This is a genomic window from Halorarum salinum (assembly GCF_013402875.1).
In the GTDB taxonomy this organism is placed as follows: domain Archaea; phylum Halobacteriota; class Halobacteria; order Halobacteriales; family Haloferacaceae; genus Halorarum; species Halorarum salinum.
Map to the genome: position 1 here is coordinate 57,672 of NZ_CP058579.1, position 230,686 is coordinate 288,357.

Here is a 230,686-nt window from a genome sequence, read left to right on the forward strand (position 1 = left end):
ATTCGATGCAGTCGTCGACAACTACGACGTTGAAACCTGGGTGCCCGAGACTATAGAACTCGATTCGACAATTGATCCTGACCGTCGATACGGGGATGGCGATTCGATCGGACGTTTCGAAGCGGTACACGTGCCCGGCCACTCGCCCGGCAATTCTGCGCTGATCGACGAGCAAGCGGGTATCGGCATCATCGCTGATGTCATGTTCGGCTCCGATCTCAGAGGATTACCGCCAGGATACTTGATTCTTCCACCCGAGATTTATTCCAATGATCTCAATGAGGCTGAACGAAACTTGTCGAAACTCCTTAAGTACGAATTCGATGTCGCTCTCGTGTATCACGGGTCATCAGTGCTGGAAAATGCCAAGGATAAAATCGAAAAATACGTCGAATTTCCCGGGAAACCGGACAGCTAGACCGGATTTCCAGTCGAATAACTCAGTATGTTCTAGTCTGAATATTCATCCCGATTGTACTGGCGGTTTTCATGACCAGTTTCGGTGTTTCTTCATAGAAATCGTCTCCAGTCATGTATTCCCGGGGTGCTGAAACGCTCACTGCTCCGACTACATCTCTATCATCGTTTTCTACGGGAACCCCTACTCCCCTGATTGCCTTTATCAGTTCACCGTCTGCCAACGAGTATCCTCTCTCCCGGGTTTCGTCTAATTCGTCAAGTAACGTTTCGCGATCGGTGATCGTTTCCGATGTCATCGAGTCCAGTCCGTGTTGTTTGATAATCTCTTCGATACGTTCCTCCGGTAATTTCGAGAGGATGGCTTTCCCAGACGACGTGCAGTGAAGGTGGCGATGGGGAATTTCCCGTTTCTTCTGATAGTACTGAGGAGCAAATGGTTTATCGCCGAACGATTCGTATACATTAAATAGGAGACCTTTATGTTCGATGACAAGAAATGCAGTTTTGCCACTTTTATCAGCTAATTCGTCTATTTCGTCCTTGCCACCCGCATATACAGGAGTATTATTACGGACATGTTCGCCCAAGGTAATAAGTTCCGGCCCCAAACAATACTTGTGTCCTTTCTGAACGATATATCCGTGATCCTTTAGCGTAGCGAGTTGAGTGTGGATCGACCCCATTGAAAGACTCACTTCTTCGTCGATCTCGGAGATTGTTGTACCACCTGTCTGTCGGAGGACCTCGATTATCTCACAGGCATTACTTACGGACTGGATCCGCCTGGAATTCCCGTGTTGTACCATCGTGGAAGAGATATGACCTTCATAGATAAGAAAGTTTGGTATAGACAAAACCTTAGGAGCCACAACGGAGGTTCAGAATCCGATAAAAACAAAAGGGTGGTCTTGAAGCTCGGGACACTACTGTACCAAACTTGTCGCCTAGTTCACATCCCATATTTTAAATCGTGGCTGAGAATCGTATCAGATAGTAACATCCGGATAACACTCGATCTACGACAGTCCATTTTTGAAATAATCTGATCGCTCCGCCATCGGTTGCTAGTATTCCACAAGCATCGACGGGACGAAGTCATGGCCGACCGCCACAAGGTCGACGACAAGACGGCAAATAAACAATACCTTCGCATTTCTTCGGTGCGAACCTTCTTGCGACATTGATGAATTTGAACTTGGTCGTCGGTCCATCTCTCGAATTGGAAACCCTCTTTTGCCATCATCAAATACTGACCCTGTTGAAATACTATTAGATTAGCTCATATATTATAACAACTTATATTGGTCTTGGTTAAAAAGATACCTTCAATTATTATTAATATAGATTATTAAATGATCGCTTGATGAAGGTCGCCATTACAGTCGTACGAATGTAAACATATACACTCATAGCAAATTCCCAAGGATTCCCGGACCAATATTTTTGTTATTATCAAATTCGCATATGGAGGCTCTCCGAGGGATAGGAATCACATTTGTATTGAAATGTCGTTCCTTCAGCATCGTCAGCCCAGACTATTGTCGGATCCGAGTGTGGGAAGCGATCGTTGTTATCATATGCGGAGAGAGCGTCCACCGCATCGAATAATTCAATAATCGTCCATCAAACCCGTTTGTTTAAAGGAAGTGATCTGGAATATCTCCAGCATCGGTTTGATTTTCCCTGCCGAATCTGGCTAGAGGAGTTGATTTTCCTAGTTATTCCGCAACGGCAACTATTTTATAGAAGACCATCGATTTACACTTGAACCGATGACACTAGATGTAGCGGAGTTCGCTAAGGTTCTGAAACAGCCATTCGAAAGAAATGCGGAGCCCGGTGACGACGTACTAATCATCACCGACACGGAAGTCGCCGATTCGGTAAGAACCGCGTTATTTACCGCGGCTACGCAGTTAGACCTGGATCCGACCCTCACTGTGATGACTCCTCGGAAGCGAGACAACAATGATCCGACGAGGCTTATTGGAGAAGCCATGAAAGAGTCGGACGTGTACGTGACTGCAGTTTCAAAGGCTCTGGCTCACTCAAGGCCCTCGGCGGCCGCTCAAGAGGCAGGTAAGAAGTTGATTATCATGTCCGAAATCTCCCCCGATATTCTGCGAAGTGGGGCCGCGAAAGCGAATTACGACAAAATGCAGCGAATCGCCGATGCGCTGGGTGATATTTACGCAGAAGGGAAGGAAATACGCGTCACCGATGACAACGGGACGGACGTGGTGGCCGACATTGAAGACCGGACGTATTGGCCGTCGGCAGGTACCGCGTCGAAACGACCAGAACCTCCCTATGCCTGTGCGTTTCCGGACGGAGAAGTTGGCGTCTGCCCGGCCGAAGGGTCGACTCAGGGAACTGTAGTTTGGGATACGAGCCTCCACGACATCGGGTGGCTGGATGAACCGATCGAGTTGGAAGTTGAGGACGGATGGGTGACGAATATCAGTGGTGGAAAAGAAGCAGAGCAGTACCGACAGATCCTCGAAGAAGACGGGGACGAAAATGCACGATATTGCGCGGCCGAAATTGCGCTCGGAATTAACGACGGCGCGGAGTTTTCCGGGAGAATGCGAACCGACAAAAAAGTGTACGGTTCGGTTCACATCGCGACCGGAGACAACATCGATATCGGCGGTGATATCGAAAGCGACCTGCATATCGACGGGGTGATCGGCTCACCGACCGTGTGGGTTGACGATAGAAAACTTGCGGAGGACGGCGAAATTCTGATCGAGCCGAAAGAAGAGTAAGAGAGACGGCAAGGCAAGAATGACTATCGAAGATATAAAACGGCTAAAGTTCAAGTATTGCTTCCATCTCGACAGTACTAACACCAGTGAATTCGTCGATTTGTTCACCGAAGATGCAAAATTCGACGTTCCGAATTACGGGTCGGGAGAGGGGAAAGGAGCTATTCGGGAGTTCATCACCGAAATAAAATCGCGTGATCTCGAGTTAATGGCCCACATGGCATCCAACCCACTTATCGAAATAGATGACAACGAAGCCACCGGGAAATGGTACTATATCGTCATCATCGAAGACGACGAGGGGAACGTGTCGTGGGGACAGGGACGGTGGGAAGACACCTATCGAAGGGTCGACGACGATTGGAAGATATCCTCCCTCATCGCGATTCGGCAGTTCACGAGGGAAATACCGAAGCGATAATCCGAGATGTAGTTGATACTAAGAACCGCCGAGTCTCTTCGGCTGTCCCACGTTCGCTCTTCGTCGTAGGTGCGGATCGAAGGACAGGCAATTATACCAATCGATTGGTAATCAGCTCCTGAGCCGGCCTAATCGGACGGGGTTCGAGACTTGAGGCGCGGAATGCCATGTATGGAAAGAAGTCCGCAGTCAGGCTCTGGAAAGAAGCATTTTCGAAGACGAGAAATGGAGATCGAAAACCCAGAAACGTTGACTGATTGCACAAAGACAATAATTGTATACGTTCAGTGTTAAATACCCCCAATGCACGATTACTTTCATAGAATGAAGTATGAGGTGAAAACAACGCTCGGAGCGATGTTGTCCGACGGAATGGGCTGGATTCTTCTCGGAGTCACTGCAGGTTGGGCCCTTTCCCTTGGAATGCGGTTCGTATTCCCGGCGCTATTACCCTTCCTACAATCCGAGTTCCGGATAGATCTCGCGACGTCGGGACTATTACTGACCGTCTTGTGGAGCGCGTACGCGATCGGTCACATACCCGGCGGTGTACTGGGTGACAGGATCGGGGAAGGAAACACCCTAGTCCTGAGTACGATCATCTCGACTGGGACTGTGTTAGTAATCATGTCGGCGATCAACGTCTCGATGTTGTTCGTGGGCACCTTTATCTTCGGTATCGCGACTGCGCTGTACGGGCCGACCAGATTTACCATTCTCACCGACCTCTACTCGAAGAAAGCGGGGACGGCGATCGGTTTGACGATGGCCGGTGGCAGTCTCGGAAGTGCCACCTTTCCGGTGATAACAACGATGATTGCTGTCTACCTGAGTTGGAGACATGGGTTCGGATTATTTTTGGTGCTTTTCGCGATAGTAGCAGTCGGTCTTCGATTAACCGTACCACAGCGGACATCACCTAAATCAAACGTAGTAAACCAATTCTCCAGAGAAACACTTGATCAATTGGTGAAGGGCATTTCCAGGGAATCGATCCTGACTGTCGTGATGATCCAAGTATGCATCTCCTTCATAATGCAGGGGTTTTCGTCGTTTTATCCTTCATTTCTCGTTGATATGCGAGGGATCTCTCCGGGAGTGGCTTCATCCCTCTTTGGTGGATTTTTCATCATAGGCGCCATCGTGCAACCACTCGCTGGTAATATCACGGATCGATTTGGTGCGAAATGGACGCTGACAGGATTATTGGGCGTGTCTGCGTCCGGTTTGTGGTTGCTCTTGTTCGTGGAGGAATTCGTTGCACTAGTGTTAGTAACAATTCTCATCAGCACTTTGAACGGCTGTTACGTAGTTACTCAGACCAAAATCGCCGACACGTTACCGACTGATCTGCAGGGAACCGGTCTAGGATCACTGAAAGCCGGCTGGATGCTACTCGGAGCGACGTCACCGTTGATTATCGGTGTGCTCGCGAGCGGTGGTCACTTCCGGATAGGATACGTGCTGTTGGCAGTAATCGGGACGGGCGGAATGCTCATCTCTCTGTTGCGACTGTGAATTCGTTGTACCGGTTAAGGCGACCAAGCGGCAGGCGACTCTCGAAAACAGAACCACGCGATACGGGTGGAGCAGATTGATCGCAATGGACAAATTATTGTAATTTCCTAACGTACTTAACCCACTGGAACTACCGGAAACGTATGGGCGATTTAGACACCATAGACTATACCGTCAAGGAAGGACGCGCCGAAATCATCTTCGACCGACCGGACAAGCTGAACGCGATAACTGAGACGTTGATGGAGGAACTGAACGTCGCGATAGAAGAAGCTCTCAACGACGATTCAGTGTACGTCATTATCCTGTCCGGCCGTGGCCGCGCGTTCTGTGCCGGAGCAGATCTTGATGAGATGAGCGAAGGTGGCGTCGGTTCCGACAACAAACTCGCCTCCGGAGAATATCTGTGGAAAGACCTGAACGCCTGCCGCCTACTGTGGGAGGGGGACAAGCCCACGCTCGCCGCGATTAATGGGCCGGCTGTAGGAGGAGGATTCGACTTCCTTCTCTCGTGCGATCTCAGGGTCATGAGCGAAGATACGTTCATTCGGGACGGACACACGAAGGTGGGAATGCTACCCACGTTCGCTTCGTATCTCCTCCCCCGCCTCATCGGTCTGAGTAAGGCGAACGAGATCCTACTGACTGGCAACAATATTACCGCACAAGAGGCGGAGGAGCTAGGGCTGGTATCCGAATTAGCGCCGGAAGACGAAATCATGGAAGTAGCTCGGGAGTGGGCGAACGAATTGCGGGATCTACCAAGGCTCTCGATAAAACATTCCAAAGCTATGGTCGGTTCCCAGGATTCGTTGGACGAGGCCCTCAACGATGGATTTGAAAGACGTTGGGAGTGCGTTCAAGATTCCGAACGCAACGAAGCCATTGATGCGTTCCTAGATGGCCGGTCACCGGAGTTTGATCGAGAGTATTGATCGATTCTGTAAACGTCGATTTGGCGCGACGCATCGATCGATTTGATCCGGAAACCAATCGGCATTCCCATAGCAACGATTCGTTCCATGTCGTGTAAACCGTATTGATCGGAAAATTGGCCGACGAGTGAAGATCAGTAACTGAAACTGTTACTGGGTGGGACAGAGGTAATATTGTATGCGAGTTTTGTGAAACATGCAATTAACCATCATCGACTGTGATTATCCGTTAAGGTTAATACCCATTGTTATGTGGTATAGAAACGCATGGTGTTAGATGACAGCAGTAAACTGGTAAACCGGCGACGATTCGTCAAATATACAGGAGGAAGCTCGATAGCGGCTCTAGCGGGATGTCTCGGCGGCGGTGGCGACGATAACGGCGACGGAAACGGCGACGGAAACGGCGGCGGAAACGGCGGCGGCGACGATTTCCCGTCCGATACCTTCAACACAATCGTACCGTACGCCGAAGGTGGTGGGTCGGATGCGTACGCGCGACACTTCACAGCCGAGCTCGCGGACATAACTGGCACCGATTATCAAGTAGAGAACCTCCCTGGAGCGGGTGCCACGCGAGGGATGACGGTCCTCCACGACAGACCCGCTAACGGATATCACATGGGCCTCGCGTCGCCACCGGCATCGGGACTGATGACGTACCTTCTGGAACCCGACCGGCTGGATTGGGATTACAGTGACTTCTCCGGACTCGCCGTCGTGGGACGAAGTACCACGATCGTCACGGCGAATCCAGATCTCGGTATCGAAGATTACGAGGACCTCGCCGAAAGGGTTCGGTCCGGGGAATTTACGACGACCGGCGGTCCAGGTCTCGGAGGAATCGAACACGTGGCCTACGTGTTCATGAAAGAGAACCACGACATGCCGATCGAAGATTTCGTCGCATACGACGGCTGTGGGCCGACCCAGCAGGCCGTAGCATCCGGTGAAATTCCCTTCGGCATCTGTTCGGAGCCCTCGGCGCAACCGTTTATCGAGAGCGGAGACGTAGAGCCCATCGCGGATATCACAACGAGTGGCGGCCTCATCAGCGATATCCCGTCGGTCGCAGATTTCGGATACGCTGATATGGACTCCTTCGGATATCCGACGCGGTGTCTCTTGGGTCCGCCGGGCGTCCCCGAAGAGCGGCGCGAGGCTCTCTCCCAAGCTTTCAAGGAGGCCACTGAGACGGAAAGCACCCAGCAGTGGGAGGAAGAAACCGGCAACGCCGTGCTGTGGGGAGACCACGAAGAAGCCGAACAGGCTTGGAAAGGAGCCATTGAGTCGATCCCCGAAGAAGTCAATCTGGATGCCGTGCGAGAAGACATGCAAGAGTAATAGATTTATAGTCAGAAGCAGATATCAGATTAATGTTCGAAAGAGAAAAGATCGATTCTGAAACTTTTTTATTGTTGATGCTCCTCGTCATAGCCATTTACATGCATATTAACGCGTACCAGTACCCACAGGTTGCGCAACGGTTCCCACAATTCATGTCCACCGTCGTCATCGTGGGAGCCACAATACTACTCGGGAAGAATTTATTCCCTGACAAAATGGACATCCTGAGTGTGGAAGAGGAAGACATGGCTTTCAACTTCGGCGAGGCCGAAGGTGAAGAGTTACAAGATTCGTCGGACGAGATGGAGATGAACTCCAAATATGTTCAAGTAACGCTATTGTTGACTACCGTGTATATCGTTTCCGGCTTATTCGTCGGATTCTATTGGTTGTCGCCATTATTTGTGGCTGTGTACGCCAAGTACTTCGGTTTGAGTAACACACGGGTAGTGTTACTCACGGTCTTAGCTTTCTTGATATCCCACGTGTTCCTGGTATTCATGGATGCACCGATCAACCAAGGGTTACTCGAAGGGTGGTAATATGTTAGAAAACATTATTCAAGGAATAGAAATAGTTATCAGTTATCCGACGTACTTATTCGTGATAGTCGGTCTCGTACTTGGCATAATTATCGGTGCAATTCCGGGCATTGGACCGATTATTGGAATGGCCATCTTGCTGCCGCTCACGGCACCCCTAGAAGGCGTCAATGTGATCATCATGTTCATCATGATCTATCTCGGCGGCATGTATGGGGGAAGCATCGCTGCCATCCTGATCAACACTCCAGGGACGGCAGGAGCGGCAGCTACGACGTTCGACGGGTATCCGATGTCGAAGAAAGGGAGGGCGAAAGACGCGTTAGCGATTTCTGCCGTAGCATCTTCGGCAGGAGGGATCATTTCCCTCGTTATCTTGTTCTTGGTGCTGCCAATCGTGACGACGATCGTGTTGGCGTTTGGCTCCCCGGAGTACTTCTTGATCGCCCTTCTTGGTATCGTGATGATCACTATCGTCGCCGAAGGTGCTCTGTTGAAGGGGTTGACAGTCGGAAGTTTTGGATTACTGATAACCACCGTCGGAGTAGCCCCGATGACTCTCGATTTCCGATATCCAATTCACGGTGCATTGTACGACGGCATCAGTTTCGTCGCGGTACTGATCGGACTGTTCGCTATATCCGAGATGCTTCAATTAGCTGGGAAGCAGGGGACGATCGCCAGCGAGAACGAAGGCGGTGGGGTGAGCGGATCGATTTGGGACGGGGCGTTGGAGGTCGTGAGACGTCCGTTCACCGTACTCAAATCAGGATTGATAGGGATGTCCATCGGGGCGATCCCCGGAGCAGGAGGGTCTGTTTCTAACTTTATAGCATACGCAGAGACCTTACGGAGTGATAAAAATCCGGATTCGTTCGGGGATGGAAATCCGAGAGGAGTGATGTCCTCCGAAGCGTCCAACAGCGCTACGGTTGCGGGGTCGCTCATTCCAACGTTATCGTTCGGAATCCCCGGCAGTGGTACGACTGCCGTCCTGCTAGGGGCGCTTATTCTTCACGGGATACAGCCGGGTCCCAGTTTGTTCGCAGAAAACATACAAATTACGTATAGCTTCTTGTTCGCTCTAGTCCTCGGGAACCTTCTCATATTGACACTGGGTCTGACAATCATCACAAAAGCGGGAATCATAACACGGATTGATGTTAATCAGATCATCCCGCTCGTGATAATTCTCGCGGTGTACGGAGCGATCAACCTTCGAATTAACTTCATCGACATAGTGACACTGCTCCTGTTCGGCGTGATCGGATTTTACATGGTCAAACACGATTACTCTATCATTGCTCTCGTGTTGGGAGTAGTGTTGGGACGAATAGCTGAAGCGAACCTCTACAGGTCATTACAACTCTCCGGTGGAGAGCTCTCGATTTTTGTTAGCCCCTCTCAGCCGTTATCGCTGTTGTTAACAATATCGATTGTGTTGTTGTTATTCCTCCCGATTACGCTCCCATATATAAGGAAAATTAGCACAAATTACATATAAGAATCAGCAGTTTTCCTTTCACTATATTGAACGAAGCCGCGCTATCAGCCGCGATTCTACAGACAGCGTAGCGTCAGCAAGTCAACTAGTGATAGAACCCTCATTCGTGAAAGAGCGTAGAATACGTTGACTTGGTCGAATCTAGTCGATAGAATGATCAAGAGAGGAGCGACTCCGGACTCTCGATGCTCGATTGAAGCTCTTGCAAAAAGCTCACGGCAGTCGCACCTTCGACGACACGATGGTCGTAGGTGAGCGTAAGATGCATGAACTTTCGAGGTTCGATCTCGCCCTCTACAATGCCAGCGTCTTCAAAAATCGTACACATTCCAAGGACGGCAGTTTGTGGCGGCCGGATCTGTGGGGTATTGAGGTAGGCCCCGAGTTGGCCAGCGTTCGAAACGGAAAACGTTCCGTTCTGTAATTCGACCGGATCGAGACGTCCCTCTCGAGCGGCTGTGGCGAGTTCATCGATCTCTTCGCTCAAATCCCTAATGGTTATCTCGTCGGCATGGTAAATAGTCGGGACGAGAAGTCCTCGATCGGTATTCACGGCGATGCCGACGTTGATATCACTGTAGGTGTCGATAGTTTGATCCGAGATTGAAGCGTTGAGAAGTCGGTACTCCTCGGACGAGAGAGCGTCGGCTACTGCCCGGACGACGAATGCAGTGTACGATAGATCCACTGTCCATGCCTCGGAAAGTCGAACACGTAACTCGACGAGATCGGTGACGTCGACGCGGATCATCGTCGTAGTGTTCGCGTATTCTCCTGCTGCACGACCCATTTGTTCGAACATGACCTCTCTTGGCCCTTCGATCGGTACGGTTTCAGCGATGCTGGGAGCACTGCGCTGGCTGTCACGCTGGGATTGGATGCTGGTATGGTCCTCAAACGCAGCGTACTGTCGAACGTACGCCTTCACGTCGGATTCTCGGAGTTCATCCTCGTCGAGTCGTTCCGCTACGACCGATAAATCGACGCCATATTCCTCCGCAACGACTCTCGCTCGTGGCGAAGCGAGTACGGCGTTCTTCCGCTCGCCCGTGTTCTTTCCTCTAGATCGGTTATCGCGTTCCGGCGTGTTACCCTGGTGGGACATTCGCTTCTCTCCTTCCTGCACTTCGTCAGGTGGGTCTCGTTCTTTCGCCCGGTTTGGAGAGACAGATGTCGATTTCATGTCTTCGCCCCGTGATACGTTAGTAGGGCGTTTGTCGAGCAAGGCCAAAACGTCGTCACGATCCAATCGGCGTTTCCCTACCGTAGCAGCCACGGTTTCGAGTTCGAGGCCGTGCTCACGTGCTAACTTACGAGCACTGGGCGTCGCCCTGACGATCGACCGGTCGTCATCTTCATCCTCTGTCGTACCCCCGGATGGCGGTCCTCCGATCGGGTTTGCGGAACTCCCGACTTCCGGTCCGACCTGATCAAGGGTATCGTCTATCTCATTGGGGGTCCCGATACGGCCCAGGAGGGTTCCGACCGGAACCGTCTCGGTTTCTGTAACCGCTTTGTCGAGCAACTGTCCGCTCTCTTCAGCACACAATTTGAACGACGTCTTGTCAGATTCGACGACGACCACGGGATCCCCAGAATCAACGGCATTACCGGTTTCGACGAGCCACTTGATGACGGTCCCTTTCTCCATCGCTTGACCACTCTTGGGAAGACGAATTTCTTGCATGGTTACTCAAGGATATCGCGAAGGGACGACTCAATGTCGGTGGCGTCGGGGAGATAATAGTCTTCGAGGTTCTCCGCGAACGGAACCGGCGTGAACGGCGCACCGATCCTGGTTATCGGGGCATCCAGGTAGAAAAGTGCGTTCTCCGCAATTTGAGCCGCGATCTCCCCTCCGATTCCACCGAATATAGGCGCCTCGTGGACGGTCGCGAGAGCGTTGGTCTTTTGGACCGAGCCGACGATCGGGGCGATATCCAGCGGAACCAACGTACGGGGATTTATGACCTCCACGTAGATTCCGTTCTTCTCCAAGTTTTCAGCAGCCGCAAGAGCTTCGCGCACCATACCGCCGATTGCGACGACCGTCGCATCCTCGCCGTATCGGACGATTTCCGATCTACAGAGCGGGAACGTCTCCGGCTCTTCGGGGACATCGCCTTTGATGTCGTACTGACGTTTATTTTCCAGGAAGACAACTGGATCGTTATCGCGAATAGCAGCCTTTAGCAATGCCCGATACTCTCGCGGCGTCGCGGGTGCTACGAGTTTCAATCCCGGAACGTTCTGAAACCAGCTCACCGGACTCTGACTGTGGTGAAGACCGAACTGATCGCCAGCGCCGTAGGTGGTTCGAACGACCAAGGGGACACTCGTGTCGTCGGCGTAGTTGAAGTGCATCTTCGCAGCATAGTTGATTAGGTGGTCGGCGATGATCGACGTGAAATCGCCGAACATGATTTCGACGACCGGACGAGCTCCTGACAACGCGGCTCCAACCGCAGTCCCACCGAGAGCGGTTTCTGACAGCGGAGTGTCAAATACGCGATCTTCTCCGAACTTATCCTGAAGACCCGCAGTGACCTGAAAGAGCCCTCCATACTCTCCAACGTCTTCTCCATAAACGAAGACGCGTTCGTCTCGCTCGAGTTCTTCCCGGAGTGCTATGTTCAGCGCCTCGATGGCCGAGAGTTCAGTCATCGGTTACAGTTCCCTCCGGACCGACGTCTGCATCACTGTAAACGTGGTACATGGCCTCTTCCTCGGGAAGCGAGTCTTCCTGAGCTGCTTCGAAAGCCTCGTCCACCTGCTGTCGGATTTGTTCGTCCGTATCCCGGATCCACGTCTCGTCGACGATATCAGCTTCGAGTAATCGGGATCGATAGATATCGACGGGGTCCCGTTCTTTCCACCGTTCTAGTTGATCGCTATCTCGCTGATCCTGCATTATCTCGGCGTGCGGACGGTAGCGGAACGTTTTGGCCTCAATCAAGGTGGGTCCCTCGCCGTTCCTCGCCCGGTTGGCTGCCTCCTCCGTTGCCTCGGCCACTTCGTCTGCGTCCTGGCCGTCGACGATTCGTTTCGGGAGATACGATCCGATGAAATCGACGAGATCGTCCACTGGCGTAATCTTTTCGACAGGTGTCGCTTCCGTCCATTGGTTGTTCTCGATCACGAAAACGACGGGGAGTTGGAAGACCGACGCAAAGTTCAACGCCGTGTGGAACTCACCGCGAGTGGTCGTGCCGTCTCCGAAGAATACCAACGAAACGAACTTACGGTCAAGCAATTTACTTGTCAACCCCACACCGACAGCCGTGTTGAGATGGCTTCCGACCAAACCAGTCGTACCGAGAATCCGGTGTTCCGTAGACCCGACGTGGTGCTGAGTCGTTCGTCCGGAAGAAGGTCCCGCTTCAGTTCCGAACATGCCGGCGACGACCGTATCGAGCGGCATACGCATCAGAATAGCGGCGCGGGTACGGAGGGACGGTGCTACGAAATCCGTCTTGGCGACTGCCGCAGTAGCACCGACGCCGACGGCCTCCTGTCCGATACTGAGATGGGGGAGTTCCGGTACCCCCTCCAGTTCGTGTATCTTAAGAGCCTTCTCTTCGCACCGGCGCGTCAAGAGAAGAGACTCCATGATAGTTCGTCTCTGTTCTTCTGATAAGGGCATATAGATAGAACAGGGAGACAATCAACATGAGCATTGTGACAGACTATCTGTCATTAGCTCGTAGACCGTACGTACAGACAGCGAAACGAGCGGCGATATCGATGGAAATTGGCCAGTTAGCGCCACTCGTACGATTGGACTTTGACTATCCACGGCTTTAGTCGTGGGTTTTCTCCTCGCCCCTTCAATAATTGTTCGACGACGTTTTCAAGGACACTGATATTCTCGGTTCCGATGCGGACGACGTCCTCTGGTTCGAGCGTCAGGTCGTCCAGTGGATTGATCGACGTTCCCGTGAGTAAGACAGTAGACTCGGGTACCTCGTTGTATCGCTGGTAGTATTCGACGAGTTCTTCGAAGTGCGAACCATCTCGTTCGGCGACGTCTCGTCCTGAAAAATCACGTCGCCGTCGCGTAAAACCGACATTGTAATGTCGACGTCAAGCGGATCACCAATCGTCTCTTCCGTAGCGATACACAGTCCGATCGAGCAACTCTTCGAATATATTTTGCTCTGGAGTAAATACAGGAAGTTTTCTCGTTCAATCGATCAACTGCAGATGTCGTTACCGATTGTGTAACACGATGGAAAGTTCCGGTTCGGGAACGTCCCAGTCCGAATCACTGCGGATCCTGATCGCATCATCCGGTCCGACAGTACGGCTCGGCGTCGCTTTGAAATAAATCTCTGGTCTCTCACTCTCGTACGCGTTCATGTTTTGGAACGGTCCAACCGTTTTGTTAAAATATGTCGGCGTCTACTTGTTGTTTCCAGCACCTACGAAAGTTGGCTCGAGAAGGGATTCCTCGCGATTGAAGGACCCGAGTCAGAGACGCCCCGGGTCACGAAAGGGGGCAAGGTTTTTACTAATAGTTATACTTGTCTTCGTTATGTGGATCGACCTATCGCAACCCTTCTCGGAGGACATGCCTCACCCGGCCAGCATGCCTTCGCCCGAATTCTCACCGGTGAGAGATGTAGATGACGACGGGATTAACGTACAGAAGTATCAATTGATAACTCACGTCGGAACGCATGTCGATGCGCCATACCACTTCATCCCCGACGGGAAGAAAATAGACGAGATTAGCCTCGAAAAGATGAACGGGCAAGCGATAGTAATCGATATCCCGAAGCGATCCCCCGAGGAGATTACAGTCGACGATGTGAAATCAAAAGACGCAGAGATTCGAGAAAACGATATAGTGATCCTCAATACGGGATGGCACTCGAAATATGGCGACGAGGACTACGAGCCCCACCCGTGGTTGAATACCGAAGTAGCAGAGTGGTTCGTCGAGAAGAAAATAAACATGCTTTGCATGGATGTTCTGACCCCGGACCTGCCTTGGTCGCTGAGAGAGGAAGGCTGGAACGAGTTTCCCGTACACCAGACTTTACTAGAAAATGAAGTTCTGATCGCAGAGAACCTAGGAAACTTAGACGAAGTGGGGGATGAGCGGATCGAACTGTTTGGAAGTCCGATTGAGATACAAGGCGGCGACGGATCCCCGGCCAGGTTCGTGGCTCGCAGGGGGTAGCATAGGACACTAGTTCGAATAATTCAGCGCGTGGGAGAAAACGGGGTGAATTATCCCTTTGTAGCAAACCTTCCAGAGTAGTTATGGCGCGAAGGGACGTACAGCATCATACGAGCCCCATAAAACCCAGTTGTCGTAGGTCACGAGAACCCAACGAGTAATAAATGCAGGATGACGTATGTCAGCCTATAGACCCAACACAAAATCGTTGAACCAAAGGATCGCAATGTTATTGTGGCCTGGTATCATTGCTCTATATATGGGAGAACCATTCGTAATCGAACCTGAGGAACGAAAACCACTCGATACGCCCTATCACGACAATATGACCGCCAGGGAACTCGTTAATCCTGAGTTCGGATCAGATAATATTGTATTCAGAATAACCGAGATCGAACCTGGAAAGCGCGCCGTGGACGATTGGCACGCCCACGATACGTCCGAGCAATTGTTCTACATCCTGAGCGGTGAAGGCACACTGCGTATGAGCGAGACGGGCAGAGAAGAAGACGAGGAAATCTACGACCTCGTCCCGGACGTCTTTGCGTTTATTCCTCCGGGAACGTATCATAACGCTTGGAGCACTGGAGATACTCCCCTAAGAATGATCGTTATCTGGACCCCGCCATACGAATCATTCGAGGATTGGAACGTCGACAGCGACAACGAGTCAGATGAATCCGAAAGTCAGTAAGAATGGAAACTGAACAACGAGAGAAGCTTGCACAAGCATACTTTGATGCGCTTGATGAGTCCGACTATGAGTCTCTTCGCTCGGTGTTTTCCGACGACGTTGTGTACCACTATCCCAAGGTAAGCGTAGTGGAAGGTATCGACAACGTCGTCGAATTCATGACGGAGCGGAAACCCACCTCAAACACAAATCACGAAATCACTAGATACCTTCACACGGGCGAAGCGTCCGTTTGCGAGGGTTATTCGACGGGTGAACTCGATGGAGACTCCTTCGAAGGACATTTCTGTGACGTAGTCGAGTTCGACAGCGCCGAAAACAGGATCACCACGCTTGCCGTGTATTCGAGGATTTGACCTTCAGGGAAGACTACACTCCTCGAGACCCAGAGTCGATACACGGCAGATTGGTAGTCTCTGCACCCATCAATCCGTGGAATTCCGATTCACGCATTGTTCAGATAAGGTCTGAAGGGCGAGGCGGCCAAATTCGCCGCCTCATCAATCCTAGCGACTGTCAGATTAGATTTTGTGAAACGAGAAGCGACACCGGAGCCGCTGATGCGACTCAGTATCCATCTTCAGGTGGTCGTATTATCTGTTTTAGATAATGTCTGTCTTCTCTATAGTTTCGATGTTCCACACGTATGATCTACCATTCACAATGGGTACAGAAAGCCAATCTACAACCGACTTGCGGCAAGTTGCCGAATCACGTCGCGGTCGACGAGACCGTGATTCACCTCAACAACCAGCGGTTTTGGCTGTACGCCGCTGTCGATTCTGCAACGAATAAATTTCTGCACATCCGACTGTTTCTGACGCGAACCATTGTTCTGACAAAACAGTCTCTGAAGAACCACAAGCGAAATATGACGCCGCTGACGCAGTAATTCTTATCGATGGTGCACCATGGTTACAAGCGGCACTCTTCGAAGAAACCCTACGATTTCAGCACGTTATCCATGGAAATCGGAACGCTGTCGAACGTGTTTTCAAAGAGGTAAAACGACGAACTGAGCAGTCTTCGAATCATTTACCTCCTGCCACAGCCGAATCCGCCGAAACATGGCTTCAAACCTTCGCATTCGACTGGAACCAGCTAATCTGAACAATGCCGGGTTCGAGTGCTTGGAGGCACTCTCTCAATCCCGTTATTATCTGTTATTCGTACTCCTCGACAGCTAGGATAAATATCTCGGCTGTCCGACTGATCCGATCGAGTCGGTCGAGGATCTCCTCCGGGTTCTCACCGTGCCAGGCAGCCAGATAGTACTCGGAGCCGCTCGTATCGAGGTCGAAGTAGCGACCGACGATCGCGGCGACCGCTTCGGCTTCGAGTTCACGTTTCGCTCGTTCGGGGTCGTCGACACCGCCGTGAAGTTTGGCGTGAGCATATTCGTGGATGAGCGTCACGGCGAGGTCAGCTCGGTTCATTCGATTACGGACCTCCACAGCCGCCTGTCCACTTTGATCACCTGAATACGTACAGTTGCCTTTCGCATCACCGTATGTCCACGCAGCAGGCTCGACGACTTCCACATCGATGGAGAACTTAAGGGCAGTTTCGAGCAGCGTTGGAACCAGCTCTGCTGCGTCTCCCGTCGCCCCTGTCTCAAGGTTGGGAAGTGGTTCGCCCTCCGTCTGGGAGATGTCGAACACGGGAACCGGGCGAAAGCCGACCAGGCCCTTGTCCCACTCCTCGGGGTCGGTCTCGTCATACTCGCAGTCACTCGAGTCGTGATACGACGAGGAGTTCTCACACTCGGGACATCGAGTCGTGATGATCGGTGCCCAGATCCAGATCGCGGATTCGCCCTCCTGGACCTGTCTGTCGAACTCCTCCTGCCACGTGCGATAGCCGGCGACGCGGGTCGCTTCTGGACACTGGAGGGTGATGAGGAGCGTGTTCCGATGTGAGTAGTCGTGGAACCGGCTCTGGACGTCAAGCCATGCATCGAACGCCTCGCTCGCTCTCGCGTCGGTAACGCCGTCCACGAGTTTACGCACCCACTGTTCGATCATGCTGTGCATCTCGTCATCCCGGTCGTCCGGGTCGTTGAACGAGACCTCTTCTTCGCTGGTCGCGACAGGCCCGTCAGTGGTTGTATCAGGCATTTCAAATCGCTCCGCACACTTCAGGGAGCAGAAAAACTCGCCATCTGGACCCGGTGGTGGTGAGGCGATCGATGAGAGCCGTCCGTCTGAATTGGTCTGTCCCCAGCCAACACGAGATTAGTTAACTTCAACTACGAGTGACTGAATCCACCGCTAAGTTGATCTGCTTACTCAGCGGTCAGTTGGTCCCGTTTCGTGTAGAGAATAAACGCCATTATACTACCAAATACCGCGTGCACGGCTCGTAGCGTATCCGTTCCAATCACTTCGGAATACTGCGTGAGGACCAGGACGAAGGCTGTACCGTACAGGAGACAGGGGATCGTGTTTAGTTAAGGATGAAGCGGCCGAATTTCGATTTGCCTATGGCTGAAATCGCCCGCCTCAGCGGTAGTAGCGACTGGATTGATTTGGGTTTTGTGGAGCGCGAGCGGACACCGAGCTGATGGAACTCGGTATTCGCCTCCATCTCACGGCACTATCACTTTCGAATACAAAATAGGAACTTGGGAAGTTCGGTGTCGAACGCTCGTAGAAAGCCGTTCATGATTGGGTGCAGAAGACCGATCTACAACCGACCAGTAACGCGAGTCCAGATCACATCGCGCTCGACGAAACCGTGATCCGCATCAATGGCCAGCAGTACTGGCTGTACGCCGCCGATCCAGAGACGAACGAATTCCTCCACGTACGGCTGTTTACGACGACAACGGCGGTATTAACTGAGCGATTCTTGCAGGAACTCCGGGAGAAACGCGATGTCAAGGACGCCGTGTTTCTCGTCGATTACGCCCAGCATCTCAGAACGGCACTACAACGAGTTGGGCTCCGATTCCAGCCCGTTCGCCACGGAAATCGGAACGCTGTCAAACGTGTTTTTAGAGAGGTAAAACGACGAACCCCTCGTTTAGCAATAGTTTCAGTCACATCGATCCAGCGACCGCCGAAACGTGACTGCAAGCGTTCGCCGTCTGGTGAAATTCACTTAACTAAACACAATGGACTCACAAGCCCAAGCCACTCTCAGTGGTCCTCAGTAAAGACTCTCACCTCGCCCTCCTTGGTAATCCCAACATCAATGCTTGATTTCAGTTCGTTCTGTTTCGTATACTTTTCAAGGACGCCATAGAGGTGTGTATAGAGCTCCGGACGACAGTACGAGACTTTGATGCCGGCCTCATCCCCATGTGAGTAGACACTGGCGACCAATTCATCGAAACTCGTCCCCGGAGAAACAGAAAATTGAACCGGCGAACGGATCGTCCGGATGAGTTCTAATGTCCGACGAGCCTTGTCTACGTTCTGTTCTGCTGCCCGTTCGACAGCGCTGATGTTCGAGTTAGTCGTCCCCAGTCGGTCCGCCACTTCCTGTTGGGTTTGCCCATGCTCTCGGAGTTCGAGTACCTCCACCTGCCGTTCGGTCAATGTTGTCGAGTCAGCAGAAACCATACTGGTTCAAACAGATGTGTTTGAGATAAGCTTTTTCCTCATATGATTCTCTACCTCGTATGATGAGTGATAGGTTTCCTAATACGCGTCGGCGGTTTCTCCTGACTGCTGGGACGGCGGCCATCGCTGGCAATGCAGGCTGTACAGGTGGAAGCAGTCAAGATGGTGGTCAATCGACGACGATCGCCATCCTCGCAGCTGGCAGCCTCCAGAATGCATTAGCTAACGGGCTCGAGCCTGCTGTAGACGTTCCAGTTCAGATCGAGGCACACGGCTCGGCAACGGTCGCTCGTATGATCGACGAGGACCAACGTGACCCCGATATCGTCTCAGTCGCCGATGTAGCGCTCTTTGATGAACCGCTCTCACTGCCGTGGTATTCCGTGTTCACCAGCAACTCAGTCGTCATCGCGTACAATCCGGACACAGTTGGAGGACAACGATTGGCCGACGCCGGAACGGAGAGCTGGTACGAACCAATGATTAACGGGGACGTGAACATCGGTCGAACCGACCCTGACCAAGACCCACTTGGATATCGTGCTCTCTTCATGCTCGAACTCGCCTCACGGTATTACGACGACGCATCGAATCTCAGAGAACAGATCCTCCGGGAAAACCAGATCTATCCCGAAACATCGTTGGTCAGTCAGTTCGAAACTGGCTCCATCGACGCCGCAATCGCCTACCGCAATATGGCTGTCGAACGCGATTACGAGTACTTTGAGTTACCGGACCAGATCAATCTGAGTGATCCACAGTACGCCGAGGATTGGTACTCAACAACTTCGTATACAGTGTCGAGCGGCCAGGAAATCCAGGGTGGACTCATCAGCTACGGCTCGACCATTCGGCACATGAGCGACGCCGCAGTCTCTGTGTTCGACACACATACGACCGGAAGCTATCTCGAAGAACACGGATTCCTCGTGCGTGAGCATTTCCCTGCCTATACGGGCGAAGTTCCCCAGCGCGTCAGACAGGCGACCGATCAATCCAACGTAAATCAATCTCGGCTCGACGGTCCCAACAAAGAGCTATCGTCGGCAGTTTCGGATATCACTGTCCTGATCTGAATGGCAACACGTTCAAACTCGAACCGATCGGGAACAGTGACCTTCGGTCTCGACTGGCTCAGCGTTGCGCTCATCCTTGGGGGCGTGCTACTCCTGTACTACATCGTGCCGATGATGTCGCTGTTTCTCTCGGTGCCACCAGGCGACATCCTTGCTCGGATGAACAATCCAACCGTCGTGGATTCGGCGACCACATCGCTGCTGTCGGCATCGATCAGCACAGTCGTCGCAACGCTGTTTGGCTTGCCGCTCGCGTACTGGCTCGCACGCACCGATGGAGCTGTGACGAAGATGGTCCTCGCAGTCGTGGTCCTCCCGTTGGTGCTTCCCCCGACGGTCGGTGGAATCGTGTTGCTCACCGTCTTCGGCCCGGGGTCACCGTTGGGTGGAGCCGCAGTCGCTGCTGGCTTCCCGCTCACACGGTCGCTCGCCGGGGTGGTGCTCGCCCAGACGTTCGTCGCGTCACCGTTCGTGGTCGTTACGGCAAAAGCGGCGTTTGAGAGCGTTGACCAGACGCTCGAATACGCCTCTCGCTCGCTCGGGAAAAGCCGATTGACGACCGCTCGCCATGTGACGCTGCCCCTAGCTGGCTCCGGCATTCTCGCCGGAGTGACCCTCACCTTCGCGCGAGCGATCGGTGAGTTCGGCGCGACGATGATGATGGCGTACTATCCCCGGACAATGCCGGTCCAAATCTGGGTGGCGTTTATTGAACTCGGCCTGGACAACGCCTATCCGGTGGCGATACTGTTGGTTGTGATCGCCGCCGTAGCTCTGTTGATTCTCAACACCGTCGCCTCGAACCCATGGGAATGATACTTGAACTCTCTCAATTGAGCAAAGCCTACAGCCAGTTCGACTTCGGCCCCGTGGACCTGACGGTCGATGAAGAAGTGCTTGCCGTCTTGGGGCCGTCCGGCAGCGGGAAGACCACGCTACTCTCGTTGATCGCCGGCATCACCGGCCTCGATTCGGGATCAATTCTGCTCGACGGGCGAGAACTGGTCGGTCAGCCGCTCGAAGATCGGCATGTAGGGATGGTCTTCCAAGAAGGAGCGCTCTTTCCACACATGACCGCCCGGGAAAACATCGAGTACGCGGCTACAGCCAGCGATCACGTCGACGAACTTGCGACGCTCCTCGAACTAGAGGAGGTCCTCAACAGGAAGCCCCCGACGCTCTCCGGTGGGGAACGCCAACGAGTCGCCCTCGCGCGATCGCTGGCGACCGACCCGGACGTGTTACTCCTTGACGAGCCGTTGTCGAGCCTCGACGCGCCGATCCGGAAACGGCTCCGGGACGAACTGCACAACCTGTTTGAATCGCTTGAAATCCCGATTCTCTACGTCACGCACGATCAGCGGACGGCGACGGCACTCGGTGACCGAATCGCCATCGTTCGAGACGGTGGCCTCGAACAGGTCGGTTCGCCGTCGACAGTGCTCACCCGGCCAACCAATCGGTTCGTCGCGCGCTTTACTGGGAACGAGAACCTATTTGAGGGGTCAGTGACCGATCGAGCCGCAGACGGAGCAAGGGTTCGGTTCGGCGATCTCCAGCTCCAGACGACCGCGTCGGATATCTCTACGTCGGCCGTGACGGTCTGTATCCACCCCTCGCGAGTGGAGGTCGAAACCCCCATTGTCGCTGACGGCAACCGGTCGGTGAACACGGTCACAGGGACGGTTGCTCGTTGGTTGAATGAGGGGAGCGTGTATCGGGTCGATATTCAAATCGAAGCGGGCTCACTTACTCTTACGGCGAACGTTCGTCCGCCGACGTTCGAACGACTAACGATTGACAACGGCTCAGAAATTCAAGTGCTGATTCCGCAAGAGTCGATTCATTTGATTCCAGAACTTGAGTAATTTCGATTCGAGACTTCCCTGACCCGCGTCTGGACAGAATACTCAGTGGATGGAAGCATATGCATTGAGAACACGGGCCTCAACTACTGGCCAAAACATTATATATAGCGGTATCCGGTATATTGATGGTGCGGTTAGCTCAATACGGAGAATATCGGCAGGTATGAGCAGTGATGGATGACACCGATAGCAGTCCGTTCCCACTTTGCCTTACCTGATAAGGTGAAGTGGATTTAAGGGAGGGGGCTGCGCCGTCGGGTGAGCCGACCCGATGGATCTGCCGCCTGACGCCCCTTCCCCGGGGATTGACCGCCGAAACACCCCTCGCCACCGCCGCAGCCTCCTTCGTCGACGCAAAGCAGAAGCCGGGCGGTGGCGGCCGCTACGCGAGCGACAGTCGCGTCGTCCTCGAGGGCTGAGTGGAGTGGGCCGCCTATCGCGACGCACTGTGCCTCGAGGACGTCGACGCCGACCTCATGCATAGCTACGTGGACTACCTCCGGGCCCGCGTCGACGCCAGGGTTTCGAACGACACGCCCCCGACGCTGGCGTCGCGGGCTCGACGGCGCGGCAGTACTACGCCCGGGTGCGGGCGTTACTCACGTGGTGCGTCGGCCACGAGCTCATCGCGACGAACCCAGCGAAGAAGGAGTCCGTCCTCGGCGATCTCCCCGACGAAGACGACGGTCGCGATGGCGACGGCCAGCAGTTCTGGACGCCCACGTTCCGCGACCAGTTCCTCCGCTGGACGGACTGGCGGTTCGAGACGGCCGCCGACCAGGGCCGGATGGACCCAGCCGTCGCTGCCCATGACCGCGCACTCGTCGCCGTGCTCGCCTTCTCGGGAGCACAGGACGCGGAGGTCCTGCGTGAACCGCGTGACGCTCGCCGAAACGGCCTCACCTAGGGCGACGTCGCCCAGCTGACCGTCCGGGGGAAGAACCAGACCTGCGAACAGGTCGGCCTCCTCGAACAGGGCGCAGACCGACTCCGGGCGCACTGGCGGCGCTCGCAGCGGCCGCCAGACTAGTGGCCCGTCTTTCCGACCGGCCACCTGCCCTCACTCTACGAGTCGGTACGAGACGCGGCTGACGGCGACGTTGAGGCCGACCTCGGGCCGGACACGGTGCTGGACGTCCTTCGACACGCCGGTGGCACGCCGCCATCCCTGACGGTCGCCGGCGGCGCGTCGATCCTCGAACGGCTTGCCATGGAGTCTGGGCTCCGCGTCGATGGCGACATCCCGAAGCCGCACGGGGCGCGGCGCGGGCTTGGCGACGAACTCTACCTCGTGAACCCCGCGACCGCGCAGGACCAGCTCCGACACCAGTCCATCGAGACGACGAACAAAGCCTATCGTGACCGCCAGACTGACCGGACAACACGAGACGCGCAGAATATCATCGACAGTTCCTAACTACGCGTCGGTCGCCATCACAGGATCGACATGGATGCGTACGCTCGTCATCTATCCGCTAAATCGTAACCCCATTCGCGAAGCATCTCGGCGATGAGCTCCGGCCTGCGTTGGACGACGACCATGGCAGCCTCCCGATAATCGGACTTGTAGACGTCCTCGCCGAGGCGCTCTTCGAGCGTATCCTGGAGTTCGTCTTCGGCGTTGATGATTTCCTCCCTGAGGAAGTACGGCATCTGTTCACGGCCTTCGTTTACTTTCTCTCGGCGCAGTTTTAGGGAATCGAGTTCATAGCCGGCCGCTGCTCCGAACTCCCTGCCTCACTGGTGTCGCCACCTGTGTCTTCGGAGGCTCTCGTTTCCCGGTCACTCATCGAGGGGTCCTCCTCGGCGACCGGTTCTGCCGGAGACTCCGGCACCTGCTCGTCGTCGAGATCTCGGCGTTCCTGCTCCGGTGGTTGGGTATCGGTGTCGTCAGATTCGTCGAGGCCTGCGTCGCGAGAACCGGATTTGAGTCCCATCAGACGGACACCTCGGGCACTGTGAGTCCCGCTTCTCGTTCGAGATGGCGGGCTAGCGTGTCGAACTGATCGAGCGTTTCGAGTTCGTACTCGCGCTTGCGGTCGCGATGTTTCTCGATGTAGCGAAAGGGAATCGACGATAAGAACGTCATAGGTGTCCCGAAGGTTCGCTTCGCGCAAGACGCGGTGGAGTTCGTGGTATATGCTGTACGATTCTCCTAGTTTCTCAGCCTGGTTTTTCTCGTTGAGGAGGAACTCGTGGACGTCCTCAAGCATGTTATGCGACGGAATGAGGTCGATGCCGTCCTCTACCTTGTGCGTGAGGTCGTCAAAGTCACCTTTCGGTCGGCCAACTAGGTGGCGAACGAGGTTATCTGCCTCTGGATCTCCTCGATCGTAGTCAGGACCGAAGAAGTACGTGAGGCTCCAGTTTTGCGTGTCCATATCGATAACAAGCACATCTTGGCCCGCGCGTGCATGGCTGGCGGCCAGCGTTGCTGCCGTCGTCGTCTAATACAAAGCCGAAAAATACGGTAGCTCGGTCGAACAAGTTGACCCAGAGAATACTAGTAGACGGTGTTCACACTGTGGCTTCACCCACCCGGAGAACCGCGAGGACGAGGCGTTTGAGTGCCTGAAATGTGGGTGCGAGAACCACGCGGACTACAACGCGGCGAAAAACATCGGGTTACGGAATCTCCGTCGCACCCAAACAGGGGGCAACGGAGGCGCACACTTGGGCGTGCGCTTGAACAGCGGGATGCTAAACGTAAACGGAGGCTATTCTCCTGCCGAGAGTATCGGCCAGAACGGGAGTCCACGCTGAATCCCACCCCTAAAGGGGTGGGTAGCTCAACCGTGAAAGCTAGGTCACTCTGAAAGCAATACTACGATAGAGCGGTCTAGCTAGTAAATTGACCCACTGCAGTGCAAAACCGAACACATCGATAGAAGGTGTCTCCAAGGTACGGGAGATGATTCCGGCCGTTCATCGAACTGGAACCTTAGGAACATCTCCGAACTCGGTCCCTGGCCCGGGGTTCGAAATTGATCGGCGAGTACGTCGTGTAATCCGTCATTTTGTTTACCGTAGATTTCCTTCTGGTACTGGTCGACGTCGACCGGCTAGATGGGGAACTGACACACCCGAGACCAGTAGTGTTCCAGGCTGGACTGCCGTCGGTTTCCGCCGCCACTTTCGTGGGTGCGAGTAGGCAGAGTTCCTTCTGTGTGCTGAAGCCACGCACGACCATGAGTAGTCGGTTTTCTTTACCTTCTCTTGGGTGTCACGAACGGATTCCTCATGAATTCGGGGATCACCTTCTCGTGTGACGAGTTCGCTGGCAACGTGTACGAGGTCGACCGCTTTCCGAGCACCGCCGTGCGTCTGGACGGCGAACGAAATTAACAGTAAAATTATATCATCATTCCGAACACCCCATCTGGAATACGCCGTACCGTCGACAGCGGATCATCTGCAGGTTCGTTGTATTGAATCGATGGGGTAGACGTCTTCGGAGATGAAATACCGCCCAATCAAAGCTCGCGTTGACGATCCGATCGAGCTCGTCCCAGTTTCCCATTCTCGCTACGCAACGTTTGAGAAAGTGACGTCGACATGGCTACCATCATTGGTTCACTGATTCTGGACCCTTTTTCTCTTGTCATATTCTAATGCATCAAGGGTCAGAAGGCAGTGTCCATACGTGGAGGAGGGAGGTTCGAACGTGCGGGATTTTAACTATCATTGAGGCGGACTACTGACGTCACTATATCTTCAATAACAATATTAAGTCTGTTATTATCTATTCCGCCGCCCTACCATACAATGAACTCTCGGTCCTGATTCGAGGATGCGGAATGATGTACTCCATAGGCCGCGAATAATAGTGATATAGATATAAAGTTCGACCAAGAGGAATGGTTGAGGAATTCATGTTCGACGATATTCCTGACCATGATCTGCAATGGTCCCATATGTGGGCTCCGGAGAGGAGAATCACCTCATCTGGATATTACTGCAAGTAGGCGTACTTGAAGAGGTTCTGTCACTAGGAGAGCGAACCGTCGCTCCGCGAATACCATACTCTTCAGAACCCAGATCTGGGCTTTTAATCCCGACTGTGTCGATACTTGATTTACGCAGATTTCCCAACGGTCCTATCGCGCCCTTCGATTCGCAACTACAACCTCAATCAATAGTTATATTGTTCAGGAAGGAAATGAGTGTTATTGGCATGCAGAGAAGAAAGTACCTCAAGGCCATAGCTGGCTCGGCAGCAACAATCAGTATTGCCGGCTGCAGCTCCGGTGGGGAGGATGAGTATCCTTCGGACACGATTACCATAGTTGTTCCATTCGGTTCCGGCGGGGGAACTGATTCCGCATTCAGAACCGTCCAGGATCCCATTGCTCAACAATTACCGGAGGAAAGCGAGTTTGTAGTCGACAATCGACCGGGGGCTACTGGACGTCTCGGAACGCAGGACGTCTATGATGCTGATTCCGATGGGTACACCGTCCTTGCGACGCCGACAGAACCCGTCATTGGCCAGTTCTTCTTCGACGTGAACTATGACGTATACGAGATGACTCCCATTTCGTACATGCTTGACAACATCTACTCACTCGTTGCGTCACCTGATCGATTCGGCAACGATTTCGAGAGCTTCGTCGAGGATGCCCGTGCTGAGGATAAAGTCACCCTCGGCTCCGTCGGCATTGGTGGTAGCAATAATTTTGCCGGCGTGGCCGCTCTTGATGCGCTGGACATCGACTTCAGTCACGTTCCATATGATTCAGGGAGCCAGGTTGCGAGCGCAGCAGCGAGCGGTGACGTCGACATCGGCGTCGCGGCACATACTGGCGTGACTGGACTGATGGAAGAGGATAGACTCCAGATGCACCTATTGTTGCATGACGAACAGCTTTACGAGGGCATTCCCGTTCCAAGCACCGTCGAGTATGATATCCCAATCGTGACGTTCGCGATGGGGATGTACGCCCCACCTGATATGGACGAAGAGCGTGCAAGTGCTCTTGAAGACCTTATCGTGTCTGGCTTGGAGTCGGATGCTTCCACAGAGGCGGCCAGCAACGCCGGATTAGTCCTCCAAGCAGGCGGCGCGGACGCACTCGAAGATCTGATTACACAGATTGAATCTGACATTGAGAGTTACCAGCTGATCCTCGATGACCAGGGTATCGATTACTGAACACCTCTCAGTCCCGCGGTCCTGTATGTAGTCTTAGAACCGTCCAGAGCAGAATGGCGGTTTATCTACCTGTAGGCGGGTCTTGCCCTATTGATATGGGTATAAAGAAAGTGTGTGACATGCCGCATCTCGTCGGAACAATCGTTATCTAAATTTCAAAAACACTTATAGCGTCTGTAGCCTACCTGTCCATCGAAGAGCCTACTATGAAGAGACGAAGCTACTTGGCAAAGGCAGGTTCCATAGGTACCGTAACGCTGGTCGCGGGTTGTTCCAGTAATAGCAGTGATGGGGACGAGGGTAATCCTGACAACAGTGGCGGTAATGGTGGTGGCGAGTCGTCGAGCGAAGCACAACAGAATTTCCCCTCAAATCCAATCACGGTCATCGTACCATTTGGGGCTGGCGGGGGAACGGACTCCCAATATCGACCGTTCGACGAATATTGGACGAACGAACTCAGCGTCTCGACCAACATTGAGAACCGAGGGGGTGCAGGAGGACGACTTGGCTGGAACCATCTGTCTGGCCAAGAAGGCGATGGGTATACAGTCGGTGTCATCTCCGTGGCGACTGCGGTCCTCAACGAGGCGCTCCACGATGTAGAGTATACGATGGACGAGATGACCCCCATCGGAAGTGCCTCGGTCGCCTACTACGGAATGGTAACTGCACCCGACCGATTCAACGGATTCGACAACTTCGTCGAGTGGGCCCAAAATAACGAACTTACTGTCGCATCGGTCGGATCGGGAACGACCAACCACTTCTCTATGACTAGCATTCTTCAGGAGAACGGCATTGAGAACTACAACGAAGTTCCCTATGATAGTGGCAGCGAAGCGGCCGCGGCGGCCGCCTCAGGGGACGTCGATATCGCGGCCGCAAGTGTGGCCGGGATTGGTGGCCTATTGGAAGACGACCGTGTAGAGCTTATATTCATCAACAGACCTGACCAAAGCGGCGAATATCCAGATGTTGCCACCCATGCAAACTACGACTTCAGCGCTCCCGCAGTTGGGCTTGAACTAGGGATGTTCGGGCCACCGGATGTGCCGCAGGAACGCGTTAGCGCGCTCGAAGATGCCCTTATCTCTGCGACGGAGAACGAAGAGTATCAGAACTGGGCGGCGAACAACGGATATGAGGTTGCCGGCAAGAACTCAAATGAGCTCGAAGAACTTGTTGGCCAGATGAAGCAGTTGGGCGGTGACTACGTCGACTTGGTCCAATAGTAACTGGGGACGCAGCTATATCACTAAGGTTTTAATCTATGATCGCACTCAATAGGGTGTAACACTGATGGTTGTTAACGTGCCAGAAGAACACAAAAAAGAGGTGGTCGAGCTCCTCGTGGCAATAGCCGTTCTTATCGTTTTTCTCGCTCCTGCGATGGACCTTGAGGGGCCATTAGGGCAATTTCCACGTATTTTCCTGTTCGCCGGAGTCGTATTTCTATCCACAGAGGTCGTGATTCGGTTCTTACCCGAGCCGTATCGACAGATCGCGCTCAATTTTTCGTCCGGTTTGACAAATGAAATGACCGAAGGAGTCCAAGAGGAGGTCGATGAGAAGACCAATCCGTCTGCGGCGGCTGATAACGATGCCGAGACCGTCGGACCTGTGGGTGCCGTAGAAAGTGATGTAGGAAAACTGTTCCTGTTCCTTGGCGTCCTCGGCGCCTTCTATGCCATCTCCTATCTAGTGGGCTTTCTCCCGGCAATTCCGCTGCTTACGTTCGCCATCATCTATCTGTTCGGGAAGTGGAATTGGAAAATCTGGCTAGTTACGACTGCACTCCTTGTAGCGCTCATATACGGCCTCTTCGGTGAAGTCATGAATATTCCTATTACCGAGGGGGAGTTGTTATGATGCTGTTACAGCAATACTTCTTCGAGGCAGTAAGTGTAGTCCTCACGCCGGAGTTTCTGCTCTTGATTGCCGCAGCATCTATCATCGGTATCTTCCTCGGCTCCATGCCCGGTGTCGGCCCAGCGTTGACGCTTGCGCTCGCGTTCCCGTTCACTTTCGCAATGGAGCCTGAGATGGGGCTCATGTTGATGGCAGTTCTCTACGGATCAACGACGTATGGTGGATCAGTCTCGGCGATCCTCATTAACGTCCCAGGAACTCCTGGATCAGCAGCTACGCTCCTCGACGGCTATCCGTTAACGCGCCAAGGAAAGGCTGCACTTGCAATTGGTATTGCGACCATCTCCTCATTCATTGGCGCCGTAATCGGTCTCGGCTTTCTCGCCCTGTTCGCCCCGATACTCGCCGAACTCGCACTCATCCTCGGTCCACCGGAAATGTTCTTACTTGCCGTCCTTGGTCTCGCGACCGTTTCAGCGGTGAGTCGAGGGTCCATCTTCAAGGGATTCGCTGCGGCTGGCTTCGGAGTCGTCGTTGCAAGTATCGGATCCGACCCAATTACAGGCCAAGTTCGGTTTACCGCTGGAACGTACTATCTGCAAGGTGGTATTGATCTCGTTGTTATGTTGATCGGCCTATTCGCCGTCTCACAGACGATAGATATGGCAGTCTCTGAAAAAGGGCTTGCCGAGAAGAGCCTCTTTGAGGGGACCGTCTGGGACGGTGTCAGAGAGTCGTTAGGACACAAGTCAGCGATCATCCGTAGTAGTATCATCGGGTCGGTCGTCGGCGCTATTCCGGGGGCCGGTATTACGACAGCCAACTTCCTATCGTACATCTTCGCTGTAAACCTCTCCGATGACCCAGAATCGTTTGGAACGGGGAACCCCGAAGGCGTCATTGCAGCAGAAGCCGCCAACAACGGTTCGACAATGGGTGCACTCATTCCCGCTATGGCTCTCGCGATTCCTGGTGGTGCATCGGCTGCGGTCTTCATCGGTGCCATGATGAGCTATGGGATCACCCCTGGACCGAACGCGTTCGAAGGGATCCTCCCGTATGTTATCTACGTGAGTATCCTCCTCGGAAATGTCGTCTTTCTTGCAGTAGGGCTCACGAGCGCCAAGTACGTGGCTAGGGTCACGACGATTAGACATGACGTCGTCATGGCAAGCATCCTATCTATTGCCCTGATCGGCGCATTCGCCGTTCGGAGCAACATTCTCGACGTAGGTGTGGCGATCAGTATTGGTGTCTTGGGGTATTTGATGGGAGAATATGGGTACTCCATAGTTGGGTTCGTCTTGGGATTCATTCTCGGTCCGATCGCCGAGCGTGGCTTCCAGCGCTCCATGCTCCTTGCGGACGGGGACTACATGGTGTTCACGGAGAGCTGGATCAGTATCGTGCTTCTGATCACAACACTCATCCTCTTCTTCTCGCCAATCGCCATCAGGATTCGGCAGATGATCTCACGGGAGAGCTACGATATAGCGTGAGCTAGCTGTTTTCCGGCACATACTCCAAACGAATATCGGATTGGGCGGTTCCCAATACGGGGGGTCACGAATCCGTCCCTGAACTTTCTAAAAGGCTTCCGTAATGGCTCGCCGTTGATCAGATAGGGGTGCCACGAGGGAAGTGGATTCGTGCCGATCGGCAGGTCAAAGGATCGTTTCGAAAGAGAGGTGAGAACGAATGACGTCATCGACCAGTTCAGTGCGATGGGAGCTTGCGTGAGCGCTGGTGGGTTGGAGGCCGAGCACGGACGTCACGGACACGCACGACGGACGCATCAAGTTGGGTCTATGGGACCGTTCTCAACGGGGGAGACGAAGACGGGTGGGGACAATTGAATCCGAGTCACGGGATACGCAACGGCGTGATCGCCACCCCTCCAGTCGAGACACCATGAACACCTCTTCGGCGAACTAGTGGGACAGACGACAACACCGCATTGGGATGCTCGCTAACTCTGTAGAATGGCAGAGTAGCGTTCTGACGGACTTACCCCGACGGAAAAGGCAAGAGACAGGTCCAACCGAAATTGATAGAGAGGGATAGTATACGTCAGTGCTATAAATGCTCTCATCGGACCACTATCCCATGGGGAGGTTTCGGGGCCGACAGAGGTAGTATAGTCGGACACACTCGGAGCCAATGGCTCGTGGCGGACCATGGCATGACGAGTAGGTGGATTCGCCTGCTTACCGATTTCGTACCCCTGTCAAGAACAGACAACTCGAGAGAATATCCGTGGTAACGTCTCTGCGAACGCACTCAACGTACTGACCGGTTGAGCCACGGGTCTAGCCGAGAGTATCTGATCTGTATACGATCTCAGCCGTCCCCATGGTCGTGACTAATCTCGTAGAGTCGATCGATACTTGACCGTCAGGTCACTTCGCGACACGTGAATGGTGCCATCCAAAGGGGGAGCGGCGCTATGAGTTGTCGGGCCCTGGTAGGTCAGTTGGGTCGTCCACGTCACGACGGACTCCCGGGTCATTGGTCTCAACGAGGGCAGCATCATCGGCCGTAAGCAGGATTTCGCGCCCCCCAACGTCACCGCCTACCTTGGTCAGCGCGTCGAAGTGCTGGGCGTCAAAAATGACGGGGTTTCCCCGTTCACCGTCGTAGGCAGCTGCGAGAGCGGAGCTCTCCCAGGTCTCGTATGCTGTAAGTAACGACGTTATCGATGACGATGAGACGAATGGCATGTCGCCGAGGGCGACGAGAACAGCATCAGATTCCCGTCTGGCAGCATAGCGCACGCCAGCTCGGACCGAGGAGCTTTGTCCTGACGTAAAGGCTTCGTTCTCCAGTATTTGGACGTCTAACTCACTGAGGGCGTCCCGGACAGCATTCGCTTCGTGCCCGAGGACCACGCCAACTCCAGTGAGGTCGGTCTGCAGAAGTGTACCAACGACCCGATGAATGATCGGCTCTCCGTCGATCTGCTGGAGGAGTTTGTTTTCGTCGCCGAAGCGCACGCTCGTTCCTGCAGCGAGGACGATTCCGGAAACGCTGGCAGTGAATGTGCCGTCGGCGGTGACCGGTGGTGATCGAATTGGGAGTGCGCTTTCCGTCATTCGACGACTGAATATGGTATGACGGCAACGGAGTCTCCCTCCGATATCTGTTCCCGTGTAAGGACGAATCCGTCAGCACGTGATGCACGGGTACTAGACGAGACAACGCTTGGATCAAACATCTCAGTGTACACTGGAAGAGGGGAGTCATTGTGGCCCAGCGGCGCTGCCATTCCGTCAGTCAGTATCACTGGAATCGCGTACTCAAATCCCTCAGATCCGAGAGAGACATCTGTTGTCAGCGTCGCATCAATCGTCGGAAGCGTCGCATCACCGGAAAAGAACGGGCGCATAATGAGCGATGCTATCGTATGGGCGCCAAGTGGTTTTCCGGGGATGGCGAACGCAACCGCATCGGGGAGCTGAGCTACTGCTATAGGTTTGCCGGGGCGGATACGAACCCGATGGAACTGTACTTCGCCAATCTCCTCTAACGCGCGGATCACATAGTCCTTATGTCCAACGCTCGTTCCGCCTGTCGTAACTACGACGTCGTAGTCTGAAGCCAGTTCTTCGATCCGATTTCGGACCTGCCCGTATTCATCTGGAACCGTCCCCGCGAACGTCGCTTCGTGTCCCCAAGACCGGATGAGTCCGGCAAGCATAGCCGAGTCAAGATCATTCGTCCTGTTCTCGTGAATCTCCGTCCCCGTTGCGAGAATCCCTGCTGAAAACCGTTCTACGACTTGAATGTGATCCATACCGAGATCGCCAAGGAGGATAGAGTCTTTTGGCGAGAGACGCTCGCTGGCGTCAAATAATTGCTCTCCTGCAGCGACATTGCTTCCTTGTTCGTAGACGTACGTTCCACGCTCGATATTAGTGCCGGTGAGTTGGCCGTCGGTGACGACTGCCTCCTCACGTTTTAGGACTGCATCCGCTCGTTCAGGAAGCGGTGCACCGGTCGCGATCCGCACTGCTTCACCGGCCGCGATTCTCGGCGGCGAGCTCTCCGGGAACACCTCTTCTCCAACAACTCGAAGCGGATACTCATCGGCGGCATCGAACGCGTATCCATCCATCGTTGCACGATCATGGGAAGGATAGTCCTGCATAGCGATAATAGAGCCGACGAGTGTCCGATCAGAGACTGAACTCACGGGAACTTCCTCAGTTGGCCGATTAGCAATCGCGTTCCGGCGGATCCTGAGGACTTCGTCGATGGCCTCCTCTCTGCCAGTTAGGGTTCCATGGCCGTGGGTCACATCCGTGGTTTCCCTCTGTATGCTCAAAAACATTCCCACAGGAATGACGGTTCGTCCACGACGTCACGTGGTAAATATCACACGAACAGCTCGTTGCAGAATTCATGTATGTACCTGATCTATATCAGTTTATATGTGGGCGAGAGGTTTGCAGAACACCACCTCATCGCCGGAGAATTACGACGTTTTCAGTCAATACTGTCGCACCTATTCGAAAGTACCGACGTCACGAACGCGAGATGTGAGTTCGTTCAAGTAGGAACCTCCGTGTAGATTGTTCGACCCTGGCTGTTCGCTCGGATCGTGTCTTTGTTGATCCGATGGATTACATGGCCATAGAGGCAGTCTCGTCGCCGGCTGCACTGGTTCAACTGTCTTCCGCAACCGTTTGAGAACATCGCCACTTTGTGCTGACGAATCAATACTAGCACGCGGTGGCAGAAGGTCAGCGGTAGCAGCTCAGTCTATGTCGAGATTTTCCGCGGCAGTGTCGATCGCATCGAAGATGGACTCGTATCCCGTACATCGACACAGATTTTCGGACATGTAGTGTTGGAGTGTCTCATCGTCCGGATCACCGACTTCGTCGAGCATCGCTTTAGACATCATGATCATTCCCGGCGTGCAGTACCCACATTGGAATCCTTCCTCCTCCTCGAATGCCTCTTGAACCGGATCGAGTTCGTTCTTATCACCAAGTCCCTCAATAGTCTCGATGGCTAAACCGTCAGCGTTGACAGCTAGTTCCAAACAGGAGTTAACGGGTTTCCCATCTAGATAAACAGTACAGCACCCACAGACACCGACCCCACATCCCTCGGTCGTTCCGGTTAGGTTAAATTCCTCCCGTAGTAACTCGACGAGCGTCGTACTTGGATCGATCGTCCGCGTGAGTTCCTTGTCATTCACCGTCACCTGTACCTCCACGCGGTCTCTAACTGCAGTTTGGCTCATTCTAGGTCACCTCCTTCGATTTCCCGAAGTACACGCTCGGGCGTGAACGGAATTCGCTCTAACCGGGCATCTGTCGCATTGACGATGGCATTAGAGATTGCAGGTGTCACTGCAAACGAACCGGTCTCCCCAACGCCTTTTGCGCCGAACGGCCCCTCGGCATGTTCTACTTCGACGATAATATTGTTCACTTTGTCAGGCATATCACGGAACGACGGAACCTTGTAGTCGAGTAACTGTCGATTGGTTTGCTGCCCGAACTCGAACACCATTTCTTCGTGAAGTGTCTGTCCAAGAGCGTGTGCCGCACCGCCCTGAATCTGGCCTTTCACACGTTCAGGATCGATGGCTTGCCCGACGTCGGCCGCATTATGAAGTTCCTTGACGTTAACCTTCCCCGTTTCGACGTCGACATCCACGACCGCACCGGTTGCTCCGAAGAACCAGAATACGGTTGGCTTGTCGCTTTGCCCCGTTTCAGGATCGTGGTGGCCCCCTTCGGTGGTGTAGTATCCACGGCCAACGAGAGTACCGCCAGCATCGCCGAACTCGGCCCTGACGGTTTCACTCAGCGAGAGGCGCTTGCCCGTACTGGGATTAATTACCTCACCATCTTCAATGAGGACATCGGACGGCGAGACGTTCCATTCGCGAGCGGCAATATCCCGCAACTGGCCCCGGATGTCCTCGATAGAGTTGATGAGGGCGTTGCCCATGTGAAACGTGCTTCGACTCCCAGCCGTGATCGTGTCGAACGGGGATGTCGCTGTATCAGGATCTTCAACTGATACTCGATCGATGCTGATCCCAAGTTCCTCAGCGACGATTTGAGCGAGTGTCGTCCGGACGCCCTGGCCGATCTCAACGCTACTCGAGTGGACTGTAACTGACCCATCACCACTCATCACGGTGAGTGCCCCCGACGAGGACGGCGTGATGCAAGCCTTGTAACCGATCGCGATTCCCTTCCCGCGTACGAGGTGGGGTTCGCCAGGTTGTTCCAGCGGTTCATCCCAATCTATCGCCTCGACGACTTCATCGAGGCACTGAAGGAGCCCAACAGACTCGACCGTCGATCCTGTCGGATGGGTCGATCCTTCGGTGTAGCCGTGGCGGCGGCGGTATTCAACTGGGTCGACGCCGAGTGCATTTGCGATGTCGTCCATCTGCGCCTCGTAGGCCGAGACGAGCTGTGGCACACCAAACCCTCTGAACGCGCCAGCAGGCGGCTTGTTCGTGTACACGCAATGGGAATCGATACTCACATTCGGGATTTCGTACGGCCCCGCCGCAGTATATCCTGACTTCTTGGTAATACGTGGGCCGATCTCCGCGTACGCCCCTGTGTCGTAGTAGACGTCACATTCACGCCCGATGATGGTGCCGTTCTCATCGACTCCCGTTTTGAGCGTCACCTTCGTCTCGTGACGGATATTCGTGTCGAACGACTCTTCGATATCTTGCCGGAGTTTGATTGTGTGGCCGGTCAGATAGGCACACAGCGCGACGAGAGGCTCTGTTTTCGTGTACAGTTTCGCTCCGTAAGACCCCCCCACTTGTGGCACTTCCACGCGAATCTTCGACTCGGGGACGTCAAACATTTTTGCCAGTTCATTGCGGACAAAGTGGGGACTTTGGTTCGGCGTCCACAACTTCAACTTGCCACTAGGGTCGGCCCGTCCGATCGTCACGAACGGTTCGAAGGGCATGTGCTGGACGGGGGGCGTGCGGTAGGTGTTCTCGAATACTCGGTCCGCCTCCTCTAGAGCAGTGTTGGTATCGCCGTGCCGGAGATTGAACTCGAAGGCTTCGTTCGTGTTCCGTCCACCTTCAACCTGATCAAGGTCGGGGAACGTATCTGCAGACTCGAACTCTTCATGAAGGATCGGTGCATCATCGTCGAGTGCTTCATCAACTGTCGAGCAAAAGTCAATCTCATTGTACTCGACGGTGATAAGGTCGACCGCCTCTTCAGCGGTCTTGGCATCGCGTGCAATGACCGCTGCTACTGGATCACCAATGAAGTGGACTTTCTCCAGTGCTAGTACCGGTTGATCTTTGATTGCAGGCCCGAAGTACGGGGTGAAGTTCTCTCGTTCCTGTAATTGAAATATATCTTCCCGGGTGACAACGCGTTCGACCCCGTCAAGCGCCTCTGCATCACTCTTATCAATGTCAGTGATATACCCATGCGGGACGGTTGCCCGGTGGATTTGCATATGCCAGACGTCCTCGAAATCGAGATCATCGGCGTATTCCACAGTTCCGCGGATTTTCTCGACGGCGTCCAGCCGCGACACGTGCTTCGAAACTGTCTCGAGTTCGGCTCGTTTCTCTTGTTGTAGCGACATTAGTGCGCCTCTTGGAGCTGTTGGAGAGCGCGCTCGGTGAACACTCCCGCCATTCGTTCCTTGTACTCCGCTGATCCACGCAGATCATCCGAGGGGGAGACCTGCCTGCGGGCATCCTCCGCGACCTGACCTATCCGGTCATCAGACAGAGACCCGTTTAGCGTCTTATTGACGTTATCCAACCGGAAAATCGGCTTGTGGCTCACAGAATTCAATAAGACACGAACATTGGTCACGTCGTCTCCATTGGCCACCGCGAATGCAGCGACTCCGACGCATGGCCAGTCAACCTCAGAGAAGTACCGATGCTTGACGTACGTTCCTCGGGTGTTGGAATCTGGCTTTGAAATGACGATCTCCTTGATCAGTTCCGCGTCAGCCAAATCCGTCTCGTAATATCCCTGCATGAACTCCTCAATGGGAACCTGACGTTCTTCCTCTCCGTCGGTAATGATGACGTCTGCGTCGTACCCGGCGAGCACCGGCGGCAAATCCAGGTGCACGTCAGCGTGAGCGAGATGGCCACCGAGAGTAGCCGAGTTCCGAACTCGGACGCCTGCGATTTCTTGTAGACATTCCACGACGACTGGCAGGTGTTCCGAGACGATACGCGACTGCTCAACGTCGCGAAGTGGCGTCAGTGCCCCAATACGAATCGACTTGTCATTCTCAGTGACGTAGGAGTGGTTTTCGGCGAGTCCTCGTATATTGATGAGGAGATCTGGAGCGAACACTCCCTCTTTCATCACTACCGTTATGGCGGTTCCGCCGGCAATGACTTGGCTCCCAGGATTTTCCGCCAGCATCCGGCATGCTTCCCCGACCGTGTCCGGGAAGGCCATATCAAAGGACTTCATTCTGTAGTTACTTTCGCCCCCTCTAGCTCCTCCTTCACGTTAGCAAGGAACTCATCGGTCAGTTTATCACATTGATGCTTGAACGCACTCTCACCTAAGGACCCGAGACGACCGCGAATGGCAAACTCGATCGTGATTTCACCTTCCGTCGTATGATCTTCTCCCTCCGCCATCTCTAGATCACCATCGACAGTTGCGGACCCAGGCATCCGTCCGGCCGGGCTAGCCTCCGCTTCGACGGCGGCGAAATTTGACGGGTCTTTGTCTGTGATCTCAATATGCGCATCGAACGTGAGGCTCGTGTACGCGACTTCAACACCGATTTTGGCGTCGAAGATATCTTCCTCGAGTTCTTCGACTGATTCACACCCCGGGACGCAGGGCGCCATCTTGTCCGGTGTCATGAAAAAATCCCATGTCTCTGCTACTGGAACTCCGATATTAAATTCTCTGGTTACTTCTGGCATGCTACCGTTGTACTGGACCATTACGTCGGGGGGTTTATAGTTTTTGCAAGCCAATCGTCATTTGAGGCGAGTCGGAAGCTACCATAAAGCAATCTTCCTCCAAATAGTGAGGGAGAGAACGTGGTTCTCGTACCAGTACCGCCATTCTGCCGACAGCGGTGAAGATCAGCGTTGATCAGAGGATTTGATTCAATTGTACGACAACCAAGGGATCGGCATAGGTGATACCGTCGTTCTATTAGGCGGAATATTATATACTCCGGTACCGAATGCGTCTGAATACTCTGGCAGCAAATTAAAGTATAAACACGCCAGACGGGCAGCCGGCCGGTTAACTCAGCTCACAACAGCATAGAGAGCAGATTTCGAACCATGATTATCGCAAAGTCGGTTTGTTCAGCTCTCTACTCTTAGAAGGGATCACGATTGCTCTTGATCGCTCGCAATCGGACTAAGGGGGAAGCTCAGGGATTGGATTGGACCGTCATAGGAATCTCTGCGTCACTGTCCTTGCTTCCCCTGGGGAGGCAAGCATAACAATATTAGTGCTGTTATCTACTGCGAGTATAGGACGTGTTACCCTTGCTGAAGTTCTACTTTGCGGAATATTATATATCCCACGTTGGATATTTCTCCCTCTGCTGGTATACCTTCCATGATCGCATCCATATCACCCGGACAGACCATTGCCAGTAATACTTCCAGCTACAGCGCATTTCATGCTGATCATTGCTATTTCAATCAAAACGTTGTTTAGTTGTCAATTGGGGAGGAAGAGATGTTTTTGGGGTGAGGCTATGAATATTCAAGATTGAGTTCGAGCTCGTTAGCAGCACCCAGTAGAAGATCAGGAAGGGTTTCTTCATACTTATCGCCCTTCATTCGATGAGTTGGACCCGAGATACTCAATGCGCCAAGAATCTGACCACTAGGACTCAGAACCGGCGTTCCCACCGAACGAAGCCCTTTAATATTGCCTTCCCGGTTGTAGGCGACGCCGTCCTCGCGTATCTGATGAAGTTCTTTCTTCAGCCCCTCGCGTGACGTTATCGTGTTTTCAGTTCGTTTGGGGAGCCCCCATTTGTCTACGATTTCGCTGATCCGTTGATTAGGAAGATGAGCAAGTATAGATTTCCCAACAGAGGTGGAATGTAAGTACAGTCGTTTCCCGATCCGCGAATTCGTTTCGACTGCATGACTTCCAGTTTCCACATGGACGTACACGCCTCGTCCGTGTTCTTCAACTACGAATTGGCAGCGTTCGTCAGTCGCCTCGGCGAGTTCCTGAACTTTCGGTTTCGCGAGTTGGTAGGCTTTCTTCCGATTTCGCGCGTACTCGCCAATATCTAGGAACCCAAGACCAATATGGTAGATGTCGCCCTCTTTCATGACATACCCCATATCATTGAGAGTGTTCAAATGACGGTAGACAGTGCTATTCGCTAAGTCGGTGTAGTCGCCCAGTTCAGAAATACGCGCTCCATTGAGCTCCTGCAGAGCATCGGTAATGATGAACATTCGTTCAATCGTCTTGACCCTGTCTTCCGCCGCCTCCTTGCTCATACTCCCTCATTACCGTTCATTGTATATAAAATTCTGCACCCTGAAACTCCACTCCTCGCTGTCAGGTCTGGGAAAGTCAGGAGGGGTACAGATGCCGGTCGACCTCTCGTCCTGTCTGATTCCGGAGGTCGGAACCGCGTCGGGAAACGAGCAAAGAATCGGTCAGCATACGTGATGACGATGGGCCACGGCGGAGTGGAGCCGGTGACTGGACGGTCTGATTTGCTCGCCGGAGGCGAACTCTCCAGTCGACAGAGCTTCGGTGAGTATAAACTGACATGCGTGCCAAACACGATTTGAAATACGCTTGTGCGAAAATGCTGGACGGCGTCGTCGAAGGGCAGTATATGGACGGCATGGTGATCACCAGAGACACCCGATACGAAGTAGGAGAAGGCGCGACCCTGTTGGCCTCGTGCGAACCGTCCACGCTGTACTGTCTGGGGAAGAACTACACGAAGACCCTCGATCAGATGGACTACGAGCGGCCGTCAGTTTCTGATTTCTTCATTAAACCGCTCGTTCCGGTTCACCCACCGAGGCGTTCCGTCCCCGTACCCCATTTCTCAAACAAAGGGACATATGCTGATGAGCTCGCGGCCGTGATTGACCGCGAGGCCAGCCGTCTCGATCTCGCTGATATTCCCGAGATCATAAGGGAATACACCATTATGAACGATCTCAATGTGCTCGATCAGGAGAGCCGGACGGCCCGGAAGGCTTTCGACGAATCGGCACCGCTCGGCCCGCGGATAGAAACCGATCTCGATCCGACTGTCCTTGCCAGGTATGTGGACATCAGTGGCGAGCGGCGCCAGGAGGCTAAACCAAGTTGATGTTCTTCGACCCGGCGATGGTGTCGTTTTCGGGAGCCCTGGCGATCCTAGATACAGTGAACCCGGTGACGAGGTGGCTATCGAGTACGAAGGCATCGGGACACTCCGTAACACCATCATCGCGTCGAATTGGGCGAGGATCAGACGGGGACACCATCGGACCTGGGATCGTCGGGAACGTGTACCGCGTTATACGTTCAGGCCGTCAACGAGCGTCTTGACCTCGGGCTTCGAATGTTCAGGCACGTTCAGTCCGTGAGTGAGGAATGCGGCGTCAAAGTCATAGTCGAGAAGAATGTCCATGTTCGCTTTCGTCTCCTCATCGTCCGCGTTGAGGGATGCCTTAACCGGCGCAAACGTCCCAGGCCACTCGCCCGACGCGGCCGCGAAGCTATTCTTGTGGACGAACGTGTCGCCGACGATCAGTGTGTCCGTCGCCTCATGGAGGAACGACATGTTCCCGGGCGTGTGACCGGGGACGTGAATTGTTCGGATCCCCCACCGTACTTCGTCGTGAGTGAGCGGAATATCTACATCGACGCCGACGGCGTCCTGCATCTCCTCAACGTCGAGTTCGGGTATCGCTACCTTGGCTTCAGGATACTCCTCGACGAGCGCTGGTAACGCGTCGTAGTGGTCCGGGTCGGCGTGTTCAACCACAAGGACGTCCGGGCCGCCGAATTTGTCGAGTTCCGATGTGAGGTGATCGAAGCCAGACTTGAAGCCGGTGCCAAAGAGGACCGTCTGTTCGTCGTCGACGACGTGGACCGAGACTGGTTCGTTCGTCTGAGGGAGCGATTCATTGTACTTCGGTCGCAGTAGGTCGTACGAGTATACGTTGTCTGGCAGCATGGTGGTCGAAGTATGGAAGGGTCCCTAGATAAAGATTGTTGTAGCCGGTCGGCGAGCTTGCGGTCGAGGGAGCGATGGTACATACCAGCGTTCTTTAGACGAAAGAATCTGCCGATCGAATTCGGACTACTGGTTCATGACCGTCATGACCGGTACTTCGGCGTTTAGCAACACTGACTGGGTATTGCTGCCGAATACGGCCTTCCCAACGGGAGTACGTTTCCGACCACCGACGACGAGGTACCTTGCGTCTTGGCGGTTGACTTCGGCGAGCAGTTCTTCGACCGGGCTGCCGACACGGCCTCTAGCTGTGATGTTTGTCGCGGTTCCTTCACCCAGTGTCGACGAGATCAGCCGCTGTGCCACTGATTTAGCGTCCTTGGCAGCGCTATCCCGGTAGTAATTGGGGCTCGACTCCGTGCGGTCCTCGTATGTGTCGTCGGTCATTACGTGTATGACGACCAGATCGTCACCGAAGGCCGTCGCCAGATCATGTCCGACCGAAACGACTTTGGAGTCGTCCGCTTCGTCGTCGACTGCGCTAATCACAGTCATACCAATCATGTGGGAGCCGGTGGTTAAATATTCCGCCCTCACGGCGTCTTTCTACGGCCACGGCGTGGATTCGACCGTGTACCGACGGTGCTCACAGGGACAGGTGAAGTATCACCCAAGTCAGGCGAGAGGGGCGCCGCGGCACGAACGAGAACAGAACCGACCGCTGCGGCCCCGCAAGTTAATACCATCTGGACATAACCCTGTGGACAGTGACAGAGCGTATTATCGTCGCCTTGACCGGTGCAACGGGCCAGCTGTACGGAGTGCGAGCGCTCGAGCTCCTCGTAGAGACGGACCAAGAGACACACCTCATTTATTCGAACGCGGCGGGGCTGACGCTCCGCCAGGAGACCGAGTACGAGCTATCTGACCTCGAAGACCTCGCCAATGAGACCCATAGCGTCAAGAACATTGGTGCGCGGACTGCCAGCGGGTCCTTCCGCACTGCGGGAATGCTCGTCGTACCCTGCTCGATGAAGACACTCTCCAACATTGCCCACGGAAACTCGGGGAACCTCATCACCCGGTCCGCTGACGTCGTCCTCAAGGAGCGGCGACCGCTGGTATTGATGCCCCGTGAGAAGCCATTCAACCGCATCCATCTCGAGAACATGCTTACGGTGACAGACGCCGGCGGCATCATCTGTCCTCCGTTCCCGTCGTTCTATCAGGGGATCACGGATATGGACGAGATGATCACCCGGACGGTCGCACGCGCCCTCTCGCTGATGGACGTCGAGATCTCGTTCGATGAGTGGGAAGGGCTCGAAGACTGGTAAGCCGTGGTGAGTCCGCAGTGACGGTAGTGAGGCTTTCACGGGAGTAGCAGGGTAACGGGTAGAAAGATTAACCGTACTGTCTCGGCATCTTCTGGCATGGAGTATACGACTCTTGGTCCGACTGGATCGGAAGTCTCCAAACTATGTCTTGGGACGTGGCGGTTCGGCCACGAAACAGACGGCGTCGTCGAAACGACGGAATCGGAGGCGCATGACCTACTGGACGCAGCCGTTGAGGCAGGGATCAACTTCATCGATACGGCCAACCGGTACGGCGATCCGCCTGGGACCAGTGAACAGTACCTCGGAAACTGGCTCGAGGGCCGCGATCGAGAGGACTTCGTCATCGCATCCAAGGTCGGGATGCCGGTCGACGACGGTCGCGGCTGGAACCGCGATGGCCTCTCTCGAAAGCACGTCCGGTGGCAGATCGACGCGACGCTAGAGCGATTAGGAACCGATTATCTCGACCTCTACTACATTCACCGGCTCGACGACCGGACGCCGGTCCAGGAGACCCTGACGACGCTGCACCAACTCGTGGAGGAGGGGAAAGTCCGCCACCTCGGCGCCAGCACGATGGCGGCCTGGGAACTAACTGAACTGCTGTGGAAGGCCGACGCGAACGGTCTCGAGTCCGTCGCGGTTACGCAGCCACCCGTCGACGCGACGCTGCAGAACTGGCAGCGGTACGAGCGGTTCGACCTCCACCGCTACCTGGAGGTCTGCGAAAAGCACGATATCGGCGTACTGCCGTACTCACCGCTCGCCGGCGGGTTCCTAACGGGGAAGTACGAGCGCGACGGCGACGCACCGGAGGGGTCCCGGGCCGACCTAGATCCGGATACTTTCGAGCGGAAATACGTCTCTGAGCGCGCATGGGACGTCCTCGACGCGGTCCGCGTGGTTACTGACGAGGCGGACGCGACCGCCGCACAGGTCGCGCTCCGGTGGGTCATGGAGCAGGACCAGCTCCCAGGTGGGATGATCCCGCTGACCGGGGCTCGGACCGTCGACCAGTTGCGGGAGAACATCGGCGCCGTCGACCTCGATCTGAGCCGCGACCAGCTGGATCGAATCGACGAGGCCCGCGGACAGCCGCTGTTCGCCGCGAAATTATAGCGACGCGGTTCGACCGATGGTGTAGCTGCAAGCTCGTTCACCGGGTCAGGCCGAGAGGACTTTGACTAAGACGATCCCGTACCCGACGACGACGACCGCGGCGGACAGGAATACGACTTCGTAGCCGCTAAGCGAGAGGGCGAGACCGAACGCGGCGGGCGATGCAGCATTGGCCATGATCTTGAACGTGTTCATGAAGCTGATTATCCCTGCCCGCTGGTCGGTGCTGACGATGGTCGTGATAACGTTGTTCAAGAGCGGGACACCGATGGCGTCGCCGAGTCCGAACACGGCGACGGCTCCGACGAGCCACCACATGCCCGGCGCGACCGCCAGCATCGCCAGCCCGCTAGCTAGGAGTGCAAAGACCCCATACACGGAGTAGTTCCGATCGAGCCGCGCTGAGAGAGCGCCCGTCAGCGGTGAGCAAAGAATGCGTATCGCTCCGCGGAGCGAGAGCAATAGTCCGGCTACGAACGGGGTGACAGCGTACTCACGGACGGCGAACAGCGGCAGGAACGTTAGCACCGCCGTCTTGGTGAAGTACAGCACCGCGACGCCCAAAACGAGGACGCTCAGAATGGGGTCCCCGAACTCGCCATTGATTCCGCGCAGGTAACCGCCGAGTGACTGCATCGAGAGGCTTGTTTCGATAGCCCCCTCATCGGGAGCCGTCTCCGGCAGATATCGGTAGATCAATGCCATCGCCGGGAACGCCAAGAGAAAAATGAGGAATGGATAGCTCCACAGGAGACCCGAGAGGAATCCGCCCAGCGCGGGTGCGAGGACGTTGCTGATCCCGTGGCTACTCGTTCGAAGGCCCTGCGCGGTTGAGCCCGCTGGACCGGTGTACATGTCACCGACGACCGCGATCGTGATTGGTGTGACACCAGCAAACCCGATTCCCTGCAGCGCGCGCATCGCGAGGAGGGCCTCGAAATTCGGTACAAAGACCGTCCCGACGCCGGCCAGGCCGTACAGCGCAAGCGACGACAGCAGGACGATCCGCCGGCCATAAACGTCTGCGAGAGTACCTGCGACCGGGATTGCTACAGCCGAAGCAAGGTAAAATGAAGAGATAATCAATCCAACTCGCGCGTCCGATACGGTGAACGTGGTACTAATGCTGGGAAGCGCGGGCGGGACGACCTGGTTAGCGAGAATGCCAAATGAACTCCCGAACAGCAGCGCCAGTAACGGCGGATCGGATGCAGGCGAATCGGTCAGATCGAATCGCCCGGACTCGTCTGCGATTCCGGAGTTTCTCACGAGCGCTGAGAGGTAGCCGTCATCGACACAATAGCGTACCTTTCTCGGTCAGGATATCCGGTTCATCGACGCTCGCTTCGGCCGTGACGGCGCCCATTTCATTGCTCAATCGAACTGTGCCGGGTGGAGGAAGCTCGATCCGGCCGCGGCCGCCGCTTCGGCGTCAGTCCGCTCGTCGCCCACGAAGACACTGTTGCCAGGGTCCGCATCGAGGCGGTCGAGGCAGTGCTCCAGTGGTTCGGGATGCGGTTTCTCTTCCGAAACGGTACCCCGGCCGACGATGGCGTCCATATCGCCACGGGTGCCGTGGGATTCCAAGGCCTGTTCGGCCACGGACGGCGCGTTCGCGGTACAGATACCGACCGAGCAGCCGATCGTCGACAGCACCGTGACGAGTGGGAGACGCGATCCTGTCCGGGCCCCCTCTGACTCGTATTCCGTGAGCAGCCGATCAAGTTCATCGTAGTGTCCGTTCTTTCGCGCGATCCGCAGGACGTCCGCTCGTGAGTACTCCGTCAGCGAGCGTTCAAGGATGTCGTCTAACAACTCCTTGATGTCATCGCGCGCAGCCCCCCAGTCGACGTCGAGGTCAACGAGCGTGCCGTCGAGGTCGAAAACCACCGCGTCGAAACCGTCTAGCTCGGACGCATCGGTGGGACCCGCGTCGGGGTGCCAGATGTCGTCTGGCGGGGAAACGGGGACCTCGTCGCCGTTATCGAATCCGAACAGTGCCCGCAGTCGGACAGGCGCAACGAGTTCGACTTTGCCGTCGGGATAATTGTCCATCAGCGGTCGGATCACAGCGCTCCGAACGCCGGAGACCGAACACGCCCGCAGCACGACCCCGTCGCAGTGCTCCGTTACAAGCGCACCCGACATCGCGGTCTTCGACGGGAGTTCGTCAAGAAGCGGCAGGCTATCTACGTTGAGCGTTCCCGAATACGGCCGGAATCCGAGTTCAGCGGCCAATTCATCGGCTGTTTCCCTGACGAAGTACGCCCCTTCGCCGGCGCCAGTCATGACAGATGGACACATGCACCCTTCTAGTGAGGAGAAGGACTTGAAAGGTGGTTTTCTGCGGCGTTTCGCCGACCCAGACCGCCGTAATACTTTTCGGTCAAAGTAGCAACTTGTATGATATCGACAGGTTCCGAGCCATCAATCAGAGTAACAGTCCAGCGTCGTCTGGCACTGACCGCACGAGATGATCGCCGGCACACCGCACTAGCAGAGTACGTCAGCGATACAGGTAGACGCTATTGGGGGCATGCATAGACAGCAGCCAAATTCGCGGATACATAGACGCTCTACTGGGACCCGGCGCGACGAGGATACTTGTGTCGCGCATAGCAATCGCCGTTTTCCTCGCCAGTGACTTGATGATGTTGCACACGCGGCTGCTCTCCCTGCTACTGCCCGCGATCGCATATAGGTACACGGGTCCGACTCCTCGGTGGGACTCGTCATGACGGCGCTCACTCTGTCGTCGATCGTCTTCATCTCGGTGATGGGAGTGCTGGTCAACCGTTTTTCTCGGCGGCACGCCCTAGCCGGGTCGCTCGTAATCGCCGCGCTCTCAGGCGTCGTGACCTCACTGGCGCTGACCTTCGAGGAACTACTATCGCCCCGCGTCGTTCAGGGACTCGGGTACAACGGCGTCATGCCGATGACGGTCACGCTCCTTGGTGATCTATTATGGAACCCGTGAGACAACGGCGCAGGGCATTCGCGCCCCCGCGAACAACGCCGGGCCACGGCGTTCCCTGTCATCGGTGGCGCACCTTCTTGTCTCGTGGAGCGCGCCCTTCCTGCTATACGTCCTCTGTTTCTCCACGGCGGCGGTCGCATACGTCACTGTGCCGACCGCGAAGTCCAGCAAGGAGCGACTGCTAGTGGAAGAGTACCTCGCTCACGTGCTGAGCGTCGCGGCCCGGCCGCGGATGCTCACCCTCGCCTTGGTCGGGTTCACGACGGTTTTCGTCCAGTACACCTTCCTCACGCACGCGTCGCTGATTCTGACGCCCAGTTCACCTTCACACCTGCGACGGTGGGCATCTACATCGGACTGGCAACGGCGGCGAGTACGCTCGGGGTGAGCTAAGTAGGTCGCATCACCAATGCCGTTACCCGGATGGGACGTTTCTGGTCTCCCTGCTCGTCGCGGGCGCCGCGATGGTACTTATCCCCGTGATCGGATCGGCAGTCCTCGTCGTTGTCACCCTCTTCGGGTTCTTCCGCGGGATCCTCGGGCCGACCCAGCACAACGTCCTCAACCAGACCATCGACACGTCCGTCCGCGCTTGGATCAACTCGGTCAGCTATACAGTGATGACAGCAGCGAAGACTACAGCGCCGATCGCAGTCAGCGTGATTGCCGCAGCTAACTCCTACGCGGTCGGGATCCTGCTGCTGGGCGTATCTCCGTGTTCTCTACGGTGACCTTGCTGTGGGTACGCCGGAACGCTCCGTAACGGGCGGTTACCCCAGGCTGTGCCAGTCATGGGTGCCGCCCTCGAAGTTGACGTTGACGTTCTTTAGGCGCGTGTGGCCAATCAATCCTTCGAGACTGTCTTTCTTCCCGATGCCGCTTTCCTTGTAGCCGCCAAACGGCGCACCGGTGAAGTGCCCGCCGTGCTGGTTCACCCAGACGTAGCCCGCCTCGAGGTCTTCGATAGCGCGGTGGGCGTCCTGCAGTGAGTCGGTCCAGACGCTCGCCGTGAGGCCGTAGTCGACGCCGTTGGCGATCTCGATCATCTCCTCGTAGTCGCTCCAAGTGATGACCGAGAGCACGGGCCCGAATACCTCTTCGTTGGCGATGGTCAACTCCGGCGCGACCTCGAATACCGTCGGCTCGATGAAGTAACCTGTCTCGAAGGGCTGGATCGCCTCCCCGCCCGTGAGCAGTTCCGCGCTCTCCTCTTTCGTTTGCTCGATATAGCGGAGCACCTTCTCGTACTGCTGTCGGGAGACGATCGACCCCATGTCGGCGGACTCCTTGAATGGGTCGTCCGGCCTGACGGCCTCGAACCTATCGACAACGCGGGATACGACATCGTCGCGAATCGACTCGTGAACCAAGAGGCGCGATCCGCTGCTGCAGGACTGGCCCTGCCACGGGAGGCTCATCCCCTTGGCGGCGCCGGTCGCGGCCTTCTCGACGTTGGCGTCCGGGAAGACGATCGTCGGATTCTTACCGCCCAGCTCCAAGATCACGTCTGTGACGTTCGTCGCGGCGCTCTCCATGACCCTCTTGCCGACCTCGACACTGCCATTCATGTTGATGAGATCCACGTTAGGGTGCTCAACGAGCATCTGACCGACGCCGCCGGCGCCAGTGATGAAGTTGACGAGCCCGTCTGGGAAGATGGCCGTTTCCTCAACGAGGTGGCCGACATAGAGCGCTGACAGCGGCGTGACCTCTGAAGGTTTCATCACGATGCCGTTACCGGCCGCGAGGGCGGGAGCGAGCTTCTTCCCGACGAACATCGCTGGGTGGTTGAACGGTGAAATGGCTGCCACGACGCCGTAGGGTTCCCGGCGAGTGAAGTCGAACGTCTGGCCCTCCGTGGGGAGTGTGTCGCCTTTGAGCTCCGTGATGAGACCGGCGAAGTATCGGATGAGTTCGGCGCCTTTCTCGGGATCATACTGCATCCGCTTGATTGTACTCCCAGTATCGGCTACGTCGAGGTTCGCAAGGTCATCGCTGGCTTCAGATAGAGCGTCCGCAAACGTCTCCAGTCGCTTCCCCTTCTCGACGGGCGAGTACGAATTCCACTCTTGACTCGCACGGGCGGCCGCCGCCACAGCCTGGTTAATCTGGTCCTCGGTTGCGACCGGCACGTCAGCGAGGTGTGTTCCGGTCGCCGGGTCTGTTGTTGCGACGGTCTCGTCGTTCGTGACGAACTCTCCGTCGACATACATCCGATTCTCAATCAGCAGTTCGACCTCGATTCCCGTCAGCGATAAGAATCGCTCGAACTTCATTATCCATATAATACCGACCCGCGTATATAAAGTACGGGGTCGATTGCCGAACCGGAGAATCCACCCGCTCACCGGCGGTCACAGGGATATGTCGTCGTCGGTCAGGTCTATGAGGAGACCCTTCGCTTGGTTGAACTCCCGCATCGTCTCGGCGAAGTCATTCTTCCGGCCGAAGCCGGTCCGTTTCTGCCCGCCGTGGGGCACGCCCAGCCGACCGCCTGACGGACTGTTGATCGACACCTTACCGACCTCAACGCGATCGGCCAGTCTGTGGGCTCGCTGGAGGGTCGAAGTCCAGATGTATGCTGCGAGTCCGTACTCTGTGTCATTGATCAGGTCGATCACTTCGGCCTCATCCGCAAACGGCATCACGGCCAGCACCGGCCCGAACACCTCCTTGTACATAATGTCGTCGTCGCGCTCAACGTCGCCCAGCAGCGTCGGGGGAACCAGAATCCATCCTGCAGGCCCGGCTCGTAGGGGAGGTCCGCCTGCACGAGGACCGACGCTCCCTGATCGAGAGCCCGTTCGACCTTCTCCGCGACGTGGTCGCGGTGAGCCTGACTGATGAGCGGGCCAATCTGACAGCCCTCGTCAGTACCCTCTCCGACCGTGACTGACTCGACTCTCTTCCGTATGATCGTGACGAACTCGTCGTAGATGTCCTCGTGGACGAGAAGCCGTTCGCTCCCGGAACAGTCCTCTCCGTTGTTCTTGAACGAACTGTATATCACGCCGTCTGCCGCCCGGCTCACGTCGACATTTGGGAACACAACTGCAGCATTCTTTCCGCCGAGCTCCATCATAGCGGGCGTGACGGTGTCAGCGAGCGACCGGAGGATCCGTTCACCCGTCTCATCGTTGCCCACGAATGCGACCTTGTCGACATCAGGGTGTTCAACGAGGGCCTTCCCGGTCTCGTCGCGGCCGGTCACGACGTTGAGCGCGCCGTCAGGGAGGCGGTTCCCCAGTAGTTCGGCTGCCCGGAGCGCAGAAAGGGGTGTCTCTGGCGCCGGCTTCACGACGGCGGCGTTCCCCGCGGCGATCGCGATTGCCGCGAAGTCGACGCTGTTGACCAGTGACCAGTTCCAGGGGATGACGATCCCGACGACGCCCAGTGGTTCGAAGATTTTCTTCTGGACCTCCTCCGTGGAATCGAGGACCGCGTCGCCGAGGAACTTGTCAGTGCCGCCGACGTAATATCGGACCCGCTCAACAGCGCTCTCGACATCGCTGCGCGCTTGACGTATCGGTTTGCCATTCTCGGCGACCACCAGGTGCGCAAGTTCCTCCGCATGTGATTTGATCACATTGGCGAGGTCGTGTAGTAGATCGCCGCGACCTCGGGGCGTCATCGCCGCGAGGTCCTCAGCGGCCTCGTCCGCAGCAGCGACAGCACGGTCGATGTCCGTAGCTGTGCTGTCTGGAGTCTCCGTAAACGCCGCTCCGGTCGCTGGGTTGTGAACAGGAAGCACCGCAGATCCCGTCGATTCAACGAAAGAACCATTGACGAATAGACGCCACTCCCTATCGAACCGGTTCATGAGGCCGCCTGATCCCATACTCATCCTACCGAATTATATAATAAATCCACTGACTGTTACGCTCCCACAGCGCATCAGGGTCAAAGCCGGTGAACGCCGGCTAGTTGCAGGAATCGGCCGTGTTCGGAAGCGCGAGTCAACTAGGGCGGTTCGCTCATGGAAAAATTTATAAATAGAGCGGGTGACTTTCTCTCACATGGCTTCGCTGCAAGCGAATAATGTGAGCAAGATCTACAACTCCGGAAAAGACGCTGTCAAGGCACTCGACGACGTTTCGCTAACAATTGGGGACCAGGAATTCGTCAGCATCGTCGGACCGTCGGGCTGTGGAAAAACCACGTTACTACGGATTCTGGACGGGCTCGTCGAACCGACGAGCGGCGAGATCCTCATCGACGGAAGTCCAGTAGTCGGGTCCGGCCAAGATCGCGGCATGGTCTTTCAGTCGTTCAACCTCTTTCCGTGGCGGACCGTCCAAGAGAACATCGAATTCGGGCTCGAGGCTCGAGGAGACGATAAATCGGAGCGTGCCGAGATAGCGAAGCAACACATCGAAATGGTCGGTCTCGAAGGGTTCGGCGACGCATATCCCCACGAGCTCTCGGGCGGGATGCAGCAGCGGGTCGGCCTAGCACGCGCGCTTGCTATCGACCCAGAGATCCTGCTAATGGACGAGCCTTTCGGCGCTCTGGACGCACAGACACGCGAGATCATGCAGACCGAACTTCTGAAGATTTGGGGCGAAAACCAAAAGACCGCTGTCTTCGTCACCCACGATATTGACGAAGCCATCTACCTCTCAGACCGGATCATCGTCCTTACTGACCGACCGGGGCAGATCAATCGGATCGAAGACGTCCCCATCGAGCGTCCCCGGTATAATAAGGACGTGCACGCTATGGATGCGTTCAACGAACTCCATGACATCATCTGGGATACTCTCATGGTCGATACTGAGCAGATGGAAGTCACCGTCTGATTGACGCCCTCCAAGGGTTGATCCGATATTCTGCGACGTTCTCGAATTGACGAACTGCCTCGCTTATCTCCTCGTCGCGTCGGCCCGATAATGGAATGACCGATACGATTACTGTCGCTGGTCCGATTCATACAGCCACTGTGGCCGAGTGGTATCGACTCCAAGCGGGGGTTCTATAGCTGGAATCTCTCTATCACCCGACCAGAGAATCGATAACAGAGATTCCATCTATCGGAACTTTATATAGATTGTTGAAGATCTCTTTTGGGGGAGGGAACTGCACCCTGATTCCCCTGATTCGGCCGAGAAACCCGTCCGCTGCCCGGGATCCGGTCGCCAACCTCCGGAAGTAGCCACTTAAATCGGCTTCAAGAGTCAGATAAGTGAGTGGCACCTATCCGAGGTGGCGAAAGCCGGCTCAGGAAATAACAAATTTAACTTTGTTATATCATCGGGCTGATCTGATGCGTGCAGATCAGACCTAGTAGAAAGCAGTCGTTGTATGCAACGCCGATCATAGGGAGATGTTCCTTAGACGGTGCAAAGTCGCCGATCGGCCGCAGCGGGCCCGATAGAGTCAACCGACCAGTCAAGGCGGAGAGTGCAACCGAGCTTACGACGAAAACGGAGGGTTCGGACGTCCTGACCCCATCAACGTTGAATGGCGGTCCATCCGGAAAATATACACGAGCGACCCATATAGTTCCGCTTTGCAGAACCCGTAATTATTTCTCCCAACTTAGAAATTCATTTATATTTCTGTGAGTCACAAATATCTATGGGAATATTTAATGTTCTATCCTTCAGAATGGGTGCGGGGCAGTAAAACTCCCGAGCTCTGGCGGCTTAGGCAAGAGATACAAGGAACATGGATCCAGATTTCAGTCTGACATTTGCCAGTCGAAAGCGACAATCTGCGAGGGCCGGCATTCAGTCGCCAACGTATTGCCGGGAACGCAATGGACGAGGATAAGTCAGGGAGCGGAAGTTGGAATGGGAGCAAACCGGTGACGAATGCCGCTTAACGTTCAGAGTGTCTTAGATGGAACAGAAAACGAAGCCGGAGCGACTTACGTCGTTACTTGAAGTCCTCTTCAGAGAAGACAGGCGTATTGGGTTCGATCTCGTCGGTCAATACCTGGCGGTTCTTGAGTTCCTCTCCGGTCTCGAAGTAGCGGCCCTCGACTGCGCGCTCAGCTTCCTCAACGAGTTGGTCGTTCCATTCACCAAGCGAGTACCCGTACCAAGGCATCTCAGGGTCGAGTTCTGGAAGTCCCAGCTCTTCCCAGATCTCGCGGGCATTCTCCATGTACTCCTTCTTCGGGAGTGAGATCGGGGGCATCTTCCGCTTGAGGGTGGCGTCCCAGAGGATAGCCGAGTCGCCGCTTTCGTCCTCGCCTTCGTGACGGGGAGCGTGACCGACCGACCGTCCTTCGATGATCTCGGTGTCTTCGTGAGGCTTCGAACGGTAGCCCATGGCCCAGAACACGGCGTCGAGATTGTCCGGATCGATGTCCTCGTCGACCGCGACGACGAACTTCCCGTGGGACGCACGGAAGGAGGCGACGGCTGTGAGTGTCCGCCAGACGGCAGAGCGCTTGGTTCCCTGCTCAACTTGGACGATGATGAGCTTCCGGAGGTTCGTCAGCGGTTCGTGTAGTGTCACAGATGTAACGCAGTTGAGTTTGCAATCCTCCGTCAGGTGCTTGTAAAACAACGGTTCGAGGGCGACTTTCTTGATCACGCTGCTCTCGCTGGGCGTGACCTGACTGATGATCGACGTCATGACGGGGTTGCTGCGCTTCGTGATCCCCGTCACGTCGAACACCATGTTGTACTCCTTGTTATTAATGAACCCGTGTGACTCACCGAACGGGGCCTCGGGTTCGAGGACATCCGTCCTTATCTCGCCCTCGATGACGATATCGGCGTCCGCTGGCACCATGACGGGAACGGTCTGACCCTCTACCTCTTGTATCGGGTCGCCGACGAGACCACCCGAGACTGCGAGTTCGTCGACACCAAATGCTAGCGACTGGGCGGATGTGTAGGCGACAGCAGGCGGCGCGCTGACAACAAGCGCCGCCGGCAACGGTTCACCTCGGTCCTTAGCGACTTTCCAGTGTTCGTAGATGCCCTTCCCCCACTCGATGGAGGGGTTCATCCCCGTCCGCTTGCGACCCTTCACCTGGGCGCGATAGATCCCGACGTTCCGGTTCCCCGTTTCAGGATGGTGGGTGACGAACGCGGACATTGTGGTGTAGGGGGCGTTATCGAACCCAGGCGTCGAAATCGGAATGGGGATTCCCTCGAGCGCGTTTCCGTCCTCGTCCAGATCAGAACCGGTGTGAACGACATCGTGTACCGGTGCCTCTGAACTACTGACTTCTGTCGGCTCAATCGGGTTGTCAAGGGCGTTGTCCCACTTCTGGTTTACTTCCGACGGGTCGACACCGAGACCCGTCCCGTAGATCTCAGGATTCCCGGCTAATGCTCCGACTGTCACCGGCGTGTCGAATGCACGCCCATTCGAATCGGTGACGTTCGTGAAGAGGAACGCCTTCCGGTCTACTTCGGGGAGGCCGCCGCGGAACTGCCACCGAACGAGCGGGTGAAGCTCCGTGTCCTTGTTTATCTCACGGTCAACCGTTACGAGGAGGTCCCTTTCGCGCAATTCCTCAAGGTGGTCCCTCATGTCGGGATAGTTCGGATAAGCCATGCCAGAGTCTCGTAAACCAGGGTTTAAATAATTTGGGGCTCCCTTCCGCCCGAAAGTGGGGTTATCACGGTACCCACTGCAGCTTTGGTCAGGCAGATGCCCAGAACGGCCAGATCAATTTTCAGTTGACCCTGCTTTCCTGTTGAACCTCCAGCACGAGCCGGAATCGTTCGTGATTGTCCATTAGTTTTATATCGTTCTATAGTGGAGATGCACCCATGCCATTTGATGGCAATCACGAGCGGCGTAGAGTATTGAAAACGATCGGTGGTCTCACTGCGACTGCAGCTATTGCTGGGTGTAGCGGAGACGGCGGTGACGGTGGTAACGGTGGCGATACCGGTACGGACACTGGGGGTACCAGCACGCCGGCCTCTGAATCGGTGACGTACGATGCCACAATGGGAATCGTCGCCACGGAACTCAACCAGATCCCAAGCCTGACGGCGTTTCGGAATCTCCTGTCGCAGGCTACCGACGAGCAACTCACCGGGAGTTACCGGACGTTCCGGAACTCACAGCTGCCGATGCAGGCGATGGTCGGCGGCGAGATCGACTACTACGCTCTCAGCTTTGGCAACACCGTCTCGGCGTCCCTATCGGGTAGCGACATGCGGGTACTAGGCCCTAAGACAACTGGGACTGACTACCAGATGGTCGTTCGAACCGACATCAACGCAAGCAACCTCCAAGAACTCGTCAACGGCGATTACACCATCGGTGTGGCCGGCCTCGGGGGCCTCTCACACGTTCAGATGGCCGGGGTCCTCGCCCAAGAAGGATTAACGACGGACGTTGAGGAGGCCGGTATTCAGAACATCGGCGGTTCAAGTACGCGGACGTCTGCGGTCGCATCGGGCGAGATCGACGCGACGCCGATCCACATCGACCAGGTCGGGCGTATCCAGTCAGAGGATGCACCCGTGGAAGTGCTGTTCGACTTCCGCGAGTACTTCCCGTCGTTCATCAACCAAGCGATTACGGTTACCCAAGACTTCCTCGATTCGGAAGAGGGCCAGGCACATGTTGAGAACTATATGCAGGTGATGCTCGAAGCCAACGAGGCCGCAACGAACAACTTCGACTGGCTGTACGAGAACGCGCAGCAGCTTATGGCTGAACCGCTCGACGAAGAAGAGGCCCGCACCTCCTGGGAATTCAACGCCGAAACCATCGAGACTTGGAAGTACGAAGCGGATGGATTCAACGATGAGAGCTTCCAGAACTACGTCGAAGCGATGGAGGCCGCCAACGTCATCGACTCAAACCAGGTCGAAGAGATCGAAATGGACGAGATTCTTGTCCACGACTACTGGGACGCGGCCGCCGAGAACCGGCAAACTGATCGATGGCTGTAGCGACGTGTGGCTGTCTCGCATTAGAAATAGCGCATCAAGCCATAAAATACACAAATGACATATAATGATGGAGGACATCTGCTGAGTAGGTTCAATAGTGTCCTAGAGGAGACGGATTACGTGAGCCGAGGTCGTCTCATTAACGCCCTCTCGCTCATCGCCGGCTTTATCCTCTGGGAGATGGCGTCGAACGCGCTCGGGACCGTCATCTTGGCGCCTCCGACGGACGTACTCACGCGCTTGTTCGAACTTATTGTCTCCCTCGAACTTATCGACGCGATGATCGGTTCGCTGACGGCGCTCTCGGTCGGGTATGTCATCGCCGTCACACTCGGAACGCCGCTGGGATTCGCCCTCGCGCAGTCGAAGTACGTGCGCTGGGCGGTGAACCCATACATCGACGCCATTTATACCACGCCGGTCATTGCATACTTGCCTCTCGTAGTTGTCTGGTTTGGTCTTGACTTTCGGGCACGCGTGTTCTTCGTGTTCATCTTCTGTTTCTTCGAGATCCTGATCAGTGTATTCGACGGCGTCAAGACGGTTCAGAACGACTATATGAGCGTCGCGAAATCCTTCGACGCACCCTGGCTGTTCGCGCAGCGGAAAGTCATCCTTCCGGCCGCGCTGCCGTTCATCTTCTCTGGCTACCGCCTGGGGATCGGCCGCGCGGTCCGCGGGATCATTGTTGCGGAACTGTTCCTGCGGATTGTGAATATCGGAAACCTCCTGCAAGCCGCAGGAGCGACGTTCGATACCTCCCAGCAGATCGCGGTCGTCATCGCTGTAGCATTGATGGGTATCGGACTCCAGCGGATCGTTCTGGGCGGATCGCAGATAATCGCCCCGTGGTATTACGAACAAAGCGGGAGGGAGGCCTGATCCATGTCGACGAAAACGAGAGCGCCGGACGTATTCCATCAACTCTCCGAGCGCAATCAGCAGTGGGTCGTCCGTCTCATTACGCTGGTCATCACCGTTCTCCTATGGGAACTCGTCGGACAGGTCCTCGGTAACCTGTTCTTCGCTCCGATCACTGACGTCATCCCGTCGTACGTGGAAATGGCGACCGAGGGTGAGATGTTCTCCGCACTCGCAGTGACGCTCTGGGAGATGTTCATCGGCTTTGGCCTGGCAGTCATCGTCGCCATTCCGATCGGGCTTGTGATGGGCCGAAATCGCGTGGTTGAGCAGGCACTCTCTCCCTGGGTGAGCGCGATGTTCGTTACCGCAACGGCTGCGCTGCTACCGCTGTTCGTCATCCTATTTGGGATCAGCTTCGACTTCCGGATCGCCATCGTCTGGATCTCCTGTGTCTGGTTCATACTGCTCAATACCCACTACGGCGCGAAGGGAGTGGACCAGGAGTTCACTGACGTCGGCACGTCCTTCAACGCCGGGCGGATCCAGATGTTCCAGGGCATTGTCCTCCCGGCGACGCTCCCCTTCATCTTTGCCGGCCTTCGAATGGGCCTCATCCATGCACTCAGGGGTGTCATCTTGGCGCAGACGTTCATTGAGTTCGGTTACGGCGGCCTAATCGCCCAGATGGGAAAGCAGTCGGTCGACACAGCGCCGATCCTGGCTCTCATTCTCACGCTGATGTTCCTCGGGTACGGGCTCCGCATATTGCTTGAGAAGACGGAGGCGTGGCTCTTCCCGTGGAGCGAGGAGACCGAAGCGATGGGGGCACTATAATTCCGTTCGCTTTTTCTTCGGTGTCGTGAAGAAGTCAGCACCGACAGCGGTCTCGGCCCCTATTCGTAGGCCTGCCGCCCAACATCGGGGTCAACGTGGACATCGAGGAGCGCCGGACCGTCCTCGGCCAGAAGGTCCGCAACGGCGTCGTCGATGGCTTCGTCGTCGCTGACCGAAATGCCGCGGAGGCCAAAGTCCTCGGCGATCTGATCAAACGCGGGGTTCCCGTACTTCGTCCCCACGTGTCGGCCGTACCGCTGGGACTGGCGGATCGCATGCGACATGAACGCATCGTTGTTCAATAGGATGATCTTCACGGGAATGTCTTCCCGAACCATTGTCTCCAAATCCTGGAGGACCATCGCGAACCCCCCGTCGCCCTCGAAGGTCATGACCTGTCGGTCGGGCATCGCTAGCTTCGCCCCCATCGCCAGCGGAAACCCCTGGCTCATACCCGTAAAGTTCGCGGTTACGAACCGCCCGTTCAGGTCCGATACCGGAAGCAGGCGGGGATAAGTGTTATGAGATCCGCCACCCGTGGTGTACGCGAAGTCATCGTCAGCGTGCTCTTTGACGGCTCTGACGACCAGCCGCGGGTCGATGCCGTCACCGCCGTGTTCGCCGGGGGAGAGCTTCTCTCGGCGGACCGCCTCGTACTCATCGCGGGTCGTGTCTGCGACGTCGGCATACCCAATAGTACTATCTTTCCGCGCGCGTGAAGTGATCGCAGAAATCGTCGACGCCGGGTCAGCGAGCATCGTCACGTTGGCGGAATAGAAGCGGTCGAGTTCGTCAGCGCGGACTGAAGCCTGTATGAGTGTGGCGGAGTCGTCGATGAGCGCCCAGTCGTTCGTGGTCTGGTCCGAAAGTCGCGTGCCGACGGCGAGGACGTAGTCCGCCTGCTCTAGGGCGGCGTTCGACGGTGCGAGCCCTGAGTTCGCCACGTAGCCCAGCGACCGAGAGTGGGTTTCGGGGAGTGCACCCCGGGAGCTCTGCGTCGTAACCACGGGGATATCAAACGTCTCGGCGAACGTTTGAAGCGGTTCGCTGGCGTCAAACCACCGGAACTCGTTGCCCGCGACAACGATCGGCCGCTCGGCGTCCGCGAGGAGTTCAACGGCTCGCTCGACGGCCCGCTCGGTCGGACAAGCCGGCGTCCGTGAGGCCCGTCCCCCACTGGCCGCGTTCTCGAGACGGTCGTACTGGTCGTCGGGCGGCGGGGAATAGGGTGACTCGGCCACGTCGCGTGGCACATCGACATGAACTGGACCGGGCATCCCCGTAATCGACTGAAGGACTGCATGCCGGACTTGGTTGTAGACGGCGTGGTCATGCACCTGAACGCTGTGCTTCGTGAATTGGCGGAATACGTCGGTCACGGGCCACTCGTGATTGACGTCGTTACTGATCCGGGTACTGGCCTCATTGCCCGTAATCGAGATGACTGGGATGTTGTCTCGGTTCGCAGCGGCCACGCCGAACACCTGGTTGGCAGCTCCCGGGCCGACGTGAGAGATCGAGGCCGTCGGTCTGCGCGTCGCGAGCGCGTACCCGGTCGCCATCCCGACGGCGACCTGCTCGTGACGGGCCGAGATGTAGTCGATCCGATCGTCCTGCGAGACCTCGTCCACAATTTCCAGAACTGTCGATCCGACGAGACCAAACATCCTGTCGACGCCAGACCGAACGAGCGTCTCAACGATCACACCCGCGCCTGTGGGAGACATGCTCTACACCACCCGACAAGATTACAAAAGGATTCGGTCTACCGGTCGTGAGAGTGCAGTCCGCGCATCAGAAGGTATCAAAGAACTTCTGGATTCGCTCCGGGTCGTTGGTCCGGACAAGGGCCAGCGTCAGGAGAGTCCGCGCCTTCGACGGGACGAGCGTGTCGCCCCAGACAAATCGATCATCGTCGTGGTACGTGCTCGCGGGCCACCCCTGCGTGCCGCGGTGGCTGACGACGACGGACACGTCGGCGTCTCTAGCCCGCTCCAGAGCCTCGCGCTGGTCGGGGCGGCCGTCGCGTTTGCTCGCCGAGCCCGTCGGATAAGCGGCGAGGACGAGCCCGTCCGCGCCAGCGTCGACCGCGGCTTCTACCGACGAACCGTCGTCGTCGACGGCCGAGTAGATTACCTTGACGGTTGGGAACGCCTTGGCGTCGTCCGGAGGCACGAACGGCGGCTCCTTGGTGTGGACCCGGTCGAGACGCCGGTAGAACTCGACGCGACCGTACTTATCGACCAGGCCAACCGGGCCGAAGTCGCCCGACTCCCACGCGTCGGGTCGCCCACTTACGACTTTCGCCACGTCGCGGGCCGCATGGATCTGGTCGTTCACGACGACGAGGACGCCGCGGCCGGCTGCTGCGGGCGAACTCACTGTCCTGACGGCGTCGATCAGATTGCGGTTACCGTCATTACCGGACATCCCAAAGTTGCGCTGTGCCGCAGTGAGCGCGATCGGCACGACCGTTCCGGTAGTGAGCTCCAGGAAATATGCCGTCTCGCTGGCGGTGTTCGATCCCAGCGTGACGACGATTCCGTCCGGTGAATGGTCCTTAAGGATGCGTCGGATCTCGTCGCGCAGAGCGAGCCAGTCCCCGTAATCGAGAGCGCTGGAAGCTTTACTTCTGACATTCGTCACCGTCACGTCGGCGATATCGTCAAGTTCAGAGACCGATCCGACTAGTTCCTCCCCCGAGATATACCCGGGCTTCTCCGGGGGATTAGCGATCGTCCCACCCATCGCGAGTAGGTGGACTGACGAATGCGACATGGTGGACATCTCCCTACCACCGAAGAAAATCTTGCGGCGCTCGCGACCATACACTGACTGGTTTCGCAAAGAGAACGGATATCGTAAGTTCGGCTGCCGGTCACTGCGGTCGCGAGGCCTCGATGACGTAGCCGTCCGGATCTCGGAGCATGCAGAGGTAGCGGTCCCAGTCTGTCATCCGAGGTTCCGTGAGGGCCTCGCCCGCATCATGGTCGCTCGCGCGCTCGTGGACCGCGTCGATGTCGTCAACGGCCACGACTACGATGATGCCACGACCCCGGTCGTCGCCCGGCGACTCCATGCCGAACGCCTCGAGCGCCGCCTCGTCGTGATCGCGCTCGATCTTGAGCGTGCATTCGCCGGTGTCGAAGGCGATGCTGTTTTCACTCTCATCTGCGGCCTCAAGACCCAGAACCTTTGTGTAAAACTCCCGGGACCGCTTGAGGTCAGTCGTCATCAAGTACGTCTGGTGGAGGCGCGGTGCCATAGCAGCGTTGGGGACCGCGAGTCCCCTAAAGTTCACGCTCAGATCTCGTCGAGGTTCCACTCCTCAAGTACGCGTTCACGTAGTTCATCGTCAGCGCGGTTGACTGTCGGGAACAAGTCCCGTTCCTCGTAGGGGCGGCAGGCATTCATCACCATGCGAGAGCTCTTGGCTTCGCCCTCGTCGGACACCGGGTCTAACGGGCTAGTGTACAGGTCCCGGATCACGTCGATCTCCTCGACATTACACCGGGTACACAACGCCCAGAGGACATCTTCGGTGTCCGTGACATTGACATCATCGTCAACTACGATCGTGTACCGGCCGCCGTAGACGCCGTTGGGAACCGTAGCGGCCGCCGTTGCGACCTGTTTGGCATGACCGGGATACTGCTGTTCGATCGAGATCGTAAGGAACTGCGGGCGCTCGAACACATGAGACCAGACACCGGTGATCCCGCTGATACCGGCGTTCTCGAGTTGATTCCAGACACCGCCAGCGGTCCGGATTGGGACTTCGTAGTAGCCCCCTGGGGGCTTGAGCGGCGGGATGCCTAGCAGGATTGGGTCATCCCGATGGGTAATCGTCTCGATCTCGAGGACTGGCTGATTTTCGGACGCAGGCGTCGCATAGCCAGGCCACTCGCCGAAGGGGCCGTCAGAGCAGTTGCGCTCCGAGAGCGGCGGGACTGTCCCCTCCAAAACAATCTCGGCGGTCGCCGGGACTGGGAGGCCTGTGTACTCGCTCTCAACGACCGGGACCGGTTCACCCCGCATCCACCCCGCGAGTTCGTACTCGCTTTCTTGGCGCCCAGCGGTCATCGAGGAGGCGAACCAGGTATGGGGATCTTCGCCCAGTACTATCGCTACCGGACACGGCTTACCCCGCTCGTGGTACTTCTCCATGGTGATCCGGCCGTCCTTGCCGGGGAGGAACAGAACGGAGACGCTCTCATCATCGAGGATGACGCTACGATATACGCCGAGGTTGACCCAGCCAGTGTCGGGGTCCTCCGTGATCACGGTGCAGCCGGTCCCGATGTACCGGCCGCCGTCATGTGCATGCCACCTCGGCGCTGGAATAGCCGTCACGTCGACGTCTGCACCCATGTGAACGTTCTCCCGAATCGGCGCTCCGTCTGCGCCGACTTCGGTCGGCGAGACGCCCTCGTAGTCGTTGCTCTCGGTGCGCCACGTATCGATCACTTCCAGCGGCCCTAGCGAGGGTTCCATGTTCAGCCCTAGCTTCGTCCGCGCGATTGTTCCGAACGGATTGGTTAGCACGCGAAAGCCCGACGAATAGTCGACGATATCGTCGAACAGCAGCGCCGGACCGTCCTCGCGCTCGGCCACGACTTCGGTGACTGCGCCAAGTTCAAGGTTCCAGTCAACCCCGTCCAGTCGGGCGAGTTCACCCTCGTCATCGACCATCTCGACAAACTCACGGAGATCGGAAAGCATTACATTGGCATCCTTCGTAGAGCATCTTAGTGATTTCGGGGACGACATCCTTCCCGCCGTTTACGCAGGAACTCCCCGAACCAAGGTCGGGCATTGAGAGTACTAGTACCTGCATCCGCAAGTCTGCTATGAACGAATACGGTTTCCACCGATGATGGGCATTGGGCTCCCACCCAATCGGCCCCTAAGAGAAACCAATTAACTAATCCGAGCACATAGACCCCAGTATGGACACTCCCGACGAATCTGACCCATGGAGTATCTCCAAGCCGGCCCTCTATAGAGAACTACAACGCTCTCAACAGAACGATGAAACAATTGTGCTCGCAACAATCGTTAATGTCGAGGGGTCCGCTTATCGTCGGCCGGGAGCAAAGATGCTTATTTCCGCTGATAACGAAAGTCTGGGTGCAGTCACAGCGGGTTGCCTCGAGGAGCCAGTAGTGGACTTGGCATCAACAGTCCGAGAGGAAGAGCGTCCTCAGGTAGAGACGTTTGACCTTATGGACGACGAATGGGGACTGGGCCTCGGGTGTAACGGTATCATTGACATTCTGTTGGAACCGGTCGATGCTTCGATCGAACCAGTTCTTGCAGCACTACATGACCGCAGACCAGTCACGGTGGTTACTGCGGTCCGTTCAGACAACCCCGCGGTTTCGATCGGAGCCCGGACAGTTATCTCCACAAACGGTGATGTTTCGAACTCACATGACCGCAGTCAGCTCCCGAAGAGCGTGGTTGACGCGGTGAAGACAACCGCCGAAACGATTCAGAACAGCGGCAAGGCTACTATATGTGACATCTCGACCTCGGGTGGGGACGTTCAAGTGTTCATTGATAGTATCGAGCCATCCCCTCGACTACTTCTGTTTGGGAACCAAAATGACGTTCATCCTGTGTCACGATTCGGGCGACAGGTTGGTTTCGAGGTTATTGTCGCCTCTGCTCGCGGGTCCCGTTCGTCGAGTAGCGACTTTCCGTGTGCTCACGAAGTATATGCGACTCATCCGACGGACATTCACGAGTTAACCGATGAACGGACCTACGTCGTGTTGATGTCGCATAACCTCCTCGATGATCAGCTTGCCCTCGAATCCCTTCAGTTTGCACCCGACGTCCCCTACATTGGGCTTATGGGACCGCAAGAACGGTTCGAGCAGATATGCGATAAATTGGCTAAGGATGGAACAGCATTTACAGCGGATCAATTAGAGCGAGTGTCGACACCGGTAGGACTTGATCTTGGAGGTGGTGAACCTATGCAGATCGCCCTAAGTATCGTAAGTGAAGTGCTTGCGATTCACAATGAACGAACTGGAGGCCGTTTAAAAGATAAGAAAGGCCCAATACACGATAGAGTTTCCATTGGTACAGACGGATCATGATCTGAGTTGTGTTCCAAGAGGAATATTACGCGAGGCAATGGATCCGAAGTAGGATGAACTGTCTTCTATGTTATTGGACTATATATAAATATTAATATATCAAACACACACAATAGCACCGACTCTAACAGTTACCTCCGAGTTTGTACTGCCTCTAATTATTCGATAATAAGGAGAATTATTACTCTAAGTAGCTCTTTGTCATCGCTGAATCATAGACTTAAGGTTGGCCAGTCCGTTACTCTCGAGTAATCATATGCCATCGGATGATGATGGGGCGTCCAACGAAACGTCCATAACGAAGGTTGGTCGTCTCCTCTCCGAATACGGCCTCGGGAATGAGTATGGCGCACAACTTGAGGCCGCATGGACGACCGAAGGGGAGAAACGAAAGAGTCTCCGAGACTTAGCGGAGGAGTTCAATAGGCAGCTCGTCACGGTGGCGATGAGAGATGCAGGAATATCGACACTAGATGGGGAAGTCGAGAATATGTTTCGGCTATTGACCGATGACAACGTGTCAGCCGGTACACGTATAAAGGTTCGTAATCGGCTTGAGCGCAGTGGTGTCAATGTAGATAAGCTCGAACGAGATTTCGTCACTTACCAAGCGATCCGATCGTATCTCCAAAACGAACGTGACGCCAAGTACGAGGGTGTGAGCGACGAAGACCGTCTCGAACGGACCATTGAGAGCATCGAACGGCTGCAGACACGGCTCAGCTCCGTCAGCGAAAGCAATCTGAATCAACTACGCAAGACAGATCGAATCACCCTGAATGAATACCATCTGTTTGTGAGTGTCGACGTGCTGTGTGAGCACTGTAACTCACAATACACCATAGTCGAACTCCTTAATCGCGGCGGCTGTGACTGCAACGGAACGTAGAACTCGCGTGAGCGTCATCTTCTTCGAGCGACGGTGACCATACCTCTTAGAAATCTCCACTACTCCCCTCTGACGCGTTGAAAACGTGTATTTCGAGCAGGCCATTATCTTGCGTATCTCACGCTAGACGAGGATCATTCAAGGGAGTGCCTTGTATGCTAGGTCCAACAACGACATAAGATGGTTGGAGGTGCCGTTGTTCTGGGTATGGCCAGATTAGCTGATTCCATGCGAAGGCGACTGCTTGCAGCCAATTTCCGGCGGTGGTCGGTTCGATGTGGCTAAAACAATTTGAGAGCTGATGATTTTGTCGTTTTACTTTTCGGAAGACACGTTCGACACTGATCCGATTCCCATGGGTTTCGTGTCGGAATCGGAGCCTATACCGGTGACAGGTCGTCTGCATCCACGGCGCTCCGTCGACGAGAAAGGTCACGTCGTCGACGTGATGTTTTTCACGGAGTTCAGCAAGGAACATCTCGGTAAGCGCCTGTGTTCTCGTCGAATAGAGCCGCTCATGCAGCAAGCGGTTTGTTGCGGGATCGACGGCGGCGTACAGCCAGTATCGCTCGTCGTTGAGCTGGATCACGGTCTCGTCGACCGCAACGTGATCCGGATTTGTACCCTCGACTGGCTGTAGGTCAGCCTTCTGCACCCAGTTGTGAACGGTCGAACGACAGCGATCGACACCAAACGTATCGAGATTGGAGATTGTATCCGAAAGTGATAGTACAGCCAAATGGAGTTGGATACCGAGCTTCATCGCAGGCTCGGGTGTCGCCGCTCGCTCCAGAAAATCTAACTCGAAGCAGTCGCTACCACCGTCGAGGCGGGCTGTTTCGAGCATTGACCACTCACAAATCGTCCCGCCTCGCTCTTCATCCTTATCTGAACACCGCCCACTGGGAGATTAGTCGTTGATCTAAGTTGTACGAACGTCTCGTAGAAATCCCACCTTTCCGACTGTGAATCAGGCCGGATCAGCCAACCCATCGAGTTCACGAACCCGTTTCCGAATCGTGAGCGTAGTAACGCCTGCTTCATCCGCGAGTTCCTGTTGTGTGATCGAGCACCCTGCTGCCTGCCCGGCAGAATACACGCACGCTGCAGCGACACCGTTCGGATTCCGACCGTTCGCGATGCCTTCATCCACCGTGATACGTGCGAACCCCTGCGCGCGATGCTCGACTGCACTGGACGCGCCAACCACAGATGCGAGTCGCGGCACGAGTTCAGGCGGGTGGCGTGGCGCCGCTTCGAGCCCGAGTTCCTCGTTGAGGACGCGGTAGCCCAGTTTCACCTTCGATTCGCCACACCGAGCGACGTCAGCGATCTCGGCCAGCGTTCGGGTGACGCCGTCACAGCGGCAGGCCGCATACAGACAGCCCGCTGCAATCGTCTCGATCGATCGGCCGCGAATCAGATCCGCCTGCATCGCCTCGCGGTAGATCGCTGCCGCCCGCTCGGCCACCGTCTTCGGTAGGTCGAGCGCGCCGGTCATCCGATTGAGTTCACCGCAAGCGTGGGCAAGATTTCGCTCGGCCTTCGATCCGAACCGCGCGCGGTTGTGTTCGCGACGCATACGTCCGACCTGCGCCTTCTTTCGATTCGAGAGGTCCCTGTCCGGATCGTTCATGCCGAAGCCAATCTCGGTCGAGAGCCCGCGGTCGTGTCTCGCTTCCGTTAACGGTGCACCCGTTCGCTTGGGAGCGGTGTCGTCATTGTCGAACGAGCGCCACTCCGGTCCGTGGTCGATCCGCTGCTCGGTGATGACGAGTCCGCAGTCGGTACAGCGACGCTCGCCGGCGTCTGCGATCACCGAGCCGTCGCACTCAGGACAGGTCGCGAAGAGGTGATTATCGGTCTGTTCGTCGAAGCCGGTGTCGTAGACGTCTCTCAGTGACATCGTCGATCATGCGAGGCACCTCTCGACTGCCCCGCACCCGTCGGGGGCCAACAAAACTCGCTGTGGTCGGTCCGCACCAAGACGTGAACGCGTCTACTCGGCATGCTGTTCCACGACAGCCGATTCGCTCACCTGTGACCGATTTGCGAGCATACATATAGGACGTCGAACGAGTCTCGGCTGAAATGGATCTACATCGTGACTGCCATCGGTTCGGTGGGGGGCTTGTCCTTCTGCTGGTTCTCGTCGTACTCACTGGCTGTCTTGGGACTGCTGGACCTGGCTCGAGCGTACCGGATTCGACCGCGACATCGGAGGTCGAATCTCCCACGTCGACACCGACAGCGACACAGACGGCTGCAGATCCTACTCAACCGGTGACCGTCGAACGTCCGTTCGCACCAGAAACGGTACCCGAACGGCTGAACGCCACAACGGACTGGGACCACCATAAGGAAACCCACCGGACGCTCGTTCGGAACGGGAGCGGTGCCTCGTTCGTCTACTCGGAGGCGACCCGTGACGGGCCGATCACCGCACCAACGTCGTACGACCTATCCCTGAAATTCGCCCAGACGACGGACGTAGCGTCCGGGACGATGTTGCGGAAGAACTCGTACGGGTCCGACAGCCCCATCGAGACCATCGAGTACTACAACGAACCCAGCACCCTCCATGCGCATGCCATCCACCACGCTGGCGGGAAGACGTACGAGGACATCGAACACGTCCCGGTGGAGGAGGAGTCCTCGGCCGAACTCGCGACCGCAACCGATCGGTGGGCGTGGGACGGTCGTACCGTGTTCGATGCTATCGACGACGTGACCTGGGAGTACGTCACCCACGAGACGCGGAGTGACGGACAGCAGGTTTCGATCTACGAGGCGACGAGCATACGCGATGACCGCGACGTCGTCGAGGGTCAACTGCAGATTACCGATACTGGTGTCGTTGTGGCCGCCAGCATCGTGACGTCGGATCCACAAGCGGAACGGCTCTCTCGAACGGAGTTCTCGCTCACGCTCGGTCCCCAAGACATCCCCGAACCGGAGTGGACGGAGCGAGCAGAAGGTCGTCACGTGATCGATTTGGACGACAGGTAAAGCTGGTATAGAGAGGCCAAGAGCTGGCAGATAGGAAACAAGGGACGGTCACACGAGGAGCGACGGGGGAGTTACAGAGTGTGCGATCACCGACACGCCCCATCCGTGACCGCTACGGGTCGGGCACGGAGCGGCGACCTGCGAGAACGCAGTTCCAGCAGGGAAAGTCATTGGTCAGGCTATCGCATTCGCAGGGGTGCTCCTCCTCGTCGGTGTCTTCGCTGGATTCGCCGTCTGTGTCGACGAGTTCGTCAGTGACGTCGACACGCTCCGGGGACTCCTTCTCCGCAAGGTACTGCTCCTTCGAGAGCGACCGGTCGGTCGTCCCGGAGCCGTCCGCGGCGAGTTGGGCATGCACTGCTGCCTCGAGGACCGGGTTTCTGATCGCGACTGCGACGCAGTGCTTACACGCCCCGTCGTATTTCTCGTCGGCCGGGCACTCACAGTGCATGGGAAGGCCGTCGGTTACGGTGACTTGGTACTCGTGGTTCTCGGGATCAGGGTGGCTGCCGTTGCGGACGAGCAATCCTTGGTCGAGAAGTTTGAATTCGAACGCCTCGTACTGGGCGCGTTTGAGGACGCGTGTCGATACATCTAGTTGGGCAAGTGGATGTGCTGGCATGTCGGGACTGCGAGGGCGATCGTGTCGCCCCGCACCCTTCGGGGGCGGAGAAACGCTATGCTCTACACTCGAATCATCAGGGTTCCCTCGTATTCTACTTCAAAAGCTGGTAGAACACACATCACGACGTCAACGGTGCCGAGACAAAGCGATTCTCGGAAGTGACTCCAGTACGGCTGACTGGTGTATGCAAAGTACAGGTGAGGAACTCAACGGCTAGAGAGTGAGTAGAATTATAGCCGCGTGCGTGTCTTCCTGAGACGATGCAACCGCTCATCATCGTCATGGGCGTGTTCCTGATAGTGGTTGGGGCAGTCTCTATCCGGTTTCCTCACCGTATGAGGAACTACGTGAGCTCACGTGAATGGCAAGAACACCCCGAGAGAGCCGAGCGAAAACAGGAACTCTACGCACGTGCCGTCGGCGTGTTTCTCATGTGTGGACTCGGCTTCATGCTCATTTTCATGGGACTAGTTTTGTAGCGCGGTGCCTTCCCAGACTTGCTTAGCGGCTGTTCCATGCCAAACCACGACGAATGGATCGAGATCTTGTTACGATGACTCGGTTGCACTAATCGCTCGGAGCCGCCCATCGGACGCCCCGATGAAGACGTATCCCCCGATGACTGCCGGTGATGATTTCACGTACGGACCATCTTCCCGATCGCTCTCGAACGCCACCCGCCAGGCGTTTTCACCGGCAGTGGTGACCGCTGAGACGCCATCTCGGCAGCCCACGTAGATTACCCCATCCGCAACAGCGGGCGACGAGCGAGTGTCGGTCTTGATCTCGGCCGTCCATCGTCGCTCACCTGTCGCCGCATCAAGCGCGTATAGCTGTCCTCGGGTCACGCCGGAACACTCCGGTTCACCGTCACCGCCTCCGCCGTAACAGACTCGCATGGACGACGCTGCCACGTAGACTGTGCCGTCAGCGACTGCAGGCGACGTTCGAAGACTGACGTCATCGATTCCCGCAGTCCATAGCGTCTCTCCACTCGACGCATCGAGTGCCCAGACCTGTGCGGGAATTTCGGACTCCCCATCGGTGGGCGCGCCATAGTAGACGACACCGTCGACGACGGCCGGCGACGAACCAGAATGGGTCGAAATGGATCGCGTCCAGACTTCGTCCCCGGTTTCCGCATCCACTGCGTACACAGCAGTCTCACCCAAGAAGTAGACCCGACCATCGGCGATGGCCGGTGACGAGTCGACGTTCTCCTTCTCGCCGAACTCGCGGTACTCCCACTGAGTCTCTCCTGTGTCCGCGTCCAGTGCGAGAAACTTGCAGGCCTCGAACTCCTCCTCGTCGTCGGGCCCACTCACGATCAGCGGGCCATCGCCGTTCGTCCCGACGTACACCGTGCCGTCAGCGATGACTGGCGACGATGAGCCGAACCGATGGCCGATCTCTCGGCTCCAGGCTTCCTCACCCGAGTCCGCATCGATCGCATAAAACCGCTTGCCCCACGTACCGACATAGAGCGTGCCGTCCACGAGCGCGGGCGACGACGACGCGTATCCCTCGGGTTCGAACTGCCATACTTGATCCCCAGTTTCGATATCGATCGCGTGGATCAGCCCCGGATCGCCGCTTCCCGGAACGTAGACGATTCCATCTCCGACGACGGGAGACGCGTTCATCGTCGGCGTTCCAGCATCGTATCGCCAAGCTAGCTCTGGGTCACCCGTGCCGGGACCAGCGACGGTCGAGACGTAGCCGGTGTTTCGGGGATTTGCACCGAACTGCGGCCAGGATCCATCGGGTGAGAGAGCAGTTTCAGAACTGTTCGCTTCGGACTGTGGTGTATCAGTGGGAGATTGAGTGGTATCTTCTGACGACGGTTCGCCAAGACATCCTGCAAACGCAGCCGCCGAGAGTCCGGCGGTTGTTTTGAGGAACCCGCGTCGTGGGGAGGGAGTTCGTGAGGGGGACATCGCGTGAGAGCTAGCACGGAATTCAGGAACTAATACATTTTCGAGGGACAAATACCTGCTTGAGCCACTGGAGAACGATCGAAAGTGAACACGGCGCTCTTGAGTGCGTCTGAGTTTGCAGACGCTTCTGAGTAGTGGATTCAGTCACTCGAAGTTGAAGCTAACTCGTATCGTATTTGGCGGTGGAGAGGCCAATTCAGATGGACGACTACTGCGACTGGCCCGATCTCGGAAGTGGGGAACCCGCTCCGTGAGAGATTCGGTGGATGAAGCCGGTTCGGGATACCCCTGTCATCCCCGGGGCATGCCCACCTCGTTGGTGAGTCGGTCGATATATAATGAAAACTGTTGGTCAAATAGCCACTTCACTCTGATCTCGTTAGTACGCCTGGATCGATGGCGTCTCACTCTCAGTAAGATATGACTTGATATCCGACTCACGGAACCCACTCGCTGAAAGGACACTCACCGCAGCACGGATACACTGCTCGCGGTACCACTCGGCATCGTAGTGGTCGACCTGCTCGTGAGCGAGTCGAACGCGCTCTGTCCCACGTCCGTCAGCATCGACGACGACGTACTCGACCTGTTGGCCAGGCGCGAGTGGCGTTCCCTGCCGTTTTATCCGCCGGAGCGCACAGACTGTGAGCGTCTCTTGGGAGTACTGTTCGACGTCCTTCGAGACCCGCTGTTGTACCTCGAGTTGCTCTACAGGGACGTCCTCTTCGGCAAGTTTGGTGAGCCATCTCTCTAAGACGCCAAGGACAGCGTCCACGTCGCGCGACCGGTCGAACGCCGCGATGAGATCACGCTGCACCTGCGCGACGAACGGCGGCGTGTCGTGCTGGCGGCACTCGATTCCCCGGAGCTTCACCGCTTCGCCCAGATCCACGGCCGGGGTGGCTGGAAGATCCTCGTCACGGCGCCGGCCAAAGTACTTCGTGAGCGCCCCGGCGTTCGATTCTCTCAGGGGGCAGAACGCCACCCAGTCGAATGCCGCCTCGTACTCCAGTTCGATCTGGGCCTCTCGTGAGACCTCGTCCGTGATCGCCTTGAGCGGGCGGCGGTCTTCATTGTCGACGTCAGCCGCCGGCGTCACCCAGATCGAGTCCACGATGCCGTGGAGCACGCGCCAGCCGCCCTCCTCCAGCGCTGCTTTCGCGTCGAGGAGGATCTCCCGAGCGTAGGCGTTGATCGTCTCGTGGCACTCGATCCGGCCGTATTTCGCGTTCGCGTGTCCCTGGTAGCCGAAACAGGAGACGAGAATCCACTTGATGGCCGAGGAGCGTTGCTCCAGCCGGGCCTGCTCTTCCGGATTATCGGTCGTCTTCATGGCCACCTTCATTGCATCGCGATCATCGATGAGCGGCCCGAGGATGTCGCCGAGGTAGCCCTTCTCTTTGCAGATAGTGTATCCGAGTCTGGGGACGACATCTCGTGCGTCGTCCTCGTCACAGCAGCCGCAGCGGACAGTTTCTGGAGACACGTTGTACCTCCGGATGATGTTGGGGTACATCGAGGCGAAGTCCAGCTCGTGGACGCCGACCTCGGGTGCGAGCGTCGCTCCCCCACGGTCGGCGTCGTCGAGCGTCGCCATCGACTTCGTGAACTCTGGGCGCCACGGGCGCCACGGGACAAGCACGCCACGCGAGCGGGCCTCGCGGATCTGCATCGCCGTGAGACAGCGCCCGATCGACGCCCACGAGAGTTCTTGCAGGGGGAGGCCGGCCCGTTTGACGAGATCGAGACACCCCGGCATCCCCCCTTGTGAGTAGAAGAACGTGTTCGACCGGTCGATGATCACCCGTCCTGGGAGGTGATACCGGGCGGGTGAGTGGCTGATCCGGCCATACGTCTGGTAGGTCGACGACCCGGCGAGGATGTCCCAGCCCGGACGTCGCCCCAGGTCGAACTCGTCTAGGCCGTAGGTCTCGGCGGCCTCGTAGAGCAGCGGTACGACCTCGGCGGTGTCCATGACGAACACGTCCGGGTCCGCCTCGTCGACGATCGCCTGGACGTGCTCGACGACTGCCCGTGGCCCACGCCCGACGCGCTCCCCGTCGACGCGGAGCTGTGGGAGCGCGTCGATCCCGCGCGCCGCCTCGTACACGGGGAAGCCCAATTCGAGCGTTCGAAGCTCACGAAAACTGGTGTCCGGAGCGGCCTCCGTCCCCGTTTCGAGGGCGTACCGGAACTGCCGGGAGAGGTCGACGTTGTAGCAGGTGACGCCGTCGGGGTGACCGTACTGCTGGGCGCGCTGTGCGACTGACTGGACGGCGTCGATCAAGTGGACGTCCACGCGGAGGAGCGGGCACTCCGGGGTTCGCCACGACTGGCGCCAGTGCTCGATGTCGACGGAGGCGACCGCCTCCTGCGGTGCGAGCCACTCACCGAGTTCGACGAGGTCCTCGCGCGGCGTCTCCTGGCCAGTGGTAACGGAGGGGTTCGGGCCACCCGAGCGCCCGTAGAGGTCCGAGACGGGATTGCCGAGATACAGCGTCGGTCGGTACTCCGGGTTCGCCACCGTCCGCACGCTGTCCTCGGTTAGCCGCCACTCGCGTACGCCGCCCTCCTCCAGATAGTCAACTGTCAGCATCCTCGGCGGATTCCTCGAGTGTCTCGACCCGGTCCTCTAATTCGTCGAGCCGGCGCTCCTGTTCGAGGTCGATCGAGACGATCATCGGGGCGAGACGGTCCTCGTGGTTGAGGATGCCCGCAGCGTCGGCGTGCTCGCGAACGTATTCGAACAGCCGGTCGAAGCGGGGCTGGTCCCGTCGCCGAAGCGTCCGTCGGAAGGACTGCCAGCGATCTTCGACCGATCGGATGAGATCTCTGTAGGTCGGGTTAGTCCTGCCCATTTACGACCTCCCTGGCCCTGAGGTCGCCGTTACGTGCCCCGTGGGTGTGACGGGCTCGACTGGCTCGCCGACCCGCTTCGCCCGATGCTCGAGGATCTTGCACCAGAACGTAATCGTCGTCTGGACCCAGCCGTCGCCCTCGGGATAGACGAGCGTCTCGTGGCCATCACCCTCGAACCGGGGACCGAATCGCGTGTCCGTACACTCGAGCGAGTGGTGTGCGGCGGTCGCGATGGGCTCGGAGAACTCGTCGACGGCCGTCCGAGTGAGCAGTACAGGGACGTCATGGGTCCGGGACACGCCTGCGAGCGTGGCGAGCCGGCGAACGAGGAGCCCCTCCGCCTGCCACTGAGGGATGTCGTCCGTCCGGTAGAACCCGTCGACGGCAGGGGCGACCACCAGCCTGGTTGAGTCGTCGACGAGCGTTGGGAGGCGGTCGAGCAGCGCTGCATGCTGCCACGGCGTGTGACCGCGAGCGACGTGAATTCGGTCCAAATAGCCCTGATGCGGGACGAGTTCCCAGAGGGTCGAACTCTGTGCGTGTCCGCGAGCGTCGATCCAGACTGCACTCCCATCGGTGCCCAGGAGTTCGTCGACGACGAGCGTGTGGAGCGGATCGAGGCCGAGTTCGGGGTCGACCTGGAGCAGCGTCACGCCTGTATCGAGCGTCGGGAGGTCGATTGATGGATGCCGTCTGGTGTGCATACGAGACAGTCCAGTCGGTGAACGCTTGTACGTCAGCCATGGACGGTCGGTGAAAGTGAACGTATCCAGACACCCCGGAGCCAATCTGAAGTTCCTGGTGAGGAACACGGCTCACGTCTTGTGAATTTCCATCCGAACTAGAGGGGGATGACGTGGCAGATGGTGAGAGTGAAAGTGGACGAGGTCTCGCACTGGCAGTGTCGTCATGAGTGGAGTCACGAGGTTCTTTGATTGCGTTAGATGGATGGTCAGCGAGGGAGAGTGAATCGCCCCGCACTCCTCAGAGGCTGATAAACCATACTTGAGATGAACCGGCCGGTCCAGGGTTCTTGGCACAATTGGATGCGGCGATCAGTGATGCGGTTTCCGAGCTGCAGCAGGTTTTGTTTGAGCCGTTGGAGAATGCGTGGGTGGCGGCGAAGAAGTAAGCTGACGTGGTTTTCTGTAATTCCCAGCTGGCACTCGCCAGCAGTACATTCAAGCCTAGCAATGAAATTTGAATAGCTCTCGGAAGCTGGGAGACTGTGAGAGCCGATCTATGCATAAATATGTTCTTTTATCTATGATTCATCCATTGGTGATCGTACTCCATACTCCATCGCCGTAAGGTCCCTCGTGCTATCGAGAAGTCGGTGGACCTCGCCGTCGCTCTCCCAGACCGTTCCTCTGGCCTCACTCAGAACATACCAGGTATCGACGTCCCACTCGATATCGAGCTCATGTTTCTGCCAGACTTTGAGCTCGAACTCCTTGTCGTTGAGATCAGCGACCAGATACCGGCCCTCCACACGATTCGACCGCGTCCTTTTCTTCTCCTTCACCTGAACCGCGATCGGAGACGGAAGCCGACTGTTCCCCGGGATATCCTCCCAGGTGAGGATGGAGTCTTTGTCAACGTTCAAAACGGGCGATGAATTCGATTCATCTCCGGTTCTAGGAGACGGATCAGAGGTAGTTGTCTCGCATGTCGGCTCTTCTCTTGCATCAATCAGGGAGGTTGCTTTCGTCCACGATCCAAAGAAATTGGCGTACATTGAGGCAGAGACTCGCCCGTGATGATCCATGTCTGTCGTTTTCGGCATCCGTTTGAGCTCGTCTCGAACGCGTCGGAGTTCCTCAAGGAGTCGAGCACGCTTGTCGATCCCTGCAGCTTCAAGCGCTTCATCCCATGAGCCGAATTCCTGGAGACAGTCATACGCTTTGTACGCGCCGTCCGAATCCATCTCCGACGCGTACGGCACGAGGTTATCACCGTCATCAAGACGCTGAATCTCGTCGATGAGTGCCTCTCGGGATGGTCCAGAATCTGGGGAGGACTCCGTGGCGCTGTCGTCGGGCTGACTGTGTGATTCGTCGGTCGAAACGTGTGCTTGGGATCCCTGTTCGCGATCTTTGACGCTGGAGAAATCTGCGGCATCGCGTGCTGCAGTTATCGTCCCAAACTTATTGGCATACATCCCGGAGCTGTATCGACCGTGTTCATCGACTGAGTGGTTGACGGTATCTCTCCGATGTCAGCAGCAACACGCTCTAGTTCAGTGAGGAGCGACTCCCTTCGGTCGATACCGGCAGCGTCCAGTGCATCGTTCCACGATCCGAACTTCCGATAATACTCGTGAGTCGAATACGATCCTTGATCGTCCATCTCGGGAGCCTTTGGCGCGCCGCCGAGTTCCTCTGTCAAGGTCTGGAGTTCGTTGATGAGATCGTCCCGCGTGGGTCGTTGACCATTGCTCCTCGAGGACTGCTCAGTGGTCGCTGTCTCGGTCTCAGTGCTCGATTTCTTCTCCGTACCACTGCTGTCGGCTCCCGACGAAAGAGCCTCCTCAAGTCTTGTATAGAGCTGTTTGGATTCCACCACCGAGGAACTCGGCTTCTCATCTGAGGCGGCCAGCACCCCCTCAAGCTTCGACTTCGCCTCACAGTACTGCTGGCTTGCCCGACCTTCCTCGCCGTTTATCGAGGCTGTCCGTGCATCACTGACGAGCCGCTGAGCCTCTGTGAGCAACTCCTCGAATCGAACCTGCCGGTCAGCTCTTTCGAGACAGGTATTGGTGAACTCCACACCGGCTTCCGCCCTGGCTGTGTCAAGATCGTACTTCTCGCCCAATTCCGCAGCGGATTCGAACCGCGACTTGGCTGCGTCCAACACGGCTTCAACTGTAGTGAACCCGTTACTGGTCGCGACGACGTCGCAGCATTCGAGGAGCCGCTCGCCTGCGCCACACCGTTCCTCATACGCAGCGGTACGAATGTATCTCGCAGCAGCTTCGAGATCAGTCCCGGCACCGTCGGGGATTTTGAGCGTCTGATTATTCGTCTGGATTCGGATTGTACGATGCTTCCAGAAGAGTTGGCCCGCCTGCTGAACGTCGACACTCGTGACATCCTCGTGGCGAATCTGGATGGTTTGATTCGCTGGATCATTCCCGACGACGCAGACCGACAGGTCCGCGCGCGCCGCTCGCGCCTTCGCGAGCGCCCCTGGGCGCGAGCGGCGCGCGCCTCACGTCGGGCCACCCAGCCAGCACCGCGCGGCGACCCGCCCTGCGCGAGCGGCCAGCACACAAGCCGGTTTCGCGTCCGTCGACCGAGCGACCCCGGAGCGAGGGCGACGCAACCGAAAGCGCGCTTGGTGCTGGCGCCGAGGGCACATGCACTTTAGCCCGGAACGGGCGCGGGCGGTGCGGAGAGCGCCCGCACGCCCGGACTGGTCGGTCGCGAGCGACGCGGCGGGCGGCAGCGGCGAGCGGGGCGGGCCGTTCGTACACACCTATCTACCGATGGAAATCGATGACGCCATACTGACTCCAAACGGCTCATCGTGTGATGGGACAGATGCCGTATCAATCCCCGCTGGTTCGTCCATCGCGCCGTTCACATCGCGTATTGCGACGACTGCCGCTCCCCCATTCGTCGAGACTTCGAGCTGCATTCGCCCCACCGCGACGAGACGGTTTGTGAAATGGGGGGGCGAGAGGGCACACTACGGGGTTCCGGCGTTACAGTGTGTTCGTGTTCCGGAATGAGATGTTCTCATTGGCGTCAACACGCGGCCACAAGTAATCCAATGAAAACATCGACAGGAAAGCCAGGTGTTCGTTTCTCCATTGTTGGGTTGGTGCTCGAAACAGGCAGCACAATTCGCTTGAGAGGCATTCTCTACTTACTCCGTATCTATCTCGAAGGGAAATTCACCCAAACTCTCCTCGTTCGATGCTGGAAGGAGATACTGTTTCCATTCTCGCGTGTTGGGGTCGCTATAATCTCCAATATCGGGATGAGGAGCAGTATCGTCATAGTCCTCTAACCGATCTCTGATGACCGAACGCGCTTGCTGGCCTTCCATTGTATCTCCAGTAATGTCGTCGAGTGTTCTCCGTGGCTGGATCGTTATTTCGAGTCCGTATGGCGTATACCTGCTCTGCCGATCCGTATAGAACGGAGCACGTCCGACGATGAACATCGGTTCTCCGGAGAAGCAGAATTCCCACTCGGGATCATTTGGGTCTTCGGGAACGTCGCTAGGCCATGGCTCCGGATCTCGTCTGTTGAGGAATTCGAGAACTCTCCAGAACTGAGTCCGGTACTCCTGTTCACTTTGCTCTTCAGTAGGAGGCTCGAAAAAGATCACCAACGTCGTTCGTTCGGCTATCGACTGATACCGTTCGAGATACTGTCGCAATCCTTCTCTCACTTTGAGAAGCGCATCACGATCACCAGCAGCCCCGGCGAAGAGGTACCGAGCGGAATCGGTACGTTCAGCTCGAACTGCAAAATGACACGGATACCGAGTCTTCCGCATCGACTTTTTGAACGCAAGATATCTCTGTTTCTTCCATGCGAGTAGCTCTCCCGTTTCTATCGCGTCTTGCAATTCGGACTGATCGAACAGTAGCCCTGCTCTATTCATGGTGAAGATGTCGGTGGCGAATACGTTAGTCCTCCAAGTGCTGTCCCGTGAGGAGCTCGTTCTTCTCGTACTCCTCGCGCGTCTCGGTTCCGCTGATCTCTGCGACCTCCTCGGGAACCGAGACGACCGAGTATCCGACGTCTCGTCCGATAGCCACGGTATCGACATCCGGAATAATCATCGTCTCGACGTTCGGATGGTCCTCGTAGACGTCCTCAATTAGCTCCTGGCGCTCCTGTGCGGTGAGGGGATTCTTCTCGCTGAGCTCGGTGTCGCGGATGGCGATAATGACGTTCTTGCCGTTGTCTGCGGCTGAATCGATGATCGTCCGGTGGCCATCGTGGAGTGGCTGCCAGCGACCGATGAAGATGTGGCTTGGATTGAACTTGAGGTCTAGCTCTGTATTGATCTTCTCGAGACTCTCCTCCTTCGAGTGCGTCGCCGTCTGGACTTCGAGTCCGGTCTCCTCTCCCTCTGGCTCCTCGAACGGCGCGTCGATACCGGTGAAGCCCTCGATCTCACCGTTACGAGCCTGCTCGTACATTCCCTTGACATCGCGTTCCTCGCACACTTCGACAGGTGCATTGACATAGACGAACGAGACGTTCTCGATCGTCTCGGCGATCAGGTCTCGCTGGGACCGATACGGCGTGATGAACGACGCGACGACGTCGAACCCCTGTTCGTTCAACGCTTGTGCGACTCCAGCAGCCCGTCTGAGGTTCTCGGTTCGATCCTCCTTCGAGAACCCGAGATCGGAATTGAGGGTGTTTCGAAGATAATCCCCATCCAAGTGGACCGTACTCGGACCGAGTAACCCCTCGGCGAGCGTTGTCTTCCCGGAACATGGCAATCCGAAGAGCCAAATGGTCTCTTCAGACATTAATCGACCCCTCCCCTGAGACGAGCGAGTCCATCTGCTTCGTTCCGAATCTCATCGACGATCGTGAGTTCGGTAGTATACGCCTCAGCCGGTGTCGACTCTGCATTCGGTGTATCGTTGGACATGTGTATCGCCTCGTCTGCCGTACTTGTGAAGCGAATCATCGTCGATTCCGACGGTCATCGCCTCGACAGTGATCGGCACGAATCACCTCACCGCTGTTCTCATGCTTTGGCGATTCGCTCAGATCCATTCAGACTCCTCCGTGTATCCCAGTTCCTCGACCACCTCGGTATACGGCTCGTCGGCTCGATCAAGCGCGTTCTTGACGAGGTCTTCCCTGTCTCGCCAGCGAGCGTGTCGCGGTTCCTTCGTCGTCATCACCTTATTGGGGTTTTCGACGTTCTCGGAGAGCAGTGTCGACTCGCCGAGATCGGCGAACTCGACGATCTCCTTAATAGTGGAGCGGCTGTCGGTGAGGAGATCCTCGAACCGGACTCGAAGGATGTCCTCGAACGCATCGCGGCCATCGAGGATATGGCGGTGGGCTTGAGCCCACTGCATCAGGCAGACATCGATGAGGTTCCCCTCCTTAACCCAGCCCACCGGGAGATCATAGCACCACAGCGAGCCGTCGTAGCCTTTGAGATCGAGATCGCCAACGTCGTACGTCTGGAACCCTCTGTTCAGCCGCCACCCGTCGTAGAGTCCGTTAATCGACGCTGCTGGGTTCCGCGTGAGGTGAACGACTTTGACATCGGTCTCGGGAAACAGCTGCTCGCGGATCCACAGAAGCCGGTATGCGTCGCCACTCGCTTTGAGGACGAGCGTCCGCTCGAAATCGTCCGCTGTGAGACCACGCTTGTGACGGTGCGAGGAGACGAACGGTCGGTCCTCGATCGTTTCGGCTTCGAACGGGCTGTTTGCGTCTCGTTCTGCGTATTTATCGTACTGCAGTGGCAGGATTCCGAGCTCCTCGAGTATCTCATCGAGCGACACTCCAGCAAGTAGTTGGTCGCGTATCTGCTCGTACGGGAGCTCTCGATCAGGAAACTGCAATGGGAGCCGGACGAGCGTGTTATCCACACGATGCGTTCGGTCGCCGGATCGGTCGGTTGCACCGACCTCAGCGAGGAGATCAGTCAGAAGTTTCTCTCTATCGAACGACTCGAAGTCGGCCGGAACGACGTCGGACTCGAGGGCAGGGTAACAGATCCCGTTCAGAGTGAACCAGCGATCGTGCTCGCCATCGAGACTACACGTCCCTTCATGGTGTCGAAGGATATCGAAAAGGAGACTACTTCCCCCTCTCGGAGCCGTCACGATGAGCAGCACACTGTCAAAGTCGTCAGCTTGATAGTCTGATAGAATTGACTGCTTCTCCTCCGTGATGATCTCGTTTTTTACACGCTCGTAGTTCCGTTTGGCCTGATCTCGGAGATTGCCCGTCGTTTCTTCGAGACTCACTGGCCGCCACCTCCCAACGTCTCTACCGACTCAATCCAGCGTCGGAACTGACGGGTCGGGTTCCTCGATTGTCGCCGAGCCGTCATACGTTGGTCAGTCGTCGGCTTTGCCCTCCTACACGGCCTGTAGACTGCGGAATCCGGCCGGATTTCGGCTATTGCGACCTTCGAGGTTCCAACTCCACGCGGCGGGAACCGACGATACGCCGGGGGAACTTTCGTTGTCTCCCTCAGAAGGCTGTGGCCCGGCCACTGAGACGCCGTCGGAATCCGGGGCATCACGGTATGACGAACAGATCGCGTTCGTCGCCACCGCCTGTCTGTTTGGTAGCGGACGCTCACTGATTCCATTGTGGTCTGAGGTACAACGAGTAGCACGAAAACGATTCTGGCAGGTGACTCGAAATCCCGATCGTTGTCGTCAACGAGATCGCAGTTAGCGAGAACGACCGGTCGGTCGTACATCGGGTTACCGTACCCACGTTACCCTCCACAATGTCGTTGCTAGGACACTCCCGAGAAACGCGGAGTAACCCCGTAGGCTATGGTGGTAGAACTCCAATCCAGAGGTGGAAATCAACGAGGTATGGAAGGGTCGATCTATGCGGATCTGCACGTTCACACGACGAATTCGGACGGTGAACTCAGTCTCGAGGAGGTTCCGGCTGCAGCAACTGACGCAGACATCACCGCGATCGCCTCACCGATCACGATAGGATCCATCCCGACCTGGATGCACCGCTTATTCGAGTCAACGGCATCGACGTTATCCACGGCATTGAGCTTCGCGTCGAGGTGAGGTCGCTTTCCGAACGAATCGACTTGATGGGGTACGGAGTGACGGAATCATCCGCGCTCTGCGCCGAACTCACCCGCCTTCAGGCGAACCGGAAGACTCGCGGTGCACGCATCATCGAACTGGTCGAGCGTGAACTAGATATCGCACTTGGTGTGGAACCCCACGAGGGTATCGGTCGTCCACACATCGCCCGCGCGATCGACGCTCATCTGAGACTGACCTTTCATACCAGGACGCGTTCGACGAACTCATCGGTGACAGTGGCCCTTGTTACGTGCTACGCGAGGTCCTCTCGTTCGAGAGGGGTGTTTCACTACTTTCTGAAGCGTATAACGTAGTCAGCCTGGCACACCCTTACCGTTACAGCGACCCCGATGCAGTGCTTGAGCTGGCTACGCGACTCGATGCGGTGGAAACTCGCTACCCGTACGCGGCCTCCAATACCGCCAGCCGCTCCGATCACGACATACGAACGGTCGAACGGCACGACCTCCTCATTACCGGTGGGAGCGACGCAGCGGGCGGCAGCGGCGAGCGGGGCGAGCCGTCAAGTCTGGTCTGTCCAGCCGGACACGACACGTAGTGACTCAGCCGACATCGGAGTGGATGGAGAACAATTGTTGCCGCCTTGCTTGTCCCCCGACCTCACAGGCCCGCAGCCACGATGCCCACAGCGTTGGTCGGGGATACCGAGCTGTCGCAGACGTTGGGTGGCAGAGCTCTAGCGGGACCACGTCCGATCAGCCAGCAGACGTGAACGTTCGAACGTGAGCGTGAACCGATGGGCCGTCATCGCTGCCCCCCGTCGATACCGAGCCACGGCTCCCAGAGCGAGGTCCGGGACAGGACGGTGCCACACCGCTCGCAACACTCCAGTCGATCGCCGGTGAGGAACGACACTGAGCGCTCCCAGTCAGGGTGCAGACAGCGATTTGGGAATCCGAGCAAGGGATCGCCACGCTGGTCGGAGCGGTCGGGAATGAACTCGGCGAGTCGTCGTGGATCTGACGTACTGTTGCTCAACTCAAAGCACCTCACCCCTTGGGGTACTCATAGACTCTTCCACGTGCACACCAGACAATCAGGAACGTACCACACCCGACCGTCAACGGGGTGGGACTGAAAGGGGCCGTGGCGCTCGGGGATGGCGCGGACCGTCAAGCACCGCAGCGAGCGAAGCGAGCGAGGAGCGCAGCGGCCGCACCGACCCGAGCGCCACGGGGGCTTTCGAAGTCACCAGCACGCCTACCTGACCCAGCATTATATTCCGTGACTAGCCATCTTTATCAGCTACAGAAGAGACGGAATTGAACGTCACTAGTCCCCATATGGAGCCGCCTCTCACTGACTCACCATCCACACAAACGACCCGAACCTACCTCGAACTCACCCCGACCGAACAACCGCTCGATCCGGCGACGGTCCAGGCACAGTTCAAACGCCTCCATCAACTCACGACGAGCGCCGACCAGCCGTGGTACAGGTCGCTGTTCACCAGCGAACCACGACCGACGATCGAGTGGCTCCTCGCCACCGACGGCGACCCCGATACGCCGCTCCACTACTACGTCGGCATCGACGACCCGGACGCGCTCGACCACCTCGAACAACTCGTTCGAACGCTCGTTCCGAACGAGTACGAACTCGACCAAACGGAGTGGCACCCGATCAACCTCCTTCCAATGCCGACACCAACACCGGATGAGGAGGACGAGTCCGACTCCGAAGTCAACCCAACACCCACCCTCCAGGCCGTCGAATTTCACGGCAGCGCCGACCGCCGTGAGGACTGGCAAACGCGGCTCACGCCGTTCGAGGCGTTCACGGAAAGCGCGGACACCCGCCTTCCGCTCGCCGCGATCGTCGAAGCGCTCGCGGGGGCCACCTGCCCGACCGTCTACCAGACGCTGCTCCGACCGTATCGCGACTGGACGGGCGACGCCGCCGATCGATGCTATCGGCTCGAACGCGGGCTAGATACGCCAGCCCAGCGGGCAGTCGACTCGATTTTCCCCGCTCCCGAGGCCGATGGCGTCGACGATCCGGAGACGAACACACGGCTCGAGGAACTCGACGCGAAGAACGCCCGCCGGTCGTTTGTCGTGAACGCACGCGTCGTCGCGGTAACTGAACCCGGCGACTCACGACCGACGGATCTCGAGGGCATCACCTCCGCGTTCGAGGCGGCGAGCCGTACCTGCTACAGCATCGACGCGACTCATGACGCGGACGAAAAAGCACACTCGATCTACGAAGACCTCACCTCCAGAACGGTCCATCTACCGGACTACGACACCCTCACGAGCAAACTCCGTGGACCGCGAACACGAGTCGTGGCATCGTAGCCGACCCGACAGAAGCCCCGGTGTTCTGCCTGCTCGACGGGATCGCCCTCACCGAAGCCGGGAACCGGGCACTCGCCCCGACCCCTGGTGAACGGACCGCCCTCCCGCGCCCACCACACGACCTGCTCGCGAACTATCGAACCGAGGGGCTCCCGCTCGGTCGTCCGCTCACGCAGGACGGCACCGCTGACCCGACCCCCATCTCGCTGCCCCCACAGCTCCAACCGCTTCACGTGGGTTGGTTCGGCAAGACGGGCTCGGGCAAGTCGACGAGCCTCATCAACGCCATTCTCCGGAACCACGACGCCACGAGGGGCGCGGATATCCTCATCGACCCCAAAGGAGATGGAATGGCTATCGACTACCTCCGCGCCCACTACGCAGAGTACGGCAGCCTCGAGGACGTCGTCTACTTCGACTGCGCGGAGACGCTCCCCGCGTTCGGCTTCTTCGACATCCGCGACGAACTCGCCGCTGGCGTCCCCCGAACGACGGCCGTCGAAGACGCCACCGACCACTACATCGAGATCCTCACCCAGATCATGGGCCGCGACCGGTTCGAGCAGGCGGTCCGCTCGCCTGACGTCATCCGGTACATGGTGAAGGCGCTGTTCGACCCCGTCAATGGCCAGGACGCCTTCTCCCATCGCGAACTCCACGGCGCCGTTCGCCGGATGCACGAACGCCAGTCCGTGCCTCCAGTCAGCGACGGTGACCTCGAACGGATGCTTGGAGGTGTGGTCGCCAACCGCGCCCAGACGTTCGACGAGATCATGCAAGGGGTCGCCAATCGATTGGAGAAGATTCCTGTCGACCAGCGGCTCGCCCGCATCTTCAATCACGTCCCCGAGGCGGACGACCCGCACTTCGATCTCGCCGAGCACCTCAACCAGAATGAAGTAATCATCATCGACACGGGCGAACTCCGAAGCGAGGCGCAGCGCGTCCTCACCCTGGTGGTGCTCTCGAACCTGTGGACCGCGCTGCGCCGACGGACGCGAAGAGGAGATGACGACCCGTTGGTGAACGTCTACGTCGAAGAGGCCGCCAACGTCGCCGTCTCGGACCTGCTCAAGGAACTGCTGGCCCAGTCGCGTGGGTTCAACTGTGCGATGACGCTCGCCATGCAGTTTCCCGCACAGCTTCGCGAGGAGGACCCCGGTGCGTACGACGAGGTATTGAACAACATCTCGACGTTCGTGACGGGCAACGTGCCGGTCGACCAGCGCCTCGCCACGCGATTGGCCACGGACGAGCTATCGCCACAGGACGTCGGCAATCGGCTCCGGGCGCTTCGGCGCGGCCAGTGGCTGGTGACGCTCCCTGCCGCCTTCGGCGTGGACGAGCCCCGACCGTTCACCGTGGAGTCGCTTCCGCCACCGCCCGGTGATCAGGGTGGGCCGCGGCCACTCAATCACGAGGAGCAAACGAACTTCGATGCGGACGTCGACGCATGCCGCGACCGGACGCGGGAGGCGTTCGGGCTGACGCTCGGCCAGCCGAGTGCGGCCTCGCAGCACGCCGGCGGTGAGACCGAGACGGAAACCGAGGAGTCGCGACTCCGCGTCGACTCGGCGCTCCCACACACGAATCGCATGCCGCCAACGGTGGAATACGAGGGTGAGACGCACGCACTCCGCTGCAGTGAGTGTGACAACCGATACGATCCGTCGAATGACGGCATGAAACGTGCAATCTCGTGTTGTGGGTCGCTCGCCGAGGTCGACCGCGACGACGTCCCGATCTGTGAGTTGAATCTGAAGCTCTCGCCCGACGAGCGAGCCGCTTCGGAGTGGTCGGATCGCCAGCTCATGTTCCTCCAGGCGGTGTACAACGCCCAGCAGCTCCGATACGATCCCCTTGAGTACGACCTGGTCGAGGACTCGATGATCCGCCTCCAGGAGTACGTCGGGATTGGGGGCGACCCGCTACAGGAACTGCTCGACTCCGAGTATCTCCGCCACGATACGGACCACCCGCATCGGCTCTACACGGTCACACCCGATGGCCGGTCGGTCATCGGCGAGAGCTATCGCCAGGGCGTCGACTATGGTCACGGCGCGGGCGACCTCGAGGAGTCGAGCGAGCACGTCCTGGCGATTGAAGTTGGCCGTCGCTACTTCGAACAGGCGTACGTCGCCGATTCCGAGTCGCCTGTGTGCGAGGTGATTCCCTACTATGACCTAGACGAACACCGAAGGCTAGATATCGCCGCCCTCGATGACGAGGGCGATGTCAAGGTGGCCGTCGAGGCCGAGCGGGTGAACCACGACATCATTCGGGCAGTTCCGGATGATTATGACAAGATGGCCGACGCCGAGCCCGATGAAGCGCTTTGGATCGTCATGCGGAACGACGATGCCCACGCCGTCCTCGAGGCGGTCAATAATCCGCCCGAGGGCGACCCGCGAGTCGAGAAGACCTACGCGTCCACCACACCCCCGCAACAGTTCTCACTCGATGCACCGGGGATGACCGATATCATCCCGGTCGATCGGCTGCGCCGACAGCTAGAGTCGGTCGCGGATTCCTAGATCGGTTCCAAACTCGGTCTGACGGGATTTCTCGGTCCGAGCGGGTGGCTAGTGCGCACTCACCGAACCGCGTAGTATCCAAAACTAGCTCGCTCATCCGCAAGTGGACCGGAGTCACACAATCGATGTCGAACTAGGACGATATCGGAGCGTCGACGGCTCGAACCCCTGCTGACGGCGCGGCTGTGATAGAATGTTTTCAGATTGCTCGCTCTCGTGGGCCCTCGCGACGGGTTTGGCTGTGCCCTCTCGCGCTGGGAGGGTCGTACAGACTAACAGAATCGCATGATTGCAACCGTGTTTGGACGATTTTTGGGTGGCTTCTGAGTCGGTTTTTAATGTGGCTTCCACATCGGAATTGACGTTGAGCGCGTCTGTGTCAGTGTGTTTGAAGCGTTTTGGGTACGATTGGACTGTCGACTGGTTCCCGTCCTAGATCGGGTTGCATGCTGGGTGACGGGTGTTCTTGCGGAGCTCAGAATCGATGTTGGAGTAAATTTTGATACAACAGTGTTTCCTAGATCCCCTGTTACCCAATCTGAAGGCCTAAAGATGATTCTGGAATCTCAGTTTGGAATCGGTCCCCTAAATCGGGTCGTTGATAATGTACTGAATCGGATGTTCTCCACGAGGGTAGTTCGTCTCCGTCATCAGGTCCGCCATCGTAACGCGCTTGTACTGTACCCATAGTCGCGGGCGAAGTCGTCGAGACACGAGCGGGATGGGAACAAGTCAAGTCGGCCGCGATTGCTCCCGCTCGATGTGGAGATTCGTGGGCTCCTGGATCGCTATCCCCTCGCCCGCCCGAATAACGGGGAAACGTGGCTGTTCTTCTCGCTGAAGAGTCACACGCAAATGACCAGCAAGGGCGTCAATGGCATCTGGAAGGACGCGTTTCATCCTGCCTATGCTGATGGATGAGCATCGCCCCGTGACGAGTCATTTCGCTCGCCATCGGTCCACGACCTACTGGCGGGTCGGACAGGACGTGAATCGGTAGCTGGTGAAGTACACGCGTGGCGATCGGACCAGAGCGTACTAAAACGCTCGCGGCATAAACGCATATCTGCTGCCTACTACGAGGACATCGAGGACCTCTACTGTGAGAAGATCTGCCGTCTGTAGTGGACGTTAAAACTTTCAGCCCAGAGATTGTTGTGGTATGCAATGGATCATCTCGACGAGATCCCCGTCGAAAAACTTCAAGACGCGCTCGACAACGTCGAGGGGAACAAGCCGACACAGCGGCTGCTGGCGACGATCGCGTACAAAAACGGCGTCACGCAAACTGAACTTGCCGAGTGGTACGGCACCGGCCGGCGAACAATCTACAGCTGGCTGATGCGGCTAGAAACGGACGAACCGCTCGACGAAGCCGTTGTTGACGATAAACGAACCGGAAGAAAGCGAAAGCTCTCACAAATACAGCAAGAGGAGTTCGAGCAGACGGTTCACGAGCCACCGACCGACGTCGGCTACGACGCGCCGGCGTGGACGCCGGCGCTCGTCCAGGAGTTTCTCGCGGAAACGTACGGCGTCGAATACTCCTATCCGAGCAGCCGGCGGTTGCTGAAAGAGGCGGGACTGAGTTATCAAAAACCACGCCGGCCAGCCGCCGAAACCGAGGAATCCGACCAAGAGGAGTTCCACGACGAGCAGAGATGGACGCCACAGTAGTCTGTATCGACAGATCAAGAAATCGGTACAGGTCGAATCGCGTGCCGCATGGTTTCCGTGCGGCACGCGACCAAGCGTCGAGCTCTCTGGCCAATGCGACTGGACGTGTCTGCTGGGCGCAATCACCGAGGACAGCGGTCGCTTTTTCTCCCGATTTGAAGAGTATGTTACCGCCGAGCACGCGAAACATTTCATTTTAGCATTATGAGAAGAACTGAGGACGATTTACTCGCTGTTTTGGATGGAGCGCCGTATTTTCAGGCGTCGGCCGTCACGGACTTGGCGGCCCGTGACGACCTCGATTCGTGACGTTACCCGCGTATTCGCCGGAGCTGAATCCGGTCGAAGAGTGCTGAGACAGCTACAATCCGCACTCAGCAACCGATTTTTAACTCGCTCGACGAGTTAACCACAGCGATCGACACTGTTCTCGATTAACTTCGGTTCCAGAAGTGAGCAGCTATTTCTAATTACTACTATAAAGTCATGTTTCTGCGGTTTCGGCGTCGGCATGGCTGAAACAGTTTTCGACCGAGTTTGTTCGACGCTTTACTTCTTTGAATACACGTTCGACACTGTTGCGATTCCCGTGCGTTTCGTGCCGGAATCGCAGGCCATGCTGGTGACAGGCAGCTTGGAGCCAGGGCGCCCTATCGACGAGGAAGTGCGCGTTGTCGACGCGATGTTTCTCGCGGAGTTCCGCCATGAATCTCTTGGAGAGCGCAGTGTTTCTCGTCGGAACAGCCTAACGTGCAGCAGGCGGTTGGTTGCGCGATCGACGGCAGCGTACAGCCAGTACTGCTCGTCGTTGTGTTGGATCACGGTCTCGTTGACGGCGACGTGATCCGGGTTCGCACCGCTGGTGGGCTGTCGGTCGGCTTTCTGCACCCTGTTGTGAACGGTCGTTCGACAGCGGTCGACACCGAACGTTTCGAGTATCGAGACGGTACGTGAAAGCGACAAGCAAGCGAGATGGAGGCAGGTACCGAGTCGTATCGCGCGCTGCGGTGTCGTCTCTCGCTCCGGGAAATCTAATTCGAAGCAGTCGGTGCCTTCGATGAGGCGGTCGATTTCTCGCATACTCATCGAGAAATCGCACCACCTCGTTCTCCAGACCGTATCTGAACACCTCCCGACGGGAAGAGGAGGCTGGCTACTGGGTTGTTCGTAGCTGTTCGAATCGCTCCACCGCGTCTTCGGCGGCGGTTTCGAGGAACGCACCGTGCCCTTTGTCGCCGACGAGTTCGCCGTCGACCACGATCGGTTCGGCCTGGAGCAGGACCGTCTCCGGTGCGCCGGTCACTTCAAGTCCCTCGAACGGCGAGTAGTCCGACGTCATCCCGAGGTCGTCCCCGTCGACGGTCCACGTGCGTTCGGGGTCGTAGACGACGAGGTCGGCGTCGGCGCCGATGGCGACGGTTCCCTTCCGGGGGTAGAGCCCGAACGCCTTCGCGACGTTCGTCGACGCGAGTTCGACGAACCGTTGGCGGGAGAGTTCCCCCTCGACGACGCCCGCCGAGTAGAGGACGGTGTTGCACGTCTAGACGCCCGGGAGTCCGTTCGGAATCTGGGTCACGTCGTCTCGGAACTCGGCCTTCTGTCGGGTCGTGTACCCGCAGTGGTCGCTGTTGACCATCGAGAGGTGACCGTCGGCGAGCAGCTCCCACAGGGCGCCGCGGTGCGCGGAAGCCCGCAGTGGCGGGCTACAGACGTACCGCTCTCCGTCGGGGTCCTCGTATCGGTCTTCAGTGAGGGCGAGATAGTGCGGGCACGTCTCCGCGACGAGTGGGAGCCCGCGCGTCGTCGCGGCTTCAAGGACGTTCCGGGCGCCGGCGGTGCTCGCGTGGACGAGGAGCGTCGGGCAGTCGGTCTCGGCAACGAGTTCCGCGACGGTCCACATCGCAGCTGTCTCGGAGACGGCCGGGTGCGTCTCGGGATGGATCTCGAATTCCGCGGGGCCGTCGACCGTGCGTTCGGCGACGAGCGACGCGATGATCTCGTTGTTCTCGGCGTGCACGAGCAGCATTCCGTTCGCGTCGGCGACCGTTCCCATCACGCGTCGGAGTTCGCCGTCGTCGAGCCGCAACCGATCCTCGTACACCATGAACGTCTTGACGCTCGCGGCACCGCGCGCGATCAGTTCCGGAACTTCCCGGAGCGTCTCGGGAGTCGCGTCGGTGACGCATCCGTGGAACGCGTAGTCGACGTACGCATCGCCGGCAGCCTCGCGCTGGCGGCGGTCGAGCGCGTCCAGCGGCGTCTCGTCCGGGTCGGGGATGGCGAACGGGACGATGGTCGTCGTCCCACCGATCGCCGCGGCACCGGTGAGGTCGTCGAACTTGTCGCCGGTCGTGAACGCGCCGAGTTCGAGCTTCGCGTGGACGTGCGAGTCGAGGAACCCGGGGAAGACGTAGCGGTCAGTCGCGTCGATCGTCTCGTTCGCGCGCTCGCCGAGCGTACCGGGTGCGGCGAGTTGGGTGACAGTCCCGTCCGTCACGCCGACGTCCATCCGGGCCTCGTACACGGGCGTGACGACGGTCCCGTGCTCAATGACCATGTTTACCATGCCCTACGGTACCAGGGCTCTCGGCATAACGATTGAGGGTGCATCGTACGCCCTCTACAACGGGTTCCCGCAGCCAGCCTACCGGTCCCCGCCGGGGCGCGCCTGGATGCGCCACGCAACCGCAATGCCGAGCGCCGAGAGGACGACGGCGTACCCGAAGGCGGCGGTGTACGCACCCGTTCGCTCAATGAGGACGCCCGCGACGACGGGGGCCGTGAACGATCCAAAGAGGCCCGTCGTCGTGAGGAACCCGACGACGAGGCTATTCGCGTTGTCCGTCGCGAACTCCGGGCCGAGCGTGTAGAACACGCCGATGCCGAGCTGGATGAAGAACCCACCGGCAGCGATGAGCGCCACCGCGAGGAGGACGTCCGTCGCCGCGGCCACGCCCACAACGATGGGGAGCGAGACGACGAAGGACGCGCGGACGACCGGACGCCGACGCTCGTCGAGGACGTAATCCGAGACGACGCCGCCGCCGGAGCGCGCCAGGATGCCGACCGCGGGGAACAGCGCGACGAAGAGTCCGCTCTCCTTGAGTGAGAGGTCGAACGTTTCTGAGAGGTACGTGGGCATCCAGCCGCTGAAGAACAGGAACAGCGAGTACGCGACGAACGCCATCACGCCCACGAGCAGGAGGTTCTCATTGCGCGCGACCAGGCCGATGACGGTCCAGACTGAACGCGAGTCGGGGACGCCCCTAGGTTGGACGCGAGGGACCGCGAACCAGAAGAGGAGCGTCGACGTTGCGACGAGACCTGCGAGCACGCCGAACACCGCGGGCCAGGAAAGTGCGTGCGCCAGAAGCGGGGCAGCGCCGATGCCGAAGGTCAGGCCTGCGGGCCCGCTGGTCGTGTAGACGCCGACGGCGGTCGCGGTGCCGTCGTCGACGGTCCGCGTGACGATGTCGATGCTCACGATCCAGAGGACGGCGAATGCGATGCCGCCGGTGAATCGGGAGGCGACCAGCGACCAGTACGCTTCCGCGACGCCCGCCTGCCACCCCCAGAGGCTCGTGGCGACCAGCGCGGCGGCGGCGACTGCCACGGTGCGACGCCCCTCGAAGCGAGCCATGACGAGGCCGGCGGGGAAGCTCACGAGCGCCTCCGCGGCGTACGGCGCGCTGATGATCCAACTCGCGGCCGCCGCGCCCACCCCGAGGTCGTCCCGGATGACCGGGAGGACGCTGGAGGGAAGGATGAGGTACGCCGACGCGCCCAGCGAGAGGAGCCAGAGGCTCGCGACCATCACGGCGTCCGACCGGGATAACCTGCCGGTGGCCGCCATCCCTACGACCCCCTGAATCCCGGCCCCATGGCTCGAAGCGCGCTCACGAGGGGGACGTTCTCGCCTGGGAGGCTTGTACGTACCGACCGCCGTCGACGGCGGCGCACATCTTTTTGTAACCGGAGATACTCCCTCTAGCGTGCAGGAGGTTCACAAGTGCCATGAGAATCAAGGCTATCAATCCGAACACGACGCTGGAGATGACGGAGAACATCGGCGAGGTGGCCGACATGTACACGAGCGACGACACGGAGATCGTCGCCGTCTCGCCAGAGAAGGGCCCGGTGAGCATCGAGTCGTACTACGACGACTACCTCGCCATCCCAGGGCTCCTCGAAGAGATCCGGAAGGACGAGGACGAGTTCGACGCGTTCATCAACGCGTGCTGGGGCGACCCGGGCATCGACGCTTGCCGCGAGGTAACCGACAAACCGGTCGTCGGAATCGCCGAGGGGTCGATGTACGTCGCGAACATGCTCGGCGCGAAGTTCTCGGTCGCCACCGTCCTGCCGCGGGCGAAGGACCTCATTGAGGAGACGGTTCGGACGACCGGACTCGAGTCCAAGTGCGCGTCGGTCCGGTGTACGGACCTCTCGGTCGTCGAGACCGAGACCGCCCGCGATGCGGCCGCAGACGCGCTCTTAGAGGCGAGCGAGGCCGCCATCGAAGAGGACGGCGCCGAAGCGATCTGCCTGGGCTGCGCCGGGATGGGCCAGCTCGACAAGGTCCTCGAAGAGGAACTTCCGGTGCCCGTCATCGATAGCACCGGGGCGGCGGCCGTGCTCGCCGAGGGACTGGTCCGCCTCGGGAAGACGACGAGCAAGGTCATGACCTACAAGTCGCCCGAACCGAAGGAGATCAAAGGCTACCCCGACATCTACCAGTTCGGCGAATCCACCGCCCCCGCCGCCGACGACTGAGTCCCCTCGTCGCCTCGTTTTTCGCGCTGTGACCGTCCTGGTAAAGGAGTAGACTCGACGGCGAAAGGACCGCCGTTAGCGACGCTCGCTACGGAGCTCCTCGGTCGCTTCCTCGTCGACCTCGAGATCGTCGGTAAGGGCGACGCCGTAGGTCTCGCGAGCGCGCTCGACGGTCACGAAGTCGTCGAGGACATCCGTGCGGACCTTCTCGGGGGTGCGGTCGAGCGGGTCGCCCCAGCCGCCGCCACAGGGACCGACGAGTCGAAGGCGTTGCTCCGCGTCCATCGACTGGTTCTCGAGCTTCGAAGAGAGGTGCTGTTCGCCCTCGGTGTTGGGATCGAGCACGATCTGCCCGGGCGTGCCGTCCTCGCCACCGTCGAACCCCCACGGCGGATACTTGTTCCCGTCGCCCTCGATCGAGACGCGACCCGGCGACGCGAACTCGAGTTCGCGAATTGGCCCGATGCCACCGCGGTTCTCGCCGGCACCTTCCGCGTTCTCCCGGAGCTCGTACCGGGCGACACGCAGCGGGTAGTGGCTCTCGATGTCCTCGATGGGGTTGTTCCGCGTGTTCGCGTACAACGTGTCGACGGCGTCCATGCCGTCCTTCGTCGGTCGGCCGCCGTAGCTACCCGAGGAGATGTCCATGTACACCCAGTACTCGTCGTCCTCGGTGACGCCGCTGTACGTCCCAACCTTCAGGTTCCCGATCCCCGCACACGTCTGCTCGGGGACGACCTCGGCGAGCGCCTTCAGCGTCAGGTCGGCGATGCGGTTCCCCGGACAGAACCGCGCGATCGTCGGCGCCGGGAACCGCGGGTTCGCGATCGTCCCCTTCGGCGCATGCACGTGGACGGGTCGTGTGATGCCGTTGTTCTGCGGGACGACCTCGTGTTCCTCCGTGTCCAGCAGCGTCGACCGGACAACGAGGAGGACCGCAGGGATGACCGTCCCCTTGAAAGGCATGTTTATTGGGCGGTTGTCGACCTGGTCGTCGCACCGCGTGAGGTCCACGTTGATGTCCGACCCGTCAATTTCGAGGTCGACCGCCAGGAAGATATCCTTCTCGTCGGGATCAGGCGAGTCGAGGAATCCGTCGATATACCCCTCCGCGGAGTACGTGCCGTCCGGGAGCGCCTCGATTTCGGTGCGCAGGCGGTGCTCGGAGTAGTTCATCATCGCCTGTCCAGCGATCTTCACGGTATCGTGGCCGTACTCGTCGAACAGCTCATCGAGGCGGTCGGCGCCGACGCGCGCGGCCGAGATCTGCGCCTCGATATCGCCCATAACCATGTCCGGGACGCGAATGTTGTCCGCGATCAGCTGCCAGGCCGTGTCGTTGCGCTCGCCGCCCTCGATGATCTTCAGGGCGTCCAGCCGGATGGACTCGCTGTACGCGTCGATCGTGTCGATGATGCACGTCCCCGGCTTGTCCGACCCAACGTCGAGGTGGTGCGCGGTAGTCACCGAGAACGCCGTCAGCTCGCCGTCGCGAAACACTGGGACCACGATCGCGAAGTCGGGGGCGTGGCTCGCGCCGTAGTACGGATCGTTGTGGAGGACGACGTCCCCCGGCTCGAAGGACTGGTCGCGCTCCTCGAAGAGTTCGATGACGCCCTCGACGTACGCGGGAATTGGCCCCATCTGGAGGGGCGTGCTGTCCGTCTCACAGAGCTGTCGACCCTGTTCGTCCAGGAGCGCGCAGCCGAAGTCCTCGGACTCGCGGATGATGCTCGAGTAGCTCATCCGCGTGAGCTTGTGACCCATCTCGTCGCAGATGTTGATGAGACTGCCCGAGATGACGCGCTGAGTGATCGGATCGACCTGTTCTTCCGGGTCGTCGACGTCGAGCCTCGGTGCGGTCTGCTCGAGCACCGTCTGCGTCGTGTCCTGTGATTTTGCCATTGTTGTTACCTCGTGGTGGGGGTTCGCGTCAGTTCGATGTCGCCGTACCGGAGGACGCGCGCGTCGAAGTCCGGCGGCACGATGATCGTCGAGTCCTTCTCGCCGATGATCGCCGGCCCCTCGAGTTCGTGGCCGGCGCCGAGCGCCGACCGCTCGAGGAACGGCGTCTCGTGCGCGCGAGCTTCACCGTCCACGCCGAAGTGCACGTCTTCGGTGAATAGGACGTTGTCCTCGGCGTCGCCCTCGACCTGCGCGACCTCGATCAGCTTCGAGGACGGGAGTTCGCCGTAAGCCGTCACGCGCTCGTTGACGAGCTCGATCGGGTTCTCGGGGAAGTTGTGGCCGAACTCGCCCTCGTGGTACTCGTGGAAGGCGTCTCGGATGTGCTCGACGGAGTCGACGCGCTCCCCCTGCCCGACGGGGATGTTGAGTTCGTACCCCTGGCCTTCGTAGCGGCAGTCCGCCGTCATCTCGAGCGCGATGTCCTCCGCGTCGATGCCCGCGTTCAGTAGGTGATCGCGGACACCTCCGACGAGTTCGTCGTAGTCCGCCTGGAGTTCGTCGCGGTTCAACTCGCCCAGCATCGAGAACTTCGTGTTGATCTCGTCGTACTGGAGGTCGGTCGTCGTGAGGCCGACCGCCGACAGCACGCCGGGGCTGCTCGGGACGATCGTCCGGGGGATGTCGAGTTCCCGCGCGATGTCCGCAGCGTGCATTGGGCCGGCGCCACCGAAGGAGACGAGCGTGAACCGCTTAGGGTCACGGCCCTTCTGGATCGTCTTCGACCGGATGGCGTTGGCCATGTTGTTGTTGACAATCTGGAGAACGCCGAGCGCGGTGTCCTTCGGACTCATGCCCAGCGGGTCCGCGAGCGTCTCCTCGATCACCTCCCGGGGGCGCTCCGTCGCGAGGTCCATGCCGCCACCGAGGAAGAAATCGGGGTGGATGCGGCCGAGCGCGACGTGGGCGTCCGTGACCGTCGGTTCGGTTCCGCCGCGGTCGTACGCGATCGGGCCCGGCATCGCGCCCGCGGACTTCGGGCCGACGCGGAACGCGTCCGCGGCGTCGAGGTAGGCGATGCTCCCACCGCCCGCGCCGATCGTCTCGATGTCGATCATCGGCACCATCACGGGGTAGCCGCCGATCTCGGTCTCTCGGACGTTCGCCTCCACGATCTCGTTCCCGGAGACGATCCCGATGTCGGCGCTCGTTCCGCCCATGTCGAACGTTATGACGTTCGTGTCCTCCGAGCTCGGGGTGTTCGCGCTGCCACGCCACTTCCCGCCGAGGACGCCAGCGGCCGGCCCCGAGAGCAAGAGCGTCACTGCGGTCTCCTTGATCATGTCCTCGGTCGCGATGCCGCCGTTGGACTGCATCACGTGGAGGTCGGCCGTGATGCCATACTCGCGGAGTTCATCTTTGAACCGACTGATGTAGTCGACGACCGTCGGCCCGATGGAGGCGTTCATCGCGGTGGTGGTGAATCGCTCAAACTCGCGGAACTGCGGGTACACCTCCGCGCTCGTGGTCACGTACGCGTCGGGGTGGACGTCCTGGACGATCTCCTTGGCGCGACGCTCGTGGTCGTCGTTGAGGTAGGAGAAGAGGAAGGAGATGGCGACGGACTCGACGCCGTCCGCTTCGAGCTCGCGGGCTCGCGCTTCGACCGCGTCCTCGTCGAGTGGCGTCTCCACCTCACCGTTCGCGGTCACGCGCTCCGGAACGGTCTTCCGGTGTCGACGCTTGACGAGGGGATTCTTCTGCCAGGGGATGTCCTGTTGGATCGAGTAGTTCTGCGGGCGTTGGTGGCGCCCGATGTGGACGATGTCCCGATAGTTCTCCGTGGTGAGCATCCCGGTCTCGACGCCCTCGTGCTCGAGGACGGCGTTCGTGGCGATCGTCGTCCCGTGGAGAACGTAGTCGATCTCGCCCGGGTCGGTCCCGGTCATCTCGCAGATCTCCCGGGTCCCCTTGAGTGCACCCTCGGAAGGGTCCTCGGGGGTGGTGCTGACCTTGTGTATCGTCTGGTCCTCGGTTTCGTTGTCGACGAGATACACGTCGGTGAAGGTCCCTCCGATGTCTATGCCAAGTATTCTCATCCTCGTCTCTGACAGAGAGCAGGGCCTCCCAAAAAGCTTTACCCAGGTCTTGGTCGACGCGTCGGCCGAGGATAGCCGTTCCGGGCACTCGACTCGGGAACACCGACGCCGAACCGTCCGGACGCTACTCAAGCCGTTCGGCTTCGACCGTCCGATCCGAGGTCACGTTCCCTGTGTTCGTGGTGCCGGCGGGCTCGAATAGCATGATCCGAGTCGCCTCGTCGGCGACGGGGCGATGCTCGACGCCGCTGGGAACGACAACGAACTCCCCCGGTTCGAGTTCGACGTCGGGCTCGTCCCGAAGTTCGATCGTGAGGGCGCCGTCGAGGACCATGAACAGTTCGTCGGCGTCGTCGTGGTGGTGCCAGACGAACTCGCCCTCGACGGTCGCCAGCTTCACCGCCTGGCCGTTGAGTTCGGCCGCGATGTGCGGCGACCACTGTTCGTCGATGGACGCGAACGCCTCGTCGGGAGAGACTTTCTCGATCACGTCCCAACGTTCGGGCGCCGCCGTCAAAAGTCGTTGCCGACGTCTCACTCTTGCACCATGACGACGAGGCGGGCTGGTCGGTCGCAGCGGGTCGAGTCGTGGGGTCGTCGGATGCAGTAGGTCAGGTCGCGTCGTCGAGGTCGAAGTGGTCCGCGATAGTCTCGATGCCGTAGCCGTAGTGCTCCCCCATGAGGCTCGGGACGAGGAAGTCGAGTCCGAGGTCGAAGTAAGTATCGAGGCGCTCGACGCACTCCGTCGGCGTTCCGGCGGCGGCGAGTTCGGTGACGAAGTCGTCGGGGACGTGTTCGGCCGCCACCTCGATGCTCTCGGTCTCCGTCGTCTCCCGGACTGGCTCCATGATCTCCGAGCGGACGTCCTCGCGTTCGAACAGCGGGTCGCCGACCTTCCGGCGGGCGTCCTCCAATCCGGGGAGATTGCAGACGTACTCTGCGAGCAGTGGCTTCACAGTCTCCTTCGCCGAGTGGCCGTCGGCGTCGATCGAGAACACCGGGACCATCCCGACGTCCGGCGGGTCGCGGCCGGCCTCGTTCGCGCCGTCCTCGATAAGCGAGATCGCGTTCTTGATGTACCCCTCGCTGACGAACGCATTGAGGACCACACCGTCAGCGATGGCTCCGGCGAGCCGCAGCATCCGCGGCCCGGTCACGCCCATGTAGACTGGGATGTTGGGGCGGGGCGGCTGGAAGTCCAGCGACGCACCGTTGATCGAGACAGTCTCCCCGTCGTAGTCGACCCGGTCGCCCGTCAGGAACTGGCGGAATGCCTCGATCGTCTCCTTCGTGCGCGTGAGCGGTCGTTCGAACTGCTCGCCGTGGAAGTCCTCGACGAGCATCTGGTTTGCCGCGCCAATGCCCAGGATCGACCGTTCGTTCGAGATCTCGTCGAGGGTCGCGAACGTCTGGGCCATGAGCGTCGGCGTCCGCGTGAAGGGGTTGATCATCGCGGTGCCGAGGCAGATACGGTTCGTGCGGGCCGCCCACGCCGTCAATGGCGTGACTCCGTCTCGCATCAGGCGCGTCTCGAGCGCCCACGCGGACTCGAACCCGCGGTCTTCCGCGAGTCGGACGTAGGTTCCCTGACGCGGTTCCGGCGGTTGGTGGACGAACGCGATGCCGAATCTATCGACGGCCATAGTGATATGAGCGCGAATCTCTGCAAAAAGCGTTCGGGTGGTCGACACTGCCAGGCCCCAGACTGGTAAGATTATTTACGATAAAGATTTAAGGAACGACTGGGAATCCCTACACGGTTGCACCATGTCAAAGGATAGCATGATTCCATTACTGGCAATCGTTGTCGTCGCAGTGGCGTTGATCGGGCTCGCCTATCTAAACATCACAGGCGTGTTCCAGATATCGGGCGCAGCGCTCGTCGATAGGAACACCGCGACGATCATCGTCGCGATCCTGTTCCTGTTGATGGTACCGTGGGCGTACCGACGCGCAAAGTCCTCGTAACTCGAATTGCACCATGACCAATCCCAACACGTGACTCACAGATGAAGGCGATCGAAATCGAGGGACTGTCGTTCCAGTACCGGAACCAGGAAGCCGGGTACGCACTCGAAGACGTCTCGCTGAACGTCGAAGAGGGCGAATTCCTGGGCATCGTCGGCGAGACGGGTGCCGGGAAGACGACGCTCCTCTCGGCGATGTCTGGCGTCATCCCACACCACACAAATGGCGAGAAGGAGGGCGTCGTCCACGTTAAGGGCAAGCCGGTCGAGGAGTACGCGTCGCTGTACGAGATGGCCGTGGACGTGTCGCTGGTCCTCGACAGCCCCGAGAACCAGCTGTTCAACCTCCACGTGTTCGACGAGATCATCTGGGGGCCGGAGAACCTCGGACTGGACCGCGAGGAGATCCTCGACCGCGGGAACCGCGCGCTCGAACTGTTCGGACTCGAAGGCTTCGAAGACCGCATCACGTACAACCTGTCCGGTGGAGAGAAGCAAAAGGTCGCGATCGCCTCCATCTACGCACTGAACCCCGATATCGTCCTGCTGGACGAACCGACTAGCCAACTCGACCCCATCGGGACCGAGATGGTGTTCGAAGCCATCGACAAGCTCATTGAGGAGGGCGTCACCATCGTCATGGTCGAACACAAGATCGAGGAGATGGCGAAGTACGCCGACCGCATCGCGGTCCTGCAGGACGGGTCGCTTCGTCGCGTGGACGAGACCTGTTCGTTCTTCCTCGAGGGAGACGCCCACGGCATCGCCCCACCGCAGGTGACCGAACTCGGCCAGCGACTACGCGAGGCGGGCGTCGACGACGTTGCGGTCCCACTCACGCTCAACGAATCGATCGACGAGTACACGCGGCTACTCCAGCGAAGAGGGATCAAATGACAGAGTCACGCACCGGCAAACACCCGGCTCTGGTCGTCGACGGTGTCGAGTTCGGGTACGTCTCGGATACGACCGTCCTGCACGACGTCGACCTCTCAATCGACAGCGGCGAGTTCGTCACCATCATCGGGCAGAACGGCTCGGGGAAGTCCACGCTCGTGAAGAACGTCGTCGGCCTCCTTAAACCCGACCAGGGGTCAGTCACCATCTACGACGACGACGGAACGCCCTACGAGACGACCGAGCAACCAATGAACGTCCTGGCGCGCTACGTCGGGTTCGTCTTCCAGAACCCCGACGATCAGATCTTCCACACGTCCGTCCAGAAGGAACTGACGTACGGCCTGAAGAACATCGGCGTGCCGGAGGCCGAACGCCAGGAGCGCATCGAGTCCGTCCTGGACGCGGTCGGCCTCTCCACGGACGGGAGCCAGAACCCGTTCAACCTCGGGAAGGGCCAGCGTCAGCGCCTCGCGATCGCCGCAGTGCTCGTGATGCGGCCCCAGACCATCATCGTCGACGAGCCGACGACTGGACAGGACCGCAAGGAATCGAAGCGGATCATGGAGATTCTCCAGGAGTACAACGACGAAGGGCACACGATCATCGCAATCACGCACGACATCGCGCTGGCAGCCGAGTACACCGACCGCGTCGTCGCCATCAGGGACGGCGACGTGATCGCCGACGGCCCGCCGGAACGCGTCTTCCTCGACGAACAGAACCTCAAGGAGACGAACATCCGGCCACCCCAAATCACGCAGCTCGGCGCCGCGTTGAACGACCGACTCGACGCAGACATCTTAGAGGAGATGTGGCTGACCACCGACGACGCGTTCGAGGACACCATCGACGCGCTGTCCGAGGGCGAAGCGGTGACAAAGTCGAGTCGAAAACACCAGTAACCAACCACACCAACAGACATCGATTCAACAATGGACGAAGTTCGCGACACCACCGAGGCAACGAGTACCGAACACAGAACGCCCGCCAGCGAAGAGACCGCACCGGGTCCACTCCCGGACGAGCACTACGGTCGACTCCCCGACTGGAACTTCGACCTGATGCCGTCGTCGACGGCCGTCATCATGGCGTCGCTGTTCCTCGCGCTCGGGTTCACTGTCAACATGCAGATCACCGAGCGCATTGACACGGTGATGTGGGGCGGCGTCTCCCCGCTATGGGGCCTGTTCTTCTTCTCGCTGTGGATCCTCCCCGCTGCGCTCTTCTTCGGCATTCCCGGCGCGCTCATCGTGGCGAACATCAATCCGATCGTCGCCAACCTGACAGCGACGAACCCACTCGCACCGACGTTCTTCGCGACGAATACGCTGTACGCGCTCCCGATGGCACTGTGGTGCTGGTATCTCAAGGAACCTGGACGTGGCCTCACGTTCGGCCAGGTTGCGGCCGCGCACTTCCTCTCGATTCCGCTCGCGGTCGTGCCCCTGGCCCTCATCTGGGCGTTCGTCCTGAACTTCACGCTCCCCGTCATCGCGATGTGGTTCGTCGGGTCCGTCCTCTTCGGCTGGGCCGGCGTCTTCGTCGCGTACCCCTTCACGAAGAAGCTCCTCGAATCCGGCGTCATCCAGCAATAACAGATGAAGTCCCTGTTTCAGTTTTCCGGTGGTGACTCGTTCCTTCACCGGCTGGACCCCCGTCCGAAGTTCCTGGTCGTCCTCGCGGTGCTCGCGTACGTCCTCCTCTTTGAGGACCCGCTGTACATGCTCGGCGCGTTCGTCGCTGTCATCGCGATCATCTGGGTGTTCGGGCGGATCGCACCCACCGAGTACTGGACGCTCCTCATCTTCTTCACGCCGTTGATCGGCGCGGTGATGCTCATCCAAGGCCTCACCCTTCGCTCCGCCGACCCGGAGATCGTCTTCGCGCTCGGCCCGCTGGAGTTCTCGGGCTACGGCCTTCTGTTCGGCGCGAGCATCGGCCTTCGCCTCGCGACCATGGGGCTGACATTCATGATGTTCTCGATGACGACGACGCCGAAGAACGTCGGGCTGGCGCTCCACAAGGTCGGCGTCCCGTTCCGGTACGCGTACCTTGCGACGTTCGGGCTCCGGTTCCTCCCGATGATGCAGTCGGATCTGAAGACGATCCAGAACGCGCGCGCGGTTCGCGGAGACCGGGACGTCGGCTCGCGGAACCCGTTCCGTCGACTCAAGAGCCTCCCGATGTCGTTCTTCCCGCTCGCCGCGAACTCGCTCCGGCAGAGTAACGAAACGGCAAAGGCGCTCGAACTTCGAGGCTACGGGGCGTCCGAGCAGCGGACGACGGTCTTCGACCTAGAGCTCCGCTTGATGGACTACGCCGTAGGCGTCGCGATGCTCGCTGTGATCGCGGCGATCTCCTACGCGAGGTTCGCGCTGACGATCGGCCAATTGGGGTGACCATCAATCGAACCGCGTCAGAAACGGCCCTTCGACCATCGGTGCGCTTACGACACATGATACAACAAGACAGACTCTGGAATTCGATACAGACGCTCGGCGAAATCGGCGAACGAGACGACGGGGCGATGATGCGCGTCACCGGGAGCGACGCGGACAAGCGAGCACGGGACACGCTCGTCGACTGGTTCGAGGACGCAGGACTGACAGTCACCGTGGACTCGGTCGGGAACATCGTCGCCCGGCGCGAGGGGCGGACGGACGCCGCCCCGATCGTCACCGGGTCGCACGTCGACACCGTCCCGAACGGGGGCCGGTTCGACGGCGTCGTGGGCGTCCTCGGCCCGCTCGAGATCGCCCGGTACTGGGACGACGCTGGCGTCGAGACCGACCGCCCGGTCGAGGTCGTCGTTTTCACCGAGGAGGAAGGGACGCGGTTCGGAACCGGCCTCCTCGGGAGCCTCGTCGCATCCGGGAAACTCTCGCTCGAAGACGCGCTCGAACTTGAGGACGACGACGGGACAACGCTCCAGGCGACCCTGGAGCGCATCGGATACCATGGCGACGGCGAGTTCGAACTCGCGGACGCCGCTGGGTTCGTGGAGATGCACGTCGAGCAGGGACCGCTCCTCGATCGGTCCGGGAGCACGGTCGGAATCGTCGAAGCGATCGCCGGCATCACCCACCACTCGATCACGTTCGAGGGCGAGGCGGATCACGCCGGGAACACGCCGATGGACATGCGCAGGGACGCGTTCATGGGCGCCGCGGAGTTCGCGCTCTCGCTCGAGTCGCTCGTGACGGAGACTTCCGAGAGTACGGTTGGGACTGTCGGGAAGGTCTCGGTCGCGCCGAACGGAACGAACGTCATCCCTGAGACCGCCCGGTTAGGGGTCGACGTCCGGGATACGGACGGCGATCGGCTCCACGACGTGGTCGAAACGTTGCGAGAGCGGACCGCCGACATGACGTCGCGTCGGAACCTCTCGGTCGACTGGGAGACGCACCTCGATATTTCACCCTCGGTCATGAACGCGGACATCAGACGCGAGCTGATCGCGGCGACTGAACGCTGCGACGTCGACTTCCTCGAGCTACGGTCGGGCGCGGGGCACGACGCGATGAACGCGCAGGCTGTGACACCCACCGGGATGCTGTTCGTCCCCAGCGAGGATGGCATCAGTCACAGTCCCAGAGAGTACACGCGGCCAGCGGACCTCTACCGCGGGACGAAAGTCCTCGAGAGTGCGCTCCGCGAACTGACGTCGGTCCAGAGCGCGGACTCATCCCCGACCGTCGACTGAGCGCACCTTTCGTTCACTCCCTCACGGACGCAAGACCAGCTTTCCGGTGAAACTCTCCTCGTCGACCGCTCGTTGTGCCTCGGCGGCCTCTTTGAGTCGATACGTGTCGGCGATTTCGACGGTCAGCCGTCCTTTTCGGAGAAGGTGCGAGAGGCGTTCGAGAACGCCGGCGATATCCGGTTCGTTGAACATGTCCATTGGCTGAATAGTGAGGTCCTTGCCGATGGCTTCCGTGAGGTCCTCGATGGTCGGCGAGTCGTAGTTCCCGCCAATCGCGACGACGGTCCCGCCGTAGTTCGCGACGTTCACGTCGAGCTGCATGTACTCGCCTAGGCGATGGTCCAGGACCACGTCCACGCCGTCCGGGGCCGCATCGTCGATGGCCGCTTCGAGGTCGGGGGTCGCGTAGTCGAGTACGACGTCGGCCCCGAGTTCGCGGACTATGTCGCGGCGATCGGCGGACGCTGTTGCGATAACGGTAGCGCCAAGCGTCGAGGCCAGTTGGACGGCGACGTGCCCGACGCCGCCGCTACCGCCGTGGACGAGACACGTCTGCCCCGGTTCCAGGTCGCCGAAGTGCATCAGCGCTCGCCAAGCCGTGATGCCGACGAGGCCAAGCCCCGCGCCGACTTCGAATGAGACGCCCTCCGGGAGGACGGCGAGGCGGTCCTCGCGTGCGACGACCGATTCGGCGTAGACGCCCTGACGGTCGCCTCGCGTCCCGCTGACGTTCAGGTGCGGGATGGTCCCATAGACGCGGTCGTCGACGTCGAACCGCTGCACGCGGTCACCTGTCACCGTTACAACACCCGCGACGTCAGATCCTGGGATCAACGGGAGGTCGTCCTTCCAGAGCCCCTGGCGGCGGAGGGAATCGCACGGATTTACGCCGATGGCTCGCGTCTCGATCAGTACCTCGTCGGAAGCCGGCTCCAGTTCGTCAATTCGTTCAAGTTGGAGGACCTCTGGCCCTCCGAACTCGTGGTATTGAATAGCACGCACAGACGTATCGACCTTATGGGCGAGCATAAATCTAGGTGTCGGACGAATCAGGCTCGCATGAATCCTCCCACGCCGGACGAGATCTCACCGTTTCGACTACCGCATCGCCGAGTGTCGGCGGTAGCGGGGTTCGGGTCGGTCGTTCCTCCGGTTTTGCCGTTCCTGCAGTACGATTGTAGCGTGACCGAAAGTTCGCGACGACCGGCGGACGGTTTCGGTATTTGCGAAACTCATATGCCACTGGCTAGGCTTCGGTATACCCGAAACGCTATGTGAGGTAGCCTCATACGTGTTGTTATGGCAAACCAAGGCAGTCGAATGGTGAAATCCGGCGAGCGAGTCTTCGATATCCTCGAATTCGTCCGTGAGGAGGCCGGCGTAACCGTCACGGAGGTCGCTCGCGAGCTCGACATCGCGCCGAGCACCGCCCACCAGTACCTGCAGACGATCGAGGCGAGTGGATTCCTCGTTCGAGAGGGCAACGATTACTACATTTCTCTCCAATTTCTCGACTATGGTGAATCGGCAAGGCAGCGGGGGAAAGCCTGCAAGCTGGCCGAGGAGAACGTCGACGAACTCGCCCGGGAGACGAACGAGCGAGCGCAATTCGTCGTCATGGAGCATGGCCAGGGCGTTGTCCTCTATACCGCAACCGGCGACCGTGCCGTCAAGACCAACGTCACCCTCGGCCGCCACGTCTACCTCCACGCGACCGCCGCGGGGAAAGCCATCCTCTCCCAGCTCCCCGAGTCAGCGGTCCTAGAGATCATCGACGAACACGGCTTGCCGGCGGTCACGTCCCATACCATCACCGAGCAAGACGCCCTCTTGACCGAACTCGACGAGATTCGGCAGGCCGGCGTCGCGCAGAATAATCAAGAGGATATCCACGGACTAAGAGCGGTCGGCGTCCCCGTCACGGACGAGCAGGACCATATTCTCGGAGCGTTGAGCGTCTCCGGCCCGACGCACCGCATCACGGGCGACGTCCTGGAACACGAAATCCCCGACCTCCTCCTGGGAATGGCCAACGAACTCGAGCTGAAGGTCGAATATACTGATTGACAGTACCGCCAGTGCACCGTTTCGATATTTGTGAACATCATAAATCGTTCCGGAGCAGCACCTGTATGGCTGATACTGTCCCTCTGGGGCTGTTCAATGGAATTTTGCTGTTTCGGTATTCACAAACCAAGGGTAGTCGCTTCCCTCGATTCCGAGATCCGCTCTTACAACGAGAGTCAAAAAGCCACGCTACCTGCCGATTTCACCGACAACCTTCTTCCCGGAGACAACTACCGCCACTGCTCCTGAAGGCCCTAGGACATTTACAGTAATACCACTGTAACGGCATTTGGAGGATGTTCCCTCGAGGCTCGCATCCCCGGCGTCCAGTTCAGTGCGGCCGAGCGCGTCGACAAATACGTGCGCACTGCCGTCCGTAATGAGCCGAGCCGTAACGAGCGAGTCGTCGACTCCCTTGGCCTCGTCCAGTTCGACGCCTACCAGGACCTCTGGGACTTACACGCCGACCGGCCATCCTCCGTCGTCAAGTTCCGAGAACTCCTCGAGGGCCCCCGACGGTCGTGTTAACTTTAGCATCGGTTCCACCAGACAGCGAAGGTTTGGAGCTACGATTCTACAGTCGGGAGGGTCGCGTTCGACAAACTATTTGAAATCGAAGAGGTACGTCGTTTTACCACTCTAGATATAAGTTCGAAACTATTCCGATTTCCGTGGCGAACCATCTGAAATCGGAGCCCAAGACGGTCGAGTGCAGCTTTGAGATGATGCGCGTCGTCGACGGAGAACGTAACATCGTCAATCTGTTATTTCTCCCGGAGTTCGCGCAAGAACAGCACGGTGAGTTGCGTCGTCTGCGTCTGAAACAGTCGAACGTGGAGGAATTGATTTGTCTCGGGATCGACCGCCGCGAACAGCCAATGTCGCTGTCTATTCACGCGAATCACGGTTTCGTCAACCGCAATCTGATTCGGGCTTACGTCGCTGTCGGGATGTAGATCAGCTTTCTGCACCCAGTTGTGAATCGCTGTGCGACTGCGTGCGACACCCAACGTATCGAGATGTTGTTTGATATTCGAAATTGATACTCTCGCAATGTGGAACTGGATATCTACTTCAATAATCTCGCGGGGTGTCCGCTCACGCTCCACAAACTCCATATTTTTTCGATCCCTGTACTCGGTTACTCATGGAATCATTCCAAATAAATTTGTTTTTATTTTAAACACCAGTATATTATAGATGGGTTAATATTAGCTAGTATATCTAGAAAAATACTATGTTTTGTCCGTTCGTTTGTGACACCATGCGTGAAATGCACAACAGCAGGCGTTCGTACCTGAAAGCCGCTGGAGCCGCCGCATCGGTTGCTATACTCGGCGGTTGTATTGGGAACGGAACCGCCGAGCAATCGCGAGGAACTCCCGAATCGATTCAGGAGAAATCCGTCCAACTCTCGCAGGATAACGGTCCGTTTACCGACAGGGAAGAGGGATTCGACGAGGTCATCGACATCGTCGAAGCGGGCGCGGACGATACGGGCGAGGAATCGATCAACCCGGTGCTCGAGGAGGCGCGCGGTGATGACACGCTCGTCAAATTCCCCCCGGGTACGTACCTTCTGACCGACACGGTCCGGTTCACCGGCTTCTCGAACTTCGGTCTCATCGGTCAGGATGCGACGATCAAGATCGGCCCCCACAGAGGGTTCCGTACCGACGTCGCATTCAAATTCGGCGTGCCGTATAGCCCGGGGAACGGTCTACTCGTGGAGTCGCTGACGTTCGATCAGAGTGAACCGGGCCGTGGCGTGAAGGTGATTCAGGCGTCGATGGATGACGGCCTCCGCGTGCGCGACATCCATCATCGAAGGTAAACACGATACGGCTTCGGAAGCGGGCGGGACGTTCAACATCGTCGATCCGGACGGGCGTGGCGTCGTCGACCGATTCGCGGTCCCAGACGGCGTCCGACCCATGCGGATGGACGACGGATCGCGGGTCGTTCCGGGCCGTTCTGGCATCACGACGAACCGCAACCACGTCGGGACGCTCTGGTACCGTGACTGTATCATCCGGTCGTGCCACGACAACGGCCTCTACGTCACTGGCGGTGGCGGGAACGTCGTCGTCCAGGGGGACACTACCGGAACAACAACGTCTCGAACATCAGGATCGCCGGCGCCAACAGCACCATCAAGGACGTCAAGGTCGTCGTCGATCACAACGACGTCGATCACCTCAACCAGCGCGATATTCGGCTCGACGCCGGTTCGAACGTGATGGTCAACAACGCGGACATCCAGCTAACTCGACCGAACGGCGACGCGCTCTCAGTTCTCAGCGGAATCGAATCGGCCACCATCACCGATACGTCGATCTACATGGGCGACCGGCCCAGTCGCGGCATCAACGTGAGCGCGAACACCGGGCCCGTCCGAATCGCCGACACGGAGATCACTAGCACCGGCGCGGACGAGGGCGGGAACGCCATCGCGTTGCAGGGAGGGGCGTCCGGTGAAGCGGCCAGCGTCATCGTCGAGAACACGACGGTCACCGGCAACGCTTCAGGCGCGACCGGCGGTCGCGAGGCGATCCTCGCGAGCCGCGACAACGTGACGTTCCGCGAACTGACGGTCGACCAGCCCGGAACGAACCTCCGGCAGGGCATCAACATCGGCGGCGACAACTGCAACGTGGTCAATAGCACCGTAAGCGCCCGCCACTATCCGCTCGTCGTCCGCGGGGAGAACACCCTCGTCCAGGGCTCACGGCTCGAATCGCTCGGTGGATACTAGTCGATTCGGTTCTACAATGGCTCGTCCGGACAGGTCTTCGACAACGTTCTTCAGGACGGGATTCGTGATTCCGGCGCATCATCACTGAGCACGCGTGGAAACCAGTACATCTAAACAAACAGTAACGACGCTTACGTACCGTACACTCTCGACGGTAGGTCGTCCGACTCTGACGAAACCATCTAACAGCGATCGTTCAGTATTTCTCCATGACCTTTGGGATGGTATCCACCTTTTGATGACGGAATTGCTGGGTTCTTTCTTCGGGATTTTTCTCGACACCGTCGGGAAATCGGGCGTGCAATGGAAAGATAGGAGCGCGGCACACAGCATCTCATATCGTGTGAGTTCTGGTCACTAACCGTGATCCCGACCGATCACAGTCGCGCACTCAACCCAGTATCCCTGCTCAGCAGAGCATACTCGTCGACAGAGAAGCTTCGCGTGCGGACTCACCATCATCACCCTGTGCCAGCTTAGAGCCTTCCGGCTGGTTAGACACGCTTCGCTCACTGCGTTCGCGCGTTCGACCGAGGTACCCGACCTGGCTCGTGAGCAGACCCGCCCGGAGATCGCTTCACGCCACGAACCGCTCGGATTCGCCGAATCACTGTTCCGCCAGGACCAAGATGACCGGCATCGACGACTCGGTTATGAGCGACATCGACCCCGGAGGGAACGCGACCCCCGATTTCACGGCCGACTTCACGACCGAGATGCAGGTCAGGTTTCGCGATATCGACGCGATGAACCACGTCAACAACGCCGTCTACGCGACCTATCTCGAGCAGGCGCGCGCGGAGTACTATCAGCGGATCGTCGGCGAGGATCTCAGCGCCGTCGACACCGTCCTCGTCAGTCTCGAACTTGACTATCGTCGTCCCATCGAACTCGGGGATTCAGTCACCGTTGGGCTCGAAATCGGTGAGCTCGGCCGGTCATCGGTCCCGATGGACTACGAGATCTACGCGGGCGATCGGCTGGCGGCCGTCGGCCACACCGTCCAGGTCTTCGTCGACAATGAGACCGGGAACTCGAAACCGATCCCGGCGGAACTGCGTACGACGATGACCGAGTGACGGGTGCGGCCGCCTATCCCAACTCCGCGGCGAGTTCGGCCGGGCCGTCGACCACGAGGTCCGGGCGGTGGGGCCACCCGCCGAAGGGGTTCCCGTGGCGGTTGAGGAACACGCCGCGGTTGCCGATGGCCTTCGCGCCCACGAGGTCGAACGTGTGGGCGGTGACGAACGCGACCTGGTGGGGCGCGACGTCCAGCCGCTCACGGACGAGATCGTAGGAGGCGCGATGGGGCTTGTACGCGCCCGCCTCCGCGACCGAAACGACGGCGTCCAGCTCCGTCTCGAAGTTCCCGCGGACGGCCGCGAGCATGTCCGGGTCGCCGTTGGAGTGGCCGACGAGGGCGTATCGTTCGCTCAGTCGGGAGAGCGCCTCGTCCACCTCGGGATACGGCTCGAACTCCTTCCAGCGACGGACGACGGCGCGAACGGTTTCGTCCGGAACGTCGAGGCCCAGTTCCTCCAGTCGGTACGCGAGCGCGCGCCGCGAGATCTCCTTGAACGGCGTGTGTGGCCCGGGGACGAGCGAGTCGATCAGCGAGTCGCGAAAGTGCATCGCGAGATAGCGCCGCAGGAAGACGTCGGGGTCGTACTCGCTGCCGCGTTCTGAGAGCACGTCCCCGAGTGCGGGGACGAGCGTCGATTCGCGATCCAGCAGCGTGTCGTAGAGGTCGAACGCGAGGACCTCCGTCTCCTCGCGAAGCGTCTCCGTCGCGATCGTTTGGAACGTGACCATAGTGGGTATAGGCTACCCGGACCAAGAGCGCTCCGACGCCGTCGCCGGGGAGAGCGGACAGGTATCGTTCCGTCCGAATCGGACCTCCGCGAGGACGACCCCATAAGTTGCAATCGAACGACAGACGAGACAGATTCAAGATTGATATTTGATACGTTCAGCTTCCTCTCTACTGATCGATAATCACGCTTCGTCCCGTCTCTCGTGAAAGTGCCGGCACGGGAACCGGTGGTGCCGGCCGTCCGCGACCGCGGTGCTCCGTCGACGAGAATCACCGCCGTATCGACGAACGGTTCCCGGGGAGACGTCGAAGAGTGGATCGATCACCGTCCGTTTTCCGTTCACAGCAGCCGACTAGAGCGTTCGGTTCGGCACGGGCGATGGCAGCGACGACAGGTACCGCCCGTCGGTGCGTCGTGTGACGGGCCGCCTGCTGCAACGTACCCCGGGCCGACCTCCACGACGAGTCGGAGACCGACCTTCTGCCCGGCTACGCGTGGTCGAGCGGCGTCAGACGGCGTATCATATCTGATTAGCATTATATATGGAAAGGATACTCTTAGCCGATTCAGCTGTCACTTGCATCGCCGTGTCGGATGCTACCTCTCTCAGTAGGAACTCGAAACGATCGCCGCCCGGTCGCCGCGCGGTTCGTTTCGATACTCGTAGCGGGTACTCCCGCGGTTTCCCCGTCGCGTCGTCTCCGTTTTCCACGCCTCCGCGGTAGCCGCTCCTCGTCCGTGCCTATTTCTTTATGGCTAATCACTAAGCGGGATTAATTCATCGTAGTAATCGACGCATGCCCGACACGACTGACGCGGACACCGACGTCGATGCGGCGCTCGCGGACGCGAAGACGATGGTCGAGACCGACGCGATCAGCCACCGACAAGCCGAGGTGTACGCGCTGTGTGAACTGCACGGGATCGGCCGCGCCGAGACCGCGGTCGTCCTCAACCTCTCGCCCGACACGGTCGAGAGCCACCTCGAGGCGGCGCGTCGGAACGTCCGCGAGGCGCGCGATCTCGTCGACTTCCTCGAGACGACCGGGTAGCGACCGTCGAACCTGGCTGCACCCGGATTTCCCGCCCCGGGGCCGCGACTCGGCTTCCCAGGGGATACCGTACCCTCGACGGGGGAGCGTCCGCTCCACTACCGGGCGGGAGGGCGAGGAGCGCGCCGCTGGTCGTACTTCGGCCACGGCGCGTCACGGACCACGGGCCGTTCGACCAGCAGTTCGGATCCCCACTTCGACGCCGGACGTCGAGTCCCGGGCCGCGACGGTGGATGCCCCCGCCGTAGCCTTATGCAGCTATCCGGAGACGAGTACGACATGGCCGTCCACGCGCTGGAGGACCTCGACGACGCGTACGACGTGACGAGGGCGTTCCTTTGGCCGGTCGACCGTACCCGCTGGATCAAGCTGGCGCTCGTCGTCCTCCTCGTCGGCGGCCCGGGGACGAACCACACCTCGGTCCGGTACAACCTCCCGGCCGACCGAGTGCCCCCCGCGGCGGCCCCGACCTGGGCCAGATCGACGTCGGGGTCTGGCTCGTGATCGGCACCGTCGTCGGCGTCGTCGTCCTGCTGGGATCGCTCCTGCTGCTCGTCGGGTCGATCATGGAGTTCGTCCTCGTCGAGTCGCTACGCAACGAGGAGGTGCTCGTCCGGCGGTACTGGGGCGACCGCTGGCGTCAGGGCGTCCGGCTGTTCGGCTTCCGACTCGTCGTCCGGCTGCTCGTCCTCGGGAGCCTGGCGGTGCTGGCGGCGCTGGTCGTCGTTCCGGCCGCGGTGGGCGGCGGTCCCGGACCCGGCGCGCCGGTCGGCGGAGTCGGCGTACTCGCCGTCCTCCTGCTCCTGCCGACGTTCCTCGTCCTCGCGCTCGTCGTCGGCCTCGTCGACGGGTTCACGACCGTGTTCGTCGTCCCCGTCATTGTGCTGGAGGGCGTCGGCGTGCTCGACGGCTGGCGTCGGCTCTGGCCGACGATCGTCGCCCACCCCTAGCAGTATCTCGCGTACGCGATCGCCGGGTTCGTGCTCACGGCCCTGGGTGGCATTCTCGTCGCCATCGCCGTCGCCGTCGCCGCCCTGTTGCTCCTGATCCCGTTCGGCATCCTCGGCGCGGTCGGGGTGCTCCTGTTGACGGCGGTGCCGCCGCTCGGGGCCGGCGTCCTCGCGGTCGTGGGGCTGCTGTTCGCGCTCGCGACGCTCGTCGTCGTCGCGCTCGCACGGGTGCCCGTGGTGACGTACTTGCGCTACTACGCGCTGCTCGTGCTCGGCGACGTGGACGAGCGGCTCGACCTCGTTCCGAAGCGACGGGCGGCGATCCGGAGTCACGCGTGAGCTAGCCTCGCCGAGAACGCGTCGCAGTTCCCCGCACTCATCGTCCCGAAAGCGGTCGTGGAGGAGGCGACACCTCGGAACACCGGACGCCACCGTCGACCGTCGATGGGATCACGAGAACGAAAGCCCGTGAACCGGAAACGCGGCCTCGTTCATCGCGTCACGACTCGGGCCGGGGCCGACCGGGCGTCGGAGCCGCGGCTACGGGTTCCAGGTGTGACGGGCGACTCGAGACCGGGGCTCTCGAACCCTCGACGACGCGAACGGGGGAAAACCGACTTCGCCACTCGGATCCGGCGAACGTCCTCGTATCCGATCAGGTTCCCACCAGACCCTCCGGGACGTACTCGTTCTCCCACTGGCGGCGGCGACGGAGCTCCCGCAGCCCCTGACGCGTGATCTGGTAGGTGTTGGCGCGGTCGTTCAGCTTCCCCTTCCGGACGAGCCCGCGCTCGGCGAGTTCGCCCAGGTTGTTGTACAGGCGAGCATTGCTGATCTCCTCCTCGTAGTGGTTCTGGAGGCTCCGCTTTATCTTCATCCCGTGCGGTTCGGCGAAGCTCGATACCGTGTACAACAGGTCTCGTTGGAATGCGGTGAGGTCGAACATGTTGTCACGCGCGAGTTGCGCGAAGCTACCTCCTCGCCCCCGTACCGTACTTATATGCCGTGTAATCCCCCGCTGCGGGCTCGAATCGTCCGAAAGAGGGCACTTATCGGACCGATAGTAAAGCCCCACGCGTGCTCGTTGCCGGTATGGGCATGGACGCTGTCTCGACGGAGTGCCCGCGTTGTCGAACCGCGTTCGACGGCGTCTCGGAGGTCGACCGACACGGGATGCCGGGCGTCGGAACCGGGGACTCGCTGTACGGCGGGAGCGTGACCTGTGACCGGTGTGGCGCCGAGTTCGAGGTGTACTACTACCCGTGAGTCACGCGCGGGCGAGTCGCTCGGCCGCGGTCCACGCTCACGGGTGTCAGCCCTCGAGGACCAGTTCGGAGTCGACCTGTCGGCGTTCCCACTCGAGACGTCGCTGGATGACCCGCTTACCGCGCGGCGAGACGCGGTACTCGTTGGTCCGGCCGTCGCGCTCGCTCTTCAGCACGTAGCCCTCCTGAATGACGACGCCGAGGTTGTCGTAGATCCGGCCGGGGAGGATCGGTTCGTCGAGTTTCCGCTGGAGTTCGCGCTTCAGCTGCTGCCCGTTCGAGGTGCCCATCCCGCTGAGGACGAACAGGAGATCCCGTTGAAACCCCGTCAGTTCGTGCATGTGGCCGGAAGACCGAGATGTGGGAACATATGTGGTCGTGATTGTTGAGAACCCTTGCAGCCGGAGAAAGCGACTGCAACGGTCGGAAACCGGTTTAGCGTGTGTATAGTGAACAGCCCTCGGGACAGTGTTGAACCACCGGGGCAGTGGCAGTTCGGGGGGACGAACTGTCTCGGTCGCGAACGCCCGCCCTGGTCGGTCGCGTTCGCGCGTCGTAGTGCACCGTGGCTTCAGAGGGGCGAGGGCCGTCCCGTCGCACGCCGTCGCGTCGCCGGGCGACGGCTTCCCGTCGGGAGGGCTACTCGTCGTCCCGGAAGGGCGTCTGCGGGCCGTCGTCGCCGAGTTTGACGACGTTCTCGCGGCCGATGGTGATCTTCGTGATCTCGCCTTCCTCCTCCATGTTCGAGAGCAGGCGGCTCACCTTCGACGCGGACCACCCGGTCTCCTCGGTGAGCGACTTCTGTGGCATCGGGCCGTCGTGTTCCCGCAGGAGTTTCAGAACGCGGTCCTCGTCCGTCAGGATCTGCGTTGTCGTCGTCCCGTCCGATTCGGGAGTCGGGGACGCCCCGTTGCGGTCGTCGCCCCCGGTCCTCGCCCCGACGTCGGACGCGGCGGGTTGGAAACCGGACGAGAGCCGGCCGGCGATGGCGCCCCCGTACTTCCAGTAGAGGACGATCCCGGGGACGACGACCACGAACAGGACGGCGGCGACGACGTCGAACGGCGACGTGGGCGCCGTTCCGAGTTCGACCTCGGTTCCGTCGTTCAGGCCGTCGCCGTCCGTGTCGGCCTCGAGCGGATCGGTGTCGTGTTCGTGGACCTCCGCGGCGTCGTCCAGCCCGTCGCCGTCCGTGTCGGCCTCGTTCGGGTCGGTGCCGTACTCGTGTACCTCGGGGCCATCCTCCAGCCCGTCGCCGTCCGAGTCGGGGTCCATCGGGTCGGTGTCGTGCTCGTTCACCTCGGGGCCGTCCTCCAGCCCATCGTCGTCCGTGTCGGGGACGGTGGCGTTCGTCGGCCCGTCTATCTCGAGGCTATCCCTGATCCCGTCGTCGTCCGTGTCAGCATCGAGGGGATTGGTCCCGTACTCGTCGACCTCCTTGCCGTCGTCGAGGCCGTCGTCGTCGGTGTCGGACGAGTGGACTTCGGTCCCCAGCTCCAGTTCCTCCTCGTTGGTCAGCCCGTCGTCGTCGAGGTCGCCCTCGCGGTTCATGACGTAGACCGGGAAGGTCGTCCGATCGGACGGCTTGCTGTCGTTCGTGACGCTTCGGTACTCGACGGTTACGTTCTGCTCGCCGACGTACGCGGCCGGCCAGCTCTGGAAGGTGATGTTGGTCGTTCCGTTCGATCTGACGGGTTGGCAGTCGAGCGTCTGGACCGACTCGTTGGGGCCTGGTTTCGTGGAGACGCAGAGCTCGTAGCCGCTCCGGTAGCCGTCCTCCCCGATGTCGACCGAGAGCGTGTGCTGGTCCCCCTGCCAGAGGTACGTCGTGTCGCCCTCGACGGGCACGACGCCCGGCCCGTCGTATGAGACCTCCTCGATCGTGGGGTCGGTAGCGTCGGCCATCGCGACGGACGGAGCCGACTGGGTGCCGTTTACCGAGGTGGGGGGAGTCGACTGGGTACCGTCCGCCACGACGGGGGAGGCCGACAGGGAGAGTAGCAGCGTGACGACTACGAGGGCCGCGACGGTTCTCCCGGACCGCCGCGCCGCCCGATCGGGCCCGGTCATGAATCTCTCTACGTAGGGATTCCGATGCGCGCTCAAATAGATTCGCTTTCTCACCCGAGGCCGGCGTTCGGAGGCGGGCCACGGCCGAACGACGTAATATTCGTGCGAACCGGCCCAAAACTGATCGGAACCGCGCGTCGAATCGGTTCGAAGGAGGGCAACGTCCGTATCGAGCCGGCCGAAATCGGCATGAAAACGGAACCACGTGGCTCGAAGTCGGCTGCTTTCGGTCGGCATCTCCTTCCAGGGTGAGCGAGGGACGGTGGCCCGGCGAGTCGGGCGGCCGGCCCGACGCTTCCGCCCGCCTCGGAGAACGGTCAGTTTCTGATTCATTATTTATTCTTGATAGGTAGGTTCGATCTTCCACGTGATCCCGTGAGTTCCGGGGCGCGTGCGGATCGGACGTCCGCCCACGGGATCCGATCGATGCGCGATCCCGGGCGGTTCGATCGGCCGGAACCGTCCGGCCGGTAGCGTGACGATACCGGAGGTCGCCGTTCGATCGGCGGCCCTCGAGGGCACGGATCGCGTACCCGACGCCGACAGTCCGATCGACCACCGCCGACGCTCCCGGGCTTGAACGTCGGCCAGCCCCGACGAACCGGAGACGCCGACGCTGGAGTCGCCAACCGAACTCACCGCCGCAGTAGCCGCGAGTCCGGCGCGAGCGTACTCGACCGGACCGGTCGTGTGGACGGCTCCGTCCCGATCGACCGCTCGGTAGCGCCGCGTCGCGGCGCGCCGTCGCGCTTACATCCCCCATAATAACGTCCGTCGATGCCCGTTCCGTAGGTATGATGCGGCCAAGCGGGAACAAGCTGCCATCCACCCCCGTCCCGGCGGTCGCCGGGGCCGGACCGCTGCGCGACGTGCCCGGTCCAGGTAGCCTCCTCCCCGGACGGACGGTCGACGTCCGGGGTCCCCGCTCGACCGCCGCCCGAACCGACTGGGGGGCGACGACGGGAGGACCGCGAACGCGCCGACTCGACGGCCCGCGCTCGCTCACCTGCCCTCCCAGGGTGATCTCACGTGCGTAAGGTGATCTCACGTGCCTAACGTCGAGGACGCCGACTCCAGGGGCCTCTACCCGGCGATCGGGGGCTCGTTCCCCTCGATCCACGGGCTGTGGGGGCTCGGCATCGCGCTCGGCGTCGGGACGGTCGTCGGGATCAGCTACCTCCTCACGCATCCGTATCCGGCGTACGGCGCCGGGTTGTACCTGCAGATCGCCGAGCAGATCGTGGACAACGGCTACCGCCTCCCGGTCAGCGTCCCCAACTACACGGCCGACGGCGTCCCCTTCGCGTACCCGCCGCTGATGTTCTACGTCAGCGCGGTGTTGATGGACGTCGGCGGGGTCACCCCGCTGGCGCTCAGCCGGTACCTCCCGGTCGTCGTCACGACGCTGTATCTGGTCCCGTACTACTTCCTCTCGCGGGAACTTCTCGACTCGAACCTCGAGGCGACGATCGCGACCACGCTGCTTGCGGTGACGCCGCCGACCCTGCAGTGGCACCTCTCGGCGGGCGGGCTGGTCCGGGCGCCGGCGTTCCTCTTCGCGCTCGCCGGGATCTACGTCGGCGTCAAGCTGTTCAGGTCCGGGTCGGCCCTGCTGCTTTTCCCCGCCACGATCCTGTTCGGCCTCACCGTGCTCACCCACCCCGTGTACACGGTGTTCTTCGTCGTCAGTTACCTGCTCGTCTACGCCGTGCTCGACCGCTCGATCCGCGGGTTGTTCCTGGGGGCGGTCGTCGGGTTCGGCGGGATCGCGCTCGCCGCACCGTGGTGGCTACGGGTGATCTCCATCCACGGCGCCGACGTGTTCACGTCGGCCGCGGGGACGCACTCGGGGCTGCTTGGCGGACCCGGCCGGATTCTCGAGGAGTTCGTGTACACGCTGGCCGGGGACCCGTCCTCAGCGATGTTCTTCGTCCTCGCGTACGCCGGGATGTTCTACGTCCTCGGAACGGGCCGGGTGCTCCTGCCCGCGTGGCTCCTCACGGCCGGGCTGGTGCTCGGGAAACACCGGTTCCAGTTCGTCGCCGGGTCGATGCTGGCCGCGGTGTTGCTGTCCTCGCTGGTGGAGAACGCGGTGCGCGAACGGATCCCCGCTGGAAGCTGGCGCTGGGCCCCGCGCGTGGCGCTCGCCGTCGTCGTCGTCGCGAGCGTCTCGGTCGGGGCGCTGTACGGCGCGGGAGGGCTGGCGATCGGGGGCGCCGACGGGCCCGACCAGCCGCAGTTCATCGACGGCGACGACAGGCGGGCGATGCTGTGGGTGGGCGACCACACGAATCGGTCCGCCGGCTTCGTGGTCCTCGGCGACGTCGCCGAGTGGTTCCCGATGTTCACCGACCGGACCATCCTCGTCGGCCCGTGGGGCGTCGAGTGGACGAGTCCGAAGCAGTACGCCACACAGCTGTCGCTGTACGAGAACGTCTCGACCTGCCCGACCGAACGGTGCGTGACGGAGGCGCTCGGGTCGCGGAACCTCACGCCGGAGTACCTCTACGTGCCGAAGGGGACCTACACCATCCGCGGGGCGGAGTACGAGGGGACCGCCGGACTCCGCCACTCGCTGGTCAGTTCCGACCGGTACCGGCTCGTGTACGAGAACGAGGGGGCTTCCGTCTTCCGCGTCACGAACGAAACCGAGTCGACCGAACTGGTCGACGTTCCGTCGGTCGGAGGTCCGCCGTCGCCCGTCCCTGCACGTTGATCCCGGGTCAGTGCCGGACCGCGTCGAGAACCGCGAGCAGGCCGAACAGCCCGACGATCGAACCGGAGGCGACGGTCGGGGAGACGCGGGCGAGCGGACCGAACGACGTCGCGACGCCCGCGAGCAGCAGCGCCGAGAGGACGACGGCGCCGAGGTAGTAGGCGGCCCAGTCGCCCCGGTCGACGCCCGCGTCGACCGGAATCGCCGCCGACCCCCGGTCGGGGGCCGATCTCCCCTCGAGAACGTACCGGTTCTCGTCGGCCCCGCGGCGGCTGACGAGGCCGCGATCGACGTCGAAGACGATCAGGCCGGCGCCGTCGAGCGCCGGGAGGTCCTCGTCGTGGAGGCGTTCGTGGAGGTCCGCCCACGACTGATCTCGGCCGATGCCGCCCACGGGCGACGGTCCGGCGTCCTCGAGCTCGTCGGCCAGCCGGTCGACGGTCACCGGCGTCTCGATCGCCTCGAGGGTCAGCACGATCCGCTTGCGTCGGTCCGCGATCTCCCCATCGGCGTAGGCCGACTCGCTCATCTCGTCACCCCGTCGCGGCTCCGCGCGGGACGCGGTCGCCCCGCGCGGCTCGGGGCCCGGTCGACAACACGGTTCTCGGCCATCGGTTCGACGATAGCAGGGAAAAAGCATATATGTTGGGGACGGGTCAGGTGTGTCCCGCCCTCGCGTCCCCCGGTCAGCCCGCTCGGTGCTGGAGGCCCGCGACCAGCGAGAGCGCGAGGCCCGGGTACTGTCGCGCGGTGGGGCGGCGCGCCCGGCGGAGGTACCGCATCCCGCGGAGCAGGTTCCCCTCCGAGAGGTGGGCCTTCCCGAGCATGTACCGGTGGGCGCCGACGACGTCGTACCCCTCGGACTGGAGCTCCGACACCGTCTCCGAGAACGCCCGGACGTAGTGCTGGTCGGCCGCCTCGAGGTCCGTCGCCGACGGGTTCCCCGACTTGTGGCGACGGACGAGCGGGGCGTTGACGTAGGCCAGTTTGCCGCGCTGGAGCACGCGGATGAGGAACTCCGAGTCCTGGAAGCGATCGAACGACTCGTCGAAGCCGTCGATGTCCTCCACCACGTCCGAGCGAACGATGAGCGTCGATCCGGCGCTGGTGTGCAGGTCGTCCGAGAGCACGAGTCGGACGAGCTCCTCGCCGCCCTCCGCCCCCTCGGTCACCCTGCGACGCGAGAACAGGTGGGTCGCCAGCTTCCGGACCACGCCCGGTTCCGACTCCGGGACCATCTCGACGCCGCAGTAGGCGGCGACCCAGTCGTCGGAGCGGCGTTCGAGCAGGTCGACCTGCCGTTCGAGTTTACGGGGGAGCCACTCGTCGTCCGAGTCGAGGAACGCCATGTACTCCCCGGAGGCGTGCTCGATCCCGGTGTTCCGCGCCGCGCTCCCCCCCTGGTTCGTCTCGTGCTGGATGAACGTCACGCGGGGGTCGTCGTACGACTCCATCACGGACGCCGTCCCGTCGCTCGACGCGTCGTCGACGACGATCGCCTCGAGGTCGTCGTACGTCTGCGCGAGGACGCTGTCGAGCGTCCGCCGGAGCGGTTCCGCCCGGTTGTACGTCGGGATGATGACGCTGACCGTGGGCATCTGTCTACCGACCACTGGGGACCGGGACACGTTATTATCGGCACGCTAAGGCGGACGGCCCTCGGATTCCGGTTCGACGGGGAGATGACGCGGACGGACGACCGGACGGCGGGGAGCGTCGGGAGAGGACGGCCGAACGGGACGACGGGACCGACGAGGAGGACGACCCGGTGACGCGGACGGGCGACGACGGGAGGGAATCGGCGTCCTCGGACCGGCGTCGACGGGCGGTCCCGTCTTCGACCGACGGTCCCCTCCTCCGAATCGTATAACCGTTCAGGGAGGTCGGAGTACCCATCGATCCGATTATATTTCATCCCGAGGTTCGTCGGTTCGATCCGGCCGAACCGTCCCCCTGACCCGGCGCCTTATCGGGGTCATAATAAACTGCGCGCGCCGGCACCGGTCGGTATGGACGCCGCCGTCGCCCACGAGCACGGGAGCGCAATTCTCGAGGAGATCTCTCGCGCGGTCATCGTCGAGGAGGACGTACTCCGGACCATCCTGACCGGCGTGATGGCCGACGGGCACGTGCTGCTGGAGGACGTGCCGGGCACGGGGAAGACGCTCACCGCTCGCAGTTTCGCGACGGTGCTGGGGCTGTCGTTCAACCGCATCCAGTTCACGCCCGACCTCCTGCCGGCCGACGTCACGGGGACGAACGTGTTCGACGAGGGCGCCGGCGAGTTCGAGTTCAGCGAGGGCCCCCTCTTCGCGAACGTCGTGCTCGCCGACGAGATCAACCGCGCCTCCCCGAAGACGCAGGCGGCGCTGCTGGAGGCGATGGAGGAGGGGCAGGTGACCGTCGACGGCGAGACGTTCCCGCTCCCGGAGCCGTTCTTCGTCATCGCGACCCAGAACCCCGTCGAGCGGGGCGAGGGGACGTTCCCGCTCCCGGAGGCCCAGAAGGACCGGTTCCTCGTCAAGAGCAGCATCGGCTACCCCGACGAGGCGGGCGAACTCGAACTGCTCGACCGCCGCTCGGCGCGCGAGACGTCCGCGCCGACGGTGTCCCGGCGATTGGACCCCGAGGACGTTCGAAGGCTCAGGCGGGCACCCGAGCGGGTGCGCGTCAGCGACGACGTCAAGCAGTACGTCGTGGACGTCGTCCGCGGGACGCGCGAGGACCCGCGGGTCGACGTGGGCGTCTCCCCCCGGGGGTGCCAGCGCCTGTTCGAGGTCGCCAGGGCCCGGGCCGCGGTCGCCGGCCGGGCGTACGTGACGCCCGACGACGTCGGCGACGTCGCCCACCCGGTGCTCGACCACCGGCTGGTGCTGACGGCGGACGCGACGGTGAACGACGTCGAGCGGGCGACGGTGGTGGACGACCTCCTCGAGGAGGTCCACGTGCCGACGGTCGAGCGGAAGCCCGCCCGGTGATCGGCCGACTGGTTCGTCGGACCCGGTCGGTTCGGTCCGCCGGATGCGATCCGGGACGCCGCTTCGAACGCGATCCGGGATGGCCGAGTTCAGCCGTGGAGCGCCCCTGCCAGAAGGAGAACTGACGCGAGAAGCAGCGCCAGCGCCGGCAGCGGGAGGCCGGACGAGCCGACGTCCGAGACGACGGTGCCCGCGCCCACGGCGACGCCGCCCACTAGCAGGCTCCCGGCGCCGTGGGCGGCCTCGAGTCGCCGGGTCGTCGCGCGCCGTCCGAGCTGTTCCCCGACGTTGACGGCGTTCTCGCCTAGGTCCCACGCGAGGAACGTCGCCGCGCCGCAGACGAGCAGCGTCCGGAGCGGCACCGAGCCGAACAGCCCGGCTGCGAGGACCGAGAGCGTGACGCCCGCCGCGCCGAGTTTGAGCAGCCCCCGCGAGCCGGAGCCGCGGAGGGGGGCGAGCGCGAGCGCGAGCGCGAGGAGGCCCGCCATCCCCGGCAGGGAGACGAGCGCCTCGCCGAGGTCGGCGGTCGCCGTCGCGGCGACGGCGAGCGCGCCGACCCAGGCGACGAGGCCGACGAACGCGGCCACGACGCCGAGCGGGCGATGGTCGCGCCGGAACAGGGCGAATCCGCCGGCGAGGACTCCCAGCGTCGCTAGCTGGCCGACCAGGGCCAGTCGCGCGGTCCCGTTCGGGGCGAGCAGCCACACGGTGACGCCCGCGACGAGCACCGAGGCCGTCCCGCTCGGCACGGTCGGGCGCTTGACGGGTTCGACGACGGTCACGGGAGGCCCACCCCCGCGTTCGCGAGCGCCGCCGCCAGCGGCGCCGACGGGTCCCACTCGACGACCGGGACATCCGCCTGCCGGAGCCGCCGGACCCGGTGCGCCCGCTCGACCGTCGCCAGCCGCCGTCCGGTGCTCCCCCGTTCGGTCACCTCGGGCGAGACGACGCTGACGGCGTGACCCTCGGCCTCGAACTCCCGGGCCGCCGCCACGGCGTCGTCGTCACACAGCGGCGAGACGAGGACGACCTGGGCGTTCGGCGGGAGGCGCTGGCGGAGCCGCGAGACCCGCTCGTCCACCGGGGGGTCCCCGTCGGCCGCCGGCGGCCGGGAGGAGAACGCGGGGTGGGTCGCGAGCAGCGACTGGGCCCTCACCCGGTGGTCCCGGCCGGCTCCCGGCGGCAGCCAGCAGTCCGACCGGCCGAGCGCGGCGATGCCGACCCGGTTGCGGTCCTCGAGGGCGGCGACGAGCAACTGCTCGGCGGCCGCGACGCCGGACGCGACAGCGTGGGGTTCGTCGGCCCGGCCCCGGTAGGCGGGCGCGCGCGCGTCCACGAGCACCACGACCGTCGCCGCTCGCTCCTCGCGGAACTCGACCGTGGTGAGCTCCCCCCGCTTCGCGTAGCGGTTCCAGTCGATCCGGCGCATCGAGTCGCCGCGGCGGTACTCCCGGGTGCTGTGGAACTCGATGCCCGTCCCGCCGTGGCTCGCCGGGATCCGCCCGGCCGCGTCGACCGTCTGCGAGCGCAGCGGCGCGGACGCGTCGTCCGCGCTACAGTCGATCTCGGTCTCGTCGGCCAGCGTCGTCTCGGCCTCGCGTGCGCCGCTCACGTCCCGCACCACGACCGTCGCGGGTTCGAACGGGTGGCGCCCCTCCGCGGCCTCCACCTCGTAGGAGAACGTCGCCGCCTCGCCCGCCCGCAGCGCCGTCCCGTGACGCGGCGCGCCGCCGGTGACCGACAGCGACGGCGGGACGCCGTCGACGACCCGGAGGTCCGAGAGCGGCCGGTCGCCGGCGTTCCGGACCGTGACCGTGACCTCGACCCGCTGTCCCCCCGTCGGCGCGGCGTCGCTCACCCGCCGTTCGAGGTCGAGTTCGATCGACGGCGTCGGCGTCGTTCGCGGGTACGCGGCGTACACCACGCCGACCCCCGCGAGCACGAGCAGGCTCGGTCGGTTCGCGACCAGCCCGAGCGCCCCGGCCGCGAGGGTGACGGCGAGGACCCCCCGCCACCGGTTCGTACCGGCGAACTCGGTCACGCCTCACCCCCCGCGTCCGACGCGCGAGCGACGACCTCCTCGGCGGCCCGGCGCGCCCGTCGCTGGGCCGGCGTCTCCCCCCGAAGCGCCGCCCGGAGGAGCGTCGGGAGCGACGCGGACCGGCCCGACGACGACAGGAACGCCGCCGCGTCGGGGTCGTCGGTCCACCGCCCGTCGTCCACCCGCCGCCGGGCCTCCTCGCCGCCACAGCCGGCCGACCGCATCGTCACGTCGACCGCGCACGCGCGAAGGCGCTCGCGGACGGACTCGCGCGCCGACCGGCCGACGACCGGAAGCCCAAACCCGACGCTCCCGACGCGGTCGTCGAACCCGGCGCCCGGTGCCGGGACGGCGACCGGGCGCTCGGGGTCGGGCATCCGCGCCTGTTCGACGTTGCTCGCCCGCCCGGAGACTGCCATCGCGGCCGCCACGACCAGCCCGCCGGCGGCGATGGCCACCAGGAACAGGTAGTCGTTGCCGAGCGCGGCCACGGCGTCGTCGACGAGGTCGGCCGCCGGTCCCTCGCCCGAGCCCAGGACGGCGAGTCCCAGCAGGGCGACGCCGGCGGCCCCCAGCACGACGCGGCGTCGCTTCATTCGCCCCCCTCGCCGCGGTACTGGGCGCGGAACCGCTCGATGCCCTCGCGGGCGCGGGCCAGTCGCCCCTCGGTCACCGGCGCGTCGCCGTAGGTCACCTCCTCGAACGGCTCGGTGACCTGCCTCGCGACCTCGGGGTCGACGCCGGCTTGGACCGCCGCGGCGGCCACATCCCCCGGCGTCGCCGCCAGGTCGTCGTCCAGGTCGAGCCGTCGGGCCATCTCGCACCACGTCCGGGCGACGTCGTTCGACGGCGACGACACGAGCGGGGCTCCCGGACCGCTCGCGCCCCCGTTCCGGGCCGGTCCGAACCGCTCCAGCACCGCCGCGAACAGCGCCTCGAGGCGGCGGGGATGCCGGACCGCCGCCGCCACGACGCCGAGCAGGAGGAGCACGGGCAGGAGCGACGACAGCAGCCCGAGGAGCGCCCGCAGGAGCGCCAGAAGCCGGTCGAAGAGGTTCGACTCGGTCACCGGGCCGGGCTCCTCGTCCCCCTCGGCGGTCGGCGCGGACCGGTCCTCGGACTCCGCGTCGGACCCGCTCTCCTGGGAGCCGTCGTCGGCCGACCCGCCGCTCGTCTCGTCCGACCGCTCGCTCGCCTCGCCCGACTGCTCGCTCCCGTCGCTCGGCTCGCCGGCCGACGGGTCGGAGTCCCCCTCGGCGGACTGCCGGTCCCCCTCCCCGGGCTCCGACTGGAGCTGTTCCTTCAGGCTGCCGACCTCGTCCGAGGGGAGGGGGATCGAGTCCATGTCGAGTTCGATGACGTCGTCGGGAGTCGTGTCGACGGAGGCGTCGAGCGTCGCCGCCGACGTCCCGAGGGCGAACAGACAGCAGAGCGCGAGCGCCGCGGACAGAGCCTGTTCGCCCGTCACGTCGCGTCACCTCGATCACGTGACGGTCGCACCTGGGATGCCAATCTGAACGACGGTTCCCCGTCGGGCACCCTTATTATGGGCACCGTAAGCGCGTGACTATCGGACCGATAATAAACAGGGCGGGGCGTGTCCGCACGAGCGTCCGAAATGACAACCGATAGATGGCGACCGAGACGACGAATCCTCACACTGCTCCTCGTGGGCCTGCTCGTGGTGTCGGCCGGCTGTGCCGGCCTGGGCGGCGACGGCACGTCCACGCCGGACGCGGAGACCGACGCCGCAGAGACCGACGCCGCGACGCCCGACTCGTCGCCGGAGTCGACGACCGACGACGGACACGAGCACACGCACGGGAACGAGACGGAGGGGACGAGTGGGAACGACACGTCGACGAACGCGTCCGCCGAGGCGGACGGGAAGCTGACCGTCGTCGTCGCCGGCGACGAGGTGGCGCTCCAGGAGCAGTCCCAATCCGAGGGCAGCGCCTTCTGGATCGACGTGGACGACCCGCACGCCTGGCACGCCTCCGACGCCGAGCAGCCGGTCGCCGAGGCGCTCTCGACGCTCGGGATCGACGCAGGTCCCGACGAACTCTCCTACGACGGCGAGACCTACAGCGCCGGCGACGACGGCACGTCGATCAACGTCCGCGTCAACGGCGAGGAGGTCGACCCGACCGAGCACACGCTCTCGGACGGCGACGAGGTCTGGGTCACCGTGGAGACGGCCGACATGGACGTCGACACGCCCGGCGAGTACATCAAGGCCGACCAGCAGCACATCCACGGCCCCATCACCTTCGAGGTGGACGGCGAGGAGGTCGACTTCAGCGAGGACAGGTACCAGTCCGGCCACCAGCACTTCCACTTCGAGGGCGGGTCGGGGAACCCCTGGCACGCTCACTCGTACAGCATCACCCTGGAGTGGGCGATGAACACGCTCGAGGGAATCGAGGTGAGCGAGAACTCGGTCACCTACGACGGGACGACCTACGACGGGAGCGACTCGGACACGACCGTCACCATCGAGGTGAACGGCGAGTCGGTCGATCCCTCGGAGTACTTCCTCAAGGACGGTGACTCGGTGAACATCGTCGTGGAGACCGAGGAGTAGGCCTGGCCGGTCCCCGGCAACGACGCGACCGATCGCCGCTTTTTGGAACCGGATGCGGCCGTCGACCGACGACCACCGGCGGCGACGAGGACCGTCACGGGTAGTGGGCGAACCTACGGGTGGTCGGCGAACGGTGGTTCTCGAACCGTCGAGGAGGAGGAGGAGCCGTCACGAAGCGGCAGCGGGGAGCGCCGTCACGCGGTGCGTGGCGTTCGTGGCCCGTCGGAGGGCGTCACCCGTCGGGATGCTCGTTGTCGCGCATGGTGGTGTTCTCCGACCCCTTGTCCCAGACGCCGTTGTACAGTTTGTTGCTGAGGATCTCCGCGTCCTCGGTTCCGTCCAGCAGCTTGAGCGCCTCGTACCCGTCGAGCGACTTCGCCGTCACGCACCGGATGAAGGTCCGGTCGCTCGCGTTGACGATGGGGATGTGGCTGGTCTCGTAGTAGCCCGAGTAGACGTAGCAGTCGTCGCCCCCGATGTAGAGGCCGCGACGGTAGTCGGATCCGGGCTGTTTCACGACGGGACGGCGGAACCGGCACTCGTCGCGCATACACCGGATGGCGTGACGCCCCGACGACCCGCTGGCGTCGCCGGTCACCCGCACCTGGTAGCAGTCGACGACCCCGCCGTCCGACTGGATGTAGATCGCGTGGCCGGCGCCGTCGATCTCGACGTCGGTGTCGTAGATGTCCGTCGGGCCGGAGCCGCTGCGGACGACGATGCCGTGGTTCGTCTCGTCGCCGACGTAGACGGAACTGTTCTGGATGCGGGCCTTCTCGACGTCGCTCATCACGGTGATGGCGTGGCCGTTCGGCACGTCGAGCCGGATCTCGGTGTCGTACACCCAGAGGTGCTTGCCGGCGTCCAGGCGGATCCCCCGCTGGTTCCCGTCCTCCGGGCGGCTGTCGTCGACGACGACCGTCGCCCCCTTGACGTAGCTGTAGTCGCCCGCGATCCTGAGGCTCGCCGAGTTGCTGTTCTTGTAGACGCCGCCCTTCACGACGACCCGGCCGTCCGTTCCGGAGACGTAGAGGCCGTTGTCGGGGAACGCGCCGAGTTCACAGTCGCGGAACCAGAGTTTGCCCTGGTGGCTGCCCGGGACGAGGACGCCCGTCGGGCCGTCCTCGATCGAGCCGATGGTGTTCTCGGAGTACGCCCCGCCGTCGGGCGCGCGGAACCCCTCGACGTAGGAGATCCCGTTCGGATCGAGGACGCTGAACAGCGCCGGGCCGAACGAGCCGATGTCGTGCTGGCCCACGATGTCGATGTCGCGCACGAGCATGTCCTGCTCCACGTACGCCTCGATCGCGCGGAAGCCGCTCTGGTCACGGGTGAAGTCGAAGTCGAACCCCTCGAAGTGTAGTTCGTCGCCCGGCTCGTACGTGACGCCGAGTCGGAAGAGCCGCGTCGGCCCCTCGAAGGACCCCTCCGTGGAACTCCGGCCGTCCATCTCCTCGACGGTGCCGGGGACGATGGTGGCGTCGTCGCCGACGAACCCGACGTGCTCGAAGTCGGTGAACCGGAACTGCTCGGTCATCAGGTACTCGCCCTCCGGGAACTCGATGAGCGTGTCGTCGGCGGCGTGCTCCTCGAGGATCGGGACGATGTTCTCGTCGCCGTTCGGATCGGCGCCCGCCTCGACGATGTCGACCACCTCGTCGTAGTCGCCGGTCGCCGTCGCCGTTCCGATGGCCGAGAGCGATGCGACCCCGCCAGCGATGCCGCCGAGATACGTCCGCCGGTTCAAAACGCGGTTCTCACGTGTACCGTCTCGCTCCGACATGCGTTGGGTACAGAGGGGTTCCTTGCAATAAGACTTTATAGTTATAAAAATGTATTTGGTAAATAACCAGCAAACGTTCAATCAACACGACAGGTCGTGCGGTCGTGGGTGGAACGGGTCGACGTCGACGGCGTGCCCGAGGCTTACAGGAACTCGAGGTTGTCGGTCGTCAGGTCCGTCGTGCCCTTGTCGGTGATCCCGTTGTAGATGGTCGAGTCGGTGACGGTGACGCCGGAGTAGCCGTCGTAGAGCTTCAGGCCGGAGAAGCCGTCGTACGAACGCAGCGTCAGATCGTCGAGCGTGGTGTCGTCCGCGGCGCTGACGATGGGGTGGTGCGTCGCCTCGATGCGGCCCCCGTCGATCGTGCAGTTGTCGCCGAGGACGTCGACGCCGCGCCGGTAGTCGGTGCCGTCCATCTCGATGACGGTGTCGAGGATGACGACGCCCTTGCGGGTGACGCGGATGGAACTCCGCCCGTGGCGGCCCGGACCGCTCCCGGAGATGTTCGTCCGAAGGAGTTTGACCGGCGCGTCGCTCGAGTCGTTGTTCCCCTTGATGGAGATGGCGTTCCCGGTTCCCTCGAACTGGATGTCGCTGTCGAAGAGGTCGACCTCGCCGGCGTCCTTGCTGACGGTGACGGCGTGGTTGGACGAGCCCTCGCCGACGGCGATGGTGGACTCCTGGATGCGGGCGCTCTCGACGTCGTTCTTGACGACGATCGCGTGGCCCGACGGGTCCGAGAGGGTGACGTCCGTGTTGTACACCCAGAGGTGCTTGCCACAGTCCAGACGGATGCCCGGCTGGTTGCGGCCCTCGATCGAGTCGTCGACGACGACCGTCGCGTCCTGGATGTAGCTGTAGTCGGCCATCAGCCGGATGTTCGACGCACAGCTGTTCTTGTAGACGCCGCCCTTCACGACGACCCGCCCGTCGAGGCTCGACGCGTAGAGGCCGTTGTCGGGGAACGAACCGAGTTCACAGTCGCGGAACCAGAGTTTGCCCTGGTGGCTGCCCGGGACGAGGACGCCCGTCGGGCCCTTCCAGATGGTGCCGATGGTGTTCTCGGAGTGCTCCCCGCCGTCGGGCGCGCGGAACCCCTCGACGGTCGCGATGCCGTCCGGGTCGGTGACGCTGAACAGCGCCGGGCCGAACGAGCCGATGTCGTGCTGGCCCACGATGTCGATGTCGCGCACGAGCATGTCTTTCTCCACGTACGCCTCGATCGCGCGGAAGCCGCTGTGCTTCGCCGTGAAGTCGAAGTCGAACCCCTCGAAGAGCAGCTTATCGCCCGGCGAGTAGGTGACGCCGAGACGGAACAGCCGCGTCGGACCGTTGAAGGTGCCCTCCGTGGCGCTCCGACCCTCCATCTCCTCGACGGTGCCGGGGACGATGGTGGCGTCGTTGCCGACGACGCCGAAGTTCTCGTAGCCGGTGAACCGGAACTGCTCGGTCATCAGGTACTCGCCCGGCGGGAACATGAGGAGCGTGTCGTCGGCGGCGTACTCCTTCAGGAGCGGGCAGATGCACTCGTTGGCGTTCGTGTCCGCGCCGGCCTCGCTCATGTCGAGGACGGTGTCGAACCGATCGAAGTACTCCTCGTACCGTTCCGCGGTCGTGGCCGCCTTCACGCCGGGCGATAGCCCGGCCAACGCCGCACCGGTACCGATCGTCGCGAGCCCCTTGAGACACGTCCGCCGGCCCATGCCGGACCGCCGGCTCTCGTCGGACTGCTCGGAATCGCTCTGCTGGTCTGCTGAGTTCGGGACGTCACGTCCCAGTGTGTTCGTCACGATAATCGATAAGTTACCTATTAGGAACTACCTTCGGATGGAACTCTTTCACCTTTAAGTTTGTATCACACACCGTAACAAGGGTATGAAACGGTCTGCAAACGTCCGAAATGGTAATCAACGTTCCTCTAGTAAGACAGTAGATGATCACAAATACGGCGATATCAGCCTCCTCCCAGCCTGACTGACGCGTTCGGGAGGTTCGGAGCGGGGAGCGCCATTCCGCGGGAGAGCACCGGGGAGAGTGACGTTCATCCAACCATTGCACGGCTGAAAGTGTCCGAAACTGGCACCGAACGGGTTCCTCCGGCAGGGTCGACCGTCCGTCTCGGGAGCACGTTCCGCGGGGGCGACGGGACGGTGCGATCGGAAAAGCAGTCGCGGCCCGGTCGTGCCGAGTTCGTGGCGCGCTCGCCCGTTCCGTCCGGCCGTGGCGCGACCCGACCCGGTCAGCTCCCGTCGTCCGAGGAAACGAGTTCGTCCCCGACGAGCCGGGCCGTCGCACGGCGGAGTCGGTGGGACACGGCGGACGTCGAGACGTCCAGTTCGGCCGCCAGTTCCGCCTGGCTGGTCGTCCGCGGAACGTCGAAGTAGCCGAGTCTGTACGCCGTCCGGAGCGTCTCCCGCTGCAGTTCGGTCAGCCCGTTCGTGACGCCGTCGAGGTAGTCGGCCTCGTGGAGGCTGTCGACGCCGAACGAGATCCCGTGCTCCTCACAGAAGGCGCGGAGCGCGATGAGCGAGTCCCGGTCGGGGAACTGGACGTCCGCGCGCCAGCCGTCGTGGATCCCCTCGACCGACAGCGGGCGGGCGCCGAGTTCGAGGCTCGTCGGCGCGAGCAGGACGGCCGACTCCTCGAGGTCGATCCGGTAGATGCTGTGGTCCGGGAACGACCGGACGATCTCGAACGACACGACGCTCGAGTCAGCCTCGAGCGCGGACCGGACCCGGTCCGTCGAACTCCCCGAGATCGAGGCGGCCAGGCTTCGATCGCCGTTCGCGGAGACCGTGTGGTGGTCGGGTCGGATCGACACGTCGGGAAGCGAGCGGAGCGTCTCCGAGAGCGCGAGCGGCCCGCCGGAGAGTCGCGCCTCGGCGAGGATGACGGGCGTGCCCGCGTCGGACGTGGCATCGCCGTCGCCGTCCCCGTCGGGGGAACCGGCGTGGCGCCACCGTTCGCGCCGCTCGCCCGAAGCGTCCTCGGGAGCGGCAGCGTCCGTCGAATCCATGTGAACGACTTCCCGACGACGGGGTATGAGAGTTGTACCAATACACGTAGTGAGTGGTAACTATCCGGACTACGCGTGTGGTGAAATCGGCGTCGCGGGCGGGACGCGGAACGGCGGGACCGGCCGGGGAGGACGGTGGGTCGCTACCTCTCCTCGAGGAGCAACGTGAGCAACTTCCGCTCGGCGACCCGGAGGTGGTTGTTGAACGTCGGCTGGGTGATGCCGAGCCGGTCCGCGATCTCCTCGCCCGTGTTCGCGCGCGGCCACTCGAAGTAGCCGTTCAGGTACGCGGTGCGGAGCACCTCGAGCTGGCGGTCGGTGAGCAGTTCCTCGAGTTCGGCGCCGAACGTCTGCCTGGAGCGGAGCGGGCGCTCCCGGGAGCGCCGCGCGAGCAGCTCCGCGCCCGCGTGCTCGGCCCGGAGGCTCTCGACGAACCCGCGCACGTCCGCCGGCTGGGGGAGTTCGACCCGCAGGCGCGTCTCGCCCCCCGTCGCCGTCAGCTCCCGGATGGCCCCCCCGAAGCCGGTGACGTGGGAGACGATCGTCGGCTCCGCGACCGTGACGACGATGAGGCCGTCGTCCGAGTCCACGACCGAGGAGGCGTGCTCGACGGCGACGGACTCCTCGAGGTACGTCAGCACCGACTCGAGGGGGACGTCGCTCACGGACAGGTACAGCATCGAGGTGCCGTCCGAGTGGGGGACCGCCCCCTCGAACGTCACGCGGCCGCCGACGCCGGCGGCGATCCGGCTCGGCAGGTCGTTCGACTCCGGGATCCGGACGTCGAGTTCGACGACGCTGTCGGAGAGCAACGCCCGCCTGCTCTCCCACGCGTCGAGCCCGTTCGCCGTCGCGGTGGCGACGCCCTCGAACAGTCGGTCGGACGGCTCGTCGAACGCTCCCGGATCGTCCGCACAGACGGTCAACACTCCGTACAGCGTGTCCCCGTGTCGGAGCGGGAGGCTGAGGACCGACCGGTAGCCGCGGTCGAGCAGTTCCCGGCGCCACTGCTCGTTCATCCCCCCGTGAGCGACGTTCGGGACGAGCACCCGGTCGCCGGTCCGCGCCGCCCGGATCGCGGGTTCGGTGCGGTCCTCCCCGAGCACGAGCGAGACGGCGTCGACGTAGCCGCGCTCGGTCCCGGCCCACGCTCGCGGGACGAGCCGCTCGTGGGTCGCGTCGAAGGTCCCGATCCAGGCGAAGTCGAACCGCCCGTCACCGACGAGCTCCTCACAGACCGCCTGCTGGAACTCCTCCCGCGTTCCCGCCCGTGAGCGTGCGCGACCGACGCCCAGAAGCGTGTCGAACGCCCGGTCGAGCCGGTCGAGCCGGTCCGCCCGCGACGAGAGCGCCGTCTCGCGCTCGCGGAGGTCGCCCGCGAGCGCGACCCGGTCGAACGCCGCCTCCGCCATCGCCGCGAGCAGCGACGTCAGTCGTCGCGTCCGCCCGTCGACCGCCTCCTCCCCGGCCGCGTCGACGAGGAGCACCCCGTAGCCGTTCAGGGGGAGGACCACCGACCGCCGGGTCGCTCCCTGGACCGCCCGGTTCGGCTCGACGACCCGCCCGTCGGTGACCGCCGGCTCCCCCCCGACGAACGCCTCCCAGACCGGCGACCCGTCGGCCGGCCCGACCGGCGGCGGCGTCGCCGCGTCGCCGGCCGCGGGCCGGGACGTCGTGACGGGACGGAGGACGTTCCCGTCCTCGTCGAACCGATACACCGTGGCCCGCTCCCGGTCGAGCAGGTCGGTCGCCGCCCGGCCGACGCGCTCACAGACCTCGACGTCCGTCTCCGCGGCCCCCAGTTCGCGGACCGCGTCGGCCAGCGCCGTCAGCGTCCGCTCGTGGCGCTCGCGCTCGGCGACGTCCCGGACCGTGCCGACGACCCCCGCGAACCCGTCCCGGTCCGGGGTCGTCGCCGCGAACCGGGCGGCCACCGGCGTCCGGCCGCCGTCGGCCCGTTCGACGGTCAGTTCCGTCCGGAGGAACCCCCGACCCTCGGTCGTCAGTTCCCGACGGAGCGCGCCCGCGGCGGCACGTGGCCCGTCCGCGATGACGTTCGAGAGGTGCGCGCCGAGGAGTTCCTCGCGGGAGCGACCCGTCACGGCGACGAACTCGTCGTCGACCGCCACGAACCGCATCTCCCCGTCCAGGACGAAGAACCCGCCCTCCTGGGTGGTCGCGACGAGTTCGGACAGGCGCCGTCGCCGCTCCCACGCCGTCCGCTCGGTGACGTCCTCGAACCACACTACCGGACCGGCGTTCGAGGCGTATGCGTGGAGTTCGAACCGCGCACCCGAGGGCGGGTACGCCGCCTCGAGGCTCGCCGGTTCGTCGGTCCCCGAAACCGCCCGGAACTCCCGGCGGAGCCGCGACTCGAAGCCGGCGGGGAACGCGTCGAACAGCGACTCCCCGACCAGTTCCCGTTCGTCGCGACCGAGCAGCGCGGCCGCGCGGTCGTTCAGGGCCGTGAACCGCCACTCCGCGTCGAGTTCGGCGTACCCCAGCGGGGCGCGGTCGACGGCGCGGCGGGAGGCCGACTCGAACCGCTGGCGGGCGAGGGCCGTCGAGAGGGCGGCAGCGACGCCCCGGACGAACGCGACGTCCTCCGACGGGGGCGGTCCCCCGTCGGTCGTGAGGACCTCCAGGACCCCCCACGGCCCGTCCGACGGTCCGACGGGGACGGCCAGGCCGCCGTGGACCTCCCGGTCGGGGCGGAGCGTCGGAACGGCCGACCACTCGCCGGTCGCCCGGTCGGGTTCGACGGCCGGTTCGCCGGACGCGAGCGCGCGGCCGCCGAGGCCGTCGACGCTCGCGGACGCCGTGACCGACCCGTCGGGCTCCTCGGTCCAGCCGACCGCACCCCTGAGTTCGAACGCGTCCTCGCCCAGTTCCAGCGCCGCGACGTACTCCGTGTCGAGCGCGTCGGCGACGACCCGCGTCGCCCGCCCGCAGGCCGTCGTGACGTCCGGCGCCCCGAGCGCGAACCCGCCGAATGCGGCGAGCGCGTCCCACCGCGCCCCCCCGTCGTCGGCGGTTCGCGTCCCTTCGGCGTCCCGTCGTCGGTCGTCGTCGGTCGTCGTCCCGCCGTCGGCGCGGACGATGGCGCCGCGAACCCGCTGCGGGAGCAGCGAGTCGGCCACTCCACCGTCGCCGAGCGTGACCACGTCGGTCGCGCCGGACGTGAGCGCCGCCTCGACGGCCCAGTCCGCGTCCGGCGGCACGACGAGCACGAACGGGAGATCCGGGTACTTCTCGCGGACGACCTGCAGGAGCTGGATGCCGTCCGGGCCCGAGGGCGACTGGGACGCCACGACGCAGTCGAACCCGTCGCCCGCCCCGACCCGATTCAGGGCGTCGGTCTCGTCGCGTTCCGCGACGACGGTCGCGCCCGCGAGCGCGCGTTCGACCGTCGAGGGGTCGAGCCCCCCGTCGGAGCCGGCGACGAGGAGGACGCGGCTGTCGGCGACGGCGGCGTCCTCGCGGCTGCCGACCGTTTCCGACGTCATGCGTCCCCCCGATCACGCTCGCGGTCGCACATGTCGCGGGTCGAGGCGGCCACGGCGCTTACTTATACGGCGAATAAGCCGCCGTCGACCGGGCGGGCGTCGCGGGAGCGTTCGGCCCCGCGGCCCGTCGACGGCCGTTCCGGCGGCTTACCGGTGACATAATAAAACCCGTACGGGGCGAGCCACCGGTAGGCGGCGAGAGCCGCACGAAGACCCATGACACGACGCAAACGTCTCGCGCTGATCGGTATCGCACTCGCACTGTTCCTCGTCCTGCGGCGACGGCGGCGCTCCGGGACGGAGCCGGCCGAGGACGACGAGGAAGGAGAGGCGAAGATCGACGTCACGGTCTGACGGATGTACGAGGGGAAGACGGTCGGCGTCGTCGTTCCGGCCTACAACGAGGAGCAGTTCATCGGGGAGGTCATCGACACCCTCCCGGAGTTCGTCGACCGCGCGTACGTCATCGACGACGCGTCGACCGACGACACGTGGGCGGAGATCGAGGACCACGCGGCCGCGGTCAACCAGGCGGTCCCGGAGGACCCGCCGCTGACCGACGGCGGCGTGGAACTCGACCCGCGGGTCGTCCCCATCCAGCACGAGGAGAACCGGGGCGTCGGCGGCGCCATCAAGACGGGCTACCTGCGGGCGCTCGAGGACGGCGTCGACGTGACGGCGGTGATGGGCGGGGACGGCCAGACCGAACCGGACATCGTCGAGCGCATCGTCGCGCCGGTGGCCGAGGGGAAGGCCGACTACGCGAAGGGCAACCGCCTCCTCGACCGCGACCGGGACGACATGCCCATGTTCCGGCAGGTGGGCAACTTCATGCTCACCTTCCTCACGAAGATCGCGAGCGGCTACTGGAAGATGATGGACCCGCAGAACGGGTCGACGGCGATCTCCCACGAGGCGCTCGAACGGGTCGGCATCGAGGACATGTACGAGGGGTACGGCTACTGCAACGACCTCCTCATCCGGCTGAACACCCGGAACGTGACCGTCGCCGACGTCTCGCGGCGCGCCGTGTACAAGGACGAGACGAGCCACATCGACTACCGGACGTACGTCCCGAAGGTATCGACGATGCTCCTGCGGGGGTTCCTCCGACGGCTCCGGGTGAAGTACTTCGTGAACGACTTCCACCCGCTCCCGCTGTTCTACTATCTCGGGGCGCTGGGCGCCGGGAGCGGCGTGCTCGCGCTCGTCGCGAACGCGGTGCGGCGCGGGCGGGAGGACGGCCCCGCGGGGGGCCTCGCCCTGTTTCTCGTCGGCTGTGTCACGCTGCTTCTGGCGATGGTGTTCGACCTGGAGGAGAACCGGGACCTGGAAGTGCTGCTGTACGACCGGTAACTCCTCTTTCACGTTCCTCCGGTCGCGACGACGACGACGTGGACCCGCGAGCATCAGGCGGATGTTTTCGGCAGTACAGGAGCCGTCCGGTGAACTCGCCCGGCGACGTCGTGGGCGAGTGGCCCGACGGCAGCACGAGAATCGGTCGGTGGCGACGGGGAAACCGGAGACCGAGGACTGCTAGGGGCTCGGGCCGCCGCTACCGCTGCCGCCGTGAGACTGCGACCCGTCCGGACGCCTCGAACTCCCCGAAGTCGCAGAACTCGTCGATGTTGTACTTCTTCTCGACGAACTGCTCCTCCATGAACCGGCGCGTTCGACCGAGCGTGGAGTCCTCGAGCGCCGACAGCCGCTCGACGAAGCTCGCGTCCTCCTCGCCCCAGAGGCCGGGGTGGGTGAGCACCTGCATCCGGTCCGGGAACCCGTCCGCCAGCGGCGGCTCGTCCCGCCATCGCTGGTTGGAGTCGCCCCGGTACGCGACGTCGGTGAAGAACCGCTCCTCGTAGGTGCTCTCGAAGCTCCGGAACGACCGGCGGAAGATCCACTCGGGCGGGCGGTGGAACGAGACGGCGCTCACGGGGTCGCTCGCGACCTCGGCGAGGATGCGCTGTTCGGCCCGGACCCGGTCGACGAGATCCTCCTCCGGCGGCTCGTCGTTCCAGTACTGGTGGGTGCTGAAGTGGAGTCCCACGTCGTGGCCCAGCTCCTCCAGCCGCGAGACGATCTCGCGGTTCGGCTTGTGCTGGACGTTGTAGAACGGCGAGGTGAGCAGGAAGAAGTACGTCGCCTCGACGCCACGCTCGGCCTCCATCCGGGCGGTCCGCAGCGCCCTCCGGGGCGACCAGTCCACGTCGTGGCGGAGGACGAGGTCCCCGGACTCCAGCGGCTCGTGGTACCCCCGGAAGCGGTAGCCGTGCGAGCGCAGGCGGTCGAGGAACTCGCCGTACCAGTCGAACGTGAACGCCACGCCGGACCCGCCCGCGCCGGCGACGGTCGCGTCGGGCGCGCCGTCCCGCCCGGCCGTGCCGCCGTCGGTTTCGGCGGCGTCCGTCGCGTCGGACGCACCGGCCGCGGAGCCGCGGCCCTCCGACCCGTCCGCGTCGGTCCCCGTCACGCCGAATCACCCAGCGGGCGGGCGGGCGACCCGACGACGGTCGTCCCCGCGGGCACGTCCTCCAGCACCGCGGCGTTCATGCCGAGTTCGGCGTCGGCGCCGACGACGACGTCCGTCGCGACCGACACCTGCGGGTGCACGGTGGTCCGCGCGCCGACGGTGGCGCCCCCGGCGAACCCGGAGCCGAACGCGACCGTGACGTCCTCGCCGACCTCGACCTGGTGGGCGAGGTGGACGTTGCCGCTCAGCTTCGCGCCGCGACGGACGACCGTCTCGTCGAACACCGCCCGGTCGATCGAGCAGTTGGCGCCGACCGCGACGTCGTCCTCCAGGACGACCTCGCCGTCGTGTACCTGTCGGGAGAGGGAGTCGTCGTCCGTCCGGGCGAACCCGAACCCCGTCTCCCCGAGGACGGTTCCCGGCCCGATCGAACAGCCGTCGCCGATCGTGACGCAGTCGGCGACGTAGGCGTTCGCGCCGATCCGACAGCGCTCGCCGACCGTCGCGCCCGGTTCGACGACCGCCGACGGGTGGACCGTCGTCTCGGTCACCCCGTCGACGAAGAACTCGTTCGCGGCCTCGACGAACGCCGGCTTCGGGCGCTCGACGCGGACGAGCGTCCGCCCCCGGAGCGCCGGGATCGACCGCCCGCACACGACGACGCCCGCGTCGGACGCCCGGACCGCGTCCGGGTCGTCGTACGTGCAGAACGCGAGGTCGTTCGGCCCGGCGTCCGCGAGGGAGCCGACGCCGGTCACCGTCGCCCCCGGCCCGGTCACCTCCGCGTCGAGGAACGACGCGAGTTCGCCCGCGTCGAGTCCGGTTCCCGTCCCGCCGGGGGCCCGGTCGCCGTCGGTGGCCCGACCACCGTCCGCGGGTCTGTCGCCGTCCGCCGGCCGCCTCGTGCGTGAGTCACCCGTCATGGAATCCCCATCGTCCCACGCTCGGGGCCGCCGGGTCGTTCTTATTGGGCCGTTAAGCGGGCCGGCTCAGGCGTCCGACAGGCGGGCCCGCAGCGCGACGAACAGCGACCGGACGCCCGGCGCCCCGTCGAACACCCACAGCGCCGCCACCGCGAGCAACAGACCGAGGTACGTGAGGAGGAGCGGGAGGTACTCCGGCTGGACGACCTCGTGGAGGTACCGACCGACGTACAGGGAGAACCGGCCGACGAAGCCGCGGTCGGCGCCGTACGCCTCGAAGGAGACGAACGGCCAGAGGAGCCGGTCGAACCCGAGTCCGTCGCCCTTGAGCGCCGGGCTGAGGACGTCGCCGGCGAGGTGGCTCGCGTAGCCGAGCGCGAACGCGACCCCGACGGCGGGCCGGTCGCGGCGCAGGCTCGCCGCGGCGACGACCGCGACGACCGGCACGGAGAACACGATCGAGTGGCCGAGCGCGTAGCCCTGCGGGAAGAGGCCGAGCCCCCACGAGAGCGGCTTGTCGACCAGGTCGGGGAACTGCGTCGCCAGCACGAGCGCGAGCGCCTCGGCGCTTCGCGGCGACCGCTTCCACGCGAGGTGGGCCCACGCCGAGTAGAGCACGTAGCCGAACGCCAGGTGCTCCCAGGGCCACATCGGCTAGCTGCCTCCGCCGCCGTCGACGGAGACCCAGAGCTGGACGTGCCGGTAGGCGTTCTCCCGCGTCGGGTCCTGGGGCGCGTCGCCGCGGTAGAGGAGGTACTGCATGCGGAGGCGCTGGCCGGCGAACGGGGGCTGGGGTCGGTGTTCGATCCGCGCGGTCTCGCCGGGCGCGACCGTCCGGGTCTCGCGCGTGAGCTCCGCCTCCTCGGTCACGGTCGTCCCGTTCGCCGTCTCCTCGACGCGTTGGAGCTCCGCCACGACGGTGTACGACTGCTCCTCGCCCTCGTGGTTCCCGATCGAGACGTACAGGGGCTCGCCGTCACCGCCCGTCGTGAACTCGGTGGGGTAGCCGCTGGCGTCGAACTCGCCGTCGTCGGACTGCGTGACCAGGTAGAGCTCGGTGAACCCCTCCTCCTCCGTCGGGTAGACGTACGCGATGCCGACGCTGCTCACGAGCACGAGGACGCCCGCGACGAGAAAGAGGTTGAGGAGGAGCCCCCGGGCGTTCGTCGCCTCGAACGTCGCCGACCGCGAGAGGTTCCGGTCGTGGACGGTGAACGGGCTCACCGCCGCCCCGAGCAGGTGCGTGAGCGGCGGGACGCCCATCCGCTCGTCGTCCGGGAGTCGGATCCGCCGGACGAACGCCAGCAGCGTGAGCGCGACCGTGAGCGGCGCGAGGACGAGCAGCGTCTGCCGTGCCCCGATGCCGCCGGTCGCGACCGACAGCGCGAGCACGACGGCCGGGACGATGGCGATGCTCGCGGCCACCGAGAGCCCGACCCGGACGGACGGCGGGAGCCCCTCCTCTATCACCCCGGAGGGGACGACCACCCCGTCGTCGCCCGCCCGATTCTCCTTCCGGAGTCGGCGCTCGGGGTAGATCGCGGCGACGAGCGCGTACCCTGGGAGGAACAGCAGTATCGGCGCCACTGCGGCTGTTCTGAGGGGCGATCCGCCGGGGCCCACGAGGACGGTCGCGGAGGCGACCGCCGTGAGCACCAGGACGACGAGCAGGTCGGTGGTCCACCTGCTGGTCCGCGTGTTCATCGCGAACGGCTTGCGGACGGAGAGGTAAAAACCCCCCACTCGCTTGTGCACCGAAACTCCCGAATTCGCGGCTTATAACCCCTCTAAGACCGAGTCTTCGGATTCGGTCGCGGCGCGAGGCGGCGGGCGACCCGGGCTTATCCGCACTATAATAAACCCCCTCACCGCCCGACGGTCCAATCGGCACGCGCTATCCGCGTGTGGCGTCCCACCAGGAGATCCCATGATCGAACGAACCACCACGACACAGTCGGAGCAGCACCCCGGCCGGGCCGCCGTCGCCCCGATCGAATCGACCCCCGAGCGGGCGGTGAGAGAATGACCGGGGAGGCGTCGATCGCCGACCCCGAACTCGGGGACGCGGCGATCGACCGCGTCGTCGACGTGCTCGAGTCCGGCCAGCTCGCGGACGGCCCCGAGGTGCGGGCGTTCGAGTCCGAGTTCGCCGACTACTGTGCGGCCGACCACGCGGTCGCGACGTCGAACGGGACGACGGCGCTCCACGCGGCGCTGGAGGCGGTCGGCGTCGAGCCGGGGAGCCGCGTGATCACGACCCCGTTCTCGTTCGTCGCGACGGCCAACGCCATCAGACACGCCGGCGGCGTTCCCGTGTTCGCCGACGTCGACCCCGAGACGTACAACCTCGACCCCGACGGCGTCGAGGAGCTCCTCGAGGGCGACGAGCCGGTGGACGCGATCGTCGCGGTCCACCTCTACGGGCTGCCCGCGCCGATGGACCGCCTCGGCGAACTCGCGGACGCGTACGACGTCCCGCTCGTCGAGGACGCCGCGCAGGCCCACGGGGCCGAGTTCGACGGGACGCCGGTCGGCGCCATCGGCACCGTCGGCACGTTCTCCTTCTACCCCACGAAGAACATGACCACGGGCGAGGGCGGGATGATCACGACCGACGACGAGGAGGTCGCGGAGGCCGCCTCCCGCTTCGTGAACCACGGCCGGGCGGCCGCGGGGTACGAGCACGTCGAACTCGGCCACAACTTCCGGATGACGAGCATGGCGGCCGCCATCGGCCGCGCGCAGCTCGGGCGGCTCGACGGGTTCGTCGAACGCCGCCGCGAGAACGCGCGGATCCTCACGGACGCGCTCGCGGGGAGTCCCTGCGTCACGCCGGCCGAACCGGCGTACGCGAGACACGCCTACCACCAGTACACCGTCCGCTGCGGGAACCGGGACGGGGTGAAGGAGGCGCTGGCCGAGCGGGGCGTCGGGAGCGCGGTCTACTACCCGACGAACATCCACGACCAGCCCGCCTACGCGGGCGACTTCGGCCGGGCGCCGACCGCCGAGCGAATCGCCGACGAGGTGCTCTCGCTGCCGGTCCACCCGAACGTCACCCCGGAAACGGCCGCGCACATCGGCGACGTGCTCGCCGACGAGGTGGAGGTGGCCCATGTCTGAGGAGCCGCTGCGCGCAGGCGTGATCGGCGTCGGGAGCATGGGGCAGAACCACGCGCGCGTGTACGACGAGATTCGGCCGACGACGCTCGCCGGCGTCTTCGACGTGGACGACGGGCGGGCCGAGACGGTCGCGCGCGAGCACGGGACGGCCGCGATGTCGCTTCCGGACCTGTTCGAGGCGGTCGACGTCGTCTCTGTCGCGGTCCCCACGGAGTACCACTTCGAGATGGCCCGCGAGGCCATCGAGCACGGCGTCGACGTGCTCGTCGAGAAGCCGTTCGTCGCCACCCCGGACGAGGGCGAGGAGCTCCTCGCCCTCGCGGAGCGTGCGGGCGTCACCGTGCAGGTGGGCCACATCGAGCGGTTCAACCCGGCGGTCGTCGCCCTCCGCGAGTTCGTCGACGATCTGGACGTCATCTCGGTCAGCGCCGAGCGGCTCGGCCCGCCCCTCGAGCGCGAGATCGACGACAGCGTCGTCATGGATCTGATGATCCACGACGTCGACATCGTGCTCGACCTGGTCGAGGGCGAACTGGCCTCGATCGACGCCGTGGGCACGGAGGAGGGACGCTACGCGTCGGCGAACCTGGCGTTCGACTCCGGGGTCGTCGGGCACCTCACCGCGAGCCGCGTCACCCAGGAGAAGGTGCGCGGGCTGACCATCTCGGCCCGGGACTGCCGGGTCAAGGTCGACTACATCGACCAGACGGTCGAGATCCACCGGGCGTCCGCGCCGGAGTACCTCCGCGAGGAGGGCAACGTCCACTTCCGCCACGAGAACCTCGTCGAGCGGGTGACCGTCGACCGCCGCGAACCGCTCAAGGAGGAGCTCCGGTCGTTCGCCGACGCCGCGGCGAACGGAACCGAGCCCGTGGTGACCGGCGAGGACGGCCTCCGGGTGCTCGAGGCCACCTCGACCATCGACCGGGACGCGACCCGGTCGCGCCTCGAGCGCGCCGGCGTGCCCGTGAACGCCCGATCCGACTGACGTCGCCGGGGTCGCCACGAGCCGACCGTTCCCGACCGGACCGAACTCGTTCTGCGCGACCGGGAACGTCGTGAGCGAACCGAACCCGCCAAGACCGACCGTAGACGGCCCCGAGCAGCCCCGAATCGCCCGAGAACCGGACCCGCCGTAGGGACGAGGCCGGGCCGAAGTCCGCAGGGACTGGACCGGGCTCGAGTCCGCCGCGAACCCGACCGATCCGCCGAGTCCCCGTGGAGTCGGTAGCCGCGAAACGGCCGTATCGAGGCTTATCACACCACTAAGCGCGCGCTTACCCGAACGATAATGAAAGGGGTGGGGGACGGACGGCCGACAAGCCTCGCGGCCCGACCGGGGGTCACGCGAGGACCCACATCCATGAACGTACAGACGAACTCAGCCGACTCGCGGGACGCGCACGTCGCCGCCCCGCAGCACGGTCGGACAGGGAGGCCGAACGGACCCCGCCCCGCGGCCCGGCCATCATGACCGGCTACGTCGCCGGAACCGACAGCCAGATCGACGCGGACGCGACCGTCGGCTACCCCGACGAGGGGGACGGCGAGAACACGGTGATCGGGGCGAACGCGACGGTCCGCGCCGGCACGATCATCTACGACGGCGTGGACATCGGCGACGACTTCACGACGGGTCACAACGCGGTCGTCCGCGAGGACACCCGCATGGGGGACGACGTCCTCGTCGGCTCGGAGACGGTCGTCGACGGCCGGTGTACCATCGGCTCGGAGGTGAGCATGCAGACGGGCGTCTACGTCCCGCCGAAGACGAGGATCCACGACGGCGTCTTCCTCGGGCCACACGCCGTGCTGACGAACGACCCCTACCCGCTCCGGCAGGACGTCGACCTCGAGGGGCCGACGATCCACGAGGGCGCCTCCGTCGGGGCGAACGCGACGGTGCTCCCGGGCGTGACCGTCGGCGAGAACGCGTTCGTCGCCGCCGGCGCCGTCGTTACCGAGGACGTGCCCGCCGACACGCTCGCGGTCGGCGTGCCGGCCGAGCACGAACCGCTCCCCGACGACCTGGAAGGGGGGAACCTCGACCGATGAGCTCGGACCTGACGTCGACGGCCGCCGACGGGGCCCCGCACGTCTACGGATCGAGCGACGCGCCGGACGAACTGAACGCGGCCCTCACCGGCGGCGAGGTTCCCGTCGCCGTCTACGGACTGGGGAAGATGGGGCTCCCCCTCGCCACGGTGTACGCGGAGGTGACCGGGAACGTGACCGGCGTCGACGTCGACCCGGGCGTGGTTCGGCGCGTGAACCGCGGCGGGAGCCACGTGACCGGCGAACCGGGGCTCGACGACGCCGTCGGCGAGGCGGTGGCCGCGGGCGCGCTGACCGCCACCGGCGACGGCGAGGCGGCCGCCGAGGCCGCGCGGCTCCACGTCATCATCGTGCCGACCCTGATCGACGAGGGGAACGAACCGGACCTCTCGGTCGTGACGGAGGTGGCCGGGACGATCGCCGCCGGACTCGAACCCGGCGACATGGTCGTCGCGGAGTCGACGCTCCCGCCCCGGACCTGCCGGGACACCCTCCTCCCGCTGCTCGAGTCCGAGGGCGGCGTCCCGCGCGAGGAGTTCGGGCTGGCGTTCTGCCCGGAGCGGACCTCCAGCGGGCGGGCGCTCGAGGACATCCGCGGCGCCTACCCGAAGATCGTCGGCGGCGTCGACGACGAGAGCGGCCGGCTCGCGGAGCTGATCTACGGGAACGTCAACTCCAACGACGTGATCCGGGTCTCGGACGCGACGACCGCCGAGGCAGTGAAGGTGTTCGAGGGGGTGTACCGCGACGTGAACATCGGGCTCGCGAACGAGCTCGGGCGCCACGCGGGCGAACTCGACGTCGACGTGACGGAGGCCATCGAGGCGGCCAACACACAGCCGTTCTGCGAGATCCACCGGCCCGGCGCCGGCGTCGGCGGTCACTGCATCCCGTACTACCCGCACTTCCTCATCCAGGAGTTCGACGTCGACTCGCGCCTGATGGAGACCGCGCGGGACGTGAACGAGGCGATGCCCGCCTACACCGCGAACGCGGCGCTGGACGGCCTCCTGAACGAGGGGGTCGACCCCGCGGACGCGTCGGTGCTCGTGCTCGGACTGACCTACCGGCCCGGCGTGGACGAACTCCGCGCGACGCCCGCGCTCCCGATCGTCGAGGAACTCTCCTCGGCCGGGACGGACGTGGACGCCGTCGACCCCGTGACCGACGACGGCGAACCGTTCGAGCGCGCCGGCGCGGCGGTCCGCGACCTGGACGACGTCGGCGACGGGACGTACGACGCCGTCGTGCTGGTCACCGACCAGCCCGCCTTCGAGTCGCTCGACGTGCCCGCGCTCGGCCCCGAGGACCGCGACCTGGTCGTCGTCGACGGCCGGCAGGCGCTGACGGAACTGCGTGGCCGCGACGGCGTCGCCTACCGGGGGGTGGGCGTCAATGTCTGAGAGCCTCACGTCCGAGGCCCTGCGACCCGCCGTCGAGTCCGCGACCGTCTGTGTCGTCGGACTCGGCTACGTCGGCCTCCCCCTGAGCCTCGGGTTCGACGAGGAGGGGCTGGACGTCGTCGGCTTCGACGTCGACCGCGACAAGGTGGAGACGCTCGCGTCGGGCGAGGACGTCACCGGCGACCACGGCGACGAGGCGGTCGAGTCGAGCGGGATCGAGTTCACGGCCAACCCGGCCCACGTCTCCCAGGCCGACTACGTCGTCGTCACCGTGCCGACCCCGGTCGACGACACCAAGAACCCGAACCTGGACTTCGTCGAGGCGGCGGGGCGGACGATCGGCGAGTACGTGTCCGAGGGCACGACGGTCGTGCTCGAGTCGACCGTCTACCCCGGCGTGACCCGCGAGGTGCTCGGGGAGACGATCGAGGAGACGTCCGGGCTGGAGATGGGCGAGGGGTTCAACCTCGGCTACTCCCCCGAGCGGCTCTCGCCGGGCGTGGAGGGTCGCGGCCTGCGCGACGTCGTGAAGATCGTCAGCGGCGACACCGAGGCGACGCTCGCCGAGGTGGCGGCGCTGTACGAACTCGTCGTCGACGCCGGCGTCTACCGCGCCCCCTCGATCGAGACGGCCGAGGCCGCGAAGGTGATCGAGAACGTCCAGCGCGACGTCAACATCGCGCTGGTGAACGAACTCGCCATCGTCTGTGACCACCTCGGGCTGGAGAGCGAGGAGGTGCTCGACGCGGCCGGGTCGAAGTGGAACTTCCACGACTACCGGCCCGGGCTGGTCGGCGGCCACTGCATCCCCGTCGACCCGCTCTACCTCGCGCACGGCTCCCAGCGGGCCGGCTACTCGCCGGACCTCATCCTGACGGGCCGCGAGGTCAACGAGTACATGCCCAAACACGCCGCGGAGCTGGCGCTTCGTGCGCTCAACGACAGCGGCCGGGTGCTGAAGGACAGCCGGCTGCTCGTCCTCGGGCTCGCATACAAGCCGAACGTCGGCGACATCAGGACCTCCGAGGTCGACGGCGTCGTCCGGGAGCTCGCCACCTACGGCGTCGACGTCGCCGGCCACGATCCGCACGCGGACGACGACGCGATGGCCGAGTCGTTCGGCATCGAGATCCAGCCGGAGCGGCGCTTCGAGGGGTTCGACGGGATCGTGGTCGCGACCGCCCACGACGAGTTCGACGACCTCGACCTCGACGCCGTCGCCGCGGAACTGAACGACGAGCCGGTGCTCGTGGACGTCGCCGGGCAGTTCGACGGCGACGCGGCCGCGAAACACGGGTTCCACTATGAGTGTCTCTGACGTGAACGCCTCCCGCTCGGACGCCCACGGGGGAGCGAGTTCAGTCGCGGCCGGGGGGAGCCGGCAGCTGGACGTGCTCGTCAGCGTCCAGCACCCCGCTCATGTCCACTTCTACAGGCACGCGATCGCGGAACTCCGCGAGCGCGGCCACGACGTCCACGTCTTCGCCGTGGACAAGGACGTCACGGTCGACCTGCTGGAGGCCCACGGCGTGGACCACACCGTCCTCGCCGAGCGATCGCCCGGCGGGTCGGTCCCCCGCGCGCAGGCGACCTACGAGTACCGGCTCTGGCGGGCCGCCCGCCGGATCGAGCCGGACGTGGCGACGGGGATCGGCGGCGTCGCCGCCTCGCACGTCGCGACGCTCGTCGGCGCCCGGGGCGTCGTCTTCACCGACACCGAGCACGCGACGCTCTCCAATCGGCTGGCGTTCCCGTTCGCCGACCGCATCTGCACGCCGACCTGCTACCGGGACCGGATCGGCCCGAAGCAGTACGCCTACCCCGGCTACCACGAACTCGCGTACCTCCACCCGGATCGGTTCACGCCCGACCCCGACGCGCTGGCCGACCTCGACGTGGACCCCGACGACACGTTCGTCGTCTTCCGGCTGGTGCGCTGGGACGCGATGCACAACGCCGGCGGCGACGGCTTCGAGGACGCGGCCGGCGGGGTCGAGGGGCTCCGGAACGCGATCGAGCGCCTGGAGGCGACCGGCGCGGACGTGCTCATCACCTCCGAGAAGTCGCTCCCGCCCGCGCTGGAGGAGTACCGCGCGACGGTCGCGACCCACCGGATGCACGACCTGCTGGCCCACGCGGACCTCTTCCTCGGCGAGAGCGGGACGATGACCGCCGAGAGCGCGGTGCTCGGGACGCCGTCCATCTACGTCCACGAGAACGACACCGGGCTGACCGACGACCTGGCGGAGTACGGGCTGGTGTACCCCTTCCACGGGCCGGACCGGCACGAGGCCGGCCTCGAGAAGGCGGTCGCCGTTCTCGAGGGGCGCGAGGACGCCGACTGGGGGGCTCGCCGCGAGCGCCTCCTCGCGGACCGCCGGGACACGACCGACGTGATCGTCGAGCGGCTGCTCCACGAGGGGACGAGGTGAGCCGGATGCGCGTCCTCCAGCTCGTGACGACGGAGTCGCCGTTCTTCGAGAAGCAGGTCGAGGCGCTCGAACGGCAGGGCGTCTCCTGTACCACCGTCTCGCTCCCGCGCCGGACGGGCGACGGCCGCTCCGTCCGGGCGTACGGCGACCTCTACCGGCGCCTGCTCTCCGAGGTGGCGGGCGGGTTCGACGTCGTCCACGCCAACTACGGGCTCGTCGGGCCGCTCGCGCTGGCACAGCCGCGCCGGCCCGTCGTCCTCACCCTCTGGGGGTCGGAGATCATGGGCGCGGCCGGCTGGCTCGACGCCGTGAGCGCGTGGACGGCCCGCCGGAGCGACGCGGTCATCGCCCCCTCGGCCGCCGTCTCGGAACGGCTCGACTGCGAGCACCACGTCGTCCCCTTCGGCGTCGACACCGACCTGTTCCGCCCGATCCCGCGGGACGACGCGCGCGAACTGCTCGGCTGGGACCGGGACGCGGACGTCGTCCTCTTCCCGTACCCGCCCTCCCGGACGATCAAGAACCACCCGCTCGCGGAGGCGGTCGTGGACCGGCTCCCGACCGACGCCGAGTTGAAGACGATGGACGGGGTCCCGTACGGGAAGGTCCCGCTGTACATGAACGCCAGCGACGCAGTGCTCGTGACCTCCCGCCGCGAGAGCGGGCCGATGGTCGTCAAGGAGGCGGCCGCCTGCGAGGTCCCCGTCGTGTCGACGGACGTCGGGTTCGTCGCCGACGTGCTCGACGGCGTCGAGGGCTCGTCGGTCTGCTCGTCGCGCGAGGAACTGGTCGACGGGCTGGCCGCCGCCCTCGAGTCCGACGGGCCCGCGAACGGCCGCGCCGGACCCGACGTGCCGGACGTGCTGGGGCTCGACCGGATGGGGGAGCGCCTCGTGGACGTCTACCGGAGCGCCGCCGGCCGACGGGGGGTGACCGATGTTCGAGCGTGATCGCGGCCTGGCCGAACGGATCCGCCGCGTCCGCATCGACGTGGCGGCCGCGGGGCTCGGACTGCTCCTCGCCGTACTGCTGTTCCCGCTCCGGTTCCTCTCCTCGCAGATCTACATCGTCACCCTCCCGATCGTCCTGGGCGTCGCCTGCGTCCTCTATCTCCTCGCGGTGCGCGGGAACCGGTCCGAGTCCGGGCTCCCCCGCCTCGGCGCCTGGTTCGCCCGCGTCGGGCCGGGTCTCGTCCTGTTCGCGCTCGGCGGGATGGTGCTCGTCGCGGCGGTCGCGGGCGAGCGGAGCCGCACGTTCTACGACCTCGGGGGGATCGTGGGGACCCTGCTGCTCGCGCAGGTGCTACTCCTGCGCGACCGGGACCTCCACCCGGGCGCCGTCCTCGCGCAGGTCGTCGCGTTCGGGACGGTGCTCCGGTTCGCCGCGCTCTACACCGCGCCCGGGTTCATCGGCGTCGACGTCTGGTCGCACGTCACCTACGTCGAGGCGATCGTCCAGCAGGGGTCGCTCGCCCCCGTCTCGGACAGCAAGTACTACGCCTCGCCGTTCTACCACCTGCTGACGGCGATCGCGGTCGACTTCTACGACCTCTCGATCCGGAACGCGCTCTATCTCACGCTCGGGGTCGCGATGCCGGTCTCCACGCTACTGGTGTACGGGACCGCACGGCTCCTCGTTCCGGCGCGGTGGGCCGCCTTCGCCGCGGGGAGTTACGTGATGGCCGACCACGCCATCCGATGGGGCATCCACATCATCCCGACGAGCATGGGGCTCGTGTTCTTCCTCGGCCTGCTGTTCGTGCTCGTCCGGATCCTCCAGTCCGACCACGCGGCCCGCGACTTCCTGCTGCTCGTGTTCTTCAGCGTCGCGATCATCCTGACCCACCAGATCTCCTCGTTCATCATGCTGGTGCTCGTCGGGGCGGGCCTGCTCGGCCAGCTGCTCCTCCACTTCGACTTCGTCAGCGAGCCGCGGGTCCGGAGTCCGTTCGCGACCTCGGGGCCGAACCCGGTCAACCTCTTCGGCCTCCTGGTGTTCGACATGGGGCTCATCACGTTCATGTGGTCGCTGACGCCCTACCAGGGTGAGACGTTCCTCGAGACGGTGCTCAGCTACCTCTACGTCACGCTGGTCGATTCCGCGGGGTTCCTCAGCGGCGTGAGCAGCAGCGGCGGCGGCGGGGCCGCGGCGGGCGGGGAGGCCCCCGGTTCCCAGTTCCTCGCCACGCTCTCGACGTACGTGGACACGGTCGGGTTCCTGCTGCTGCTCGGCGCGACCGTCGTGGGGACGCTCGCGGTCCTGCGCCGGCGCCGCGCCAGCCACGCGACGACGACGCTGTGGATCGCGGTCGTCGTCATGCTCGTGTTCGTCCTCGGGCTTCCCCTGTTCGGCATCGAGAACTTCGTGCCCGGACGGTGGAAGGCGTTCCTCTACGCCCCGATGGCGGTCCTCGGCGCCGTCGGCCTCCGCTATCTCGCCCGGAGCGTCCCGCGCGGGGTCGCCGTTCCGCTGTTGCTGGCGTTCGTGCTGGTCTTCCCCGGCGTGATGATCATGTCCAGCCCCGGGACCCCCGACAGCCCGGTGTTCACGAGCCAGCACGAGCGCCTCTCCTACACCGACACCGAACTGACCGCGCTCGAGACCATCGGGGGCATGACCGACGATCAGCAGCACATCGCGGGCGAGCACGTCAGGACGGACCACCCCTACCAGACGGTGTTCACCCGGTCGGAGGCCGCCCACGCGGATCCGATACGCCTCGAGAACGGGCGCGCCGCGGGGCAGGGTCCCACCGTCTACCGCGAGTACCAGTCCGACGGGGGGTCGTTCTTCCGCATCGGCGAGGGAGCGGGGATCCGTAACCCGCCGCGGGACGCCATCTGCCCGGGGAGCAGTTCGCACGTCTACGCGAACGGCGACGTGCGCATGTGTCTCCCTAGCTAACCGGTGTGCTGTCCCGACCGAAAAGGTCCACAAAGGATCGCAAACGTCCGGGATGGAGGTGCGGTATGGGAACGCGTGTGACGGAGCGAACCGGCCGGAAACCGGAGGTAGCGCCCCCGGTAAGCCGACCTTTGCCCAGTTAAGCGGAACGAAGGCGCGAAAAGGTTCGCAAAGGTCGGGAGTAGTTTCCCATTTTATTACCCTCACACCTGTCTGGACGAGTCGCAGAACATGACCATCGCTGCAAGCACGACGACCAACCACGACCTGGACGTCGTGGAGTCAGAAGACCGGGACGAGGGGAGGCTCACGGAGGACCAGATCTTTCACGTGCTCCAGAACCAGCGGCGACGGTGGGTTCTGAAGTACCTCGAGGGGCGCGAGGGGAAGGTCCGGATGGGGGACATCGCGGAGCAGGTGTCCGCGTGGGAGCACGACACGACCGTGCAGGCGCTCACGTCCAAGGAGCGCCAGCGCGTGTACATCCCGCTCTACCAGAACCACCTGCCCAAGCTCGACGAGGAGGGCATCATCGACTACAACCAGAGCCGGGGGATCGTCGAGCGGACGCCGCGGGCCGACCAGCTCGACGCGTACCTCGACCCCTTCGAGGGCGACTCCGGGGAGGAGACGGCGTCGTTCCCGTGGGAGCTCCCCTACCTCGGCGTCGCCGGCGCGGGGGCGGCGATCGTCGTGGGGAAGAGCCTCGGCCTCCCGCTGTTGGCGATGCTGTCGGGCTCGCTCGTCGGCGTGCTCATCCTCCTGCTGTTCACCGTTACGACGGTGATCCACGTCGCGAGCGAGCGCATGCTCGACCAGTAACCCTGCCGCCGTAATTCGCCACCGTCCACGAACGGACGACGCGTCCCACAGGTCGACGACGGGCACCCACTCGGACTCGTGCTGACGGCGACGCCCCGGCTCCCGGCCGACGGCTGGTCACCCGTCGGCCGGGACGCATCGTCGAGCGGGGCGGCACCGCCGTTCGTCGGTCCGACGCTCGCGGAAGAACCCGACCCGCCACGGGGTCGGCGCTACGGTCGACGTTTTCGAGGGCGGCCGATCGACCCTCCCTCCTACAGTCGTTCGACGCTGGACGACGGTCCCTCCGACGCGACCTCAGCTCAGAGTCCGGTAGCCTGCTCCAGCTGTGAGAGGGTCTCCTCGAAGTCGACCGTGGGGGCCGTGACGCGGTCGTCGGTCACGATGCGGGGAACGGTGCTGATTCCCGCGTCGTCGGCGGCCCCGGTCGTCTCCCGAACCGTGTTGGAGAAGGCGTCCGAGTCGGCCACGTCCCCGATCTGACCGGGCTGGTTCACCCCGCTCTCCTCGGCGAACCGACGGAGCAGCGACGGCTGTCCCCACTCGTACCGCTCCTGCGGCTGGTTGGTGAAGACGTACGCGAAGTACGACCAGTACGACTCGCGGTCGACGTCCCAGACCGCCAGCCCGGCCCGCGCGGAGCGGGGGGCGTCGGCCCCGAGGAACGGTTCCCCGCTCAGGTACGCCAGCGCCCGAAACTCGACCTGGAGGTCCCCGGACCTGACGAAGTCGTCGACGACCTGAGGGAGCTGGTTCAGGACGAACTCCTGGGTGTACGGACACTTCCAGTTGCCGAACACGGTCGCGACCGCGTCGGCGTCGGCCTCGCCCATGCGCGCGTATCGTGTGTTCTCGTCCGGCAGGGGAACGTTCGACAGCGAGACGTCGGGATCGTCGATGGTGACCGACTCGGTGGACCACGAGTCCCCTCCCGAGTCGTCGGGCGACCCGTCATCCGGCGTCGACACGTCGTCGGCCGTCGTTTCGGAACCCGACGCGGCTTCCGTGGGGACGTCCGTCCCGTCCCCGCCGGACGGCCCGCCGCCGTCCGCGAACTGTTCGGTGACGCTCGCACACCCCGCCAGAGACAGGGTGGCCGCCGCGCCCGTGAGCCTGAGCAGTCGCCTGCGTGAGGAGTCACTCGGCATCGACTGTAGTGGGAACCCCCCGGACCGTTATTACCGGGTTGATAAACGCTCTCGCGCCGTTGCGGAGCCCCGCATCTCCCCTCGAAACAGTCCCGATACGCGGGAGCGCCGCTTCCACGGGGAGGATTAGCGGATCGATGGCGGGACGGTCGACCCCGCCACAACGGAGCCCTCGCGTGCACCAAGCGGTGTTCCGTCGTCCGGGCGAACGCTCCCCGCCGCCCGGGCGACGACGGGCCATCCCTCCGAGCGACGGCCCCGCGTCGGAGGCCGGAACCCGGAGTCAGTGCGGCGGTCGGTCCGGGCGGAACGACGGCTTAGCCAACCTATAGTAATGGACCGACGGGGGGAACGTGGAAGCGAATCCGCCGACACCCGGCGATTCGACGTCCGGAGAACGATCAAAAATCATGATAGCAGACATCGCCCGTAACGGGTACGACACCGAACCGGAGCGGACAGCAGTCGGCCGTCCGATCGGAGGAACGACGGAGGTCACCGGGAGCCGCCGCGGCCGACCCGCGCTCCCGCTCTCGACGACGCGTCGCGGCGTGGAGGGGACGTGAGATGTGCGGAATCATCGCCCGGATCGGCGCCGACGACGCCTTCCCCCGGGTGCTCACGGGGCTGGAGAACCTCGAGTACCGGGGCTACGACTCCGCCGGGGTCGCGCTCCAGAACGGGTCGGGGCTGTCCGTGTTCAAGTGCTCCGGCAAGGTCGAGGACCTGAAGGACCGCGTCGACGGCGCCAAGCTCGGCGGGAACATCGGCATCGGCCACACCCGCTGGAGCACCCACGGGCCCCCGTCCGATTCGAACGCGCACCCGCACACGAACGAGGACGGTGACGTCGCCGTCGTCCACAACGGGATCATCGAGAACCACCAGATCCTCCGCGAACGCCTCGAAAACCGTGGCGTTCGGTTCGAGAGCGACACGGACACCGAGGTGATCCCCCACCTCATCGACGCCCACTACGACGAGAACACCGACCCGCGGGACGCCTTCGTCGCCACCCTCCGCGACCTGGAGGGGAGCTACGCCGTCGCCGCGGTGTTCGACGACGAGGACGCGGTGTTCGCCGCCCGGCGCGGGTCGCCGCTCGTGCTCGGCCTCGGCGAGAGCCAGTACTTCCTCGCGAGCGACGTGCCCGCGTTCCTGGAGTACACCGACAGGGTCGTCTACTTCGAGGACGGCGACGTCGTCACCGTCCGGCCGAACGGGGCGCAGGTCACGACGATGGACGGCGAACACGTCGAACGCGAGATCGAGACGGTCGACTGGGACCCCGAGGAGACGGGGAAGGGCGGCTACGAACACTACATGCTGAAGGAGATCGAGTCACAGCCGACCTCGCTCACGAACACGATCAAGGGCCGGGTGTCGCCCGAGAGCGGGAGCGTCGACCTCGACGCCCTCACGCCGGAGACGATCTCGGAGTTCCGTGAGGTGCAGTTCGTCGCCTGCGGCACGTCCTACCACGCGGCGCTGTACGGGTCCACGCTGTTGAACGAGGCCGGCGTCCGGGCGCGCGCCTACCGTGCGAGCGAGTACCAGATGGGGTCGGACCCGGTGACCGACGAGACGCTCGTCGTCGCCGTGACCCAGAGCGGCGAGACCGCCGACACACTGGGCGCCATGCGCCGTGCGTCCCGGGGCGGCGCCACGGTGCTGGCCGTGACGAACGTAATGGGCTCCTCGGCGGCCCGCGCGGCCGACGAGACGGTGTACATCCACGCCGGCCCGGAGATCGGCGTGGCCGCGACCAAGACGTTCTCCTCACAGACGGTCACGCTGGGGCTGCTCGCCCACCGCCTCTCCGAGCACATGGGCGGGGAGGACCGCGGAGAGCCCCTCGACCTCGCGCTCGACGCGCTCGCCGACCTCCCGGACGACCTCGGACGGATGCTCGACGGCTCCGACGCCGAGCGGATCACGAACCGCTATCTCGGGAGCGACGCGTACTTCTTCATCGGCCGGGGGCTCGGCTACCCGGTGGCGAAGGAGTCCGCGCTCAAGTTCAAGGAGATCACCTACGAGCACGCCGAGGGGTTCGCGTCCGGGGAGCTGAAACACGGGCCGCTCGCCCTGGTGACCCCCAGGACGCCGGTGTTCGCCGTGTTCACCGGCGAGCACGACGAGAAGACCCTCAAGAACGCGAAGGAGGCCCAGACCCGCGGGGCCGACGTCGTCGCCGTCGCGGAGGAGGGCCACCCCGCCGTCGACGCGACCGACGCGCACCTTCCCATCCCCGACACGGCCCCGCAGTGGGCCGGGCTGCTGGCGAACGTACAGCTCCAGCTGGTGTCGTACCACGCCGCGAACGAACTCGGCCGATCGATCGACAAACCGCGGAACCTCGCGAAGAGCGTCACGGTCGAATGAATCGATCCGGGGAGGCCACGGACACACGATGAAGAAGGAACTGTTCGGCGTCTTCGGGGATCGCTCCGAGTTCTGCCGGCACAGGTCGGAGACGGAGTTCGACCGCGTCCTCGAGGGCGACGTGGCGACCGTGGGGATCCGGGACGTCGGTCTCGGCATCCCCGGTCGATCCACCGCCTACGCCGGCGAGGAGGGGACCTGCGTCCTCTGGGGGGAGATCTACACCCCGAAGGACGCGGGAATCGACCCCGCCGAGTGGCTTCTCCGCCGGTACGGGGAGGTCGGGACTGACGCGCTGTCCGAGCTCAACGGCTCGTACCTCGCGTTCCTCGACCGCGACGGCGAGGCGTTCGTCGCCACCGACCAGGCCCGGACCTGGGAGTGTTACTTCACGGACGCGCCGGGGAGCCGCGTCTTCGGGACCGACGCCGCGGCGGTGGCCGACACGATCCAGTCGCCGGAGACGGCCGACCGGCCGCTGCTCGAGTTCCTCTACCTGGGGATCGTCCTCGGAAACCGGACCACGCTCGAGCGCCTCCACCGGGTACCCTTCGACGGCTGCCTCCACTCCGACTCCACGGCGGAGCTCGAACGGTTCGTGTACGAGCCGACGGAGTTCGACTACGTGGGGGAGCTGGCCGAGCGGCTCGAACGGGCGCTCGCCCGCCGGGCCAGACACCCCGGCCGAAAGGGGCTCCTGCTCAGCGGCGGCTACGACTCCCGGACCATCCTGGCGGGGATGCCGACGCTCGACGCCACGTTCACCGTCGGCTCCTCGAGCGACGCGGAGACGGCGGTCGCGAGGAAGGTGTCCGAACAGTACGGCGTCCCCCACCACCTGCTGAGCGTCGACGACCGCTACCTCAACCGGGGGGACGACGCCATCAGGTACGGCAACGGCATCAAGGAGTCCATCCACATCCACCACGCGGCCTACGACACCCAGATCGACGTGGACACCATCTACCACGGCCTGCTCTGGGACACGTTCTTCCGCGGGCACTTCCTGCCCACGGACCGCGTGAACGTGCTGGGGTACGAACTGCCGTGGAACCGGCTCGACCCCGACCCGAACGTCGCCGAGACGCTCGTCGGGGAGAAGTTCGGGTTCATCCCGACCGAGCGTGACCTCGTCCCCGACGCCGACTTCGCCGGCGACGGCGAGGCGCTGGTGAAGGACGCCATCGACGAACAGCTGGAGGGGCAGTCGAACCGGTACGACTCCGTCTACAACGCCATCGACCTCGTGGGGATCGGGAACCAGCCGACGATGCCGTTCCGCTACCACCTCGCGGACAACTACCTCGAGTCGTTCATCGTGGCCGACCGGGAGCTCATCGACTGGCACCTCAAGACGCCGCCGGAGCACCGGAACTCCCGGACGCTGCTCGAGGCGATCAGGCGGATCGACGGGGACGTCCTCGAGCACCGCCCGCCGGACCGGCCGTTCGACTCGATACAGCTGAACTCGGTGCAGAACTTCCTCCGGAAGAAGCTCCCGTTCGTCTCCGGGTTCACAGGCTCCTGGCCCGACCGGTCGCGCCACTACGACCGGAACCACTACGATCAGCGACTGTTCCCCAACCGCCCGGAGCTCCACGACCTTCCCCCGCGGTTGAAGCTCAGGATCAACGACATCACGGCGTGGCTGGAGGAGACGGCCGACGGGAACGCCATCCTCTCGGCCGACTACGTCCGTCCGCCGGCGTAAGGTCCCGTCCGTCCGTTCCCGTTCCCGGGTCCGACGACGGGCGGGTGTCGGCAGCGACCGTTCGCCGACGTCGACCGTTTCTCTCGAGTGACTGTCCCGTGTAGCGACCGTTCCGGGAGTGCGGCCGCCCGGCAAGGAGAACCCATCCGCGGAACGACCGGGACGGAAGGACGACCGGTCCAGGGGAGCGACCCGGCGGCGGGGACGGCGGGTCGGCGGTCGGTCGACGAGACGGCGGTCCGGCGGAAGCGGTCGCTCCCGAGGACCGACCGGGAGGCGGGCGACGCTACGGGAGCAGCGGGTCAGCGAGAGGTGAGGAAGGCTACCTTCACCGTATGGATCACTCGTCTCCGGAAACGGGTCGACCGGTTCCGGGCACGTCGCGAGCCGAGGTGGGCGGGACGAGCGGTCGGCCCGAACCAGGGTGCCGACTTCTCAGAACGAGAGGACGTCGACCAGGTCGGAGAGCACGGGGAGGTCGACGCGCAGTAACGGGTCCGACGTGGACATGGTTTCCGACGACGTCGTCTCGGTCGAATCCGACGTGGCCGTCCCGTTGGTCGACTCCCCGGTCGGGGTGGGAGTCGCCGTTTCGGCGGGCGTCGCCGTTTCGGTGGACGTCTCCGTCGAGGTGGGCGTCGACGAGTCCGTGGGAGTGGCCGTCGACGTCGGCGTCTCCGTCGGCGACTCGGTCGGGGAGGCCGTCGGCGACTCCGTGGGAGTGGTCGTCGGCGTCTCGGTCGAACCGGGAGCGTCCGTGGGCGTCTCCGTCGGAGCGTCCGTGGGCGTCTCCGTCGGGTCGGGGCCGGACGGTTCGTCCGTCTCCGTGGGGGTGTCCGGCGGGTCGGGATCGGACGGTTCGTCCGTCGCCGTCGGCGTGTCCGTCGGGTCCGGCGGCGGGTCGTCCGGGGGATCGGACGTCCCGGTCGGCGTGTCCGTCGGGTCGTCGGTCGGGGTCGACGACGGACCGTCCGTCGAGTCGTCCCCCGGCGTCGCGGGCGACTCCGTCGGCGGCGTCCCCTCCGGCCCGGGCGTCGGCGTCGCGGCGCTCCCGCCGTCCGACGGGAGGTCGGGGAGCCCGACGCCGCCGTCGTCGGACGGGAGACCCGGAAGCCCGATGCCGCCGGCCGCCAGGACGAGTCCGCCGACGAAGAGCACCGAACCGAGGACGAGCAGCGCCCCCTGGACGGTGTCGACGAGTCCGGCCTCGGACCGCAGCCAGTCGAGCCGGATCCGGGCGTCGGTCGCCCACCCGCCGATCGGGTCGGGGAACGCCTCGAGGAGGTCGAACAGTTCGGCGCCGCCGAGGGCCCCGGTCAGCAGCGCGACCGGGAGGTAGATCAGGAGCCCCGTCGGCGGAACGACGACGAGCGAGAGGACGTCGTTCCCGATGGCCGTGGAGACGTAGTAGATGGGGCCGACCGACAGCAGGATGGTGACCAGCGTCCGCAGGAGGCGGGCGTCCGTGAGCGGGTCGTACCCGAGGCGGCGCGCGGCCCAGGTGTGGAGGAAGAACATCGAGCCGTAACTGATGCTCGTCGCGACCGCGGCGCCGTTCATCCCGAACTCCCGGATGAGCACGAAGTTGAGCACGACGTTCAGCCCGGCGGCGGCGCCCGTCGCGAGGATGAGCACCCCGAGGTCGCCCTTCCCCTGCCCGATCGCGAGCAGCGGGCGCGCGATCGCGAACCCGAGCGCGCCGGGCAACAGCAGGAGCAGCGGCGTCCGACTCGCCATGTACTCGTCCGGGTAGATAATCGGGATCGCCGCCGAGGAGAGCACTGCAAGCCCGATGGCCAGCAGCGCGGTGAACAGCAGCGTGTACCGCGTCACTCGCGTCGAGATGGAACTCACGCGCTCCTTGTTCTCGTTCGCCCAGAGGTTCGAGGTCGAGTGCATCAGCACCATCTGTATCGAGATGGGGACGAACCAGAGGAACTCCGCGAGCGTGAGCGCGATCTTGTAGAACTTGGTCTGCTCCTGGCCGGCCATCGTACGGAGCATCATGACGTCGACGTGGAACAGCGAGGTGAGCAGCAGGATGAGCAGGATGCTGAGCCCGTTGAACGTCAGCATCTCCCGTCGCGGGAACTCGTAGGAGGGGACGGTGAACACCGACAGCAGCGACACCTGCCGGCCCACGAGGAAGAACCCGACGAGCGCGACGGTCGAACTCGCGACGATGTGGCCGACGAGCACGCCGACGACGCCGTAGTCGAGGTACGCGAGCGTCAGCGCGCACGCGAGGAACAGCGCCTTCCCCAGGATGCGGAGCGGCTCGGAGTGCGACTCCATCCCGAACCCCATCAGCGTCCGCCGGGTGTACTCCCGGAACTGGGAGGCGACGACCAGCACCGCCAGCACGTAGAAGTACGTCTCGAACCGCGCGCCCGCCACGAACGGGGAGACGAGCCCGAACCTGGCGGCGCCGGCGAGGACGAGCGCCCCCAGCGCCGCGAGCAGGGCGGCGATCCGGAAGTAGAACCCGACGACGTGCGAGGCCCACTTCGCGTCGTCGCGCTCCTCGGCGAGGAACTTCCTGACGCCGTCGGTGACCCCGGAGCTGACGAATATCATGAAGATGGCGAACACCGACATGAGGAACGCGTAGTCGCCGTAGTCGTCGCCGAGCAGGCGCGTCAGCACCGGCGAGGAGGCGATGCCGAGCAGGAGCAACACCACCTTCGTGCTGACGAACGAGAGGAAGCCGCTCGTGATGCTTCGGTTCATCGGTCGGGCGACCCCGTTCGTCCCCCCCGCTCTCGGTCGGCCGCGTTCCCGCGTTTCCCGCCCCGTCCGCCCGTCGGCATCGTGCGAGTCCGGTCCCCCACGTTATCTGTCACGGTCCACACGTTCCCCGGGAAGGGTCGTCGCGCCGGCCGAGAGCGTCACTCCCGGATCGAGACTGGTGTTGATGCCCGTGCTCGCCCCGGGGCCGAGGACGGCGCCGAACTTCCGGCGGCCGGTCGAGACCCGCTCGCCCTTCACCGTCAGTTCGACCGGGCGGTCGTCGTGCCGGAGGTTCGCCACGTTCGTGCCGGCGCCGACGTTGACGTCCCGCCCGAGCACGCTGTCGCCCACGTACGAGAGGTGGTTCACGTTCGCGCCCGCCATGAGCACGCTGTTTTTCACCTCGACCGCGTGGCCGACCGAGACGTCCTTCCCGACGAGCGTCGCCCCGCGGACGTAGGCGTTCGGCCCGACGCTCGCGCCCGAACGGATCAGCGCGGGCCCCTCGATCACGACGCCGTCGTCGACCCGCGCGCCGGGTTCGACCACGACGTCGCCGTGGAGCGTCGCGTCCTCGCTCACCGTCCCCTCGACGCGCCGTTCGAGGTCGCCCAGCTGCCACTCGTTCGCCTCGAGCAGTTCCCACGGGCGCCCGACGTCGAGCCAGCCGTCCAGTTCCACCGGCGTCACGTCCACGGAGTCGATGCTGCGCGCGAGGACGTCCGTCAACTCGCGCTCGTCCCGCTCGCTCGGCGGCACGTCGAGCCAGTCGGTCGCGGCCGCCGGGAAGACGTACGCGCCGGCGTTCACCAGGGTGCTCGGGGGGTCGGCGGGCTTCTCGACGATGTTCGACACCGACCCGCCGTCGGTGGCCAGCACGCCGTACGAGGTGGGGTCCTCCCGGTGGACCGTGGCGACGCTCGGGCCGGCCTCGAACAGCGTCCGGACGCCGGCGGGGTCACAGAGGTTGTCGCCGTTGAGCACCGCGAACTCGCCGTCGAGGTGGGGGGCGGCCGCGCGGACGGCGTCGGCGGTGCCGTCCTGTTCCTCCTGGACGGCGTAGCGCACCGGGACGCCCTCGTACGTGGAGCGGAAGTAGTCCCTGACCAGGTCCGCCTCGTAGCCGACGACGAGGACGAGTTCGTCCGCGCCGGCCGCGACGGCCGCGTCGGCGACGTGCGCGACGAGCGGCCGGTCGGCGACCGGGAGCATCGGCTTGGGAAGCGATTCGGTCAGCGGTCGCATCCGCGTCCCGCGGCCCGCGGCCAGAACGACTGCTTGCATTGGAAGCGGCTACCCGCCCCGAGGGGTTTATTATTGAGCCGATAAGGTCCGTTCGTCGCCTCCGCCGGGGGCTTCGGTCGACCGGCGCCCGTCGAGTCGGCCTAGTCGTCGGACCGGTCCCCGACCGCGGCCGCCTCCGGTTCGGGGCCGCTCGACTCCCCGGCCCGAGCGTCCGCGACGAGTTCCGACGCGGCCTCGAACAGTTCGTCGGCACGCCCGGCGTCCTCGGCTTCCGCGGTGACGCGGACGAGCGGCTGGGTGCCGCTCGCGCGGACGAGGAACCAGCCGTCGTCGACGTCCACGCGGACCCCGTCGCTCACGTCGACCGTGTCGTACGTCGCCACCGCCTCGCGGTGCACCCGGCGCACGACCTCCGACTTGGCCTCCGCCTCGCGGCTCTCGCGGCGGGTCACGTAGCCGCCGATGCCGTCGAGTTGCGCCCCCAGCGGGCCGTGGTCGCGGACGAGTTCCGCGAGGCGGCAGGCGGCCAGCGGCCCGTCGGGACAGCGCGTCTCCCCCGGCCAGATCCAGGCGCCCGAGGGCTCGCCCCCGAAGGCGACGTCGTCGTCGGCGACGCGCTCGGCCACGTACGTGTCGCCGACCTTCGTCCTGACCACCGACGCGCCCACGTCGGCGAGCGCGTCGTCGACCGCGAGGCTCGTGTTGAGCGGCGCGGCGACGCGTTCGCCCGCACCGGCGCACGCGCGGCCGAACAGCGCGAGCAGCAGGTCGCCGGGGACGAACTCCCCCTCCCCGGTCACGGCCATCGTCCGGTCGGCGTCGCCGTCGTGGGCGACCCCGAAGTGGGCGTCCGTGTGCTCGACGAGCCGGCAGAGCTTCGTGCAGGTCTCGGCGGTCGGCTCGCTCGGGCGCCCGGGGAACGAGCCGTCCGGTTCGGCGTGGAGCGTCGTCACCGAGCAGCCGAGTTCGTCGAGCGCCGTCGCGGTCAGGCGGCCGGCGCCGTTGCCGACGTCGACGACCGCGTGGAGGCCGTCGAGCGACCCGGTCGCCTCCCGGAGCGCGGCGACGTGGCGCCCGGTCCCGCCCTCCCACTCGCTCTCGGACCCGACCTCCCCGGCGGACGCGAGCGCGTACGCCCCCTGGTGGACCCGGCGGGCGATCTCGTCGCGCTGCTGGCCGTCGAAGGCCCGTCCCGACGGCGTCCACAGTTTCAGGCCGTTGTCCGCGGGCGGGTTGTGCGAGGCGGTCACGGCGACGCCGGCGTCGGCGTCCAGCCACCCGACGCTCCGCGCGACCGTCGGCGTGGCGGCCGTGCCGAGGCGGACGACGTCGGCGCCACACTCCCGGACGCCCGCGGAGAGCGCGTCCGCGAGCATCGTCCCGCTCTCGCGGGTGTCCCGTCCGACGACGACCCGATCGTACCCCTCGGAGGCCAGCGCCCGGCCGACCGAGAGCGCGACGTCCGCCGTCACTTCCTCGCCGACCTCGCCGCGGATGCCGCTCGTTCCGAACATGCTCCCCCAACCGGAGGGGGGCGGCCTTACTATACGGGCGATAAACCGTTTCGGCCGCCGAAACGGTCCGAAAGCGCGGGTCGCCGGGGGCCCAGTGATCGGCCTCGTCGAGCCGTGGCGGGGACGTGAGGCGCCCTCACCGGCGGCCCCGTTCGGGGGGCCGGTGCCCCGGGCCGGCCGGCCGGCCCGGCGGCTCGCACGCACGCACGAATCACCCACTATTGGTCCGTCGTCCCGACCCGTCGCTTATTCGCAGTATAATAAACAGCCGGTGGAGGGTACACCGAGACGGAATGAAGGACGAAAGTTCGACTCGCAGACGGTTCATCCACGCGGCGGGTGCGAGCGCGGTGTTCGCCCTCGCGGGGTGTTCCAGCGACGGTAACGGTTCGGGGAGCACCGAGGACGGCGGGACGCCCACCGAGGGGACCGGATCCCCGACCGCCACCGGCACCGAGGACGGCGAGTACGTCGGCCCGCGCAACGGCGACGACCTGCCGGAGGACCCGAACCCGAAGGACGGCTACCCGCCCGAGTTCGAGTCCGTCCCGGAGGAGCGGAACGTCGACACGGACAGCTTCGAGACGCTTGAGCGCGGCGGCCAGACGATCAAACTGGTCCCCACGGACGTCGCCTACTACTGGTACGTCCGCGGCGAGGCCCGGTTCGTCGACACGCGCAGCGAGAGCGAGTTCGAGGTCTCGCACGTGTTCGGCTCGGTCCTGAGCCCGGCCGGCGACGGCATCGACCTGCCGGACGACCCCGTGCTCGAGTGGCCCGAGGGGGACCGCATCGTCACCTACTGTGCGTGCCCGCACCACCTGTCGTCGCTCCGCGCGGCCTCGCTGCTGAACCGGGGGTACCAGGAGGTGTACGCGCTGGACGAGGGGTTCGACGCCTGGCGCGAGAACGACTACCCGCTCGCCGGCGAGGACATCGGCCGCGTCCCGCCCGTGCGCGTCATCAACGGGAAGGTCCCGCAGCGACACGAAGGGGAGTTCGCGTGGGCCTACCACGAGGGCTCGGACCAGCGGGAGGCGACCCCCATCCAGGCCGACGGGAGCTACGAGCTCCGGACGAAGTTCGTCGACGTGAACGCGGACGCCACCGTACGGGTCGAGACCCCGGCGTACAACGTGACGGGGACGTTCGAGGAACTGACCGCGGGGACCATCTCCAGGGACGGGACCGTCCCCTCCGGCGACGGCTCCTCGGGGAACGGGACGGCGAACGGGACGTCGACGGACGACGGCGGGTTCGACGTTCGACCGTTCCTCCGCTGAGCCCGCCTCATGTCGAGCCGAGGGGGGTCCGACGCCGCCGACCTGCGACGACTCGTCGAGGAGTGCGAGGCATTCACCAGGTGCGAGAGCTGCGGGACCCACGTGGTGAACCTCGACAGCCACCGGTGCCCGTCGGCGGGCACGCGGGAGACGAACCGCGAGACGCGACGCGAGCGCGCCGAGCGGGACGAGCGGGACGACGACGACCGCGTCGGCATCTTCCCGCGCTCGAACGGCAACTCGTACGCCTACCACGAGCTGCGCGACGGGGAGGTGTGCTGTGGCAGCGGGAACTACACGAAGGCCGACAGGCTGGAGGTCGTCAGGCGCCGGGAGGCGAAGGCCCGCGGCCGCTGCCCGTGCGGGAACTGCGAGCGACTGCAGCAACTCAGGACCGACGGAGGGGACTGACGGACCGCCCGTCGCCCGGCCGGGCGGCGCGTGCCGCTTAGAACCGCGTTAAACCCGCGCCGTCCGCGGGTACCCGTCGCGGTCCGACCCCGGCACACCCGAGCGAGGCGGCACGGCGCGGAGGGCCGCACTACGTGTATTGCATCCCCCGGTGGCGTGACCGACGGCCACGACGGACGTAGTGATGGTCGGGTCGAATCCCCTCCGTCGACCGCGAAGCCGGGCCCGCTCGACGACGCGGCGGCTACACACGTCGTGTTCGGGAGTCGCTTCGGCCGGAGCGGGGAGGGCGTCCCGCCCCCGCCGGACGGCCGACGCCGGATGATCGTACGATTACATATGTAGCGTTGTAAGAACACCTCGCGGACACCTGCCGCCGTCCGACCCCGGAGCGGCCTCCGACGGGGAACGGACCGGCCACGGAGTCCGCCCTCCGGCGGGCCGCGATCCGGCGACGAACGACCCTTTCCGGGTCACGTAATCCGACCGGTCGATCCCCGAAGATGTAATCAGCACTACGGTACCGGTCGAGGTTCCCCTGTCCGTGGTTCCGGTCCAGTTCGAGGCGGTTCCCGGTTCGAGACTCACGCGTCGGGTAAACGGACGGTCGGGGGCTGCGGCGAGCCGGCGGTCACACGGCTCGACAGGGGAACGAACGCTCGGCTCGGCCGATCTAGCCTTCGAAAACGGGCCAGCCGGATCCGTGGGCGGCCGGCGTTCGGGGGCGACACGCCGCCACCGAGCGGTTCGAATTCGAGACCCGATCGACCGCCGACGGTCGCTCCCGGACGTCTCCCCCGGAGCCGGTTCCACGAAGACGAACCGACTGGTTCGTCCGATCCTGTCCGGTTCGGATACAGTGTTCAGAGCCGTCATTTCGACGGTTCCGGGGCGCGCGTCGAGCCGGCCGTTCGTGGACGTCGACGCTGGCGGTCCGTCCGACGGGCGTTCGGACCGGAAGGGGATGGACCCGACTCGATCGGGCGACTCAGAACGTCGTCTCGCCGACGACCTCGACCAGTTCGGCCGTCCCCTCGTGTTCGTTCCCGTCGAACTCCGTCACCCTGAGTCGCACCCGCTTGTCCACCGCCGTCCGGGGCGCGTCCGGGACGCGGAGGATCGTGTCGCCGACGCGGGCAACGGGGGTGTCGCCGTCCGTCCCGGTGATCATCGCCGTGAGTTCCTGACCCACCTCGAAGGAGGGGTTGGCGCTCCGGAACTGCCAGCCCTTCAGGTACTTCCCGAAGAGGCTCATACGCGGGCCACCTCCTCGGTCTCGCGGTCGCTGATGTACTCGCGCCCGAAGCCGGTCCAGGCCGCGAGCAGGAACACCCCGACCAGGAACCAGCCGTGGAAGACGAACGGCCAGACGTCGACCGGGTTGACGACCATCGACTGGGTGAACCAGTCGTACTGGTTCGGCAGCGTTCGGATGACCGCATAGCCCACGAGCACCCCGCCGGACCACGGGAAGATGTAGCCAAGCGCCGAGGTGTTGGCGTCGAGGATGTTCGCGCGGCGGTAGCCGTTGATGTTGAACCGCTCGCCGATGCGCGCGATGTAGGGCGCGATGGCGATCTCGGCCGCGGTGTTGATGGTGATCATCGCGTTGACCATCGCCGTGCCGAGCACCATCGTGGTCTCGGCGCGCCGGACGTTGGTCGCCACGCGCTCGAGCAGCCAGTTCTGGAGCGCCTCGAAGCCGCCGCCGCGGATCATCACCTGGGCGGCCGCGACGATGAGCAGCACCAGCACGATGAGCGGGAAGAACCCCTCGGCGCCCGAGTAGATGCTGCCGCCGACGCTCGTCTCCGCGCTGTCGACGAGTTCGACGAACGGCAGAACCGAGAGCGACTGGGCGATCCCGAGATCCCGGGGCGCGTTGAACACGACCATGTCGCTGACCGGCGCGAGCCCCAGCACGACGTTCAACAGGAACGCCACGATGAGCCCCCACGAGATGGCCTCGATGATGTGCCGGCCCATCACGGCGGTCGCGATGACGATCCCCATCGAGAGCAGGTGGACCAGCCCGATCGGCTGGGCCTGCGCGATGATCTGTTCCGCGTCGACGCCGGTGATGTTCACGCCCGACATCGCGCCCGCGGCGAACACGTACGTGACCACCGCGAAGAGCGCCGCGACGATCGCGTACTTGAACCGGGAGGCGACGACGCCGCCGATGTCCGAGTCCTGGGTGACGGCGCTCACGATGGTCGTGTCGCTCACCGGCGCGAGGTTGTCGCCGAACACCGCGCCCGACAGGATGGCGCCGAACATGAGCACCGGGTTCGCGCCCAGCAGGAGGCCGGCGGGGAACACGAGCGTCGAGAACGCGACGGTCGTCCCGTAGCCGGTCCCGATGCCGGTCGCGAGCAACCCGGCGAGCAGGAACGTGATCGCCGGGAACAGCGTCGCCCCGACGTCGGCCGCGTTCGCGGCCCACACGAGGCCGTCGACGAAGCCGCCCGCCTGGATGGTGCTGGCGAACATGCCCGCCCAGAGCCAGGCCACGACCGCGGTCGCGGCCACGCGCTGGGTCATCCCCTCGAAGATGGTGTTGGCGTACGCCCGCCAGTTACCCTTCACGAACAGCATCCCGAGGATGAGCCCGATCAGCATCCCCGCGACGAGACCGGTCTCGTCCCCGATGCGGAGCAGTCCGCTCTGGACGATCGCCCAGACGATGAAGAAGGCGATGGGGAACCCGCTGACCAGCCGCCCCCCGTGGAACTCGATCCGCGGGCCCGTGCGGGCCTCCTCCGCCTCCGCCAGTTCCTCCCGTACCGTTTCGTCGTATCCGTCGGTGTCGTTCGGTGGTGGCGTCATTCGTTCACCCGTGGTATGAATTGACACCATGCGGGGCCATTATATATAAGTACGTGCCCCGGTCCGGGGGCCGGGCGCGCCCGATCGGGCGAACGCGTCGACGCCGACGGCGTGGGGTGCGATCACCGACGGCGACGGAGTTCGCGGTCGAGTCCCGGGCGAAGCGGGTCGAGTTCCGGGCCGAGCAGGTCGATCCGCTCCCGGAGTTCGACGACGGTCGCGAGGGCGGGATGGCCGACGGCTTCGTCCGCCGGCCGGCTCCGGACCGCTTGAATGCCCCGGCGACTCGCACCGATCACTCGACGTAGCCGAGCCCCCGAAGGCGCCGTTCGACCGCGTCGTTCCCGGCGACGGCGTCCTCGCTCCCGCGTCCTCGGCTGTACCGGCGCGTCGGCCGCCGGGGAGTCGGCCGCAACGAGTTCCGAGAGGACGCGCCCGTCGGCGGCCGCGGGAACCGGCTCACCACGGAGGTGAAGCACGGTCGGCACCACGTCGACGACCGTCGCATCGCTCGGCCCGCATCCGGCCCCGATGTCCGGCCCGTGTGCGAGCAGGATTCCCTCACTTCGGTGACCGGCGGCCTTCGTCTCGGCGTCGGTGAACACGTCGTCGGTCAGCGGCGTCTGCACCTCGTCGCCGTCGAACGCTTCCAGAACGGCCGCGCCGGTCTCGGGGTCCTCGACGTTCGAGAGGAGCCCCGCGAGTTCACGTTTCAGTCCGGGCACGTCCGTCGGCTCGACGGTCCCGTCGTCGAACCGCTTCCGGTCGTTCACGTAGAGGCAGCCGTCACCGTGGACGAAGGCCGCCGTCTCCCCGTACTCCACGTCGTAGAGCGCTTGCTTCCCGGGGACTTGGAGCGCCGCCATGTCGACGAATGGCTGGGGGACCGCCCGTGCTTGTCGGGCCACGTTCCGGTGGTGATCGACGGCCACGCGAGCGGCGTCGACGCCGGCGTCGTGCTCCCGATCGGGCCCGCGGAACCCTCCTCGAACAGCCGTTCGAACGAGGGGAGGCCGCCGAACCCGATCCAGCGTTCGAGCAGCGGCCAGGGAACCCCGTCCAGCCCGAGGACGACTGCCCCCTCCATCCGGCTCGCGGTCGGCGTCATCGACCACATCCCCGCATCTTTTTACTTCTACTTGTCATTTTTCGCTCACCACGATTCCGCCTATAATCGCCCAGCACATCGTTATTCTCCCGATCGTCTCGTGAATGACTCCGATAATTATCCCCATGTAGATATGTTTTCGTTCGGGTCAGTACGCCTTCGGAGCGCTATCGAGCGCGACCCGGAGGCGGGGGAACTGCGGGCTCGTCGGCGCTCGGGTCGGCGACCGTTCACCGCGGGTCACGACCGTCGCCCGGCGACGGATCCCCACCGCGGTCCCGTTCGGAGCGTGTCGTCACGGGAACTCGTCGCGCCGAATCGCCGCACGCAGCGCGAGCTCCGCGACGTCGCCGCCGTGTTCGGCCGTCCGCCGGAGGTGTTCGACGGCGCGAGCCAGCCCGTACTCCGCGTCCGGGTCCTCGAACAGCCGCCGGTCGAGCGCCGCGGCGCGGGCGCGAACCCGGTCGCGGGCGTCCAGCGCGCGACGAGCGGCGGCCGGGGGCGCGTCACCCGTGACGGCGTCAACCCCGTCCGCGACGATCCCCCGCGCGGTCCGGGCGAGAAGGCGGACGTCGGGGACGGCGTCGTCCGGGACCGCCCCCGCGACGTCCTCGGCCGCCCCAGCGACGCGTTCCGCGCGGTCGGCGACCCGCTCCAGTTCGCGCGCCGCGAGCCACAGTTCGAAAAGTTCCGGCCGGGTCAACCCGAGGGCGTCACACTCGTCGAGCTTGGAGAGCCCCCGGCCGAAGTGCCGGTCGATCAGCCCGAACAGGCGGTCGGCATCGTCGTCCCGGTCGGGGACGCCGCCGGCCGCGGTCCCGTCGATCAGGGCCCCGGTCGCCTCGCGGTGCATCGCCAGCGCGACGAGCCGGAGCTGGCGGAGCGACTGGACGATCGACACCTCGTCCGCGTCGAGCAGCGTCCGGACCGTCGCCCGGCCGTCCACCCCCTCCTCGACGGTGACGCCGACGAGCGACCGCGTCACCCCGCGCAGGACCCGTCGCTGGCCGTCGGTGACCTCCCCGTCGGCGACGAGCCGGAGCTCCTCGACCCCCGCCGCGTAGGCGGCCCGCACGGTCCGTTCGAGGCGCGTCGGCTCGGCGTCGCCGATCCCGACGGTCGCCCGCTCGAGCGCGCCCGCGGGCGGGTCGCGGGCCTCGATCCGGAGCACGCCGTCGATGGTCGTGTCCACGTTGACGACCGTTCCGGCCGCGACGTCCTGCGCGGTCGCCCACTCCTTGGGGAGCGAGACGGTGAAGGTCCCGCTGCCGACCGTCTGGACCTTTCTCGTCTCCATCGTCAGTCGGCGGGCGTCGGGGTCGTCCCGACCGCGTCCCGGACGTCGGTGTGACTCGCGCGTGTACCGATGCCGCGTCCGGTCATCCGAACTTGCCGGTGATGTAGTCCTCGACGCGGTCGGACTCGGGGTTCCCGAACACGGTCGCGGTGTCGCCGAACTCGACGAGTTCCCCGCCGGTGAGAAACACCGCCGTCTCGTCCGAGATGCGCGCCGCCTGCTGCATGTTGTGCGTGACGACGACGACCGTGTACTCCTCGGCCAGGTCCGCGATGAGGTCCTCGACCTTCGAGGTCGCCACAGGGTCCAGCGCGCTCGCCGGTTCGTCCATCAACAGCACGTCCGGGTCCGGTGCGATGGCGCGGGCGATACAGAGCCGCTGTTGCTGGCCGCCCGAGAGCTCCAGTCCCGACTCGTCGAGGCGGTGGCTCACCTCGTCCCAGAGCGCCGAGCGCCGCAGGGCGCGCTCGACGCGTTCGTCCAGGTCGTCGGTTCGACCCTGGACGCGAAGCCCGTAGGCGACGTTGTCGTAGATGCTCTTGGGGAACGGGTTGGGTTGCTGGAACACCATCCCGATGCGCCGCCGCAGCGCCACCGGGTCGACGTCGTCGTCGTACACGTCCTTCCCCTCGAACAGGAGTTCCCCCTCGACGCGACAGGAGTCGACGCGGTCGTTCATCCGGTTGATACACCGCAGAAACGTCGACTTCCCGCAGCCCGACGGGCCGATGATCGCCGTCACCCGCCGCTCGGGGACGTCGACGTCGACCGGCCGGAGCGCCACCTCGTCGCCGTAAGAGACGGTGAGGCCGCGCGCGGCGATCGCGGTCCGGGACGCCCCGGACCCGGGTCCCTCCCCGGGGTCCGGGACCTCGATGGACGCCCCGATCGGTTCGTCGTCGCCGGTCCCGACCGGCCCGGCGGTCGGGCCGGCCGTCCGTTCCTCCGCGAGGTTCGATGTGTTCTCGGACATGGTTATCGACTCCGCTGGTACCTGTTCCGGACGAGGATCGCGGTCCCGTTCATCACGAGCAGCACGACGAGCAGCGTCACCACGCCGGCCGCCAGCACGCCGAACCGGAACTCGGGCTTGATCTCGGAGGACCACGCGAAGAGCTGGCGCGGCATCGCGCTGAACTTCGCGAAGAATCCGGACGGCGCGAGCCGGACGCTCGAGGCGGCGCCGATCATCAGGAGCGGAGCCGTCTCCCCGATCGCCCGCCCGAGCGCGAGGATCGTTCCGGTGAGGATCCCCGGGAGCGCCTCCGGGAGCACGACGTTCCGGGTCGTCTGCCACTTCGTCGCCCCCATCCCGTAGGAGGCCGCCCGCCTCGACTCGGGTACCGCGCGGATCGCCTCCTGCGCGGAGATGACGACGATGGGGAGCACGAGCAGCCCCACCGTGAGCCCGCCGACGACGACGATGCCCGACTCCAGGCCGACCCCCCGGATGAACAACGCGAGCCCGAGCAGGCCGTACACCACGGAGGGGACGCCCGCGAGGTTTCCGATGTTGATCTCGACGAGGTCGACGAACCGCCCGGCCCGGCCGGACGCCGGCGCGTACTCCTCGAGGTAGATCGCCGCCCCCACCCCCACGGGGAATGCGGAGACGACGATGACGACGAGCATCAGCACGGAGCCGACCAGGGGCGGATAGATGCCCGCGTCGGCGGGGGTCCGCGAGGTGGGGCTCGTGAGGAAGCCCCAGTCGAGCCACGGCTCCGGCCCAGCGAACCCGAGCGACCGGACGACGACCGCCCCGAGGGCGGCGCCCCCCACGACGACGACGGGGAAGGCGAGCCCGGAGAGCCCCTCCCCCCGCCGGAGGACCCCCTCCAGGTAGGCGCCGGTCGGGAGCAGGGTCGCCGTCGCAAGCAGAACCCAGTTCCCCGCCGTCAGGCCGACGATGGGAGAGAGCACCGCACCGATCGACGCGACGAGAACCGAGGCGAGGAGCGTCTCCTCGACGCCGCGGCCGTCGTCGCGTCGCCGGGCGACGACCCGGCCGAACGCGAGCGCCGCGGGAGCAGTCACCGACGCGACGAGCAGCATCCAGCCGACCGGCACGACCGGGAGCGACCGCATCACCGCCGTCGCGCCGACGACGCCTGCGGCCGGTCCGACGCCGAGAACGGCCAGCCGTTCGAGGGCGGCCCCGGGGCGGAGGCGCCGGTGGGCGAGGACCGCGCCGGCGCCGACGGAGAGGCCCGCGAGCGCCGCGAACCACTCGGCCGGGGTGACCACCTCGACGAACAGGACGGCGAGCCACCCGCCGACCAGCAGGCCGACGACGGGGACGCCGAGGGTCGCGTACGCGACCTCCCCCGCGGCGGGGTCGCGGTCGTAGTAGTACCAGGCGAGCGCGAGCGACGGCGCGATCGTCGTGGAGAGGAAGACGGCGTGCCAGCGGGGGTCGGCGCTCAGCGGCCGGAGCGCGTCGTTGAACACGTACGCCAGCAGGAACGCGACCGCCGCGAGGCCGAACACGGTCGCGCCGAGCGTGACGCCCTCGAACAGCCGACCGCGGAGGCGGCTCACCGACTCCGTCGCGGGGGCCGAGTCGTGGCGACCGCCCCGGGAGCGCTCGGTCGCCATCAGCGGCTCCCCCCGTCGGCGGGGCGCGTCCGGGGATCGGTCGCCGGAACCGGGGCACCCGGGAGGCCGGTCATCGGTACTCCTCGCGATACCGCGCCGAGATCAGGTTGCTGAGGTAGTTCATGAGGAACGTGATGGCGAACAGCGTCAGGCCGAGCGCGAACATGCTCCTGTACGTCGGCGAGGCCGCGGAGACGTCGCTGGTCACCGCCTGCACCATCGCGGAGGTCATGGTCTGTCCCGACTCCGAGAGGCTCGAGAGCGGGTCGGTGAGGTCGAACAGCCGCGGCCGAAGCCCCATCGCCATGACGACGATCATCGTCTCGCCGATGGCCCGCGAGAGCGCGAGGATGAACGAGGCGAAGATGCCCGACACCGCCGCCGGGACGACCACGCCGGTCGACACCTCGTACTTCGTCGCGCCCAGCGCGTAGCCGGCCTGCCGCAGGGCGTCCGGCACCGCGCTCATCGCGTCCTCGCTGAGGCTCGACACCATCGGGATGATCATGATGCCGACCATGATCGCCGCGCTCGCCACGTTGAACGTGCCCAGGTCGAACCCGAGCGTCCGGAGGAACGGGGTCAGGTAGACGAGCGCGAGGTAGCCGTACACGACCGTCGGGATGCCCGCGAGGATCTCCAGCCCCGGCTTGAGCACCGATCGGGCCCGTCGGCTCGCGTACTCGCTCAGGTAGACCGCCGCCGCGACGCCGACCGGGATGGCGACGACGGCCGCGCCGGCCGTCACGAGCAGCGTTCCGGTCACCAGCGGCAACACGCCGAACTGGCCGCGGTCGGTGATCCACGTGGTCCCGGTGAAGAACGACACCGGGTCGACCATGCCGAAGAACGCGACGGCGTCGACCGTGAGCGCGAGGACGATGCCCAGGGTGACGACCACCGTCAGCGAGGCACAGAGGAACAACACCCAGCGGTAGAGCCGTTCACGCGCCGCACGGCGCTGCTGGCCGCCGGACAGTTGCAGGCGGTTCGTTTCGTTGCTCATGAATGGACGATGTAACCGTGGGAATATCCCTGCAACAGGCAGACCCGGTTAGTTACCCGCGACGTCCTCGAGCGTGGCGAGGTTCTCGTCGCGCATGTCGACGCTGGAGGGGACGTAGCCTATCTCCTGGACCATGTCAGTCTCGGCGTTCTCGAGGTAGAAGCTGAGGAACTCGTAGACCTGTTCCTCGTTCCGGATCGACGATTCGCTACCGTAGATGAACAGCGGCCGGGCCATCGGATACGAGCCGTCCTTGGCGGCCGCGAGGCTCGGTGCGCCGGGTTCGTCGCCTTCCTCCGCCGCGACGCTTACGGCCTTGACGGCGTCGGAGTTCTCGTTGTAGTAGGCGTACCCGAAGTAGCCCATCGCGTACTCGGAGTCCTGGATCCCCTGGACGATCAGGTTGTCTTCCTCGGTGGGTTCGTGCTGGGCGGTGTGGTTGTGGTCCTCGCCGATGACGTTCTCGTTGAACCAGTCGTAGGTGCCCGATGTGGACGCGGGGCCGTACAGTTCGAACGGTTCGTCGGGCCACTCGTCGCGGACGTCCGACCACAGTTCCGCGCCGTCTTCGCGCCAGATCTGGGACATCTCGTCGAAGGTCATGCTGTCGACCCAGTCGGCGTCGTTGTTGACGGCCATCGTGAGCGCGTCGCTGGCGATGTGGAACTCGACCGGTTCGACGCCGTTGCCCTGACAGTGTTCGACTTCCTCGTCCTTGATCGGGCGCGACGCGCCGTTGATGTCGGCGTCACCGGGACAGAAGTGGTTCTCGAAGCCGCCGCCGCTCCCCGTCGAGTCGACCGTGACGTTCACGTCGGGGTGTTCCTCCATGAACTGCTCGGCCATCGCGTCCGTCACCGGGAAGACCGTGCTGCTCCCCGAATTGACGACCTCGCCCGAGAGGTCATCGCCGCCGTTTCCGCCTCCGTTGCCGCCGCCGTTTCCGCCTCCGTTGCCGCCGCCGTTTCCGCCTCCGTTGCCGCCGCCGCTTCCGCCGCTCCCCTCGGTACAGCCGGCGAGCGCCGTGACGCCGATCGTCCCGGAAGCGAGCAGGAATTTCCGCCGCGATGCCAGGTCGGACGTGGCCGCTTGGTCCTCGACCATCGGGTGAACGGGCGGTAGCTAATGGTAAACTCGTTTATAATAGTGGTACTCCCCCCTCCGTGAGAGACGTGTCCGTTCCCCCGCCGACCCGACCCCACGTGATGGCTATATAGGCCACCGAAAGCGACGAGGTGGTGACCGCCTCCTCGCGCCGGTGGTCGGCCGCCCCGGATACCGCCTCCTCGCCGGCGGGAGACGGGCTGGGTGCGGACGGAGGGCTCGGCCGAGCACCTACACCGGCAGCGACCCGAGCGCCGCCGCGAGCGTCGGACCCTCCAGCAGCGCCTCGCGGCCGACCTCCACGAGCGCCGCGACGACGGCCAGTTCGAACGCGGTGACCAGCAGCGTGACGACGTCGGCCCACTTGCTCGTCACCGGGACGCCGACGGGGATGTCGTACAGCTTCGGGTACGGGTAGAACACGGCCATCCCGCGGACGTTGCCCAGCAGGTCGAGCGCGTAGTGGGTGGCGATGCCGAGCCAGACGTACTGCAGGTTCCCGGTGAAGTGCGGGAACGCGACGAACAGCACGAGCACCGGGAGGTTGTGGAGCGTCTTCCGGTGGGTGCCGAACTCGGTGTCGATGTCGGGGACCAGCGCGCCGAGGACGACGGGCACGCCGACCACGAACGCGCTCCGGGCCCCGGCGAGCGAGATCGTGGGTTCGAGCAGGAACCCGGTGCCGAAGCCCAGCAGGACCGCGTTGACGATGTGTCCTCGCTTGTTCATTACGGTGGAAGTGGCTGGGGGAACCACGGGGAGGAGTCTTCCGACTCGTCGTCTTCCGTGCGTCTGACGCGGGGGACGGGGGAGTCCGGTGACGATCGGCGGGAGCGAGCCTCGTCGCGGGGGACCCGTCTCGCTCGGCCCGATCTCGAACCGCGGGCGAAACGACAGTTTAACCGGTTGGGGGAGTTAGATGGTAACAAGGACCGCGGATCGACAGCGACGGATCCGGCGGTCCACACCCATGAGCGACGACGACGCGAACGAACGGAACGACTCGGAAACGGAGGAACCCGAAGCCCCATCGCGCGGATTCCGTCTGGAGGCCGGACTGCGCCCGTTATCGGGTCTACTCGGTGGCCTGATCGGGGTGGACGTGAGCGAATCGCCGCCTCCGGCGGAGGACCCGGTAGACCGGGCCACCGTCGACGAGAGCGAAAGCGACACGCAGCGAGGGGACGTCGATCGGCGGCGAAGCGGGAACGGTCCACGGCGTAGACGAACGAGGCGGGTCCGGAAGGCCGGTTCGGACGGGTGCCTGTTCGACGCCCGCTTCGACGACGACGAGTTCGTCGTCACCGCCGACGTTCCGGGAACGAGCAAGGACGACCTCTCCATCGGCATCGACCCGAAGACGAACGACCTCGTGATCGGCAAGAACGGGACCGTCCTCGAGCGCGTCTCCCTCCCCTGGCAGTCGCCGGAAGCCACCAGAGTCTGGTTCAACAACGGCGTCCTCGAGGTCCGCGTGCGACCGGCTGACCCCTGACCGGCGCGTCGGGGGCGCGGCGGCGGCAGTCCCCGAACCGCGCCGTTCCAACGGGGAGACATATGTACCCCCCGTCCCAACCCATCGCAACTCGCATGGACGACACGAGCGACGCCCGGCGGCCGCGCGCTCGAGGGACGGGCAGGCGACGGTTCCTCCGGCGCGCGGGCGTCGGCGCGGCAGTCGGCCTCGCCGGCTGTACCGCCCTCCTGAAGCGCCCGACCGGGTACGACCGGTCCCAGGCGGACTTCGACCCTCCGACCCTTCCGTACGACGAGACGTATCCCGACGACGACGGCGTGACGACGTTCCGCCGTGGCCTCCGTCGGCTCGGCTACTACCCCGACGCGGTCGTCCCCGACTCGGTGACGGTGAACTGGCGGCTCCCGGTCAACTACGACGACCACACGGCGGCCAAGGCGAGCCCCCGCCCGACGCCCGACGGCGGGACCGTCCTGATTCCGGCCGACACGGGTCGCGTCCACGCGGTGACTCCGGCGGGCGAGCACCGCTGGACGGCCGAGACGGGCGCGACCTCGATGGGCATCCACGCCACGCCGACGGTCGTCGACGACGTCGCGTACGTCGGCGGCTACGACGGCGACCTCTACGCGTTCGACGTGGGGACGGGCGAGCAGGTGTGGCGCACGGGCCGGTGGGCGCTCGACGGCTCGATCGCCATCGGGTCGAGCCCCGCCTACTGGGACGGCGTGCTCTACGTCGTCGCGGAGTACAGCAACCCGGCCGCCGGGACGATGTGGGCGATCGACGCCGAGACCGGCGAGCCGATGTGGAGCGACGACCGCCCCCTGGGCATGCCCCACCCGTCGACGGCGATCGACCCGGTCTCCGAGCGGCTGGTCACCGGGTCGAACGACGGGGTCGTCTACTGCTGGGAGTTCCCCTCGATGGAATTCGCCTGGGAGTTCCAGACCGGCCACCACGTCAAGGGGACGACGCCGCTGTACGACGGGAGCGCGTTCGTCGGCTCCTGGGACGGCAACCTCTACCGGCTCGCCCTCGAGGACGGGACCGAGGAGTGGCGCTTCGAGACCGACGACGTGATCATGTCGAACCCCGGGATCGACCCCGACGCCGGCGTCGTCTACGTCGGGGGCGACGACCACTACGTGCACGCGCTCGCGGCCGACACCGGCGAGGAGCTGTGGGCACGCGACGTCGGCGGCCACGTCATCGGCTCGCTGACGGTCACCGCCGGGTCGGTCCTGGTCGGCTCGTACGACTCGCACCTGTACGCGCTGGACAAGGAGTCGGGCGCGGTTCGCTGGCGCGTCGCGAACAACGGGCACGTCACCAGCGAGGCGGTCCCGCACGACGGGCGGATCTTCTACGCGGAACGGGCGGTGCTCTCGGGGGGGCGCGGCGGCGACGAACCGGCCGTCGAGACGCCCGGCCACGCCCACTGTCTCGTCCCCGACGAGTGAGTGCCCCGGCGGTTCCCCTCAGTCCATTTCGGCTTCGTGTTCCTCCCGGTTGTGCTCGTGAAGGTCCTCCTCGTCGTCGAACGTCGCGCCGCACAGGTCACACTCGTACTCGTCCGCCATACGACCACACACGGTCGTGCCGTCGGTAAGGTCATCGTCCGGTCGGTGTCCGGACGGCGTCCGGGTGGTTACGGCTTGGTCCCGTCCCCCCCTTCCACCACCGGGGTACGCTCCCTTCGGGTTCGCGTTTCCGCCACTTTGTTCACGTTTCCCCTGCCGGGCCCGCATTCATCGTCCACGGCCTGGTAGGCGGTGGCATGGAGGAGTTCGACTTCCTGGTCGTGGGCTCGGGGTCCGGACTCGACGTGGCGAACGTGGCGGCCGAGCGCGGACGGTCCGTCGCCGTCGTCGAGAAGGGGCCCCTCGGCGGCACCTGCCTCAACCGGGGCTGCATCCCCTCGAAGATGCTGCTGTACCACGCCGACGTCCTCGAGACGGTCGAGCGCGCCGGCGAGTTCGGCGTCGACGCCGAGGTCAGGGGCGTCTCGTTCGAGGAGATCGTCCGCGAGGTGAACGACGAGGTCCACGAGGACGCCGAGTCGATCCGGCGCGGGCTCGAGTCCTCCGAGCGGCACAGGCTGTACGCGGGCGAGGGGCGCTTCGTCGACGAGCGCACGCTCGAGATCGCGGGCGGCGAGGACGACGGCGCCCGCATCCGGGCGGAGACGGTGCTCGTCGCGGCCGGAACTCGCCCCGCCGTCCCGGCCATCGACGGCCTCGAGGACGTCGACTACCTCACGAGCACCGAGGCGCTCCGGTTGACGGAGCCGCCGGACCGCCTCCTGATCGTCGGCGGCGGCTACGTCGCCGCGGAGCTCGCCCACTTCTTCGGCACGTTCGGGAGCGAGGTGACGATCGTGGGACGCAGGCCGGCCCTGCTGCCCGACGCCGACGAGGAGGTCGCCCGGGCGTTCACCGACCGGTACGCGGAGCGGTTCGACGTGCACACGGGCTACGAGGCGACCGCCGCGTCCGAGTCCGGCGGGACCGTGACAGTCGAGGCGCGGCCGTTCACCTACGGCAACGACGGCGAGGGAGGCGGGCAGAACGCGACCGCGGACGGCGAGGCCGATCCCATCGCCGTCTCGGGCGACGAACTGCTGCTGGCCGCCGGGCGCGTGCCGAACACGGACGTGCTGAACGTCGCGGCCGCCGGCGTCGAGACCGACGAGCGCGGGTTCGTCGAGACCGACGAGTACCTCCGGACGACCGCCGAGGGGGTCTGGGCGCTCGGCGACGTCGTCGGCGAGTACCTGCTGAAACACAGCGCCAACCACGAGGCCCGCGCCGTCGCGCGGAACGTATTCGGGGACCGGATGCAGCCGGTCGACTACGCCGCGATGCCGTTCGCCGTCTTCGCCTCCCCCGAGGTCGCGGGCGTGGGCGTGACCGAGGGGGAACTCCGCGCGGCGGACCGCGAGTACGGTGTCTCCACGTACCGCTACGAGGACACCGCCCGCGGGAACGCGATGAAGGCCGAGGGGTTCGTGAAGCCCCTGGTCGACCCCGAGGGGTCGATCCTCGGCTGTCACATCGTCGGCCCGGACGCCTCGGCGCTGATCCAGGAGGTCGTCGTGGCGATGAAGGCCGGGTCCGGGACCGTCCGGGACCTCAGGGAGTCGGTCCACATCCACCCGGCGCTCCCCGAGGTCGTCCAGCGAGCGTTCGCCGGCGGGTTCCACCGGGGTGGCGAGCACGGGCACGACCACGAGCACGGGCACGACCACGAGCACCGGTAACCGTCGGACCGTCGCCGGCCGCTCGCCCGGGGCCTCGCCCGAACCGCGGGGCTCAGACGGACGTCCGCGCGCCGAGGAATCCGGAGAGATCCCGGAGCGTCCGCACCGACCCGGCGCGGAACTGCTCGCTCGCGAGCGCGAACAGGCCGAAGTGGACGGCCGTACCGACCGCGAGCACGGGGCCGAGCGTCGAGACGGGCGTCACGTCGAGCGCGTGGCTGGCGGCCCAGACGAGCGCGCCGGCGGCCGCCGCCGCCCCGAACTGGAGGTGGAACGTCTCGGGGAGGACGACCCGGCCGAACGCGTACCGGGCGGCGACCTCCGAGCCGACGACGCCCGCCAGTTCGAGCGCGACCAGCGCGAGGACGACCCCCTCGACGCCGCCGGCCGCCGCGCCGAGGACGACCGCGGGCACCCCGGCGACGAGCGTCGCGGCGGTCAGGTAGAACACGTACCGCGGCCGGTCGACGCCGTGGATCGCCGCCGCGATCGGCGTCTTCACTCCCGAGAGCACGTGGATCGAGGCCACGCCGAGCAGCACCAGCCCCGCCGTCGCGTACTCGGGGCCGGCCGCCACGAGCAGGAGTTCCGACGCGACCGGCGCCATCAGGAACACCGCCGGGATGGCGACGCTCGGGGTGTAGTCGATCGCCAGCCTGACGTAGTCGAGTACGTCCTCGTCGGCCGTGTCCATCGCGCTGATCTTCACAAGCAGCGGGTCGTTGATGCAGGTCGCGAGGTACGAGCCGACCATCGCGACGCGCTTTGCCGTCTCGTAGGTGGCGACCGCAGACCCGCCGAGGACGACCCCCATCAGCAGCGTGGGCGCCTGCTCCCAGAGGTGGCTCGCGATGCCGGTCGGGAAGCTCCACTTGCCGAACTCGGCCCCGCTGGCCAGCGACTCGCGGGACGGGAGCCGCGGGACGAGCCCGACGAGCACGTAGATGCAAAGCGCCGCGGAGAGATGGATGCCGGCGCCCAGCAGGAGCACCGACCGGGGGGAGGCCGCCCCGAACCAGACGAGGGCGAGCACGCCCCCGAGGAACGCCGTCTCGCGGAGCGACTGGGCCACCATCGACGCGCCGGGGCTGCCGGCGGCGTCGTAGAGTCGGGTCGACATCGCCGACTGGGTGAGCACGGCCGTGTAGACGCCGAACGCGAGCACGGTCGGCCCCGTGAGCGGCGTCCGGGCCACGAGGGTCGGCGCGGCGAGGAGCAACGCGCCCGCGAACGCGATGAGGTACAGCGCCGTCCCGGCCTGCGCGAGGCCGAAGAACTCCGCGCTCGAGGAGTCGACCTCGCTCGCCCGCTTGCGCATGATCTCGCTGAGCTCCCGGGAGGGGATGATCGCGATGAACGACGCCGAGATCGCGTAGAAGTACGCGCCCAGCCCCGTCGAGCCCAGCGCCCGGGTGAGGAGCGCGAGGGTCGCCAGGTGGACGGCGACGAGGACGACGTTCGAGGCCGCGGAGATCAACGATTCGCGCCTGATGCTCAGGTTCGCCGTAGCGGCTGCCATCGAGTAGCGCAGCCTTACCCGATCTCGTTCTTAAGCCTACTGTTAGAACATGTACTCTACCATTCCGCAAGAACGAACCGATCCGGATTACCCGGGAAGTATCCTGTAACGAGTGTCGTTACCAGTCGTTCGTGTTTAACATACGCCTATGACACTGTTTTTATGCTAGACGGCGTGGGACGATGGAGGCGAACCGCCGACGGGGAGCGACCCGGGAGGCGGCCCGGTCGGCGCGCGGCGGTTCCACGTCGCCGCGCGCGACCGTCGAGGCGGAGTCCGGTCGAGTCCGAGTCCGCATCCGAGGCCCGGTAAGCCGACCGTACGGCCCCGCTCGTGGGTAGGGCTCTCGTAACTAACGCCGTCCGGACCGTCGGAAGGGGGAACGAATGACCGACCGTACGACGGGCCACCGCGAGGGGCCGGCGGCCGGCGGAGGCCGGGGACCGACCGGCGTGGCGCCCGCGGGGCGTTCCGACGGCACCGACCCGCCGACGGGTCGGGTGGCCGGACCCGAGGCGTCCTGGAACGAGGAGGGTGACTGATCGACGATGCGCGTGCTGGTCGTCCCGGAGTTCTACCGGCCGGACGACGCGAGCGCCAACGGGACGGTGAGCGACGCGGTCGCCTGGATCCGCGAGTGGCTCGACCGCGACCCGAGGATGCACGTCTACGTGCTCGCCCCGCCGCGCGAGTCGGCGGGGTACGAGCCGGCGGATCTCCTCGGGGACCGCGGGCGCGTGACGCTCGTCGAGGCCGAGCCGCCCCTCTCGGACCTCGACCGTCGGGAGCCGTGCACCGAGACCGGCTACTCGGCCGCCCAGCTCCGGGCGATCCGGCGGCGCGTCTTCGACGTCGACGCCTACGTCGACGTGGTCGTCGACCAGCTCCGGACCGGCCGGACGACGCTGTACAAGTGGCTCCTCGACCACTCGGACCAGTGGGCCGCCGCGGTCCGCCCGTTCGACGTCGTGGCGAACGTCCACGACCTCCAGCTCCCGTTCAAACACCGCTACTGCTCGTACCGCAACGGCTTCCAGTTCCGGATGGAGGCGGCCGCCGCGGCGTTCGCCGACGGCGTCTGGTTCACCGCGGGCGTCGACGCGGACGGGTTCCGCGAGCGCGCGACGTTCCTCGCGGACGACGTGGTCGAGTCGGCGGCGGGGGACGCCGTCGTCGCCGGCAGTCCGATCAGGTTCGACCGGTTCGACGAGCGCTACGCCGACGAGCCGCGGTGGTTCCACCTCGCCGGGTCGTTCTGGGCGAAGAAGAACGCCGACCGGCTGTTCGCCGTCGCGGAGACGCTCCGCGAGCGGTTCGGCGTCCGGACGCTCCTGACCAGCATGGACCCCATCCCCGACCGCTATCGGGAACGCGACTGGGTCGAGGCCCACGGGGAGGCCTCCAGGGGAACCTACGAGCGGGCCCTCGACAGGGGGGACGTCGCCGTCTGCGCGAGCGAGTACGAGACGATGGCCCGGACCCCGTTCGAGCAGGCCGCCTCGGGACAGGTGCTCGTCGTCCGGGACGCCCCCTGGGTCGCCGAGTGCGTGCCCGACGACCACCCGTTCGCGGGGTCGCTCGACGAACTCCCGGACCTCGCGGCCCGGGCCGTCGAGGGCTGGTCTGCCGCGGTCGAGGCGAACCGCCGGCTCGTCGACCACGCCCGTCGAGTCCGGGGCGCCGACGCCTGCGGCCGGCGGACCCACCGGGACCTGCGGCGACGCGTCGAGGGGAAGACCGAACGGTACGGCCGGGGGAAGCGCCCGGCGGTCGTCGCGCGGGCGGCCCGGGACTGCGGGGACCGGTTCCCCCTCGACGACGTGCTCGATCGGACCGCCGCGTACACGGGCGACGGCCGGCCGCTCCCGGAGCGGGAGTCGTACGCGTTCGTCGACCTCGTGTACACGCTGCGGGCGCTCGGGTTCGAGGACGAGGGGAACCCTGGGACGCCGACCTTCCGGCGGCGGTGATCGGTCGGGCTCGCGGCCCCGGCCGCGCCGTTGCCGGCCGCCCACCGGGTCGTTCGGCCGCCGATCGTTCCGGTAGCCACGGCGCTGCGGACGGCGAGGCCGGCGTCGACGATGGACCGGCGAGCGGTCGGGTCCCGGGCCAGGAACAGCGCCAGATGCGTTGCGACCCCGAGCGTGCCGGCGAGGACCACCTGGTGGGTCGTCGGGGTCCGCAGGAGGGACGTGAGCCCGGCCACGACGACCGCCATGGCCCCCGCGCTTCCCAACTGGGCGCGGAGCGGCCCCGGAAGGACGGGAACGGCCGCGCCGTTCCGTCGGAGCGTCCGATGGAGGAGCCGAAGCGGAGCGTCTCCGCGACGACCGCCGCGACGAGCGACTCGCCGAGGAGGACGACGAGGACGAACGTGGGGATCGCGATGACGCTCGTGTACGAGGTGGTCGCCCTGACCGCCTCGGCGACCGAGCGGTCGCGGCTGGCGAGGTTGCTGGTCCGGCTGATGAGCCCGTCCATCACCACGCCGGAGATGAGCGTCGCGAGGCCGGTGAGCGAGAGCGCGACCTCGTAGTAGCCGACGGCCGTCGTGAGGCCGAGCCCGCCCAGGAGGAACACGTCGAACCGGGTGTACGCCTTCCCGACGACGTTCGACGGGACGTTGAACTATCGCGTAGTCCCAGACGTACGTAGCAGTATCCCGCACGGGAACGGACGGTCCGATCCCCAGGAAGTACAGGATGACCGGGAGACAGAGGGCCGTGGCGACGACGTAGCCGACGGTCATCCCCGCCACCCCGAACCCGAGCGTGACGAGGCCGAACTGGAGGCCGGTCTTGGCGACCTCGCGGCCGAGGTCGATCCAGTTCGTGACTCCGAACTTTCCCCTCCCGGCGAGCAGGAACTGAAGCGGGAGGAACAGCGAGATGGCGGCGAACAGGACGACCGCCATGTGGGCCGCACCCCCGACTCCCGTGTACGCCACGAGCTGCTCGCGCCCGAGAACGGCGAGGACGGCTGCGACGAGAGCGCTCCCCACGGACGCGCTTGCGACGGCCGGCCGGATGGTGAAACGGGAGGCGGGCGAACCGCGCCACGATGCCCGGCGAAGAACCCGCCGAGAGCGAGCGGACGACCGATCACGACGAGATCCGCGACTGGGTCGAGGAGCGCGACGGCCGCCCGGCCCGCGTCGAGGGGACCGACGACGACGGCGACGGCCTCCTGCGCGTCGACTTCGGGGACGGGGACGACGACCTCGAACCGGTCTCCTGGGACGAGTTCTTCGAGGCGTTCGAGGAGAACGACCTCGCGATGGTCTCCCAGGACGAGACGACCGAGGGGGAGGGGAGCCGCTTCTCGAAGCTCGCCTCCCGCGGGGAAGGGAACGAGGGAGAGTGACCCGGCCCGGTGCGCGAATCGGCCCGCCGTCGCCCATGACCGGCGGTGCCGGCGGAGCCGACGAGCCCACCGTCAGCGTGGTGCTCCCGACGTACGACCGCGCGGCGACGCTCCCCGGGGCGATCGAGAGCGTCCTCGCCCAGACGCACCGGCCGGTCGAACTCGTCGTGGTCGACGGCGGGTCGACGGACGACACCGACGAGGTGCTCGAGGCGGTCGACGACGAGCGCCTGCGGGTCCTGCGGCGCGAGTCGCCGGCGGGGCCGAGCGCCGCCCGCAACGCGGGCGTCCGGGCGACCGACGGCGAGTTCGTGGCGTTCGTCGACGCCGACGACCGCTGGCGCCCGCGAAAGCTCGAGCGGCAGTTCGCGGCGATGGAGCGGGCGGACGCGCCCGTCTCGCTGACCGGCCTCGAGAAGTCGGCGGGCGAGCCGCGGACCCGCGGCGGCGCGGAGGGCGACGTCCACGGGGCGGTCAGGCGGCTGGAGGTTCCGACGTACACGTCGACGCTCCTCGCGTCGCGGGACGCGCTCGCCGACGTCGGCGGGTTCGACGAGTCGCTCGGCTGCTTCGAGGACTGGGAGCTGTGCCTGCGGCTCTCGCGGGAGTACGGGTTCACCTTCGTTGACGACCCGCTGGTGGAGAAAGGGACGAACGGGGACAACGTCTCGGCGGACCCCGACCGGCTCGCCGCGGCCTTCCACGCGCTCGATCGGCGGTACGACCTCGCCCGAAGCGCCAGGGTCCGACTCCTCGCCGACGTGGGCGTCACCTACTTCGAGGCCGGGCGGTTCGCCGAGGGGCGCCCGTACGCGGCCCGGTCGCTCGCGCTCGACGTCCGCCGCCCGAAGGTTGCCGTCGCGCTCGTGCTCTCGCTCACGGGGTCGCCGACGGCGTTCGATTCCGCGATGGAACGGGTCTACGGCGCGGAGCGCCTGCTCCACGCGGCCGGCTTGCGCCTCCGCCGGCAGTTGCAGGCAACAGGGAGGTGACGGCAGCGGTGCCAGGGTGGCGCATGGCGGAGCGACCGAACGTCCTGCTGATCGTCGTCGACGCCTGTCGCGCCGACCACGTCGCGCCGTACGGCGAGCGTGCGGAGACGCCCGCGGTGGCCTCGCTCGCGGCGGAGGGGACAGTCTATCGCAGAGCGATCAGCCCCGCCCCGTGGACGCTCCCGAGCGTGACGAGCCTCCTGACCGGCCGGTACCCGCACGAACACGGCGCCACCTCGCGCGGGTTCGCGACCGACGCGCCGACGCTGGTCGACGACCTCTCGGCCGCGGGCTACCGGTGCATTCACGTCTCGCCGACGACCTGGATCGGCGACTGGCTCCCGCAGGGGCGCGGCTTCGACGGGGTCGAGGAGTTCACCGGGCCCACGCACCGCCGGTTCGACGGCGGCGCCGACGTGCGCGACCTCTCCGAGGGGGTCGCCCGAGGTCCGGAGTGGTACGCGACCGTCGTCCGCCGCGCGCTGGCCTCTGATTCCCCCCTCCGCAGCCTCGGAAACGCCGCCGCGTACAAGCTCTCGGAGGCGACCGGCGACGCGTGGCTCGACGACGTGCGGGCCAGCGAGACGGCCGCCCGGACAGTGGACGAACTCCTCGGCGAACTGGCCGACGGGGACGCCCCGTTCTTCGCGTACGTCCATCTCATGGACCCGCACCTCCCGTGGTACGTGCCGACGGAGTTCGAGTCGGACGTTCGCCCGCCGGGACGTGACTCCCGGGAGGAAGAGCGGCGGTACGTGGACGAACTGGTGGACGACCTCTGGGCCGTCCGCGTCGGCGAGCGGACGCTGTCGGCCGACGAGCGAGGGTTCCTGCGGGCGCGCTACGCCGACGCCGTCGAGTACGCCGACCGCGCCGTCGGGCGGATGCTCGAGAGCCTCGCGGGGCATGGCCTCGGGGATGACACGCTCGTCGCGTTCACCGCCGACCACGGCGAGCACCTTGGGGAACGCGTGGGCGGCCGGACGATGCTCGACCACCAGCAGTCCGTCCGCCTCCCCGTTTTGCGGGTCCCCCTCGTGGTCCGCCTTCCCGGTCGATTCGCCGCCACGGAGAGCGACGAACTCGTCCAGCCCCACTATCTGGCCCCGACCGTCCGGGAACTGGCCGGCCTCGAGGGCTACCCCTCGCGGTCGCTCCTCGTAGGGGACGACGAGCGCCGGTCGACGGCGCTCGCCGAGTACGACGGGGTCGTCGCGTCCCACCCTCCCGCCGGTTACCGGACCGACGAGTGCTTCCGGCGGCGGGTTGCCGCCGTCGAGGGGGAGTGGAAGCTCGACGTCGTGGGCGACCACCGCCGGGCAGCGCGGATCGACTGGGAAGCCGACGAGACGCACGAGGTCGACCCCGAGGCGGTGCCGGACGACGTCCGCGAGTCGCTGGAGGCCGCGCTGTCCGCCGCGACCGACCGCGACCGCCCGGGCGCCGGCGGCAGGCGCGAGGTCCCCGAGGGCGTCGGGCGTCGACTCGCGGACCTCGGCTACCGCTGATGCGTATCTGTCTCCTCTCGGACGGCTACCCGCCCCGGGACCGCGGCGGCGCCCAGAAGATCGCCGCGCAGGTCGCCGAGGGGTACGCGGAACGCGGCCACGAGGTCGACGTGATCACGACGGTCACCGACAGAGGGGACGTCGGCCACGACGTCCGCGGCGGCGTCACCGTTCGTCGGCTCTACACGCCCCGTCCGAACGCGCTGTTGCCGTACCTGACGGTCAACAACCCGCTCGTCTCGTCCGCGTGCGGGCGGGCGCTCGACCGCGCCGACCCCGACGTCGTCCACGCACACAACGTCCACTGGCTCTCGAACGCGAGCCTGCGGGCCGCGGCCGTTCATGCCCCGGTGGTGAAGACGTACCACGACGCGGGGACGTTCGCGTACGGCGAGTTCACGGCGCCCGTCGAGGGGGCGCCCGTCGGCGGGTCGCCCCTGGCGGCGGCGTACCGGGCATCCCCCCTGCGGCAGGCCCGCGATCAGGGGGTCCGGTACTTCCCGCTTCGCAACCAACTCAACCGCCGGACGCTCGAGCGGTGCGTGGACGTCGGCGTCGCGGTGAGCGACGCGCTGGGCGAGGCACTCCGGGCGAACGGAATGCCCTGTCGAATCACCATCCACAACGGCGTCGAGGTGCCTGGAGGGTCGGCGGCCGACGGCGGCGCTGTCGACAACGGAAGCGCAGTGGCCGTGAGCGGGGGCCCCGACGACTCGGCCGCGGGGGCGGAAACGGAGGACGGACCGACGACGGACGCGGAAGCGGACTCCGAGTCGGGGGCGGCGCTTCGCGACAGGCACGGACTCGGGAGCGATCCGTACGTCCTGTTCGGCGGGCGGACCGGACCCACGAAGGGCGCTCGACAGCTCGCCGCAGCGTTCGCTCACGTCCGCGATGCGCTGGACGGGGACCCCCGGCTACTCGTGACGGGGGAGTCGGCGTACGTGGACCGGATGCGTGAGATCGCGGCTTCCCACGGGGACCGGATCGTGTCGACCGGCTGGATGCCGCGTGAGCGCCTCCAGGCTGCCATCGGCGCGGCGACGGTCGTCGCGACGCCCTCGGTTCACCTGGATCCGTTTCCGACGGTCAACCTCGAGGCGTTCGCCGCCGGGACGCCCGTGGTCACGACGCGGTTCGGCGGCGCGGACGAGCTCGTGGCCGACGGCGTCGACGGGGTCGTCGTCGACCCCCGGGACGTGGACGCGCTCGCGGACGGGCTCGCGTCGCTGCTCGCGGACCGCCGGCGGGCCGCCCGGTACGGGGCCGCCGGACGGCGGAAGGTGCGCCGCCGGTTCACGGTCGACCGTCAGGTCGAGTCCTACCTCGACGTGCTGGCGTCGGTGACCTGACCTCGAACGGCGGCGCACCGCCCACGAGAGCTCCGAAATCGGGGGAAACCGTCGTAGACCTGCCTTTGCAGGCCGAGCGTAATCACCGTCGGCGGGGAAACGGTGACGCGTGTATCGGAGAACGGGTTCCGCCCCGGCCCGCTGCGGGCCGAACACCTCGACGGGATTCGAAGGACCATGACTCACGTAGCTCACGCCGACGGCCGCACCGTCCCTCGACCGCGTTGCGCGCCCCGACGGGGTGCCGGATGAGCGGAACCGGCGTCTGGTTCGTCGGCGCGCGCGGCAACATCGCGACGACGGCAATGGTCGGCGCCCGGGCCGTCGCCCGCGGCGCCGTCTCGACGACCGGACTCGTCACTGAACGGGAGCCGTGTACGCGGCTGGACCTCCCCGAGATGGGGTCCTTGGCGTTCGGCGGACACGACATCAGGGACGGGAACGTCGTCTCAAGCGCCCGCGAACTGGCGGAGCGCAACCGCGTCCCGGACCGCGAGACGCTGGCCTCCGTCGAGGTCGACCTCGAGGGCGTGGACGAGCACGTTCGACCGGGCACGGCGCTCAACTGCGGCGCCGCGACCGACCTGGCCGACGGCGACCCGCTGGAGGTCGGCCGCACGGTCGAGGAAGTGGTCGAGTGGCTACGCGATGACCTCCGGACGTTCCGTCGCGACCGGGACCTCGACCGCGTGGTCGTCGTGAACGTCGCCTCCACCGAGCCGACGCTCGCCGACGGGGACCGGTACGGCTCGCGGGCGGCGCTCGAGGGGGCCATCGAGGACGACGACCGCGAACTGCCCGCCAGCGTCCTCTACGCGTACGCGGCCCTCTCGGAGGGGTGCCCGTTCGCGAACTTCACGCCGGCCGTGGGGAGCGCCGTCGGCGGCCTGCGCGAACTGGCCGAAGAGGAGGGGCTCCCCCACATGGGCAACGACGGGAAGACCGGCGAGTCGCTCCTGAAGACCGCACTGGGGCCGATGTTCGCGGCCCGCAACCTGCACGTGCGGTCCTGGGAGGGGCACAACATCCTCGGGAACACGGACGGGGAGGTGCTCGAGGACGACCGGAACAAGGGGGGGAAGATCCGGAGCAAGGGCGACCTGCTCGAGAGCATCCTCCCGGACATCGAGCACAACAGGGTCCGCATCGACCACACGCCCTCGCTCAACGACTGGAAGACCGCGTGGGACTACGTCCACTTCGAGGGCTTCCTCGACACGGGGATGACGATGCAGTTCACCTGGCAGGGGTCCGACTCCGCGCTGGCTGCGCCGCTGGTGCTGGACCTCGTCAGGCTCCTTACCCACGCGGCCGACCGCGACGAGTCGGGGCTCCAGCCCCACCTGGCGTCCTTCTTCAAGGCGCCCGTCGGCGTCGACGAACACGACCTCTCCCGGCAGTTCGACGTGCTCCACGAGTACGTGGACCGGCACGCGACCCTGCAACCCGAGGAGGCGACGACGCCGACCGACTGATGCGCGTCCTGCAAGCGGCCCACGCCCTCCCGCCGGACACGTACGGTGGGGTCGAACTGTACACGGTCGGCCTCTCGGAGGCGCTCGCGGCGCGCGGGCACGACGTCGCCGTCGCCGCCCCGGGCGGGGGCGCCGACCTCGACGTGACGACGTTCGACCTGCCGACCCCCGACCCGCCCGACGTCCAGGCCGACCGCGGCCTGCCGACCGGCCCCGTGAACCCCGCGGTCGACGGCCGGTTCGACGACCTGCTCGCGTCGTTCGACCCGGACGTCGTCCACCTCCAGCACTTCAAGGGCCTCTCCGCGGCGATCCCCGCGCTCTGTGCCGAGCGGGGCGTCGCCTGCGTCGCGACGCTGCACGACTTCTGGACCATCTGCCACCGGGAACAGCTCCACCGCCCGGACGGGAGCCGCTGCTCGGGTCCCGAATCCGTGGAGAAGTGCACCGACTGCTACCTCGCCGCCGAGAGCGACGAGTCCGCCATCGCGGACGGCGGGGCGGGGAGCGCGGGGGAGCCGCGACTCGGGGCGGACGCCGACGGTGGTAGGACGGGGGAAACGGGCGCGACGAGACGCGAGCAGTACGCGACCGTCGTCACGGCACGGACGGCGCTGCTCCGGACGGCGCTGGGGGCGACCGACGTGCTGGTGTCGCCGTCGTCGTTCCTCCGGGATCGGTTCGTCGCTCACGGAACGCCGCCCGGGGACGTCGTCCAGTTGCGCAACGGGATCCGCGTCGATCGGTTCGTGGATACGGGCTTCGAGGGGGCGCCCGTTCGGTTCGGATACGCGGGGCGGATCACCCCGGAGAAGGGCGTCCACCTGCTCGTCGAGGCGTTCGACGAACTGGACGGCGACGCGACGCTGGACGTGTTCGGTCGATTCGCGTCCGGGGAGGACCCGTACCACGCCGACCTGGCCGAGGCGGCCGGCGAGCGGGTCCGGTTCAGGGGGTTCTACGACGATCCCGCGGCGCCCTACCGCGCGATGGACGTCCTCGTCCTCCCGTCGATCTGGTACGAGAACAGCCCGCTCGTCATCCAGGAGGCCCGCGCGGCGGGCCTCCCCGTCGTCACCGCCGACGTGGGCGGGATGGCCGAACTCGTGACCGACGGCGTCGACGGGCTGACGTTCCCGGTCGGCGACGCGGCCGCGCTCGCGGGCGCCCTCTCAGGGCTGGTCGACGACGCGACCGCCGTCGAACGGCTTCGGGCCGGCGTCGAGCCGCCGACGCGACTCGACGAGCACGCGGCCGCGGTGGAGGCGCTGTACGCCGACTGCGCTTCCGCATGAGTCGGGTCCTGCTATTCGCCCGGGAACTCCCGCACCCGCCGAACGCCGGCGATCGTATCGTCACCTTCGGGTTCGTCCGCGCGCTGGCCGAGCGCGGCCACGAGGTGCACGTGCTCGCGTACAGCCGGGAGGGGGACGACGGCGACGCCGCGGCGCTCCGCGAGGAGTGTGCGTCCGTCCGACGCGTCCCCCGGCCCGACCGAGGGCTCCCGGCGCCGCTGTGGAAGGCGACCCAGCACTTCCGCGGGCGCTCGCACGTGATGGCGACGTTCGATTCGGCGGCGTTCAGGGCGGCGGCGGCCGACCGCGTGCGCGACCTGAACCCGGACGCGGTGCTCGCACAGCACCCCTACATGGGGCAGGTCTTCCGCGACGACGCGGTGGCGTCGGCCATCGAGTCGGCCGGCGCTCGGCGGGTAACGAACGCCCACGTCGTCGAGTATCTCGCCCACGAGCGGCGCCGCGAGTACGCCGAGGGCCTCCGGACGCACGTCGCCCTGACGTTCGAAATCCCCCGCCTCCGGGGAGCTGAACGGGCCGTCTACGAGGCGTCTGACCGGACGCTCGTGCTCGGAGAGACGGACCGCCGCGAACTCGGGTCCAGCGTCCACGGCCTGGTCACGACCCAGCGGGTGGCCCTCGACCCCGACCGCTACGACCCCGCCGCGGCCGACGACGAGGTTCCCGGCCGACTGCTGTTCTTCGGCTCCTACGACTGGTTCCCGAACGCGGACGCGATCACGCACATCTGCGAGGAGGCGTTCCCGGCGGTCCGGCGGGCGCACCCGGACGCCGAGCTCCTGGTCGCCGGTCGCGACGCACCGCCCGCCGTGCGGGCGCTCGGCGAGCGGCCGAGCGTCGAGTTCGTCGGCGAGGTGGATGACCTCGGTGCGCTGGTCCGGACGGCGAGCGCCATCGTCGCGCCGATACGGGTCCGCGGCGGCGTCCGGATCAAGGTGCTGGAGTCGATGGCCTGGGAGGTGCCCGTCGTCACGACGCCCGCCGGGGTCGAGGGGATCGAGGCGACGCCCGGCGAGGACCTGCTCGTCGCCGACGGTGCGGACGCGCTGGCCGACGCAACGGTCGGCGTCCTTGAGGACCGGGAACGCAGGCGCGCGATGGCGCGCAACGCCCGCGAGACCGTTCGGAAGCGGTACTCCGTGGGGGCGGTCGCCGCGTAGCTGGAATCGAACCTCGGCCTCTGAGGGCGGCATCGGTCGCGGCCGATACGCCGGTTCGTCCCGTCCTCAGTCCGATCGTGACTCGCGGGCCGCCTCCCGCACCCGCTCCACGAGTGTCAGCGTCCAGTAGCTCTCCTCGGGGTCGCAGGGCGGCCGACGGCCCGCCTCGAGCGCCCTCGACGCCCGGTCGAGGAGGTAGTAGTGGCCGTCGGGGCTCCCGCGGAGGTGGACGTCGAACTCGTCCTCGACGTACTCCTTCCCGTACTTCCGGAGGTTCCGGGCGAGCCCCTCGACCGCGTTGCGGGAGACCGCGAGGTTGCGGCGGAACCGCTCCTCTGGGAAGTGGTACGGACCCGCCTCGGCGTCGCGCTCGTCGACGGTCATCGAGGGGAAGTCGACCGTCAGCGAGCCGTCGGCGCCGAGGACGCGGACGGCCGTCCCCCGCGAGGAGTCGCTGAGCTGGGTGACCGAACAGAGCGTCCCGCCCTCGCCGACGTACTGGAGCTGAACCCCGTCGTAGGCGACGTCACGGTCGTACTCGCCGACCAGGCGCGTGCGGACGTCGACGCTCGACTCGTCCCGCGGGTACCCCCCGAGCGCGAGCGTGAGGTACAGCGGATGGGGCATCCCCTCCTCCAGCGAGCCGCCGGGGAGGTCGAACACCCAGTCGCCGCGATACGTCTCGTCGGGCGGGCCCTCCCCGGCCACGGTCGTCTGGACAGCCCGGACCGGCCCGACGTCCCCGTCCGCGATTCGGCGTCGCACCTCCCGCACCACGGGGTAGTAGAGCCAGTTGTGGACGACCGAGACCGGCACGTCCCGATCGTCGGCGAGATCGGTCAACTCCTCCAGTTCATCCCGCGTGGTCGTCGCCGGCTTCTGTACGAGCAGCGGGACGCCGGCCTCAAGGACCCGCCGACCCAATTCGAGGTGCGTCCCGACCGGCGTGGCAACGTGCACCCAGTCGAGCGACTCCTCCGACAGCATCGTCCCCACGTCGGCGTAGGAGCGCGCGCCAAACTCGGCGGCGGCCTCCTCGGCGCGGTCGGCGTCGACGTCGCAGACGGCACGCAGTTCGGTCCGCGGGTTGCGTGACAGCGCCGGGAAGTGGTTGTTCGAAGCCACGACGCCCGCGCCGACGACCGCGGTCCGGAGGGTCATGCGTGTCGCCGGTGGGCACACGTTTCAAAAACGGTTCCCCGCGCAAACGACGGGTCGTTCAGGGGGTCCCCCGGCGGAACGACAGGTCACCTGTCGATCCGGCCGCGACGGCGCGGCGCACCTCGCGGTGGAACCGGTCGCGCCCGAACCGGCGCTCGACGCGCCCGGGGTCCGTCAGGAGTTCCCGTTGGAGGCTCGGGTCCGAGAGTACGCAGTCGATCCGCTCGACGGCCTCGTCGACGGTGTCGTAGGTGAGTTCGTCCCGTCCGTCCACGACGTCGCGCTGGCCGCCGTCGTTCGGGACGAACGGGAGCGCACCGCCCGCAACGAACTCGGCGACGACCATCCCGAAGTGCTCGTAGCGCTTCCCGTGGAGGCCGTACCGGTGGGTGCAGACGAGGTCGACGAGGCGCTCGCGGGACACTTCCCCCTCGAGGCTCACGTGCGGCCGCTCGGCCGCCATGTCGGCGAGACGCTCGCGGTAGTCGCGGTCGTAGGCGGGGCCGACGAGGTGGAGGTGGACGTCGTGGCCGCGCTCCCTGACCCGGTCGACGATGCGGACGCCGTCCTCGACGTTCTTGTACGGCGCGAGGCGGCCGACCGTCAGGAAGCCCCCCTCCCGCTCGTCCCACGGCCGGGGGTCGAACCCCCGCGTGTCAACCGGCGGGTGGACGACCGACGGGCGCACCCCGTAGGCGTCCTGGACGACGTCGGCCATCCACGACGAGTTGGTGAGCAGGCGACTGTCCCGTATCCGCTCGGCGTCGTAGCCGCCGAGCAGGTACGAGAGGCGGTCGTACGCGTGGTCGAGGAAGCCGTCCTCCCCGACCCGCTTCGAGACGACCAGCCGCGCGAACCGCGGGGTGTGGACGTACTGGACGAGCGGACCGGGGACGCTCAGTTCGTTGTCGGTGGCGACGACGGCGTCGAACTCGTCGGCGTGCGCGGCGACGAACCGGTTGAGCAGCGCGTTTCGCAGGTTGAACAGCGTGAGTCCGGTCGCCCCCTCGACCGCGTCGAGGAGCCGTCGCCGTCGGTCGGCCGTGCGAACCTCGACGCCGGTCACGTCGCTCCGGAAGTAGCCGTTCAAGGTCTCCAGGTCCGGTTCGACCAGCGTCAGGAGCGTGACGTCGTGGTCGTCCTGGAGCGCCTCGAGCACGTTCATGGCGACCGCCTCGCCGCCGCCCTTCGCCATCAGATCGACGTGTGCGACTGCGACGTAATGCATGGTCGTACCGGGTTCGTGAATCCGCGGCCGGTCGGCTTCCGTCGTGGGGACGGCGGGGACGCCGACCGACGGGGGAACGAACCGACGGCCGCTCGTCCGTTAATGAAGGCGCTTGCGAGGGCCGGTCACTTCGCGAGGCATCGCCGACGTCGCCGCCGGCCGGACGACCGGCCGGTGCGGCGGGCCACCCCGTCCCGGATGCGTCCGTCGGCGGCGTCGGAAACGTCCCCTCCCCGGCCGACCGCCGGGTCGATCCGCCGCCATCCCGGGCGGGAGTCGGTTGCAAGCGCTCGCATGCACCAGCCTTTGGGCGGCCGAGGGGAACCTACTCGGTCGGGGCCACTCACGGCACATGCACCTCCTCACCGCGACCCACGACCTCTACCCGGACCCCGGCAGCGGCGGGACCGGCCGGTACGTGTACGAGACCGCCCGCCGCCTCGTCGACCGGGGCCACCGCGTCTCCGTCCTCACCCGGCGGCGGGGTGACGTCCCCGAACGGGAGCGGATAGACGGCGTCGACGTCCGCCGATACGACGTCGACGTCGCCGGCGAGTCGGCGCCGTCGATAGCCGCACAGCTTCCGCGCGCCCGCCGGACCGTCGCCGGGTTTCTCGAGGAACTCGGCGCGACCGGTCGCGGGGACGCCGACGTGGACCTCCTGAGCTTCCAGGGGCCGCTCACGTCGCTCCTCGCACACCGCGCCGCCGCGCCCGACCTTCCCCGCGTCTACACCTTCCACAGCCCATGGTCCACCGAGTACCGCATCCGGGCGCGCCACGAGGCGAACCACGGGACGGCACGGCGCCGCATCAACGCCCTGCTCCGCCGCCGCGTCGAGTCGCGGGTGCTCGCCGCGAGCGACGGGGTGGTGACGCTCAGCGAGTACATGGCCGACCGACTCGCGGCCGTCCACGGCGACGGCATCGACCCGTCGGTCGTCCCCGGCGGCGTCGACGTCGACCGGTACGCCCCCGACGCGGGCTCGTTCCGGCCCGTCTCCGACGACGAGGGCGTCTCGTTTCTCACGGTCCGGCGGCTCTCGCCGCGGATGGGACACGCGACGCTGCTGGAGGCGTTCGCGTCCGTCGCGGAACGGCACCCCGACGCGAGGCTGTACGTCGCGGGCGACGGCCCGTTGCGGGACGAACTTCGGAGGAGAGCCGGACGGCTCGGCGTCGCCGACCGGACGACGTTCCTCGGCTACGTCCCCGACGCGGACCTGCCGGCCGCCCACGCCAGCGCGGACGTGTTCGTCCTGCCGACCCGACGGCTGGAGGGGTTCGGGCTGGCGACCCTGGAAGCGCTGGCGTCCGGGACGCCCGTCGTCGCGACGCCGGTCGGCGGGACCCCCGAGGTGCTGCGGTCCTACGTCGAGGGGGACGACCGTCCCGCGGCCACGCTGGCCGACGGCGCCGACGCCGGGTCCCTGGCGCGGGCGATGAACGCGTGGGCCGACCTCCCGCCGGAACGGCGGCGGAACGCGGGGCGAGCGTGCCGCGAGCACACGGTGGACCGGTTTCGGTGGGAGCGGACGGTCGACGAACTGGAGGCGGTGTACGCCGCTCACGTCGAGGGTGAGGCGCCGGCACGCCCGGCGCCCCCTCGCCGGTGAGGCGGCGGGGCGGGGACGTCGACGACCCGCCGAACGGTCCCGCCGGGGCTGTGCCGTCGACCCCTCTCGCCTGCCCTCGACCCTCCTTGATTCGACGGAGATCCGTCGAAAAGTCGGGGACGAGCGGGTCGTCGACGGAAAAGCCCCCGGCCCCTACAAGCGGTCCGGTTAGTGAACGACCGGGCGAACCGACGGCCATGAGCGATATCGGCGTCGTCCACATGGATCTGATGGCGAAGGGCGGCGGCGAGGCGGTCGCCATGAACGTGCTCGAGGCGCTCCAGGACGACCACGACGTCACCCTCATCACGCTCACCGACCCCGACTTCTCGACGCTGAACGACTACTTCAACACGGACGTGGAGTCGATCGCGGTCCGTCGGGCGGGACGGCTCGCGCCGACGATCAACGCGACCTGCGGGCTGAAGTACTACATCCTCCAGAACGCCCTCCTCGGACGATACGCGCGCCGACACGCCGACGAGTTCGACCTGCTCGTGAGCACGATCAACGAGCTCGGGCTGGGAACGGACTCGGTTCAGTACATCCACTTCCCGTTCGACTGGACGGTGAGCCTCGAGAACCGCAAGGCGATCTTCCACCCGACCGTCGAGGACGACTGTCTCTACGAGCGACTCTGCACCCACGTCGCCGGCGTCACCCGAGAGGACGTCGCGTCGAACACGCTGTTCGCCAACTCGGAGTGGACCGCCGACGCGGTCGAGGAGGCGTACGGCACCCACCCGGAGGTGCTCCACCCGCCCGTCGACACGTCCGACTTCGAGCCCGTGCCGTGGGAGGAGCGGGAGCGGGGATTCACGACGATCGGCCGCATCGAGCGGAGCAAACGCATCGCCGAACTGATCCGGATCGTGGACGGGGTTCGCGACGGGGGCCACGACGTGGACTTCCACGTCGTCGGCCCGACCGTCGACGAGGAGTACTACCGCGAGGTGGCCGAGATGGCCGCGAGTCGGGGGTACGTGACCCTCGAGGGCGAACTCCCGCGCGGTGACCTGATCGACCTCGTCTGCACCCACCGGTACGGCCTCCACGGGAAGCGCTACGAGCACTTCGGGATGGTCGTCGCGGAACTCGCGGCGGGCGGCGCGCTCCCGTTCGTCCCGAACGACGGCGGCCAGCACGCCATCGTCCGCGACGACGAACGGCTGCTCTACGACTCCGTCGAGGACGCCGTCGGGAAGATCGACCGGGTGCTCTCGGATCCGGACCTCCAGCGGGAGCTTCGAACCAGCGCGGCGGAGATCGACCGGCGGTTCGGCCGCGACCGGTTCAGGGACGCGATCCGGGCGACGGTTGCGGAGGCCGTCGTGACGCAGGTCGAGGAGGAGCGGGTCCCCGTCTCGAACCGGAGAAGCGACCCCACCGGCGGGAGCTAGGCTGTCACGGAGGTGAGGACGAGCTTCCCACGGGAGCGACAGCTGGGGGTTCGATCCCTTCGAGGGGTCGATCGGACGGCTCGGGAACCGCGTTCGGGACATTTGCAAGTAGCAGGCTGATGGCGCCGGTGGCGGTACACGTCACCATGGCCGCCTACGACTTCGACGGGACGGTGGCGTTCGTGACGGGCGCGGCGCGCGGGCAGGGGAGGTCACACGCGCTCTCGTACGCCGAGCACGGCGCCGACGTGGTCGTCACGGACGTCTGCGAGACGGACGACGCGTCGACCTACGAGCTCTCCGGCCGCGAGGCGATGGAGGAGACGGTCGACCTCGTCGAGCAGCGGGGGGCGAACGCGATCGGGGTCGAGATGGACGTCTCGGACGCGGCCGAGGTCGAGGCGGCGGTCGAACGGGCCGTCGACGAGTTCGGCCGCATCGACGTCCTGGCGAACAACGCCGGCGTCGCGCCGGTGTCGGCGCTGATGGACCTCGACGAGGCGACCTGGGACCTCGCGCTCGACGTGAACCTGAAGGGGATGTGGCTGTGCGCGAAGCACGTCGGCCGGCGGATGATCGAGCAGGGCGACGGCGGCCGCATCGTCAACACCTCCTCGACCGCGGGGCTCGCCGCCTCGCCCGGGCTCGGCCACTACACCGCAGCCAAACACGGCGTCATCGGGCTGACCAAGACGCTCGCGGTGGAGCTCGCACCCCACGACGTCACCGTCAACGCCGTCTGTCCGACCGCCGTGGACACGCCGATGACCGGCGGCATCGTGGAGTCCATCGGCCCCGAGATCGCCGAGATCGCCGAGCAGTCCGGACCGGACAACCTCTTCACCGACATCCTCCAGCCGGAGGACGTGAGCGCCGCGTTCATGTGGCTCTCCAGCGACGACGCGCGGTTCGTCACGGGCGTCGCGCTTCCGGTGGCGGCGGGCGCGACCGCGCTGTAACGTTCCCGGTTCGTCCCGGGTTCCGCGCTCTGCTTCCGGAGCGCGGTTCGAGCGTCCCCGGCCCGTCAGGCGACGTTCCGTTCGACCAGTCGCCCGCCCTCCTCGAACCGTCGACTCGACAGCGGGTCGACGTCGACGAGCGACGCCCCGCCGTCGACGCACAGTTCCGCGACGAGTTTCCCCGTCGCCGGCGCGTGCTGGAAGCCGTGACCGGAGAAGCCCGCCGCGGTGACCAGCCCCGGGAGCGTCTCCTCGATGACGGGGTGGTGGTCCGGCGTCACCGCGTACAGGCCGGCCCACCCGCTCTTGATGCGCGAGTCGGCGCCGAAGTAGTCCGCACAGTCCGCCGCTCGTTCGACGGCCGTCGCCGCCCAGTCGAGGTCCAGCGACTTCGAGTAGCGGTCCGGGTCGACGTCGGGGTCCGCGGCGGCGAAGTGGCCGCCGACGAGCGCGGCGCCCTCCCGCTCGGGGCGGAAGTACGAGCAGGCGTCGAGGTCGATCGTCAGCGGGACGTCCCCGGGAAGCGTCACGCCCGGTTCGACGACGGCGATCTGCCGGCGACGCGGACGGATCGGCAGGTCGACGCCGACCATCGCCGCGAGGCGGGCCGCCCACGCGCCGGCGGCGTTGACCACGCGGTCGGCCTCGATCCGGCCGTCCGCCGTCTCGACGCCCGTCACCGTCGGTTCGTCGGTTCCCCGCTCCGGGGCCGCCCGCCCGTCGGCCCCGTCCGTGAGCACGTCGGTCACCTCGGTCCTCGTCCGGACGTCCACCCCCGACTCGCGCGCCGCCGCCGCGTACCCCTGTACCGCGAGGTTCGGGTCGGCGTAGCCGTCGTCGGCGTGGTAGGTCGCACCGACGAACCGGTCGTCGTGGAGTTCCGGACAGCGCTCCGCCGCCTCGGCCGGCGAGAGGTACTCGCTTCCGACGCCGAGGTCGTTCTGCATCGCGACGTGCTCCCGGAACCGCGACGCGGTCGCCTCCTCGCGGGCGAGCAGGAGGTAGCCGTGCCTCCGGTGGGCGACGTCGACGCCGAAGTCGGCCTCGAACGCGTCCCACACCTCGCGGCTCGCGAGCGACAGGCGGACGTTGACCTCGGTCGAGAACTGCGACCTGATGCCGCCGGCCGAGCGCGCGGTGCTGCGGGTCCCGAGCGCGTCCCGCTCACAGAGGGTCACCTCCGCGCCCGCGCGTCCGAGGTAGTACGCCGACGACAGCCCGACGATCCCGCCCCCGACCACGACGACGTCCATGCGTGATTCCCGTCCGGGTTCGGATTAAGTCTCCCGCCCCGGGTGGCGCCGGGACCCACGGTGGGCTCGGGGGAACAGCTAACCCGCCGGGTTCCCTGGCCGCACGCATGGTACTGTTCCTCACCGACGAGGAGGTCCGGGGCGTGCTCGACCTCCCGTCGCTCGCCCCCGTCGTCGAGGAGGCGCTCGTGAAACAGGCGAACGGCGAGGTCGAGCGTCCGGAGCGGCCCCACTACCCGGTCGGGGCAGGGCTCGACTCCCCCGAACCGCTCGGGACCGGGCTGGCGATGCCCGCGTACGTCCACGGCGGGGAGTACTTCGCGACGAAACTCGTCGGCGTCCACGAGGGGAACGAGGCGAGGGGGTTGCCGACGATACACGCCCAGATCGTCCTCGCGGACGCGCGGACGGGCCGGCCGGTCTCGTACATGGACGGGGGACACGTCACGAACGCCCGAACGGGCTGTATCGGCGGGCTGGCCGTCCGGGCACTCGCGATCGAACCCGTAAAGCTCGGCGTGATCGGCGCGGGGGCACAGGCGCGCTGGCAGACCCGCGCCGTCGCCGCGCTGGCCGACGTCGAGCGCGTGTCCGTCTACTCGCCGAGCGAGTCGAAACGCGAGTGCGCGGCGACGCTCCGCGACGAGGGGCTCGACGCGTCGGCCGTCGACTCGGCGGCCGACGCCGTCCGCGACGCGACCGTGGTCGTCACGGCGACGACCAGCACCGACCCCGTCTTCCCGGCCGACGCGCTCGCGCCGGGGGCCCTCGTCGTCGCCGTCGGGGCGTACGAACCCGGGATGCAGGAACTCGAACCGGCCACCTTCGACCGCGCGGCGCGCGTCTTCGCGGACGTGCCCGCGGAGGCGGCGACCGTCGGCGACGTCGCCGCGACGACCCTGACCGAATCCGACCTGCTCCCGCTCGCCGCGCTGTTCGAGGGGACGGCGCTCGAGGGAACGGCGGTCGACGGAGGCGCCGGTCGGAGGTCGGACGACGAGATCGTCGTCGTCGAGAGCGTCGGCTCGGCCGTGCTCGACGTCGCCGCCGCGTCGACGGCCTTCGAGGCGGCCCGCGAGGCGGGCGTCGGCACGGACCTGCCGTCCTGACGGGCGATCCCGCTCGCGGCGGCGCGGACCCGGTCCGGCGCCCCGGCACGCCGTCCCGACCGGCGGTCGGCCGGGTCGTGCAACCGGCGGTACGGCGAGTGTCAGCCACCCACAGCCGGAAATCCCGGCCGGGAAGGCGAAGCACTTGTCGACCCGGTGGTAACGAACCGGCCTCCACGTGGTATCCGTTCCGAACCCCGTCCGCGGGGTCGTCCTCGCCGTCGGTCTGCTGCTCGCCCGCCTCGGCCTCCTCACCGAACAGCGGGCGCGCCGTATCACGGACCTCGCGTGGCCCCGCATCGTGACCGGCCTCGCGCGGATGTCCAAGAGCGCGGTCGACGTCGCGATGGTCGGCGTCGCGCTCGGTCCGGCCGCCATCGCGGGCGTCGGCTTCGCCTCCCCCTACTGGGGGCTCGCGTTCTCGCTCGGCGGCGGGATGGCGGCCGGCACCATCGCGCTCGTCTCCCAGCGGTACGGCGCGGACGCCCACGAGGAACTCGGACAGGCCGTCCGATCGAGCGCGCTCGTCGTCCTGGTGATCTCGCTGCCCGTCGCGCTCGCGTTCCTCGCGATCCCGGAGCGACTCGTCGGGATCGTCAGCGACGACGCCCTCGCGGTCGCGTACGGCGCCGACTACCTGCGGATCGTCGCGTTCGGCGTCCCGTTCGCCGGGCTGAACCTCGTCGCCAGCCGGGTGTACATCGGCGCCGACGACGCCTGGACGCCGATGCTGCTGCGGGCGGGCGGGGCGGTCGCGAACATCGTCGTCAACGCCGTGCTGATCTTCGGGCTCGACATGGGCGTCGAGGGCGCCGCCGTCGGGACGGTGCTCTCGAACGCGGTCGTCGCCGCCGCCTTCGCCGGCGGGTTGGTCGCCGGACGGCTCCCCGTCGTCGGCGACCTCCCCGTGCGGATCGACCCGCGCGGGCGGTACGTCCACCGCGGGACGATCCGCCAGATCGTCGAGATCGGCACCCCGGTCGTCGGGCGGAACCTCGTGTGGACGGTCGCGGAGTTCCCGATGCTCGCCATCGTGGACGTGTTCGGCCGGGACACCGTCGCCGGTTTCGTCGTCGCCCGGCGGATCTGGGGGCTGATGAACGCGCCCGGCTGGGGGTTCGGGCTGGCCTCCTCCAGCCTCGTCGGCCAGCACCTCGGCACGGACGACGAGGCGACCGCGGAGGCGTACGGCCGCGAGATCATCCGCTTCGCGGTGGCGACGTACGTCCTCTCCGCGGTCGTGGTCGGCGTCCTCGCCCGCCCCATCGTCGTCGGCTTCGTCGGCGACCCGACCGCGGGGTCGGTCGAGCCAGCGATCGCGTTGGTGCGAGCCGCCTGCGTCGCGGTCGTGCTGCAGGGCGTCTCCGGCGGGGCCGCGGGGCCGCTCGACGCCAGCGGCGACACCCGGTGGCCGTTCCTCAGTCAGGCGGTCGGGATGTTCGGCGTCTCCATCCCGCTGGCGTACCTCGGCGCGACCAGCTCGCTCGGCTTCCTCGGCCTCCAGCTCGCGTTCCTCGCGGAGACGGGCGTGCCGGCCGCGCTGAACTACCACCGGTTCCGGACCGGGAAGTGGAAGGTCGTCAGCCGGGGGTACCGCCCGGACGCGGCGGTCGGGAGCGACTGAGCCGTCGGGGTCAGCCGCCGTCCTCGGCCGCCTCGTCCGTCGGGGGTCGGCCCGCACCCGCCACGTCGTCGTCGGGCCGCGTGGCGTCCGACCGCGAGTGATCCGCCAGTTCGTCGCCCAGTCCCCACTCCGCCGCGCGCCGTTTCGCCTCCTCGCGCGCCTCGCGCTTGATCGCGTCCACCCGCTCCTCGTCCGCGAGGAACGCCGCGAGCGCGTCGTGTTCCGTCCCTGCGTCGCGCCGCCCGTCGGGGGCCCGCTCGCGGCTCCGTTCCGCGAGGTCGTGGTCGGCGGCCAGCTCCCGGGCCGGGGCGCCGGGGGCGACGCGCAGGGCGTCACAGCCGTGGGCCGTCGACAGCGCGTCGGGGGGGAGCCGGTAGGTGGAGACGCGGATCGGTTCCGACCCCGCCAGCGCGGCGAGCGCCGCCGGCCCCGTGGCGTCGGCGTCGAGTTCGTACGCCAGCACCGGCACCCCGTCCGCGACCGTGAGCACCCCGTGTTCGGCGCCGTCGAGCAGCAGCGTCGACGGCGGTTCGAGCTCCAGGTAGCCGGTCAGGTCGCGGTCGAACGCGTCCCGGAGCGGGTCGCCGACGTCGTCGACGACCCGCGCCGAGAGGAGGTCCCCCTCCGGGATCGAGATCCGGGTCGACGCCGGCCCGGGCAGGCCGCCGCTCATGGCCTGTCCGGGACCACCGCGCTCCGGAACCGGTCCGCCACGCCCCCGGCCTCCCCTGGTTTCGGGTCGAGCCCGGCGGCGGCGTCGCGGTAGGCGGCCGCGGCCGCCGAATCGGGCGCGTGCGCGAGCAGGGGGACGCCCGCGCTCCGCGCCTCCCGGGCGGCGTCGCTGTCGGGGACCGCCCCCAGCGTCGGCCCGCCGAAGTACCGCTCCGCCTGGTCGGTCACCCGACCGAGGTCGCCGCGGACCTTGTTGAACAGCACGCCGGCCGTCCCGGTGCCGTACGAGCGGGCGTACTCCTGGACCTTCAGCCCGTCCGACAGCGACGGGATGGTCGGCTGTAACACGACCACGACCCGGTCGGCGAGCACGATCGGGAGCACCGCCGACTTCGACGCCAGCGTCGCTGGGGAGTCGAGCAGCAGCACGTCGGCGTCGCTCGCCAGGTCCGCGACCACCTCCCGCAGCCGTCCGGGTTCGGCGGCCTCGAACGCGGCGAGGCTCGTCCCGCACGGCACCACTCGCATGCCGTGTCGCTCGTAGGTGGCGTCGGCGACGTCCGCCTCCCTCCCCTCGATCAGCAGGTCGTGGAGCGTGAGCGGCGCGTCGTCGAGTCCGGCGTGGAACAGGAGGTTCGCCATCCCCGTGTCGGCGTCCACCACGGTGACGTCGTACTCCGCGGCGAGGGCCATCCCGAGCGCGAGCGTGCTCGTCGTCTTCCCCGTCCCCCCCTTGCCGCTCGCCACGGCGAACGCCTCGACCATACGCCGGGTGGCGCCCGCTCGCACAAATAATTTCGGCGTTTCGTCGTCGAAAGGTGGTTCCGCGGCGCCGCGCGGGTTCGCGCTCGCCGGCGTCGGGTCACCCGCCCGCTCGACCGGACCGCTCCCGCGCGGCCGGCAGCCGCATCCGGACCGAGACGCCCGACGGCTCCAGGTTCCTGAACGTCACCTCGCCGCCGGAGGCGTCCACGACCCAGTAGATGACCCAGAGCCCGAGCCCGGTGACGTGCTGGAGCGGGAGTTCGTGGGACCGCGAGAGGACCCTGAGCTCCTCCTCCGGGATGCTCGACCCGTCGTCGACGATCTCGACGGTTCGGAGGCCGTCCGCGTCGACGTCCGACGCGACCGAGACCGAGAGGTCCAGCCGCTCGCCCGCGTTGTGTCGGGCGGCGTTGTCGAGCGCCTCCGAGACCGCCGTCGGGAGGTGGGGGTTCGTCCGGACGGGCGCCCGTTCGGGGACGTCCGCGGAGACGGACACCTCCGGGTTCGACCGCCGAAACTCGGCGAGCTCCCGGCGGACGACGCCCGCGAGGTCGAGGACCTCCGTCCCGCCGTCCTTCCAGAGTTCCGAGAGCAGCTGGCTCTTCTCGGAGAGCCGGTACACCCGGTCGACGTGTCCGTTGACCGTCTCGAGCGTCTCCCTCGTCTCCGGCTCCGAGGTCGACTCCGCGAGGTTCTCCCCCAGACCGCGCAGCACCGTCACCTCGTTCCGGATGTTGTGGCGCAACACGCGCTGGAGGATCGTGAGCCGCTTCGACAGCAGTTCCTGTTCGGCCCGTTCCTGCTCCACCCTGGTGACGTAGTAGCCGACGAGCGTGCCGGAACTCGCCCCGAGCGACCAGCCGATCGAGAGGACGAACCAGGCCTCCGGCGTCGGCTCCGCCGTGAGCCGTCGGACGACGACGAACAGCGTGGCCAGCAACCCGACGACGACGCCGGCCGCGAGGCCGATCGAAACGATCCTGAGCACGTCCCCCGCGGGGACCGACCCGGCACGGACTCTGTGACCCACGGCGAAGCACGCCAGCGCGAACACGAGCAGGATCGACGCCTCGGCGAGTTCCGAAAGGAGGGGGTCGGCGTCGAGGACGACGTGCAGGCCGGCGAGAAGCAGGATCGCCACCCCCTCGACGTGGATGAGCGAACCGATCACGCCCGACCTGGATCGTCCCATCGGGAGACGGATCGCGACCCGAGCTGATATATTTACGGGAAGGGCGGTCGAATGATAGCCGGCACGGTCGACGGGGCGGGCGGACGACGACACCGTGCCCTCGGAGTCCGCCGACCACGTCGCCACACCTGGGCGCCGACTCCACTCGGGCGGCTTCGGCGACTTCCGGAGCGAACCCCCGCATCGACGTCTCCGGCTATGGCTCCCGAGGCGACGCTCACCGGACCGCACGGTCGAACGGACCGACGACGGAGGCTAGCGACCGGCGATCAGAGCCGGAACTCCCGCCGCTCGATCCCGCCACATCGGGGACAGACGCGCCGATACACGAGCCGACCGTCGCGGTATCGGGTCGTCCACTCGCCGGCCGCTTCCGCGGTCCCGCACGCGCCGCAGCGCTCGGTGCCGCGGAGGCGGTCGCGGTAGCGGTCGAGCGGGGTCGTCCCGCGGGTGCCTGCGGCTGCCATACGTTAGCATACGTCGTGGGGCCGCAAAAGTCCCTAGGGTGGGTACCGCCGGTTCCCGCCCGCGGCGTTCGCCGCCGGGGACGTCGGGCGGGCTACTCGCCGAACAGTTCGTCGACCGCGTCGCGGGCCGCCCGGGCCGCTTCGTCCGCGACCTCGTCGGCGTCCGCGTCCGCGTCGGCCGGCGGGTTGACGTACACGTCCACCTCGAGCACGCCGTCCTCGAACGTAATCGTCACGTCGAAGTCGACGAGGTCGGCCTGCCGGTACCGCGAGAGGACGACGCCCTCCGCGGCCTCGGAGGCGACCTCGACGACGCGCTCGTCGGTCGGTTCCGCGGCCATCGCCTTACGCGCCGCCCGCGCCGCCGGGGCCCATCCCGGCCGGGCCGCCGCCCGCGCCGCCCTGCAGCATCTGCTGGAGTTCGGTCTGGAGGTCCTCGAACTGCTCCTGGACGCGCTCCTCCTGCTTCGAGAAGCGCTCGGCCCGCATCTCGAGGGTGTCGACCTTCTCCTCGAGGTCCTCGTACGCCTCGTCGTACTCCGTCTCCACGAGGAGTTCGCCGACCTCGCGGTACATCGGGGTGCCCTCGTCGATCTCCTCGAGCGCCTCGAGCGCCGTCTTCGACTCCGTGAGGGAGTTCTCGGTCGCCTGCTTCTGCTCGGCGAGCTGCTGGGCCTGCTCCTGCAGGTCCTGTAGCTCCTCGATCTTCTCCTGTGCTTCCGGCGGCAGATTGCCCTGCATGGATGGGTACTCGGGCTTCGGCGTGAAAAACCCGGTTATTGCGGGACGCGAGGGGTCGAACGGAGGAAGGCCGCGGCGTTCGCTCTACCCCTCGAAAACGGGTACGCTCGGCGCCGCGGGCCCGAACCGCCACGCGGCCGGGTCGAACTCACTCCGGGCCCGCCCCGGCCGCCGCGTCGATCGCGTCCTCGGCGACGCCGACGAGCCGCGCCCAGGTGTTCGTCCCCGCGCGGAGGGCGACGAGGTCCCGCGCGCGGATCCGCACCGCGACGGTCGATCCGTCCCGGGAGACGGTCGCCCGCGAGCGGTCGTCGTCCACCTCGCCGACCTCGACGGCGACGGCGTCGTGGACGTCGCGTGCGCGGCGCTGGTCGGGGTAGGGGAAGCGCAGAACCGCGCCGTGGGCGTACTCGGGGGCGTCCGCGCACATCGGCCGCGCCTACTCCACGTCGACTTCCTTCACGACCGGCGCGCGCTCCTTCAGGAGCACGCGGTGGCCGCAGTAGGGGCAGCGGACGCCGCCGTACTCGTCGAGTTCGACGTCTCGCTTGCAGCGGGAGCACTTGTAGCTCATTGTGTGATGGTGGGGTGGGAGGTACTTGTGTCCCGGGGTTACTCGTCGCCCGCCTCGTCCTCGCCCTCGAGGGCAGCGCGGATGGAGCGGCGCACGGAGCGGCCGCCCGGCGTCTCGGGTCGGTAGGCGCCGCCCGTGAACTGCTCGCCGGTCTCCTCGTTCACCCAGATGCCGGTGCCGACGCGCTTCACCGAGTCGCCGTCGACGGTCGCGGACTCCATCTCCGCCTCGATCTCGGAGACGCGCCTGCGGGCAACACGCCCGTATCGGGCGCCGAACCGCCCGGCGCTCCCGATCGTTCGCGCCTTGTTTTCAGCCATAGTGGCCGGGGATTCGGCGGACGCGGGTAAAAACCCCGCGAAACGCCGCGACGGCCGACGGACCCGACGACGGGGCCACGCGACCACGAGCGCCACGCGAGGACGACGGCTTCGGCGAGGCGCCGGCTGCAGCGAGGACGACGGCTACGCGAACTCCTCGTCCGCCAGCGCGTCGTTCAGGTCCTCCCGGACGAGTTCGCCCACCTCGCGCTCGCCAGCGGTCGTCACGACGCGGTTCTCCTGGACGCTCGACCCGTTCCGGAGGAGCAGGCGGACGTTGCCGTGCTCGTCCGCGCGGGTCACCTTGGCGCGGACGCCCGTCCGCGAGCCGGACCCGCCGGCGTCGATGGGTCCGGGGATGATCTTCTTCACGTGCGGGTGCTCCGCCACGGAACGGATCGCCCGCCAGCCCTTCCGCCCGCCGATGAGCGTCGAGTGGGCGCCGCCGAGCTTCTCGGCCGGCGCCGCGTCGACGACGTCCAGCGACGGGTCGCCGTGGCGCGCGAGCACCGCCTCGACCGGGTCGTCGTCGGGGACCCGGTAGAACTCGTGGCGGAGCTGTGCGCGGGTCTCCCGGAGGGGGTCCCGCTCGCCGGCCGCGTACACCGTCTCCGGTCGCTTGCGGCGGATCTCGTCGGCGACGCGGCCGGCGTAGTTCCGGAGCTGCGTCCGGGCGGTCCGCTCGCCGTCGTCCGGGACGGTCGTCACGGCCGTCCGACCCAGGACCTCCCCCTCGTCGCCATCCGGGGACGCGTTCGACGGGCGTTCGCCCGGGCCGTCCTCCGCTCGTGTGTCGAGCATCGTGAGCGTCGCCCGGTCCCCCCCGAACTCGACGACGACGACGTCGCAGTTGGCGGTCGAGCAGCGCAGACAGTAGTCCCCGGGCCGATCGAGGGACGCGCCGCACCGCCGGCAGTTCATACCGGGGGTCAGGCCGCGGGGCCGGATAAGCGCGTCCGTTCGCGGGGATGGATCGCGCTCCGCGAGACGGAATCGTCGGCTCGGGTCGAGTCGAGCGTCCCCGATCGGGCGCGGCGGTCAGGGTCGAACGAACGCGTCGTCCAGCCGGTCGGCCGCGAGCGCGGCGACCGTGCGGACCGTCGTCTTCTGGAGGTTCAGGTCGCTGTACAGACAGCCCAGTTCGACGAGCGTCCGCTCGCTCCCGTGGAAGTCGTACGTGTTCCGCGCGAGCCGTCCCTCCGGACAGCGTGTCGTCGCCACGATCGGCACGTCGGCCTCGCGAAGCCGTTCGAGCGCCGGGACGATCCCCGGCGGAACGTGGCCCGCGCCGAGCGCGGCCAGACAGACCGCGTCGCCGTCCGCGCACGCGTCGAGGAGGGCGGTCGACGCGTCGAACGTGACCGTGACGGCTTCGACGTCGACCGACAGCCCCTCGCGGTCCGGCGAGAGCGTCGGGTCGGGGTTCTCCGCCCGTCGACGCCAGGTGACGCGGTCCTCCTCGACGACCGCGAGGGGGCCGAACTCGGGCGACCGGAACGTGTCGACGTTCGTGCTGTTCGTCTTCGTCGCCTCCCGTGCGGCGTGGACGCGGCCGTTGAAACAGACCAGCGTCCCCGCGTCGCGGCCGACGAGGCCGCCCGCGACGCGGACGCTCGCGAGCAGGTTCGCGGGACCGTCCGGCCCCGCGAGCGACGGGTTCCGCATCGCGCCGGTGAAGACGACGGGCGTCCCGCCGTCGTAACAGAGGTCCACGAAGTAGGCGGCCTCCTCGAGGACGTCCGTCCCCTGGGTGACGACGACGCCCGTGGTCCCGGGGTCGTCGTCGAACTCCCGGATCCGTTCGACCAGGTCCAGGAGGTCCTCGTAGGTGAGATGCGGGCTCGGCACGGTCGCGAACTCGAGCGTCTCGACGTCCGCGACGTCCCCGAGGCCGGGGACCGCGTCCACGAGGTCCCGTCCCGAGAGCGACGGGCTCGCCCCGTCGCCGTCGGACGTCGACGCGATGGTTCCCCCGAGTGAGACGACGACGACTGTCATGGGCCACCGTTCGCCCGCTCCGTCTTGAACCGGTCGGCCGGCGGCCACCGCCGGAGTTCGAACCCGCCTGACCGGACGAGTACACATATAGTATATCGTATTACGCGATACGAAATTCGCCGGTCGGCGGTTCGAGGCAGCTTCCCCGGCCGGCTTCCGACGGGCCGAAAACAGGCGAGGCCTTCGAGGAGCGTACCGACGGTGAATCCCACGGTCGCGGCGAGCATGCCGACCGCGAGCGTCTCCGTCTCGTCGACGTACCACGGCCGTTACGTGACTGGACTTCGACTCGCCCACACGGCGAAGAACGCGGCGCCGAGGACGCCGGCCACGACCGCGAAGGTCGCGACGATGCCGTCGTCGCCCCGTGGAAGCGTTCGGCGAGGTACGCGCCGGACGCCCCGATCTCGTCGCCCGACGGCGCTCCGAGCACGACGTTCGACCCCGCGCCGGCGAGCGTGACGGCCGTACGGTCGCTACCGGCCGGTCAGAGCCGCTCGGGGTCGGTCTTCAGGTACTCCCGGAGCACCGTCGTCGCGTACGCCCCCGAGGGGAGCGCGAACGAGAACACCGGGTCGCCGTCCCGCCCGCCGACCGCGAGGTCGGTCGGAAGCGCCACCGCGCGACGCGTCCCGGTCGACTCGAACTCGCCGGGGAGCGCGAAGTCCCCGCGCTCGACCCCGAGTTCGGCCAGCACCTCGCGCTCGATCTCCCCCGGCTCCCCGTCCGCGAACTCGGTTCCGGTGCCGACGAGCGGGGCGGTGACGAACGCCCGGCCGCGCTCGCAGTGGCGCGCGAGCACGTCCACTCGACCCTCGGTGGCGCGCTGGGCGCGGTCGGGATCGGGCTTGGGGTGCTTCGTCTCCCGCTCCGCGAAGCAGCAGACGTCCCCCTCCACGGGACGGTGGAACGGTAGCCGGCGGCGGAGTCGCTCGCTCACGATTCGGTTGAAGGCGTACGACTGCGCGGCGTTGACGAAGAGGCGCTGGAGGTTCGACGGGACCGCCTCGAGCGCCTCGCGCCAGCCGGCCCCGTCGGCGAGTCGGTGGAGCATCGACCGCTCGTAGCGGAGCCGTCCGGGCATCGCGTCGAGGGCGGCGGTCCAGTCCGGTTCGGCGGCGTCGGCCTCCCGTTCGACCACCTCGCGGGCGGCCTGGGAGTCCTCGGGTTCCGTGTCGTACGGGTTCCCGACGTACGCGAGCACCGCGCCGCGCCAGTCGCCCCGGAGGACGTGGAGGCCGACGTCGTGGGTGACGGGGCGTCGGCTGCCGAACCGCTGGTGGCCGAAGTAGTTCGGGACGGCGACGGTGACGGGGTCGTCGTCCGACGCCGCGTCGTCGCCCGCGCCACCCGCACCATCGTCGCCGTCGGCATCGCCGGCGCCGTCACCGCCGCCGGCGAACGCCCGGAGGTCGGCGGTGACGGGCGCGGGGTCGCCCTCCGCGTCGCGGACCCGGACCTCGAACTCGTTGCCGGCGAGGTCGCCGAAGGTGAGCGCGCGGCCGGTCCGGCCGAGCACCGCCACGTCGGCGTCCGGCACCTCGGGGAGGTCGTCGGGGTCGATCCCGTCGACGGTGAAAAGCTGGGTCGTCACGGCGTGCTTGTCCTTCGTGCCGGCCCAGGAGACGCGCTCGCGGCTGATCCCCAGGTCGTCCGACAGGCGGCCGGCGAAGTCGTTGGTGTCCCAGCCCCGGAGCGTGACCCGGAGGAGGACGTGCGGGTAGGAGCCGGGGTCCGAGTCGACGGGTTCGGGGTCCATCCGCTCGCGCTCGCGGACGACGAAGTCCTCCGGCTCCTCGCGGAGGCGGCCGCCGATGCCGTCGGCGTCGCTGACGTAGAAGTCGACGCCGACGACCCGCTCGCGGGGGTGGGCCTCCCGCATCAGTACAGCGGCAGGTCGCCGGTCACCTTGTCGACGATGTTGTCCCGACCGGGGCCGACCGCCAGGGCCGTGACCGTGCCCGGGTCGAGCTGGGTGTGCCCGGCGTCGCGGACGACCGCGTACGGGAGCCCCTCGCGCTCGGCGACGTCGGCGAGTTCGAACAGCTGCGACTCGCTCTCGCCCTTCAGGACGACCTTCTTCTGCCCCTCGCCCTTCCACTCCTTCCGGGTCCGCCGGTCGGCGTCCTCGTAAGCCGAGAGGGAGGCGTGTGCCACTTGCGCGGCGAGCTTGCCCGTCCCCATCCCGACGTCGGTCCGGGCGACGATGGCCTGTTTCATGTCCCGTGAGTGGTCGCGGGCGGCGTATAGGTGCTGTCATCCGTACGGTGTGGTGAGAGCTGTGGGACGGGTATCGTCGGCGTGGTTGCCGTGCGTTTCGGCTCATTGGTCGGTTCGCGCGTCGCGGCTTGGTTTCTGAAAGTCCCTGCAACGCTCGGCTCATAGCTCGGTCAGGTCTTCGTGGAGCAGTTCCCGAAAGCCGCGGGGGCTTTCGGCTCCCGCGACCGCTGCTGCGCGCTTCACGCTCGCTCCGCTCGCGCTCCAGTGCTTGCAGGGTCGGGGTTCGCCGACAGCCGCGGCCCCTTTCAGTCCCGCCCGGACCGCACCCCATCCTCCCCAACCGGCGAGGACCCTCCCTTCGGTCGTGACCTCGCCTCACCTCGGAGCGAGCCCCTCGGAACTCACCCTCGCTGCGCTCGCGTGAGCCTCGCACGAGCGGCCGCGCTCCGCGCGGCCGCCGCGCGCCACGTGGACCGGTCAGTGCGGTGGCGCGTGCCGGCTGGCACAGAGGCCAGCCGGCACGCGCGCGAGGGACGAGCACCACAGCGGAGTGAGCGAAGCGAACGAAGCGAGGAGCGCAGGAGGCTGGGGAGGACGTGGCTGCAGTAGCGGTGGGTGGGACTGAAAGGGGCCGCGGGGCTGGACGAAGGCGCGGACCGTCGAGCACCGCAGACGAACGAGCGAAGCGAGTGAGCCGAGGAGCGCGGCGGCCGCACCGAGTCCAGCACCGCGGGGGCTTTCGAGTCACTATCGGAGGACGGAGGCGCACTGAACTGTCGGCACGCCGCACAGGAGACGTTCGAGGCGTTCCCCGTCGCGAAGTACACATCGGAGAACCGATTCCCGAAAACCCATAACCCACCCCCGAAAGCAACCACGCATGTCCGGTCCCCGCACGCCCCTCCTCCGCCCCCAGTCGTACTTCGAGTCACACGACGGCTCGCCGCCGCTGGGACACGCCGCCCTCGCCGTCGCGGTCGTCGCGGTCGTCACCGCCGGCGGCATCGGCCTCTTCCTCGCGGAGTTCGCCGGCGCCCTCGACGCGACCGTCGAGATGGAGAACCCCGAACACTCGCCCGAGTGGGCCTGCGAGAACTTCGAGGGGAGCGGGATGTCGACGCCCTCGGGCTGTGACCCCTCCGTCCCGGAGACGGTCGAACGGGACCTCGGCTCGCTGGTGTACGAGGAACTGTCGTGGCTGCCGTGGGCCGCCCTCTTCATCGTCCCGATCTTCTGGGCCGTCCAGGCGCTCGTGCTCCACGCGGGCGCCGCCGTGATCGGCGGCGAGGGGACGTTCGCTGACACGCTCGCGGTCGCCGGCTGGGGGATGGTGCCCAGCCTCGCCCGGGTGCTCGCCCTCGGCGCGCTCCTGATCTACCGGCTCCGGACGACGCCGCTCCCCGGCGACCCGGAGGGCGCAGTCGCCGCCCTGGAGGCCGCCTTCTCGGGGCTCGGCGCGGCGTCGATGGTCGCGGTGCTGGTCGTCGCCGTCTGGGCCGGGGCCGTGCGGGTGTACGGGCTCGCCGAGACCCACGACGTCCCCGTCGGCGAGGCGCTCGTCGTCGTCGCCGTGACCACCCTCGTCGGGTTCGTGTTCGAAGCGCTCTGATCGTCCGAACGGGGGGACGCCGGCGGTCGGAGGACGGGGACGCCGACCCCCGGTGCGGCGCGGTCGGCCGGCGACGAGGAGGTGGGTTTACGTCTCCCCGCGCCGGTCTTCGGCACATGATACTCGCGGACACCGACATCCTCGCGCGCCTCGGCGACGGGGACCTCGTGATCGACCCGCTCGCCGACGTTGACACGCAGGTACAGCCGGCGAGCGTCGATCTCAGGCTCGGCCTGGAGTTCCTCGAGTTCCGCAGGACGAACATCCCCTGCATCCACCCGAACGACGAGCGCGAGGTCGACGAGTACGTGACCGAGACCCACGTGCCCGAGGGCGACGACTTCATCCTCCACCCCGGTGACTTCGTCCTCGGCACGACCAAGGAGCGCGTCGAGATCCCCGACGACCTCGTGGCCCACGTCGAGGGGCGCTCCTCGCTCGGCCGGCTGGCCATCGTGGTCCACGCGACCGCCGGCCTCTGTGACCCGGGGTACCGCGGACAGATCACCCTCGAACTGTCGAACCTCGGGAACGCCCCCGTCGCGCTCTCGCCGGGGATGCGCGTCTCACAGCTCACCTTCACGGAGCTGAGATCGCCCGCCGACAGGCCGTACGGGAGCGAGCGCGGCTCCAAGTACCAGGGCCAGTCGGGTCCGCAGGCCTCCCGCATCGGCGACGACCCCGAGTTCCTCGGCTCGGGGGCGGCCGAGGACGCCGACGGCACGGCGGTGGAGTAGCGTGCGCTTCGTCGAGGAGGTCGTCGTCGACGAGTTCCTCCCCACCGTCCGGTCGATGCTCGCCGGGGAGCTCCGGGAGCGCGGGCTCACCCAGAGCGAGGTTGCCGAGGCGCTCGGCATCAGCCAGTCCGCCGTCTCGAAGTACGCCCACGGCGAGGTGGGCCGGCGCGAGGAGGTCCTGAACGACGAACGCATCCGCGAGCTGGTCGAGCGGGTCGCGGACGGGCTCGCCGAGGGCGACGTGAGCCCGGTCGCGGCGCTCGTCGAGTTCGAGGTGCTCATCCGGGAACTGGAGGAGGGCGACCTCCTCGCGGAGTTCCACGAGGAGGCGATGCCGGCGCTGGCCGGGGCCGAGTACGACTTCACGGTCCACGACCCCGAGAGCCGGCTCCGGGAGCGCGAGCGAACGCTCGCCTCGCTCAGGCGGGGGCTCCGGACGCTCACCAACGCCTCCGGGTTCGCGGGGCTCATCCCCAACGTCGGCTCGAACCTGGTCGAGTGCCTGCCCGACGCGGCCGGCATCGAGGACGTCGCCGCCATCCCGGGACGCATCTTCGACGTGAAGGGCCGGGCGACCGTCCCGGGCGAGCCCGAGTTCGGCGTGAGCCAGCACGTCGCCGGCGTGTTGCTCTCCGCCCGGGACGCCGGCGCCGACGTCCGCGCGGCCGTCGACGTTCGGTACGACGCCGACCTCGTCGACTCGCTCGAGGCGGCCGGCTACGAGTGCGTCGAGTTCGACCCGGAGGCGCCGACCGACCCGGTGAAGGCGGCGCTGTCCGGGTGCGACCTCGGCGAAACGTTCGTCGTCTACCAGTCGGGGGGGTTCGGCATCGAGCCGGTGTTGTACGTGCTCGGCCCCGACGCGCCGACCGTCGCGGGCGTCGTCAGGGAGCTGTTGTAGCCGTGGCCCCGCTCGGCGACCGACTACGGCTGGACGCGCCCGAGTTCTACACCGCGTTCGCCGGCCTGTACGACGTCCTGGCGCGCCACGGCCCGGGCGTGGGTCGGCTCCGCGACGCCATGGTCGACGCGCTCGCGCCCGACCCCTGCGACACGGTCGTCGAACTCGGCTGCGGGACGGGGGCGAACCACGGCCGCGTCCGGGACCGCGTCGGCCCCGCGGGCCGCTACGTCGGCGTCGACTTCTCGCCGGGCGTGCTCGCGGTCGCGCGGGAGCGGGACCCCCAGGGGTCGTTCGTCCGCGCCGACGCGACGCGCCCGCCGGTCCGGCCCGGCGGCGCCGACGCCTGCTGTGCGGCGTTCGTCTCCGGGATGCTCCCCGACCCGGCCGCCGCGGTCCGGACCTGGGCCGACCTGGTCGGCCCCGGCGGCAGGCTGGCGTTGCTGGACCTCGCACGCACGACGCGTCCGGGTTGGCGGGCGCTCAATCCCGGGTTCCGGCTGTTCGTCCGGGCGGGGTCGCCGCCCGGGACGGCCGCGGCGCTGCGGCGGAGTCCGACCGCCGTACTGGACCGCCGCGTCGCCGCCGCACACCGGGAACTTCGGGAGGGCTGTACCGACGTGACCGCGGGGACGCTCGCCGGCGGGTTCGCCCGAGTGAGCGCGGGGACCGTACGGTAGCCGTCCCCCCTCGGCCGGCGGCGCCCGTCCGGGGCCGCTACCCCCGCGTCGCGCGCGCCTCCCGCACCTCCGCGCCGTCCCGGACCAGGTCCTCGCAGTTGGGACACACGCGCGGCCCTCGCGCCTCGTCCGGGGCGAACACCCGGACGTAGCGCTCCGAGACGAGCGACCCACAGTTGTTGCACTCGCGCATGACGGGCGACCGTTCCGGTTCGGGGATAATAAATTTCGCGGCCACATATCGGAAATATGTTCCGAGAGCGCGGGTCCACGGTCGGGTCCACGGGCCGAGTCCACGGGCGCGGCGCGATCGGCGGAACCGGCCGCCCGCGTTACCACGGGGGCAGCAGACGCTCCACGAGTCCGCGCCCCGACGGACGCTCGGCCAGCAGGACCGAGCAGTCCACCTCGCCGATGACGTCGCAGTGGAGCGACTCGTGGACGAGCCGGGAGAGGAGCCCGCGTTCGGACGCTCCCATCAACAGCAGGGTGTGGCCGGCCGTCTCGCGGGCGATGGCCCCCTCCACGTCCCCGGAGCCGTCGACCACGAGCGCGGAGTCCTCCAGGCCGTGCTCGGCGGCCCACTCCGCGAGGAACCGCTCGCCCGCGTCGACCTCGTCCGGGTCGTCGACGACGTGCAGGAGCGTGACCTCGGCGCCCACGGCGTCCCGGAGCGCGACGGCGACCTCCGCACTGAGGTCCGAGTGGTTGCTGCCGTTGGTGGGCAGCAGGATCCGGGAGGCGTCCAGTCCCTGGTCGCCGAAGACGAGCAGGTCGCAGGGGAGCTTTCCGGCGAGCTCCTCGAGCGGGTTGTCGTGCTGTGCGGCGCCCCACAGCTGGTCGGCGCCCCACCCGAGCAACACGAGGTCAGTGTCCGTGCGCTCCGCGATCCGGAACACGGACTCGAACGAGCGGTGTGAGACGACCGTCGAGGTCTCGCAGGCGACGCCGTACCCGCTCACGTTCTCCCGGACGTCGGCCAGTAGCCGTTCGGACTCGTCGACGATGCGCTGGCTCTGCCGGGTGCCGTACCCGTGTGAGGCGCGTTCGGGCACCTGCACGATGTGGACGACGTGGATCGTGGCGTCCTCCGTCCTGCTCGCGAGCCAGGCGGCGAGCTGGACGACCCGCGACTCCGTTCGCGGGTTCGCGATGGGCACCAGCACCCGGTACCCGCCGTCCGAGCCCGCCGTCCCCTCGCCGGTGTCGACCAGCGGAACGTACGACCGGCCGGCCAGCCCGCCGAGCAGCCACTCCCGGACGGAGAGCTGGCGCGCCGCCCCCTCGAACCGGGCCGACGCGAGGCGGTGTTCGGTCGTCTGGAAGTAGTTGACGACGGTGACGAGGACGACCCCGCCGATGGTGTTGCCGAGCAGGACCGGTAGGACGAACTCGACGAACCCGACGAGGATGGCGAGATCGCCGCGAAGGACCAGGTACACCATCTCGGTGATGGAGACGACCGAGTGGAACAGCCCGCCGAGCGGGATGGCGAGGAAGGCGAGGTAGACGACCACGAGCCGGGAGATGGTGTCCTGGGCCGCGTACTCGACCCAGACGACCCCGGCCACGATCAGCCCGGCGAAAGCCCCTCTGGAGAACAGCACCCACCATCCGGTGTCGACCCCGTGCTGTCCCACCTCCGCCGCGACCGTCGCCGCCTCGGGCGTGAGCACCCCGCCGAAGACGAGCGCGGTCGCCCCGAGGGCGCCGCCGGTCGCGTTCCCGGCCAGCACCACCGTCCAGTTGCGCAGCAGGGCCGGGACGCTGGCGAGCCGTTCGAGGGTGATCGCGACGGGTGGGAGCGTGTTCTCGGTGTACAGCTGGTAGCCGCCGATGATGATGTAGATGAACCCGAGCGGGTACAGCATGGCGCTCACCACCGGATTCCCGTCCGTCGTCGCCGACATCGAGACGTACAGCATGAACGTGATGGTGATCGCGAAGCCGCCCGCGAGCCCGCTGAAGAACAGCTCACGGCTGCCCGAGGTGATCTCCTCGTCGGCCGCCGCGATGATGCGCTGGAACACCTCGTCCGAGGAGAAGCGATCGCGGACGACCCGGCCGGCGGCGGGCGCGCCGCTCCGCGACCGTTCGACCGCCTCCCGGACCGCCTCCTCGTTCTCGGACCGATCGGGGTCGACCATCAGCGGGACCGACTCACCACGCGGACAAAACGTTTGGTTCGGTCGGCGGGTGCTTCCCCGCCGTTCCCGAACCCGGTTCCGGCGCCCACACCCGCGGGAGACGGCGACGGGTCGACGGGGCGAGCGCGGGAGCGACGCGGCTTTTTGTCCGTGGAGTCCCTACGTCCGGGACCCACCAATGAGCGACGCCACGAACATGCTCGTCGACGGGGAGTGGCGCACCGACGTCCGGCGCGACACGGGCGAGTCCGGCGAGTTCGAGCGGAGCGAGACGAGCTTCCGGAACTGGATCGACGGCGCGGTCCCCGAGGCGGGCGCCGACCCGGTCGAGAGCCCCGAGTTCCCGCCCGAGCCGGGGCGCTACCACGTGTACATCAACCGCGCGTGTCCGTGGGCCCACCGCGTCGCCATGACGCGCGCCCTGAAGGGCCTCGAGGACGTCGTCTCCCTCTCGCTGACTCGACCCGAACGCCACGACGACGGCTGGGAGTTCTCCGAGGAGCAGCTGGATCCGCTGTACGGGGAGGACTACCTCCGGGACGTCTACACGAGGGCCGACCCGGAGTACACTGGCCGCGTGACGGTTCCGGTGCTCTGGGACGCGGAGCGCGAGACCGTCGTGAACAACGAGAGCGAGGAGATCATGCGGATGCTCGACACCGCCCTCCACGACCTCGGCAACGGCGTGGACCTCTACCCCGAGACCCATCGCGAGCGGGTGGACGACCTCATCGCGGACGTCTACCCGCGGATCAACGACGGGGTGTACCGCGCCGGCTTCGCCGGGACCCAGGAGGCGTACGACGAGGCGGTCGACGAACTGTTCGAGGCGCTCGACGAGTACGAGGAGCACCTGAAGACCCGGCGCTACCTCGCGGGCGACGTGCTCACAGAGGCCGACGTCGCCATGTTCGCCACGCTGGTCCGCTTCGACCACGTCTACCACACGCACTTCCGGTGTAACCGCCGGGCGATCCACGAGTACCCGAACCTCTGGGGGTACGTGCGGGACCTCTACCGGACGCCGGGCGTGGCGGGGACCGTGAACCTGGATCACATCACGCGCCACTACTACAAGTCACACGGGAGCCTGAACCCGAAACGCATCGTTCCGACCGGGCCCGACGTCGACTTCTCGGCGCCCCACGACCGCGACGGCAAGCCCGGCGGGCCGCCGGCGGAACTGGTCGAGGACGCCGCCGCCGACTGACCGGCGAGGCGGAGCCGCTCGCGTTCACGGCCAACGGTCGCCGCCATCGTTCGCCGCCGAGGCTAGCGTTATACCGCTCCGCCCGAACCACGAGCCATGCCATCGCCCACCGCCCGCGTCCGCGCCTGCGACCGCTCCCGCATCCGCGTGATGTTCGACCTGGCCGACGAGGCCGAGCGCGCGGGGCGGGACCCCGTCCGACTGGAGGTCGGCGAACCCGACCTCGACACCCCCGAACACGTCATCGAGGCCGCCGTCGCCGCCCTCCGCGGCGGGGAGACCCACTACACCTCGAACGCGGGGCTCCCGGAACTCCGGGCGGCCATCGCGGACGCCCTCGACGCGGAGTACGGCGTCCGACAGGAGCCCGACGAGGTGGTCGTCACGACGGGCGGGATGGAGGCGCTCCACCTCGCCGTGCTGGCGACCGTCGGGCAGGGCGAGGAGCTGTTGATACCCACCCCGGCGTGGCCCAACTACTGGACGCAGGCCCGGCTGGCCGACGCGACGCCGGTCGAGGTCCCGATGCCCGCGCCCGAGTACGACCTCGACGCCGAGCGCGTCGTCGACCGGATGGGTCCCGACACCGCCGCAGTCGTGCTCTGCTCGCCCTCGAACCCGACCGGCCGGGTGGCCGACCCCGACGAGGTGCGGGCGGTCGTCGACGCGGCGGCCGAGCACGACGCGTACGTCCTCGCGGACGAGGTGTACGGCGCGCTCACCTACGACAGCGACCCGGAGGGGATCGCGTCGATGGCGGGCAACCCCGAGCACGTGCTCACGGTCGGCTCCTGCTCGAAGGCGTTCGCGATGACCGGCTGGCGGGTCGGCTGGCTCGCGGGCGCCGCCGACGTGGTGGACGAGGCGACGAAGGTTCGCGAGTCGACGACCTGCTGTGCGCCGACGATGGCCCAGCACGCCGCGCTCGCGGCGCTCACGGGTCCCCGCGACCCGGTCGACCGCATGTACGAGGCGTTCCGCGAGCGGCGCGACTACGTCGCCGACCGCCTCGCGGACATGGACGGCGTCACCGCGCCGCGCCCCGAGGGGGCGTTCTACGCGTTCCTCGACCCGGAGACCGACGAGGCGAGCCTCCCGCTAGCGAAGCGCCTGCTGGAGGAGGGCGACGTGGTGCTCGCGCCCGGCGACGGCTTCGGCGAGGCCGGCAGGGGACAGCTCCGGCTCTCGTTCGCGAACTCGCTGGAACGGCTGGAACTCGGGCTGGATCGGATCGAGGCGACGATTTAGGCGCGTGCTATCGGGTTGGAGAAGCGCTCGAAAGTCGGTGAGTCGTCGTACCGGGGAGAGATGCTGCGGGTCCCGCGTTCGGAGTCGTCCTGAAACGACTGCTAGCTACGGGTCAAGCGGATGCCGAAGCGGCAATCATCCTCCCCGGAAGCCGTCGAAAACGGCGTGTCGAACGCGGAGAGGTACTTTGGAACCGCTCACGGCTGGCCATGGAGAACGCAGCAGACGACTACTGAGGAGGGTCACGTCCCGCGTGTGAGTGGTAGTGACGGGGCAGGCGAAACGGCGATCCACGAGGGGGAGATCTCTCTTTGCAGCGGATGAGCGGTTCGCAGCGTCTGCACGGAAGCCACTCCCTGCAGTCGTGCCACTCGATGGCTATCTTACTTTTAAGCCAGTAGCTGAATCCGCGGCTGCGAAACCGGAGAGTGGAAACATGACGACACCAACGAAGGACCGGGAGGAGGAATCAGCGGATCGAACGAGCGACGACTGGCCCGGCGTCGGGCGGCGCCCGCTGCTGACCGCGCTCAGTGCTGGCGCCGCTCTCTCCGTGGGCAGTGGCGTCGCAACTGCCGGCGGCGACGAGGCCGACGACGACCGGGTCGACCAGGCGGAGGGCTTCGAGGCCGAAGTGGTCGCGCCCCATGCGACCTTCCCCGACGACGTGGCTGCGGCGTTCGGCGTCGGCTACGAGGACGGCGCCGAAGACTCGGCAATCCTTCACGATGCGTCGACCGTCATCGTCGTCAGGGCACGGCTTGAGCCTGGAGGGACGAGTGGCTGGCACATCGAGCGGGGACCCGCCATCGTCAGCGTCGTCGAAGGTGAAGCCGACGTCACCTTCGCCGGGGAAGACGGGTGTGTCACCCGCACCTATGCGGCGGGCGAGGCGTTCGTCGCTACCGGGAACCACGCCGACCTCGTGGAGAACGCGAGCGACGCCGAGCCGGCGATGGCCTACATCATCGTCCTCGGCGTGCCCGACGGCGAGCCGCCGTCGGCCTCCGTCGACCCGCCGGACTGCTGAGAACCCGGCCGCGACGCGCCGTGACGGAGCGGAGATCCGCCCCCGAGCCGGGGTGGGTCTCCGTGACGACGCACGGAGCGGTGCGAGAACCCGCACAGCAACCGTCCAACTGGTTCAGTGGGCCGGGCTGGCGCCGGGTTTCGTGTTCACGACAGTCGGATGCCACGTGAGGTTCACGACGAGCACGTGCCGCGTATTCGGCACGGCTCGATGAACGCTACGGGAAAACGAGGGACCTTCGGCGGTCAATTCGCAGTCCTACCGAGCGTTCGGGCGTACTCGCTCTCGACGGCGGCCGAACGCCGAACCGGACTTCTACCCCTCGTCGACACGGGCCGATCCTCCGCGGTCGCCACCGCGGAACTATGTCCGTCCGGTTCCTTCCCTCCTCCATGTCCGGGGGCGTTTCCGACCGCCTCGCGTCCGCGTCCCGTCGGCTGGAGCCGCCGCCGCGCGTCGTGGACTGGCTGCTCGCGGCGACCGTCGCGTTCCAGGTCGTCTCGGGGCTGTACTCGTTCACCGTCGGCTCGCCGGGCGGCGAGTGGGTGTTCTGGCTCCACTCCGCCGTCGGGCTGACGCTCGTCGGCCTGCTCGTGTACAAACTGCGGCGGGTCAGGCGGCGGGTGACGACCCCGTCGGCCTGGGACGGCGCGACCCCCTTCTCGGTGCTCCAGGCGGCCGTCGCCGTCGCCGCGCTGGCGACGGGGGTCTTCTGGGTCGTGGGCGGCAACGTCCCCGTCCTGGGCTGGACGACGCTGAACCTCCACGTCGGACTCGGCCTCGTGCTCGTCCCGCTCGTTCTGGTCCACCTCGGCGCGCGCTACCACTCGCCCCGCCGGGTCGACCCGGACCGGCGGGCCGCGCTCCGGACCGGCGCGCTGCTCGTCGGCGGCGCGCTGGCCTGGCAGGCGAGCGCGGCGGCCGACCGCCTGCTCGGCGGCGCGACGCGGCGCTTCACCGGGTCGAAGCCGACGGGGGACCTCGCGGACGCGGAGACCGAGGGTGGCGCCTTCCCCGTCACCTCCTGGGTCGCGGACGATCCGGACCCGGTGGACCGCGGGTCCTGGACGCTCCGGGTCGGAGGGCTGGTCGAGGCGCCGCTGGAACTCGGCTACGACGAGGTGGACCCGGGGGCGACCGACGCAGACGGCGACGGGGGCGAACCGGCGGCCGCCGGCGGCGCGGCGGAACTCGAGGCCCTGCTCGACTGCACCAGCGGCTGGTACACCGTCCAGGAGTGGGGCGGCGTCCGCGTCGGCGACCTGCTGCACTCCGCCGGCGCTTCCGAGGGGGCGCGCTACGTCCGGTTCGTCTCGGTGACGGGCTACCGCTGGTCGATCCCGATCGAGGAGGCCCGTGACGTCCTGCTGGCGACCCGGGTCGGGGGCCGGCGACTGAGCCACGGCCACGGCGCGCCGGCGCGGCTGGTCGCGCCCGGCCGGCGGGGCTTCCAGTGGGTGAAGTGGGTCGAACGGGTGGAGGTGCGGCGGCGCGCCGACCCGGCACAGTGGATCGTGACCCTGATCTCGTGGCTCGACTAGTCGGCCACCGAGACGAGGTGGCCGGTTCCGCCGTCGCCGAACAGGTCGGCCACGCACCGGGGATAGAACGGTTCGGGCGAGTCCACCAGGTCGTCGAGCGAGCGCCAGGCGGCCCCGTACTCGAACGACCCGTCGTCCTCGACGCCGTGGAAGGCGTCGCGGTCGTACGGCGACGCGTCGGCGAATCGGGCCTCCCTGACGACCGCGAGGTCGTGGCCCGCCTCGCCGTCCCAGCGGTAGAGGTTCTCCACCGTCCCGAGGACCGGCCCCGCCTCGACCGCGACGTCGAGTTCCTCCCGGAACTCCCGTTCGAGCGCCTCGTCGCTGGTCTCGCCGAACTCGATGCCGCCGCCGACGAACCGGCGGGCGGTGCCCGGTTCGGCCGGGGTCGGGAGGGTCTGGACGAGGTACTCGTCGGTGTCGGGGCGGCGGAGGGCGCCGAGGACGGTCGCTCTGACCGAGGACATGGACCGGAGGGACCCGCGAGTTCCGTAAATCGGTGTCGGTTCCCCGTCGTAACGCGGTCGAGCCTGGCACGCTCGGGGGCGTTTTCGGGGTTACGTCGAGGGATCAGCCGACCGGCGCGTGGGACGCGAGCGCCCTCGTGGCGCGAGCACGACGCGCGCGAGGGACGAGCACCACAGCGGAGTGAGCGAAGCGAACGAAGCGAGGAGCGCAGGAGGCTGGGGAGGGTGAGGAGCGGTCGGGTGGGACTGAAAGGGACCGCGGGGCTCGGGGAAGGCGCGGACCGACAAGCACCGCAACGACTGAGCGAAGCGAAGGAGCGAGGAGCGCAGCGGCCGCACCGACCCGAGCCCCGCGGGGGCTTTCGGGAACAGCTCCACGACGACCGAACCAACGTCGAAGCAGACAGCTGCGAAGGTTATCGGGCACTCCGCACGACAACCGGCTCTACTGCCAAAAGCAGCCGACCGTTTTCCCACAAACGACGACGCGACAGCGCCCCCTACGTTCCCCCCTTCCCGTCGCGCTTCCCCAAATCGCCCTCCCGGATCGCCCGCTCCGCGTCCCGAAGCGCGGCCTCGCGGTCGAACTCCTCGACGACCCGCTCCAGTCCCTCACGCGGAGCATCCCGAAGCTCTCGGGCGTGCTCGGCCACGTTCGGCACCGCGCGAACGATGTTGTCGATCACCGGGACGGCGGCCATTCGCGGCGAGCGCGACATCGGGTTCAGGTCGATCACGATCTCCGTCTTGCCGAGTTCCCCGAGCGCCTCCGCGCGATCGCCGTCCTCCAGGGGAACGAGCACCACGTCCGCGGCGCCGATGCCGTCGGCGTCGACCTTCGCCCGCTCGTGGCTCAGGCCCGGGATGCGGCCGTCCGCCGCGAGCCCCTTCACCTCGTCGGCGCCGTGCTCGCGGAGGTGCTCCGCGATCGCCTCCATCCGCTCCTCGGTGCGGTTGAACAGGTTCACCTCGAGGTCGGCGCCCGTCGCGTCCGCGAGGCTGACGATCCCCCCGGGGACGAGCGCGGCGACGTTGCCGTTCACCGAGAGGACGGGGTGGTCGGCGAGCAGGAGGTGGGCGGCGGCGGCGCGGGCGGCCGCGTCGGCGCTCGGGAGTGTCTCCTCGCCGAGGAGGTAGTCGAACGCCTCGCCGCGACCCTCCGCGATCAGCCCCTGGGTCGAGGTGATCCCCTTCTCGACCCCCTCCTCGATGCGGTGGCGCGTCAGCAGCGACTGGTAGCGCGGGTGGTCCCGCGGGAGCTCCGACTCGTGAGCGACCTCGGGCGGGGCGCTCGCCGTCCCCTCGCCGGTCGTCTCGTCCTCGGTCATACCCGCCGCTCGGGACCGCGGCGTGAAAACTCACTCCGTTTCGGTCGGGTGCGGACTCACTCCGTTTCGACCGGGCGCAACGACGCCCCGGTCGGGTGGACCGCACAGGCCGTCGCGTCGTAGCCCGCGTCCGAGAGCCCGGTGCCGAGCGCGAACGCGGTCCGGCCGAGCATCGCCATCGAGGCCGGCGACCCCTCGGCCTCCGCGGCCTCGATCGCCTCCGCGACTTCGGGCACCAGCAGCCCCGCGTCGTCGGCGAACTCGCGGGCCGCCGCGAGCAGTTCGGGGAGCGACGGGGTCCGCCGGAGCCGCGTCAGCGCCGCCTCGCCCGCCGCCCGCACCGGATCGAGATCGCCGCCCAGCACCTCGGCGGTCGAGAGCTCCCCGAACGTGACGTACTCCACGCGCGGGCGGGCCGGCAGGCCGTCGAACGCGCCGTGGCCCGGCGCGCCGGGTTCGAGCCGGATCGGCAGGCCGCCGCGGAACTGCGCGACGACGTCGCCGAGCCCCGTTCCGGCCGCGACCTCCGCGGCGTGGGCGACCCGGACCAGTTCGTTCTCCGAGCGCGCGAGGTCGAACGCGTCGTTCGCGGCGAGCGCGGTCCCCAGCGCGGCCCCGCCCGAGACGCCGAACCCGGCGCCCACGGGGAGGTCGGTCCGGATCTCGACGGCCGCGACGCGCGCGTCCGCGTCGCCGTCCGCGCCCGTCCCGGTGCCCCCGACGTGGGGTGCGAGCGCGTCCAGCACCCCCTCCACGGCGGCCACCTCGACCGCCTCGCCGTCGAGCAGGACCGTAGGGTCGTCGGCCCCGGCGGCCGGACGGACCGTCACCTCGACGCCGTCCGAGAGCGTCACTCCCGCCCCCCGGGAGCCCGCGACGGCGGGGTCGTCGTCGGGGTACGGGGCGAAGAACGCCGTCACGTGGCCGGGCGCGAACGCGGTCGCCTCGTCGGTCATCGTTCCCGAATCGGCCGGCCGGTAGGTATCGGTTGTGGAACCGGCGCGAGCCGGAGTACTTCAATATACTGGCAGAGGTTTACAATGGAAGAGGTCGAAAAGTGGGGTGCATGTCAGCAACAACTGCCGCGCTGTCGGCCGTCACAGTTGCAGCCACGCCGTTGCAGGCCGGGGGGGACCTGCTCTGGCTCGCAATCGTGTTCTTCGTGCTCGCGCTGCTCGCGGGGGTGGCCGGCTTCGGCGGCGTCGCCGGCATGAGCATGGAGATCGCGCGCATCCTCGTGTTCGTGTTCATCGTGCTGGCGATCATCACGTTCCTGTTATAGGCGGCCGGTCCGCCTCGCGGTCCCGGCGCCCGTCGAGGGGCGTCGGGGGCGGTCCGACCGGCGGGTATTTGACCGCCCCCGACGCCACTCGACCATGGAACGTGTCGCGGTAGCCGACGTGGAAAACGGCGTCCAGCCGGCCGCGGTGCGGAAGCGGCTCACCGACGCGCTCGGCTGTTCGGACCTCGCGATCAACTACTACGAACTCGCGCCGGGCGACTCCTTCGCGTTCGCCTACCACCGCCACGACGCCCAGGAGGAGGTGTTCGTCGTGCTCGCGGGGACGGCGACGTTCGAAACGGAGGAGGGGGACGTCATCGTCGGGCCGGACGAGGCGGTCCGCTTCGCCCCCGGGGAGTTCCAGCGCGGGTGGAACCGGGGGGACGAACGGGTCCGCGCGCTCGCGCTCGGCGCCCCGCTCGCGTACGAGGGCGGCGAGACGCTCGCGGACTGCCCCGGGTGTGAGGAGCGGACGCGCCACGACGTCGTCGCCCCGGACGACGAGGAGGGGGCGCGGGCGGTCGTCTGTAACGCCTGCGGGGAGGAGACCCAGCGCTGGCGGCGCGGCGAGCACGGCGAGAACGGGTGGGTGTAACGGCCGACCGGATGGACCGCTCCAACGTGTCGGCTCCGACGAGCTGACGACGGACGGTCGGGGCCGAGGCGCTTGCAGTCGCAAGGCGGAATCCGAAGCGAACGCCGCCCTGTCGTGCGGAACCGCGAAAGCACCTATGTGGCTCCCGGCCGATTCGTCGACATGGTCGAACTCGCGGTCGTCGTGCTCACTCTCCTCGGCGTCGTCTTCCTCGGTGCGGCGCTGCTCCCCGAACGGCTTGAGGGAGCCCCCGCCACGCCGGCGATGCTGTACGTCCTCTTCGGGGCCGCCGTCTTCTCGCTCCCGCTCGGCCTGCCGGCGCCCGACCCGGTCACCTACGGGACCGCGACCGAGCACCTCGCGGAGTTCGTCGTCATCGTCGCGCTGATGGGGGCGGGGCTGAAGCTCGACCGGCCGTTCTCGGTGCGAGGGTGGTCGGTGACCTGGCGCCTGCTCGCGGTGACGATGCCGCTGACCATCGCGGCCGCCGCGCTCCTCGGCTGGTGGGCCGTCGGGCTGGCGCCCGCCGCGGCGCTCCTGCTGGGCGCCGTCGTCGCCCCGACCGACCCCGTGCTGGCCTCGGACGTGCAGGTGGACCGGCCGGACGTCGGGGAGTACAGCCCCGAGGAGGCCGACGACCAGGAGGTCCGGTTCGCGCTCACCTCCGAGGCGGGGCTCAACGACGGGTTGGCGTTCCCGTTCACGTACCTGGCCATCGCCGTCGCGACCGTCGGACTGGCGCCCGAAAACTGGCTCCGCGAGTGGCTCCTCGTCGACGTCGGCTACCGCATCGTCGTCGGCTGCGTGGCCGGCTACGTCGTCGGGTTCGCGCTCGGGAAGTTGCTGTTCCGGCACTCGCCGACGTCCCGCATCGGGAAGGCCGTCGAGGGGACGGAGGCGTTGGCGTGCACGCTGCTCGCGTACGGCGTCGCGGAGCTGATCGGCGGCTACGGCTTCCTCTCCGTGTTCGTCGCGGCGCTGCTCATCCGCGACGTCGAGCGGGGTCACGAGTACAACCGGGCGCTTCACGACTTCTCCGAGGTGCTCGAACGGCTCTCGCTGGCGCTGGTGCTGATGCTCCTGGGCGGGGCGGTCGCGACCGGCCTGCTCGCTCCGCTCACCGCGGAGGCCGCGCTCGTCGCGCTCGCGCTGGTGTTTCTCGTCCGGCCGCTCGCCGGGGCGGCCGGGGTGGTCGGGCTGCCGCGGTCGGCCGGCGAACGGGGCGTCGTCTCCTTCTTCGGCATCCGCGGGGTCGGCTCCATCTTCTATCTCGCCTACGGCCTGGAGTCGGCCGAGTTCCCGGACGCGCGGCTCGTCTGGGCCGTCGTTGGGCTGGTGGTCCTCGTCTCGGTGTTCGTCCACGGGGCGAGCTCGCCGCTGGCGATGAAGTGGTTCGTCGGCGACGAGGGGGAGGAAGATGAGGAAGCGGAGGGAACGAGTAGCGCGACGGGCGCGGAGTAGGGGGGACTACGGGGCGGGAGAGGGGAGCGGGGCGTCCTACGGGCTCAGCCGCTGGCGGTCCCGCGGGAAGAGGACGGCCTCGCGGATGTTCTTCAGCCCGAGGACGGTCATGACGAGCCGCTCGGCGCCCATCCCCCAGCCGGCGTGCGGGGGCATGCCGTACTTGAACATCTTCGTGTAGTACTCGAACGCCTCGGGGTCGAGCCCCTGCTGTTCGAACCCCTCGATGAGGCGCTCGTGACGGTGTTCGCGCTGGCCGCCGGAGACGAGCTCCATCCGGGGGTGCATCATGTCGAAGCCGGTCGAGACCGTCTCGTCGTCGTCGTGGTCCTTGATGTAGAACGGCTTGATCTCGGAGGGCCAGTCGGTGATGAAGTAGTGCTCGCCGACGTCCTGCCCGAGCGCGTGCTCCGCCTCGGTGGAGAGGTCGTCGCCCCAGACGAGGTGCTCGTCGATGTCGCCCGTGTCGTTGACGCGCTCGAGCGCCTCCTCGTAGGTGAGCCGCGGGAAGTCGCCCTCGGGCACCTCGAACTCGTCGGCGAGATCGAGCGCCTCGAGCTGGTCCCCGCAGTTCTCGGCGACGGCCTCGTAGGCCGCCTTCGCGACCGCCTCCGCGGCGTCCATCGCCTCGTGGTGGTCGCAGAACGCGCCCTCGAAGTCGATGGAGGTCGCCTCGTTGAGGTGGCGGGGCGTGTTGTGCTCCTCGGCGCGGAAGATCGGACCGATCTCGAAGACGCGCTCCAGGCCGGAGCCGGCCATCAGCTGCTTGAACAGCTGGGGCGACTGGTTCATGAACGCCTCGCGGCCGAAGTAGGTGATCGGGAACAGCTCCGTGCCGCCCTCGGTGCCGGTGGCGACGATCTTCGGCGTGTTGATCTCCGTGCAGCCGAGCTCGCGGAACGTCTCTCGGGTCGCGCGGAGGATCTCGGCGCGGACCTCGAAGACGGCCTTCACGTCGTCCTTCCGGAGGTCGAGCGTCCGGTTGTCGAGCCTGGTGGGCAGCTCCGCGTCGACCTTGCCGGAGGGGTCGAGCGGGAGTTCGGGGTCCGCCGGGGCGACGACCTCGACCGACTCGGGAACGACCTCGACGCCGGTCGGGGCGCGCGGCTCCTCCGCGACCTCGCCGGTCACCGAGATGACCGACTCGCGGTGGACGCCCAGTCCCGTCTCGACGAGGTCGTCGTCCATCTCGTCCTTCTCGAACTTCACCTGAATTTGGCCGGTCGTGTCCCGGAGGATGAGGAACGCGATGCCGCCGAGGTCGCGGGTCTCGTGGACCCAGCCGGCGACGGTGACCTCGTCGCCGGGGTCGGCGTCGGCCGTATAGGTTCTTCCCTGCATACGCGTTCCTTCCCGTTCGCGGGCTTAAAAACGGTCGATTCCGGGTCGCCGCGCCCGGCGTGCCGGGTCGACGCGCGGCCGGTCGGACCCCGCAATCAGATGGTCGGTATGTTCCCGAATCGGGAAAATATCGACTCGTTTATCCGGTTCCGACAACGACCCTGAGACACCATGAGTGAGCCGTTCGTACCGGCGGAAACGGTGGGTCCCCCCGGCTTCGCGGGGGAGCGAACCGTCGACCGTCCACGTGGAGGTGGGACGTAGTGCCCAAGGGCCTCGAACGCGACCTCGGCCTGTTCTCGGTGCTCGCCATCAGCATCGGCGCGATGATCGGCAGCGGCATCTTCATCCTGCCGGCGCTTGCCGTCGACGTCGCCGGCCCCGCCGTCGTCCTCGCGTACGTCCTCGCCGGGCTGCTGGTGGTTCCCGCGGCGCTCTCGAAGTCCGAGATGGCGACCGCGATGCCCGAGTCCGGCGGCACGTACCTGTTCATCGAGCGCGGGATGGGGCCGCTGCTGGGGACGGTCGCCGGGGTCGGGACGTGGTTCGCGCTGTCGTTCAAGGGCGCGCTCGCGCTCGTCGGGGGCGTTCCGTACCTGCTGTACATGTTCGACGTCCCGCAGGGCGTCACGACGCCGCTCGCGCTGGCGCTGGCGACGATACTGGTCGTCGTGAACGTCCTCGGGGCCAAACAGACCGGACAGCTCCAGATCGCCATCGTCGCGGTGATGCTGGCGGCGCTGGGGTGGTTCGCGGTCGGCGGCGTCCCGTCGGTCCAGTTGACCAACTACGACGGCTTCCTCGCGAGCGGGGCGGGCGGCATCCTCGAGGCGACGGGGCTGGTGTTCGTCTCGTACGCGGGCGTGACGAAGGTGGCGAGCGTCGCCGAGGAGATCGAGGACCCCGGGCGGAACATCCCCATCGGCATCCTCGGGTCGCTCGGGTTCACGACGGCCCTGTACGCGCTCATCGTGTTCGTCATGCTCGGGGTCACCGACACCACGGCGCTCGGCGACACCGAGGCCCCGATGGCGATCGCGGCGGACGCCGCGCTCGGGACCGCCGGCGTCCTGGCCGTGGTGATCGCGGCGCTGCTCGCGCTGGTGAGCACCGCGAACGCGGGCGTGCTCTCCTCCTCGCGGTACCCGTTCGCGATGGCGCGGGACAACCTGGTGCCGGACTCGCTCGGGTCCATCAGCGACCGGTTCAAGACGCCGAGCACGTCCATCACGCTCACCGGCGTCGTGCTGCTGCTGCTCATCGCGTTCGTCCCCATCGAGGACATCGCGAAGCTGGCGAGCGCGTTCCAGATCCTCGTGTTCGTGCTCATCAACGTCGCCATCGTCGCGTTCCGGCGCGGCACGATGGAGTACGAGCCTGAGTTCGAGTCGCCGCTGTACCCGTGGGTGCAGGCGTTCGGCGTCGTCGGCGGCGTCGTGCTCCTCACCCAGATGGGGACGGTGCCGTTGATCGGCGCGGTGGCCATCACGGTCGGCGGGGTCGGCTGGTACCTGGCGTACGGCCGCGGGCGCGTCGACCGGGAGGGCGCGGCCGTCGACGCCGTGCGGCGCGAACTCGGCAAGCAGGCGGTCGAACGCACCCGTGAGGCGGTCACGCCGACCGAGAACGGCTACGAGGTGCTCGTCGCGGTGCCCGAGGACATGGACCTCTCCCGCGAGCGCGTGCTGATCGACGTCGCCGCCGACCTCGCGGCGCCCCAGCACGGCGGGGTGTCGGTCGTCAGGTTCGACGAAGTGCCCGACCAGGTTCCCCTCTCGGCCGCGGAGACGCAGTCGCCGGGCGACCTGGAGTTCGAGGAGCACACGGACGCCATCGCCGCCGAGATGGACGTCCCGATCCGGGTGAGCGAGGTCGTCAGCCACGACACCCGGCACGCGCTGGCCCACCACGTCGAGGCCGACGACGTGGACGTGCTGATCATGGAGCGGGAACCGGGCGGCCTGCGCGAGCGCCTGTTCAGTTCGGACGTGGACTGGGTGCTGAACCACACGGACTGCGACGCGGTGCTGGTCGACAGCAGCGAGCAGCCGACCTCCGGCGCGACCACCGGGCGCCGGGTCGCCGCCGACGGAAACGGGCTCGAGGGCGTGGACGTCGTCTCGGTGCTCACCGACGAGGGGCCGTACGACCCGGCGAAGGTCGCCGTCGCGGACGCCATCGCGGTCGCCCACGACGCGGAGGTCCGCCTCGACTACACGCTGGACGGGTTCGCCTCGGACGAGCAGCGGCGGGCCATCGACGACTACCACGACGAGATCGGCGACCTGTTCTCGGCGCCGGTCCGCGCCGGGTACGTCCTCCCGAACGGCGGCGACGGGTTCGCGGACGGCGACGCCGAGTTCGGGAACGGCGAGACGGACGTGCTCGTCACGGGCGTCGGCGCGCTCCCGGTCGTCGACGCGGTGGACTGCCCCGCGCTGGTCGTTCGGCCGCGCGAGGAGACGACGCCCGGCCGACTGGGCCGGCTGCTGGAGCGCCGGCTGCTGTAGGGGGTCGCGGGCCGGACCAGCCGCACGGCGCGCGGCGGCCACGCCCCGGTCACGCGGGCGAGCGCAGCCGGCCGCAGGGGCCTTCACGGTCGCCCTACCCGATCGTCCCTCGCGACCGAACACCGATCCGGAACGACGCCGACGCGACGACGAAACCGAACCGACGACGAATACGAACGCCTTAGAACCCGGAGTCACAGGTCCAGGTATGCCGACGCGCGAACTGGACGAGCTGGACCGGTACGTGATCTACCGGCTCCAGAAGGACGCCCGGGGGACGTCCGCGGCCGAGATCGCCGAGGACTACGGGGTCTCGCCGAGCACGGTCCGCAACCGGATCAGCCACCTGGAGGAGGACGGAGTCGTCCGGGGGAGCCACCTCGACATCGACTACGAGATGGTAGGCTACCAGCTGTTCACCATAATCTTCTGTACGGCGCCGATCCCGGAGCGGGAAGAGCTCGCCCGGGAGGCGATGTCCGTGCCCGGCGTCGTCTCGGTCCGGGAGCTGATGACCGGCGAGGAGAACCTCCACGTCGTCGCCGTCGGGCGGGACGGCGACGACCTCAGCCGCATCGGGCGGGACCTCTCGGGGCTCGGGCTCGAGATCGTCGAGGAGGAGCTCGTCCACAACGAGTACACGTGCCCCTACCACTGGTTCGACCCCGACTGCGGTGACGAATCCGCAGAAAAATAGCTCTCGATTACCGTTTCCGTATCTCATCGCGGCTTTTATACGGGTACCCGGGAGAGTTGGGGACATGCACGAACTCGCGAGTCACGTCCGACGGGGCGGAGCGACCGGCGGGGCCGAACGGTCGCGGGTCGAACCGTCGCGGACCGGGCGGGGTGGCTGAGATGGTCGAGGCCGCCGGCATCGACCTGCTGGGCCTGCTGCTCGTGCTCTCGCTCGCGCTGGTGTTCGGCGCGCTCGCCGAGCGGGTGGGCTACCCGGCGATGATGGGCGAACTGTTCGCGGGCATCGCCTTCGGCCCGCCGTTGCTCGGCCTGGTCGAGTCGAGCCCGGCGCTCGCGACGTTCGCGGAACTGGGCGTGTTCCTGCTGATGGTGTACGTCGGGATGGAGGTCGACCTCCACGAGCTGTTCGCGCTCGGGTCGATGGCGCTGCTCGTCGCCGTCGGGGGCTTTCTCGTGCCGTTCGGCGTCGGGTACGGCATCGGCGTCCTCCTCGGGTTCGACGCCGGGGCGTCGCTGTTCGTCGGACTGGCGATGGCCGCGACGTCGCTGGCGACGAAGTCGCGCATCCTCGCGGACCTGGATCTGCTCGACACGCGCATCGCGGGGGTGCTGCTCGGCGGCGCGCTCGTCTCGGACGTCGGCGTGCTGGTGGCGTTCGCGGGCGTGCTCGGCTACGCGAACGCGGGCACCGTGAACCCGGTGGAACTGGGCATCGTGCTCGGACGGGCGCTCGCGTTCTTCGCCGTCGCGCTGGTCGTGGGCGACCGGTTCCTCCCCGCCGTCTGGCACCGCGTGGAGGTGCTCCGCGAGCGGTACGGGTTCGTGACGGAGACGACGGCGTTCACCGTCGCGCTCACGGTCGCGCTGGTGTTCGCCGAACTCGCGGACCTGGCCGGGCTCCACAGCATCATCGGCGGGTTCGTCGCCGGGACGTTCATCCGACAGGCGAACCTGGAACCCGGGCTGTACGACCACATGGAGCGGGTCATCCGCGACCTGGCGCTCGGGGTGTTCGCGCCAATCTTCTTCGTCACGGTCGGGTTCGACCTCACGCTCGACGTGTTCGGCTCGGCGCTGGGGACGCTGGCGGTGCTCGTCGGCGCGGCGTTCGTCGGCAAGATCGTCGGCTCGTGGCTGTTCTCGCTTCCGACGGGACTCACCTCCCGCGAGGGGCTGGTGGTCGGGCTGGGGATGAACGGCCGCGGCACCGTCGAGATCATCATCGCCTCCGTCGCGCTCTCGTCGGGCATCATCGGCCAGCAGCTGTTCTCGATGCTGGTGTTCGTCGCCATCTTCACCACCGCGATGGTGCCTGTGACGATGACGTGGGGCGTCGGGTTGCTCGAACGGGCGGGGGAGCTGTTCGACGCGGACGGCTCGGCGATCGCGAGCGCGGACGGCTCGGCGGCCTGGAGCCGTGACGAACCCGGCGGTGGTTGACGGCGACGAACGTCGACGGACGAGCGACTGGGGCGACGCCGGGCGCGGCGGGCGCGGTGTGGGACGACGCGAATCGGCGAGTTCGGTGCCGGGCGGCACCGCTCGACCGTGGACTACGTCGGCGTGAACGTCCCTCGTGGGGCGGCTCGATCCGACCGACCGAGTCCGATCCGTTCACGCGAAGCGCGTGACCTCGATCTGTGCGAGGAACTGGCGGGTCAGGTCGATCGAGAACCCGCTGATCGTGATCGTCAGGTCCGTCCCGTCGATGGTCGCGGCCAGCTGGGTCCCGGCGGCCATCGGGTACGGCCAGGGCAGCGAGATACCCGGGGCGATCTCGTTCGCTGCGTTGAACAGGTTGATCGCGAGCGCCTCCTGGGTGTGCGGATCGACGAGTTCGCCCCTGAACTCGTCCCCGGACAGGAAGTCGTAGCGCCAGTACTGGAACAGCGCGCTGCCGGCCGTCGTCTCGTGTACCCCGCCGGCGC

The 230,686-nt window shown here is 65.0% G+C and carries 198 protein-coding genes and 12 pseudogenes (2 of these 210 only partly in view); 104 read left to right on the forward strand and 106 right to left on the reverse strand.

The window, feature by feature from the left end:
• On the forward strand, positions 1-418 hold the 3' portion of the coding sequence (locus HUG12_RS00305; protein ID WP_179266870.1) for an MBL fold metallo-hydrolase. Its footprint begins 215 nt before the window's first position; the window shows 418 of its 633 coding nt (coding positions 216-633); its start codon lies off the left edge, out of view; the stop codon is at positions 416-418.
• Between the two features lie 22 nt (positions 419-440).
• Here the strand turns inward: HUG12_RS00305 and HUG12_RS00310 are convergent, their stop codons facing one another.
• Positions 441-1,226: an IclR family transcriptional regulator gene (locus HUG12_RS00310; RefSeq protein ID WP_179266871.1), complete on the reverse strand. Its 786-nt coding sequence runs from the start codon at positions 1,224-1,226 to the stop codon at positions 441-443.
• A 966-nt stretch (positions 1,227-2,192) separates the two neighbouring features.
• Between HUG12_RS00310 and HUG12_RS00315 the strand changes: the two genes are divergently transcribed.
• The 7 genes from HUG12_RS00315 to HUG12_RS00345 all read left to right on the forward strand — a co-directional run bounded on the left by HUG12_RS00315 (position 2,193) and on the right by HUG12_RS00345 (position 9,455).
• Positions 2,193-3,188, forward strand: a complete 996-nt coding sequence (locus tag HUG12_RS00315; protein ID WP_179266872.1) for an aminopeptidase — start codon at positions 2,193-2,195, stop codon at positions 3,186-3,188.
• A gap of 19 nt (positions 3,189-3,207) precedes the next feature.
• Complete coding sequence (locus HUG12_RS00320) at positions 3,208-3,609, forward strand: nuclear transport factor 2 family protein (protein WP_179266873.1); 402 nt, start codon at positions 3,208-3,210, stop codon at positions 3,607-3,609.
• Positions 3,610-3,933: 324 nt separating this feature from the next.
• Positions 3,934-5,127: an MFS transporter gene (locus HUG12_RS00325; RefSeq protein ID WP_179266874.1), complete on the forward strand. Its 1,194-nt coding sequence runs from the start codon at positions 3,934-3,936 to the stop codon at positions 5,125-5,127.
• Between the two features lie 143 nt (positions 5,128-5,270).
• A complete protein-coding gene (locus tag HUG12_RS00330; protein ID WP_179266875.1) occupies positions 5,271-6,062 on the forward strand; it encodes an enoyl-CoA hydratase/isomerase family protein in 792 nt (263 codons plus the stop codon).
• A gap of 267 nt (positions 6,063-6,329) precedes the next feature.
• The gene (locus HUG12_RS00335) at positions 6,330-7,406 is read left to right on the forward strand and encodes a Bug family tripartite tricarboxylate transporter substrate binding protein (protein ID WP_179266876.1); all 1,077 of its coding nucleotides are present in this window, start codon (positions 6,330-6,332) and stop codon (positions 7,404-7,406) included.
• Between the two features lie 32 nt (positions 7,407-7,438).
• Positions 7,439-7,951, forward strand: coding sequence for a hypothetical protein (locus tag HUG12_RS00340; protein ID WP_179266877.1), 513 nt, complete (start codon positions 7,439-7,441; stop codon positions 7,949-7,951).
• A gap of 1 nt (position 7,952) precedes the next feature.
• A complete protein-coding gene (locus HUG12_RS00345; RefSeq protein WP_179266878.1) occupies positions 7,953-9,455 on the forward strand; it encodes a tripartite tricarboxylate transporter permease in 1,503 nt (500 codons plus the stop codon).
• A 157-nt stretch (positions 9,456-9,612) separates the two neighbouring features.
• Here HUG12_RS00345 and HUG12_RS00350 read toward each other — a convergent pair whose 3' ends face one another.
• From HUG12_RS00350 to HUG12_RS00360, 3 genes are read right to left on the reverse strand one after another with little or no spacing between them, the layout of a single operon-like run.
• Positions 9,613-11,106: a dihydrolipoamide acetyltransferase family protein gene (locus HUG12_RS00350; protein WP_179266879.1), complete on the reverse strand. Its 1,494-nt coding sequence runs from the start codon at positions 11,104-11,106 to the stop codon at positions 9,613-9,615.
• Between the two features lie 38 nt (positions 11,107-11,144).
• A complete protein-coding gene (locus HUG12_RS00355) occupies positions 11,145-12,119 on the reverse strand; it encodes an alpha-ketoacid dehydrogenase subunit beta (protein ID WP_179266880.1) in 975 nt (324 codons plus the stop codon).
• The gene (locus tag HUG12_RS00360; RefSeq protein WP_179266881.1) at positions 12,112-13,065 is read right to left on the reverse strand and encodes a thiamine pyrophosphate-dependent dehydrogenase E1 component subunit alpha; all 954 of its coding nucleotides are present in this window, start codon (positions 13,063-13,065) and stop codon (positions 12,112-12,114) included. The genes HUG12_RS00355 and HUG12_RS00360 overlap by 8 nt, the downstream gene beginning before the upstream one ends.
• A 924-nt stretch (positions 13,066-13,989) precedes the next feature.
• Here HUG12_RS00360 and HUG12_RS00365 point away from each other — a divergent pair.
• The 4 genes and pseudogenes from HUG12_RS00365 (at position 13,990) to HUG12_RS00380 (ending at position 16,444) form a co-directional block, all read left to right on the forward strand.
• Entirely contained in the window at positions 13,990-14,640 is a 651-nt protein-coding gene (locus tag HUG12_RS00365) for a cyclase family protein (protein ID WP_179266882.1), read from the forward strand.
• Positions 14,641-14,899: 259 nt separating this feature from the next.
• Positions 14,900-15,334 carry a cupin domain-containing protein gene (locus tag HUG12_RS00370; protein ID WP_179266883.1) on the forward strand — a complete coding sequence of 145 codons (435 nt, stop codon included), beginning with the start codon at positions 14,900-14,902 and terminating at the stop codon, positions 15,332-15,334.
• A 2-nt stretch (positions 15,335-15,336) separates the two neighbouring features.
• A complete protein-coding gene (locus tag HUG12_RS00375) occupies positions 15,337-15,690 on the forward strand; it encodes a nuclear transport factor 2 family protein (RefSeq protein ID WP_179266884.1) in 354 nt (117 codons plus the stop codon).
• A gap of 147 nt (positions 15,691-15,837) precedes the next feature.
• Positions 15,838-16,444 (forward strand): annotated as a pseudogene (locus HUG12_RS00380) (IS6 family transposase).
• Between the two features lie 53 nt (positions 16,445-16,497).
• Here HUG12_RS00380 and HUG12_RS00385 read toward each other — a convergent pair.
• Positions 16,498-17,451, reverse strand: a complete 954-nt coding sequence (locus HUG12_RS00385) for an ArdC-like ssDNA-binding domain-containing protein (protein ID WP_179266885.1) — start codon at positions 17,449-17,451, stop codon at positions 16,498-16,500.
• A 365-nt stretch (positions 17,452-17,816) separates the two neighbouring features.
• Here HUG12_RS00385 and HUG12_RS00390 point away from each other — a divergent pair.
• Positions 17,817-18,405 (forward strand): annotated as a pseudogene (locus HUG12_RS00390) (IS6 family transposase).
• A gap of 69 nt (positions 18,406-18,474) precedes the next feature.
• On the opposite strand, the gene HUG12_RS00395 reads toward HUG12_RS00390, so the two are convergent.
• Positions 18,475-18,900 carry a Tfx family DNA-binding protein gene (locus HUG12_RS00395; RefSeq protein ID WP_179266886.1) on the reverse strand — a complete coding sequence of 142 codons (426 nt, stop codon included), beginning with the start codon at positions 18,898-18,900 and terminating at the stop codon, positions 18,475-18,477.
• Between the two features lie 62 nt (positions 18,901-18,962).
• On the opposite strand from HUG12_RS00395, the gene HUG12_RS00400 reads away from it, so the two are divergent.
• The 5 genes from HUG12_RS00400 to HUG12_RS00420 all read left to right on the forward strand — a co-directional run bounded on the left by HUG12_RS00400 (position 18,963) and on the right by HUG12_RS00420 (position 23,261).
• Positions 18,963-19,976 carry an extracellular solute-binding protein gene (locus tag HUG12_RS00400; RefSeq protein ID WP_179270518.1) on the forward strand — a complete coding sequence of 338 codons (1,014 nt, stop codon included), beginning with the start codon at positions 18,963-18,965 and terminating at the stop codon, positions 19,974-19,976.
• Positions 19,977-20,792 (forward strand): ABC transporter permease, encoded by an 816-nt coding sequence (locus HUG12_RS00405; RefSeq protein WP_179266887.1) that lies wholly within the window; start codon positions 19,977-19,979, stop codon positions 20,790-20,792.
• Entirely contained in the window at positions 20,789-21,844 is a 1,056-nt protein-coding gene (locus HUG12_RS00410) for an ABC transporter ATP-binding protein (RefSeq protein ID WP_179266888.1), read from the forward strand. Before HUG12_RS00405 ends, HUG12_RS00410 begins: the two co-directional genes overlap by 4 nt.
• 586 nt (positions 21,845-22,430) lie before the next feature.
• A complete protein-coding gene (locus tag HUG12_RS00415; RefSeq protein ID WP_179266889.1) occupies positions 22,431-22,751 on the forward strand; it encodes a hypothetical protein in 321 nt (106 codons plus the stop codon).
• 219 nt (positions 22,752-22,970) lie between these two features.
• Positions 22,971-23,261, forward strand: coding sequence for a hypothetical protein (locus HUG12_RS00420; protein WP_179266890.1), 291 nt, complete (start codon positions 22,971-22,973; stop codon positions 23,259-23,261).
• Between the two features lie 47 nt (positions 23,262-23,308).
• On the opposite strand, the gene HUG12_RS21395 is transcribed toward HUG12_RS00420, so the two are convergent.
• A complete protein-coding gene (locus HUG12_RS21395) occupies positions 23,309-23,497 on the reverse strand; it encodes a hypothetical protein (protein WP_218836373.1) in 189 nt (62 codons plus the stop codon).
• A 38-nt stretch (positions 23,498-23,535) separates the two neighbouring features.
• Entirely contained in the window at positions 23,536-24,240 is a 705-nt protein-coding gene (locus HUG12_RS22140; protein WP_246308113.1) for a ParA family protein, read from the reverse strand.
• A 115-nt stretch (positions 24,241-24,355) separates the two neighbouring features.
• Between HUG12_RS22140 and HUG12_RS00435 the strand changes: the two are divergent.
• Positions 24,356-24,607 (forward strand): annotated as a pseudogene (locus tag HUG12_RS00435) (zinc ribbon domain-containing protein); the annotation flags it as partial.
• Between the two features lie 258 nt (positions 24,608-24,865).
• Here the strand turns inward: HUG12_RS00435 and HUG12_RS22085 are convergent.
• Positions 24,866-25,201 (reverse strand): hypothetical protein, encoded by a 336-nt coding sequence (locus tag HUG12_RS22085; RefSeq protein ID WP_394354287.1) that lies wholly within the window; start codon positions 25,199-25,201, stop codon positions 24,866-24,868.
• Positions 25,202-26,018: 817 nt separating this feature from the next.
• Here HUG12_RS22085 and HUG12_RS00440 point away from each other — a divergent pair.
• The 4 genes from HUG12_RS00440 to HUG12_RS00455 all read left to right on the forward strand — a co-directional run bounded on the left by HUG12_RS00440 (position 26,019) and on the right by HUG12_RS00455 (position 30,367).
• Positions 26,019-26,996, forward strand: coding sequence for a Bug family tripartite tricarboxylate transporter substrate binding protein (locus HUG12_RS00440; protein ID WP_179266891.1), 978 nt, complete (start codon positions 26,019-26,021; stop codon positions 26,994-26,996).
• A 206-nt stretch (positions 26,997-27,202) separates the two neighbouring features.
• On the forward strand, positions 27,203-28,231 hold the full coding sequence (locus HUG12_RS00445; RefSeq protein ID WP_179266892.1) for a tripartite tricarboxylate transporter substrate binding protein: 1,029 nt from the start codon (positions 27,203-27,205) through the stop codon (positions 28,229-28,231).
• 79 nt (positions 28,232-28,310) lie between these two features.
• Positions 28,311-28,868: a tripartite tricarboxylate transporter TctB family protein gene (locus HUG12_RS00450; protein ID WP_179266893.1), complete on the forward strand. Its 558-nt coding sequence runs from the start codon at positions 28,311-28,313 to the stop codon at positions 28,866-28,868.
• Positions 28,868-30,367 carry a tripartite tricarboxylate transporter permease gene (locus HUG12_RS00455; protein ID WP_179266894.1) on the forward strand — a complete coding sequence of 500 codons (1,500 nt, stop codon included), beginning with the start codon at positions 28,868-28,870 and terminating at the stop codon, positions 30,365-30,367. The genes HUG12_RS00450 and HUG12_RS00455 overlap by 1 nt, the downstream gene beginning before the upstream one ends.
• 945 nt (positions 30,368-31,312) lie before the next feature.
• Here the strand turns inward: HUG12_RS00455 and HUG12_RS00460 are convergent.
• The 7 genes from HUG12_RS00460 to HUG12_RS00490 all read right to left on the reverse strand — a co-directional run bounded on the left by HUG12_RS00460 (position 31,313) and on the right by HUG12_RS00490 (position 39,357).
• On the reverse strand, positions 31,313-31,960 hold the full coding sequence (locus HUG12_RS00460) for a nucleotidyltransferase family protein (RefSeq protein ID WP_179266895.1): 648 nt from the start codon (positions 31,958-31,960) through the stop codon (positions 31,313-31,315).
• Entirely contained in the window at positions 31,957-33,165 is a 1,209-nt protein-coding gene (locus HUG12_RS00465; RefSeq protein ID WP_246308114.1) for a molybdopterin molybdotransferase MoeA, read from the reverse strand. The genes HUG12_RS00460 and HUG12_RS00465 overlap by 4 nt, the downstream gene beginning before the upstream one ends.
• Before the next feature lie 459 nt (positions 33,166-33,624).
• Positions 33,625-34,119 (reverse strand): (2Fe-2S)-binding protein, encoded by a 495-nt coding sequence (locus tag HUG12_RS00470; RefSeq protein ID WP_218836375.1) that lies wholly within the window; start codon positions 34,117-34,119, stop codon positions 33,625-33,627.
• Positions 34,116-36,470 (reverse strand): xanthine dehydrogenase family protein molybdopterin-binding subunit, encoded by a 2,355-nt coding sequence (locus HUG12_RS00475; protein ID WP_179266896.1) that lies wholly within the window; start codon positions 36,468-36,470, stop codon positions 34,116-34,118. Before HUG12_RS00475 ends, HUG12_RS00470 begins: the two co-directional genes overlap by 4 nt.
• On the reverse strand, positions 36,470-37,312 hold the full coding sequence (locus tag HUG12_RS00480; RefSeq protein ID WP_179266897.1) for an FAD binding domain-containing protein: 843 nt from the start codon (positions 37,310-37,312) through the stop codon (positions 36,470-36,472). The genes HUG12_RS00475 and HUG12_RS00480 overlap by 1 nt, the downstream gene beginning before the upstream one ends.
• Before the next feature lie 11 nt (positions 37,313-37,323).
• Positions 37,324-37,815: a CoxG family protein gene (locus HUG12_RS00485; RefSeq protein WP_179266898.1), complete on the reverse strand. Its 492-nt coding sequence runs from the start codon at positions 37,813-37,815 to the stop codon at positions 37,324-37,326.
• A gap of 774 nt (positions 37,816-38,589) precedes the next feature.
• The gene (locus tag HUG12_RS00490; protein WP_179266899.1) at positions 38,590-39,357 is read right to left on the reverse strand and encodes an IclR family transcriptional regulator; all 768 of its coding nucleotides are present in this window, start codon (positions 39,355-39,357) and stop codon (positions 38,590-38,592) included.
• A gap of 473 nt (positions 39,358-39,830) precedes the next feature.
• Here HUG12_RS00490 and HUG12_RS00495 point away from each other — a divergent pair.
• Positions 39,831-40,452: pseudogene (locus HUG12_RS00495) on the forward strand (fumarylacetoacetate hydrolase family protein).
• Here the strand turns inward: HUG12_RS00495 and HUG12_RS00500 are convergent.
• Positions 40,383-41,045: an MBL fold metallo-hydrolase gene (locus tag HUG12_RS00500; RefSeq protein WP_179266900.1), complete on the reverse strand. Its 663-nt coding sequence runs from the start codon at positions 41,043-41,045 to the stop codon at positions 40,383-40,385. The pseudogene HUG12_RS00495 and the gene HUG12_RS00500 overlap by 70 nt on opposite strands.
• A gap of 126 nt (positions 41,046-41,171) precedes the next feature.
• On the reverse strand, positions 41,172-41,600 hold the full coding sequence (locus HUG12_RS00505) for a universal stress protein (RefSeq protein WP_179266901.1): 429 nt from the start codon (positions 41,598-41,600) through the stop codon (positions 41,172-41,174).
• A gap of 212 nt (positions 41,601-41,812) precedes the next feature.
• Between HUG12_RS00505 and HUG12_RS00510 the strand changes: the two genes are divergently transcribed.
• Positions 41,813-42,382, forward strand: coding sequence for a UbiX family flavin prenyltransferase (locus HUG12_RS00510; RefSeq protein ID WP_179266902.1), 570 nt, complete (start codon positions 41,813-41,815; stop codon positions 42,380-42,382).
• Between the two features lie 96 nt (positions 42,383-42,478).
• Entirely contained in the window at positions 42,479-43,504 is a 1,026-nt protein-coding gene (locus HUG12_RS00515; protein WP_179266903.1) for an aldo/keto reductase, read from the forward strand.
• 45 nt (positions 43,505-43,549) lie between these two features.
• Here the strand turns inward: HUG12_RS00515 and HUG12_RS00520 are convergent, their stop codons facing one another.
• Entirely contained in the window at positions 43,550-44,773 is a 1,224-nt protein-coding gene (locus HUG12_RS00520; RefSeq protein WP_179266904.1) for an MFS transporter, read from the reverse strand.
• A gap of 105 nt (positions 44,774-44,878) precedes the next feature.
• Positions 44,879-45,793, reverse strand: coding sequence for an HAD-IA family hydrolase (locus HUG12_RS00525; RefSeq protein WP_179266905.1), 915 nt, complete (start codon positions 45,791-45,793; stop codon positions 44,879-44,881).
• A gap of 445 nt (positions 45,794-46,238) precedes the next feature.
• On the opposite strand from HUG12_RS00525, the gene HUG12_RS00530 reads away from it, so the two are divergent.
• Both HUG12_RS00530 and HUG12_RS00535 read left to right on the forward strand, forming a co-directional pair.
• Positions 46,239-46,481, forward strand: a complete 243-nt coding sequence (locus HUG12_RS00530; RefSeq protein WP_179266906.1) for an MFS transporter — start codon at positions 46,239-46,241, stop codon at positions 46,479-46,481.
• Between the two features lie 464 nt (positions 46,482-46,945).
• Positions 46,946-47,212 (forward strand): hypothetical protein, encoded by a 267-nt coding sequence (locus HUG12_RS00535; RefSeq protein WP_179266907.1) that lies wholly within the window; start codon positions 46,946-46,948, stop codon positions 47,210-47,212.
• Positions 47,213-47,251: 39 nt separating this feature from the next.
• Here HUG12_RS00535 and HUG12_RS00540 read toward each other — a convergent pair whose 3' ends face one another.
• On the reverse strand, positions 47,252-48,757 hold the full coding sequence (locus tag HUG12_RS00540; RefSeq protein ID WP_179266908.1) for an aldehyde dehydrogenase family protein: 1,506 nt from the start codon (positions 48,755-48,757) through the stop codon (positions 47,252-47,254).
• A 78-nt stretch (positions 48,758-48,835) separates the two neighbouring features.
• A pseudogene (locus tag HUG12_RS00550) lies at positions 48,836-50,325 on the reverse strand (aldehyde dehydrogenase family protein).
• A gap of 172 nt (positions 50,326-50,497) precedes the next feature.
• Here HUG12_RS00550 and HUG12_RS00555 point away from each other — a divergent pair.
• Positions 50,498-51,280, forward strand: coding sequence for an ABC transporter ATP-binding protein (locus HUG12_RS00555; RefSeq protein ID WP_179266911.1), 783 nt, complete (start codon positions 50,498-50,500; stop codon positions 51,278-51,280).
• 1,078 nt (positions 51,281-52,358) lie between these two features.
• Here the strand turns inward: HUG12_RS00555 and HUG12_RS00560 are convergent.
• Entirely contained in the window at positions 52,359-53,999 is a 1,641-nt protein-coding gene (locus tag HUG12_RS00560; protein ID WP_179266912.1) for a UbiD family decarboxylase, read from the reverse strand.
• Between the two features lie 218 nt (positions 54,000-54,217).
• Between HUG12_RS00560 and HUG12_RS00565 the strand changes: the two genes are divergently transcribed.
• Genes HUG12_RS00565 through HUG12_RS00575 form a run of 3 tightly spaced genes read left to right on the forward strand, consistent with a single transcriptional unit; the run spans position 54,218 to position 57,055 of the window.
• Positions 54,218-55,357, forward strand: coding sequence for an ABC transporter substrate-binding protein (locus HUG12_RS00565; protein WP_179266913.1), 1,140 nt, complete (start codon positions 54,218-54,220; stop codon positions 55,355-55,357).
• 54 nt (positions 55,358-55,411) lie between these two features.
• Entirely contained in the window at positions 55,412-56,239 is an 828-nt protein-coding gene (locus HUG12_RS00570; protein WP_218836376.1) for an ABC transporter permease, read from the forward strand.
• A gap of 3 nt (positions 56,240-56,242) precedes the next feature.
• The gene (locus HUG12_RS00575) at positions 56,243-57,055 is read left to right on the forward strand and encodes an ABC transporter permease (protein WP_179266915.1); all 813 of its coding nucleotides are present in this window, start codon (positions 56,243-56,245) and stop codon (positions 57,053-57,055) included.
• Positions 57,056-57,114: 59 nt separating this feature from the next.
• Here the strand turns inward: HUG12_RS00575 and HUG12_RS00580 are convergent, their stop codons facing one another.
• The 4 genes from HUG12_RS00580 to HUG12_RS00595 all read right to left on the reverse strand — a co-directional run bounded on the left by HUG12_RS00580 (position 57,115) and on the right by HUG12_RS00595 (position 61,777).
• Complete coding sequence (locus tag HUG12_RS00580) at positions 57,115-58,782, reverse strand: thiamine pyrophosphate-binding protein (protein WP_179266916.1); 1,668 nt, start codon at positions 58,780-58,782, stop codon at positions 57,115-57,117.
• A gap of 67 nt (positions 58,783-58,849) precedes the next feature.
• Entirely contained in the window at positions 58,850-59,833 is a 984-nt protein-coding gene (locus tag HUG12_RS00585) for an asparaginase (protein WP_179266917.1), read from the reverse strand.
• A gap of 100 nt (positions 59,834-59,933) precedes the next feature.
• Positions 59,934-60,290 (reverse strand): VOC family protein, encoded by a 357-nt coding sequence (locus tag HUG12_RS00590; RefSeq protein WP_179266918.1) that lies wholly within the window; start codon positions 60,288-60,290, stop codon positions 59,934-59,936.
• Positions 60,291-60,358: 68 nt separating this feature from the next.
• The gene (locus tag HUG12_RS00595; RefSeq protein WP_179266919.1) at positions 60,359-61,777 is read right to left on the reverse strand and encodes a UbiD family decarboxylase; all 1,419 of its coding nucleotides are present in this window, start codon (positions 61,775-61,777) and stop codon (positions 60,359-60,361) included.
• 227 nt (positions 61,778-62,004) lie between these two features.
• On the opposite strand from HUG12_RS00595, the gene HUG12_RS00600 reads away from it, so the two are divergent.
• Positions 62,005-63,165 (forward strand): XdhC family protein, encoded by a 1,161-nt coding sequence (locus HUG12_RS00600; protein WP_179266920.1) that lies wholly within the window; start codon positions 62,005-62,007, stop codon positions 63,163-63,165.
• 256 nt (positions 63,166-63,421) lie between these two features.
• A complete protein-coding gene (gene rdfA, locus HUG12_RS00605) occupies positions 63,422-64,054 on the forward strand; it encodes a rod-determining factor RdfA (protein ID WP_179266921.1) in 633 nt (210 codons plus the stop codon).
• A gap of 214 nt (positions 64,055-64,268) precedes the next feature.
• Here rdfA and HUG12_RS00610 read toward each other — a convergent pair.
• Positions 64,269-64,901, reverse strand: a pseudogene (locus tag HUG12_RS00610) (IS6 family transposase); the annotation flags it as partial.
• Positions 64,902-65,024: 123 nt separating this feature from the next.
• Positions 65,025-65,960 carry a transcription initiation factor IIB gene (locus HUG12_RS00615; protein WP_179266922.1) on the reverse strand — a complete coding sequence of 312 codons (936 nt, stop codon included), beginning with the start codon at positions 65,958-65,960 and terminating at the stop codon, positions 65,025-65,027.
• A gap of 377 nt (positions 65,961-66,337) precedes the next feature.
• On the opposite strand from HUG12_RS00615, the gene HUG12_RS00620 reads away from it, so the two are divergent.
• Complete coding sequence (locus HUG12_RS00620; RefSeq protein ID WP_179266923.1) at positions 66,338-67,063, forward strand: hypothetical protein; 726 nt, start codon at positions 66,338-66,340, stop codon at positions 67,061-67,063.
• A 112-nt stretch (positions 67,064-67,175) separates the two neighbouring features.
• Here HUG12_RS00620 and HUG12_RS00625 read toward each other — a convergent pair whose 3' ends face one another.
• A complete protein-coding gene (locus HUG12_RS00625) occupies positions 67,176-67,685 on the reverse strand; it encodes an SWIM zinc finger family protein (protein WP_179266924.1) in 510 nt (169 codons plus the stop codon).
• A 263-nt stretch (positions 67,686-67,948) separates the two neighbouring features.
• Between HUG12_RS00625 and HUG12_RS00630 the strand changes: the two genes are divergently transcribed.
• Positions 67,949-68,167: a hypothetical protein gene (locus HUG12_RS00630; RefSeq protein ID WP_179266925.1), complete on the forward strand. Its 219-nt coding sequence runs from the start codon at positions 67,949-67,951 to the stop codon at positions 68,165-68,167.
• A gap of 69 nt (positions 68,168-68,236) precedes the next feature.
• Here HUG12_RS00630 and HUG12_RS00635 read toward each other — a convergent pair whose 3' ends face one another.
• From HUG12_RS00635 to HUG12_RS00675, 9 genes are all read right to left on the reverse strand, one after another.
• Positions 68,237-69,331 carry an outer membrane protein assembly factor BamB family protein gene (locus HUG12_RS00635; protein WP_179266926.1) on the reverse strand — a complete coding sequence of 365 codons (1,095 nt, stop codon included), beginning with the start codon at positions 69,329-69,331 and terminating at the stop codon, positions 68,237-68,239.
• 673 nt (positions 69,332-70,004) lie between these two features.
• Positions 70,005-72,221: a type B DNA-directed DNA polymerase gene (locus tag HUG12_RS00640; protein WP_179266927.1), complete on the reverse strand. Its 2,217-nt coding sequence runs from the start codon at positions 72,219-72,221 to the stop codon at positions 70,005-70,007.
• A complete protein-coding gene (locus HUG12_RS00645; protein WP_179266928.1) occupies positions 72,208-72,483 on the reverse strand; it encodes a hypothetical protein in 276 nt (91 codons plus the stop codon). The genes HUG12_RS00640 and HUG12_RS00645 overlap by 14 nt, the downstream gene beginning before the upstream one ends.
• Positions 72,484-73,188 (reverse strand): P-loop NTPase family protein, encoded by a 705-nt coding sequence (locus HUG12_RS00650; RefSeq protein WP_179266929.1) that lies wholly within the window; start codon positions 73,186-73,188, stop codon positions 72,484-72,486. It abuts the gene before it with no gap.
• A 560-nt stretch (positions 73,189-73,748) separates the two neighbouring features.
• Entirely contained in the window at positions 73,749-74,645 is an 897-nt protein-coding gene (locus tag HUG12_RS00655; protein ID WP_179266930.1) for a homing endonuclease associated repeat-containing protein, read from the reverse strand.
• A complete protein-coding gene (locus HUG12_RS00660) occupies positions 74,618-75,337 on the reverse strand; it encodes a homing endonuclease associated repeat-containing protein (protein ID WP_179266931.1) in 720 nt (239 codons plus the stop codon). Before HUG12_RS00660 ends, HUG12_RS00655 begins: the two co-directional genes overlap by 28 nt.
• Positions 75,338-76,354: 1,017 nt before the next feature.
• Positions 76,355-77,101 carry a YqcI/YcgG family protein gene (locus tag HUG12_RS00665; RefSeq protein ID WP_179266932.1) on the reverse strand — a complete coding sequence of 249 codons (747 nt, stop codon included), beginning with the start codon at positions 77,099-77,101 and terminating at the stop codon, positions 76,355-76,357.
• Positions 77,102-77,126: 25 nt separating this feature from the next.
• On the reverse strand, positions 77,127-77,984 hold the full coding sequence (gene cysC, locus HUG12_RS00670; RefSeq protein ID WP_179266933.1) for an adenylyl-sulfate kinase: 858 nt from the start codon (positions 77,982-77,984) through the stop codon (positions 77,127-77,129).
• A 243-nt stretch (positions 77,985-78,227) separates the two neighbouring features.
• Positions 78,228-79,451 carry a sulfotransferase domain-containing protein gene (locus tag HUG12_RS00675; protein ID WP_179266934.1) on the reverse strand — a complete coding sequence of 408 codons (1,224 nt, stop codon included), beginning with the start codon at positions 79,449-79,451 and terminating at the stop codon, positions 78,228-78,230.
• A 2,126-nt stretch (positions 79,452-81,577) separates the two neighbouring features.
• Here HUG12_RS00675 and HUG12_RS21950 point away from each other — a divergent pair.
• From HUG12_RS21950 to HUG12_RS00685, 3 genes and pseudogenes are all read left to right on the forward strand, one after another.
• Positions 81,578-82,594: a hypothetical protein gene (locus tag HUG12_RS21950; RefSeq protein WP_321169639.1), complete on the forward strand. Its 1,017-nt coding sequence runs from the start codon at positions 81,578-81,580 to the stop codon at positions 82,592-82,594.
• Between the two features lie 20 nt (positions 82,595-82,614).
• Positions 82,615-85,128 (forward strand): ATP-binding protein, encoded by a 2,514-nt coding sequence (locus HUG12_RS00680; protein WP_321169641.1) that lies wholly within the window; start codon positions 82,615-82,617, stop codon positions 85,126-85,128.
• A gap of 1,167 nt (positions 85,129-86,295) precedes the next feature.
• Positions 86,296-87,275 (forward strand): annotated as a pseudogene (locus HUG12_RS00685) (IS630 family transposase).
• 14 nt (positions 87,276-87,289) lie between these two features.
• On the opposite strand, the pseudogene HUG12_RS00690 reads toward HUG12_RS00685, so the two are convergent.
• The 3 genes and pseudogenes from HUG12_RS00690 to HUG12_RS00705 all read right to left on the reverse strand — a co-directional run bounded on the left by HUG12_RS00690 (position 87,290) and on the right by HUG12_RS00705 (position 90,619).
• Positions 87,290-87,885 (reverse strand): annotated as a pseudogene (locus HUG12_RS00690) (IS6 family transposase).
• Between the two features lie 73 nt (positions 87,886-87,958).
• Positions 87,959-89,371 (reverse strand): annotated as a pseudogene (gene hydA / locus HUG12_RS00700) (dihydropyrimidinase).
• A 78-nt stretch (positions 89,372-89,449) separates the two neighbouring features.
• Positions 89,450-90,619: an MFS transporter gene (locus HUG12_RS00705; RefSeq protein WP_179266936.1), complete on the reverse strand. Its 1,170-nt coding sequence runs from the start codon at positions 90,617-90,619 to the stop codon at positions 89,450-89,452.
• Positions 90,620-90,819: 200 nt separating this feature from the next.
• On the opposite strand from HUG12_RS00705, the gene HUG12_RS00710 reads away from it, so the two are divergent.
• Positions 90,820-91,578, forward strand: a complete 759-nt coding sequence (locus HUG12_RS00710; RefSeq protein WP_179266937.1) for an aspartate/glutamate racemase family protein — start codon at positions 90,820-90,822, stop codon at positions 91,576-91,578.
• 75 nt (positions 91,579-91,653) lie between these two features.
• Here the strand turns inward: HUG12_RS00710 and HUG12_RS00715 are convergent, their stop codons facing one another.
• The 4 genes from HUG12_RS00715 to HUG12_RS00730 form a co-directional block, all read right to left on the reverse strand.
• Positions 91,654-93,483: a hydantoinase B/oxoprolinase family protein gene (locus HUG12_RS00715; RefSeq protein ID WP_179266938.1), complete on the reverse strand. Its 1,830-nt coding sequence runs from the start codon at positions 93,481-93,483 to the stop codon at positions 91,654-91,656.
• 5 nt (positions 93,484-93,488) lie between these two features.
• Positions 93,489-95,582 (reverse strand): hydantoinase/oxoprolinase family protein, encoded by a 2,094-nt coding sequence (locus HUG12_RS00720; RefSeq protein WP_179266939.1) that lies wholly within the window; start codon positions 95,580-95,582, stop codon positions 93,489-93,491.
• A 124-nt stretch (positions 95,583-95,706) separates the two neighbouring features.
• On the reverse strand, positions 95,707-96,069 hold the full coding sequence (locus HUG12_RS00725) for a cupin domain-containing protein (protein ID WP_179270521.1): 363 nt from the start codon (positions 96,067-96,069) through the stop codon (positions 95,707-95,709).
• 124 nt (positions 96,070-96,193) lie between these two features.
• Complete coding sequence (locus tag HUG12_RS00730; protein ID WP_179266940.1) at positions 96,194-97,225, reverse strand: LLM class flavin-dependent oxidoreductase; 1,032 nt, start codon at positions 97,223-97,225, stop codon at positions 96,194-96,196.
• Between the two features lie 124 nt (positions 97,226-97,349).
• Here HUG12_RS00730 and HUG12_RS00735 point away from each other — a divergent pair, with 124 nt between their 5' ends.
• From HUG12_RS00735 to HUG12_RS00760, 6 genes are read left to right on the forward strand one after another with little or no spacing between them, the layout of a single operon-like run.
• Positions 97,350-97,550: a hypothetical protein gene (locus HUG12_RS00735; protein WP_218836377.1), complete on the forward strand. Its 201-nt coding sequence runs from the start codon at positions 97,350-97,352 to the stop codon at positions 97,548-97,550.
• A gap of 41 nt (positions 97,551-97,591) precedes the next feature.
• Positions 97,592-98,446 (forward strand): energy-coupling factor ABC transporter ATP-binding protein, encoded by an 855-nt coding sequence (locus tag HUG12_RS00740; protein WP_179266942.1) that lies wholly within the window; start codon positions 97,592-97,594, stop codon positions 98,444-98,446.
• Positions 98,443-99,351 carry an energy-coupling factor ABC transporter ATP-binding protein gene (locus HUG12_RS00745; protein WP_179266943.1) on the forward strand — a complete coding sequence of 303 codons (909 nt, stop codon included), beginning with the start codon at positions 98,443-98,445 and terminating at the stop codon, positions 99,349-99,351. The genes HUG12_RS00740 and HUG12_RS00745 overlap by 4 nt, the downstream gene beginning before the upstream one ends.
• Positions 99,352-99,381: 30 nt before the next feature.
• Positions 99,382-100,044 (forward strand): hypothetical protein, encoded by a 663-nt coding sequence (locus HUG12_RS00750; protein ID WP_179266944.1) that lies wholly within the window; start codon positions 99,382-99,384, stop codon positions 100,042-100,044.
• 3 nt (positions 100,045-100,047) lie between these two features.
• Entirely contained in the window at positions 100,048-100,848 is an 801-nt protein-coding gene (locus HUG12_RS00755) for an energy-coupling factor transporter transmembrane component T family protein (protein ID WP_179266945.1), read from the forward strand.
• Between the two features lie 56 nt (positions 100,849-100,904).
• Positions 100,905-102,152, forward strand: a complete 1,248-nt coding sequence (locus tag HUG12_RS00760) for a M20 family metallo-hydrolase (RefSeq protein WP_179266946.1) — start codon at positions 100,905-100,907, stop codon at positions 102,150-102,152.
• A gap of 21 nt (positions 102,153-102,173) precedes the next feature.
• On the opposite strand, the gene HUG12_RS00765 is transcribed toward HUG12_RS00760, so the two are convergent.
• A complete protein-coding gene (locus HUG12_RS00765; RefSeq protein WP_179266947.1) occupies positions 102,174-103,154 on the reverse strand; it encodes a quinone oxidoreductase family protein in 981 nt (326 codons plus the stop codon).
• A 297-nt stretch (positions 103,155-103,451) separates the two neighbouring features.
• Here HUG12_RS00765 and HUG12_RS00770 point away from each other — a divergent pair, with 297 nt between their 5' ends.
• Positions 103,452-104,219, forward strand: a complete 768-nt coding sequence (locus HUG12_RS00770) for an IclR family transcriptional regulator (RefSeq protein ID WP_179266948.1) — start codon at positions 103,452-103,454, stop codon at positions 104,217-104,219.
• A gap of 566 nt (positions 104,220-104,785) precedes the next feature.
• On the opposite strand, the pseudogene HUG12_RS00775 reads toward HUG12_RS00770, so the two are convergent.
• Positions 104,786-105,337, reverse strand: a pseudogene (locus HUG12_RS00775) (IS6 family transposase).
• 146 nt (positions 105,338-105,483) lie between these two features.
• Between HUG12_RS00775 and HUG12_RS00780 the strand changes: the two are divergent.
• The 3 genes from HUG12_RS00780 to HUG12_RS00790 all read left to right on the forward strand — a co-directional run bounded on the left by HUG12_RS00780 (position 105,484) and on the right by HUG12_RS00790 (position 108,053).
• A complete protein-coding gene (locus HUG12_RS00780; protein ID WP_179266949.1) occupies positions 105,484-106,053 on the forward strand; it encodes a twin-arginine translocation signal domain-containing protein in 570 nt (189 codons plus the stop codon).
• Between the two features lie 204 nt (positions 106,054-106,257).
• Entirely contained in the window at positions 106,258-106,974 is a 717-nt protein-coding gene (locus tag HUG12_RS00785; protein WP_179266950.1) for a hypothetical protein, read from the forward strand.
• 653 nt (positions 106,975-107,627) lie between these two features.
• Positions 107,628-108,053: an acyl-CoA thioesterase gene (locus tag HUG12_RS00790; protein WP_179266951.1), complete on the forward strand. Its 426-nt coding sequence runs from the start codon at positions 107,628-107,630 to the stop codon at positions 108,051-108,053.
• Between the two features lie 13 nt (positions 108,054-108,066).
• Here HUG12_RS00790 and HUG12_RS00795 read toward each other — a convergent pair whose 3' ends face one another.
• Entirely contained in the window at positions 108,067-108,786 is a 720-nt protein-coding gene (locus tag HUG12_RS00795) for a haloacid dehalogenase type II (RefSeq protein ID WP_179266952.1), read from the reverse strand.
• A gap of 799 nt (positions 108,787-109,585) precedes the next feature.
• Here HUG12_RS00795 and HUG12_RS00800 point away from each other — a divergent pair.
• From HUG12_RS00800 to HUG12_RS22145, 3 genes and pseudogenes are all read left to right on the forward strand, one after another.
• A complete protein-coding gene (locus HUG12_RS00800) occupies positions 109,586-109,840 on the forward strand; it encodes a sigma factor-like helix-turn-helix DNA-binding protein (RefSeq protein WP_179266953.1) in 255 nt (84 codons plus the stop codon).
• Between the two features lie 279 nt (positions 109,841-110,119).
• A complete protein-coding gene (locus HUG12_RS00805) occupies positions 110,120-110,344 on the forward strand; it encodes a DUF7544 domain-containing protein (protein ID WP_179266954.1) in 225 nt (74 codons plus the stop codon).
• Positions 110,341-111,129 (forward strand): annotated as a pseudogene (locus tag HUG12_RS22145) (DUF7544 domain-containing protein). Before HUG12_RS00805 ends, HUG12_RS22145 begins: the two are co-directional and overlap by 4 nt.
• Before the next feature lie 316 nt (positions 111,130-111,445).
• Here the strand turns inward: HUG12_RS22145 and HUG12_RS00820 are convergent.
• Positions 111,446-111,736 carry a helix-turn-helix transcriptional regulator gene (locus HUG12_RS00820; RefSeq protein ID WP_179266957.1) on the reverse strand — a complete coding sequence of 97 codons (291 nt, stop codon included), beginning with the start codon at positions 111,734-111,736 and terminating at the stop codon, positions 111,446-111,448.
• Positions 111,737-111,882: 146 nt separating this feature from the next.
• On the opposite strand from HUG12_RS00820, the gene HUG12_RS00825 reads away from it, so the two are divergent.
• Positions 111,883-112,056, forward strand: coding sequence for a hypothetical protein (locus tag HUG12_RS00825; RefSeq protein WP_218836378.1), 174 nt, complete (start codon positions 111,883-111,885; stop codon positions 112,054-112,056).
• A gap of 46 nt (positions 112,057-112,102) precedes the next feature.
• Here the strand turns inward: HUG12_RS00825 and HUG12_RS00830 are convergent, their stop codons facing one another.
• Positions 112,103-112,396 (reverse strand): helix-turn-helix transcriptional regulator, encoded by a 294-nt coding sequence (locus tag HUG12_RS00830; RefSeq protein ID WP_179266958.1) that lies wholly within the window; start codon positions 112,394-112,396, stop codon positions 112,103-112,105.
• 298 nt (positions 112,397-112,694) lie between these two features.
• Complete coding sequence (locus HUG12_RS00835) at positions 112,695-113,960, reverse strand: helix-turn-helix transcriptional regulator (protein WP_218836379.1); 1,266 nt, start codon at positions 113,958-113,960, stop codon at positions 112,695-112,697.
• A 1,213-nt stretch (positions 113,961-115,173) separates the two neighbouring features.
• Here HUG12_RS00835 and HUG12_RS00840 point away from each other — a divergent pair.
• Complete coding sequence (locus HUG12_RS00840) at positions 115,174-116,841, forward strand: ArnT family glycosyltransferase (protein ID WP_179266959.1); 1,668 nt, start codon at positions 115,174-115,176, stop codon at positions 116,839-116,841.
• A 7-nt stretch (positions 116,842-116,848) separates the two neighbouring features.
• Here HUG12_RS00840 and HUG12_RS00845 read toward each other — a convergent pair whose 3' ends face one another.
• Both HUG12_RS00845 and HUG12_RS00850 read right to left on the reverse strand, forming a co-directional pair.
• A complete protein-coding gene (locus tag HUG12_RS00845) occupies positions 116,849-117,370 on the reverse strand; it encodes a hypothetical protein (protein WP_179266960.1) in 522 nt (173 codons plus the stop codon).
• Between the two features lie 157 nt (positions 117,371-117,527).
• Positions 117,528-118,439 carry a glycosyltransferase family 2 protein gene (locus HUG12_RS00850; protein WP_179266961.1) on the reverse strand — a complete coding sequence of 304 codons (912 nt, stop codon included), beginning with the start codon at positions 118,437-118,439 and terminating at the stop codon, positions 117,528-117,530.
• A 411-nt stretch (positions 118,440-118,850) separates the two neighbouring features.
• Between HUG12_RS00850 and HUG12_RS00855 the strand changes: the two genes are divergently transcribed.
• Entirely contained in the window at positions 118,851-119,819 is a 969-nt protein-coding gene (locus HUG12_RS00855; protein WP_179266962.1) for an AAA family ATPase, read from the forward strand.
• An 89-nt stretch (positions 119,820-119,908) separates the two neighbouring features.
• On the opposite strand, the gene HUG12_RS00860 is transcribed toward HUG12_RS00855, so the two are convergent.
• The 4 genes from HUG12_RS00860 to HUG12_RS00875 are packed head-to-tail and all read right to left on the reverse strand — an operon-like array spanning position 119,909 to position 123,328.
• Positions 119,909-120,601 carry a DUF7519 family protein gene (locus HUG12_RS00860; protein WP_179266963.1) on the reverse strand — a complete coding sequence of 231 codons (693 nt, stop codon included), beginning with the start codon at positions 120,599-120,601 and terminating at the stop codon, positions 119,909-119,911.
• Positions 120,598-121,860 carry a DUF58 domain-containing protein gene (locus tag HUG12_RS00865; RefSeq protein ID WP_179266964.1) on the reverse strand — a complete coding sequence of 421 codons (1,263 nt, stop codon included), beginning with the start codon at positions 121,858-121,860 and terminating at the stop codon, positions 120,598-120,600. The genes HUG12_RS00860 and HUG12_RS00865 overlap by 4 nt, the downstream gene beginning before the upstream one ends.
• Complete coding sequence (locus HUG12_RS00870) at positions 121,857-122,456, reverse strand: DUF7269 family protein (RefSeq protein WP_179266965.1); 600 nt, start codon at positions 122,454-122,456, stop codon at positions 121,857-121,859. The genes HUG12_RS00865 and HUG12_RS00870 overlap by 4 nt, the downstream gene beginning before the upstream one ends.
• Positions 122,453-123,328: a DUF4129 domain-containing protein gene (locus HUG12_RS00875; protein WP_179266966.1), complete on the reverse strand. Its 876-nt coding sequence runs from the start codon at positions 123,326-123,328 to the stop codon at positions 122,453-122,455. The genes HUG12_RS00870 and HUG12_RS00875 overlap by 4 nt, the downstream gene beginning before the upstream one ends.
• A 150-nt stretch (positions 123,329-123,478) precedes the next feature.
• Here HUG12_RS00875 and HUG12_RS00880 point away from each other — a divergent pair, with 150 nt between their 5' ends.
• Positions 123,479-124,444 (forward strand): hypothetical protein, encoded by a 966-nt coding sequence (locus HUG12_RS00880; RefSeq protein ID WP_179266967.1) that lies wholly within the window; start codon positions 123,479-123,481, stop codon positions 124,442-124,444.
• A 232-nt stretch (positions 124,445-124,676) separates the two neighbouring features.
• On the opposite strand, the gene HUG12_RS00885 is transcribed toward HUG12_RS00880, so the two are convergent.
• From HUG12_RS00885 to HUG12_RS00900, 4 genes are all read right to left on the reverse strand, one after another.
• Positions 124,677-126,227, reverse strand: coding sequence for a hypothetical protein (locus tag HUG12_RS00885; RefSeq protein WP_179266968.1), 1,551 nt, complete (start codon positions 126,225-126,227; stop codon positions 124,677-124,679).
• Positions 126,228-126,370: 143 nt separating this feature from the next.
• Positions 126,371-128,017: a hypothetical protein gene (locus tag HUG12_RS00890; RefSeq protein ID WP_179266969.1), complete on the reverse strand. Its 1,647-nt coding sequence runs from the start codon at positions 128,015-128,017 to the stop codon at positions 126,371-126,373.
• Between the two features lie 449 nt (positions 128,018-128,466).
• Positions 128,467-129,243, reverse strand: a complete 777-nt coding sequence (locus HUG12_RS00895) for a helix-turn-helix domain-containing protein (RefSeq protein WP_179266970.1) — start codon at positions 129,241-129,243, stop codon at positions 128,467-128,469.
• 143 nt (positions 129,244-129,386) lie between these two features.
• The gene (locus HUG12_RS00900; RefSeq protein WP_179266971.1) at positions 129,387-132,749 is read right to left on the reverse strand and encodes a bacterio-opsin activator domain-containing protein; all 3,363 of its coding nucleotides are present in this window, start codon (positions 132,747-132,749) and stop codon (positions 129,387-129,389) included.
• Between the two features lie 216 nt (positions 132,750-132,965).
• On the opposite strand from HUG12_RS00900, the gene HUG12_RS00905 reads away from it, so the two are divergent.
• Positions 132,966-133,103 (forward strand): hypothetical protein, encoded by a 138-nt coding sequence (locus tag HUG12_RS00905; RefSeq protein WP_179266972.1) that lies wholly within the window; start codon positions 132,966-132,968, stop codon positions 133,101-133,103.
• Positions 133,104-133,106: 3 nt separating this feature from the next.
• Positions 133,107-134,105, forward strand: coding sequence for a glycosyltransferase family 2 protein (locus HUG12_RS00910; RefSeq protein WP_179266973.1), 999 nt, complete (start codon positions 133,107-133,109; stop codon positions 134,103-134,105).
• A 199-nt stretch (positions 134,106-134,304) separates the two neighbouring features.
• On the opposite strand, the gene HUG12_RS00915 is transcribed toward HUG12_RS00910, so the two are convergent.
• The 4 genes from HUG12_RS00915 to HUG12_RS00930 form a co-directional block, all read right to left on the reverse strand.
• Complete coding sequence (locus HUG12_RS00915) at positions 134,305-135,219, reverse strand: polysaccharide deacetylase family protein (protein ID WP_218836380.1); 915 nt, start codon at positions 135,217-135,219, stop codon at positions 134,305-134,307.
• Complete coding sequence (locus HUG12_RS00920) at positions 135,216-136,142, reverse strand: DapH/DapD/GlmU-related protein (protein WP_179266974.1); 927 nt, start codon at positions 136,140-136,142, stop codon at positions 135,216-135,218. The genes HUG12_RS00915 and HUG12_RS00920 overlap by 4 nt, the downstream gene beginning before the upstream one ends.
• A gap of 66 nt (positions 136,143-136,208) precedes the next feature.
• Positions 136,209-136,793, reverse strand: a complete 585-nt coding sequence (locus HUG12_RS00925) for a metal-dependent hydrolase (RefSeq protein WP_179266975.1) — start codon at positions 136,791-136,793, stop codon at positions 136,209-136,211.
• Between the two features lie 3 nt (positions 136,794-136,796).
• Positions 136,797-137,846 (reverse strand): DUF1616 domain-containing protein, encoded by a 1,050-nt coding sequence (locus tag HUG12_RS00930; RefSeq protein ID WP_179266976.1) that lies wholly within the window; start codon positions 137,844-137,846, stop codon positions 136,797-136,799.
• A gap of 318 nt (positions 137,847-138,164) precedes the next feature.
• On the opposite strand from HUG12_RS00930, the gene HUG12_RS00935 reads away from it, so the two are divergent.
• The 9 genes from HUG12_RS00935 (at position 138,165) to HUG12_RS00975 (ending at position 148,881) form a co-directional block, all read left to right on the forward strand.
• The gene (locus HUG12_RS00935; protein ID WP_179266977.1) at positions 138,165-139,265 is read left to right on the forward strand and encodes a DegT/DnrJ/EryC1/StrS family aminotransferase; all 1,101 of its coding nucleotides are present in this window, start codon (positions 138,165-138,167) and stop codon (positions 139,263-139,265) included.
• The gene (locus HUG12_RS00940; protein ID WP_179266978.1) at positions 139,258-140,253 is read left to right on the forward strand and encodes a Gfo/Idh/MocA family protein; all 996 of its coding nucleotides are present in this window, start codon (positions 139,258-139,260) and stop codon (positions 140,251-140,253) included. The genes HUG12_RS00935 and HUG12_RS00940 overlap by 8 nt, the downstream gene beginning before the upstream one ends.
• Before the next feature lie 482 nt (positions 140,254-140,735).
• The gene (locus HUG12_RS00945) at positions 140,736-141,320 is read left to right on the forward strand and encodes an acyltransferase (RefSeq protein WP_179266979.1); all 585 of its coding nucleotides are present in this window, start codon (positions 140,736-140,738) and stop codon (positions 141,318-141,320) included.
• Positions 141,317-142,723 (forward strand): nucleotide sugar dehydrogenase, encoded by a 1,407-nt coding sequence (locus HUG12_RS00950; protein WP_179266980.1) that lies wholly within the window; start codon positions 141,317-141,319, stop codon positions 142,721-142,723. The genes HUG12_RS00945 and HUG12_RS00950 overlap by 4 nt, the downstream gene beginning before the upstream one ends.
• The gene (locus tag HUG12_RS00955) at positions 142,716-144,041 is read left to right on the forward strand and encodes a nucleotide sugar dehydrogenase (RefSeq protein WP_179266981.1); all 1,326 of its coding nucleotides are present in this window, start codon (positions 142,716-142,718) and stop codon (positions 144,039-144,041) included. Before HUG12_RS00950 ends, HUG12_RS00955 begins: the two co-directional genes overlap by 8 nt.
• Positions 144,042-144,108: 67 nt before the next feature.
• Positions 144,109-145,155 carry a DUF354 domain-containing protein gene (locus tag HUG12_RS00960; RefSeq protein ID WP_179270524.1) on the forward strand — a complete coding sequence of 349 codons (1,047 nt, stop codon included), beginning with the start codon at positions 144,109-144,111 and terminating at the stop codon, positions 145,153-145,155.
• Positions 145,156-145,160: 5 nt separating this feature from the next.
• Positions 145,161-146,105, forward strand: coding sequence for a glycosyltransferase (locus tag HUG12_RS00965; protein WP_179266982.1), 945 nt, complete (start codon positions 145,161-145,163; stop codon positions 146,103-146,105).
• On the forward strand, positions 146,092-148,059 hold the full coding sequence (locus HUG12_RS00970; protein WP_179266983.1) for a hypothetical protein: 1,968 nt from the start codon (positions 146,092-146,094) through the stop codon (positions 148,057-148,059). The genes HUG12_RS00965 and HUG12_RS00970 overlap by 14 nt, the downstream gene beginning before the upstream one ends.
• Before the next feature lie 231 nt (positions 148,060-148,290).
• On the forward strand, positions 148,291-148,881 hold the full coding sequence (locus HUG12_RS00975) for a DUF7344 domain-containing protein (RefSeq protein WP_179266984.1): 591 nt from the start codon (positions 148,291-148,293) through the stop codon (positions 148,879-148,881).
• Positions 148,882-149,183: 302 nt separating this feature from the next.
• On the opposite strand, the gene HUG12_RS00980 is transcribed toward HUG12_RS00975, so the two are convergent.
• Positions 149,184-150,029: a DsbA family protein gene (locus tag HUG12_RS00980; protein WP_179266985.1), complete on the reverse strand. Its 846-nt coding sequence runs from the start codon at positions 150,027-150,029 to the stop codon at positions 149,184-149,186.
• Positions 150,030-150,439: 410 nt separating this feature from the next.
• On the opposite strand from HUG12_RS00980, the gene HUG12_RS00985 reads away from it, so the two are divergent.
• From HUG12_RS00985 to HUG12_RS00995, 3 genes are read left to right on the forward strand one after another with little or no spacing between them, the layout of a single operon-like run.
• Positions 150,440-150,595 (forward strand): hypothetical protein, encoded by a 156-nt coding sequence (locus HUG12_RS00985; protein WP_179266986.1) that lies wholly within the window; start codon positions 150,440-150,442, stop codon positions 150,593-150,595.
• 1 nt (position 150,596) lies between these two features.
• Complete coding sequence (gene glmS / locus HUG12_RS00990) at positions 150,597-152,414, forward strand: glutamine--fructose-6-phosphate transaminase (isomerizing) (RefSeq protein WP_179266987.1); 1,818 nt, start codon at positions 150,597-150,599, stop codon at positions 152,412-152,414.
• Positions 152,415-152,442: 28 nt separating this feature from the next.
• Entirely contained in the window at positions 152,443-154,125 is a 1,683-nt protein-coding gene (locus HUG12_RS00995) for an asparagine synthase-related protein (protein ID WP_179266988.1), read from the forward strand.
• Positions 154,126-154,560: 435 nt separating this feature from the next.
• Here the strand turns inward: HUG12_RS00995 and HUG12_RS01000 are convergent, their stop codons facing one another.
• The 3 genes from HUG12_RS01000 to glmM form a co-directional block, all read right to left on the reverse strand.
• Positions 154,561-156,855 carry an oligosaccharide flippase family protein gene (locus HUG12_RS01000; protein WP_179266989.1) on the reverse strand — a complete coding sequence of 765 codons (2,295 nt, stop codon included), beginning with the start codon at positions 156,853-156,855 and terminating at the stop codon, positions 154,561-154,563.
• A gap of 102 nt (positions 156,856-156,957) precedes the next feature.
• Positions 156,958-158,139 (reverse strand): bifunctional sugar-1-phosphate nucleotidylyltransferase/acetyltransferase, encoded by a 1,182-nt coding sequence (gene glmU, locus HUG12_RS01005; RefSeq protein WP_179266990.1) that lies wholly within the window; start codon positions 158,137-158,139, stop codon positions 156,958-156,960.
• A gap of 101 nt (positions 158,140-158,240) precedes the next feature.
• Entirely contained in the window at positions 158,241-159,614 is a 1,374-nt protein-coding gene (gene glmM / locus HUG12_RS01010; RefSeq protein WP_179266991.1) for a phosphoglucosamine mutase, read from the reverse strand.
• Positions 159,615-159,907: 293 nt separating this feature from the next.
• On the opposite strand from glmM, the gene HUG12_RS01015 reads away from it, so the two are divergent.
• Together HUG12_RS01015 and HUG12_RS01020 are read left to right on the forward strand one after the other, a co-directional pair.
• Positions 159,908-160,897, forward strand: a complete 990-nt coding sequence (locus HUG12_RS01015) for a rhodanese-like domain-containing protein (RefSeq protein ID WP_179266992.1) — start codon at positions 159,908-159,910, stop codon at positions 160,895-160,897.
• Between the two features lie 9 nt (positions 160,898-160,906).
• The gene (locus tag HUG12_RS01020; RefSeq protein ID WP_179266993.1) at positions 160,907-161,308 is read left to right on the forward strand and encodes a hypothetical protein; all 402 of its coding nucleotides are present in this window, start codon (positions 160,907-160,909) and stop codon (positions 161,306-161,308) included.
• 988 nt (positions 161,309-162,296) lie between these two features.
• Here the strand turns inward: HUG12_RS01020 and HUG12_RS01025 are convergent.
• From HUG12_RS01025 to HUG12_RS01070, 10 genes are all read right to left on the reverse strand, one after another.
• A complete protein-coding gene (locus HUG12_RS01025) occupies positions 162,297-162,563 on the reverse strand; it encodes a DUF7513 family protein (protein ID WP_179266994.1) in 267 nt (88 codons plus the stop codon).
• Positions 162,560-164,137 (reverse strand): Na+/H+ antiporter NhaC family protein, encoded by a 1,578-nt coding sequence (locus HUG12_RS01030; protein ID WP_179266995.1) that lies wholly within the window; start codon positions 164,135-164,137, stop codon positions 162,560-162,562. Before HUG12_RS01030 ends, HUG12_RS01025 begins: the two co-directional genes overlap by 4 nt.
• Positions 164,138-164,259: 122 nt before the next feature.
• Positions 164,260-165,003 carry a hypothetical protein gene (locus HUG12_RS01040; protein WP_246308115.1) on the reverse strand — a complete coding sequence of 248 codons (744 nt, stop codon included), beginning with the start codon at positions 165,001-165,003 and terminating at the stop codon, positions 164,260-164,262.
• Positions 164,907-165,254, reverse strand: a complete 348-nt coding sequence (locus HUG12_RS21575; protein ID WP_321169649.1) for an alkaline phosphatase family protein — start codon at positions 165,252-165,254, stop codon at positions 164,907-164,909. The genes HUG12_RS01040 and HUG12_RS21575 overlap by 97 nt, the downstream gene beginning before the upstream one ends.
• 286 nt (positions 165,255-165,540) lie before the next feature.
• Positions 165,541-166,542: a phosphate signaling complex PhoU family protein gene (locus HUG12_RS01045; RefSeq protein WP_179266997.1), complete on the reverse strand. Its 1,002-nt coding sequence runs from the start codon at positions 166,540-166,542 to the stop codon at positions 165,541-165,543.
• Between the two features lie 82 nt (positions 166,543-166,624).
• A complete protein-coding gene (pstB, locus tag HUG12_RS01050) occupies positions 166,625-167,521 on the reverse strand; it encodes a phosphate ABC transporter ATP-binding protein PstB (RefSeq protein ID WP_345777013.1) in 897 nt (298 codons plus the stop codon).
• Entirely contained in the window at positions 167,518-169,140 is a 1,623-nt protein-coding gene (gene pstA / locus HUG12_RS01055; RefSeq protein ID WP_179266999.1) for a phosphate ABC transporter permease PstA, read from the reverse strand. The genes pstB and pstA overlap by 4 nt, the downstream gene beginning before the upstream one ends.
• A gap of 70 nt (positions 169,141-169,210) precedes the next feature.
• Positions 169,211-170,146: a phosphate ABC transporter permease subunit PstC gene (gene pstC, locus HUG12_RS01060; RefSeq protein ID WP_179267000.1), complete on the reverse strand. Its 936-nt coding sequence runs from the start codon at positions 170,144-170,146 to the stop codon at positions 169,211-169,213.
• 48 nt (positions 170,147-170,194) lie between these two features.
• Entirely contained in the window at positions 170,195-171,250 is a 1,056-nt protein-coding gene (locus HUG12_RS01065; RefSeq protein WP_179267001.1) for a PstS family phosphate ABC transporter substrate-binding protein, read from the reverse strand.
• Positions 171,251-171,481: 231 nt separating this feature from the next.
• Positions 171,482-171,979 (reverse strand): metal-dependent hydrolase, encoded by a 498-nt coding sequence (locus HUG12_RS01070; RefSeq protein WP_179267002.1) that lies wholly within the window; start codon positions 171,977-171,979, stop codon positions 171,482-171,484.
• A gap of 373 nt (positions 171,980-172,352) precedes the next feature.
• Here HUG12_RS01070 and HUG12_RS21580 point away from each other — a divergent pair, with 373 nt between their 5' ends.
• Together HUG12_RS21580 and HUG12_RS01080 are read left to right on the forward strand one after the other, a co-directional pair.
• Positions 172,353-172,745, forward strand: a complete 393-nt coding sequence (locus HUG12_RS21580) for an Hsp20/alpha crystallin family protein (RefSeq protein WP_246308116.1) — start codon at positions 172,353-172,355, stop codon at positions 172,743-172,745.
• Positions 172,746-172,840: 95 nt separating this feature from the next.
• Positions 172,841-174,190 carry an outer membrane protein assembly factor BamB family protein gene (locus HUG12_RS01080; protein ID WP_218836381.1) on the forward strand — a complete coding sequence of 450 codons (1,350 nt, stop codon included), beginning with the start codon at positions 172,841-172,843 and terminating at the stop codon, positions 174,188-174,190.
• A gap of 18 nt (positions 174,191-174,208) precedes the next feature.
• Here the strand turns inward: HUG12_RS01080 and HUG12_RS22150 are convergent, their stop codons facing one another.
• On the reverse strand, positions 174,209-174,310 hold the full coding sequence (locus tag HUG12_RS22150) for a C2H2-type zinc finger protein (RefSeq protein WP_449405259.1): 102 nt from the start codon (positions 174,308-174,310) through the stop codon (positions 174,209-174,211).
• Positions 174,311-174,507: 197 nt separating this feature from the next.
• Here HUG12_RS22150 and HUG12_RS01085 point away from each other — a divergent pair, with 197 nt between their 5' ends.
• A complete protein-coding gene (locus tag HUG12_RS01085; RefSeq protein ID WP_179267004.1) occupies positions 174,508-175,989 on the forward strand; it encodes a dihydrolipoyl dehydrogenase in 1,482 nt (493 codons plus the stop codon).
• Positions 175,990-176,041: 52 nt separating this feature from the next.
• On the opposite strand, the gene HUG12_RS01090 is transcribed toward HUG12_RS01085, so the two are convergent.
• Complete coding sequence (locus HUG12_RS01090; RefSeq protein WP_179267005.1) at positions 176,042-177,508, reverse strand: lipopolysaccharide biosynthesis protein; 1,467 nt, start codon at positions 177,506-177,508, stop codon at positions 176,042-176,044.
• A gap of 386 nt (positions 177,509-177,894) precedes the next feature.
• Here HUG12_RS01090 and HUG12_RS01095 point away from each other — a divergent pair, with 386 nt between their 5' ends.
• The gene (locus HUG12_RS01095; RefSeq protein ID WP_179267006.1) at positions 177,895-178,050 is read left to right on the forward strand and encodes a hypothetical protein; all 156 of its coding nucleotides are present in this window, start codon (positions 177,895-177,897) and stop codon (positions 178,048-178,050) included.
• Positions 178,051-178,056: 6 nt separating this feature from the next.
• Positions 178,057-179,478 (forward strand): glycosyltransferase family protein, encoded by a 1,422-nt coding sequence (locus HUG12_RS01100; RefSeq protein WP_179267007.1) that lies wholly within the window; start codon positions 178,057-178,059, stop codon positions 179,476-179,478.
• Between the two features lie 415 nt (positions 179,479-179,893).
• Here HUG12_RS01100 and HUG12_RS22090 read toward each other — a convergent pair.
• Positions 179,894-180,088: pseudogene (locus HUG12_RS22090) on the reverse strand (hypothetical protein); the annotation flags it as partial.
• Positions 180,089-180,568: 480 nt separating this feature from the next.
• Here HUG12_RS22090 and HUG12_RS01110 point away from each other — a divergent pair.
• From HUG12_RS01110 to HUG12_RS01140, 7 genes are all read left to right on the forward strand, one after another.
• Positions 180,569-180,871, forward strand: coding sequence for a hypothetical protein (locus HUG12_RS01110; protein ID WP_179267008.1), 303 nt, complete (start codon positions 180,569-180,571; stop codon positions 180,869-180,871).
• A 35-nt stretch (positions 180,872-180,906) separates the two neighbouring features.
• Complete coding sequence (locus HUG12_RS01115; RefSeq protein ID WP_179267009.1) at positions 180,907-181,863, forward strand: glycosyltransferase family 2 protein; 957 nt, start codon at positions 180,907-180,909, stop codon at positions 181,861-181,863.
• Between the two features lie 23 nt (positions 181,864-181,886).
• Entirely contained in the window at positions 181,887-183,371 is a 1,485-nt protein-coding gene (locus HUG12_RS01120; protein WP_179267010.1) for a sulfatase, read from the forward strand.
• Positions 183,371-184,723 carry a glycosyltransferase family 4 protein gene (locus HUG12_RS01125; protein ID WP_179267011.1) on the forward strand — a complete coding sequence of 451 codons (1,353 nt, stop codon included), beginning with the start codon at positions 183,371-183,373 and terminating at the stop codon, positions 184,721-184,723. The genes HUG12_RS01120 and HUG12_RS01125 overlap by 1 nt, the downstream gene beginning before the upstream one ends.
• Positions 184,724-184,971: 248 nt before the next feature.
• The gene (locus HUG12_RS01130; protein WP_179267012.1) at positions 184,972-186,198 is read left to right on the forward strand and encodes an inositol-3-phosphate synthase; all 1,227 of its coding nucleotides are present in this window, start codon (positions 184,972-184,974) and stop codon (positions 186,196-186,198) included.
• A complete protein-coding gene (locus tag HUG12_RS01135) occupies positions 186,198-187,493 on the forward strand; it encodes a glycosyltransferase family 4 protein (protein WP_179267013.1) in 1,296 nt (431 codons plus the stop codon). The genes HUG12_RS01130 and HUG12_RS01135 overlap by 1 nt, the downstream gene beginning before the upstream one ends.
• Positions 187,490-188,674 (forward strand): glycosyltransferase, encoded by a 1,185-nt coding sequence (locus HUG12_RS01140; protein ID WP_179267014.1) that lies wholly within the window; start codon positions 187,490-187,492, stop codon positions 188,672-188,674. The genes HUG12_RS01135 and HUG12_RS01140 overlap by 4 nt, the downstream gene beginning before the upstream one ends.
• 66 nt (positions 188,675-188,740) lie before the next feature.
• On the opposite strand, the gene HUG12_RS01145 is transcribed toward HUG12_RS01140, so the two are convergent.
• Positions 188,741-189,835, reverse strand: coding sequence for a Gfo/Idh/MocA family protein (locus HUG12_RS01145; protein WP_179267015.1), 1,095 nt, complete (start codon positions 189,833-189,835; stop codon positions 188,741-188,743).
• 58 nt (positions 189,836-189,893) lie between these two features.
• The gene (locus HUG12_RS01150; RefSeq protein ID WP_179267016.1) at positions 189,894-191,063 is read right to left on the reverse strand and encodes a glycosyltransferase family 4 protein; all 1,170 of its coding nucleotides are present in this window, start codon (positions 191,061-191,063) and stop codon (positions 189,894-189,896) included.
• A gap of 352 nt (positions 191,064-191,415) precedes the next feature.
• Here HUG12_RS01150 and HUG12_RS01155 point away from each other — a divergent pair, with 352 nt between their 5' ends.
• From HUG12_RS01155 to HUG12_RS01165, 3 genes are all read left to right on the forward strand, one after another.
• Positions 191,416-192,678: a glycosyltransferase family 4 protein gene (locus HUG12_RS01155; protein ID WP_179267017.1), complete on the forward strand. Its 1,263-nt coding sequence runs from the start codon at positions 191,416-191,418 to the stop codon at positions 192,676-192,678.
• A 197-nt stretch (positions 192,679-192,875) separates the two neighbouring features.
• Positions 192,876-194,078, forward strand: a complete 1,203-nt coding sequence (locus tag HUG12_RS01160; protein ID WP_179267018.1) for a glycosyltransferase family 4 protein — start codon at positions 192,876-192,878, stop codon at positions 194,076-194,078.
• Between the two features lie 146 nt (positions 194,079-194,224).
• Complete coding sequence (locus HUG12_RS01165; RefSeq protein WP_179267019.1) at positions 194,225-195,037, forward strand: mycofactocin-coupled SDR family oxidoreductase; 813 nt, start codon at positions 194,225-194,227, stop codon at positions 195,035-195,037.
• Positions 195,038-195,102: 65 nt separating this feature from the next.
• On the opposite strand, the gene HUG12_RS01170 is transcribed toward HUG12_RS01165, so the two are convergent.
• Positions 195,103-196,290 carry an NAD(P)/FAD-dependent oxidoreductase gene (locus HUG12_RS01170; RefSeq protein WP_179267020.1) on the reverse strand — a complete coding sequence of 396 codons (1,188 nt, stop codon included), beginning with the start codon at positions 196,288-196,290 and terminating at the stop codon, positions 195,103-195,105.
• Between the two features lie 107 nt (positions 196,291-196,397).
• Here HUG12_RS01170 and HUG12_RS01175 point away from each other — a divergent pair, with 107 nt between their 5' ends.
• Positions 196,398-197,399, forward strand: a complete 1,002-nt coding sequence (locus HUG12_RS01175) for an ornithine cyclodeaminase family protein (protein WP_179267021.1) — start codon at positions 196,398-196,400, stop codon at positions 197,397-197,399.
• A gap of 178 nt (positions 197,400-197,577) precedes the next feature.
• Entirely contained in the window at positions 197,578-199,023 is a 1,446-nt protein-coding gene (locus tag HUG12_RS01180) for an MATE family efflux transporter (RefSeq protein ID WP_179267022.1), read from the forward strand.
• 10 nt (positions 199,024-199,033) lie between these two features.
• Here the strand turns inward: HUG12_RS01180 and HUG12_RS01185 are convergent, their stop codons facing one another.
• The 13 genes from HUG12_RS01185 to pth2 all read right to left on the reverse strand — a co-directional run bounded on the left by HUG12_RS01185 (position 199,034) and on the right by pth2 (position 207,972).
• Positions 199,034-199,696 (reverse strand): hypothetical protein, encoded by a 663-nt coding sequence (locus HUG12_RS01185; protein WP_179267023.1) that lies wholly within the window; start codon positions 199,694-199,696, stop codon positions 199,034-199,036.
• Positions 199,693-200,460: a nucleotide-binding protein gene (locus tag HUG12_RS01190; RefSeq protein WP_179267024.1), complete on the reverse strand. Its 768-nt coding sequence runs from the start codon at positions 200,458-200,460 to the stop codon at positions 199,693-199,695. The genes HUG12_RS01185 and HUG12_RS01190 overlap by 4 nt, the downstream gene beginning before the upstream one ends.
• A 97-nt stretch (positions 200,461-200,557) precedes the next feature.
• Entirely contained in the window at positions 200,558-201,652 is a 1,095-nt protein-coding gene (locus tag HUG12_RS01195) for an ATP-binding protein (RefSeq protein WP_179267025.1), read from the reverse strand.
• Between the two features lie 269 nt (positions 201,653-201,921).
• Positions 201,922-202,119 carry an HVO_0649 family zinc finger protein gene (locus HUG12_RS01200; RefSeq protein ID WP_179267026.1) on the reverse strand — a complete coding sequence of 66 codons (198 nt, stop codon included), beginning with the start codon at positions 202,117-202,119 and terminating at the stop codon, positions 201,922-201,924.
• Positions 202,120-202,211: 92 nt separating this feature from the next.
• On the reverse strand, positions 202,212-202,460 hold the full coding sequence (locus HUG12_RS01205) for a DUF3194 domain-containing protein (protein ID WP_179267027.1): 249 nt from the start codon (positions 202,458-202,460) through the stop codon (positions 202,212-202,214).
• A 4-nt stretch (positions 202,461-202,464) separates the two neighbouring features.
• The gene (locus HUG12_RS01210; protein WP_179267028.1) at positions 202,465-202,860 is read right to left on the reverse strand and encodes a prefoldin subunit beta; all 396 of its coding nucleotides are present in this window, start codon (positions 202,858-202,860) and stop codon (positions 202,465-202,467) included.
• Between the two features lie 148 nt (positions 202,861-203,008).
• On the reverse strand, positions 203,009-203,290 hold the full coding sequence (locus HUG12_RS01215; RefSeq protein ID WP_179267029.1) for a KEOPS complex subunit Pcc1: 282 nt from the start codon (positions 203,288-203,290) through the stop codon (positions 203,009-203,011).
• Positions 203,291-203,299: 9 nt separating this feature from the next.
• Positions 203,300-203,434 (reverse strand): DNA-directed RNA polymerase subunit P, encoded by a 135-nt coding sequence (locus tag HUG12_RS01220; protein WP_179267030.1) that lies wholly within the window; start codon positions 203,432-203,434, stop codon positions 203,300-203,302.
• Between the two features lie 38 nt (positions 203,435-203,472).
• A complete protein-coding gene (locus HUG12_RS01225) occupies positions 203,473-203,754 on the reverse strand; it encodes an eL43 family ribosomal protein (RefSeq protein WP_179267031.1) in 282 nt (93 codons plus the stop codon).
• Between the two features lie 144 nt (positions 203,755-203,898).
• Entirely contained in the window at positions 203,899-204,675 is a 777-nt protein-coding gene (locus tag HUG12_RS01230) for a DUF2103 domain-containing protein (protein WP_179267032.1), read from the reverse strand.
• 117 nt (positions 204,676-204,792) lie between these two features.
• Entirely contained in the window at positions 204,793-205,752 is a 960-nt protein-coding gene (locus tag HUG12_RS01235; RefSeq protein WP_179267033.1) for an asparaginase, read from the reverse strand.
• Positions 205,753-206,239: 487 nt separating this feature from the next.
• Entirely contained in the window at positions 206,240-207,634 is a 1,395-nt protein-coding gene (gene truD / locus HUG12_RS01240) for a tRNA pseudouridine(13) synthase TruD (protein WP_179267034.1), read from the reverse strand.
• The gene (pth2, locus tag HUG12_RS01245; RefSeq protein WP_179267035.1) at positions 207,634-207,972 is read right to left on the reverse strand and encodes a peptidyl-tRNA hydrolase Pth2; all 339 of its coding nucleotides are present in this window, start codon (positions 207,970-207,972) and stop codon (positions 207,634-207,636) included. Before pth2 ends, truD begins: the two co-directional genes overlap by 1 nt.
• Before the next feature lie 880 nt (positions 207,973-208,852).
• Between pth2 and HUG12_RS01250 the strand changes: the two genes are divergently transcribed.
• From HUG12_RS01250 to HUG12_RS01265, 4 genes are all read left to right on the forward strand, one after another.
• Positions 208,853-209,581, forward strand: a complete 729-nt coding sequence (locus tag HUG12_RS01250) for a Yip1 family protein (RefSeq protein ID WP_179267036.1) — start codon at positions 208,853-208,855, stop codon at positions 209,579-209,581.
• Positions 209,582-209,697: 116 nt separating this feature from the next.
• Positions 209,698-210,318 (forward strand): dCTP deaminase, encoded by a 621-nt coding sequence (gene dcd / locus HUG12_RS01255; protein ID WP_179267037.1) that lies wholly within the window; start codon positions 209,698-209,700, stop codon positions 210,316-210,318.
• Position 210,319: 1 nt separating this feature from the next.
• Positions 210,320-211,219, forward strand: a complete 900-nt coding sequence (locus tag HUG12_RS01260; protein ID WP_179267038.1) for a thiamine-phosphate synthase family protein — start codon at positions 210,320-210,322, stop codon at positions 211,217-211,219.
• A gap of 2 nt (positions 211,220-211,221) precedes the next feature.
• Positions 211,222-211,899, forward strand: coding sequence for a class I SAM-dependent methyltransferase (locus HUG12_RS01265; protein ID WP_246308118.1), 678 nt, complete (start codon positions 211,222-211,224; stop codon positions 211,897-211,899).
• A 37-nt stretch (positions 211,900-211,936) separates the two neighbouring features.
• Here the strand turns inward: HUG12_RS01265 and HUG12_RS01270 are convergent, their stop codons facing one another.
• Entirely contained in the window at positions 211,937-212,092 is a 156-nt protein-coding gene (locus tag HUG12_RS01270; RefSeq protein ID WP_179267039.1) for a DUF7563 family protein, read from the reverse strand.
• Positions 212,093-212,231: 139 nt separating this feature from the next.
• Positions 212,232-214,046 (reverse strand): formate/nitrite transporter family protein, encoded by a 1,815-nt coding sequence (locus tag HUG12_RS01275; RefSeq protein ID WP_179267040.1) that lies wholly within the window; start codon positions 214,044-214,046, stop codon positions 212,232-212,234.
• A 178-nt stretch (positions 214,047-214,224) separates the two neighbouring features.
• On the opposite strand from HUG12_RS01275, the gene HUG12_RS01280 reads away from it, so the two are divergent.
• From HUG12_RS01280 to HUG12_RS01295, 4 genes are all read left to right on the forward strand, one after another.
• Positions 214,225-215,256, forward strand: coding sequence for a glutathione S-transferase family protein (locus HUG12_RS01280; RefSeq protein WP_246308119.1), 1,032 nt, complete (start codon positions 214,225-214,227; stop codon positions 215,254-215,256).
• Between the two features lie 96 nt (positions 215,257-215,352).
• Positions 215,353-216,504 carry a pyridoxal phosphate-dependent aminotransferase gene (locus HUG12_RS01285; RefSeq protein ID WP_179267041.1) on the forward strand — a complete coding sequence of 384 codons (1,152 nt, stop codon included), beginning with the start codon at positions 215,353-215,355 and terminating at the stop codon, positions 216,502-216,504.
• A gap of 436 nt (positions 216,505-216,940) precedes the next feature.
• Positions 216,941-217,534 (forward strand): cupin domain-containing protein, encoded by a 594-nt coding sequence (locus tag HUG12_RS01290; RefSeq protein ID WP_179267042.1) that lies wholly within the window; start codon positions 216,941-216,943, stop codon positions 217,532-217,534.
• Positions 217,535-217,926: 392 nt separating this feature from the next.
• Positions 217,927-219,075: a molybdopterin-dependent oxidoreductase gene (locus HUG12_RS01295; RefSeq protein ID WP_179267043.1), complete on the forward strand. Its 1,149-nt coding sequence runs from the start codon at positions 217,927-217,929 to the stop codon at positions 219,073-219,075.
• Here HUG12_RS01295 and HUG12_RS01300 read toward each other — a convergent pair.
• The 3 genes from HUG12_RS01300 to HUG12_RS01310 form a co-directional block, all read right to left on the reverse strand.
• Positions 219,072-219,542 (reverse strand): NUDIX domain-containing protein, encoded by a 471-nt coding sequence (locus HUG12_RS01300; protein WP_179267044.1) that lies wholly within the window; start codon positions 219,540-219,542, stop codon positions 219,072-219,074. The two genes, HUG12_RS01295 and HUG12_RS01300, sit on opposite strands and share 4 nt — an antisense overlap.
• A gap of 500 nt (positions 219,543-220,042) precedes the next feature.
• Entirely contained in the window at positions 220,043-220,870 is an 828-nt protein-coding gene (locus HUG12_RS01305) for a 4-phosphopantoate--beta-alanine ligase (protein WP_179267045.1), read from the reverse strand.
• 56 nt (positions 220,871-220,926) lie between these two features.
• Complete coding sequence (locus tag HUG12_RS01310) at positions 220,927-221,826, reverse strand: pantoate kinase (protein WP_179267046.1); 900 nt, start codon at positions 221,824-221,826, stop codon at positions 220,927-220,929.
• Between the two features lie 110 nt (positions 221,827-221,936).
• On the opposite strand from HUG12_RS01310, the gene HUG12_RS01315 reads away from it, so the two are divergent.
• From HUG12_RS01315 to HUG12_RS01325, 3 genes are all read left to right on the forward strand, one after another.
• The gene (locus HUG12_RS01315; RefSeq protein ID WP_179267047.1) at positions 221,937-222,152 is read left to right on the forward strand and encodes a DUF1328 family protein; all 216 of its coding nucleotides are present in this window, start codon (positions 221,937-221,939) and stop codon (positions 222,150-222,152) included.
• A gap of 94 nt (positions 222,153-222,246) precedes the next feature.
• Positions 222,247-222,747 (forward strand): cupin domain-containing protein, encoded by a 501-nt coding sequence (locus tag HUG12_RS01320; protein WP_179267048.1) that lies wholly within the window; start codon positions 222,247-222,249, stop codon positions 222,745-222,747.
• Between the two features lie 162 nt (positions 222,748-222,909).
• On the forward strand, positions 222,910-224,208 hold the full coding sequence (locus HUG12_RS01325) for a cation:proton antiporter domain-containing protein (protein ID WP_179267049.1): 1,299 nt from the start codon (positions 222,910-222,912) through the stop codon (positions 224,206-224,208).
• A gap of 36 nt (positions 224,209-224,244) precedes the next feature.
• Here the strand turns inward: HUG12_RS01325 and aspS are convergent, their stop codons facing one another.
• The gene (aspS, locus tag HUG12_RS01330) at positions 224,245-225,549 is read right to left on the reverse strand and encodes an aspartate--tRNA(Asn) ligase (RefSeq protein WP_179267050.1); all 1,305 of its coding nucleotides are present in this window, start codon (positions 225,547-225,549) and stop codon (positions 224,245-224,247) included.
• A gap of 263 nt (positions 225,550-225,812) precedes the next feature.
• Here aspS and HUG12_RS01335 point away from each other — a divergent pair, with 263 nt between their 5' ends.
• From HUG12_RS01335 to HUG12_RS01345, 3 genes are all read left to right on the forward strand, one after another.
• Positions 225,813-228,059 (forward strand): amino acid permease, encoded by a 2,247-nt coding sequence (locus HUG12_RS01335; RefSeq protein ID WP_179267051.1) that lies wholly within the window; start codon positions 225,813-225,815, stop codon positions 228,057-228,059.
• A gap of 208 nt (positions 228,060-228,267) precedes the next feature.
• Entirely contained in the window at positions 228,268-228,756 is a 489-nt protein-coding gene (locus HUG12_RS01340) for an Lrp/AsnC family transcriptional regulator (protein ID WP_179267052.1), read from the forward strand.
• 161 nt (positions 228,757-228,917) lie between these two features.
• Positions 228,918-230,198 carry a cation:proton antiporter gene (locus HUG12_RS01345; RefSeq protein ID WP_179267053.1) on the forward strand — a complete coding sequence of 427 codons (1,281 nt, stop codon included), beginning with the start codon at positions 228,918-228,920 and terminating at the stop codon, positions 230,196-230,198.
• Positions 230,199-230,372: 174 nt separating this feature from the next.
• Here HUG12_RS01345 and HUG12_RS01350 read toward each other — a convergent pair whose 3' ends face one another.
• Positions 230,373-230,686, reverse strand: the 3' end of a protein-coding gene (locus tag HUG12_RS01350; RefSeq protein ID WP_179267054.1) for a hypothetical protein. 418 nt of this gene lie beyond the right edge of the window; only the last 314 of its 732 coding nucleotides appear in the window; its start codon lies off the right edge, out of view — the gene reads right to left on this strand; its stop codon occupies positions 230,373-230,375.

Excerpts from the sequence above, each read along its gene's own strand:
- HUG12_RS00310 (WP_179266871.1), bottom strand. The coding sequence starts at position 1,226 with ATGGTACAACACGGGAATTCCAGGCGGATCCAGTCCGTAAGTAATGCC.
- HUG12_RS00315 (WP_179266872.1), top strand. The coding sequence starts at position 2,193 with ATGACACTAGATGTAGCGGAGTTCGCTAAGGTTCTGAAACAGCCATTC.
- HUG12_RS00320 (WP_179266873.1), top strand. The coding sequence starts at position 3,208 with ATGACTATCGAAGATATAAAACGGCTAAAGTTCAAGTATTGCTTCCAT.
- HUG12_RS00325 (WP_179266874.1), top strand. The coding sequence starts at position 3,934 with ATGAAGTATGAGGTGAAAACAACGCTCGGAGCGATGTTGTCCGACGGA.
- HUG12_RS00330 (WP_179266875.1), top strand. The coding sequence starts at position 5,271 with ATGGGCGATTTAGACACCATAGACTATACCGTCAAGGAAGGACGCGCC.
- HUG12_RS00335 (WP_179266876.1), top strand. The coding sequence starts at position 6,330 with ATGGTGTTAGATGACAGCAGTAAACTGGTAAACCGGCGACGATTCGTC.
- HUG12_RS00340 (WP_179266877.1), top strand. The coding sequence starts at position 7,439 with ATGTTCGAAAGAGAAAAGATCGATTCTGAAACTTTTTTATTGTTGATG.
- HUG12_RS00345 (WP_179266878.1), top strand. The coding sequence starts at position 7,953 with ATGTTAGAAAACATTATTCAAGGAATAGAAATAGTTATCAGTTATCCG.
- HUG12_RS00350 (WP_179266879.1), bottom strand. The coding sequence starts at position 11,106 with ATGGAGAAAGGGACCGTCATCAAGTGGCTCGTCGAAACCGGTAATGCC.
- HUG12_RS00355 (WP_179266880.1), bottom strand. The coding sequence starts at position 12,119 with ATGACTGAACTCTCGGCCATCGAGGCGCTGAACATAGCACTCCGGGAA.
- HUG12_RS00360 (WP_179266881.1), bottom strand. The coding sequence starts at position 13,065 with ATGGAGTCTCTTCTCTTGACGCGCCGGTGCGAAGAGAAGGCTCTTAAG.
- HUG12_RS00365 (WP_179266882.1), top strand. The coding sequence starts at position 13,990 with ATGTGGATCGACCTATCGCAACCCTTCTCGGAGGACATGCCTCACCCG.
- HUG12_RS00370 (WP_179266883.1), top strand. The coding sequence starts at position 14,900 with ATGGGAGAACCATTCGTAATCGAACCTGAGGAACGAAAACCACTCGAT.
- HUG12_RS00375 (WP_179266884.1), top strand. The coding sequence starts at position 15,337 with ATGGAAACTGAACAACGAGAGAAGCTTGCACAAGCATACTTTGATGCG.
- HUG12_RS00385 (WP_179266885.1), bottom strand. The coding sequence starts at position 17,451 with ATGCCTGATACAACCACTGACGGGCCTGTCGCGACCAGCGAAGAAGAG.
- HUG12_RS00395 (WP_179266886.1), bottom strand. The coding sequence starts at position 18,900 with ATGGTTTCTGCTGACTCGACAACATTGACCGAACGGCAGGTGGAGGTA.
- HUG12_RS00400 (WP_179270518.1), top strand. The coding sequence starts at position 18,963 with ATGAGTGATAGGTTTCCTAATACGCGTCGGCGGTTTCTCCTGACTGCT.
- HUG12_RS00405 (WP_179266887.1), top strand. The coding sequence starts at position 19,977 with ATGGCAACACGTTCAAACTCGAACCGATCGGGAACAGTGACCTTCGGT.
- HUG12_RS00410 (WP_179266888.1), top strand. The coding sequence starts at position 20,789 with ATGATACTTGAACTCTCTCAATTGAGCAAAGCCTACAGCCAGTTCGAC.
- HUG12_RS21395 (WP_218836373.1), bottom strand. The coding sequence starts at position 23,497 with ATGCCGTACTTCCTCAGGGAGGAAATCATCAACGCCGAAGACGAACTC.
- HUG12_RS00440 (WP_179266891.1), top strand. The coding sequence starts at position 26,019 with ATGCAGAGAAGAAAGTACCTCAAGGCCATAGCTGGCTCGGCAGCAACA.
- HUG12_RS00445 (WP_179266892.1), top strand. The coding sequence starts at position 27,203 with ATGAAGAGACGAAGCTACTTGGCAAAGGCAGGTTCCATAGGTACCGTA.
- HUG12_RS00455 (WP_179266894.1), top strand. The coding sequence starts at position 28,868 with ATGCTGTTACAGCAATACTTCTTCGAGGCAGTAAGTGTAGTCCTCACG.
- HUG12_RS00460 (WP_179266895.1), bottom strand. The coding sequence starts at position 31,960 with ATGACGGAAAGCGCACTCCCAATTCGATCACCACCGGTCACCGCCGAC.
- HUG12_RS00470 (WP_218836375.1), bottom strand. The coding sequence starts at position 34,119 with ATGAGCCAAACTGCAGTTAGAGACCGCGTGGAGGTACAGGTGACGGTG.
- HUG12_RS00475 (WP_179266896.1), bottom strand. The coding sequence starts at position 36,470 with ATGTCGCTACAACAAGAGAAACGAGCCGAACTCGAGACAGTTTCGAAG.
- HUG12_RS00480 (WP_179266897.1), bottom strand. The coding sequence starts at position 37,312 with ATGGCCTTCCCGGACACGGTCGGGGAAGCATGCCGGATGCTGGCGGAA.
- HUG12_RS00485 (WP_179266898.1), bottom strand. The coding sequence starts at position 37,815 with ATGGTCCAGTACAACGGTAGCATGCCAGAAGTAACCAGAGAATTTAAT.
- HUG12_RS00490 (WP_179266899.1), bottom strand. The coding sequence starts at position 39,357 with ATGAGCAAGGAGGCGGCGGAAGACAGGGTCAAGACGATTGAACGAATG.
- HUG12_RS00500 (WP_179266900.1), bottom strand. The coding sequence starts at position 41,045 with ATGCTGCCAGACAACGTATACTCGTACGACCTACTGCGACCGAAGTAC.
- HUG12_RS00505 (WP_179266901.1), bottom strand. The coding sequence starts at position 41,600 with ATGACTGTGATTAGCGCAGTCGACGACGAAGCGGACGACTCCAAAGTC.
- HUG12_RS00515 (WP_179266903.1), top strand. The coding sequence starts at position 42,479 with ATGGAGTATACGACTCTTGGTCCGACTGGATCGGAAGTCTCCAAACTA.
- HUG12_RS00525 (WP_179266905.1), bottom strand. The coding sequence starts at position 45,793 with ATGACTGGCGCCGGCGAAGGGGCGTACTTCGTCAGGGAAACAGCCGAT.
- HUG12_RS00530 (WP_179266906.1), top strand. The coding sequence starts at position 46,239 with ATGACGGCGCTCACTCTGTCGTCGATCGTCTTCATCTCGGTGATGGGA.
- HUG12_RS00535 (WP_179266907.1), top strand. The coding sequence starts at position 46,946 with ATGGTACTTATCCCCGTGATCGGATCGGCAGTCCTCGTCGTTGTCACC.
- HUG12_RS00540 (WP_179266908.1), bottom strand. The coding sequence starts at position 48,757 with ATGAAGTTCGAGCGATTCTTATCGCTGACGGGAATCGAGGTCGAACTG.
- HUG12_RS00555 (WP_179266911.1), top strand. The coding sequence starts at position 50,498 with ATGGCTTCGCTGCAAGCGAATAATGTGAGCAAGATCTACAACTCCGGA.
- HUG12_RS00560 (WP_179266912.1), bottom strand. The coding sequence starts at position 53,999 with ATGGCTTATCCGAACTATCCCGACATGAGGGACCACCTTGAGGAATTG.
- HUG12_RS00565 (WP_179266913.1), top strand. The coding sequence starts at position 54,218 with ATGCCATTTGATGGCAATCACGAGCGGCGTAGAGTATTGAAAACGATC.
- HUG12_RS00570 (WP_218836376.1), top strand. The coding sequence starts at position 55,412 with ATGACATATAATGATGGAGGACATCTGCTGAGTAGGTTCAATAGTGTC.
- HUG12_RS00575 (WP_179266915.1), top strand. The coding sequence starts at position 56,243 with ATGTCGACGAAAACGAGAGCGCCGGACGTATTCCATCAACTCTCCGAG.
- HUG12_RS00580 (WP_179266916.1), bottom strand. The coding sequence starts at position 58,782 with ATGTCTCCCACAGGCGCGGGTGTGATCGTTGAGACGCTCGTTCGGTCT.
- HUG12_RS00585 (WP_179266917.1), bottom strand. The coding sequence starts at position 59,833 with ATGTCGCATTCGTCAGTCCACCTACTCGCGATGGGTGGGACGATCGCT.
- HUG12_RS00590 (WP_179266918.1), bottom strand. The coding sequence starts at position 60,290 with ATGACGACTGACCTCAAGCGGTCCCGGGAGTTTTACACAAAGGTTCTG.
- HUG12_RS00595 (WP_179266919.1), bottom strand. The coding sequence starts at position 61,777 with ATGCTTTCCGATCTCCGTGAGTTTGTCGAGATGGTCGATGACGAGGGT.
- HUG12_RS00600 (WP_179266920.1), top strand. The coding sequence starts at position 62,005 with ATGGACACTCCCGACGAATCTGACCCATGGAGTATCTCCAAGCCGGCC.
- rdfA (WP_179266921.1), top strand. The coding sequence starts at position 63,422 with ATGCCATCGGATGATGATGGGGCGTCCAACGAAACGTCCATAACGAAG.
- HUG12_RS00615 (WP_179266922.1), bottom strand. The coding sequence starts at position 65,960 with ATGTCACTGAGAGACGTCTACGACACCGGCTTCGACGAACAGACCGAT.
- HUG12_RS00625 (WP_179266924.1), bottom strand. The coding sequence starts at position 67,685 with ATGCCAGCACATCCACTTGCCCAACTAGATGTATCGACACGCGTCCTC.
- HUG12_RS00630 (WP_179266925.1), top strand. The coding sequence starts at position 67,949 with ATGCAACCGCTCATCATCGTCATGGGCGTGTTCCTGATAGTGGTTGGG.
- HUG12_RS00635 (WP_179266926.1), bottom strand. The coding sequence starts at position 69,331 with ATGAACGCGTCTCCCGTCGTCGGAGATGGAATCGTCTACGTTCCGGGA.
- HUG12_RS00640 (WP_179266927.1), bottom strand. The coding sequence starts at position 72,221 with ATGCTGACAGTTGACTATCTGGAGGAGGGCGGCGTACGCGAGTGGCGG.
- HUG12_RS00645 (WP_179266928.1), bottom strand. The coding sequence starts at position 72,483 with ATGGGCAGGACTAACCCGACCTACAGAGATCTCATCCGATCGGTCGAA.
- HUG12_RS00650 (WP_179266929.1), bottom strand. The coding sequence starts at position 73,188 with ATGCACACCAGACGGCATCCATCAATCGACCTCCCGACGCTCGATACA.
- HUG12_RS00655 (WP_179266930.1), bottom strand. The coding sequence starts at position 74,645 with ATGTATGCCAATAAGTTTGGGACGATAACTGCAGCACGCGATGCCGCA.
- HUG12_RS00665 (WP_179266932.1), bottom strand. The coding sequence starts at position 77,101 with ATGAATAGAGCAGGGCTACTGTTCGATCAGTCCGAATTGCAAGACGCG.
- cysC (WP_179266933.1), bottom strand. The coding sequence starts at position 77,984 with ATGTCTGAAGAGACCATTTGGCTCTTCGGATTGCCATGTTCCGGGAAG.
- HUG12_RS21950 (WP_321169639.1), top strand. The coding sequence starts at position 81,578 with ATGGAGCCGCCTCTCACTGACTCACCATCCACACAAACGACCCGAACC.
- HUG12_RS00705 (WP_179266936.1), bottom strand. The coding sequence starts at position 90,619 with ATGGTCGCGAGCCTCTGGCTCCTCTCGCTGGGCGCGTCGGCGTACCTC.
- HUG12_RS00710 (WP_179266937.1), top strand. The coding sequence starts at position 90,820 with ATGAGAATCAAGGCTATCAATCCGAACACGACGCTGGAGATGACGGAG.
- HUG12_RS00715 (WP_179266938.1), bottom strand. The coding sequence starts at position 93,483 with ATGGCAAAATCACAGGACACGACGCAGACGGTGCTCGAGCAGACCGCA.
- HUG12_RS00720 (WP_179266939.1), bottom strand. The coding sequence starts at position 95,582 with ATGAGAATACTTGGCATAGACATCGGAGGGACCTTCACCGACGTGTAT.
- HUG12_RS00730 (WP_179266940.1), bottom strand. The coding sequence starts at position 97,225 with ATGGCCGTCGATAGATTCGGCATCGCGTTCGTCCACCAACCGCCGGAA.
- HUG12_RS00735 (WP_218836377.1), top strand. The coding sequence starts at position 97,350 with ATGTCAAAGGATAGCATGATTCCATTACTGGCAATCGTTGTCGTCGCA.
- HUG12_RS00740 (WP_179266942.1), top strand. The coding sequence starts at position 97,592 with ATGAAGGCGATCGAAATCGAGGGACTGTCGTTCCAGTACCGGAACCAG.
- HUG12_RS00745 (WP_179266943.1), top strand. The coding sequence starts at position 98,443 with ATGACAGAGTCACGCACCGGCAAACACCCGGCTCTGGTCGTCGACGGT.
- HUG12_RS00750 (WP_179266944.1), top strand. The coding sequence starts at position 99,382 with ATGGACGAAGTTCGCGACACCACCGAGGCAACGAGTACCGAACACAGA.
- HUG12_RS00755 (WP_179266945.1), top strand. The coding sequence starts at position 100,048 with ATGAAGTCCCTGTTTCAGTTTTCCGGTGGTGACTCGTTCCTTCACCGG.
- HUG12_RS00760 (WP_179266946.1), top strand. The coding sequence starts at position 100,905 with ATGATACAACAAGACAGACTCTGGAATTCGATACAGACGCTCGGCGAA.
- HUG12_RS00770 (WP_179266948.1), top strand. The coding sequence starts at position 103,452 with ATGGCAAACCAAGGCAGTCGAATGGTGAAATCCGGCGAGCGAGTCTTC.
- HUG12_RS00780 (WP_179266949.1), top strand. The coding sequence starts at position 105,484 with ATGCGTGAAATGCACAACAGCAGGCGTTCGTACCTGAAAGCCGCTGGA.
- HUG12_RS00790 (WP_179266951.1), top strand. The coding sequence starts at position 107,628 with ATGAGCGACATCGACCCCGGAGGGAACGCGACCCCCGATTTCACGGCC.
- HUG12_RS00795 (WP_179266952.1), bottom strand. The coding sequence starts at position 108,786 with ATGGTCACGTTCCAAACGATCGCGACGGAGACGCTTCGCGAGGAGACG.
- HUG12_RS00800 (WP_179266953.1), top strand. The coding sequence starts at position 109,586 with ATGCCCGACACGACTGACGCGGACACCGACGTCGATGCGGCGCTCGCG.
- HUG12_RS00805 (WP_179266954.1), top strand. The coding sequence starts at position 110,120 with ATGGCCGTCCACGCGCTGGAGGACCTCGACGACGCGTACGACGTGACG.
- HUG12_RS00820 (WP_179266957.1), bottom strand. The coding sequence starts at position 111,736 with ATGTTCGACCTCACCGCATTCCAACGAGACCTGTTGTACACGGTATCG.
- HUG12_RS00825 (WP_218836378.1), top strand. The coding sequence starts at position 111,883 with ATGGGCATGGACGCTGTCTCGACGGAGTGCCCGCGTTGTCGAACCGCG.
- HUG12_RS00830 (WP_179266958.1), bottom strand. The coding sequence starts at position 112,396 with ATGCACGAACTGACGGGGTTTCAACGGGATCTCCTGTTCGTCCTCAGC.
- HUG12_RS00835 (WP_218836379.1), bottom strand. The coding sequence starts at position 113,960 with ATGGCCGACGCTACCGACCCCACGATCGAGGAGGTCTCATACGACGGG.
- HUG12_RS00845 (WP_179266960.1), bottom strand. The coding sequence starts at position 117,370 with ATGAGCGAGTCGGCCTACGCCGATGGGGAGATCGCGGACCGACGCAAG.
- HUG12_RS00850 (WP_179266961.1), bottom strand. The coding sequence starts at position 118,439 with ATGCCCACGGTCAGCGTCATCATCCCGACGTACAACCGGGCGGAACCG.
- HUG12_RS00855 (WP_179266962.1), top strand. The coding sequence starts at position 118,851 with ATGGACGCCGCCGTCGCCCACGAGCACGGGAGCGCAATTCTCGAGGAG.
- HUG12_RS00870 (WP_179266965.1), bottom strand. The coding sequence starts at position 122,456 with ATGAAGCGACGCCGCGTCGTGCTGGGGGCCGCCGGCGTCGCCCTGCTG.
- HUG12_RS00880 (WP_179266967.1), top strand. The coding sequence starts at position 123,479 with ATGACAACCGATAGATGGCGACCGAGACGACGAATCCTCACACTGCTC.
- HUG12_RS00885 (WP_179266968.1), bottom strand. The coding sequence starts at position 126,227 with ATGTCGGAGCGAGACGGTACACGTGAGAACCGCGTTTTGAACCGGCGG.
- HUG12_RS00895 (WP_179266970.1), bottom strand. The coding sequence starts at position 129,243 with ATGGATTCGACGGACGCTGCCGCTCCCGAGGACGCTTCGGGCGAGCGG.
- HUG12_RS00900 (WP_179266971.1), bottom strand. The coding sequence starts at position 132,749 with ATGACGTCGGAAACGGTCGGCAGCCGCGAGGACGCCGCCGTCGCCGAC.
- HUG12_RS00905 (WP_179266972.1), top strand. The coding sequence starts at position 132,966 with ATGACACGACGCAAACGTCTCGCGCTGATCGGTATCGCACTCGCACTG.
- HUG12_RS00910 (WP_179266973.1), top strand. The coding sequence starts at position 133,107 with ATGTACGAGGGGAAGACGGTCGGCGTCGTCGTTCCGGCCTACAACGAG.
- HUG12_RS00920 (WP_179266974.1), bottom strand. The coding sequence starts at position 136,142 with ATGACGGGTGACTCACGCACGAGGCGGCCGGCGGACGGCGACAGACCC.
- HUG12_RS00925 (WP_179266975.1), bottom strand. The coding sequence starts at position 136,793 with ATGTGGCCCTGGGAGCACCTGGCGTTCGGCTACGTGCTCTACTCGGCG.
- HUG12_RS00930 (WP_179266976.1), bottom strand. The coding sequence starts at position 137,846 with ATGAACACGCGGACCAGCAGGTGGACCACCGACCTGCTCGTCGTCCTG.
- HUG12_RS00935 (WP_179266977.1), top strand. The coding sequence starts at position 138,165 with ATGACCGGGGAGGCGTCGATCGCCGACCCCGAACTCGGGGACGCGGCG.
- HUG12_RS00940 (WP_179266978.1), top strand. The coding sequence starts at position 139,258 with ATGTCTGAGGAGCCGCTGCGCGCAGGCGTGATCGGCGTCGGGAGCATG.
- HUG12_RS00945 (WP_179266979.1), top strand. The coding sequence starts at position 140,736 with ATGACCGGCTACGTCGCCGGAACCGACAGCCAGATCGACGCGGACGCG.
- HUG12_RS00950 (WP_179266980.1), top strand. The coding sequence starts at position 141,317 with ATGAGCTCGGACCTGACGTCGACGGCCGCCGACGGGGCCCCGCACGTC.
- HUG12_RS00955 (WP_179266981.1), top strand. The coding sequence starts at position 142,716 with ATGTCTGAGAGCCTCACGTCCGAGGCCCTGCGACCCGCCGTCGAGTCC.
- HUG12_RS00965 (WP_179266982.1), top strand. The coding sequence starts at position 145,161 with ATGCGCGTCCTCCAGCTCGTGACGACGGAGTCGCCGTTCTTCGAGAAG.
- HUG12_RS00970 (WP_179266983.1), top strand. The coding sequence starts at position 146,092 with ATGTTCGAGCGTGATCGCGGCCTGGCCGAACGGATCCGCCGCGTCCGC.
- HUG12_RS00975 (WP_179266984.1), top strand. The coding sequence starts at position 148,291 with ATGACCATCGCTGCAAGCACGACGACCAACCACGACCTGGACGTCGTG.
- HUG12_RS00980 (WP_179266985.1), bottom strand. The coding sequence starts at position 150,029 with ATGCCGAGTGACTCCTCACGCAGGCGACTGCTCAGGCTCACGGGCGCG.
- HUG12_RS00985 (WP_179266986.1), top strand. The coding sequence starts at position 150,440 with ATGATAGCAGACATCGCCCGTAACGGGTACGACACCGAACCGGAGCGG.
- glmS (WP_179266987.1), top strand. The coding sequence starts at position 150,597 with ATGTGCGGAATCATCGCCCGGATCGGCGCCGACGACGCCTTCCCCCGG.
- HUG12_RS00995 (WP_179266988.1), top strand. The coding sequence starts at position 152,443 with ATGAAGAAGGAACTGTTCGGCGTCTTCGGGGATCGCTCCGAGTTCTGC.
- HUG12_RS01000 (WP_179266989.1), bottom strand. The coding sequence starts at position 156,855 with ATGAACCGAAGCATCACGAGCGGCTTCCTCTCGTTCGTCAGCACGAAG.
- glmU (WP_179266990.1), bottom strand. The coding sequence starts at position 158,139 with ATGCAAGCAGTCGTTCTGGCCGCGGGCCGCGGGACGCGGATGCGACCG.
- glmM (WP_179266991.1), bottom strand. The coding sequence starts at position 159,614 with ATGTTCGGAACGAGCGGCATCCGCGGCGAGGTCGGCGAGGAAGTGACG.
- HUG12_RS01015 (WP_179266992.1), top strand. The coding sequence starts at position 159,908 with ATGAAGGACGAAAGTTCGACTCGCAGACGGTTCATCCACGCGGCGGGT.
- HUG12_RS01020 (WP_179266993.1), top strand. The coding sequence starts at position 160,907 with ATGTCGAGCCGAGGGGGGTCCGACGCCGCCGACCTGCGACGACTCGTC.
- HUG12_RS01025 (WP_179266994.1), bottom strand. The coding sequence starts at position 162,563 with ATGAGCCTCTTCGGGAAGTACCTGAAGGGCTGGCAGTTCCGGAGCGCC.
- HUG12_RS01030 (WP_179266995.1), bottom strand. The coding sequence starts at position 164,137 with ATGACGCCACCACCGAACGACACCGACGGATACGACGAAACGGTACGG.
- HUG12_RS01040 (WP_246308115.1), bottom strand. The coding sequence starts at position 165,003 with ATGGCGGCGCTCCAAGTCCCCGGGAAGCAAGCGCTCTACGACGTGGAG.
- HUG12_RS21575 (WP_321169649.1), bottom strand. The coding sequence starts at position 165,254 with ATGTGGTCGATGACGCCGACCGCGAGCCGGATGGAGGGGGCAGTCGTC.
- HUG12_RS01045 (WP_179266997.1), bottom strand. The coding sequence starts at position 166,542 with ATGGAGACGAGAAAGGTCCAGACGGTCGGCAGCGGGACCTTCACCGTC.
- pstA (WP_179266999.1), bottom strand. The coding sequence starts at position 169,140 with ATGGCGACCGAGCGCTCCCGGGGCGGTCGCCACGACTCGGCCCCCGCG.
- pstC (WP_179267000.1), bottom strand. The coding sequence starts at position 170,146 with ATGAGCAACGAAACGAACCGCCTGCAACTGTCCGGCGGCCAGCAGCGC.
- HUG12_RS01065 (WP_179267001.1), bottom strand. The coding sequence starts at position 171,250 with ATGGTCGAGGACCAAGCGGCCACGTCCGACCTGGCATCGCGGCGGAAA.
- HUG12_RS01070 (WP_179267002.1), bottom strand. The coding sequence starts at position 171,979 with ATGAACAAGCGAGGACACATCGTCAACGCGGTCCTGCTGGGCTTCGGC.
- HUG12_RS01080 (WP_218836381.1), top strand. The coding sequence starts at position 172,841 with ATGGACGACACGAGCGACGCCCGGCGGCCGCGCGCTCGAGGGACGGGC.
- HUG12_RS22150 (WP_449405259.1), bottom strand. The coding sequence starts at position 174,310 with ATGGCGGACGAGTACGAGTGTGACCTGTGCGGCGCGACGTTCGACGAC.
- HUG12_RS01085 (WP_179267004.1), top strand. The coding sequence starts at position 174,508 with ATGGAGGAGTTCGACTTCCTGGTCGTGGGCTCGGGGTCCGGACTCGAC.
- HUG12_RS01090 (WP_179267005.1), bottom strand. The coding sequence starts at position 177,508 with ATGGCAGCCGCTACGGCGAACCTGAGCATCAGGCGCGAATCGTTGATC.
- HUG12_RS01095 (WP_179267006.1), top strand. The coding sequence starts at position 177,895 with ATGACCGACCGTACGACGGGCCACCGCGAGGGGCCGGCGGCCGGCGGA.
- HUG12_RS01100 (WP_179267007.1), top strand. The coding sequence starts at position 178,057 with ATGCGCGTGCTGGTCGTCCCGGAGTTCTACCGGCCGGACGACGCGAGC.
- HUG12_RS01110 (WP_179267008.1), top strand. The coding sequence starts at position 180,569 with ATGCCCGGCGAAGAACCCGCCGAGAGCGAGCGGACGACCGATCACGAC.
- HUG12_RS01115 (WP_179267009.1), top strand. The coding sequence starts at position 180,907 with ATGACCGGCGGTGCCGGCGGAGCCGACGAGCCCACCGTCAGCGTGGTG.
- HUG12_RS01120 (WP_179267010.1), top strand. The coding sequence starts at position 181,887 with ATGGCGGAGCGACCGAACGTCCTGCTGATCGTCGTCGACGCCTGTCGC.
- HUG12_RS01125 (WP_179267011.1), top strand. The coding sequence starts at position 183,371 with ATGCGTATCTGTCTCCTCTCGGACGGCTACCCGCCCCGGGACCGCGGC.
- HUG12_RS01130 (WP_179267012.1), top strand. The coding sequence starts at position 184,972 with ATGAGCGGAACCGGCGTCTGGTTCGTCGGCGCGCGCGGCAACATCGCG.
- HUG12_RS01135 (WP_179267013.1), top strand. The coding sequence starts at position 186,198 with ATGCGCGTCCTGCAAGCGGCCCACGCCCTCCCGCCGGACACGTACGGT.
- HUG12_RS01140 (WP_179267014.1), top strand. The coding sequence starts at position 187,490 with ATGAGTCGGGTCCTGCTATTCGCCCGGGAACTCCCGCACCCGCCGAAC.
- HUG12_RS01145 (WP_179267015.1), bottom strand. The coding sequence starts at position 189,835 with ATGACCCTCCGGACCGCGGTCGTCGGCGCGGGCGTCGTGGCTTCGAAC.
- HUG12_RS01150 (WP_179267016.1), bottom strand. The coding sequence starts at position 191,063 with ATGCATTACGTCGCAGTCGCACACGTCGATCTGATGGCGAAGGGCGGC.
- HUG12_RS01155 (WP_179267017.1), top strand. The coding sequence starts at position 191,416 with ATGCACCTCCTCACCGCGACCCACGACCTCTACCCGGACCCCGGCAGC.
- HUG12_RS01160 (WP_179267018.1), top strand. The coding sequence starts at position 192,876 with ATGAGCGATATCGGCGTCGTCCACATGGATCTGATGGCGAAGGGCGGC.
- HUG12_RS01165 (WP_179267019.1), top strand. The coding sequence starts at position 194,225 with ATGGCCGCCTACGACTTCGACGGGACGGTGGCGTTCGTGACGGGCGCG.
- HUG12_RS01170 (WP_179267020.1), bottom strand. The coding sequence starts at position 196,290 with ATGGACGTCGTCGTGGTCGGGGGCGGGATCGTCGGGCTGTCGTCGGCG.
- HUG12_RS01175 (WP_179267021.1), top strand. The coding sequence starts at position 196,398 with ATGGTACTGTTCCTCACCGACGAGGAGGTCCGGGGCGTGCTCGACCTC.
- HUG12_RS01185 (WP_179267023.1), bottom strand. The coding sequence starts at position 199,696 with ATGAGCGGCGGCCTGCCCGGGCCGGCGTCGACCCGGATCTCGATCCCG.
- HUG12_RS01190 (WP_179267024.1), bottom strand. The coding sequence starts at position 200,460 with ATGGTCGAGGCGTTCGCCGTGGCGAGCGGCAAGGGGGGGACGGGGAAG.
- HUG12_RS01195 (WP_179267025.1), bottom strand. The coding sequence starts at position 201,652 with ATGGGACGATCCAGGTCGGGCGTGATCGGTTCGCTCATCCACGTCGAG.
- HUG12_RS01200 (WP_179267026.1), bottom strand. The coding sequence starts at position 202,119 with ATGGCAGCCGCAGGCACCCGCGGGACGACCCCGCTCGACCGCTACCGC.
- HUG12_RS01205 (WP_179267027.1), bottom strand. The coding sequence starts at position 202,460 with ATGGCCGCGGAACCGACCGACGAGCGCGTCGTCGAGGTCGCCTCCGAG.
- HUG12_RS01210 (WP_179267028.1), bottom strand. The coding sequence starts at position 202,860 with ATGCAGGGCAATCTGCCGCCGGAAGCACAGGAGAAGATCGAGGAGCTA.
- HUG12_RS01215 (WP_179267029.1), bottom strand. The coding sequence starts at position 203,290 with ATGTGCGCGGACGCCCCCGAGTACGCCCACGGCGCGGTTCTGCGCTTC.
- HUG12_RS01220 (WP_179267030.1), bottom strand. The coding sequence starts at position 203,434 with ATGAGCTACAAGTGCTCCCGCTGCAAGCGAGACGTCGAACTCGACGAG.
- HUG12_RS01225 (WP_179267031.1), bottom strand. The coding sequence starts at position 203,754 with ATGGCTGAAAACAAGGCGCGAACGATCGGGAGCGCCGGGCGGTTCGGC.
- HUG12_RS01230 (WP_179267032.1), bottom strand. The coding sequence starts at position 204,675 with ATGAACTGCCGGCGGTGCGGCGCGTCCCTCGATCGGCCCGGGGACTAC.
- HUG12_RS01235 (WP_179267033.1), bottom strand. The coding sequence starts at position 205,752 with ATGACAGTCGTCGTCGTCTCACTCGGGGGAACCATCGCGTCGACGTCC.
- truD (WP_179267034.1), bottom strand. The coding sequence starts at position 207,634 with ATGCGGGAGGCCCACCCCCGCGAGCGGGTCGTCGGCGTCGACTTCTAC.
- pth2 (WP_179267035.1), bottom strand. The coding sequence starts at position 207,972 with ATGAAACAGGCCATCGTCGCCCGGACCGACGTCGGGATGGGGACGGGC.
- HUG12_RS01250 (WP_179267036.1), top strand. The coding sequence starts at position 208,853 with ATGTCCGGTCCCCGCACGCCCCTCCTCCGCCCCCAGTCGTACTTCGAG.
- dcd (WP_179267037.1), top strand. The coding sequence starts at position 209,698 with ATGATACTCGCGGACACCGACATCCTCGCGCGCCTCGGCGACGGGGAC.
- HUG12_RS01270 (WP_179267039.1), bottom strand. The coding sequence starts at position 212,092 with ATGCGCGAGTGCAACAACTGTGGGTCGCTCGTCTCGGAGCGCTACGTC.
- HUG12_RS01275 (WP_179267040.1), bottom strand. The coding sequence starts at position 214,046 with ATGGTCGACCCCGATCGGTCCGAGAACGAGGAGGCGGTCCGGGAGGCG.
- HUG12_RS01280 (WP_246308119.1), top strand. The coding sequence starts at position 214,225 with ATGAGCGACGCCACGAACATGCTCGTCGACGGGGAGTGGCGCACCGAC.
- HUG12_RS01285 (WP_179267041.1), top strand. The coding sequence starts at position 215,353 with ATGCCATCGCCCACCGCCCGCGTCCGCGCCTGCGACCGCTCCCGCATC.
- HUG12_RS01290 (WP_179267042.1), top strand. The coding sequence starts at position 216,941 with ATGACGACACCAACGAAGGACCGGGAGGAGGAATCAGCGGATCGAACG.
- HUG12_RS01295 (WP_179267043.1), top strand. The coding sequence starts at position 217,927 with ATGTCCGGGGGCGTTTCCGACCGCCTCGCGTCCGCGTCCCGTCGGCTG.
- HUG12_RS01300 (WP_179267044.1), bottom strand. The coding sequence starts at position 219,542 with ATGTCCTCGGTCAGAGCGACCGTCCTCGGCGCCCTCCGCCGCCCCGAC.
- HUG12_RS01305 (WP_179267045.1), bottom strand. The coding sequence starts at position 220,870 with ATGACCGAGGACGAGACGACCGGCGAGGGGACGGCGAGCGCCCCGCCC.
- HUG12_RS01310 (WP_179267046.1), bottom strand. The coding sequence starts at position 221,826 with ATGACCGACGAGGCGACCGCGTTCGCGCCCGGCCACGTGACGGCGTTC.
- HUG12_RS01315 (WP_179267047.1), top strand. The coding sequence starts at position 221,937 with ATGTCAGCAACAACTGCCGCGCTGTCGGCCGTCACAGTTGCAGCCACG.
- HUG12_RS01320 (WP_179267048.1), top strand. The coding sequence starts at position 222,247 with ATGGAACGTGTCGCGGTAGCCGACGTGGAAAACGGCGTCCAGCCGGCC.
- HUG12_RS01325 (WP_179267049.1), top strand. The coding sequence starts at position 222,910 with ATGGTCGAACTCGCGGTCGTCGTGCTCACTCTCCTCGGCGTCGTCTTC.
- aspS (WP_179267050.1), bottom strand. The coding sequence starts at position 225,549 with ATGCAGGGAAGAACCTATACGGCCGACGCCGACCCCGGCGACGAGGTC.
- HUG12_RS01340 (WP_179267052.1), top strand. The coding sequence starts at position 228,268 with ATGCCGACGCGCGAACTGGACGAGCTGGACCGGTACGTGATCTACCGG.
- HUG12_RS01345 (WP_179267053.1), top strand. The coding sequence starts at position 228,918 with ATGGTCGAGGCCGCCGGCATCGACCTGCTGGGCCTGCTGCTCGTGCTC.